Source organism: Sphingobium sp. YBL2, from assembly GCF_000943805.1.
Taxonomy (GTDB): Bacteria; Pseudomonadota; Alphaproteobacteria; order Sphingomonadales; family Sphingomonadaceae; genus Sphingobium; species Sphingobium fuliginis.
This window is the reverse complement of record NZ_CP010954.1, coordinates 169,218-393,832: the sequence shown is the minus strand read 5'-3', so window position 1 is coordinate 393,832 and position 224,615 is coordinate 169,218. Positions and strand designations below refer to the sequence as shown.

The window sequence follows — 224,615 nt, the reverse complement described above, 5'->3', positions numbered from 1 at the left end:
TATCGTACCGGTCCCAATGTCGGCGAACGCTTCGCGCGCGACGTGGAGTCGGCGATCGCCGATATGAAGAGGCACGGTATCCGGCCTGCCATGCTCATCGTGGATTCGCTTTTCACGAGTGACGGCATCCTTCCCGAAGAGCCCGGATTCCTGAAGGGTGCAGTCGAGGCGATCCGCAAAGCCGGCGGCATTTTCGTCGCCGACGAGGTGCAGCCGGGCTTCGGCCGGACCGGAAGCCATATGTGGGGGTTCCAGCGGCATGGCATTGATCCCGACATCGTGACGCTTGGCAAGCCCATGGGCAACGGACAGCCGATTGCCGGTCTGTTGACCCGGCATGACGTGGTTGAGGAGTTCGGGCGCAGTTCCCGCTATTTCAACACGTTCGCGGGCAACGCGGTTTCCTGCGCAGCAGCGGCGGCGGTGCTCAAGGTCATCAAGCGCGACCATATCATGGACAACGCTTGTGATGTCGGGGCTTATCTCCTGAGCCGAGTCGAGGCCTTGCGGGAGCGGCACGCTTGCCTCGGGCATGTGCGCGGCGCTGGCCTTTTCGTTGCCGCCGATATCGTGACGGACCAGGAGAGCCAGGCGAGCGACCGTGCCCGAACAACCCAGGTCGTGAATGCCATGCGTGAGAACGGCGTGCTGATCAGCGCGTGCGGCGCGGATCACAACATCCTCAAGATCCGTCCGCCGTTGATCTTCAGCCGGGAGAATGTCGATCTGTTCGTCGATGTGCTGGACAAGGCGCTGGAGCTTTAAAATGCCGAAGGGGCGGCAAACCCCTCCGGTTCCGACTTGCCTGTCGTGCTTTCAATAGCCTGTGCTGCGTTCTACCTTGCCTTCCATCGCTGTTCCCGCCCGATGGCGGCGGATATTGGCGATGAGGGCGTGGGCGGCGCTGTCCGCGCGCGTCATGCTCGCGACATGCGGGGTGAGCAGAATGCGGGGATGACTCCAGATAGGGTGGCCTGTCGGCAACGGTTCGGGATCGGTGACGTCAAGCGAGGCTGCGGAGATATGGCCTTCATCGAGCAAGGCCAGCAGATCCTCTGTCACGAGATGGCCGCCACGCGCGGCGTTGATGAGCGACGCGCCCCGGGGCAGTTGCAAGAGCAGGTCGCGGCACAGGATGCCGCGCGTTTCCGGCGTCAGCGGGAGAAGGCACAAGAGAATGTCGCATTCGGCGAGGAAGTCACCAAGCCCCGTCGTGCCGGCATGACATGTCACGCCCGCCAGCCGATGCAGTGAACGGCTCCAGCCCGATAGCGCAAAGCCAAATGGGCGTAACGCTTCGAGCACAGCCTGACCCAATTGGCCCAGGCCCATGACCCCGACGCGACGATGCTGCGCCGGAACGAGCTTGATCGGTGACCAGCGCTCTTCCCGCTGGGCTTCCCGGTAGGCGATAACGTCGCGGTGTAGCATCAGAACCGCCATCGTCGCATATTCCACCATGCCCGCCACGATCCCGGGCTCAATCATCCGCACCACGTCAATATGGGGCGGCAGACCGTCCATGTTGAATTGGTCGACCCCGGCACCGATCGAGAAGAGAACTTCCAGATTGGGAAGGCTCGCGATCAGTTCCGCCGAGGGACTCCAGGCGACCAGATAGCGGATGGCGCTCGGATCGTAGCTTTCGGGCGGCTCGACAAAGGCAATGTCGGCCGCTTCCCGCGCGAAAATGTCACGCAAGACCCGGCCGCGCGCAGGATCGGAGGTGTAGAGCAGGGTCATGTCGGAACCTTTCGAGGAGCGCGGCGGCGCTGAGTTGCAACGTGCCACCACATGAGCGGGCCGGTGAGCGCCAGCGCGATTAGGGAGAGGGCGACGAGTAGCCAGAGAGCGGAGCCGGTAAGGCCTATGAACTCGCCGGTATGAATGGGAAGCAGGACCATCCAGAGCGCGCGGCTGCGGGAGGCGGGCATGGCACTCAAGATGTGGGGAGACGGCAAGGCCACCGCGACGCCATCGACCGCGCGCCCATTCCGTTCCGGCGCATGGAAATTGACGGTCAGCCTGTCACCACCGACCCTTATGTCACGGAGCGCGGCGCCGGGGAAAATGCCTTGCGCGAGGGTCACACTCCGATCGATCTGAAGAGCCGATATATTCGCCGGCGGAACGGAAACCCCGCTCCCGGCCAAATCCGGAAAAACGAGCAGGAAACCCGTGCAAGAGATGAGAATGAGAAAGCCGCTGGCGATAACACCCAGGGTCCGATGCACCTGCCGCAGGACGAGGCGAGGCGAAAGCCTCCATCGAATTGCCAGCGCCTTGGCGGGATTGCGCCTGGGCCACCAATAACCAACTCCGCTCACCGCCATGATCGCCAGCGCCAGCCCGTTGAGTGCGATCACCATCATCCCGGCTCGGCCGGTGAGAAGGCGGTAATGAATCTGTAGCGCCGCTTCGAGCGGGAAGCAGGTCAGGTCGCCGGCCCGCAGCACCGCGCCGCCGGCCGGGTCGATCGAGGCATAGGTGCGGCGGCCATCCGCATCGGACATATGGGCGAACCATGTGGCGCGGTCGGAGTCCGGGGCGAACAGACGGATGAGATGCGTGCCAGGCATTGCGCTGTTGGCGGCGCGTGCCGCCTCTCCCGCTGAAATAAGCGCAGCTCTTCCCCGGCTGGTCTGGCCCGCGGGATCGAGCAGGCGCTCAATAGGTCCACGATAGAGGAGCAGCGCGCCAGTGAGCGCCTGAACGAGCAGGAAAAGTGCCATGGTCAGGCCGGCATAGCGATGAAGGCGAAGCCATTGCAGCCGGGACATGATATGCCTGTGTTAAAAAGGGGCAATGCCAGGCCGCCGGCACGAAAATGCCGGCGGCCTGGCATTGCATCAGAAGTTGAAGCTCGCGCGGACGGTGAACTGTCGCGGCGTACCCGGCGCGACCCACAATGCCGCATAGGAGCTGGCATAATATTTCTTGTTGAAGAGGTTGTTCACATCCGCCGACAGCTTGATCTGGTCGGTGATGTTGAACGATCCCAGCACCTTGGCGATGGTGTAGCTAGGCAGGAAGAAGGTCGTCGCTGTCTCCCCCAGCCGCCTGCCGACGTGGTTGACGCCCGCACCCAGCATCGCCTCATGGTCCCCGATCGAGAAATTCTTGAACAGCAGCGCATTGCCCTGATGCTTGGGAATGTTGATGAGCGGATCGCCTTTGAGGATCTGGAAGCCGAAATTGGGATCGAGCGCGTTGGTCGCCCACTCCGCATCGGTATAGGCATAGGTCAGGAACAGCTCGAACCCGGCGGGCAGCTTGGCGTTGAGGTCAAACTCGATGCCCTTGCTCTTTGCCGACCCCACCGGCTTGGAAAAGCCCGCGTTGGCCGGGTCGGTCGTCAGTACATTATCCTTCTTCATCTTATAGAGCGACAGGGTGCTGGTGATGCGTCCGTCGGCCGTCATGAACTTGGCGCCAACTTCATAGGATTTGCTGATTTCCGGCGCGAAAGGATTGCCGTCGAAGCCCACGCCGCTGTTGGGACGGAAGCCCTTGCCATAGCTGGCGTAGAAGGACAGGCTACTCACCGGCTCGAACACGAGGCCGGCCATCGGGCTGAACTTGGTATAGGATTTGCGCGGATTGGTGTTGTTGAGGCGCAGATCTATATCCTGGCTGAAATCGTCATAGCGGCCGCCAAAGCGTATCTTGAACTGCTCGGTAATCTCGATCTGGTCCTGCGCGTAGATGCCCCAGGCCTTCTGGATTTCGGTCGCGTTCTGGATCACGGTTCCCGGCGTGGGCGCGGGAATGTTGTAGTTGGGGTTGAAAATGTCGATCGCATAGGACTGGTCGGAAGCGATCGGACGATAGCGGGTCTGGTAGGTCTTGATCTTGAAGCGATCCCAGTCCGCGCCGATGCGGATATTATGGACGATCGATCCCGTGTTGACCTTTCCGCTGAGCTCCCCGCGGAACACCATATGGGTGGTGCTGTAATCGCGATAACGGCGCTGGCGGGTCAAGGTGCGCCCGTCATTGTCGAGCCGCTGTCGGCTAAGCACCAGTTCCGGATCGCTGGAAAAGCCCTCGAACGTGGTGTCCTTGTAGCCCGCACCCAGCATCAGCGTCCAATCCGCGCTGAAATCATGCTGGTACTGCGCTTGATGGCCCAGCACCTCGACCTTGACCGGGCCGTCATTGGGATTGCCGAGGAACCGGCTGTTGGGGATAGCGCCCAGATTATAGCTGATAGAGCCGTTGGCGTTGACAGTCGGGATCGCCACCACGCCGCGCTCAAAAGGTACCTCCTGGTTCACATATTCCAGTTCATATGTGAAGATGTCGGCATCAGACAGCTTGGCCAGGAAGGACGGGGTGAGCGTATATTTCTGCGTGTTGACCGTGTCGCGGAAGCTTTCCGCCTGCTCGGACGACCCGTTGATCCGCACCGCGACGCTGTCCGACAGCGGCAGGTTATAGTCCGCTTCGACCCGGTATGTCTCCCAGCTACCTGCGGATATGGCGAAGCTGCCGCCTTCCTTGAAGGTCGGTTTCTTGGTCACGATGTTGACCGTGCCGCCCGGCTCGCCGCGCCCGAACAACGCCGAGTTGGGGCCTTTCAGAATCTCGATCCGTTCGACGTTCGACGCGTCGCGCGGACCGCCATAGCCACGTCCGCCGTTGAAGCCGTTGACCAGAAAGCCGCTCGGGAAATTCTCGTCGCCCGCAAAGCCGCGGATCGCGAAACTGTCCCAAAGGCCGCCAAAATTATTCTGGCGCGACACGCCGCTCGCCAGTTCGAGCGCGGTGTCGAGGCGGGTGATGTTGAGATCGTCGAGCAGTTTGCCTTCCAGGAACTGCACCGCCTGGGGAATTTCCTTGACCGGCGTATCGCCGAAATATTGCCGCTTGAGGCCGGTGACCACGATGGTGCTGTCGGAGGCCGGGTCTGCCGGCTCTTGCGCCAGAGCGGCGGGCGAAAGCGTGGCAGACAGGGCGATGGCGGCGGAGCCCGCGAGGAAGCCAAGGCGGCGGACCGATGACATGCGCATGATGTGTTCCCCTTATGAAATCGCTGTTCCCGATGTCCTGCGAAGTGGGGCTGGCTTTTTATGTCCGCACGGGCTTTGTCCTGCCTGTCGCGGAAGCCTTCGCCAGGGTGGTTCTTTCCACCTCTTGTTACAGATCAGGCTAGGCCGCGTTACGGAAATATTACGTCAAATTCATCGGGCCGGCCGGTGCAATATTGTGAATCGATGAACCCTCACGGCATGAACATGCGGGGCGGTCCGCACCTCATCTGCCCGGGTCAAAATTCCGATACGTCGATCTTTTCGCCGCCACTGAACCGGGAAAGGCGATAGGGTTTCGGGTCGACGATCGGGGTTTGACCCGACGCGATATCCGCAACCAGATGTCCGGCACCCGGACCGATGCCAAAGCCATGGCCGCTAAAGCCAGCAGCCAGAATGAAGCCGGGGATGTTCGGGATTTCGCCGATAACCGGAACGCCATCCGGTGTGCTGTCCACGAAGCCCGCCCAGGCCGCGACCATCGGCACCGAGCCCAGGGCAGGGATCAGGTCGGCTGCGCGCTCGATCGTCAGCCGCACCGTCTTGGGATCGGCGATCGGATCGAGGATACGCACCTTTTCCATCGGCGTGGGGCCATCGAGAGTCCAGCGCGTCATTCCCTCATGTCGACCGCGAAGGCCGTGCAGGCCGCCCGGAGACAGGCTGCGCCAGCGATTCTTGAACATCGGCAGGAACTTGCTCTGATAGCGAAGAAATTGCAGCGTGGGATCGACCTTCGCGCGGCCGCTGATCGCCAGCGTGTGGCAGCCATCGTCGCGCCGCGTGATGGACAGCGACTTGCTGTAGAATGCGTCAGGGAGGTTGAGACCGCTCGTGCCGACCGCCAGGATCGATTGGCGCACGGTTGCCTGCGGAAAATCCACGCCCAGCTGGCGCAGGAAGGACGATGCCCATGCGCCGCCTGCATGAATCACCAGCCGCGTACGGATCGTGCCGCGCTCGGTCACCACGCCGCTGACCGCGCCGCCGGCGGTTTCGATGCCCCGCGCCGCGCACGCCTGATGCACGCTGCTGCCCATGCGCATCAGCGCCCGTGCGACCGCCGGCACGGCCATGCCGGGATTGGCGATGCCGTCATTTTGCGAATGTACCCCCCCCTTCCAGCGTTCGCCGGTGAAGCGGGCGTGCTGGGTCGCCTCCTCGCTCGACAACATGCGCGTCTTGACGCCGACCGACCGGGCATATTCGCCCCAGCGCGCCCAGGTGTCGAGTTCCTCGTCATTATTGCTGACATAGAAGAGGCCGCAGCGGCGGAAGCCGGTATCTTCCCCCGTATCCTCGCCAAATGCCTGCCAAAGGTCGAGCGCCTTGGTCGCCAGCGGCAATTCACGCTCGTCGCGATTTTGCTGGCGGCACCAGCCCCAGTTGCGGCTCGATTGTTCGCCGCCGACCACGCCCTTTTCGACCAGCGCGACCTTGAAGCCGCGCTTGGCCAGATAATAGGAAGTGAAAGCGCCAATGATCCCGCCGCCGATCACGACAGCGTCTGCTTCGGCGGGAAGTTCGGGCGAGGATTCGATGAAACGCAACGGGGCGGGCATGGAACGGGGCCTCCAATGTTCGGACGGATCAGGCGAAGCCTAGAATGGACTTGATCTCGAGATATTCTTCAAAGCCAAAGGCGCCATATTCGCGGCCATTGCCGGATCGCTTATAGCCGCCAAAGGGTGCATGAGGGTCCCAGGCGGGATAGTTCAGATGCACCTGTCCCGTGCGGATGCGGCGGGCGACGGCGCGGGCCTGATCAAGGTCGGCACCCTGCACATGACCGCCAAGCCCGAAGATCGTGTCGTTGGCGATCGCGACCGCCTGATCGACATCGTCATAGGGGATGATCACGAGCACGGGCCCGAAAATCTCCTCCTGCGCGATGCGCATGGCGCTGTCGACGTCGGAGAAAATGGTCGGGCGCACGAAAAATCCCTGCTCCAGCCCTTCGGGCTGCCCCGGTCCACCGCAGACGAGCCGCGCGCCTTCTTCCATGCCGACCGCGATCATCGCCTGCACGCGCCGATATTGCGCGTGATTGGCGATCGGCCCCATGATCGTTTCCGCCTCGCTGGGCTGGCCGACGATGATCGACGCGACCGTCGCGCGGGCGATCGCCTCCACCTCGGCCAGCCGGTCGCGCGGCACGATCATGCGTGTGGGGGCGCTGCATGACTGACCGACATTGCGGAAGGCGGACATGACGCCGGGCGGGACCGCCTTTTCGAAATCGGTGTCGGGCAGCATCAGATTGGGTGATTTGCCGCCCAGTTCCTGCGTCACCCGCTTGACCGTGGGCGCGGCCGCCTGCGCCACCAGCACCCCGGCGCGGTTGGAACCGGTAATGGAGATCATGTCGATGCCGGGATGCGCCGCCATGGCCGCACCGACTTCGGCCCCGGTGCCGTTGACGAGGTTGAAGACACCGGCCGGCGCACCGGCGTCATGCACGATCTGCGCGAACATGAGTGCGCTCAAGGGCGACAACTCGCTGGGTTTCAGCACCACCGTGCATCCGGCGGCCAGCGCCGGCGCGACCTTCGCCGCGATCTGATAGAGCGGCCAGTTCCAGGGCGTGATCAGCCCACACACCCCTATCGGCTCCCGCACGATAGCGGTGGTGCCGCGCATCGTCAGGAAATCATAGTCGCGCAACACGTCGATCGCGGCCTGCACATGAGCGGCCGCCAGAGGGATATGGGCGGCGCGCGCATGACTGATCGTCGCACCCATTTCCAACACCAGCGCCTGTGCCAATATTTCCGCACGGTCGAGCATGAGCGCGTGGATGCGCTCCAGCAGCGCCAGGCGATCCGCGACGGCGGAAAGGGCGAAGGACGGGAAAGCTGCGCGGGCGGCGGCAACCGCACGGTCGAGGTCCGCCGCCGTGCCGGCAGCGACCTTGGCCACCACGTCGCCGGTGGAGGGGTTGACGACCGGCAGCATCTCGCCGGCGTTCACCGTAACCCACGCGCCGTCGATAAAGGCTTCTCCGCTGCGGGCGATCGCCTGGCTCAGTTTGTCCATGGTATCAACGGTCATTTCACAAGGTCCTGATAGCGGTAATAGGCTCCGACGAACGGCAGGAACCAGGGCTTGCCGAACTCACCCATGTGCATGTTCGCGCCCTTTTCGTAGAGCATCCCGCCAAAATAATGATCGGAGCCGATCTCGCCGCGCATGTCCGATCGCGGAACGAGCCTCGTTTCCGGATCGACCTCGCGGGCCAGCAGCTCCTGCGAACGGACGATCCTGTCATAATGTTCAGGCTTGGCGGCGAGCTTCAGCTTGCCGACGCGGACGAAATGGCAGTCGATGCCTTCCGCGGCAATGATGGACTCGACCTTGTCCACTCCCGCGTCGAAGGCACGGTAGAGCATATTGGCGCGCTCGCGGCCGAGCTTGCCGACCATGCCGGCATAATCCTGCGCGAAACCGTTGTTGCACATGCCCCCGTTGCGGCCCGACGCCGCCCCGGCGACCCGATCAGCCTCCAGCACGACGACCTTCGCGCCTTTCTTCGCCAGTGCCAGCGCGGCGGACAGGCCAGTGAACCCGGCGCCTACGACCGCGACATCCGTGGTCCCATGCGGGCCGCCGGGTGCACCGGAGGCGAAGGGCTTGGTCGTGTCGAGCCAATAGGATATCATCTTCATGCGGCTGTCTCGCCGCGCGGCATGGCCTTCATTTGCATCACCAGCCGCGCATCCGCGACCATGTGGCGGATATGGCATGGCCGCCATGCTCGATCACATTATAGGTCTCGTGCTGCGCGCCGGTCGCGCAGGCATGATTGGGTAGAATTCGCACGCGCGATCCGAGGGGCAGGTCGGGCAAGGCGGCGGTGCTGCCCTCGCGGAGCTTCAATATGCCATGTTCCTGGCTCGCATCCTCGACGATCAGATCGCCAAAGGGCATACCGTCAATATCGCAAACCAGCCCATAGCCCTGATCCACCGGATGCTTCTGCGTGCCCCGGTCGCGCGAGAGCGCCATCCAGCCGGCATCGATCAGGATCCAGCCCTTTTCGGGGCGGTGACCGATTACGGTCGCGACAACCGAAAGGGCGATGTCGTCGAGCGCGCAGACACCGATGCCGTGCATCACAAGGTCGAAGAACATGAAGACGCCGGCGCGGACTTCGGTCACGCCGTCAAGATTGCGCGCGAAATGGGCGGTCGGGGTCGATCCCACGCTGACCACCGGCGAGGCATGTCCCGCGGCGCGCAGCGCTTCAGCCGCGGCGACGGCGGCGGCCCGTTCTGCCTCGGCCGCTTCGGGAAGGCCCACGCCGCCGCGCGCGCCATAGGACTCGCCCGCATGGGTCAGAACGCCGGCCAGTGTCACGCCGCCATTTCGCAGACTGTCTGCCACCAGCAGCAAGGCCGGATCGTCCGGCGGAAGCCCGCCCCGATGGCCGTCGCAATCGATTTCGATCAGCACCTTGGGCATGGGTGCGCCATCCCGCGCGGCCTCGCCCAGTGCCTCGGCCTGATCGACCGAGTCGATCAGGACCGACAGGTCAATGCCGCGCGCCACCAGATCGCGTGTACGCCCGATCTTGTCCGGGCTGAGGCCCACCGCATAGCAGATGTCGGTAAAGCCGCCGGCGGCGAAATATTCGGCCTCCGCCAGCGTCGAGACGGTGATCGGCCCTTCGCCCGAGGGAAAGAGCCGCCGCGCCACGTCGATCGACTTGGCTGTCTTGACATGGGGGCGGAAGGTGACGCCAAGCACATCGAGCCGGCCGCGCAGCCGGGCGATGTTGCGATCGACCTTGGCGAGATCGAGCACGAGCGCCGGCGTTTCGATCGTGTCGACACGCTGGTCCGCGAGCGCCTGTTCCGATTGCATAACCGTATCGATCATCTCTTTCACCTCTTCAGCCGAGCGACTGGTTGGAGAGCGCGTATAACCGCACGCCATCCCGCGCCTCCGGGGGGGCGCCAAGCGCCATGCACAAGACTTCGCCCACCTGCGGCAGGCCCAGGCTTTCGATCCACGGGCCGAGCCCGCCGCTGCGATACACGTCGATGCGGACGAAATCGCCCACATGGCGGGCGGCGAGCGCGGCGATCAGCGCCTTCGCATCCTCGTCGCTGGGGGCCATGACCGGCCCGATCACTACGCCCCGGCCCCAACGGCGTACACAGCCATACCCCGCCGCCGCGCCGTCCCGCTCGATCACCAGCACCTCGGCCATGGCAAACAGTGCGTCGAGCAGGTTCGTGCGATCCATTCCCGCACCCGCGCGGTCCAGCTCCATCAATGTCGCGCGGTCGTCGGCAGTGGCGGGACGCAGTGGCAACGCTGGATCGAGCTCCGGCGTTTCAGCCAGCACCGCCTGATGCTGGATCACATTGTCGAAGGGCGTGAAACCCCGCTTGCGATAGAGCGCCTGTCCCTCGTCGGTGGAATTGAGGATGATGCGACGTCCCGCCGCGTCAGCGAGCAGGGCGTCCATCAGTCGCGCGCCGATCCCGCGCCGCTGCGCTTCGTCCGCCACGATGATCATACCCGCGGTGGCGAAGTCGTCGCCATAGGGCCACCAGAGCGCGGTGCCGACGAGGCGCCCGTTCATCTCGACACCGAACCCCCGGCCGAGATCGAACGCGAATGCCCAGTCCTCCGCACGGTAAGGCCATTGAACCGCCCGCGACAGGGCGAGCGCCTGGGGCAGATGATCGCGCGTCAGCGGCATTGCATCGCTCGTCACCGTCGTCTCGGGAAATATGTCGGTCATGTCGCCAGCCCCACGGAAATTATCGCGCGGGCGCGGCTGCGCGCGCGCAACCAACGCCCCCAAATATCAGTCTCGTCAGAGGAAAACCGGGTCATCACGCCATCATCCTCTGGCGGCACCTTCCAAAGGCGCCAAAACCGCCATCTTGCATGCAGCGATGACGACAAATAGCGCCGCCATCGCTTTCTTCATCAGGAGACCGGACGCTGGGTGGCGTAGATCTTCTTCACATATTGCTCGCTCAGCCACGCGCAACCATCGCCCCGAACAAACATGCACACGTCGCCCTTGCGGAACGTCACGCTGCCTTTGTCATTGCTGAAGCTGACCTCTCCCTCCAGCAGCAGCATCAGTTCGACCTGGCGATAGGGAATCTGTCGCCGATGATAAGGCGTCGAGTCCCAGATGCCGCAGACGAATTCGCTGTTCGCCGACAGATAATCGGTGTGGTTGCGGCAGGACGGAACGGGGCCGAGCAGATTTTCGGCCGCCGGCGGACCAGATGGCGTCATGTCGGCGTCCAGATCGATCGCGACCGGCGTCGTCTCGCTGCCCGGACCCTGTGCAGGGGCGGTATAGACGATCGCGAGCAGATCGTCTGAAGCCCGCCAGCCGAAGTTCGATCCAACTGGCAGCACCACGCCATTGTCGGGCAGAACCGTCAGCGTCCGCGCATCGCTCTCGATCTCGAGCTGGCCTTCCAGCACCAGCACGAACTCGTCCGCCGCCAGTCCTTCGACCCGGCCTTCACCCCTCAAGGAGACGGCCGACACCTGCGCCGCGTTGTCGGCGAAGGCCGGCGCCTTGCGGCCGGCGAACCAGTCCGTCGCGGGCGCCGTGCCCGCGGCATAGGCGCGCATGTCGACGACCGCATCAACCGCTTGCTCGATCATGGCGCTCACAGACCCACCAGCCCTGGCAGCCCACCCAGATCGGGGATCTCGTTGACCTCATAATAGGCATTCATCGGCTCATGGCGGCGATTGACGAAGGCCTTGTCCTTGATGCCCAGGTCATAGGCGGTCATGAGGTCGTAGCGGAAGCTGGACGAGCAGTGCAGCACATCTTCAGGACCGCAGCCCAGCGTGTCGAACATATATTCGAATGCCTGCATGCGCGGCTTGTAGGCCTGGGCCTCCTCGGCGGTGCAGACGGTATGGAACGGCGCTTCAAGCTTTTCCACGCTGTAGGGGATCAGATCGACCATCGAATTCGACAGGATGACCAGCGGGATCTTCTCGCCCACGCGCTTGAGCGGCTCCACCACATCGGGGTGCGGATTCCAGGTCGGAATGGCGGCATAAAGCGCTTCGCCATCGGCATCGCGATATTCGGTGCCCGACCGCTTGCACGCGCGCTGCAACGCTTCGGCGACGACCTCGCGATAGGGCCGCCACGCGCCCAGCACGCCGTCCAGCCGATAGGCCGAGAAATAGTCGCAGAAATCCTCCAGGGCCCGTCCGGAAAGGCGGTCCGCATAAACCTGTCGCGCAACCGGCGCCATTTCAAAATTGATGAGGGTGCCATAGCAGTCAAAGGTGATGAACTTGGGCCTGAGAGTCGTCATGGAAACCCCTTCTACAAAAACGCTGAACCGTCCCGAACCGGGCGACGCGGTAGATCGTGCCGAGCGGCCTCCTAACAGCCATCGGTCGCTTCCCCCACGGATCGGCGGCACCGTCGCGCGGAGATTAGCGCTCGACTGCGACGCGATCCTGTTCTTCTTGGCTACGGCCGTGGCACAACCTGACCTATATCTGTCACATCACGGCAGGATATACCGCGCCCGCCGGGCGCGAATCACGGCTTCATCGCGATCAGATGACGTGCGATGCAGAGATCCTGCAGGGCGATGCCCGAACTGTCGAATATGGTGATCTGGTCGGCTGACGTGCGCCCCGGATCGCGACCCTGCAAAGCGTCGCCAATGGCGACGATGGCGCTGCGATCGCCGGCGAAATGTTGAAAGTCGCCCATGATGACCGACTGCGCCGGAAGGTCGCAATAGAGCGACGCTTGCTCGAACAGGGCAGGGGGAAGCTCCTGCTTGCCAGCAGCGTCCGATCCCATGCTGGCGACATGCGTGCCCGGACCTATCCAGCTCGCGTCGAACAAGGGCGCGCGCGCCGGCGTCGCCGTGACCACCATGTCGGCGCGGCGGCACGCCTCCTCCGCGCCCGCGCGGGCAGCCGCCAAGCCCTGTTCCTGCAACCGCGCGACGAACGCAGCGCCTTTGTCGGCGTCGCGCGCGACGACCAGTACCTCGGTGATCGGACGGACGCGGCGAAGGGCCATGACCTCGTAAAAGGCCTGGTTGCCGGCGCCGAAGATCGCAAGGGTGCTCGCGTCGGGACGCGCGAGCATGTCGGCCGCCACGGCGTCGGCCGCCGCGGTGCGATAGGCATTGACCAGCCCCGCCTCGATCACCCAGTCGATGCGTCCGACCTGTTGGTCGAACAGCAAGATCAGCGAATTATGTCGCGGCAGACCGAGGGCGTCGTTGTCGGCCCAGAAGGACCCGACCTTCAGCCCCGCGAAGGACCCGGTGGCGGCCGACTTGATCGAAAAGCGGTTGGTCTGCTTCGACCCGTGCGCGATGACGGCGGGGAAAAGCACGGCATCGTCGACCGCTGCGATCAACGCTTCGCGTGCCGCGGCATAGGCCATCTCGTGCGAGACAAGCGCGGCCGATTCCTGTTCGGACATGAAGTGAATGACGATTACCCCTATTTCCGTGAAGATGGTGTTCAGTCGCTGAACGTCACCGACGCTATCCGGAAGGACGTGCCGCATGACGCGCGGCATGTCCTTCCACCGATCATGTCCGTTCGAACAGCGTTTCGTAAAAGCCGTCGGTCTTGACCGTGATCGTCACGGGAACATCCTCGCGATTCTTCCAATACCAGCCATGGGTGCCGGCAAAGGGGGCGGTGAAGCTGCCTTGCGCGCCCTTGATGTCCTTCTGCTTCCAATAGTCGGTGAATTCGTCTTCCTTGCCGCCGATCGGTTCGCCATGCATGTCCGCGCGCACCGGGCCGGTCGCGGTCCAGCGGAAGTTGAACGTGTCGCCGACCTTCATCCGGGCTTTGATCTCCATCCCGCTGTGCGGGGCGAGCGTGATCGTTTTGGTGTCGCTCCGGAAGGCAGTGGCCTTGGCGATGCTCGCCTGCGTCTGGGGCGGCACCGTATAGGCCGCAGGAGCTGGCGGCGGCACGGCTGCTTCTGCGGGTTCCGCGGCATCCTGGTCCCCCGCCATCGCGGTAAGGCCGATCGCCCGGCCGACGCCCGTCACATCAACACCATATTCGGCGGGCAGCACGAACAGCAGCAGGATCGCCGCGCCGGCCACGCCGGCGGTGAGGGCCGCGCGCCAGAGGGTGGCGGGCTGCGCCCGATAGGGCGCCGCGACAGAGGCCGTGGCAGTCATAGGCTCTTCTCCATCATGAAGCCGGCGAACTGATAACCGGTCAGGACGATTCCGGCACACATCAGCGCGCTGTTGGCGATGACGACATTGCGCGTGAAACTGGGCGATCGCCGCCACAGGCCCATCAGGATCAGGATGACGCTGAGCGCCATGAACTGGCCCATCTCCACGCCCACATTGAAGCTGACGAGATTGGGGATCAACCCCTCGCGCGAGGCGATCAAGTCCTGAAGCTTGGTGGCAAGGCCGAACCCGTGAAAGAAGCCGAAGACCAGCACGGCCACCTTCTGATTGGGCTGAAAACCCAGCAACGTCGGAAAGGCGCCGAGGTTGTCGAGCGCCTTGTACACGACCGACAGCCCGATGATGGCATCGATCAGGAACGGATTGGCGTGAATGTTGAAAAAGACGCCCGCCAGCAGCGTCGTGCTGTGTCCCAGCGCGAACAGGGTCACATAGGTGCCGACATCCTTCAGCCGGTACAGGAAGAAGATGACGCCGAACAGGAACAGCAGATGATCATATCCCGTCACCATATGTTTGGCGCCGAGATACATATAGGGCACGATGTTCATGCCGGGATTGTTCTGGATGAAGGCCTTGTCACCCTCCGCCACGCCATGCGCCGCGGCGAGGTCGGTGAGACCTGTCGCAAGCGCGAGACCGGCTAGCCCCAATAGGGCGGCGCGTCGGCCGTTCATTTGATGGCGAAGGTCGCCGACTGGCGGGCCTGGGTCTGCTTGTTGATCACGAGCACGCCCACGCGGGCGCCGCTCGGGATCTGGGCACCCTTTGCAACGAACTGATTGCCCTTCGCCGCCACCAGCGGAACGTCGGTCTTTTTGCCGCCCGCCGTGACGATCAGCTTGCCGGTCATCAACGCGGCCGGCACTTCGTCACCATCCTCCATGATATAGAGGGATGCGCCGGCCGGCGTGCGGACCAGTTCGAAGATGGTCTCACCGACCTCTGCGACCTGGCCGCCGTGGCGCGGCTTGTCATCGCCATGAGCGAATGCGGGCGTGACGGCGAGCGCGGAGGCGATCGCGAAGGATAGGAACTTCATTGAGGATTCTCCCATTTTCGGCCAGGCTTATTCGGGTTTGTGAGGTAGCGTGAAAGCCAGTGTCGCGGTGTGCTCGTAGCGATCCGTCTTGGCCGGATTGTCGCTCGGCGTGACCAGGACCGCGCGGATGACGTTCAATCCCTGGTTGCGCACCGGGAACGTCACCGTGCCGTCAGCCCTGGTCTTGACTTCCACCGCATCGGGGTCGTTGACGAAGTCGTTGATCACTCCAGCCCCTGCCACGGGCTTGCCCATCCAGGTCACGCGATAGGTCAGCGGCTCGCCCAGCTTTTCGGGAATTTTGCCGACGGGAACGATCTGCAGCGCCTGTGCCGGTATCAGCGGCACCGGCTTGGTCAACGGACCCTGGATCGACACAGCATATTTGATCGTCGTCTCGGTCTTGGTCGAGTTCGGAACTTCTTCCCTGGTCTTTTTGACGATCTCGCCGCCGGGCACCCAGGACCAGGTGCCATTCTGAAGCACGGCGCTCACGATCGCCGGCGGCTCGTCGGTATCCACGACGACCAGCGGCCCATTGGTGCGCAGTTGCGCGCCGACCGGATTGAGGTCGGTGTCCCATGCCTGCACGCTTTCCATATTAGGCTGACGCTTGACGGATTCCAGATCGTCGGCGCCGACGCCATAGATGACGGCGATCTGCTTGGCGCGCTGGGCGAAGTAGATGCCGTGCGCCTGGACGATGGTCGGTGTGACAAGGGCGGCCGCCGCCGCAGTCGACCAGATGAGGGATTTCAGTTTCGCCACGCTTTTTCTCCTCCACGGTTGTGGGGTCGAGCCTATGGCGGGGGATCAGCAGGATTCACCAATTTAACACATGCTTCGGTATGTTACGCCGTATCCACCGGCTTCAGAAGCACGCGATGCAGCGGCCGCCGCGCCTTCTGCTACCGCGCCAATTCCTCTTCCGTCCGATGGCACAGGATGATGTTGCCGGCGGCCATCGACTGCAAGGGCGGCGCGAACGTGTCGCAACGTCCGCTTATCGCGACCGGGCAGCGCGGCAGGAACCGGCAAAGCACGGGCTGCTCGTTCATCCCGGCAAAAGGGGCGCTGTTCCGGAAGCTTTCGTCAGCCAGCCAGTCGGTCCGCATTTCCGGAACCGAGGAGATCAGCAGATCGGTATAGGGATGGAAGGGCGCTGTGGAATAGCTTTCGCATCGGCCGCTTTCCACCCGCGTACCCTTGTACAGGACCACGATATCGTCGCACAGGGCTTTGACCGTGGCGATGTCATGGCTGATGAACAGATAGGCGAGGCCAAGGTCGCGCCGCAGGTCCGCCAGTAGGTCGAGGATCGCGCCTCGAACCACCGTGTCGAGCGCCGATGTCACTTCGTCGCACAGAATGACGTCGGGTTCGGCTGCCAGCGCGCGCGCCAGATTGACGCGCTGCTTCTGCCCGCCCGACAATTCGCCGCACCGTCGATCGGCAACGCCTGCCGGCAAGCGGATCAGGTCGAGCAATTGCGCGACACGCCGGCCCGCTTCCGCGCCACTGACCCCATGATAGAAGCGCAGCACCCGCCCCAATATGTCGCCCACATTATGCGCCGGGTTGAGCGCGACATCGGCATTCTGGAACACGATCTGCACGCGGCGCAGCTGTTCGCGTGTCCGCCCCGACACCGTCTGCGCAAGCGCCTCTCCATCGAGCGTCACCTGACCGGCGGTCGGCGCGAGCAGACCGGCGACGACGCGCGCGACGGTCGACTTGCCCGATCCGGACTCGCCGATCACGCCGACCGCCGCGCCCCGGCCGATCGTCAGGCTGACGTCGCTCAAGACCGGATTGGCGGGGCGGCCTGCCTTGTCCACCGGACCGTAGCCGGCGAAGATGCCGTGGATCGCCAACAGCGGCTCTGGCGCGCGGGCAGCCGGAGCGGCCACCGCGACGACCGGATGCGCCGCCGCCATCAGCGTCTTGGTATAATCGTCGGTGGGTGCTTCCAATATGGTGCGGACGTCATTCTGCTCGCGCACCCGGCCGCGATTGAGCACCAGAATATGGTCCGCCATCTGTGCGACCACCGCCAGGTCGTGCGACACATATACCCCGGTCGCTCCCTGTTCGCGCACGACTCGGCGGAAGGCCTGAAGCACCTCCACCTGCGTCGTCACGTCCAGCGCGGTCGTGGGTTCGTCGAAGATCACCAGGTCCGGCTTGGTGATCAGCGCCATCGCCGCCATCAGCCGCTGAAGCTGCCCGCCCGACAGTTCGTGCGGATAGCGGCTGCCGATCGTCTCGGGATTGGGCAGTGCGAGCGCGCGGAAAAGTTCGACCGCTCGCTGCCGCGCCGTCGCTGGCGAGGCGGTGCGGTGGATCAGCGCGGGTTCGATCACCTGATCGATCACCCGCCGCGACGGGTTGAACGCCGCCGCGGCGCTCTGGGCGACATAGGTGATGCGATGGCCTCGCTGCGCGGCAAGCGACCGGGCGCCCACGCCATCAAGGGTCGCGTCGCCCACCCGAATGTCGCCGCTGATGGCTGCGCCGCCTCGACCATGGCCCATCAGCGACAGGGCGATCGTGGTCTTGCCTGAACCCGACTCGCCGATCAGCGCCAGCATTTGCCCCCGGGCGACATCGAAGGAGATGTCATCGACGATCCGCAGCGGCGCGCCATCGGGGCCGCGCACGGTGACGCAGAGATCGCGCACCTCGACATGGGCGTCCGCCATCACTTCACATTCCCCTGCGTGGCTGCATCGATCAGCAGGTTGACGCCCACCGTCAGGCTGGCGATCGCCACCGCCGGCGCCATGATGGCAAGCGCGCCCTCGGCCAGACCAGAAACATTTTCGCGCACGAGCGCCCCCAGGTCGGCCTCGGGCGGTTGCAGGCCGAGGCCCAGGAAGCTCAAGCCAGACAGCAGCAGCACGATGAAGACGAACCGCAATCCGATATCGGCGCATAGCGGCCGGATCATGTTCGGCAACATTTCGACCAGCGCGATGTGAATCCGCCCTTCGCCGCGCGCGCGCGCGACCTCCACATAATCGAGCCGGGCCAGCCCAACCGCGAGCGAACGCGCGATCCGGAAGTTACCTGGAACATAGGTAATCGCGACGATCAGCGTCAACAGCAGCACCGACGATCCGAAGGCCGCGACCAGCACCAGCGCGAATATCTTGCTGGGAATCGATATCAAGGTATCCATTGCGCGTGACAGGAGCTCGTCGAGCCAGCGCGGACCGACCGCCGCTGTCAAGGCCAGCCCGGTCCCGAGCGCGACCGCGATGGCGACCGCGATCGCGGACAGCCCCATGGTAAGGCGCGCCCCCACCAGCAGACGGCTTAGCACGTCGCGGCCCAGGAAATCGCTGCCGAACCAGAATTGGCTGGTCGAACCGGCGAAGACCTCTTCGCTGACGAACGCACCCGGCGGGTAGGGAGCGACAAGGGGGCCGAGGATCGCCGCGAGGATCCAGAAGCCGACAAGCGCAAGCCCGATCTTGCCCGAAAGGGGCAAGGCGCCGGCGCGGCGAAGGAGCGATCTTCGCTTCATCCCTGCCGCAACCTCGGATTGGCCAGGATCGCGACGGTGTCCGCGATCAGCACGAGCAGAAGATAGGCGGCGCAGAAGATCATCGCGCAGGCCTGAAGCAGGGGCATGTCGCGCGAAGTGACCGCGTTCACCATCAGGCTGGCGAGCCCGGGATAGCTGAAGATCGTTTCCACGATGATCGCACCTCCGAAAAGATAGGACAGGCTGAGCGCCATGGCATTGACGATGGGACCGACCGCATTGGGCAGGACATGGCGAAAGATCAGCCGGCTGCGCCCGACGCCCTTGAGCTGAGCCATTTCGACATAAGGGCGATCCAGTTCGGCGATGATGGCGGCGCGAACCATCCGTGCCAACTGCGCAACCACGCCAACCGTCAGAACCATGACCGGCATGGCATAGGCGCGGACGAATTCGGCCAGTGTCGGGTCCTTCGGAATGAGAGCGATCGACGGCAGCCAGAGCAGTTTGACGGCGAAAACCAGCACCGCGATCGTCGCCACCAGGAATTCGGGCAGCGCGACCATGGACAAGGTGAGGATGTTGAGCGCGCGGTCGAGCTTGCGTCCTCGAGCGACCGCCGACGCGATCCCGATCAGGAAGGCCAGCGGAACCGAGACGAGGGCGGCGAGCGCTGCGAGCGTCAGCGTGTTGGGCAAGCGTTCCGCGATGATGTCGGCGACCGGCTTGTTGGCGACGAGGGACTGGCCCGGATCGCCGACGAGAATGCCCTGGAGCCAGCGCGCGTAACGGACCGGGCCGGGCTGATCCAGGCCCATTTCATGGCGCAGCGCCGCCACCTGTTCGGGCGTGGCGCTCTGCCCCAGCACTTCCTGCGCGGCGTCGCCGGGCAGCAGCCCGCTGATCGTGAAGATGACCAGGGATACCAGGAACAGAGTGAGGAAGGCGAGCCCGATGCGCTTGACGATGAGCCTCAGCGGCCCCCGCCAGCGGGACAGGGCAGGCGCGCCGCTCATGCGTCCCACCATGCATGTTCGGCGAAGTTATAGCCCATGAAGGCGCCTAGAGGGATTGGGAACATGCCCTTGAGACGCCTGTCATACCCGTCGAGAAGGCTGATGAAGGTAGGAATGGCCAGCCCGCCATGCTCATGGATGATCCACTGCATATCGCCGTAAATCTCCTTGCGCAGCGCGGCGTCGGTCGTGCTCCGCGCTTCGAGCAACAGCCGGTCGAAGCGCGCGTTGTTCCACCCGGTTTCGTTCGTCGGTGCCTTGGACTGGAAGAACAGGCTGAACATCATGTCGGTCGTCGGCCGCTGGTTGGTGTTGCCGAACGTCATCGGGTGCCTCATCCAGTGGGTCGCCCAATAGCCGTCGCTGGGCACGCGATTGATGGCTAGCTTCAGGCCGATTTGCGCGGCGTGTTCCTGCAGCACTGTTCCCATGTCGATGGACGCATTGGCGACCGGCGCGGCATAGACCGGCAGTCGCACACCCAATAGACCGGATCGTTTGAGGAGGAACTTCGCCCGATCCGGGTCGAACGGGCGCTGTGGGATGTGGGGATTGAAATTGGGATCGGCGGGCGAGATCGGCTGGTCGTTCGCGATCGTGGCAAAGCCGCGGAACAGCGCGCGCTTGATCAGTTCGCGATCCTGCAGATATTTCATCGCCAATACGAAATCCGGGTTGGCGGTTACCGGATTGTCGCGGCGCATGATCAGGTTCGTGAACAGGCCCGAGGGGATTTCCATGATGGAATGGGTGGACGTGGCGCGCACGCGCTTGACCGAACCCGGACCGATGGCATTGACCATCTGCACATCGCCCGACAGCAACGCGTTGACGCGCGAGATTTCGTCGGGGATCGCGATCAGTTCGATCTCGTCGAGATAGGGTCGGCCCGGCTTCCAGTAATTGCGGTTCTTGCGCACGATGGTGCGAATGCCCGGCGCGAACTCATGCAGGGTGTAGGGCCCGGTGCCGTTCGCCTTGCTGAAATCGCGGCGGCCATTTTCCACGATCAGGAAATGCGACACGGCCAGGATCGCGGGCAGATCGGGATTGGGACCGGTCAGCCGCAATTGCAACTCGAGCGGCCCGGTCTGCCTCGCGCCGGCGAACTGGTCGGCGACCGTCTTCACCTTGGACCCCGCAGCCGGGTCGCGGTGGCGCAGCAGCGAAAAGATGACGTCCGCGGCCGTCAGCGGCTTGCCGTTGTGGAAATGCACGCCGCGACGCAGGCGGATATTCCACACGATATTGTCCTGGCTCACGATCCGGTCGGCCAGTCCCGGTTGACCGCGCAGCTGCCCGTCAAACTGTGTGAGGCCGCTGTAGAGCATGTAGTGCCGAATATAGTCGGTAGCAGTGCTGCCCTTGGCCGGGTCGAGCGTGTCGGCGGTGGAGGCATTGGTGCTGGCGATGCGGATGCGTCCGCCGGCCTTGGGTCTACCGGTCACTCCGCTCGCGCCGCCGACCGTCATCCCCGCAGCCAGTCCCCCCAGCAGCATCCGCCGGGACAGATCGGTGGAAATGACATTGGCCATGGATTGTCCCTGTTCCTTCATGTGAATGCACTAGGGCATGAATGGGGCGCTGCCGTCCCAAGCCTATCGCCATTTGCCATCGGTCTCTGCCGATTTGTCGCGGCGGTCCGGCATTGCCCGGCATCTTGTGCCGCTCGTCCGGCAGTTTGTGCGGCAGGTCGGGCGGCCGACTCGTCCTTGTCGGATGGTGGGTCGGCCGGCTGCCGGTCAGAAATATTTGAGCCAGGCGATATCCCGGCGGCGACGCTTCAGTCGCGCGAACCAGGCCGTCGGAATGTAGAGCGGCAGGATCATCGCGGCGTACCAGACGAACACCCAATTATAATTGTCGAACCCGAAATTCGCGCCGTGGTTGGGACCCCAGATCGCGAGCGCACTGTGGTAGAGGATACGCAGCACCGACAGGTGCAGCAGATAGAAGAACATGGGCGCGCCACCGAACACGGCCAGCGCGGCGATGAGCGACGAGTTCTTGATCCGCTCGAACAGCGCCAGCAACAACGCGCCGCCGCCCAGCGTGGGCAGCAGGAACAGCAGCGACGGCGGATATTTGGTCATCGAGATGAAGCTCACCAGCGTGCGCACCGGGTCCCCGTCGATCGCATGCCAGGGTTTGTCACCATAGATGTTGAGCAGGCGCAGAAGGATGAACGCCAGGATCATGCCAAAGCCCAGCAAGAGCAGGCGACGCTGGCGCGTGGCCGGGTCCACCTCCGGCCGGAACCAGGGCCCGATGCCGAAGCCCAGCGATATGACGCCCAGCCACGGCAGGAGCGGGTAGGTCGTCTTCGCCACGAAACCCAATGGCAGCAGGATTGTGTCACGCTGATGCAGCAATGCCCAGAGCGGGAAAAAACTATCGCCCTGTGCCAACCGGATCGGATCGAGCAGATTGTGGAAGCAGACAAGGGCGATGCCAAGGCCGATCAGCACCGGGCGCGGCAGTCGCATCAATCCGGCCAGAGCGATCATGCAGATGCCGATACACCAGATGACCTGGAGCCAGAATGTGGGCTGCGGCACGATTCCCCAGTAGAGCGGCGACAGGAACAAAAGCTCGATCGCGATGAGCAACAGGCCGCGCTTCACAAGGAAGCCGGTTGTTTCCCGCGCTGTGTGATGAATGCTGAACAGATAGACGCCAAGCCCCGTCAGGGCGACAAATATGGGTGCGCAGAAGCTGACGATGAACCGCGCGATACCCATTGCGGGCAAGCCCATGCGCGCGTCGAACGGGTCGGTAACGTTGACATAGACAAACCATGTCTCGCGCAGATGGTCGAGCAGCATCAGCACCATCACGAAACCTCGCAGGGCATCGATATTCTGGAGCCTTCCCGCCGCTGCGGCGGCCGGTGTCTTGGACGCGCTCATTCCGACCGCGCCATGTGTCATCGAAGCGTTGCTAGCCATGTCCCGTCCCCATCACCGATCAGCATCGATCCATGCCGATCATGATCATCTTACGAAGCGACGTGTATCGAGTTTCGCCGGGCATCGGCGCTTCCTGCCGGACCAGTCGCTTCAGATGAAAGATTATAGCGTCTTTGTGCTTCGGCATGCTCCCTGCCGACCAGAGTCGTCATTTTCCCGCCGCAAGGTGTCTCTCGACCAGCGCGACATGGAGCCTCACGCCCAGTTCCAGTACATCGTCGTTGAAGTCATAATGCGGATTATGCAGCGGGGCGGATCCTTCCGGCTTCGCCTGTCCCAGCCAGATATAAGCGCCCTTGCAGGCCTGCAGCATGAAAGCGAAATCCTCCGACGTGAAGGCGGGATCGGGGGCCAGCCGTGCTTCGCCCACGGTCGCAGCCGCTTCGAGCGCCTCCTGCGCGGCCTCGGCGTCGTTGATCGTCGCCGGATAATAGCGGTCATATGTCACCGTCGCGGTGACTTCCCCGGCCAGCCCCACGCCTGCCGCCATCTGGCGTATCGACGCTTCGATGCGATCCTGTATCTGGGGGTCGAAGGTGCGAACGGTGCCGGATATGATCACCGCCTCGGGTATGACATTATGCGTATGTCCACCATGAATCTGCGTGATCGAAAGGACGGCGGAGGCCGTCGGCGCGACCCGGCGCGACACGATGCCGTTCAATTGCTGCACCAATGCCGCCGCGGCAAGGATCGCGTCCGGCGTGTCCTGCGGAATGGCGGCGTGGCCGCCACGCCCTTCCAGCCTGATTTCGAACTTGTCGGCAGCGCCCATGATCGGACCGGGCCGGGTAGCGATGGTTCCGGCAGGAAGATCCGGCCAGTTGTGCACGGCAAAGACGCGATCGCAGGGAAAGCGGTCGAACAACCCTTCCCGCACCATTTCGCGCGCGCCGCCATGGCCTTCCTCGGCCGGCTGGAAGAAGAAATGGACCGTGCCGTCGAAGGTGCGGCTGCGGGCCAGATGCTGCGCCGCGCCCAGCAGCATGGCGACATGCCCGTCATGTCCGCAACCGTGGAAATGCCCGGGCGTACGACTGGCATAAGGAAGGTTTGTCTGTTCGTCGATCGGCAGCGCGTCCATATCCGCCCGCAGCCCGATGCAACGCGCCGAACTGCCATTGCGCAGCACGCCGACGACGCCCGTGCGCCCAATTCCCTCGTGCACCTCCAGTCCGAGAAGGCGCAGCTGCTCGGCGATCCGACCCGCCGTGCGATGCTCGCTGAAAGCCAGTTCCGGATGGGCGTGGATGTCCCGGCGAAAGGCGACGAGTGGTTCGATGAGGTCGGCAATGTCGGTCATGGATAGCGCTCCGCCCTATCGCTGTTCGCCAAACAGATGCTGAATGGGATAATGATGCTTGATGAAAGGAGACTTGATGACGACGTAGCTGAAATATTTCTCAATTCCATAGTCGCTTTCAAGCATATTCTCGATGATGGACTGATAATGGGCGACGCCGCGCGTCACGAATTTCAGAAGATAGTCGTAGCCGCCGCTCACAAGGTGACATTCGACGATCTCGTCGAGCTTGCGAATTCTTGCCTCGAACCTGGAAAAGTCGCCTGAACGATGCTCCGTCAGTGTGACTTCGGTAAACACGGTCAGAAATTCACCGAGTTTGTGGAGATTGATATGCGCGCCATAACCCGTGATATATCCGGCCTTCTCCAGCCGCTTGACGCGGGTCAGGCAGGGGCTGGGGGACAGGCCGACCGCGTCGGCCAGCTCGACATTGGTGACGCGGCCCGACTGCTGAAGCTGCGAGAGGATCTTGAGATCAATCCTGTCCAGTCTGGGTCCGCCCAACATGTTCCTAGCCCCCTTATGTCTTACCCGACAACCGCGCGAATATCCGCCTCTTCCAGCAGGTCGTCCAGCGTTTTGCGGATGCGCGCGAAGATCATGTCCATCTCCTCGTCCGACGCGCACAGCGCCGGGGCAAGGCCGATGATATTGTCGCCGAAGGCACGGAAAATGACGCCATTCTCATAGCCTTTGGCGAAAAGGCGATCGGGCAGTTTCAGGGCAGGATCGAACCGCTCCTTGTTGCCCTTGTCCGCCACCAGCTCGATCGCGCCGAGCAGGCCCCGGCCACGCGTATCGCCCACCATCGGATGATCGGCGATAGCCCTCAGCCCCGCTTCAAACCGCGCGCCGACCCTCTGGCCGTTCGCCAATATACCGCCTTCGGTGTAGAGGCGCAGCACCTCCAGCCCGACGGCCGCACTCACCGGATGGCCCGAATAGGTCGCCCCATGGCCGATCACCGCGTCAACCGCCGCGCCGTCTGCGATGCCCTGATAGACCTTGTCCGACATCAGTACCGCGCCCATCGGCACATAGCCGGAGGTCAGCCCCTTCGCGACCGTGATCAGATCGGGCGCGACGCCCTCCGCCTCGCAGGCGAACATCGGGCCGGTGCGTCCGAACGCCGTGATGACCTCGTCCGCCACCATCAAGATGCCGAGTTCGTCACATGTGGCGCGGATCGCCTTTAGCCAGCCGACCGGCGGCACGATCACGCCGCCAGACCCCTGGATCGGTTCGCAGAAGAAGGCCGCGACATTGTCCGCGCCCAGTTCGGCCACCTTGTCCTTCAGTTGCTGGACCGAGCGCGCGATGATGCCATCATCATCGCCTTCCAGGTCACTGCGATAGGGATAGGGGGAGGGGATATGATGCTGCCAGCGCAGCGGCAGGTCGAAATTGCGGTGGAAATTCGCAAGTGCGGTCAGCCCCGCCCCCGTGCTGGTCGAACCGTGATAGCCTCTGTCCAATGCGATGCACTGCTTTTTCGCCGGCTTGCCGATCGCGTTGTAATAATGGGTGATATAGCGGATCGCGGCATCGACCGCATCCGATCCGCCCAAGGTGAAATAGACATGATCCAGCCCCTCGGGGCTGAGGTCGACAAGTCGCTGCGCCAGCCGCGCAGCCGGTTCGTTGCCGAAATGGAAATAGCCGGTGGCGTAGGGCAGGCGACGCATCTGCTCTGCCGCGACCTCGACGATGCTGTCGTGGCCATAGCCCACATTGACGCACCACAGGCCTGCGAAGGCGTCCAGAAGTTCGCGCCCCTCCATGTCGGTCAGCCACATGCCCTTGCCGCTTTGCAGCATGGTCGCGCCTCGCGCTTCATGCGCACGGAAGGATGTGACGGGATGGATCAGATGGTCGCGGTCGATGTCGAGCAACGACCGGTTGGAATGGAGCGTCATGAGTGGGCTCGCTGTTGTGATCATGGTCCAAGCCTAGCCGCATGCGGCGGAGCGAAAGGCCGATGTGCGCCGGGCAGCGACCCGTACTCGCCCTTTAGGCGGGAGCCGGCGGCATAATCTGCCGCCGGCTGGACATGGCGCTTGGCGGCCGCTTCAGCCGATCGCGTCCGCGATCGCCCTGCCGCATTGTTCGGTCGTGGCCTTGCCCTTGAGGTCTCCCGTGCGCAGCGCCGGCTCGGCAAGCACCGTCTCGACGGCCCGCATGATCGCGCCAGCGGCCTCCACCTCGCCCAGATGCTCGAGCATCATGGCAGCGGACCATATCTGGCCGACGGGATTGGCGATGCCCCTCCCGGCGATGTCGGGCGCCGATCCATGGACCGGTTCGAACAGGGATGGCGCGGTGCGATCGGGATTGATGTTGCCGGACGGCGCCACGCCGATGGTGCCGGTGCAGGCCGGGCCCAGATCGGAAAGGATGTCGCCGAACAGGTTGGATGCCACGACCACATCGAACCGGTCGGGGTTCAGCACGAACTGCGCGGTCAAAATGTCGATATGATATTTATCGTGCGCGACGGTCGGGTAGTTTTTCGCCATTTCCTCGACCCGCTCATCCCACCAGGGCATGGTGATGGCGATGCCGTTGGACTTTGTTGCGGAAGTCAGATGCTTGCGCTCACGCGTCGCAGCCAGTTCGAAGGCGTAGCGCAGCACTCGGTCGGTGCCGTGGCGGGTCATGACCGTCTCCTGGATCACCACCTCCCGATCGGTGCCGGAAAACATCTTGCCGCCCACCGAACTATATTCGCCCTCGGTATTTTCCCGCACGACCCAGAAATCGATATCGCCCGGCTCGCGCCCGGCAAGCGGGCACGGCACGCCGGGCATCAGCCGCACCGGGCGCAGATTGACATATTGATCATATTCACGCCGAAACTGGAGCAGCGATCCCCAGAGCGAGACATGGTCGGGCACGATGTCGGGCCAGCCCACCGCGCCGAAGAAGATCGCATCGGGATTGCCGATCTGCGCCTTCCAGTCCTCCGGCATCATGACGCCATGCCGGGCATAATAGTCACAGCAGGCGAAATCCTGCCATTTCTGCTCGATGGTAAAGCCATAGAGGCTTGCCGCGCGTTCGAGCACGCGGATGCCCTCGGGCATGACTTCCTTGCCGATGCCGTCGCCTGGAATGACGGAAATGGAGTAGGTGCGCGTCACGAAATCCCCCTAGATGTCCGGATTACAGTTTGAGACCGCCGATGTGGAACGCCTTGGTCTCAAGATATTCCTCGATCCCCGCATGGGCGCCCTCCCGGCCCAGGCCGGATTGTTTGATCCCGCCAAAGGGCGCCATTTCCATCGCCATGCCGCCCGTGTTCAGAACGACCATGCCCGCTTCCAGCCGCTCGCCCACGCGGAAGGCGCGGTGAAGATTTTCCGTGTAGAAATAGCTGGCAAGGCCAAAGCTGGTGTCGTTGGCTAGCGCGATCCCCTCCGCCTCGTCATGAAAGCGGAAAAGAGGAGCGACCGGTCCAAAGGTTTCCTCGCGGGCGAGGCGCATGTCGCGGGTGGCGCCGGTCAGGATCACGGGGGTAGCGAAGCGTTCCCCCGTCGCGCCTTCGGGCGCCTTGGCGAAGATGCTCGCTCCATGGGAAAGCGCATCCTCGACATGCGCGTGCACCTTGTCGACGGCCGCCCGGTTGATGAGCGGGCCGATGGTGCTGCCGTCCCGATCGCCCGGCGCGACTTTGAGCGCTGAAACCGCCTTCGCCAGCTTCTGCGCAAAGGCGTCATAGACGCCGTCCTGCACGAGGATACGGTTGGCGCACACGCAGGTCTGGCCAGCGTTGCGGAACTTGCTCGCCATGGTCGCGTCCACCGCCAGGTCCAGGTCGGCGTCGTCGAACACGATCAGCGGCGCGTTGCCGCCAAGCTCGAGACTGAGGCGCTTGATGGTGTCGGCACTCTGTCGCATCAGCAGCGCGCCTACCCGGGTCGATCCGGTGAAGGACAATTTGCGTACGGTCTCGCTGCCGGTCAGCACGCTTCCGATGAGGGCGGCCTGACCTGTGACGATGTTGATGACGCCTTTGGGGAAACCCGCCTGCTCGGCCAGCTTGACCAGCGCCAGCGCGCTGAACGGCGTCAGTTCGGATGGCTTCACGACGACCGGGCAGCCGGCCGCCAGCGCTGGCGCGCACTTGCGCGTGATCATGGCGGAAGGAAAATTCCAGGGCGTGATCGCCGCCGACACGCCGACCGGTTCCTTCATCACCAGGATGCGGCGATTGGCTTCGGGCGCGGGAATCATGCTGCCATCGATGCGCCGGCCTTCCTCGGCGAACCATTTGACGAAGCTTGCGGCATAACGGATTTCGCCCTCTGCCTCCGCCTTGGGCTTGCCTTGCTCTGCGGTCATGATGCGGCCGAGATCAGCGACATTGTCCATCATCAGCGTGTACCAACGCTCCAGCAGCGCCGCCCGTTCGCCGGCCGTCTTCGCGCGCCATGCCGGCCAGGCCGCCTCCGCCGCGTCGATCGCGGCCTGTGTGTCGGCTTCGCTGCAATCGGGGATCGTGCCGATGACCGCGCCGGTCGCCGGATTGTCGACGTCCATCGTCGCGCCGGATCGCGCGCCCGTCCATTCGCCGTCGATATGGACGTGCTGGACGAAAAGGTCAGGATTGTTGAGTGAAATAGTCATCCGAGGGCCTGCGTCGTGAGAGTGAAAATCCGGGCCGAAGGGTCGGTCTTGGGCGGCCGACCACGCACCATGCGCGTCACCTCCGCAACCCGAGGCAGCCCGAGTTCCTCGAGCCAGTCGCCAAGGCCGCTTTCCGCCGGTATGTCGATGCGACAGAAGATGCCGGCATTGGACCCCAGCCAGTGGGAGATAAGCGCCTTCGCTCCGCCGCTATCCGGCGCGATCGTCGGGCCCACGACATGACCCCGGCCGAAGCGGCGGAACAGTGAAAAGCCGACCGGTTCATTGTCGCGGGTAAGCACCACCCCCTGCGCACCGGGGACCAGCGCATTCAGCAATGCGTTGCGGTCCATCCCGGTGGCGCGGCGGGCAAGATCGTGCAGAGTGGGCATGTCCTTGGCTCCCAGCGGACGCACCCGTTCAGCTGGAATGAGTTCGGCGATCGGCACGGCGAAGGCGGCGCCCTGATGCTGGAACACCGGCCCGGCAGCTTCAAATCCCATTTCGGCGTAAAGCGGCTTCCCCTCGGCCGTGGCGTTGAGCAAGATCGTGCGTTCGCCCAGGTCGCTCAGCACCGCGTCCATCAACTGCCGGTCGATGCCGGATTCGCGCACTTCCGGCGAGACGGTGACCATCCCCAATGTCGCGGCGTCGGCGCCATAGAGCCACGCCATGGCCGTGCCTACGATGCCGTCCTCGCTTTCCGCGACATAGCCGAAGCCAAGACTCAGCAGAATCTCCCAATCCTCGACGCGGTGTGGCCATCTCTGAGCCTTGGAAAGCGACTGCGCGGCGGGCAGATCGTCCACCGTCATCCGTCGCAACGTCGCCATCGTACCTACGCTTGTCGCCATGCCGTCGCTCCCTGGCGGATGAAACACCCGCCTGATGCTTGTCCAGAAACCGACATGTAGTCACCCTGGCTAGCATTGGCTGCTGCCTTCGCCTTTTTTTCGAAAGATTATCGCGCGTAATTCCCCGTCGTGCCTGCACAAAATGCCGCGTCTTGCCCGGAATCGAAGATGAATGGCCGAACCGTGGGGTAGCAGGAACGCCTCTGCCCACGACGCTGCGATCGGGCGAAATTGCAATGTTGTGAACCGACGGGCCTTTCGATCAATGTGTCGACAGGCAGGGTGAAGCATCCCTGGTCCCCCTCCTTCTGCCTTCGGGCAAGAACAATGGTGGCCATTCCGGAGGGTTGGAGAAGAGCCCATGAACGACGGCCATGAATGGGATGCCGTGAGGAGAGACCTTTCTCGACCCGCTCTAGCCCGCGCCGCGGCGGTGAGCCAGAGGTCGGCTTTCTGCCGGAGATCATCGAACCAGTCGCGCGACATCTTCTCGACCGCGTCGCACAACATGGTCACTGCCGCCTTGATCGCCTGCGGATCATCGCTTCTGGTGTCGTACACCGCTGAGTAGCGCGCCTCGACACAAGCGCGCGCCGCGAGCTCGAGACGCTGATGATGGATCTTTATCGCCTCGACCAAGCCTTGACCAGCCGCGTCTTCTGGTCGTCGGCGGGCGAACGCTAAAACTTCAGACTACGCGAACGCGAGACATATTGGCAGCGCACGAGAAGATAGAAGATATTGGCGCCACTGTGGCGCTGCAACATCATGCGACGCCGGGTCAGCGAGAAGAGTCCACGAATCAGTTCAGGGCCTTGTTTGGACGAATATGATGTGGTCGATACTCGCCTCCATTAGCGATCGTTCTTTAACAGCGGGACTGACGTTAAGCGCCATTTCGCGGGTCGAAGGCCCTCAACCAAAGCGTCATCATGGGGGCGTTGCGGGGCAGGCTGTGCGAAAACTATCCGTTACGCCTCACCAGTTTGGGTCCGCTTTCGGCCGTTCATCCCTCAACAGCCGGATCAGCCGCCCTGACAGCCCCAAATTGGTGTGGACGATGCTCATGACCTTTGATTCAAGGCCGTTCACACTCGGCGAAAATTAGGAGGCCCGGGCAGCCAGGCCTCCCGATAATCAATAATCCATCGCCGGCGCTGGCGCGGTCTTCTCCTCCTTCGGCAGCTCGGCAACGAGCGCCTCCGTCGTGATGAGCAGCGAGGCGACCGAGGCGGCATCCTGAAGGGCGGTACGCACCACCTTGGCCGGATCGATCACGCCCGCCTGGACGAGATCCTGATATTCGGCGGTGGCGGCATTGAAGCCCCAGTTGTACTCGGAGCTTTCGAGCAGCTTTCCGACGATATAGGCCCCATCCTCGCCGGCATTTTCGGCGATCTGCCGCGCAGGCGCGCGGAGCGCCCGGCGGATGATGTCGATGCCGGACTGCTGGTCGTCATTGGCGGCCTTGAGACCGTCGAGCGCCTTGATCGCGCGGAGCAGCGCGATACCGCCACCCGGCAGGATGCCTTCCTCGACAGCGGCGCGCGTCGCATGGAGCGCGTCGTCGACGCGGTCCTTCTTCTCCTTGACCTCGACCTCGGTTGCGCCCCCGACCCGGATCACCGCGACGCCGCCGGCGAGCTTCGCCACGCGCTCCTGCAGCTTCTCGCGGTCATAGTCGGACGTGGTGGTCTCGATCTGCTGGCGCAGCTGCGCAACGCGGCCGTCGATATCGGTCTTTTGACCCACGCCATCGATGATCGTCGTATTGTCCTTGTCGATCGTGACCTTCTTGGCGCGGCCAAGCATGTCGACGGTGACATTCTCCAGCTTGATGCCAAGATCCTCGGAGACGACATTGCCGCCGGTCAGGATCGCGATATCCTCGAGCATCGCCTTGCGGCGATCGCCGAAGCCCGGCGCCTTGACCGCCGCGATCTTGAGCCCGCCGCGCAGCTTGTTGACGACCAGCGTAGCGAGCGCCTCGCCTTCGACATCCTCGGCGATGATGAGCAGCGGTCGGCCGGACTGGACGACCTTCTCGAGCAGCGGCACCAGCGCCTGCAGGTTTGAAAGCTTCTTCTCGTGGATGAGGATATAAGGATCGTCCAGCTCGACCTTGAGCTTCTCGGCATTGGTGATGAAATAGGGCGACAGATAGCCGCGGTCGAACTGCATGCCTTCGACCGTCTCCAGCTCGGTCTCGAGGCTCTTCGCCTCCTCGACCGTGATCACGCCCTCGTTCCCGACCTTTTCCATCGCTTCGGCAAGGATGCGTCCGACCTCCGCGTCGCCGTTGGCCGAGATGGTCGCGACCTGTGCGATCTCGCTGTTGGCGCCGACCTTCTTGGCATGGCTCTTGAGATCCTCGACGACGGCGCCGACCGCAAGGTCGATGCCGCGCTTGAGATCCATCGGATTCATTCCGGCGGCAACCGCCTTCGCGCCCTCGCGCACGATTGCCTGGGCCAGCACGGTTGCCGTGGTCGTGCCGTCGCCGGCCTTGTCGTTCTGCTTATTGGCGACCTCGCGCAGCATCTGCGCGCCCATATTCTCGAACTTGTCGGCGAGTTCGATTTCCTTGGCGACGGTGACGCCGTCCTTGGTGATGCGAGGCGCCCCGAACGACTTCTCGATAACGACATTGCGGCCTTTCGGACCAAGCGTCACCTTCACGGCGTTCGCCAGCGTATCCACGCCGCGCAGCATGCGGTCACGCGCGTCCGACGCAAATTTCACTTCCTTGGCAGCCATCTGCCAGCTCCTTTCTTCAATTCCTTCCTGGTGATTAGAGGAATGACAGGCTGGCTCAGGCCGCCTGCTTCAGAGGCACGACAGTGTCGATCACGCCGAGAATGTCGCTCTCCTTCATGATGAGCAAATCCTCGCCACCGATCTTGACCTCGGTGCCCGACCATTTGCCGAACAGGATGCGGTCGCCGGCCTTGACGGACAGCTCGACGAACTGACCGCTGTCGTCACGCGCGCCGGGCCCGACGGCGACGATTTCGCCTTCCTGCGGCTTTTCCTTGGCCGTGTCGGGAATGATGATGCCGCCCGAGGTCTTCTCCTCGGCTTCGATGCGGCGGACGACCACACGGTCGTGCAAGGGGCGGAAATGCATGCATAACCTCCAGATGCAAAACAGAATGGGACAAGCCTGCCGTTCATCGGAACGACAGGTTTGCAAGAACTAGGTAAAGAGATTTTTCCGATCAAGAGATGGAATGAAATTTTTTGGCACTCGCTTCCCCGGAGTGCCAATTCAGCCATTTTCAGCACCATGTGCCCACATCTTCCCTCTTGACGCGACTCAAGGTGTCACCAAATCTTCTCCCGTCTGCGTTACCACCGCGCGCATGAGAAAGGAGCGACACAAGGAAAGGAGTCACGGCCATGTCGCAGCCATTTTCCCGATTTCTGCACCCGTTTGACGTTGCGCACCATCCAAGTCTCGAACCCGAAGTAAAGCGGGCCATCCTCGCCTCCTGGGCGTTCGACCGCTCCGCGGTGAAGGACCAGCCAGCGCTGCGCAAGCCGCCCGGTGCCAGACGCGCCGTGCCGATCGACGAGGTCTTCGCCGCCATGCGCTCGCTCGATAAAGCGCGGACGGACGGCCGCTCGCTGCAATGACCGATCGCGGCTTTATCGCACAGCTGGAGGGCTACGGTCTCACGACCGCCGAGATCCATTATTACCGGCCCGATGCGCCGTCGCTTCTCCAGCTGTTCGTCTGGCAGGAATATGATCTCGCGCCTGATTTCCCCGTGCTGTTCGATTTCCTCGACCATTGGCGGCGCGAGATCGAGGCAGCGCTCCATTCGGTTCGGATCGCCCACGGCCGACTGATCGGACCCAGGGAATGGCGCGCGGTCGATGGTATCATCCCGCTCCCATGACGCCGGTCTTGCCGAGCGCTGGCGCAAGCGGGGCGGACGGACGGTGCGCCTCGTCCTCGCCTTCGACCACATCATGGAGTTCGCGCTCGCGCTGCTGTCGGCACCGCCGGACGAGCTGGAAGCGTTGGGCTGGAGCTTTGCCGATCGCAAGCGGCTCCTCGATCACTTCCTGCGATCCGGCAAGGCGGCTGAGCATATTCCCCCGGATGCACTGGGGCAAAGTCTGATCACGCTGCGGTTGCCGCGGCGGGATTTGGCACTGCTGCAGCGCTTCGCCCGCCGTGAGCTGCCAAGGCAGCTTCCAATGCCGCCATGCTCGACCGGGTGCTTCGGGTGCTCGATCAGGCCGCATAGTGGGTGATTCAGCCGACAAGGAAGGGCGCGGCCGCGAGGCCATCGAAGATGAACTGGACGGCGAGTCCGGCGAGAAGCACGCCGGAGAGGCGGCCCACCACGTCGGCACCGGTGCTGCCGAGCAGCAGGACGAGACGGTCTGCGGTGAGCATCGCCAGCCAGGTCAGCACCATGCAGGCGATGATCATCGCGAGCACGCCGCTCCCCTCGATCCAGCCCTCGGTGCGGCCCATGACCAGTACGGCGGCCGAAAGGCTGCCCGGACCCGCAATCAACGGAAACGCCAGCGGGAAGACCGCGATGTCGCCGGGCCCCTCGGCTTCCCGGCGCTCGCCCTCGCTGATCGACGAGAGTCCCGGGCTCGAGAAGGTGAGCGTCATTGCCTGGAGGAACAGCAGCACGCCGCCCGCCACGCGGAATGCCGGTAGCGAAATATGCAGGAGCGAGAGAACCGTGCCGCCCGCCACTGCGAAAAGCAGCAAGACGCCAGAGGCGATTATGACCGATCGGGCGGCGAGGCTGATCCGCTCGCTGCGATGAATCCCAGCCGTCAGGCCGGCGAAGACCACCGCCGTTTCGATCGGACCGATCGTGACGAGCAGGGTGATGAAGCTCGAGAGGATACCGGCTGTTACGTGCATGAGCTAAGCAACTGCAGACTCGTAAAGGGAGCGGCGCCAGCGGCGCTCCCCTATGATACAGGCGACTTTGAACAACCTCCCGCGTTGACCATCAGCAGATTGCGTCATGTTCGGCGCAGCGCGTCGGTCCGGTCCGGATGGACGACCGTTGCCGACGGCGCTTCGCGGCAATCACCTGAACTGTTCGACACGACCCTGGGTTGCCGGCCCGAGCCGAGCGAGGTGGCCCGTACGCTTCGGCTGCACGTGCTTCCGCCATTGATCGTCGAGACAAAACTGTAGCTGACGGTGCCCGGAGGCAGGCTGCGCAGCGCCGTCAAGTCGATCTTCCCATCATCGGCGATCGCCGGGAGCGGCAATGCGTGGACCTGGCGCATCATCAGGTCGCTTTGCCGGTCCAAGTCGGCCGCGATCCGATCGAACAGGGCGAATGGAGCCGCCTCGAACGGATCGAACCAGGCGATCGGCGCCAGGCTGGAGGCTGGCGCGAACGTGACTTTCGGCGCCACATTACCCTGATATTCTATGCGGGCTACCGTGCCGTCCGGTAGGCCGACCTTCATCACATGACGGTCGTGGCTCGCCGCCAGCGCGGTGCCCATGACGGCGACCGCCGCCACCCCAGCCAGGACGGCTGCACGAATTTTTCGCATCAATCGTCTCCTCTGATCATGGTGAATGTGAAAATGCCATTCCGCCGCCGCCAACCGCTGTTCCCAGGCTTTGGGTGCCCTCAAGCACGGCCGCATACCGGCTGCAGCATCGCGCGTGCGGACCTGTGGGCCAGCAGCACAACTTCGGCAGGGCTTGATCGGTGAGCCGGGGCTGCATGGAACGGCCCGATCGTGCCACTCCACGAACCTCGAAGGACACGCCTTCGCGCCGACAATAGCGCACGGCCACTTCTAGGTCGGGAAAGCGGAGTTCGATCTGCGCAAGCGGATCGCCTCCTCCTGCCCATCCCATCAGCGAATCGGCGCGCGAGCCCCAGCGCTCGGCGAAGCGCAGCCGCCACATGCTCCTTGGACGCGACCGGACTGGTTGACCGCGATCGGCACCGGCTCGATGATCGCCGAGGCATCCTGCGGTAGCGCGCTTGCGCGGCTTGGGCCAGAACCATGATTGTCGTTGGCGGCACGGCTCTCCGGCTCGGGCGGAACGTCCTGCGGCTGGAGGGTCGGCCCGGGGCTAAAGCCCCGGGCCGCGCCGTCATGCGGCCCTCGCATTGATCGGAATGCGGCGGACATTCTCATTCGCCGCCTCCGACTTTGGCAGGGTGACGGTCAGCACGCCATTTTTGAAGGTCGCGCTCGCCTTTTCCTGTTCGACGCCACGCGGAAGGCCGATCCGCCGTTCGAAGCGTCCATAGCTGCGCTCGCTGTAGCCGCGGTCCTTGTCTTCGACCTCGGATTTCTTCTCGCCGCGCAGCGTCAGCACGCCTTCCTCAACGGTGATGTCGAGGTCCTTCTCATCGAGGCCGGGGAGTTCGGCCGTGACGCGGATGTTCTTTTCGGTCTCGCCGAGCTCGACATTGGGCCACGACAGGCTGCCGTCGAACGCGCCGAGTGACGGCACGCCGAAACCGCGGAAGACGTCGTCGAACAGCCGGTTCACCTCGCGGTGAAGCGACAGCAACGGGTGGTCGCTCCGGTCGCGCTCGGCGCTGACCGTGGCGGGGAGCCGGTTCTCCTGCCGGCTCCAGGGGATCAGATCACGAAAAGCCATGATGTCATCTCCTTTTCTGGCTAGAGAGTTGAGTGAATCCCGCCGCCCGCGAGGGCGGCGGGAGGAAGTCGGGATTAGGCCGACTCGAGACTCTTCTCCTTCGTCGCCTCGATCCAAGTCTGGGTCGGCGTGTTCCCGCTGATCTCGATCTTGCGCGGCTTCATCGCTTCGGGGAGCACGCGCTGCAGGTCGATCCTCAGCATGCCATTGTCGAAGCTGGCCGAGCGAACCTCGACGAAGTCGGCCAGCTGGAACCGCCGCTCGAAGGGCTGGGCCGCGATGCCGCGATGCACATACTGCCCCTTGTCTTCGGCGCGCTTGCCGGTGATGGTCAGCTGGTTCTGCTGCGCCACGATCTCGATCTCGTCGGGACGGAAGCCGGGGACCGCGAGCGTGATGCGGTAACTGTCCTCGCCCTGCCGCTCGATATCGAAAGGCGGATAGCCATCGTCTTCGCGCATGCCCGATTCGAGCAGGTTGAAGAGGCGGTCAAAGCCGACCGTGGAGCGCCTGTAGGGCGCAAAGTCAAAACTGGTTCTCATTTCCAAATCCTCCTGATTGAGCAATTTGGGCATGAGACGCGCCGGAGAGAGCCGGCGCTCTCCATGTCCAACCGGACCCGGTTATCAGCGTCCGGCAAGAGAAAAGTTAGGAAGGGGGGAAAGGGTTTCAAGAGGGAATTTTCGACTGGCCCGCTCCTCTGTGCGGTCCGCCGTTCGGCAGTCCGGCGAGGGGCCTCCGGCTCTTGAAATCCTCACGACCAGAACGAGACAATCGGTGCGGACGGGGCCCCTCTGACGGTGGCTGTTCAGCCCCCGTGATGTCGGACCGCATCGATTGCGCTCGGTGCAGGATCGCAGGCTTCATGCCGAAGCCGCCGAGTGCCTCATCAATTTGGAAACAATGGAGTGAGGCATGAACAGACCATTTGACCCTATCACGTACCCGCCACCGTCATCGGAGCGTGCGGCAGGCGCAGCCGTCTACGACGAGGGCCTTCGCCGGCCCATGCCCGGCGTCTATCGCAACATGGCGGGCTACGCACGCGCGCCGAAGCTGCCGTCTTACAACCTTCAAAGGGTGGTCGATGTGAAGAGTGGCCTCATCATCCATCACGACGCGTTCAACGACGCGAACGACAGCCATTTCCTCCACCCGGTATCGTTGGCGGCCAAAGATGTCCTGGACGCTGACGAATTGTACGTTTTGGCCGACGGCGGTTACCCCAACGCCGAGGAGGTTGCCCGCTGCGAGTCCGAGGCGATCATCGTGTCCGCACCGATCAAGCGCGGCGCGATGAATACGGAGCACTTCCGGCAGACTCAATTCGTTTATGATGACGAAAGCGACACGATCAGGTGCCCAGCCGGTCAAACTTTACGCCGGTCCGGCAAGCGCACTCGCAACCGCGCGATTCGATACCGGACATCAGCGTGCAAGAGCTGCGCCCTGAAGCCTCGCTGCACGCCAGGCGTCCAACGCACGATCCATCGACTATTCGATCAGAGCGCGTTCGATCGGATGGAGGCGCGGATCTATGCCGATCCCAGCCTGATGCGAACCAGGCGATGTACGGTCGAACATCCGTTCGGAACCATCAAACGAATGTCTGGTGGGGGTAGGTTCCTCACCAGAGGATTGCGGAGAGTGAAGGCGGAAGCGGCGCTGTCGGTGCTGGCCTTCAACATGATCCGCGTAGTGAACACTGTCGGAACCGGAGCATTGGTCCGGCCGAGCTGAACGGAGTCGCGCCGCTTCGAGACTGAAGGGCCCGGCTCGCGGCACCGCCGGCGTGGCGAGTTTCTGCACAGCCTGGGGGCTGAGCCCGCCCGCAGAAGGGGCGGCCGAGACTCTGCGGCTCGGCGGCAGGGGGAAGGCTTTCCCCTACAGAAGCCCTTACTGCCGCTGGTGCGCGATCGCGATCGACGACAGATCGGTCTCGGGGTTCACCACCAATTTTGCAGATTTCCGCTCCGAATAGCGATCGACAAGCTGGCCAGCATGCGGACGAAGCAGCACGGTCATCCGCACCAGTTCCTCCATCACATCGACGATGCGGTCGTAATAGCTCGACGGCTTCATCCGGCCAGCCTCATCGAACTCCTTATAGGCCATCGCGACCGACGACTGGTTGGGGATCGTGAACATCCGCATCCACCGTCCGAGAAGGCGCAGCGTGTTGACCGCGTTGAACGACTGCGAACCGCCCGACACCTGCATGACCGCCAATGTGCGCCCCTGGGTCGGCCGCATCCCCTTCATCTCGAGCGGCAGATGATCAATCTGCGCCTTCATGATGCCGCTGATCGCGCCGTGTCGCTCGGGGCTGCACCAGACCTGGCCTTCCGACCAGAGCGACAGCTCGCGCAGTTCATGGACAGCGGGATGATCGTCGCCTTTGACCTGGTCGGGCAGCGGTAGATCGGATGGGTCGAATATGCGCGTTTCTGCGCCGAATAGCTGAAGCAATCTGGCAGCTTCCTCGACCGCGAAGCGCGAGAAGGATCGATCGCGTAGCGACCCGTAAAGTAGCAGGATGCGGGGTGATGGCTGGTCGTCGCCAAGGCCCAGCGCCGGGCGGGAAATAACATAGGCCGGGTCAAGTGCCGGGAGGTGATCGGGATCGCAAAGCAGGCGAACGCGGGTCATGACGGTTCCTTGGTAGGTATCGTATCGAAGAAGATCCGATCTAAGCGGCCTCGCTATGCGGTTCCGCGAAGATCGTGTCGGCAATGAAGTGCGCGGCCAGCGCGCCGACAAGCTGGGCAGCGATAAAGGCGGGCACGCAGGCCGGGGCGATCCCGGCGAAGCTGTTGCTCAACGACCGGGCGATGGTGATTGCAGGATTGGCGAAGCTGGTCGACGAGGTGAACCAATAGGCTGCGGTGATGTAGAGCGCGACGCTGATGGGGATGCTCTCGGGCCGCATATTCGCCGTTCCGAGGATGGCGAGGATCAGCCCGAATGTGGCGATGGCTTCGCCCGCGAGCTGGCCGGGACCGCTGCGGATCTTGCCCGACAATTGGAGGATCGGCAGGTCGAACATCAGATGCGCGAGCCAGACGCCAACTATGCCGCCAACGAGTTGGGCAGCGACGTAAGCGATAGCCGTATCGGTGCGGATGTGGCCGCGCAGCCGCATGACCAGCGTGACGGCCGGGTTCATATGGGAACCGGACACCGGCCCGAACATCGTGATGAGGACGAACAGGATCGCGCCGGTCGCGAGCGTATTGCCGAGAAGGGCAATGGCGACGTTCCCGCCGGCAAGCCGTTCGGCCATGATGCCCGAGCCGATGACCGTGGCGAACAGCATGAAGCTGCCCGCCGCCTCGGCAAAGACGGCACGCCGGGTCACGCGGCCGTGATGCGGTTCCCCGCCCCATCGACGACCTGCTCGCCGTCCTCCTTCGCGAAGGCTCCGCGCTGCGCATCCGGCAGGATGTCGAGCACTGCCTCGGACGGCCGGCAGAGCTTCACGCCGAGCGGCGTCACCACCAGCGGACGATTGATGAGAATGGGGTGCGCCATCATCGCATCGATCAAGGTTTCATCGGATAATGTATCGTCACCCAGGCCGAGGTCGGCATAAGGCGTGCCTTTCTCGCGCAGGAGTGCGCGCGGCGTCATGCCGGCCCGCTCGATCATTTCGATGAGCAGTGCGCGCGACGGCGGTGTCCTCAGATATTCGACGACATGCGGCTCGACCCCCGAATTGCGGATCAGCGCCAGCGTGTTCCGCGAAGTTCCGCAGCCGGGATTGTGATAGATGACGATGGTGGTCACGGGCGCCCGGTCCTTCAGCAACAAGTTAGGTCGGCGAGCAGCGGCTCGCAGAGTTCGGCGCGGCCCTGACAGCAATCCTTGGCGAGAAAGATCATGAGGCCGCGAAGCGTGTTGATATTGGCGCGCTGAATCTGATGCCGGCCGCGCTTGTCGGCGCTGACGAGGCCAGCCTTCGCCAGAACAGCGAGATGGGTGGAAAGGGTGCTTTGGCTCAGGCCGCTGGCTTCGACGAGCGCCCCCGTGGACAGACCGTCGGGCTCATGCCGGACAAGCAGGCGAAAGGCATCGAGCCGCGTGGGGTGTGCGAGCGCCGCAAGAGCTTTGAGAGCGAGGTTCGGATCCATGCATCGGATTTATCCGATGGGTTTTCATCTGACAATATGCATCGACATTTCACGATAGATTAGAGTGATCACCATCGTCTTGCCGTCTATGGAAGACTTGGCGGCCCTTCCCATTGCATCGATGCGGATTTCTTGAGCCGTTGCCGCAACCAGGTGAGGCCGGGTGCCTGATGGTGTTGCATCATCTCCCGCATGTTCGGCAATGGGATAGGGGGCTCGAAGATGTCGAGAGGCAGCGCCCTGGCCATGACGCACGCCGATCTTTCGTGCGGTCGAGCAGACCAAGCCGGCCTGTTCATGAATCACAATACTATCTAATTTGGCGTCGAATCGCTGCCCCACGCTGCGCTGAGGGAGGGGCAGCCTTGCACCATGGCGGAATGAATATGCGAATGAAATTTGGCGCCCCGGTCGATTTGCGCGCCATCGTCCCTACGCCGGATATAAGCACATGAGCGACCCGGACATCTCGCGCCTCACTGACAAGCAGAAAGAATGCCTTCGCTTGGTCGCCCAGAATCTCAACACCAAGCAGATCGCCAGGCAGATCGGCAAATCAGATCATGCGGTGAACCAGCGGGTGCGCCAGGCATTGCGCGCGCTGGGGGTTGCCGATCGTTTCGAAGCCGCCCGCATCCTCTCTGAAGTGGAGGGACGGCAGACATATCAGCCATTGATATATCAACCGGAAGAGGTTGCCATCGCCCCGCAAATGTCGATTGTTGGGGGGCAGGAGATGCCGGTCGAACATCAAGCGCTGCGCATCCCTCCGCTGGGAGGCCGAGACAATGATCTAGATGCGTTGCAACGCATGAAGTGGATCCTGAGCCTGGCGCTCATGATCGGCGGAACGGTTGCCGCGCTTGTCGCGGCCGGCCTGTGGATCATGTCTTTCTTTTCATAGCGGTCGCGCGTTCAGACAATCCGACTTTCAAGACGACGCTCGTCGTCCAAGGAGATCCCATGTCCAAAGCTGACAGCCCCATGCCGCTTAGCAAAAATGCCGCTCAGACGGTGGTCACCGACCTGAACATGGCTTACGCCAAGCTCGACGATTTACTGGCCCACACGCTTCGGGCCAGCGCGAACATGATCGAGGTGGGCCGGTCCATGGGACTTGATCCTCTAAGCGGGCAGAAGATTTTTTCCGACCTTACGCGCTGTACAAACGCCATATTGCAAAGCCGCCAGAGCCTGGTCGAGGCGCATAGCAAGGCGCACCGCATCCGCAAGCGCTCCGAAGTCGCCGACGAGAATCTTTTTGGCTGCCCCCGGGAGAAAATGCAGAGCGGCAAGGTGGGCGTGCCGTCGCTGTTCGGCGATATGCCCGGCAGTGCCGCCGCCTGAGAGGCCGCCTATCTCGGGGAAGTCGAATGGATCTGTCCGCCGCCTTCAATGCAGCTCTGATCTGCATAGCGCTTTATGTCTGGCTCCAAGGTGGCTGGGCAGGAAAAGCAGGTGCCTTGCTCGTCATGCTGGCGAGCGTGCTCACCTATATCGGAATGGGTGGCGATCATCCATTCGGCAAGCCCAACCCTCTGGTGTTCAGCGGCGACCTGCTGCTGCTGATCGGGTTCATCTATCTCGCGCTGACCTCGTCACGATGGTGGCCGATCTGGGCAGCGGCCTTCCAGTTCAATGGCGTCTGTTCGCACCTGGTTGCCTGGGCAGCGCCCAAGCTGGTTTCCAAGGTCTATTACAGCATGACCACCGCCTGGGGCATTCCCATCCTGATCGTCATGGCCGTCGGCGTGCTGATGGATCAACGTGCCTCGCAAAGGCTGGGAAATGGGGGGATTCAAGGATGACCGCCATGTTCGGCCAACGCGCGGCACTGCTTCGCCCCACGGATCTTAAGGCGATCGAAAACGATCTTGCCCGGCTGAGCGAAACCATTCGATCGCTGACGGGACCTTCCGAAATCCTTGTCGATGCCGGGGGGCAGGAAACCTCTTCTTCGATGGATGACGTGGCGGAGAAGCGTCTTGGCTCTCTGGCGCGGCGCTTGTTGCGGGAAAGCGATGCTCGGCAGGCGGTGTTACCGTTCGGCATCACCGTCGATCCGGCCTGGCATATGCTGCTGGACCTTTTCGCCGCCGAAACAGAGGGGAAGGCCATTTCAGTGAGCAGCGCCTGCATCGCTTCGGGAGCGCCGCATACGACGGCGCTGCGCTATCTCAACCAGCTGTGCGAGAAGGGGGCCGTGATCCGGGCGCCGGATACCGTGGATGGCCGCCGGATGCATATTCATCTGGCGGAGGAGTTCCGCTCTCGAATACGCGACTATCTTGTTCTGGTGGCCGAGGGGCGGGAGGAGCATCAAACCCCGTAATAGCTGCCAGTTTGAGTGACCAATATGAACCCATCTCTCAGCAAGTCTTTGATTCCTGATGAGACATGGCCAAGGATAAGCGCTATCCTTCATTTATCCCGAGCCAAGAAGCCACAGGGTCGCGTTCCCGCCTCTTCGTGCCTCCCTCCACGAAGAGGCGGGACAATTTTCATCAGGGCCACCCGATTTGCATTTTGGCGGGCAATCCATCTGCCATGCCGCCACTGGCATGACTTTGTTCATGAAGGTCGTTCCGGATAGATATTACGGCACTCGCGCGATAAGGAGCCATTTCGTCGCTGGCATGCGTATATGCTGGCGAGGTAAGGGCCAGGGTGGCAATTTAGGATTATGTCGGTGGATGCATAGCGCCGCATCCAAAGCCGTTCCATCTGCGCGATGGACGACTCGGTCAGAAAGGCGCAATATCATTGCTCTTCTCCCCCTTTGGAAGAAGTCTTGGCCCCGCCTCTGTCCCCCTACTGAGGCGGGGCCATTTTCAGTGGCCGTCAGTTGCGTCGGCGGCGGCCGCAAAGTCGCTCATCCGTGGGCGACACCATCGCCAGCCCCGCCTCGAAAGAGCTCACAGCGGGCATCTTTTTTCGAACCGTCGCTGCTTGGTCTAAAATGGACGGTCTGCTCGCCCTCCAACCCTTACTAGCCGGTGCGGCATGCCAGGCAGAGCGTTTCCGATCAATCAAGCGGCCAAATCCCGAAAATCTTCCGAAATCCAGCGTGATTTCGGTGCATTCTATCAAGTGCAAGATGCAATGAAGAATGATGGAACCCCGCTTCCACCTCTTTGCATCGAGGTCCGTTGAAACATGTCACCCCAGGTCGAGCGCATTCATAGTGACGAGCGTCTTCCGTCTGAGGCTGACGTCGTCATCGTTGGCGGCGGCATCCTCGGCTCTACAGCGGCCTATTATCTAGCGAAGCGCGGCCTCTCTGTGGCGCTCCTCGAGAAGGGCCACGTCGCTTGCGAACAGTCGAGCCGAAATTGGGGTTGGTGCCGCCAGCAGAACCGCGACCGGCGCGAACTGCCGCTCTCCGTGCTCTCCATGCGACTGTGGGACGAACTCACGCGCGAAATTAATCGAGACCTAGGCTTCCGACGGTGCGGCCTTGTCTATGCGACTCATGACGAGGCCGTGCTCGCCGGTTGGGAAAAGTGGCGCGAGATCGCCCGGGAATACGACGTCGATACCCAGGTGCTGAGCCGGGCGGAAGTGGCCGAGCGCGTCCCCGAAGCGCGCGGCAAGTGGGTCGGCGGGACCTATTCGGAACAAGACGGCAAGGCCGAGCCTGCCCTTGCCGCGCCGGCTATTGCCGAGGGGGCCAGGGCTTTGGGCGCGACGATCCACCAGGAATGCGCGGCGCGGGCAATCGAGCTTGCCAACGGAAAGATTGCGGGCGTGCACACGGAGAAGGGCTACATCAAGGCCAGCGCCGTGCTGTGTGCCGCTGGCGCCTGGTCCTCTCGATTCCTTAGGCCGCTCGGGATCAGCTTCCCTCAGGCGAGCATCCGACAGACCGCGCTACGTTCCACCCCGACGATCAACATAGGCGAGGCGGTCTCCACACCCTACTGCACGATCACGCGCCGACTGGACGGCAGCTATACGCTTGCGATCAGTGGCAAGGCGAACCTCGAAATCACGCCGCAGGCTATCCGTTACAGCCGTGAATTCATGCCGCAATTCTTCCGTCGCCTGAAGAATGTCAGGCTTGGCATCGGCCGATCGTTCGTTTCGGGGCCGGATTCAATGCAAGCCCTGCTGACAGGCGACGATCGGATTTTCGAACAGAATCGCGTGCTGGATCCTCCGCCTTTGAAATGGCTGGTGAGCCAGGTGGTGGAGAGTGTACGGAAGACCTTCCCCCAACTCGGCCAAATCGAGATTGATAGCGCCTGGGGTGGCTTCGTCGATTGCACGCCGGACGCAGTGCCTGTCGTGTCGAAGGTGGACGGGGTGGATGGCCTTGTCCTCGCGGCGGGCTGCTCCGGGCATGGATTTGGATTGGGTCCGGGTCTCGGCTATCTGGCTGCAGAGCTTGTCGCGAACGACACGCCTAGCGTGGATCCCGTACCGTTCCGGCTGTCCCGACTGGTCGATGGATCGAAGCTGAACATCGCGGCGATCTGACTGCCGGGTCTGAAGTCAGGCCGGCGCCCACAGGCGAACTCAGTAGACAGGCAGAGAGGCGAGAGGGGCCGCCCCGTGCCCGCTCCGTCAGGTCTGTCGCTTATTGGTAGCGGGCGCCCCGCCTATGACAGGATCCAGCGGTGGCCCCACCACCTTGGATCAATAGCCGCGGGATCGGTCTATCACGCCGATGAGCGGTTCGTTTCGTTGATCTCGACGAATGTTGTCGAGTAGGATCGGTGCGGCCGTCTCCGGTTGGGTCATGCTCGCCACATGCGGTGTTACAAACACCCGCGGGTGCGCCCACAGCGGATGTTCGGGCGGGAGCGGCTCGGTTTCAGTGACATCAAGGATGGCCCTGCTCAAATGACCGCTGTCCAAGGCAGCCAGAAGGTCGGCTTCGACCAGATGAGGCCCCCGTCCGACGTTAATGATAGACGCACCATGAGGCAGGGCAGAAAATGTCTTGCTGTTCAATATACCCACGGTGCTTGGCGTGAGTGGCAGCAGGCACACAAGAACGTCGCATCTACTCAGGAACTCGTTGAATTGTTCGGCCCCCGCATAGCTATCAACACCGATAATCGTGCGCGGGGACCGGTTCCAGCCCCGGAGGCGAAAACCATAGCTGCGCAGCCTTTCGAGTACCGCGCGGCCCAGAACCCCCATTCCCATCACTCCAATTGTACGGGAAGAAGCCGGTGGAACCTCGAGCGGGTTCCATTCTCGCGATGTTTGGGCCTCGACATAGTCGAAGAAATCACGGTGAACCGCGAGAACCGCGAGACTCACATATTCGACCATGCCGTCGATGATGCCCGGTTCGACCATGCGGACGAGGGGGACGTGATCAGGCACCGCAGAAAGATCGACATGATCGACGCCGGCGCCCGACGAGAACAAGACCTTCAGCCGCGGCAAGGATGTCAGGAACTCACGCGGCGCCTGCCAGGCAATCAGATACTCGATCTCATCAAGGTTTCCAGCATCCGGCCAGACGCGAAAGTCGAGGTCGGGAGCATGCTTGGCGAAAAACTGGGACCAAGCTGCGGCGCGAGGAGCGTCGGAGCGATAGAGGATCGCCATTTACCATCCCCCCACCCAGCCGTCGAACAGCCCGTCGGGGAGTGAATCCTTTTCGGCACCGCGCAGGAAGTCGAAGTCGCAGCCACGATGGGCTTGCTCGATGTGGCGACTATATAGCGAGCGATAGCCGCGGTTGTGGCGAGGCTGTGGTGCCTGCCATTGGGCACGTCGACGCTCGAGCTCGTCGCTGTCCACCAGCAGATCGAGCCTCCGTTCTGCAAGATTGAATTCGATCATGTCCCCGTCGCGAACCAGCGCCAGCGGCCCACCGACTGCCGCTTCGGGAGAGACGTGCAATATGGCGGCCCCATAAGCCGTGCCGCTCATCCGAGCATCGGATATGCGCAACATGTCCCGTACGCCTTGCGCCAGGAGATGGCGGGGAAGCGGCAGCATGCCCCATTCCGGCATGGCCGCACCCACGGGGCCGGCGTTACGCAGGATCAGTACGCTGTTCTCGTCAATGCCGAGCGCGGGATCGTCGATCCGATCGGCGATCGTCTGAACGTCTTCGAAAACGACGGCCCGGCCACGGTGATTGAGCAGCCGGGCTTCCGCGGCGCAGACCTTCATAACGGCGCCATCGGGAGCAAGATTGCCCCGCACAACCGCTAGAGTTTCTCCGATCCGAACGGGCTTGTCGAGTGGACGGATAACGTCTTCGTCGAGTATTTCGGCCGCCGAAACGACATCGCCGATCGTTTGACCGCTAACGCTGCGGGCGTCCAAATGGAGCAGGGGAGCGAGCCTCTTAAGTAATGCCGGCACCCCGCCCGCAGCCATCAATCGCTCGGTCAGATGCTCGCCGGCCGGCTGAACATTGGCAATCAGCGGCACCCGGCGGCCAATCTCATCGAAACGTTCGAGCGAGAGGTCCACACCGGCGCGCCCGGCAAGCGCCAGAAGGTGGATGATCGCGTTCGTCGATCCGCCCACGGCGCAGAGCAATGTGATCGCATTGTCGAATGCGCGCCCGTCAAGTAGTGTGAGCCCGGCTTCGGCAGCATTTGCGAGGATTACGCTGCGGCGCCCCACCTCCCGCGCAAATTGGTTGCGGCGCCGATCGACTGCAGGCACAAGACTGCTGCCCGGCAGGGAGATTCCCAGTGCCTCGGAAATGACCGCCATCGACGATGCAGTGCCCATTTCGGCACAATGTCCGACCGTTCCCATGACATTGCGCTCAAAATCGGCGAACTCCCCTTCCGCAAACTCCCCAGCGCGCAACTTGTCGACCATTTGCCAAACGCCGGTAGCATTGGCGAGATTCCCGCCGGTCGCCGAGCGCGGCGTCGCGGGGCCACTCGCGAGAAAGATAAACGGCACGCCTGCACTTACCGCTCCCATGATGAGCGCCGGCTGTGTCTTATCGCATCCGCCCAGCAGGACTACCGCATCAAAGGGATAGGCGCGAACGCACTCTTCCACTTCCATGGCCAGAAGGTTGCGAAACGGAAACGAGGTGGGCTTGATGATGTTTTCGCTGAGCGACATCAGCGGCGTCTCGAATGGGATTCCGCCTGCCTCTATGATCCCGGTCCGCACATCTTCTGCAAGGACGCGGAGGTTCATGTTGCATGGATTGATGTCGGACCAGGTATTGAGGATCCCGACGACCGGACGCTCCATCAGGTCCTGACGGCTCCAGCCGGCAGCCGCAAGCGTGGAGCGGTGAATGAAGCCCGGCAAATCATCCTTGCGGAACCAGCGTGCGCTGCGCAGCGCCTTTTTGTCATTCGACTTTCTGGCATCTTTGTCATCGTCAAGCATCCGCGCCTCGTCTCAAAACTCCCTGACATGATCTTACTATGCTACAGGCACGTTTATTGCCTATTTCGTGGTTAAAAACGGCTACAAGTCTGCACACTTCGCCTTTAATCGGAATCTTCTTCTGCTTGGCTGAACCAGTATTGGGCCAGCGGGGCCGTCGCGTTCTCGCGGTGCGGAACGAACAACGGGAAGGATTTCCAATGAGCCAATTTAGACCCAAATACATCACATTCGATTGTTATGGCACCCTGACCAATTACGAGATGGGGCCGTTGGGCCGTCAGCTGTTTGCCGATCGTATTGCCTCGGAGCAGATGGAGGCCTTTCTCGCGGACTTTAAAGCATACCGGCTCGACGAAGTTCTTGGCGACTGGAAGCCATTGCATGAGGTAGTCCGGAACTCCGTCGAACGTCTCTGCCGGAAGTGGAGCGTGGAATTTCGCGAGGCGGACGCATCCAAAATCTATAATAGCATTCCAACCTGGGGTCCTCATCCCGATGTCCCCGAGGGCCTAGCCAAGGTCGCCAAGGAAATCCCCCTGGTGATTCTTTCCAACGCGGATAACGCACAGATACATGAAAACGTCGCCAAGCTCGGCGCTCCGTTCGCCCATGTCTTCACGGCAGAGGATGCGCAGGCGTACAAGCCGCGGCTGCAGGCTTTCGAATATATGTTCGACCAGCTCGGGTGCTCCCCCGAAGAAGCCATGCACGTATCTTCCAGTTTTCGGTATGATCACATGTCCGCCTGTGATCTGGGTTACGGTGCGCGCGTGTTCGTCGCGCGCGGACATGAGCCTAGCCTACCTCATTATGCCACCCACCAAATCGCGGATATCGGCGGTCTTGCCGGCGTGATAGGTCTCTGAGTAGAACCGGCAGGGTCGGCGGTCCTGCCGGTACGCTTCTCGTTGGTTGGCCTGGTGAGGCAAAGCTGATGGCGCTGGAGTATCGAGGTGAATAGGAATCTGGGGGTTTGCAAAGTTTAGGGAATATGATCTGTAATGTGCAGCGCCAGGCGGCGTGGATCCCTTGAGGGTTTCATGGACCTGTCAGCACCCCAGAGAGTGGCGAGTGGATTTTCATGGTATGACTGAAAAAGTGGAGCTGGTCTCCGTCGCCTGCCCCACATTCTTCTTTGATGTTACCTGATCCGCTTCAGTTCAGCTTGTTGATGGATTCACGCATGTGGTCGACACTGACGCTGGAATAGCGCTGGACCATGCGCAGCGATTTCCAGCCGCCCATGTTCATGATGGTGATGAGGTCGATCCCGGCCATGACGCAGTGCGATGCCCAGTGGTGGCGCCAGTCGTGGACGGTGTCCAGCCATCTCTCGAACTTCAAGAGCCGATCGGTATCTTTGCCGAACCTCGCACTTCCTGGACCAGCGCCAGCGTGTTGAGCCTTGCGAGAAGTGTTCCCGACCACCGCTCGCCCAGAAGTTCCGGCGCCGTAGCTGGCCAAGTGTCCAACGCACGTTCCACCGTCGCCTTGACCTCGCGAACGACCCACTTGGGGTCCACCCGCAGAAAGCTCGCCACTCGTTCGAATCGGTGGAGGTTGACAGTGTCGAAGCTGTGGGTGCGTACGAACCGTAGAGCGAGCGTGTCGCGCGGCTGAAAAAGGACAGTCGGAACAATGTCGTAGGCTGGTGACAAGCGGACCTGCCCCGGTTCAGGGAAACGGAAGGACCAGTTCTTGAGGTGATTATCGCCGTTGCCGATCAGCACGTCCGCGACAATGCGGCGGATTGCCTCGAGGATGTCGGCGCGGCGGTCAGTACTGAAGCGGCTGATCATGTTGATGACGGTTTCGGTGGTGGCCATGGTATATTTGCGATCCCCGATCGCTCCGATGACCTGCCCGGCGTCCTCAATGTGAATGCGCGTGTCGTCGGCTGCGCGATCGAACCGATCGACCACCAATACCTGCTCGCCGTGTTCGAGCATTTCGTCGGGTATACCCGCGACGGCGGCGCGCGGCATCAGCCGACAAGGCGCTGTCTCGACGCCGATCGTGCCCGCCAGCGTCATTGCGCCATGCTCAGCTTCCGGAAGCCCGCGATAGGTATTGCTTGCTACCTTGATGATGCAGCGGCCGGTGTCGCCCCGGGCGGGAAGTGTAAGCCGTTCGCCGTCGATATTGGCGGTGAATTTGAGTTGGACTCCGGCGAGTGAGAATTTGACCACACCCTTGGGTTCGGCCGCCTTGAAGCCTTTTATAGATATCAGATCGAGAGGGCCGGCGGAGGCTGGTGTGTCGGTTTCGGCTGTAACCAGCACGGCGCCGGGAAGGTCGGCGCCCAGCCGGGTGAGCACGTCGAACTGGTCATGATCCCCGGGACCCATTTCGGTGAGCACCAGTTCGCGAAGCGCGCCTTCGGGAAGCAACCCGGCAAACCAGGGCGGGATCGAGCCGTGCAGGCCAATCTTGTCGCCACGAGCGGAAAGCCGGTCGCGGGTGCCTGCGTCAGACGTCGGATCATACCAGCCAAGGCTGAGTACGGGCCGTGCCGTGTCGCGGAGATAGGATTCGGACACTGTGAAGGCGACCGCGCCGTCGGCATCGCGCGTGAGCGTTCCTACCTTCACTGGCCCAAGCTTCGCATCAAGCAGGTGAACGCCGAGGATCGCGGAAGCCTTCCCCATCTAGCGGTTCTCCTCTTCGTCCTCATCGAGATCGACGAACAACTCCTCGAACGTCGAGCGTACCGGGCGGTTGAAGTCGATGCCGCGCGCGCCTTCGACCTGCTCACGGACTGCGCTAGCCTGGGCGCGTGGCACGAGGACGGGCACCAGATCCAGCGCGTCGCAGATCTCGGCGAATAGGGTCAGGCGGTCGCGACCCCGGCGGCCGCCGATCAGATCACGTTCGAGTTCAGAGATGCGCGCGCGATCACGACCAAGCCGCCGGGCCAATCCAAGTTGACTCATGGAGCGTCTGCCGCGCCAATGACGCAATTGATCCCCCACGATAGAAAAAATATCCATTTGCATGCGGAATTCCGCTCTAAAAATATATACTATGCGGAATATCGCTACAGGAAAAATTTGGAAGATCAAGCGGAATTCCGCTCTAAGTGTGCGAAGATAGCGGTATCCCGCTCTCATATTCCCCCGAAACTTTGTCGAGATGCATCAGGCCGCCGCAACAGGCGCGGGGACCTGGCTTCACACCCGCAACTGGTATCGACCGCGAGGCAGGCTACAATCCATGCCGCCATCAGTCGCTCGCTCAACCACTGAACAACCTCTCGAGGCGCTTTCTCTGATTGCGCTGCACCCTATGGGCGGCTTCGCTAGGCTATCGGTTCTCGCAGGAAATGGAGCAGACTGTGCGGTCTGCCCCAAATCCTTCTCGGACGTGCGGCTCGCTTTAGCTGAGCCTATTGATGGATTCGCGCATGTGGTCGACACTGACGCTGGAATAGCGCTGCACCATCCGGAGCGATTTCCAACCGCCCATGTTCATGATGGTGATGAGGTCGATCCCGGCCATGACGCAGTGCGATGCCCAGTGGTGTCGCCAGTCATGGACGGTGAAATCCTCTATCTCTGCGCGCTTGCACGCAGTGGCGTGCTGATTCCTGATCGGGTTGCCGCCGGGGATCTTCGCCTTGCGGGTGTCGGAATAGGGCTTGCCCAACCGGTTGAGGAAAACATGCCCCTTTGTCGGCTGCCCTCGCTTCTCCCAGATCGGACGCAGGACGTCCATGACGCGGGGATGCATCGGCACGGACCGGATGACGGCATTCTTGCTGTGGTTAAGCCGGATCGATCCTTGCTCCATATCGACGCCCTCGACACCCCACGGGAGCTGCAATGCCGTCTGGATGCGTGGGCCATGGAAGGCGAGCAGGGTGATGATCGGCTGTATGTGCGGTGAGTAGGCCTCGATCAGCCGGTCGCGGTCTTCCTTGCTGAGAAAGCGCACCCGTTCATTGTCGAACGGGATCGCCTTGATGCGCAGGGGCGGAAGGTCGTGCAGGTCGTGATGGACGTTGATCGCGGCCTGGAACACGGCGCGATAGCGATCCTGGCCCGCCGGGTCATGGCCGGTCAGATAGGCGCGGCGAAAATGCTCCCAGGCCTGCTTGGGTTCGCGCAGGCTGAAGTCTCCGATCAGGCCATCGAGCTTGCCGATGCGCAGGACATCGGACGGGCAGGGGGGCTTTGCTTTCGTCAGGTAGCTTTCAAAAGCGTCGGCTATTTTGCCTTGCGCTACGATCGCGGCCGGACCGAACATCAGCCGGTGCCGCAGCTTCGTCTCATGTTCCGCCATCAGGTGCGCCGCAGCATCGCGGTCACTCGTTCCTGAACTGAACTCCTTGACGTCGATGTGCTTGTCGCCAAGCGTGACGGTACCTCGGATATAATAAATGCCGTTCTTGCCACGGGTTCGAATGGAGAGCATCTTATCTTCCTGTTCCCTCTGATCGCGCGCTTGCGCCGGGAGTTTCGCTCCGAATGCTTCAGCGTGAGGCGCGTTAGCTTTTATGAAGGTCTGGGGCATGCTGTCGTCCTGATTGGTACGGGCGCATGCTGAACTGAAACAGCATGCCAAGCGACAGCAAGGTGATCATCCATTCCATGGAGGTGCCCGGCTTCGTGGCAGTGCACGGATGCGTCGGCAGGCAAAGGCCGTGATGGGCGAGCAGCGTTTGTATGCTTCCTGCGCGGCTGCGGGATCGACCCTTTTGGAGCCTGAGCTAAGCGAATCGCTTGCAGTCCGAGATAATTTCGGCGGTATGCGCGACTCGGGATTTCGCTCCCATCGCCCGGCATTTGCATGCCCAGAATTTGCCCAAAGAGACCCGGATTTGCCCAGAATTTGCCCAAAAATTGATGGGCATGGCCAGGCGCTACGGCTTGCGGCAGGCAAACAAAAACCCCGCCAAACCGTTGATTTGGCGGGGTTTTCGATGGTGGGCGTGGCAAGGATTGAACTTGCGACCCCTGCGATGTCAACACAGTGCTCTACCACTGAGCTACACGCCCACGGTGGAGTGGGCCAATAGCCGGGGGTGTAAGGGAGCGCAAGCGGGAAATTGAGCCTTGCCGCTATTCTTCTGGACAGCAGCCCGGCAGGTCATATGTTGCGGTGCGAAAAGGGGACGCCAAACGCCATGCTGCCATCGCCCACGCCGTCTGATCAGCCCATCGCCCGCCTGCCATTCTACCGCCAGCTTTATGTTCAGGTGCTGATCGCCATCGCCCTTGGCGTTGGGATCGGGCATTTCTTTCCCGAAACCGGCGTCGCGCTACAGCCCCTGGGCGAAGCCTTCATCAAGCTGGTCAAGATGATCATCGCGCCCGTCATCTTCCTCACCATCGTGACCGGCGTGGCGGGGATGAAGGAGCTGGGCGCGATCGGCCGTGTCGCGGCCAAGGCCTTCGCCTATTTCCTGACCTTTTCCACCCTGGCGCTGATCGTCGGGTTGATCGTCGCCAATGTCGTCCATCCGGGGGCAGGCCTCAATATCGACCCGGCGACGCTGGATGCCGGGAAGGTCGCGCAATATCAGCAGCAGGCGCATGACCGAACGCTCACGGGTTTCCTGCTGGACATCATACCCGGCACGCTGGTCTCCGCCGTGGCGGATGGACATAATATCCTGCAGGTGTTGTTCGTCGCCATCCTGTTCGGCATCGCGCTCACCATGATCGGGGAAAGGGCCGATCCGCTGATGACGGTGCTGGAATCGGCCAGCCATGCGATCTTCAAGCTGGTGTCCTTCCTGATGAAGGCGGCGCCGCTGGGTGCTTTCGGCGCGATGGCCTTCACCATCGGAAAATATGGGGTGGGGGCGCTCGCCAATCTGGCCGGGCTGGTGGCGACCTTCTATCTGACATCGATATTGTTCGTGCTGGTGGTGCTGGGCGTGGTGGCGCGGCTCGCCGGGTTCAACATCCTGCATCTGATCCGCTACCTGAAGGCGGAACTGCTGCTGGTGCTCGGCACCTCCTCCTCCGAAGCGGCGCTGCCGAGCCTGATCGAGAAGATGGAGCGCGCCGGGTGCCGCAAGTCGGTGGTCGGGCTGGTGGTGCCGACCGGCTACAGCTTCAACCTGGACGGCACGAATATCTACATGACGCTGGCGGCGCTGTTCATCGCGCAGGCGACCAATGTGCATCTGAGCCTGGAGGAGCAGATATTGCTGCTGCTGGTCGCCATGCTTTCCAGCAAGGGGGCCGCAGGCGTCACGGGGGCGGGGTTCATCACGCTCGCAGCGACGCTTTCCATCGTGCCCTCGGTGCCGGTGGCGGGCATGACGCTGATCCTGGGCGTCGACCGCTTCATGAGCGAATGCCGCAGCCTCACCAATTTCATCGGCAATGCGGTCGCGACGGTGGTGGTGTCGGTTTGGGAAAAGGGGCTGGACCGGGAACGGTTCGCGGCCGCCATGGCCGGGCAGCCCCTGCCGCCGACGCCCGATATGGAAGAGGTTGTCTCGGCCTAGCTGAGGCCGGTCAGGCTTTCGGTGCCGAACATGCGCTCGACCTCCAGCACCAGGTCGCGCAGGTGAAACGGCTTTGACAGGACCTTCGCCTGCGGCACGGCCTTGCCCGCTTTCAGCGTGACGGCGGCAAAGCCGGTGATGAACATGATTCGCATGTCGGGCGCCACGGCGGCGGCATGCTGGGCCAGTTCGATCCCATCCATTTCCGGCATGACGATGTCGGTCAGCAGCAGGTCGAACCGGTCGCTGTCGATATGCGGCACCGCCTGCGCTCCGGTGGAGACGGAGACGACTTCATATCCTGAACGTTCCAGCGCGCGGGCCAGATAGGCGCGCATGCTTTCATCATCTTCCGCCAGCAGAATTCGAACCATTGCCCCGTACGTCTCGTCCCAGGCCTGTGACGGCCGACCCCTGATCGCCCCCTTCGCGGATGGCGTGAAGCGACTATATATGCGACAAGGTGTAAATATTATCCAGCCGAGTAACCATTTTTGGGCGGCGGCCTGTGAAAGGATCTTGCTTGGGACATAGCGCGCCGCCGGTTCCGACCGAAACCACGCCCGCCTACGATCTTTACGAACCCGACGTCCCCGCCGGGCCGGTGGTCGTTTCCGTGCCGCATGCGGGGCGGGATTATGACGAGGGGCTGCTGGCACAGGCGCGGGTGCGGCGGGATGTGCTGCAAAGGCTGGAGGATCGCTGGGCGGACATGCTGGCCTATCCGCTGATCGAACGGGGCGTTCCGGTGCTGGTGGCGCGGGTGCCGCGAGCGACGATCGACCTCAACCGGCATGAGCGGGAGATCGACGCAGGCATGGTCAGCGGCATTCCGCGCGACGTCCCCCTGCAGAGCAGCGCCAAATTGCGGGGCGGGCTTGGCCTGATCCCGCGCCGCTTGCCAGGCGCGCATGAGCTATGGCAGCGCTCGCTGGGCTGGGCGGAGGTCGAACGCCGGATCGAATTGTTCCACAGGCCCTATCATGCGACGCTCGCGCGATTGATGCGGACGGCGCGGGATGCCCATGGCCATGCGATCCTGATCGACCTGCATTCCATGCCACCGCTTCCCCCGCCCACCGCGGGGCAGGTTGCTCCCGGACTCGTGCTGGGGGACCGATTCGGCCGCAGCGCCTCGGCTCGGCTGATGACGCTGGCAGCGGATGTCGCCGCCGCCCACGGCATCGCCGTCGCGCAAAATCATCCTTATGCGGGCGACCATATGGTCGAACGCCACGGCAGGCCGACGCATGGCTGTTATGCGATCCAGGTGGAATGCGACCGGAGCCTCTATCTGGACGTCTCGCTGGACCAGCCGGGACCGGGGCTTGCCCGTTTGCAGCAGGTGGTGGCTGCCATGGTGAATGCATTGGCGCATGAACTGCCGCGCTCGAACTATGCGATGGCGGCGGAGTGATGGGCGGGGATGATTTCAGGCGGGGCTGCGACAGCGGCGGATTCGGCCTGATTCCATCCGATCCTTGCGCATTCGCCGGCAAGGATTGAATCTTCCCAAATCCGCCGCCCTCGGATAGGGGCAGGCACTTGATGCGTTTGCCGATCCTACGGCCAAGCGCCCCGACATTCTGGAGAGTTCCCATGCGCGCCGAAGCGCAGCAATATATCGACCGCATCGACGCCGCGCTGGACCTGCTGCGCCGCTTCCTCGACTGGGACCGCGCCCTGCGCCGCCTCGACGAACTGAACGCCCGCGTCGAGGACCCGACCCTCTGGGACAATCAGAAGCTCGCCCAGGAAGTGATGCGCGAACGCACCCGGCTGGACGCCGCCATCGGCGCCACCCGCGCGATCGAGAGCGAGAAGACCGACACCGCCGAACTCATCGAAATGGCCGACGCCGAAGGCGATGAGGATATGGTGACCGAAGCCATCGCGTCGCTGAAGGCGCTGGCCGACCGCGCGGACGAGGACAAGATCAAGGCGCTGCTGGCGGGCGAGGCCGACGCCAGCGACACCTATCTGGAAATCCACGCGGGCGCGGGCGGCACGGAAAGCCAGGACTGGGCGGAGATGCTCAGCCGCATGTACCGCCGCTGGGCGGAACGGCGCGGCTACAAGGTCGAACTGGTCGACTATCAGGCGGGCGATCAGGCCGGCATCAAGTCCGCCACCTTCCTGTTCAAGGGCGAGAATGCCTATGGCTATGCCAAGACCGAAAGCGGGGTGCACCGGCTGGTGCGCATCAGCCCCTATGACAGTTCGGCGCGCCGCCACACCAGCTTCTCGTCGGTCTGGGTCTATCCGGTGATCGACGACAATATCGAGATAGAGGTGAATGAAAGCGACCTCAAGATCGACACTTATCGCGCCTCGGGCGCGGGCGGGCAGCACGTCAACACCACCGACTCCGCCGTCCGCATCACCCACGTCCCCTCGGGCATCATCGTCGCCAGCCAGAATGACCGGTCGCAGCACAAGAACCGCGCCACGGCCATGAACATGCTGAAGGCGCGCCTTTACGAAGCGGAACTGCGCCGCCGCGAAGAAGCCGCCTCGGGCGAATATCAGGCCAAGACGGAGATCGGCTGGGGCCACCAGATCCGCTCCTATGTGCTCCAGCCCTATCAGCTCGTGAAGGATCTGCGCACGGGCGTCACCTCCACCTCGCCCGACGATGTGCTGGACGGCGCGCTCGATCCCTTCATGGCCGCCGCGCTCAGCCAGAAGGTGACGGGCGAGAAGGTCGATGTGGAGGACGTCGACTGATGAAAGCTCCGGCGCTGGCGGCCGGAACACTGACAGCATGCCTGTTCCTGCTGGCGGGCTGCGGCCCGTTTTCGTCGGACGGCAATGGCGACCGCCCGGCAGGCGCTCGCGCCTTTCCGCGCGCCGACCGCCCGGTCGCGCCGATCGTGTCCACCCGCTGGTCCAGCGAGGAGGCGCGCGACCGGGTGAACGAGGCGGAGGACATCATGAACCGGGCCGGCATCCGCACCGGCATGACGGTCGCGGACATCGGCGCGGGCGAAGGCTATTATACGGTTCGCCTCGCCAGGAGGGTGGGCGACAGCGGCCGGGTCCTGGCGGAGGACATCATGCCCGAAGTGATCGAGGCCCTGTCCCGGCGCATCACCCGGGAGGACTGGCGCAATGTCAGCGTCCGTCTGGGCGCGCCGGAGGACCCGAAGCTGCCGGAAAACAGCTTCGACCGTATCCTCATGGTGCATATGTACCATGAGATCGCGGAGCCCTACGCCTTTCTCTGGCATTTGAGTCCCGCGCTCAAGCCGGATGGCGAACTGATCGTGGTCGACGCCAACCGCCCGACCGACCAGCATGGAACGCCGCCGCGCCTGCTCGCCTGCGAACTGGCCGCCATGGGGTTCCGGCTGGAGGAACTCATCCCGAAGCCGACGGCCGGGGGCTATTTCGCCCGGTTCAAGCGCATCGCAGCCCGGCCCGAACCTTCCTCCATCGTTCCCTGCGCCCTTCGGTCCTGACCTTCCTGTCGCCGGGAGGCTTTTCTTGGCGCGGATTATGGTTAATGCGCTGCCAGCGATTCTATGATGCGTTGACCATTGGACGACCTGATGCCTTGGGGAGAGGGCAGGATATGACAGACCTGACTGGCGCCGCGGGGCAGCGGCGGCTCGACCCGCGCCACAAGATGTTCGGGCCGGTTGCGCTGCGTTTCGGCGGCACGGCGGCGCGGGCCCATTTTCTGGACCTTTCCAGCTCGGGCGCGCTGGCCCATTGCGAAACCCCGCCGACGACCGGCACCTACCTCATGGTCGAGGCATTGGGCGTGCAGGCGAGCGGTCGCGTCATGTGGGCCGAGGGCAAGCGCTTCGGCATACGTTTCAGCGAACCTTTGACCCGCCATGCCATGGATGTGCTGATCGAAGGCGTCTGACACCCCTTGCCTTCAGCCCTTTTGCCGCCATTTCCGGAACAGCGACGCGCCCAGCAGTCCGCCGCCGACAAGCGCCGCAATGGCTCCGCCCGCGCTCGCCAGCGCCCAGGCGCCGGCCGCCAGCAGTCCGGTGAGGAAATCGACGATGATCAGCGTCAAATGGATCATCACTGTAGGAAGACGTCAGTCCTGCCCAAGTTCCTTCGCTTCCTGATATTTGAGTTCCAGGAAGCGGTTCTGCACCGCCAGCTTGTCGAGGTCGCCGCTCGCCAGATTTTCGCTCATCCGCGCGATTTCCGCGTCGATCACGCCCAGTCCGTCGATCAATTGCCGTTCGGGAACGCGCCCATTGCGCTCCTCCCGCCGAAGCGGCTCGGGAATGGATTGGTAGCCGGTGACGAGTTCGGGCAGGTGATCGGCCAGCAATTTGCGGATTTCCTGCGCCGCCGGGTCCTGATCGCCCAGCCGTTCGAGTTGCGGCGCCAGGGTTTCCAGCTTGACGCCGATGCTGTCGACCAGCGTGACGGCCGGCGCGGGCAGGGCCTTGCGCTGATTCTCCAGCCAGATTTCGGTTTGCAGGGGCAGGGCGGTGAGCGCCGTATCCGCCAGCGCCTCTGTCCGCACCCTTTTTTCGCCGGGAAGCATGGCGACCAGCAGCAGGGCCGCCAGCATCGCCCCCAGCGCGATCATCACCCCGGTCGTGCCCAGCGGGGTCACGAAACCCGCCACTGCGCTGCCGATCAGGACCGCAGTCACCGCCCAGAAGGCATATTTGACCTTCCGCATCAGCGCCGCGTTGCGCCGCTGCCGGGCCCGCGCCGACAGGCTTTGCCCGCGCTCGCTATGGCGGCGCAGAACCGCCTCCGCATCGGCCAGCACGCGGTCGGAACGGCTCATCCCCTCACGCCTCGATGGAACTCAGCAACGGATTGTCGGCACGGGCCTGGCTTGCCGCCTGCGCCTGCCCTTCGGCGCGCGCGATATAGCCCTTGGACTTCTCGACCTCGTTCGACAGCGTGTTCACCGTCGTCTTCATATTCTCCAGCGCCTTCAGCTTGAACGTGTCGATATTGTCCATCGTGTCGTAGATATTCTGAAAGGCGCGTTGCAGCGTCTCGATGGGAATGGTGCTGGATGCGGCCTGCTCGTGAATCTGCGCCGTCTGGTTCTTCAGCATCTCGCCGGTCGAATCGATCATGTTCGCGGTCGTCGTGTTGAGCGCGGTGATCTGTTCCAGCACCAGCTTCTGCCCGACCAGCGCCTGCGCCACGGTGACGGCGGTGCGCAGCGCGGCGACGGTCGTGGTGCTGGCGCGGTCGACGCCCTTCACCAGCTCGACATTGTTCTTCTTGACGAGGTCCAGCGCCAGATAGCCCTGCACCGTCACCGCCATCTGCGTCAGCAGGTCCTGCGTGCGCTGGCGGATGTAGAAGAGCGCGCTCTCCCGGATCGCCTTGGCTTTCGCGGCGTCGGTCGAATCCAGTTCCAGCGCCTTGGCTTCCAGCCGGGCGTCGAGCGTCTTGCTGATGTGGATCATCTGCTCCAGACGGCCCATCGTCTGCCACATATTCTGCCGCTCTACATCGATCGCGGCATTGTCCTTGATCAGCACGTCCTTGCCGCTGGCGAGGGAGCCCAGGATCGAATTGATATGGCTCTGCGCGCTCTTGTAGCTGTCGAAATAGTCGCGCATCCGGTTGCCGAAGGGGATGAGGCCGAACAGCTTCTTCGGCGCGGTCAGGCTGCCGCGCTTGCCGGGGTCGAGATCCTCGATGGTCCGGCGCAGCTCCGCCAGGTCGACGCCGACCTTGTTGTCGCTGTCCATCGCCCGCACCGGCCGGTCGAGGAATCGGTTGCTGTGCCCGGCCGCCTCCGCGATTTCCTTGCGCCCCATATTGGTGAGCTGGTCGACCCGCTGGCCGAATTCGGGCGAATTGGCGTCCTGCGCGACCAGATCGTCGATGAAGGCATCGACCTTCTCGTCCAGCTTCGACCGTTTCTCGTCATCCAGCGGCACCAGCCCGGCGGCCTTTTCGGGCGCGACCGGCGGCACCGGGTCGGGCGGCGTCAGGTTCAGCGTGTCGCCAGAGGTCGTGGCGGTGGCGGTCGGCGCGGTCGAAGCCATGTCATCTCCCAGGGGCCAAGGGCGGTTCGAACTGTTATATGTGCATAGAACAGTTGGCCCGCAAGTCCATGATGCGAGCTATAAAGCCTCCGCGCTTGCCATTGCAATCGCCCGGCGCGCGGCTAGCATGGCCGAAAGGACGAAGGAGGGCGCATGAGCGACGGACCGGACGAACAGAGGATCGCAGCCGTGGCGGCCGATCCGCGCTATGCCCGGCTGGTGGCGCGTCGGGCGAAGATCGGCTGGCTGTTGTCCGCCATCATCTTCTTCGCTTTCGTCGGTTATCTGTTGCTGATCGCCTTCGACAAGGCGCTGCTGGGCATGCCCGTCGGCCCGGGCGTGACGTCGATCGGCATTCCGGTCGGGCTTGGCCTCATCCTGCTCGCGATTGCGCTGACCGGCGTTTATGTCGCCTATGCCAACCGCCACCATGACGCCCGGATGGCGGCCCTCCTGATCGACCACGGCTTCCAGGATCGCGTCGCATGAAGGCTTGGCTTGCCGCGCTTGCCACCGCCTCCATCATGCTTCTCCCGCTCCCCGCGTTCGCAGCGGCGCTGGAGGGGGAGGCGCAGCGCCAGCCCGTCAACTGGGTCGCGATCCTCATGTTCGTCGCCTTTGTCGGGCTGACGCTCTGGATCACCAAGGCGGCGGCGGCGCGCACCCGTACCGCTTCCGATTTCTATACGGCGGGGGGCGGGATCAGCGGTTTCCAGAACGGTCTCGCCATGGCAGGCGACTATATGTCGGCGGCCTCCTTCCTCGGCATTTCGGCGCAGATCTTCAACGACGGCTATGACGGTCTGATCTATTCCACCGGATTTCTGGTCGGCTGGCCGATCCTGCTGTTCCTGATGGCGGAACGGCTTCGCAATCTTGGGCGCTTCACCTTTGCCGATGTCGCCTCCTACCGCTTCGCCCAGCCGCCGGTGCGTAGCTTCGCGGCGGTCAGCACGCTGTTGGTCGTCAGCTTCTACCTGATCGCGCAGATGGTGGGGGCGGGGCAGCTCATCAAATTATTGTTCGGCCTGCCCTATGCCGTGGCGGTGGTGATCGTCGGCGCGCTGATGATGCTCTATGTCCTGTTCGGCGGCATGCGCGCGACGACCTGGGTGCAGATCATCAAGGCGGTGCTGCTGCTGGGCGGCGCCAGCTTCATGGCGCTGATGGTGCTGGCGCAGATGGGCTTCAGCCTTGAAGCGCTGTTCGCCCGCGCGGTGGAGGTGAAGCGCCAGGCCGCCCTGTCCGGCGGGGCGACCATGGCCGAAGCGGCGGAACGGGGGCGGTCCATCATGGCGCCGGGCAATTTCATCAAGGACCCCGTCTCGGCCATTTCCTTCGGCCTCGCGCTGATGCTGGGGACGGCGGGCCTGCCGCACATATTGATGCGTTTCTTCACCGTTCCGGATGCGAAGGAAGCGCGCAAGTCGGTGCTCTGGGCGACCGGGTGGATCGGCTATTTCTACATCCTGACCTTCATCATCGGTTTCGGCGCGATCGTGCTGGTGGGAACGGAGCCCAGCTATCTGGACGGGGAGGGCGCGCTGCGCGGCGGCGGCAACATGGCGGCGATCCATCTGGCCCATGCGATCGGCGGCAATGCCTTTCTGGGCTTCATTTCGGCGGTGGCCTTCGCGACCATCCTCGCCGTGGTGGCGGGGCTGACGCTCTCGGCGGCGTCGGCGGTCAGCCATGATCTCTACGCCACGGTGTTCAAACATGGCCGGGCGGGTTCGGCGGACGAACTGCGCGTGTCGCGGTTGACCACGCTGGCGCTGGGCGCGCTGGCGGTGCTGTTGGGGCTGGTGTTCGAGAAGCAGAATGTGGCGTTCATGGTCAGCCTTGCCTTCGCGCTGGCGGCGTCGGGCAATTTCCCGGTGCTGATCCTCTCGCTGCTCTGGAGCGGGTGCACCACCCGTGGCGCGGCATGGGGCGGGACCATCGGCTTGCTGACCGCCTTCGTGCTGACCCTGCTGTCCCCCGCGGTCTGGACGGCCACCTTCGATCTGGGACCGGCGCCTTTTCCGTACAGCTCGGCGGCGATCTTTTCGGTTCCGGCGGGTTTCCTTTCGATCTGGCTGATCTCGCTGCTCGACCGCTCGCCCCGCGCGGCGGTGGACAAGGCGGGCTATCCGGCGCAGCGGGTGCGGGCGGAAACGGGGATCGGCGCCTTCGCCGCGTCGGACCACTGAACGCTTCCGCCGGCCGTCGCGCCGCCCTTGCCGCAGCGCGTCATTTCCTGTAGGGGCGCGCCCGATAGTCCTGAGCAGGCGCGGTGCCGGCCGGGAAACCTTAAATCCCGAAGGCAGTTGCATGTCCCTGCGTAACATCGCGATCATCGCGCACGTCGACCATGGCAAGACCACGCTCGTCGACCAGCTTTTCCGCCAGTCCGGCACCTTCCGCGACAACCAGCGCGTCGAGGAACGGGCGATGGATTCGAACGACCTGGAAAAGGAACGCGGCATCACCATCCTGGCGAAGCCCACCTCGGTCGAATGGAACGGCACCCGCATCAACATCGTCGACACGCCCGGCCACGCCGACTTCGGCGGCGAGGTGGAGCGCATCCTGTCCATGGTCGACGGCGTGATCCTGCTGGTCGATTCGTCGGAAGGCGCGATGCCGCAGACCAAGTTCGTGACCGGCAAGGCGCTGGCCCTGGGTCTTCGCCCCATCGTCGTCGTCAACAAGATCGACCGCCCGGACGAACGCATCCAGGAAGTGCTGGACGAGGTGTTCGACCTGTTCGTGACGCTGGACGCCACCGACGAGCAGCTCGACTTCCCGGTGCTCTATGCGTCGGGCCGCAACGGCTATGCCAATGAAGACCCGTCGCTGCGTTCGGGCACGCTGGAGCCGCTGTTCCAGAAGATCGTCGACCATGTGCCGCCTCCGGCGCTGGACGAAGATGCGCCGTTCAGCTTCCTGGTGACGCTGCTCGACCGCGACAACTTCCTGGGCCGCATCCTGACCGGCCGGGTCAATTCCGGCACGCTGAAGGTCAACCAGCCGATCCACGCCATCGACGCCGACGGCAATGTGCTGGAAACCGGCCGCGCCTCGAAGATCCTGTCCTTCCGTGGACTGGACCGCGTGCCGGTGGAAGAGGCGAAGGCGGGCGACATCATCAGCCTTGCGGGCCTGACCGTCGCCACCGTGGCGAACACCATCGCCGATCCGTCGATCAACACCGCGATCAAGGCCCAGCCGATCGATCCGCCGACCCTGTCGATGCGCTTTGCGGTGAACGATTCGCCCATGGCGGGCCGCGAAGGCAGCAAGGTGACGAGCCGCATGATCCGCGACCGCCTGATGCGCGAAGCGGAAAGCAATGTCGCGATCAAGGTGACCGAATCGGCCGACAAGGACAGCTTCGAAGTTGCCGGTCGCGGCGAACTCCAGCTTGGCGTCCTCATCGAAACCATGCGCCGCGAAGGCTTCGAACTCGGCATCTCCCGCCCCCGCGTGCTGTTCGGCGAGGATGAGAACGGCAACAAGACCGAACCCTATGAAACCGTCGTCATCGACGTGGACGATGAATTTTCCAGCACGGTCGTCGACAAGATGAACCAGCGCAAGGCGGAAATGACCGACATGCGCCCATCGGGCGGCGGCAAGACCCGCATCACCTTCTCGGCGCCCTCGCGCGGCCTGATCGGCTATCATGGCGAATTCCTGTCCGACACGCGCGGCACCGGCATCATGAACCGGCTGTTCGAAAAATACGGCCCGCACAAGGGCAATATCGAAGGCCGCAAGAATGGCGTGCTGATCTCCAACGGCGCGGGCGAGGCTGTGGCCTACGCCCTTGGCCCGCTGGAAGAACGCGGCATATTGATGGTCGGGGTGGGCGAGGCGCTCTACGAAGGCATGATCATCGGCCAGAACGCCAAGCCGGAAGACCTGGAAGTCAACCCGATGAAGTCGAAGGCGCTGACCAACTTCCGCGCTTCGGGCAAGGACGACAGCATCCGCCTGACCCCGCCCTGGAAGATGACGCTGGAACAGGCCATCGCCTATATCGACGACGATGAAATGGTCGAGGTGACGCCGAAGAATATCCGCCTGCGCAAGCGCTATCTCGACCCGAACGAGCGCAAGCGCATGTCGCGGGCCAAGGCTGCCGCCTGACCGGATTTCGATGGATGAGAAAAGGGCCGGCGTCGCGAGACGCCGGCCCTTTTTGCTTCGGGAGTCTGACGATGGCCAATCCAAGACATTCCCCTCCCGCAGGCGGGAGGGGTTAGGGGTGGGCGCGAGCGTAGCGAGCTTCTGACTTAGCCGTTGCAAAACAGCGCAGATGCCGCGTCAGCCCACCCCCTAACCCCCTCCCGCCTGCGGGAGGGGGAATGTCCGCAATCCACCCGGACATCTCGCCCAAACGCATTTGCACCATCGTAAAGTTACTGGCGTAAAGCTACTGGCCTCGCCGTTGCGGCGTCTCTATGGTCGCGCCGTTCGTTCTTCCCGCGAAAGCTTTTCATGCATCTTCTCATTGGCCTAGCCGGTATCGCGCTGATCCTTGCCATTGCCTTCGCCCTTTCCTCCGACCGCCGCGCCATCCGGCTTCGCGTCGTGGGCGCGGCTTTCCTGCTGCAGGCGGGCATTGCGCTGCTGGTGCTCTATGCCCCCGCCGGGCGCGCCGTGATCGCGGGTATGTCGCACGGCGTCGCCAATCTGCTCGGCTATGCGCAGGCGGGAACGGACTTCATCTTCGGCCCGCTCGCGAAACCGGAGATCGGCGGCGCGAGCTTCGCCATCGCCGCGCTGCCTGTCATCATCTTCTTCGCCAGCCTGGTGTCGATCCTCTATCATCTGGGCATCATGCAGCAGATCGTGCGCTGGGTCGGCGGCGCGATCGAGAAGGTGACGGGCGTGTCCAAGGTCGAAAGCCTCTGCGCCGCCGCCAATATCTTCGTGGGGCAGAGCGAGAGCCCGCTCGTCATCCGCCCCTATCTGGCGGGCCTGACCCCGCCCCAACTCTTCGCCGTCATGACCAGCGGCATGGCGGGCGTCGCGGGCACGATCCTGGCCGCCTATGCCTCGATGGGGATCAAGATCGACTATCTGCTGGCGGCCAGCTTCATGTCCGCGCCCGGCGGCCTGCTGATGGCGAAGATCATGATGCCCGACGAGCCGGAGCGCGAGCCCGAACTCCCCCTGGGCGATCATCCCGAAGTCGTCCTGCCCGAAAGCCGGATCGGCGACACCGGCCCCGCCGCGCTGCTGCCGGGGGGAACGCCGGGCGAACCGATGCCGCCCGCCACCCATGACGAGGAAAAGCCCGCCAACCTCATCATGGCCGCAGCCCAGGGCGCGCAGACCGGGGTGAAGCTGGCCGTCGCGGTCGGCGCCATGGTGCTGGCCTTCGTGGCGCTGGTGGCGCTGGCGAACGGCATCCTCGGCGGCGTCGGCGGCTGGTTCGGCTATCCCGACCTCAGCTTCCAGCAACTGCTCGGCTATCTCTTCTCTCCGGTCATGTATCTGCTCAACATTCCCTGGAATGAGGCGCAGATCGCGGGCGGGCTGTTCGGCACCAAGGTCGTGCTCAACGAGTTCGTCGCCTATATCAATCTCGGCCAGGCGCAGGGCGCGCTGTCGCCGGCGACCGTCGCCATCGTCACCTTCGCGCTCTGCGGCTTCGCCAATTTCAGTTCGATCGCGATCCAGATGGCCGTCACCGGCAATCTCGCGCCCAACCAGCGGCCGGTGATCGCCCGGCTGGGGCTAAAGGCGCTGGTGGCGGGCAGCCTCGCCAATCTGATGAGCGCGGCGCTGGCGGGCCTGATGCTCAGCCTGCGATGATCGTTCCGATTCTATAACGAAAGTTCTACCCGTCGCTGGCAGGATCGGCTATGGTTAACGCATGGGGGCGAAACGCATATTCGGACTGACGGCCATGCTGTCGGTGGTGATGGCAGCGGCGCCGGCTGGGGCGCAAGCGCCGAAGCCGGGCAGGCTGGAAAGCTACAAGGACTGGACCATCGGTTGCGACAACGGCAACCGGTGCGAGGCAGTCTCGCTGCTGCCAGAAGGCGGCGACTGGCCCGATGCGCCGGTCATGCTGGGGATCGCGCGAGGGGCGGGGGCCGACGCCGATCCCGAAATCCGGGTCAGCCGGGACGCAAAGGGCCGGGAGGCGCTGGACTTCCTGATCGACGGGCGAAAGCTTGCCCGCGTGGCGAGCGTGGACGGCGAAGCCAGCCTGGAAGGGCCGCAGGCGTCCGCACTGGCCATTGCCATGGCGAAGGGCGGACGCATGGAGATCCGCGCCGGCGCGAGGGCGATCGACCGTCCGTCGCTCGCCGGCTTGACCGCTGCGCTCCGTTATATGGATGCGAAGCAGGGCAGGGCGGGCACCATGGCGGCCCTCGTCGCGACGGGACCGCTCGCACGCAGCGCCGTGCGTCCCGCGCCTGCCATCCCCACGATCCGGCGCGCAGCCGTACCCGGCGGCGCGCAGCCGCCCGCGCTCTGGCGGGAGGAACTGACGGCACTCGGCACCTTCACGGGTTGCGCCGACGAGATGAGGGGCGCATCCTCTCCTCCCGAGTTGCACCGGCTGTCGAAGACCGAGACGCTGGTTCTGGTGCCCTGCGGCGCCGGGGCCTATAATTTCACATTCGTCCCCGCGATCGCCACCGGCATTCCCGGCCGCCGAACCTTCCGCTTCGCCGGCTTCGACTATCAGCCGGGCTGGAGCGAGGAGGCCGGCCATCCCATGCTGGTCAATGCAGGCTGGGCGCCGGAGACCTCCACCTTGCAAAGCTATGCCAAGGGCCGGGGCCTGGGCGATTGCGGGGGTAGTGAAACCTATGTCTGGGACGGTTCGCGCTTCCGCCTGGTAGAGGCGAGTGCGATGGGGGAATGCCGCGGCGCCTGGCACTGGATCACCACATGGTCGGCCAAAGTGACGGACTGAAGGCCGGAATTTCCTGTCGATTCGCCGTGCCGCCGCCCTGGCTTCTTTTTTCGCGCCTGGAAATCGCCCCTTAGGCTTCTGCCAATATCAGCGAGAACAGCTCGTCCGCATCGCTCCATTCGCGCACCGGCTCCCATCCCCCGGCGCGCAGCAGCAGCCTTTCGTCGCGCGCGCCATATTTGTGGCTGCTTTCGGTATGGATCGTCTCGCCCACGGCCATGCGGAAGCATTGGCCCGCGACGTGGAAGTGAAGCGGCCGCACCGCCTCCAGATGCATTTCGATCCGGGCCTTGTCGTCGTTCCAGATGGCGCGATGGAGGAAGCCGTCCAGCGGCAGGTCGCCCTCCAGTTCCCGATTGATGCGCGCGATCAGATTGAGGTTGAACGCAGCCGTCACCCCCGCGGCATCGTCATAGGCGGCGACCAGCCGGTCACGGTCCTTGATCCGGTCCATGCCGATCAGCAGCATCGCGTCCTTGCCCAGCAGGCGCCGCATTGCCCGCAACAGGTCCACCGCCGAATCGGGTTCCATATTGCCGATGGTCGACCCGGGGAAGAAGCCGAGGCGCGGCAGCCCCTCTATCGCCGCCGGCAAGGCTAGTTCGCCGTTGAAGTCGCCCACCACCGGCAAGACCGGCAGCCCCGGAAAGGCCGACGCCAATTCAGCGCTCGAAGCGCGAAGAAAGTCGCCGCTGATGTCGATCGGCACATAGGCGGCTGGATCGATGGCGCGCAGCAGATGCGGGGTCTTGCGCGAACTGCCTGCACCGAACTCCACCACCGCCTGCCCCGCGCCGATGGCGGCGGCGAAATCCGCGCCATGCCGTTCCAGCAGGGCGGTTTCCGTGCGCGTCGGATAATATTCCGGCAGGTCCGTGATCGCTTCGAACAGTTCCGACCCGCGCCGGTCGTAGAACCAGATGGGCGGGGTCGCCTTGGGCTCGCGGGACAGGCCCTCGATAATGTCCCGCCGGAAGGCCGGGTCAGGCGCGCGCAGGGACAGCGGGGCATCTTCGGTCAGCAGCATCGCGTCAAAGATCCTTTGCCAGCCGCAGTCCGGTGAACTGCCAGCGTTGATGGGGGTAGAAGAAATTGCGGTAGCTTGCCCGCATATGGCCGCGCGGCGTGGCGCAACTGCCGCCCTTCAGCACGAACTGCCCCGACATGAACTTGCCATTATATTCGCCCACCGCGCCGTCCGCCGCGCGGAAGCCGGGATGCGGGCGATAGGCGCTGCCCGTCCACTCCCATACATCCCCGAACATCTGCGTCAGCGTGGAGCCGCCATCCGCCGCGCGAGGGCGGGGGCAAGCCGGACCGTCCAACTGGTTCCCGCTGGTCGGCGCGACATTGAGGGCGGCGCTTTCCCATTCCGCCTCGGTGGGAAGGCGCGCCCCCGCCCATCGGGCATAGGCATCCGCTTCATAAAGACTGATATGGCTGACGGGCGCGGCGGTATTGACCGGCTTGCGACCGTCCAGACCGAAGCGCGTCCAGCCTTGCTCGCCCCGCCGCCAGTATAGCGGCGCCTCGACCCGTTCGGCCTGCACCCATGCCCAGCCGTCGGACAGCCAATGGGCGGCGTCGGCATAGCCGCCATCCTCGATGAAGGCGATCCATTCGCCATTGGTTATCGGCCTGTGCGCCAGGGCATGCGGGTGGAGCACCGTCTTGTGGCGGGGGGTCTCGCAATCGAAGGCAAAATCGCTTTTGCCGTCATCGCCGATCTCGACCAGCCCCTGCCGGCCCTCGATCCAGTGGAGAGGGCCGGGGACGGGCGCAGGCAGCGCATTGGGCGCGTCGTACAGCGCCGGTTCCAGCGGATTGAGCGACAGAAGATGCTGCACGTCGGTCAGCAGCAGTTCCTGATGCTGCTGCTCATGGTGAAGGCCCAGCAACACCAGCGCCTGCACATCGGGCATCAGCATCGGCAGGGCGGTGGTCAGCGCCTCGTCGACTTGGGCGCGATAGGCGCGGATTTCCTCCAGCGTCGGCCGTGTCAGCATGCCCCGCATCGGCCGCGCATGCCGTGGACCTTCGGCCTCATAATAGCTGTTGAAAAGATAGGCGTAATGCGGATCGAAGGGTACATAGCCCGCCACATGATCGCGCAGGACGAAAGTTTCGAAGAACCAGCTTACATGCGCCAGATGCCATTTGGCGGGGGATGCGTCGGGCATGGACTGGACCGTCGCGTCCGCATCGGACAGCGGCGCGGCAAGCGCTTCGCTCAGCGCCCTGACCTCGCGATAGCGGGTGATGAGGTCGATCTGGCTCGGTACGGTCCGGCTTCTTGCCATGCATGCCCCTTCGATACGGTTGCGCCGCTCTCCTGGAATAATCGCATGAAGGGGCGGATCGGTTCCGGCCGGGCCGTTTCGCCGTCCTTCGATGATTGCGCATGGGGACGATGGGAATGGCTGGACAAGGGCCCGCCGCTTGCCCAAATGATGGGCCTGTCATGACCAAGCGCATCCTTCTCATCGTTTCGGGCGGCATCGCCGCCTATAAGTCGCTGGAACTGGTGCGGCTGCTGCGCAGGCGCGGCATCGCGGTGCGGGCGGTGCTGACGGAAAGCGCGGAGAAATTCGTGACGCCGCTGTCGCTGGGCGTGCTGACCGAGGATCATGTCTATGGCGACATGTTCGACCTCAAGGAAGAGCGCGAGATCGGGCATATCCAGCTTTCGCGGCAGGCCGATCTGGTCGTGGTCGCGCCGGCGACGGCGAACATCCTGGCCAAGATGGCGGGCGGCATTGCCGACGATCTGGCGACGACGCTGCTGTTGGCGACCGACAAGCCGGTGCTCGCCGTTCCCGCCATGAACGTTCGGATGTGGCACCATGCCGCGACCCGGCGGAATGTCGCACAGCTCAAGGCCGATGGCGTGCATGTGATGGAGCCGGACAGTGGTGAAATGGCCTGCGGGGAATTCGGCAAGGGCCGCCTGCCCGATCCGGAAGCGATCGCGGCGGAGGTGGCGCGGCTGCTCGCCCGGCCGCTCGTCGCCGATCCGCTGGCCGGGCAGCCGGACTTCGAAACGGCCGACGCGCCGCTCGCCGGACGGCATGTGCTGGTGACGGCCGGCCCGACGCATGAGCCGATCGACCCGGTCCGTTACATCGCCAACCGGTCCTCCGGCAAGCAGGGCTTCGCCATAGCGGCGGCGGCGGCGCGGGCCGGCGCGCGGGTGACATTGGTGGCGGGGCCGGTGCACCTGCCGACGCCGGCCGGCGTGACCCGCGTCGATGTGGAAACCGCGCGGGAGATGCTGGCCGCGGTGGAGGCGGCCCTGCCCGCCCATGCGGCGATCATGGTGGCGGCGGTGGCCGACTGGCGCACGGCGGACGCTGCGGATCAGAAGCTCAAGAAGGATGGATCGGGCAAGCCGGCGCCCTTGGCCCTGGTCGAGAATCCGGACATTCTCGCCACGCTGGGCAAACATGCGCAGCGTCCCGCCCTGCTGGTCGGCTTTGCCGCCGAGACGCAGAAGATCGCTGAACATGCGCAGGCGAAGCTGGCGCGCAAGGGCGCCGACTGGATCGTCGCGAATGACGTGTCGGGGCCGCCCGGCTCAAGCGTGATGGGCGGCGATTCCAACAGCGTGCACATCGTTTCGAAGGATGGCGTCGAGAGCTGGGACCATCTGCCCAAGGACGCCATCGCCACCCGCCTGATAGAAAAGGTCGCCCATGTCCTCTCCTCTTCCGCCCATTGAAATTCGCCTGAAGCGCCTGCCCCATGGCGCGGGCCTGCCGGCGCCGGCCTATGCCACGGCGCATGCGGCGGGGATGGACGTCGTGTCGGCGGAGGACATCATCCTTGTGCCCGGCGGCCGGCATGCGGTGGCGACCGGCTTTGCCATGGCGATTCCCGAAGGTTATGAAGTGCAGGTGCGGCCGCGTTCCGGCCTGGCGCTGAAACATGGGATCAGCCTGCCCAATACGCCGGGGACGATTGACGCCGATTATCGCGGCGAGCTGAAGGTCATATTGATCAATCTGGGCGAAGAACCCTTTGTGATCGCGCGGGGCGACCGGATCGCGCAACTGGTCGCCGCGCCGGTGCAGATGGCGCGCTTTGCCGAAGTCGAGGAACTGGACGAGACGATCAGGGGCGCAGGGGGATTCGGATCGACGGGGGTTCGATCCCAATGACGCCCCTGGCCCTCACGGACGATCAGCTTGAGCGCTATGCCCGCCATATCGTGCTGAAGGAGATCGGCGGCGCGGGGCAGGCGCGGCTGTTGTCGGCGGATGTGGCCGTCGTGGGGGCGGGCGGGATCGGCAGCCCGGCCATCCTCTATCTCGCCGCGGCGGGCGTGGGCACGATTCGGGTGATCGATGACGATGCGGTCGCCCTCTCCAATCTGCAGCGGCAGGTGCTGTTCGGCACTGACGAGATCGGAGCGCCCAAGGCCGAAAGCGCGATGGCGGCGGTCGCGCGGCTCAATCCGGACGTGAAGCTGATCCCCATCAACGCCCGCATCGACGCGGGCAATGCCGCGCTGATGCTGCGGGATGCCGATGTGGTGCTGGATGGCTGCGACAGTTTCGCGACGCGGCTGGCGGTGGCGGACTGCACGCAGAAGCTGCGGATTCCGCTGGTGTCGGCGGCGGTCGGGCCGTTCGAGGGGCAATTGGCCACATATCGCGGTTGGGAGGCGGGCAAGCCCTGCTATCGCTGTCTGGTCGGGTCGCCGCAGGACGCGCCGGAGCGGAACTGTTCCGAAACCGGCGTGATCGGGGCGCTGACAGGGGTGATCGGCAGTCTGGCGGCGCTGGAGGTGATCCGCGCGCTTGTGCCCTTCGGCGATGACATGGCGGGGCGCTTGCTGCTGGCCGATCTGTTGTCGATGCGGTTTCGGACCGTGGCGGTGCCGAAGGATCCCGCCTGCCAGGGTTGCGCCGTGGAACTATGCGCGAGCTGAGGATCATCGTCGCGACGGCGGATGCGGAACGGCTGCGCGGAGCCTTGGTGATCGCGGCGGCTCAGGCGGCGCTGGGCGGCGGCGCGGCGCTGTTCCTGCAACTGGACGCGGTGAGCTTGCTGCGAGCGCCTCCGGAAGCGCCCTGCGACGAAGCGCATCGGGCATCGGGGCTGCCTTCGCTGGCGATGGTGATCGAAGAGGCATTGGGCTTGGGCGTGATCCTGCTTGCCTGTCAGAGCGGACTTGCGCTGTGCGGAATGACTGCCGATGATTTGCCGCAGGGCGTTGAGGTCGGCGGCCCGATGGGGTTCTTGCAGCAGACCGGCGAAGAGGCCCGGCTGATCTTTGCCTGAGCCGGTCGGCTGGCTCGGCTGGTCGGAAGCGGACGATTGCGACGCTTTCCTGAAGGCACAGCATGCTCATGCGAAAGCAGGCGCCCGGATCGGGCGGCGATGATGCACGGAAGGGAGGGCCGGGCCTGCCTGCGCAGGAGCAGGCTTCCTTCAGGGAAAGCAGAAGCTCCGCTCCCTGACCGCATTCAGTCAGCCCCCTACCAGGCCAGCCGGTACTTCACGCCCATGGCCTGGGCCAGTTGCCGCTGCCGCCGCTCGACCGCTTCTCCGAACAGATCGGCGTCCACGCTGCGCAGCCGCAGTTCGAGCACATTGCCCTCCATCTCCAGGCGGGAGGCGAGCAAAGGCCCCTCCACGCCTCCGGACAACCGCTGCCCCAATCTGATCGCCAGACCCCATAAGGTCGCTCGCTGAAGCGCTTCGGGCGGGGCCAGCCGCTCGATGCCGGGCGGCGTCGACAGGCCGCCGCCAAAATTGCTGTGCAGCGCCTGGGCCAGCATGGCTCGCTCGGCCGCGTTGATGCCGACCCAATTGCTGTGCAGCGCGATCTCGACGCCCCGGTCCGACCGGAAATCGGGATTGGCGCGCCACCCGACATCGGCCAACAGGCAGGCCGCCCGGCGAATCCGCCGCCACGCGCTGCCGTCCTCCAGGAACAGCGGCGCGATCCAGCGCTCGATCATGTCGCCATGGCCGGTAAAGCGCGCCTGCGCTTCGCCTTCGGCCTCCGCCGCGATCAGCAGCGGATCATGTGCCTGAATATCCGGGGGCAGATCGCTGAACAGCAGCCCCTCGCGCAGGCCATAGGCCGACACGACCAGCCTGCTCGACCTCAACTGGCGCACGATCACCGACAGCAGCGCCGCCGCATCCGGCAGGGTCGGCACGCGCGATCCGGTGATCTGGGGAATATCCTTGAACCGCGCCTTGCCGACATGGGACACGATGCGCGTCAATTGTTCGGCCCGCGCGGCAGGCATTTCATATTGGTGCACGACGGGAAGCGGGAACTGGGTCAATTCCATGTCGAACCGGGCCAGCGCGCGCCACGACCCGCCGACCAGATAGAAGGGCAGGCCGGCAGGCGCGTCCCAGCCCGCCTTGGCCAGCATCTTCCTGACCATTCGCTCCAGCACGGCCGGCCCCTTGGCGCGGATTTGCGGCAGGCGCAGCACGCCCAGCGGCAAGGACACCGTTTCATGCACGGCGCCGTCGCGGATTCGGGCCAGCTCAAGGCTGCCGCCGCCCAGATCTCCGACGATGCCGTCCGCGCCCGGAATGCCCGACAACACGCCATAGGCCGCGGCGACCGCCTCCTGCCCGCCGGACAGCAGCTCGACCTCCAGCCCCATGTCGCGGGCGCGCCGGATGAACTCGTCGCCATTTTCCGCGTCCCGCACCGCGGCGGTGGCGACGCAGCGCACCTCCTGCACCTCCATCTCGCGGCAGAGATGGGCGAAGCGGCCGATCGCGCGCAGCCCCCTGTCCATGGCTTCCGCCTCGATCCGGCCCGTCTTCCCCAGGGACGCGCCCAATCCCGCCATCACCTTTTCGTTGAAGAGGATGAAGGGGATGCGGCGCGGCCCGTCATAGACGACCAGCCGCACGCTGTTGGAACCGATGTCGATGATCGCCGTGCGCGCCTTCGCCTGATGCGGGGACGTCGCCATGCCGGGGGCGAGCGCCCGGACCTGGCTCAACATGGAATTCATGCCGTTCAGGCCCGCCCGCGCAGGCGCAGCGTCGGCACCGCTTCGCTGTCCAGCGCGGCGCCACGGCCCGAAAGGGACGGGTTGGTCATGAAATAGCGGTGCAGGTTGAACGGCCGGTCGCCCGCCTCGACGCGGCTGTAATGGCCGTCGCTGTCCAGCACCCAGCTCTGTTCGGTGTCGATCAGGTTGGCGACCATCACCTGGTCCAGAATCTGGTCGTGCACGGTCGGATTTTCGACCGGCGCCAGGAACTCCACGCGCCGGTCGAAATTGCGCGGCATCCAGTCGGCCGAACTGATGAACACCTTCGCGCCATTATTGGGCAGCGCCTTGCCATTGCCGAAGACGGTGATCCGGCTATGTTCAAGAAAGCGGCCGACCACCGACTTCACCCGGATATTTTCCGACATGCCCGGCACGCCCGGCCGGAGGCAGCAGATGCCCCGCACGATGAGTTCGATCTGCACGCCTGCATTGCTCGCCGCATAGAGCTTTTCCATGATCGCCGGGTCCACCAGCGAATTCATCTTCGCCCAGATGGTTCCCGGCCGCCCGGCGCGGACATGCTCTATCTCCGCATCGATCAGGTCGCACAGGCGGTTGCGCAGGTCGCGGGGCGACATCACCAGCTTTTCCAGCCGCTGCGGCTCGACATAGCCGGTGATGTAATTGAACAGCGCCGCCGCATCGCGCCCATAGGCCGGATCGGCGGTGAAGAAGCTGAGGTCGGTGTAGATGCGCGCCGTCACCGGATGATAATTTCCGGTGCCGAAATGGCAGTAGGTGCGGAACGCCTCCCCCTCCCGCCGGACGACCATCGACACCTTCGCATGGGTCTTCCAGTCGATGAAGCCATAGACCACCTGCACGCCCGCGCGCTCCAGCGCATCGGCCCACATCAGGTTCTGCTCCTCGTCGAAACGGGCTTTCAGCTCCACCACCGCGGTCACGGACTTGCCTGCCTCGGCCGCGTCGATCAGCGCGCGGATGATCGCGGACTGCTTGCCCGCGCGATACAGCGTCTGCTTGATCGCCACGACATCGGGGTCCGACGCCGCCTGCTTCAGGAAGGACACCACCACGTCGAAGGCTTCATAGGGATGGTGGACGACGATGTCCTTCGCCCGGATCGCGGCAAAGCAATCCCCGCCATATTCGCGGATGCGTTCCGGGAAGCGGGGGGCATAGGGCTCGAACTTCAGGTCCGGCCGATCCTCCTCGACGACGCCGGACAGGTCGCCGATGCCGACGAACCCTTCCACCTCCGCGATGATCGCCTCATGGCCCTGGAGCATGTCCTGCAACATCTCCTCGACCGGCTCGGGAATGCGTTCCTCTATCTCCATGCGGATCACGCGGCCCCGGCGGCGGCGCTTGATGGCGCTGCGGAAATAGCGGACCAGATCCTCCGCCTCTTCCTCTATCTCTATGTCGCTGTCGCGGATGATGCGGAAAACGCCGCTGTTGCGGACGCGATAGCCGGGAAAGAGATCGGCCGAGAAGCGCCGGATCACCGCCTCCAGCGCCATATAGCGGGCCGTTTCGCCCGGCATCCGCACGAAGCGGGCGAGTGAGGACGGTATCATCACCAGCTCGCGAATCGGCTCCTTGTCCGACAGCCGCTCCAGGTCGAAGACGATCGACAGCCCCTGATTGGGGATGAAGGGGAAGGGGTGCGCCGGGTCCAGCGCCTGCGGCGTCAGGATCGGGAAGACCTGCGTCAGGAAATGATCGCGCAGCCAGTTCTCGCAGGAGGGGTCGAGCGCGGTGGACGGGCCGATCACCTCTATCCCCACCTGCCCCAGCTCGCCGTGCAACGCCCCCCACACTTTCTGCTGCGCACCCATCAGCCGCGCCGTCTCATCCGTGATGGCGGCAAGCTGCTGCGCCGGGGTCAACCCGTCAGCGGAGCGCATGTCGACATCCTGCAATTGCTGCCCCTTCAGGCCCGCCACGCGCACGGAGAAGAACTCGTCCAGATTGGCGCCGGAAATCGACAGGAAACGCAGCCGCTCCAGCAGGGGATGCGCCCGGTTCATCGCCTCCTCCAGCACGCGCTGGTTGAAGGCCAGCCAGGACAGTTCCCGGTTGAAATAGCGGTCGCTGGGCAGGGTCAGGCTGGCGGAGGGGTCGGCTTCGGCCACATCTCTCTCATCGTTCGGAACCGGAGGATCAGTCCGGGACTATAGGCAAAAATCCCGCGTCTTGCAGGACATCTTTCGCCATAGCGGTAGAAATCTTACGTCCCGATGACAAAGCCGCCTCGTCCAGCAGGCGCGTCACGGCGGCGATGGCGGCATAGCTGCGCTCGATCCGCCGCAGCAGCCATTCGGGCAGGTCGGCGGCATAGCTTGCCCCGGCCGACGCCAGGGACCGCTCGATCAGGGCGCGGGCCAGCGCCTCGTCCGGCTGCTCCAGCGCGACATGCGGCGCCGCCGCCAGCCGGGACCGCAGGTCGGGAAGGGCCACCTGCCATAGCGCGGGCGGCGCGTCCGCGATCAGCAGCAGCGGGCGCTGCGCCGTCTGCGCATCGTTCCAGGCGTTGAACAGCGCCTGCTCATCCTGCCGCTGTGCATCGTCGATCATCGTCCCGCCGCTCTGCGCGACGAAATGGCGGCCCAGCGTCGAACGGCCCGACAGGGGCGGCCCGCTCAGCACGCTGATCGCCAGCGGCCATCCCCGCCAGTTCTCCAGATGGCGGACGGCGATGCGGTTGGCGTCGCTGACCAGGAAATCCTCGCCGCTCGCCCGATCAGGCCGGTCGAACGGCAGGCTGATCTGTCTCATGGCGCCTTTCATTGCGCAGAGCCGGCTCCCGGTGTCCCACCCCTGCGGATGCGCAGCGTATTGCCGGACACGGCGACGTTATAGCCCTTCGCCGCCAGCGCTGCACGCAACATGTCTACCGTGCCGTCGAAGCTCACCTGCATGACCGACGTGCCGCCCAGCGCCAGGCTGCTCGTCGCCGCCGAACGCACGCCCGCGATGGAACGCACGGCGGCTTCGCCCTGCGCCACCGATCCGACGTCCGGGGTGTCGAACTGGATCGCGTAGCTGCCCGTGGTGGCGGCGGGCGTCGGCATGTCGAGCGTTTCCACCGGCAGATCGGCGGCATTTTCGATCTCCAGCGCATTGGGATCGACCGGCTCCTCGATGATCAGCGACGGATCGGGACGCAGGCGGCCGTCATTCAGCGCCTGGGTATAAAGCTGGTCGATCCGCTGCGTCGCCTGGTCCAGCATCTGCGGGATCGCGCTGTCGTTGGAGGCGCGCAGGGAAAAGCTGCCGATCAGGAAATTGTCGGGGCCGTAGCGCGCCGTGAAGGTGCCGGTCACCGGACCGCCCGGATATTGACGGTCGAGCCGTGCGATCGGGATCACCACGTCCGCCGCGCCATATTGGTCGAGCAGCACGCGCCACCACAGCCGCCCGCGCCGCCCGGTCTGCCCCGCATTCAGCAGGATCGGATCAGCGATCGACCCGGCCACGCGGACATAGTCGATCGCGCTGTCGCCGGTGCGGAAACGCGCCCAGGCCCGCTGCCATTCGTTGATCCGCTCATAGGACACGGCCGACCCGCCGTCCCACAGCACCGGGATCACCAGCAGGGGCGGGGACCGCATGACATTGCCGGTCACGCCCAGCAACTGGCCCGTCCGCGCCCGGTCGAACATGACGCCCAGCGTGGCGACATAGCGGGTGGGGCCCGCCTGCTCATATTCGATCTCGATGCCCGAAATCATGCCTTCAAGCTGCGAATCGGACAGGGCCGGCGCGCCGCTGCCGCCATGGGTCCGGGTCCACAGCATCTGCCACGCCCGCCGCTGCGCCAGCCGCCAGCCGGCCTTGCGCGCGCTGTCGGCATCCTTGGCGAAGACGTCGACCTTCACATGGCTCACCTGGAAATCGCCGCCGCTGGCGATGGGGGGCACGCCGCGCTCCCCCTCCATCTGCGCGACCAGCGCCGCAGCGGCGAGGCCAAGCATGATCGCGCCCAGTATCTGGATCGGGCGCGACGCTGCGCGGAACAGGTTCAAAGGCCGGAGGGACAGGCCACGAAGGACAGAAGGCACGTTCACGCGCGTCCTTTTGGCGAGATTTGCTTGCGCTGCCAAGCGGCAACCCATTTCCCGTTCCGTTTTCGCGCACAATGTGCGTTATTTGGCTTGCCGCATTTTCTTAAACCGTCAGATGTTTCCATCTGACTTGAAAATGCTTAGGGGCCACAGCCATGAGCGACACCGAATCCTACAGCTACGCCAAGGCTGGCGTCGACATCGCCGCGGGCAATGCGCTGGTTCGCGCCATCGCCCCGCTTGCCAAGGCCACCCGTCGCCCCGGCGCCGACGCGGAACTGGGCGGCTTCGGCGGTTTCTTCGACCTGAAGGCGGCCGGTTACGACGATCCGCTGCTGGTCGCGGCCAATGACGGCGTGGGCACCAAGCTGAAGCTCGCCATCGATCACAACGCCCATGACGGCGTGGGCATCGACCTGGTCGCCATGTGCGCCAACGACCTGATCGTGCAGGGCGCCGAACCGCTCTTCTTCCTGGACTATTATGCCACCGGCAAGCTGGAGAGCGGCGTCGCCGAACGCGTGATCGCGGGCATTGCGGAGGGCTGCAAGCAGGCCGGCTGCGCCCTTATCGGTGGAGAGACGGCGGAAATGCCCGGCATGTACGGGCCGGGCGACTATGACCTTGCCGGTTTCTGCGTCGGCGCGGTGGAGCGGTCCAGGGCGCTGACCGGCAACCGGGTCAAGGCGGGCGACGTGCTGCTGGGTCTCACTTCCTCGGGCGTGCACAGCAACGGCTTCTCGCTGGTGCGCCGCCTTGCCGCCGACAAGGGCTGGAAGCTCGACCGCCCGGCGATCTTCGATAATGAGGTGCTGCTGATCGATGCGCTGATGGCGCCGACGCGCATCTATGTGAAGTCGCTGCTGCCGCTGGTCCGGGCAGGCCGGATCAATGCGCTGGCCCACATCACCGGCGGCGGTCTGCTGGAGAATATCCCGCGCGTGCTGCCCGAAGGCTGTCATGCGGTTATCGACGCCGACGGCTGGGAACAGCCGCGCCTGATGGCTTTCCTCCAGGCGCAGGGCAATATCGAGCCGGAGGAAATGGCCCGCACCTTCAATTGCGGTGTCGGCATGGTGCTGGCGGTGGATGCGGATGCGGTGGACGCCGTGACGGCGGATCTGGAAGCAGCGGGCGAAACCGTGGTCCGCGTCGGCCTCGTGGAGGCGGGCGAAAAGGGCTGCACGGTCAAGGGCTCACAGGAAACATGGAGCGCCAGGGCCGACTGGACCGCCACGCATCTGGGGTAAGTCACTGAAACCCGTTCGTTTCGAGCGAAGTCGAGAAACGAAGTCACAAGGGTTCTCGACTTCGCGCGAACCGGACGGGGACTGCAAGTGAAGGCAAAGGTCGGCGTTCTGATTTCCGGACGTGGCTCGAACATGGCGGCGTTGCTCTATGCCGCCAGGCATCCGTCCTGCCCCTATGAGTTGGTGCTGGTCGCCGCCAACGATCCCGAAGCCCCCGGCCTGACCCTCGCCGCCGCCGAGGGCATCGCCACCTTCGCGCAGAGCCACAAGGGCCTGAAGCGCGCCGAATTCGACGCCATTATCGACAAGGCGTTGCGCGGGGCGGGCGCGGAATATGTCGCGCTGGCCGGCTATATGCGCCTCCTCTCGCCCGAATTCGTCGCCGGCTGGGAAGGCCGGATGCTGAACATCCACCCCAGCCTGCTGCCCAAATATAAGGGTCTCGACACCCATCGGAAGGCTTTGGACGCAGGCGATACCCATGCCGGCTGCTCGGTCCACATCGTCACGGCGGAACTGGACGATGGGCCGGTCCTTGGCCAGATCGAAGTCGCGATCCTGCCCGGCGACACCGCCGACAGCCTCGCCGCGCGCATATTGATGGCGGAACATCAGCTCTACCCGCGCACGCTGGCGGATTTCGTCACCCGCGAGCGCCAGCCCGAATGGCTGCTGAACAAAGTCCGTGAGCGCGCCCTGGCCCTGCCGCAGGCGGATGAGGTCACGTCCCACGGCATGCCCTGCTTCGGCATCGAAAAGGGCAAGAAATTCGCCTATTTCACGCAGGATCGTCATGGCGACGGCGTTATCGCCATCCTCGTCAAGACGACCGCGCCGGAAGAACAGGCGATGTTGATCGAAAGCGACCCCGCCCGCTATTACCGCCCCGCCTATTTCGGGGATGGCTGGGTCGGCATCCGGCTCGATCTGGGGGACACGGACTGGGACCAGATCAACGAACGGCTGGAGCGGAGCTGGCGGGAGGTCGCGCCCCGCAAACTCACCGCCCTGATGGACGCCGCCGACGAATTTTAACCCCGCTCTTTCCTTTCCAATGGCCCAACCCCACTATAGGCAGCCATGACCGACACCTCCCCCACTCCCGCCATAGAGATCGCCAACCTCACCAAGGTTTACAAGGGCGGCAAGCAGGCGCTCGACAACATCAACCTCTCCATCCCGCGCGGGCAGATTTACGGCCTGCTGGGGCCGAATGGCGCGGGCAAGTCGACCACCATCAACATCCTCGCCGGGCTGGTGAACAAGACCAGCGGCACGGCGAAAATCTGGGGCTTCGACATCGACCAGAACCCCCGCAACGCCAAGAACAGCATCGGCATCGTGCCGCAGGAGATCGTCTTCGATCCCTTCTTCACCCCGTTCGAGACGCTGGAGAATCAGGCGGGCTATTATGGTGTGCCCAAGGACCGCCGCCGCTCGATGGAATTGCTGCGCGCCGTGCATCTGGAGGACAAGGCCAACGCCTATGCCCGGACCCTGTCGGGCGGCATGAAGCGCCGGCTGCTGGTGGCGAAGGCGATGGCGCACAGCCCGCCGATCCTGGTGCTGGACGAACCGACCGCCGGCGTCGACGTGCAGTTGCGCCAGCAGCTCTGGGCCTATGTGCGGGAGTTGAACCGGCAGGGCGTGACCATCGTTCTCACCACGCACTATCTCGAAGAAGCCGAGGAGCTGTGCGACCGCATCGGCATCATCAACCATGGCAAGGTCATCACCGACAAGCCGACCCGCGAGTTGATCGCCATGGCGCAGGAAAAGGTCGTGCAGGTGACGGTCGACCGCGACGTGGTGACGCCGCCCGCCGACCCCAGTTTCGAGAAGATCGAACTGTCGGACGAGCGCACGCTGACGATCACCTATATGAAGAACCGCGCCAATGCGGGCCAGGTGCTGAGCGCCGTGCAGGCCAGCGGGCTTTCCATCGTCGACGTGGTGACGCGCGACCCTGATCTGGAGGATGTGTTCCTGAACCTGACCGCGGCGGCGTGAGGGAGAGGGATGCCTCTCCCCCTCCCGCAGGCGGGAGGGGGCCGGGGGGTGGGCTGGCGCGACCTTTCAGAAGCAGGAATACGTCCCGCGCAAAGTCGCTAAGAAACGAGGCATCTCCGCCTGAGCGGTTCCTTTGGCAGCGCCTGCGCAACCGCCAACTGGACGGCCGCAAGTTCAGCCGCCAAATCCCTATCGGCCCTTATTTCGCGGACTTCCTCTGCCGTGAGGCGAAGCTCATCATCGAACTGGATGGCTCCACCCACGACGACAGTGCGGAATATGACGCCCGCCGCGACGCCTACTGTCGCGAACTAGGCTTTACCGTCTTGCGCTTTCAGAATGCCGACGTGATAGGGAATATCGAAGGCGTGCTGTCGCATATCATGGCAGCCCTCGCGCAAGCCCACCCCCAACCCCTCCCGCCTGCGGGAGGGGAGTAAGAAGACTATATGCCCACCACCACCTATGACGTCGTCATCATTGGCTCCGGCGCGGCGGGGCTGACGGCCGCCATCAACCTGGCGCAGGACCGCAAGGTCGTGGTGCTGGCCAAGGGCGCGCTGGATGGCGGGTCCACCAACTGGGCGCAGGGCGGCATTGCCGCCGTGCTCGACGCCGGGGACAGTTTCGAGGCGCATATCGAGGATACGATGGTCGCAGGCGCGGGCCTGAACGACCGCAGCACGGTCGAATTCGTCGTCTCCGAGGCTCCTGCGGCGATAGAGCGGCTCGCGGAGCTTGGCGTTCCCTTCAATGGAGGGGAGGAATTCGGCGAACGCTGGCACCTGACCCGCGAAGGCGGTCACAGCCACCGCCGCATCGTCCATGTCGACGACGCCACCGGCCATGCCGTGCAGGTCGCGCTGCTGAAGGCCGCCCGCGCCAATCCCAACATCACGCTGCTGGAGGACAGGGTCGCCATCGACCTCATCACCAGCCGCCATGGCGAGCGCTATTCGGGCGACGGGCATGTATGGGGCGTCTATGCCTTCAACAGGCTGACGGACCATGTCGACGCGATCCTGGGCAAGGCGACGATCCTCTGCACCGGCGGCGCGGGCCGCACCTATCTCTTCTCCACGGCTCCCCGGGGCGCGACCGGGGACGGCATCGCCATGGCCTGGCGCGCGGGCTGCCGCGTCTCCAACATGGAGATGAACCAGTTCCACCCGACCTGCCTCTACAATCTGGAGGTCAAGAATTTCCTCATCACGGAGGCGGTTCGGGGGGAGGGCGGTCATTTGAAGCTGCCCCCCGGTGTCCCCGGCGGCGGGGAACGCTTCATGCCCCGGTTCGACCCGCGCGGCGAACTCGCCCCCCGCGACGTGGTGGCCCGCGCCATCGACCATGAGATCAAGCGGCTCGGCCTCGACTATGTCCATCTCGACATCAGCCACAAGCCGCCGGAATTCGTGCGCACCCATTTCCCGACCATCTATGCGCGCCTGCTGGACCTCGACATCGACATCACGAAGGAACCGATCCCGGTCGTCCCGGCGCAGCATTATACCTGCGGCGGCGTGGTCATCGACCTTGACGGCCGCACCGACCTGCCGGGGCTCTATGCGGCGGGCGAAGTCACCGAAAGCGGCCTGCACGGCGCCAACCGCCTCGCGTCCAATTCGCTGCTGGAATGCTTCGTCTTCGGGGAAGCCGCCGCCCGGCACATCCGCGCCCATTGGGACGAACTGCCCGCGCCGCCGCCGATCCGCCCCTGGGACGAAAGCCGCGTCACCAATTCGGACGAAGAGGTCATCGTCCAGCATAATTGGAAGGAAATCCGCCGCTTCATGTGGGACTATGTCGGCATTGTCCGCACCACCAAGCGGCTGGAGCGCGCCAAGCACCGCATCGACCTGCTGGCGAAGGAAGTCGACGAATATTACGGCCATTTCCGCGTGACGCCGGACCTCATCGAACTGCGCAACCTGCTGGAGGTCGCGCGTCTGGTCGTCCGCTCCGCCCTGCATCGCAAGGAGAGCAGGGGGCTGCACTATACGCTCGATTATCCGGCGATGCTGCCGCAGGCGGTCGATACGGTGCTGGCGCCCTGAAAGAAGCTGAAAAAAGGTGGCGCAGCGTCCATCGCGCTGCGCCATGAGTCGAGGAGTGACGCGGAGGAAGGCGTCGGATTGCTTTTACCCCTGCTGTCCCGCCGCGCCTTTGATCGGCGTCAAACCGTCTTCAGAAAATTGCCGAGGACCGCGTTGAAGCGGGCCGGCTGATCCGCCATGACGACATGGCCGCTGGGGCCGATGGGCACCAGCCGCACGCCGCGCTTGGCGGCATAGGCGGCGCGGAAGGTTCGGCCGATCTCGCCCGCCTGCGCCGCATCGCTGCCGACGGCATAGACCACCTCCATCGGCGCGGTCAGCCGCGCCAGTTGCGGCCCCAGGTCGACATTGGCGAGATCGCGCAGCGCATTGGCGACGACATCCGGATCGCTGCCCCGGGCGCCCGGCATTTCCGCCAGCATCCGCGCCAGATAGGCGCGCCCCGCCCTGGTTCCGGTGAAATATTGCCCCAGTTGATCGGCCAGAAATCCCATGCCCTGCGCCGTGCCGCCGACCATCGCCGCCCCTTCGGGCAGCATGTCGACCACCATCAGCCGCCCCGCCAGCCCCTTCAAACCCAGCATCATCGCCAGCGTGCCGCCCATGCTGTGGCCGACGATGGCGGGCCGCTCCAGCCCCGCCGCCGCGATATAGCGGGCGATCTCGTCCGCCAACGGCTGGACCAGCGGCCCGCTGGCATTGGCGTCCGCCGCGAGGCCGGCAAAACCCCGCACGTGGACCAGGTGCCAGCGATAACCGGAAAGCGCGCCGACCACCCCGTTCCACAGCCCCGGCCCGCTCGCCAGCCCCGCGATCAGCACGACATCGCGACCGGCGCCGCGAGTCGTCACGGCAATGCGGCGCGAAGCGAAGGGCGCCGCCCACGCCCGTGCCGGCAACATGCCGCCCGCCAGCAGCGCAGTCGCCATCCGCATCATCGTCCGTCTGTTCATCATGTGGTTCATCGGCATGTGGTTCATCGGCGCTTCCTTGCAGTCCTTCGCCTGAACCTCAACTGAGCTAGGCTCAGGACCCCTTACTGGCGGGTTCGAGGCGTCGAAATGGCGAACATATCGGGCCGAAATGCGTGCCGCGAAGGCTCATTGCCTTTGCCAGCGCATTTCGGTTCGAGATGGAAGCCATTTCGGCGTCCCGCAGGGATTTGACCAAAATGGCCCAGTGCTGCGTCGGCAAGGCTAGAAATATCGACATATTCCTGCGCCTTGCCTTCTGGCCCTGAGCCATTTTGCCTCAAACCTCGAACCCGCCGTAATGGGTCCTGAGCCTAGGGCGCGCCTCGTTCAGCCTCCTTACATCGCATTTGTGGAATCGTTCATCGCATGATTCTTGTCACCCGGCGCGGGTCTGAACCCTAATGCGAAAGGAGAGTGCGGGGATTTCGATGACCAATTTCAAGGGAGGGCGCGGCAAGCGCCCAAATGGCGGCGGCAATAGCGGCTCGGCCCGGCTCGTCCTGTTGATGGCGGCGCTTTCGGCCTGCGTCAGCGCGCCGCAGCAACCCTATGCGGCGGTCCAGCAGCGGCCGCAGCCTTCCACCGCGACCTTCCCGATCAAGCCGGTCGCCAATCCGCCCAAGCCCTTCGAAGCGCTGAAGGTCGACCAAAGGGAAACGCCGCCCCCCGCGCTGGTCAGCGTGATCCGCAACCTGGGCCAAAGCTTCAACGGCAAGGTCGGCATCGCCGTGCGCCGCATCGGCAGCGACTGGACCGTTGCATGGAACGGCAATCTGCTCTTCCCGCAGCAGAGCGTTTCGAAGCTCTGGGTGTCCATGACCTTCCTCGACGCGGTCGACCGGGGCAAGATCCGCCTCAGCGACAGCACCACCATCACGAAGAAGGACCTGACCCTCTTCCACCAGCCGACCGCCGCCCTGGTCGGCAATGCCGGCTGGACCACCACCTATTCCGACCTGATGCGCCGCGCCATGACGCAGAGCGACAATACCGCCAACGACACGCTGCTGCGCGCCGTCGGCGGGCCGGAAGCGGTGCGCAGCTATCTCGCGCGCCGCTATATCAGGGACATCCGCTTCGGGCCCGGCGAACGGCTGCTGCAATCCACCACGGCGGGCCTGGAATGGCGGCAGGATTATTCGATCGGCCGCAACTTCTACGCCGCCCGCGCCAGGCTGCCCCTATCGGTGCGGCAGAAGGCGCTGGACAATTATCTCGCCAGCCCGCCGGACGGCGCCGCGCCATCCTCCATCGTGCAGGCGCTGGCGAAGCTCAAGCAGAACGACATGCTTTCCCCGGCATCGTCGCAACTGCTGCTTTCGATCATGGGCGAGGCGAAGACGGGGCCGCAGCGGATCAAGGGCGGCGTGCCGGCGGGATGGCATTATCTGCACAAGACCGGCACGGGTCAGGAACTGGGCGCGCGTTCGACCGGGTTCAACGACATCGGCATCATGACCGCGCCCGACGGCACCAGCTATGCGGTCGCGGTGATGATCGGCAGCACGACGGAACCGATCCCGACGCGCTGGCAGTTGATGCAGGCGGTGGCGAAGGCGGTGGCGGCCAACCACGAGGCGCGTTAGTCTTCTTTCCGTCATTCCCGCGAAGGCGGGAATGACGGAGTAGGATTCAATCCAGATTGGGCCGCAGCCAGCGCTCGGCCGTCTCAAGATCCACCCCGCGCCGCCCGGCATAATCCTCCAGCTGGTCGCGCCCCACCCGCGCCACGCCGAAATATTCCGCCTGCGGATGCCCGAAGTAAAAGCCGCTGACCGCCGCCGTCGGCAGCATCGCGAAGCTTTCCGTCAGCGAAATGCCCGTCGCGTGATGCGCGTCCAGCATGTCGAACAGCAGCGGCTTCAGACTATGCTCCGGACAGGCGGGATAGCCGGGCGCGGGCCGGATGCCGCGATATTGCTCCTTGATCAGCGCCTCGTTGGTAAGCTGCTCGCCCTCGGCATAGCCCCAGAGCGCGGTGCGCACATAATGGTGCAGCCGTTCGGCAAAGGCCTCCGCCAGACGATCCGCCAGCGCCTTGAGCAATATGTCCGAATAATCGTCGATAGCGTTCTTGAACCGCGCCAGATGCGGCTCGATGCCGTGGATCGACACGGCGAAACCGCCCATCCAGTCGCCATCATGGCTGATGAAGTCGGCAAGGCACATATTGGCCCGGCCCTCCCGCTTGGCGATCTGCTGGCGCAGCATCGGCAGGCGGACATGCTTTTCATCCTCGACATGGACGATGATGTCATCGCCTTCGCGGCGGCAGGGCCACAGGCCGGCCACGCCGCGCGCCGTCAGCCATTTCTCGTCCACGATGCGGTCGAGCATCTTCTGCGCATCGGTGAACAGGCTGGTCGCGCTCTCGCCCACCACCCTGTCCTCCAGGATCGCGGGATAATTGCCCGCCAGCTCCCATGCGCGGAAGAAGGGCGTCCAGTCGATATAGTTGCGCAGGTCCTTCAGATCCCAGTCCGGGAAGCGGTGGACGCCGGGCAGGCGCGGCTTGCCGGGCTTCAGGCTCTCGTCGATCTCGAAGGCATTGGCCCGCGCTTCCTCGATGCTGAGCAGCTTGCTCTGCCCCTTGCCCTCTCGGGCGGCGCGGACATGGGCATAATCATCCTTGGTCTTCTGGACGAAATCGGTCTTCTGGGTTTCGGAGACGAGCGCCGTCGCGACGCCGACCGCCCGGCTGGCGTCCAGCACATGCACCACCGGCCCGGTGAAGGCCGGATCGATGCGCAGCGCGGTATGCACTTTGGAGGTGGTCGCGCCGCCGATCAGCAGCGGCATGGTCATATCCGCGCGCTGCATTTCCGCCGCGACCGTCACCATCTCGTCCAGCGAGGGGGTGATGAGGCCGCTGAGACCGATCATGTCGGCGTCATTTTCGTTCGCCGCCTTGATGATGTCCTGCCACGGCACCATGACGCCCAGATCGATCACCTCGAAGCCGTTGCACTGGAGCACGACGCCGACGATGTTCTTGCCGATGTCGTGGACGTCGCCCTTGACCGTCGCCATCACGACCTTGCCCTTGCCCTTGGCGCCGGGCTCCTTCGCCGCCTCGATGAAGGGGAGGAGGTGGGCGACCGCCTTCTTCATGACGCGGGCGGATTTCACGACCTGCGGCAGGAACATCTTGCCCGCGCCGAACAGGTCGCCGACGACATTCATGCCGTCCATCAGCGGGCCTTCGATCACCTCGATGGGCTTTGCGGCAGCGAGGCGGGCTTCCTCCGTATCCTCGACCACATACATGTCGATGCCCTTGACCAGCGCATGTTCCAGCCGCTTGGCGACCGGCCAGCCGCGCCATTCCTGCGCCGCCTTTTCCGATGCGGCATCCTTGCCCTTGAAACTCTCCGCCAGCGCGACCAGGCGTTCGCCCGCCTCCGGATCGCTGTTCAGCAGCACATCCTCGCACGCCTTGCGCAGCGCGGGGTCGATGGCGTCGTAAACGTCGAGCTGGCCCGCATTGACGATCGCCATGTCCAGCCCCGCCGGAATGGCGTGGTAGAGGAAGACCGAATGCATCGCCCGCCGCACCGGCTCATTGCCGCGGAAGGAGAAGGAGAAGTTCGACAGGCCGCCCGAAATATGGACATGGGGGCAGCGCGCCTTGATCTCGCGGCAGGCCTCGATGAAGTCGACGCCGTAATTATTATGTTCCTCGATCCCGGTCCCCACGGCGAAGATGTTGGGGTCGAAGATGATGTCTTCCGGCGGGAAGCCGATGGACATCAGCAGCTTGTAGGCGCGCTCGCAGATCTCGACCTTGCGGTCCTTCGTGTCGGCCTGGCCGGTCTCGTCGAAGGCCATGACGACCACCGCCGCGCCATAGGCCATGCAGAGGCGGGCGTGATGGAGGAAGGCTTCCTCACCCTCCTTCATGCTGATCGAATTGACGATGGGCTTGCCCGACACGCATTTCAGGCCGGCTTCGATCACTTCCCATTTGGAACTGTCGATCATGACCGGAACGCGGGCAATGTCCGGTTCGGACGTCATCAGCTTCAGGAAGGTCGTCATCGCCTCCACGGCGTCGAGCAGGCCTTCGTCCATGTTGACGTCGACGATCTGCGCGCCGTTCTCCACCTGATCGCGGGCGATGTCGATGGCCGCGGCATAGTCGCCCGCCATGATCAGCTTCTTGAACTTGGCCGATCCGGTGACGTTGGTGCGCTCACCGATATTGACGAAAGTGGCGGTCGATTGGGTCATTCCCTGCTTCTCTTCTCTTCGTCATCCCCGCGAAGGCGGGGATCCATCTCCCAACATAGCACCAGGGGAGAAGGCAGGAGATGGATTCCCGCCTTCGCGGGAATGACGGATTTATATCTTACGCGGCAATATGCATCGGTTCGAGGCCCGCAAGCCGCGTCACCACCGGCAGCTCCGGCACCTGACGCGGCTTGTGCCCCGCCAGCGCCTTCGCCACGGCGCCGATATGCGCCGGCGTCGTGCCGCAGCAACCGCCGACCATATTGACCAGCCCCTCATCCACCCACTGGCGGATCAGGTTCGCCGTAGTCTCCGGCAGCTCATCATATTGTCCCAGTTCATTGGGCAGCCCCGCATTGGGATAGGCCAGGATCAGCGTATCCGCATTCTTGGCCAGCTCACTCAGATAAGGCCGCAGCAGATCCGCCCCGAAGGCGCAGTTCACCCCGATGGTCAGCGGCTTCAAATGCCGCAGCGAATACCAGAAGGCGTTGATCGTATGCCCGGACAGGTTGCGCCCCGACATATCCGTGATGGTGAAGCTCAGCATCAGCGGCACCGGCCGCCCCGCCGCCGCCTCGGCCTCCCGCGCCGCCATGCCCGCCGCCTTGGCGTTCAGCGTGTCGAAGCAGGTCTCGACCAGCAGGAAGTCCACGCCGCCCTCGATCAGCGCGTCGCACTGCTCGCGATAATCGGCCTTCAGCGTATCGTAATCGACCTCGCGATAGGCCGGATCGTTGACGTCCGGAGAGATCGACAGCGTCTTGTTCGTCGGCCCGATCGACCCCGCGACAAAGCGCGGCCGCCCATCCTTCGCGCTCGCCGCCTCGCACGCCTTGCGGGCGATCCGGGCGGCGGCGATGTTGATCTCCCGCACCAGATGTTCGCAGCCATAATCGGCCATGGCGATCTTGGTGGAGGAGAAGGTGTTGGTTTCGATCATGTCCGCACCGGCGTCGAGATAGGCGGTGTGGATGCCCTCCACGATGTCCGGCCGGGTCAGGCAGAGCAGGTCGTTATTGCCCTTCTGGTCCTTCGTCAGATCGAGCGACCCGCGATAATCCGCCTCCGTCAGCCCATGTTTCTGGATCGACGTGCCGTAGCCGCCGTCGAATATCATGATCTTCTCCGCGGCCACGGCGCGGAAGCGTTCCTCGGCGGTCATGCCGTCTTCTCCAATGTCGCCGGCCGCAGCCCGAGCAGATGGCAGATCGCATAGCTCAGTTCCGCCCGGTTGAGCGTATAGAAATGAAAGTCGCGCACCCCGCCTGCATAAAGCTTGCGGCACAGTTCCGCCGCCAGCGTCGCGGACACGAGCTGCCGCGCGGCGGGCAGGTCGTCCAGCCCCTCGAACAGCTTGCCCATCCAGCCCGGCACATCGGTGTTGCACATGGCCGACATGCGCTGGACCGCCGCGAAATTGCTGACCGGCATGATGCCCGGAATGATGTCGGCGTCGATCCCCGCCGCCGCCACAGTATCCCGGAAGCGGAAGAAGGTATCCGGCTCGAAGAAGAATTGCGTGATCGCCCGCGTCGCGCCCGCATCCAGCTTGCGCTTCAGATTGTCGATGTCGCCCCGCGCGCTCAAGGCGTCGGGATGCGTCTCCGGATAGGCGGCCACCGAAATCTCGAAGGGATGGCGCTTCACCAGCCCTTCGACCAGTTCCGCCGCGCCCTTGTACCCGTCCGGATGCGCCTCGAACTTCGCGCCCGCTTCCGGCGGATCGCCGCGCAGCGCCACGATATGCCGCACGCCCGCTTCCCAATAGGCGTCGGCCACCCCGTCGATCTCCGCCTTGCTTGCCGCCACGCAGGTGAGGTGCGCCGCCGCCGACAGGGGCGTCTCCTTCGCGATCCGCGCCACCGTGTTATGCGTCCGCTCCCGCGTCGACCCACCTGCGCCGTAAGTCACCGACACGAATTTCGGCGCCAGCGGCGTCAGCGTCTGGATCGCGGACCAGAGCTGCTCCTCCATCTTCTCCGTCTTGGGCGGGAAGAATTCGAAGCTCACATTAATGTCTCCCGTCAGATCGGCATAGAGCGGCGCTTGCCAAGCCCGCGTGGCCTCTTCGACGGAGGGAAAGCTCAAGGTCATGCGGAAAGTCGTCCTTCGATAGGCAGGACGCGCGCGCCACGGCGGCGGCCCAGCCATAATTGCACCGTCAGTTCCTGGCCGGGCAGCACCTCCACCCGCTCCAGTTCCAGGCCCGCATCCGCGAACCAGCTTTCGATCTGCCCGTCGGAAAAGCCCAGCCGCGCATGCTGGTCGCGCAGCCGTAGCTCTTCCCGTTCATGCGCCGCGAAATCGGCGATCAGGACGCGGCCGCCCGCCGCCGTCACCCGGGCCGCTTCCTCGATCACCGCCTCGGGCGCCTGGGCATAGTGCAGCACCTGATGCAGCACCACCGTATCGGCGCTGCCCGGCTCCAGCGGCAGGGCGCTGAAATCGCCCAGCACCAGCGCATATTTGTCGCCCGCATCCTCGGGCAGCTTGGCGCGGGCCAGCCGCAGCATGTCCGAGCTGCGGTCCAGCGCCGTCACCTGTTCCGCCGACGGACCGAACAATTCGATCATTCGCCCGGTCCCGGTGCCGATGTCGAGCAGATGGCCGATCGGTTCCGCCCCCAGCAGGGCGGTCATCGCCGCCTCCACATCGCCCTCCGGCACATGCAGGGACCGGATCGCGTCCCATTCCTCGGCATGTTCGGCAAAATAGCTTTCCGCCGCCTGGGCGCGATCCGCCCGTACCGCCGCCAGCCGGGCGAGGTCGGCCTTCTGCCACAACAGTTCGCCCTCCGACGGCACGAGTTGGTCGAAAAGCGTCAGAAAGGGTCCGATTTCCGCCTCTTTGCCCAGCCGCAGGAAAACCCAATTGCCTTCCTTGCGCCGCTCCACCAGACCGGCTTCGGCCAGGATGCGGACATGGCGGGACACGCGCGGCTGGCTTTGCCCCACGACCTGCGCGATTTCGCCCACGGCCAGTTCCATGGCGCGCAGAAGATAGATGATGCGCAGCCGCGTCGGGTCGCCCAATGCCCGGAAAATGTCGATTGCTGCGCTCATGCATGGATCATATAAAGAAATCTTTATATGCGTCAATGGTCGTTCGGAACCGCGCCGTTCAACCCCTGACAGCCCCGAATCACGGGCTTGACGCATGATTGGGATTGCCATGAGTCGCCGGATTCATTACGAATCGCGGCGCAGACGCAATGGGGGGTGAACTTTTCTCCGAGAGTGGTCTGCACCGTTATTATTCTCAGAGAGGGGTTAACCCATGACCAAGTCGATTGCTCTTTCGCTCGTTCTCGCCGCGTCGCTCGGCCTGGCCGCCTGCTCGGGCGGTGCGGAAAATGCCGCCAACGCTTCGGCCAATGCCGCGGAGAACGCTTCGAACGCTGCCGACAACGCCATGAACGCCGCGCTGAACGCTGCCGACAATGCTTCGAACGCCGCTTCGAACGCTGCGAACACGGCCGGCAACGCTGCCGCGAACGCGATGTAATTCCCAGAAGGGAATTGTCTGGAATGGGCCGCGCCGGAAACGGGGCGGCCTTTTTCTTTGACTCGCGCCGGTCGGTTCCATCAGGCTGAGCCTGCCCTGGCGTTGCAGGGACAGGATGCGTCAGAAGGCAAAAAAAAGGCCGCCCCGATGGAGCGGCCCTCTTTTCGTTCATCCTTCAACGGTGGATCAGCAATCCCGGTCGATCGCCCGCCCGGCCAGCGCACCCACGCCCGCGCCGATGATGGCGCCCGTGGTGCCGTCGCCGCGGCGACCGTAGCGGCCGCTGCCCTTGCCGACTTCATTGCCGAGCAGGCCACCGGCTATCGCGCCGATGATGGTGCCGCCCGTGCCATTGTCCCGGCAGCGATAGCCACCGCGATAGCCGCGATAGCCCCGGTAATAGCCGTCGCCGCGATAATAGCCGCCGCCCCGGTAATAACCATCGCCGCGATAGCCGCGATACCCGCGGTCGCCGCGATAATAGTCGCCACGGTCATAATGGCGGCCCCAGCCGTCGCGGGCCATGGCCGGCGTTGCGGTGACGGCCAGAGAGGCAGCGCCCATTGCCAGCGCCGCCCCCAGATTGATCAGAAACTTCGTCTTCATGGCGTTGCTCCTCATTTGCCATCGATCACGGCAGGTCTTCCACGGAGGACTCACCATCGATTGAGACCCTTTTGCCCGATTCGCATTGAGCCAAGCCTGAATGGCGATGTCAGCCGCCGTTCAGCATTGGAGCAACCGGCAGGAACGCTTATCGCGCTTTTCGGCGGTCGATGCCAGCGCCGCGAAAAACCCTGCACAGGGGCCGATTATCCCCTATGGCAAGGGCGATGCGCCGAATCCTGATCGTCCTGCTGCTCGCGATCCTGCTGCTTCCCGCGCCGCACAAGAACAAGCCCGAACCCTTCGGCCCCGGCCCATTGCTGGTGCGGGCGCGCGCCTTGTCCCTGAACGCGGCCGATCCCGCCCAGCGCGACCTTGGAATGCTGCACTATCTGGGCGGATGGCAACTCAGCAGCACCCATCATGGCTTTGGCGGCATATCCTCGCTGCTGGCGGAACCCGACGGCCAGATTCTGGCGCTCAGCGATTCCGGCACGCTGATGGGTTTCCACATCGGCCCGGGCAGGGCGGAACGGCGTCCCTTCATCGCCCCGCTTCCCATCCGCCCGCAGGATCGGGAGCGCCCCTGGTGGGCCTGGGATTCGGAGGCGATGGCTCATGATCCGGCGACAGGGCGCTATTGGGTGGGCTTCGAACTGCAACAGATGATCTGCCGCTATTCCCCCGGCTTCGCCCGCGTCGAAGCCTGCCGCACCTGGCCGGAGATCGAGGCCTGGCCGGAAACGGGATCGGTCGAATCCCTGGCGCGGCTGCCCGGCGGCCGCTTCCTCGTCCTGGCGGAAATGGGGATGACCGCCGACGGCAGCCACGACACGCTGCTGTTCGCGGGCGACCCGGCCGAAGCCGCTACGGCGGCGCCCATGCACCTGCGCTATGTGCCGCCGCGCGGTTATCGCCCGACCGACGCGGTCGCGCTGGACGACAGGCATGTGCTGGTCCTCAACCGGCGGCTGACCTTGCAGGAACTGTTCACGGCGACCCTGGCGATCATCGAGCTGCCGGAAGAGCCGCGCTCCGGCGACCGGCTGAAGGCGCGCGTCTTGGCCCGGCTGGCGCCGCCCCTGTTGGCCGACAATTTCGAAGGATTGGCCCTGAGCCGGGAAGGCGGTCGCCGGATCGTCTGGATCGCGTCGGACGACAATCACGAATTTTTCCAACGCACCCTGCTGCTGAAATTCGCCCTGGATTGGCAGGGATAGGGCGGCATGAAGGAACAGCGGGCGGGGACCGGCCTCCCGGCCCCCCCAGCCCGTCTCAGCTACGCACATCCTGCTCCGTCACCGGAGCGATCTTGATTTCGACGCGGCGGTTGGACGCCTTACCCTCCGCCGTGGCGTTGGATGCGATCGGCTGGGTTTCCCCGAAACCGCGCGTGGCGATGCGGGCCGACTGCACGCCATGGCTCGTCAGATAATCGCCCACTGCCTGGGCGCGCCGTTCCGACAGGGCCTGGTTATAGGCATCGGTGCCGTCGCTGTCGGTGTGGCCGTACACGTCGATATAGGTCTTGGGATATTGCGCCAGTACGGATGCGACGTCGTTCAGCGTCGGCTGGAACTGGGGCTGCACGGCGGAACTGTCGGTGGCGAAGGTGATGCCCGATGGCATGCGCAGCACCAGATTGTCGCCATCGCGGATCACGTCCACGCCGCTGCCGGCGGTTTCTTCGCGCAATTTCTTTTCCTGCGCGTCCATATAGGCGCCGATGCCCGCGCCCGCGACCGCGCCGATGCCCGCGCCCAGGATCTTTTCGGTGCGGTCATGCCGCCCGCCGACCAGATCGCCTAGCAGATAACCGCCCAGCGCGCCGCCGATGCCGCCGATCGCGGCCTTGGAAATGGTGCGGTTGCCGGTGTTGGGATCGGTGGTGCAGGCCGTGGTCGCCAGCATGGCGGCCAGGCCGGCCGCGCCGATGATGCGATGAAAATTCCGCATGGATATATTTCCCTTTCTCGTGCGCCCGAACGGAGCGGATGCACCCCCAATGGATGAGAGGAGGCCTTTGTTCCACAAGCGAACTGAACTGCAGATGATGCGGCGGTTGTGAAATTGTAAGAATCAGGGTTATAGGTGGCCGCCGACCGCCATGGCCAATATCCCCCCGCACGCTCCGACGCCCTTTCCCTGGGTCGACCTCGTCATCATCTTGGCGCTCGTCGCGCTGAACGGCCTGTTCGCCATGTCGGAACTGGCGATCGTGTCCGCCCGCAAGCCGCGCCTTCAGGCGATGGAAAAGGCCGGGCGGCGCGGCGCGCGCTCCGCCCTGGCGGCGGCGAGCGATCCCGGCAAGTTCCTTTCCACCGTGCAGATCGGCATCACCCTGATCGGCATCGTCGCGGGCGCCTATTCCGGCGCCAGCCTTGGCGGGCCGACGGGGGAACGGCTGGCGATGCTGGGCCTGTCGCCCCATGCCGCGCAGAATGCCGGTTTCGCCCTGGTGATCGGCCTTACCACCTATGCCTCGCTGATCGTCGGGGAACTGGTGCCCAAGCAGTTCGCCCTGCGCGCGCCGGAGCCCATCGCCGTGCTGGTCGCCGGGCCGATGCTGTGGCTGGCGAAGGTCACCGCCCCCATCGTGTGGGTGCTGGACGGATCGAGCGCCCTCATCTTCCGCCTGCTGGGGCTGACCCGCGAATCGGAAAATCAGGTGACGGCCGAGGAACTGCACCTGATCGTGGCGGAGGCGAGCAGGTCCGGCGTGATCGAGGAGAGCGAGCGGGCCATCATTTCCGGCGTGGTGCGGCTGGCCGACCGCCCGGTGCGCGAGGTGATGACCCAGCGCATGGATGTCGACTGGATCGACATCCATGCCGATGAGGAGGCAATTCGCGCCAAGCTGCTCGATACGCCGCACACCCGCCTGCCGGTGGGCCGGGGGACGGTGGAGGACATCATCGGCGTGGTGCAGGCGCGCGACATCATGACCGCGCTGTTCCGGGGCGAGGGGCTGAGCCTGGAAAGGCTGATGCGCAAGGTGGAGGTCGTGCCGGATCAGGTCGACGCCATGGACGCGCTGGAGGTGCTGCGGCGGGCCGAGGTGCCGATGGTCATGGTGCATGACGAATATGGGCATTTCGAGGGGATTGCGACGCCTGCCGACCTGCTCTCCGCCATTGCAGGCCATTTCGTGTCCGACCTGGACAGCGAGGATGAGCCGGACCTGGTCGAGCGGGAGGACGGCAGCCTGCTGGTGTCGGGCCAGATGCCGGTGGACCTGCTCGCGGACCGGATCGGCATCGACTTGCCGGAGGATCGCGACTATGCGACGGTCGCCGGCCATGCGCTGTGGCTGCTCAAGCGCTTGCCGGAAGTGGGCGATTTCATCGACGATCAGGGCTGGCGGTTCGAGATCGTGGATATGGATGGGCGCAAGATCGACAAGCTGCTGATCGCGGAGCGATAGGATGCGGAACGATGCGCTGGACGCGGTCGAGGGATTGACGCGGCGGGCGCTGGAGGAGGCTGGCGGTCGCCTGCTGGTGATCGGCTTGTGCGGGGCGCAGGGCAGCGGCAAGTCGACGCTGGCGGCGGGCTTGCGGCAGAGGTTGCAGAGCGACGGGATTCCGGCCGCGATCCTTTCCATCGACGATCTGTATCGCACGCGGGCGGAGCGGGAGGCTATGGCCCGTTCGATCCATCCGCTGCTGCGCACGCGCGGGGTGCCGGGGACGCATGATGTGGCGCTGGGGTTGCGGGTGATCGATGCGTTGGAGCGGGGAGAGGCGACCTTGCTGCCGCGTTTCGACAAGGCGTCGGACGATCCTTTGCCGGAAGGGCGATGGGAAAAGGCGGCGACTGGCACGCGGTTGCTGCTGCTGGAGGGCTGGTGCGTCGGTGCGCTGCCGCAGGGCGCGGCGGCGCTGGTGGAGCCGGTCAATGCCCTGGAGCGGGAGGAGGATGCGGACGGCGTCTGGCGCGCCTTTGTAAACCGGGCGCTGGCGGAGGACTATCAGGCGCTGTTCGCGCGGCTCGACCGGCTGGTGCTGCTGGCCGCGCCGGACTTCGGGATCGTCCGGCGCTGGCGGACGCAGCAGGAGCATGACCTGCGCAAGGAGGCTGGCGGCGGCATGCCGGATGCCCGGATTGCGCGCTTCGTCCAGCATTATGAGCGGCTGACCCAGCATATTCTGGAGGAGATGCCGGGCCGGGCGGACCTGACGATCAGGCTGGACGAGATGCGGCGGGTGATCGGGATTTGCAACGGCTGACACCCGGCATTGCTGCGCTCGCCGCCTCTGACTTGATCCGGCCCCCTTGCTTCTCAGTCACCGTCAAAGAAAAAGGCAGGATTCCGGATCGCGTCCGGGGTGACCAAAAGGGCATCTCAAACGGAGGAACGGCAGACGAGCGCGCCCGTCAGGCTATGAGACGCTTCACCCAGAATTGCATGGGATGGCGGCTTTCCGCGTCGTCGCCCAGATCCTTCCAGTCGAAATGGCCGATCAGCCCCTCGACCGGGGCATAGCCGCGCGCGCGCCAGAAGGGATCGAGCGGGGCATAGCCGGCGGGGCGGGCAGGGTGATCCGGCGGGCGAATCACCGCGCAGAAGCTGGCCATGGCGAATCCCAGTTCCCGCGCCTTGGCTTCCCGCCGGTCGAAAAAGGCGTGGCCGATGCCGCGCCCGCGCCATTCCGGCAGCAGCACCGATTCGCCAAAATAATAGATTTGGCCGATGTCCATGCCGCATGCCCGGAAAGGAGCGGCGAATTCCGCGGCATGGTCGGCCATGGGGGCGGCGGTGGCGGCGCCGACCAGCCGGTCGCCCGCGAAAGCCCCGGCGATCAGCGCGCCGGGGCTGTTCGCATAGGCGGTGAGATAATCGCGCTCATAGGCGCGGCCCGCTTCGCCCGATCCGTCATAGAGGTAGGGAAAGGCGCGGAAGACCGTGATGCGCAGGTCCGCCAAAGCGTCGAGCGCGGCCAGCAAGGCCGCGCCCGTCAGATCATCGACCCGAATGGGTTCGCCGTCCAGTTCTTACTCGCTGGCGGCGGCGTTGGCGGCGGGCGCCTCTGCCGCATTGGCGGCGGCATTGCCACCCTCGGCCGCGGCATTGTCGCCGCCGGCTGCCGGAGCCGCATCGGCGGCGGGCAGCGGCAGGTTCGAACCCTGGGTGTTCAGCCAGGCGATCAGGTTCGCGCGGTCGGCCGGGTTGCCGAGACCGGCGAAGGTCATCTTGGTGCCCGGCGCGAATTCACGCGGGGAAGTCAGCCAGTGATCGAGATTCTCGAAGGTCCAGTTGCCGCCCTTGCTCTTGAGCGCGTCGGAGAAGGCGAAGCCGCCCTTGCCCTGGCCGATCGGTTCCCCGACCGTGGCGTAGAGATTCGGGCCGATGCCGTTGGCGCCGCCCTGGTTGACGGTGTGGCAGGCCGCGCACTTGGCGAACACCTTCTCGCCCGCAGCGACGTCCGCGCTGGCGAGCAGGGTGTTGAGGCCGGGGCCGCTGGCCGCGCCGCCTTCGCCTTCCGCTTCGACGCCCTCGATGGCGTAGCCCATTTTCTCGGGCCGTTCCTCATGGAAGAATTTGGAACTGACGATGGCACCGCCCAGTGCGATGATACCCGCGAACAAAGCCCAACCGGCAGCGGTGTTGAAACGATCGCCCATTCGCTCGGATTCCCCTGGATTTCTGTTCTGGCCGCTTGGTTCGCGTCCCCTCTAGCGCGCTGCCATAATGGCGCAAGCGCGAACGTGCAAGCGGCCTTGAACGGGATCGCGCACGCTTTTCATGGCTTTGCGGCCGGAGAGGATGCTTGCGCGGGCGCGATGAAGTGAATAAGCGCGCAGGCGCCCATGGAAAACTATCCCGCCCCCGCCCGCGATCTGGTCGCGGACCTCGCCGCGAAGGCCGCCGTCGATCCCGTTCGCGCCGTCGCCTTCCAGGGCGCGCCGGGCGCCAATTCGCATCTGGCGGCGCTGGATTATGCGCCCGATTGCGTTCCCTTGCCCTGTTTCGCGTTCGAGGATGCGATCGATGCGGTCCGGGAAGGGCGCGCCGCGCGGGCGATCATTCCGATCGAGAACAGCCTGCATGGCCGCGTGGCCGACATGCATTTCCTGCTGCCCGAATCCGGGCTGCATATCGTCGACGAATATTTCCTGCGCATCCGGCACTGCCTGATGGCGGTCGACAGCACCCCCGTCAAAAGCGCGGTCAGCCACCCGCAGGCGCTGGGCCAGTGCCGCCATTATCTGCGGGAACGCGGCATCCAGCCGGTCAGCTATGCCGACACGGCGGGCGCGGCGGCGCTGGTCGCGGAAACCCGCGTGGCCGGGGAAGGGGCCATCGCCCCCTATCTGGCGGCGGAACTCTACGGCCTGCGGCTGGTGGCGGAGAATATCGAGGACAGCGCCGACAATATGACGCGCTTCCTGGTGCTCTCGCGTGAGCCGAAGATGCCGGCGGCGGGGGTGGGCCCGGTGATGACCACCTTCCTGTTCGAGGTGAAGAACATTCCGGCCGCGCTCTACAAGGCGATGGGCGGCTTCGCCACCAATGGCGTCAACATGACGAAGCTGGAAAGCTATCAGCGCGGCGCCAGCTTCGCCGCGACGGAATTCTACTGCGACATAGAGGGGATGCCGGGCGATCCGGCCATCGACCGGGCATTGGCGGAGCTGGAATTCCACACCAAATGGGTGCGGATACTCGGCAGCTACCGGCAGGCGCGGCCGCGCACCTGAGCGCCCGGGCGTGACGGCGGGCTCCAGACCGCTTATGGTCGGGCCGATGTTCACCGCGATCCTTCTGTCGGCCCTTGCCATGAGCGTGATCGTGGGCGTGCGCTATCTGCTGGCGAGCGGCGCCTTCGCGCTGGCGACCCGTTATCGCAGGCCGGGCCTCTATGCCGGGCTGGACCGGCAGGTCCGGCGGGAAATCGCCTGGTCGCTGGCCTCCGCACTGATCTACGGCGTGCCGGCGGGCATCGTCGCCTGGGGGTGGCAGGCGCATGGCTGGACGCGGGTCTATGCCGACGTCCATGCCTTCCCCCTCTGGTATCTGCCGCTGTCCGTGCTGCTTTACCTTGCGGCCCATGACGCCTGGTTCTACTGGACCCACCGCTGGATGCACCGGCCCCGGCTGTTCCGGATCGCCCATGCCGTGCATCATGCCAGCCGCCCGCCGACGGCCTGGGCCGCGATGAGCTTCCATCCATGGGAGGCGGTGACCGGCGCGGTGGTGATCCCGGCGCTGGTCTTCCTGATTCCGATCCATGTCGGTGCGCTGGGCGTGGTGCTGACGATCATGACGGTGATGGGCGTCAGCAACCATATGGGATGGGAGATGTTTCCGCGCTGGATGGTGCAGGGCCGGGCCGGCCGCTGGCTGATCACCGCCAGCCATCACCAGCGGCATCATGAACAATATGCGTGCAATTACGGCCTGTATTTCCGCATCTGGGACCGGCTGTGCGGGACCGACAGGGGATTGGGCCATTTTTAGGGAAGGACGGGCGTGAAGGGCAGGGCAGCGATGATGGCGGCGGTCCCGCTGGTCATGGGCGCGGCGGTGGCCGACCAGGCGCAGCCGCTCAGCATGGACGTGCAGGGCCTGCGGTCCTCCAGGGGCAATTTCCTGATCTGCGTGACGCGGCAGGCGGACCATTTCCCCGATTGCCGGGGCGATCCGGACGGGCGGCATTTCACCGTCCCCGCGACCGCCGGTATCGTGCCCCTCGGCCGGATGGAGCCGGGAACCTATGCGATCGCCATCATTCATGACGAGAATGGTAATGGCAAGCTGGACACGCTGGCCGGCATTCCGCGCGAGGGGGTGGGCTTTTCGCGCAATCCGGCGATCCGCTTCGGCGCGCCCAGCTTCCGCTCGGCGCAGTTCGCCATGGCCGGGGCGGCGGTGCGGCAGGACATCAGGGTCAAATATTTCCTCTGAATGTCGCGGTGCGGAACGGTAATGCCGTAAAAACATTATCTTGCCCGACAATCTCTTTGAACAGGCTCATCATGCATCATCGCTGTCGCCTTTCCGCGGCGTTCGCCGTCGCGGCCATTTGCCTTGCGCCATCGGCCTTCGCCCAGCAGGAGGATCGCAGCAGCCTGACCATCGGCGTGGGCGTGGCCGCCGCGCCGAGCTATGAAGGGTCCGACGACTATCGCGTGCTGCCCATCCCGCAGCTTCGCGGCAAGGTGAAGGACTTCGCCTTCTGGACGCGCGGTCCGGGCCTGTATGTCGACGCGATCCCCAACAGCGATCCCGACGGCGTCGACTTCGAACTGGGCCCGGTGGTCAACGTCCGCTTCGACCGGTCGAGCCGCAGGAACATCAAGGACGATGCCGTGCGCCTGCTGGGCAAGCGCGACATCGCGGTGGAGGTCGGCGGCTTCGTCGGCATCGGCAAGACCGGGGTGATCACCAGCGCCTATGACAATCTGTCGGCGCGCGTCGCCGTGACCAGGGATGTGGCGGGCGCGCATGGCAGCTATGTCATCACGCCCGCGGTGGAATATATGACGCCGCTGTCGCAGACGGCCTTCGTCGGGCTGGGCGTGTCGGCGGACTATGTCGGCAGGAAATATGGCCGCTATTATTATGACGTCGATCCGGCGGGCGCTGCCGCATCGGGGCTGCCGGCCTATGGCGGGGCAGGCGATGGTTCGGGATTCAAGAAGGTGAATTTCAGCCTGGCGGGCGGCAAGTCGCTGTCGGGCGACCTGCGCCATGGCTGGGCGATCTTCGCCGCGGCCAGCTATTCGCGGATCCTGGGCGACTATGCCGCCTCGCCCATCGTGTCCGTCGCGGGCTCCCGGAATCAGTGGATCGGCGCGATCGGCGTCGGCTACACCTTTTGATCTCCGGTTGATCCCCGGCCGATCTCCCTTGTTCCTATGGGGTGACGCCCCACATAAGGCGCTGTATGAGGGCGGCTTGGCAACCGCGTTTGCAGCAGGAGATAAGAGAAGTGGCGACCCTTGGACTGAGCGAGGCCGACAAGGCATCGGTGGAGGCTTTCCGCCGCGATGTGGTGGATCCTTCGCGCACCCAGTTGGTGATCGTCGATTTCTGGGCCGAATGGTGCGGCCCCTGCAAGCAGCTCGCGCCCGTGATCGAGAAGGTCTGCGCCGACTATGCGGCCAAGGGCGTCAAGCTGGTCAAGATCAACGTCGATGAGGACAAATTCATCGCCGCCCAGTTCCGCGTCCAGTCGATCCCCACCGTCTATGCCGTGTTCCAGGGCCAGCCGGTGGCCGACCTCAGCCAGGCGCGGACCGAGGGGCAGTTCAAGCAATATCTCGACCAGTTGCTGGGCCAGTTGCCGATCGAATCGGAGGAGAAGGCGCAGCTGGAGGAGATTGCGCCCCTGATCGCCATGGGCGAGGAATTGCTGGCCGGGGGCGAAGCGGAGCGGGCGCTGTCCGTGTTCCGGCAGATCGATCAGATGCTGCCCGACAATGCCGATGTGGCTTCGGGCGCGGCGCGGGCGCTGGTGGCGCTGGGACAGTTCGACGAAGCCGAAGCGGCGTTGGCCGCTCTGCCCGCCGATGTGGCCAAGGACCAGGCGGTGGAGCGCGCACGCGCCGCCATTGCGCTGGCGCGCGATGCCCGGCCGGTGGCTGACCTGTCGGGTGTGGAGGCGAAGGTCGCCGCCGATCCGGACGATCATGAGGCGCGCTTCGAACTGGCGAACGGCCTGATGGCCAATGGCGACCGCGATGGAGCGGCGGAGCAGTTGCTGGAACTGGTGCGGCGCGACCGGGCGTGGAATGACGGCGCGGCGCGGGCGCAGCTCCTCAAGCTTTTCGAGGCGACGGGGCTGGAAGATCCCTGGGTCGCGGGGCAGCGGCGCAAGCTTTCCCAGATCCTGTTTTCCTGACCGGCGCAGGCGTCATGTCGCGCGTCTCGATCTTTCCCCTGCCGGGCGCGCTGCTGCTGCCGGGCATGGAACTGCCGCTCCATATCTTCGAGCCGCGCTATCAGGCGATGATCCATGACGCCATGGCGCGGGACCGGCGCATCGGCATGATCCAGCCGCGGGAGGAAGGGACGAAGCCCGCGCTGTTCGATGTGGGCTGCCTGGGCCACATCACCCATATCGAGGCGTTGGAGGGCGGCCGGTACAACATCCTGCTGAAGGGGCTTGCGCGCTTTCGTGTGGTGCGGGAACTGGACGTCCCCACCGCCTTTCGCCAGATCGAGGCGGATGTGGAGCCCATTGCGCAAGAGGATGAAATCCTCTCCGCCGTGGAGCGGGCGGCGCTGGAGCAGGAATCGCGGCGCTTTGCCGATGCGCTGGGCTATGTGGTCGACTGGACGGCGGTGTCGCGGCTCGACGACATGGCGCTGGTGAACGGGATCGCGCAGATCGTGCCCTTCGATCCGGCGGCCAAGCAGACCCTGCTGGAGGCGGATACGCTGGGCGAACGGGCCGACCGGATCATCCAGCTGATGCAGATCGTCGGGCGGATCGAACGCGACGGCGGGGCGACGATGCAATGAGCGGCAGGATCGATCCGGCGCTGCTCGCGAAGCTGGTCTGCCCGGTGACGCGCACGCCCCTGCGCTGGGATGCGGAACAGGGCGAATTGCTGTCCGAGGCGGCGGGGCTCGCCTTTCCGGTGCGCGATGGCGTCCCGGTGCTGGTCGTGCGGGAGGCGCGGTCCATAGCGGGGTGACGACCGCTACCGGACCCCATCTGTCCGCGACCGCCTTTTACGCGACCCCGTCCGTATCCAGCGCATAGCCCGCTGAACGCACCGTGCGGATGATGTCGTGATAGCGGCCGTCCGCGTTGATCGCCTTGCGCAATCGCCGGATGTGCACGTCCACCGTGCGCAGTTCGATGTCGCTGTCCTGCCCCCACACGCTGTCCAGCAGCCGCTCGCGGGAGAAGACCCAGCCGGGATGTTCCAGGAAATGCTTGAGCAGCCGGAATTCGGTGGGGCCTAGCGGGATCACCTGACCGCCGCGTCGGACCTTGTGGCCGACCGTGTCCATCTCGACATCCGCGAAGGTCAGCGTCTCGCCGGCCAGCGCCGGGCGCACGCGCCGCAGCACCGCGCCGACGCGCGCCACCAGTTCGCGGGGCGAAAAGGGCTTGGTCACATAATCGTCCGCGCCGGTTTCCAGCCCGCGCACGCGATCCTCCTCCTCGCCGCGCGCGGTCAGCATGATGATCGGGACGTTGGCCGTGCCGTTCATGCGGCGCAGGCGGCGGCAGACCTCTATGCCCGACAGGCTTTCCACCATCCAGTCGAGCAGCACGATGTCGGGCACATTCTCCTGCGCCAGAAGCAGCGCTTCCTCCCCGTCGACCGTGTGCGCGACCTCGAAATCCTCGCGCTTGAAATGCCAGATGAGCAGTTCGGCCAGCGCCGCGTCATCCTCCACCAACAGCATCTTGGCCCGCGCCATGCTCAGCCCTCCGCCGCCGCGCCGCCGCGTTCGCGGTCGGGCAGGGTCTGGCCGGTGGCGGCATAATAGACCATCTCCGCCACATTGGTGGCATGGTCGCCGATCCGTTCGATATTCTTGGCGATGAACAGCAGATGCGCGCATTCGCTGATCGTCTTGGGATTTTCGACCATGAAGGTGACGAGCGTGCGGAAGACGCTGTTGTAGAAATCGTCGACCACCGTATCGCGCTCCACCACCGCGACGGCCAGGTCGGCATCCCGCGCGGCAAAGGCGTTCAGCGCGTCCTGCACCATCTCGCCCGCGACCTGGCCCATGGAGGGAAGAAGCGCGATCGGCTCCTGCGTCCGCTGGTTGGCGGCGATCAGCGGCACGCGCTTGGCGATGTTCTTGGCATAATCGCCGATCCGCTCGACCACGCCGACGATCTTCAGCGCGGCGATCACGTCGCGCAGGTCGTTGGCCATCGGCGCGCGCAGGGCGATGATCTCGATGGCGAGCTTCTCGACCTCCGCCTCGATCGCGTCGATGCGCTTGTCCTCCGCCACGACCTCCGCCGCCAGCACCTTGTCATGGCGTTGCAGCGCGAGCATCGCCTTCTCAATGGCGGATTCCGCGCGACCGCCCATTTCCGCGATCAGACCGCGGAGCTTGTCCATTTCCTGGTCGAACGCCTTGATCGTATGTTCTGCCATGTCTTTCCTCCCCCGGATCAGCCGTAGCGTCCGGTGATGTAATCCTTTGTCCGTTCCTGCCGGGGATTGGTGAATATGTCCGACGTCACGCCATATTCGACCAGCTCGCCCAGATGGAAAAAGGCGGTCCGCTGCGACACGCGGGCGGCCTGCTGCATGTTGTGGGTCACGATCACGATGGCGTAGCGGCCGCGCAGTTCGTGGATCAGTTCCTCGATCTTCGCCGTCGCGATGGGGTCCAGCGCCGAGCAGGGCTCGTCCATCAGGATCACTTCCGGTTCGACGGCGATGGCGCGGCCGATGCACAGGCGCTGCTGCTGCCCGCCCGAAAGCGCGGTGCCGCTGTCATGCAGCCGGTCCTTCACCTCGTCCCACAGGCCGGCGCGGCGCAGCGATTTCTCGACGATCACGTCCAGGTCCGCCTTCGCATGGGCCAGGCCATGGATGCGCGGGCCATAGGCGATATTTTCATAGATCGACTTGGGGAAGGGATTGGGTTTCTGGAACACCATGCCGACGCGGGCGCGCAGTTGCACCACGTCCATGCTGGGGGCGTAGATGTCCTCGCCGTCCAGCGTGATCGTGCCTTCCACCCGCGCGGAGGCGACCGTATCGTTCATGCGATTGAGCGTCCGCAGGAAGGTCGACTTGCCGCAACCCGACGGGCCGATGAAGGCGGTGACATTGTCCATGTCGACATCGATCGACACGCCCTTGATCGCCTGCTTCTCGCCATAGAAGACCTTGACGTCGCGGGCCGTCATCTTGGTTTCTGTCATCTTCGTTTCCGGCATCCTGGTTTCGCCCGCAGGGGTCAGCGTCTGTTGTTCATGCATCATGGCTGTCATCGCGGTCACCACCGCCTTTCGAACTTGTTGCGCAGGTAGATGGCGATGCCGTTCATCGCGAGCAGGAAGACCAGCAGGACGATGATGGCGGCGGAAGTCTTTTCGACGAAGCCCCTGGAGACTTCGTCGGACCAGAGGAAAATCTGCACCGGCAGCACGGTCGCCGGATCGGTGATCCCCCCCGGCGGCGTGGCGATGAAGGCGCGCATGCCGATCATCAGCAGCGGGGCGGTCTCGCCCAGCGCGCGGGCCATGCCGATGATGGTGCCGGTCAGGATGCCGGGCAGGGCCAGCGGCAGGACATGGTGGAACACCACCTGCACCGGGCTGGCGCCGATGCCCAGCGCCGCGTCTCGGATGCTGGGCGGCACCGACTTGATGGCGTTGCGGCCCGCGATGACGATGACCGGCATGGTCATCAGCGCCAGCGTCATGCCGCCGACCAGCGCCGCCGAACGCGGCAGGTGCAGGAAGTTCAGGAAGATCGACAGGCCCAGCAGGCCGAAGATGATGGAGGGGACGGCGGCCAGATTGTTGATCGACACTTCGATGATGTCGGTCAGCCAGTTCTTGCGCGCATATTCCTCCAGATAGACGGCCGTCGCGACCCCCACCGGGAAGCTCAGCGCCAGCGTCACCAGCATGGTCAGCAGCGATCCCTTGAACGCGCCCCAGATGCCGACCTGCGTCGGATCGGTGCCGTCGCTCGCGGTCAGGAATCCCCAGTTGATGCCGGTAGTCAGCAGGCCCGCCTTGTCGAGCCGCGCTACCGCCGCTTCCGCCTCGGGCGAACCGTTGCTCTTGGCGGCAAGGTCGATGGCGGTGGCGGCGGGCAGCTTGACCGTCACGGTCCGGGCGAGGATCTTCGGATCGGCCTTGATAGCGTCGCGCAGCACGGTCCAGGCGGTGGGCGACACCCATTCCTCGGCATCCGCGCCCAGCGCCTTCTTCACGACCGCCCCCGTCACCATCGGCAGGTTCGCATTGGCGAGCGCCTGATCCGTGATGGCATTGGGGTCGAGCAGCAGCGGGGAGGCGGAGAAGTCGACCTTCACCGCGATTTCCGTCCGGGTGAAGCCGCGCAGGCCGTTGCCCAGCATGCTGAACAGCAGGAAGGCGAGGAACGCGGCGGAGAGCGCGACGGCGAGCAGACCCGCCGCCTTGAAGCGGCGTTCCGATGCATAGCGACGGGCGATCCGCCGGCGCATCGCGTCCGACTTCCAGTCGGTGGGAAGGCGTTCGGCACTCATTATTCGTAAGCCTCGCGATATTTCTTCACGACCCGCAGGGCCACGATGTTGAGCAGCAGCGTCACGATGAACAGCACCAGCCCCAAAGCAAAGGCCGCCAGCGTCTTGGCGCTGTCGAATTCCTGGTCGCCGGTCAGAAGCTGGACGATCTGCGTCGTCACCGTCGTCACGCTGGCAAAGGGGTTCAAGGTGAGGTTGGCCGCCAGACCCGCCGCCATCACCACGATCATCGTCTCGCCGATGGCGCGGCTGACGGCCAGCAGCACGCCGCCGACCACGCCGGGCAGCGCCGCGGGGATCAGCACGCGGCGGATCGTCTCGCTGGTGGTGGCGCCCATGGCCAGGCTGCCGTCGCGCATCGACTGCGGCACGGCGGCGATGCTGTCGTCCGCCATGGAGGAGACGAAGGGAATGATCATCACGCCCATCACAAGTCCCGCCGCCAGCGCGCTTTCCGAAGAGGCGCCGTGGATGCCGATCATGACCGCGAAATCCCGCAGGGCCGGGGCGATGGTGAGCGCCGCGAAATAGCCGTAGACGACGGTCGGCACGCCCGCCAGCACCTCCAATATCGGCTTCATCCACTTGCGGAAGGTGGGGCTGGCATATTGGGTCAGGTAGATGGCGCTCATCAGGCCCAGCGGGATGGCGACGGCCATGGCGATGATCGCGCCGATGAAGATGGTCCCCCAGAACAGCGGCACCGCGCCGAAGGCGTCGTCATTGCCATAGCCGAGCGCCGCCGATTGCGGGCTCCATTTCGCGCCGAACAGGAAATCGACGGGGCTGACCATGGAAAAGAAGCGGAAGCTTTCCCACAGCAGCGACGCGACGATCCCCAGCGTCGTGATGATCGCCAGCAGCGATGCGATCAGCAGGGTCGCCATCACCAGCCGCTCGACCCGCGTGCGCGCCCGGAAATCCGGGCGCACGCGGGTGAAGGCATAGGCGCCGCCGGCAAAGGCCAGCACCAGCGCCAGCGCGGCGCCGGCAAAGCCATATTGGCCGATGGCGTCCCTATAGGGTTCGACCAGGCCCTGCGAGAGCGGATTGAACGCCCCCGCCTGCATCCCCGTGGCGATCGCCCGCGCCTCGCCCAATATGGCGGAGCGTGAGAAATCGTCGGCGGGCAGGCTCTGCGCCGCCGGACTGCCCAGCACGTCCTGCGTGACGAGACCGGGCGCGACATTGGCCCAGACCGCCAGGAAGAGGCCGGCGGGCACCAGCGTCCAGAGCGCGACATACCAGCCGTGATAGCCCGGCAGGCTGTGCACGGCGTCGCGGCGGCCCGAAGCCCGCGCGGCGCTTTGCAGCCGCATCGCGCGGGCGCGGGCGCTGACCCAGGCGATGGCGCCCAGACCGGCGAGCAGCAGAAGGATTGCAGGACCTGTCATATCGCCTGTCTTATTTGAGCTGCGAACCGTCGAGCACGGCCAGCGACTTGACGGTCTCGGCGCTCGCCTTGCGCACGCCTTCCGGCGCCGCGACCATGCCGCGCTTGGTCAGCGCGCCGTTCGGGTCCCAGTTCGCGGCGAAGGTGTTGAGATAGGCCTGAAGGCCCGGAATGGCCTGCATATGCGCCTTCTTCACATAGATGAAGAGCGGACGCGCGCCGGGATATTGGCCGGTGGAGACGGTTTCATAGGTCGCCTCGACGCCGTTGATGGAAACGTCCTTCAGCGTGTCCTTGTTTTCCTCCAGGAAGCTGTAGCCGAACACGCCGAGCGCATTGGGATTGGCGCCCAGCTTCTGGACGATCAGATTGTCGTTTTCGCCCGAATCCACATATTTGCCGTCCTCGCGGATGCGGGTGCAGGTGGCCTTGAACTCGTCCTCATTCTTCTTCTTGAGCGCTTCCATCGCCGGGTCGGTCTCGCAACCCTTGGTCAGGATCAGTTCGGCCAGCGAATCGCGGGTGCCGCTGGTGGACGGGGGGCCGAAGACGCTGATCGGCGTGGCGGGCAGGCTGGGGTCGACATCCTTCCAGCTCTGGGCCTTGTTCGGACCCTTGCCATAGGGATTGGCGGCCAGCGCCTCATAGACGATCTTCGGGGTCAGCTTCAGGCCCGGACCGTTCTTCGATTCCGCGAAGGCCAGACCGTCGACGCCGATCTGGATTTCGATGATGTCCTTGACGCCATTCTTCCGGCAGTCCTCATATTCCGACTTCTTCATGCGGCGGGAGGCGTCGGCGATGTCCGGATGCTGGGCGCCGACGCCCGCGCAGAACAGCTTCATGCCCCCGCCGGTGCCGGTCGATTCGACGATGGGCGACTTCATGCCGGGATTGCCCTGAACGAACATCTCGGCAATCGCGGTGGCGAACGGATAGACGGTGGAGGAGCCGACCGCGCGGATCTGGTCGCGGGTGCCGCCGGCCCCGCCGCCGGACTGCTGGCCGCAGCCTGAAAGAGTGAGTGCCGCCGCGGCGGTCGCGGCCATCAGAGCGAAATGCTTCACCGGGTAATCTCCTTCGTCAAAGGCCGCGATTCGCTTCTCGCCGCCCCCCTCTGGGCACGCGCCGTAGCCGCGGTACGTCGCGCCTTTGTGACAATGGGATTGCACTTTTATGACATTGACGGCGGAAGCCCGGCCTGTCGCTGTCTTTTTTTGATCAAGCCTTTGCCGCGACGGCCTTTTCCTCGACGGCGAAGCGGGGCAGCAGGATGGAGATGGTGGTGCCCTTGCCCAGCACGCTGGCGATGTCCAGCCGGCCGCGATGCCGCTCCACGATATGCTTGACGATGGCCAGCCCCAGTCCCGTGCCGCCCACCGCCCGGCTGCGCCCCGAATCGACGCGGTAAAAGCGTTCGGTGAGGCGCGGCAGGTGATCGGGGCCGATGCCTTCGCCCTCATCCGCGACGGTCAGCCGCAACAGGCCGCTCGGCCCGTCGGAAAGGGACACGTGGATCGGCGTGCCCGCGCGGCCATATTTCACCGAATTTCCGATCAGATTATGGAGCAGTTGCGACAGTTGGGCGCGGTCGCCCTGCACGTCGGTCAGGCCGGGCGCGATCTCCATCTCCACCTCCCGCCCCCGATCGCCATGGCTGGTGCGGAACACGCCCACCACCTCGGCCACCAGGCCGGACAGGTCGACCGCGCTGTCGGGCAGGCGATATTTCTCCGCCTCTATGCGGGAAAGGGAGATGAGGTCGTCGATCAGCCGCTGCATCCGCCGCGCCTCGCCGTCCATGATCTTCAGGAAGCGCTGCCGCGTTTCGTCGTCCTTGCCCAGGTCGGGGTCGGCCAGCGTCTCGATGAAGCCCAATATGCCGGCCAGCGGCGTGCGCAGTTCATGGCTTGCATTGGCGACGAAATCGACGCGCATCTTCTCCGCCGCGTGGGCGCCGCTATGATCGGCCAGATGGACCAGCCGCCGGACATGGCCGTCCTCCCCCACCGGCGCGATCCGCATCTGCCAGCGCTGGTCGCGGGTGCCCAGGCCCACCAGCTCGATCATGACCGGTTCGGCCAGCGGCGCCTGGCTGGCGAGCCGTTCGGCAGCGGCGGGATGGCGGATGGCGATGCGGGCGTCCTCCCCCTCGATATGCGCGCCCAGCAGCCGCTGCGCGGCGCGGTTGGCGGCGATGATGCGGCCCCGTTCGATCAGCATCAGCGGGTCGGCTATGCCCTCCAGCAGACCGCGCGCATCGGGATGGGCGATGATGTCGGGAACCTCCGCCGGCAGGGGCGACACGGCCGGTTCCGGACGGTCCGGACTGGCCGCGCAGATGACGAGCACCAGCAGCGTCGCCAGCACCGGCAGGAGGATGTCGAGCGGCCCCGCGCCTATCATCAACGCGCCCCCGGTGCCGAGCAGCAGAACGGCCAGCGAGGCGGTGATCTGGGAGGCGGTCAGGCGATTCATGGTTACCATGCTGGAAATTTGACGCATTTGCTGCAAAGAGGGCCGCAGTAGCCGGCAATTTTTACAGTTTGGCAAGCGCGATAGCGGATCAGGATGACATGAGCGAGCCGTTGCCCCCCCAGAAGGAAGCCGAGTCGCAGGACGACGGCCTTGCCGCGCCGTCGCGCCGCCAGTTGCTGATGGGCGGCGCCGTCGCGGCCTCCGCGATCATATCCATCCGGCCGGCGCTGGCGAACACGGCCGCGTCGGTGCTCAACTGCACGATACCCGTTCCCGACCAGGGCCGGGCCGGCAATTATATCGCGCCCAACGGGCAGGTGGTGCCGGCGGGAACGCAGGGCGCCTTCCCCGCCGGCAAGAACTTCAGCGGGGAACAGGTCCGGCAGGCGCTGCGCGGCGGCCGGCTGCCGGGCGCCAGCTATGAGCAGAACCAGGCCTATCTCAACTATATCCGGCGGCTTCAGTCAGGGACGAGCGGCTTCACCTGCTACGCATCGCTGCAAATGCCCCGCTGAGCCGAGGGCTTTATTTCCACCCGAACTTATACGGTTCGCCAGCGTTGACGGCGTCGAGCCTTCGACGATCCGGTCAGGCGCAGCAAGGGCGACCCCATGTTCCATACACCCCATTGGGTGAAACAAGATTGTTCGGTCGCGATCTACCTCTATGAACCCGGCGATGGCGGGCTGGATCGGGTGGCGATCCTGCTCGCCAACCATCTGCGGCTGCGCGGCGTGGACGTGGAACTGTGGATGACGCGGACGGACGGCCCGGTGGCGGGCCTCATCCATCCCGCCGTGCCGGTCCGTCGCGTACCGGCGCCGCCCTTTTCGCGGCGGCTGTCGATGATCGCCCAATTCCCGGCGCTGGCCGTCATGGTGCGGCGGTTCCGCCCGGATATTCTCTATTCGGCGGGCAATCAGAGCAACATGCTGTGCGCGCTGGCGGCGCTGGGCACGGCGACGCGGGCGGTCGGTCGGATTTCCAACCCGATCGTCCGCCCCGGCCAGCGCGGCCTGTCCGCCTGGATCAGGCGTAGCCGTTTCCGCGCCATCGCCCGGACCAGCGCCATGACCATCGTGATGGGCGAGGCGGACCGGATGACGCTGACGCAGGCCGGGCCGCTCGCGGGACGGCAGGTGACGCTGCTGCCGCGCCCGACGGTCACGCCGCTGCTGGAACGGCTGCGGCGGCAGCGCGCCGCCAGAGCCGGCGGCGGCCCATGGCATTTCCTGATGGTCGGGCGGCTGGTCGCGCAGAAGGACCAGGCGACGGCGCTTCTGGCGCTCGCCCGGCTGAAGCATCTCGACTGGCGCCTGAAGATCGTCGGGCAGGGGCCGCTGCGCCGCGATCTGGAGGCGCTTTGCACGCGGCTTGGCATCGCCGGGCGGGTCGAATTTCCGGGCTTCGTCGGTGATCCGGCGGAACTGGCGGCCCTGATGGCGGATGCCGATCTGCTGCTGCAACCCTCGCGCTGGGAAGGGCTGGTCGCGACCCTCATCGAAGCGCTCGGATGCGGCACGGGGGTCGTCGCAACCGATTCGACGCCGAATATCCGCCCGGTGCTCGCCGCGGCGGGCCAGCATGCGCCGGTGCCGGTGGGCGACGCCGATGCCTTTGCCGATGCGATCCTCTGGGCGCTCGACCATCCCGCGCCGGCTGCGCGCCTGGCGGACGCGGTGAAGGAACATGGCGTCGAAAGCGCGCTCGACGCCTATTTGCGGGCCTTTGTCCGGCTGGCGCGATCCGGCGGCATGCGGTGGCGGGGCGTCGCGCAAAATAGCCTGTCGCGTTAGGCACTTGGCTACCCCTTTGTCTTAAGGATGGCGCGACATTCCCATCCGAAGGCCAGGTTTCGCGATCATGCCAGCCCGCTATTGCCAGGACAGCCCGGACGCCATCGCATCCTGCGTGCTGGAGGATATGGTGCTGCTCTACCACCGGCCGTCGGGACAGACCCATATGGCGATCGCCCCGGTGCCGGAGATCCTGGCGACGCTGGATGACGGCGCGGCGCTTACGGCGGGCGAGCTGTTAGGGCAGTTGGCCCAGCTTTACGATCTGGGCGAGCCGGAGGAGGCCCTGCCGCTGGTGGAGGCGCATCTGGCGGAACTGGCCGCCCTTGGACTGGTCCGCATCGCGTGAACCATGCCCTGACCCTGAAGATCGGTCCGGCGACCTTCCGCATCGGATCGGCCTGGCGCCAGCCGGTGGACGCGCTGGCGCGGCTCTACGCCGATTATCCCATGCCGGCGGGCGCGATAGCCGATTTCACCGTGCGGCTGGAGCCTGCGGGGCCGTTCCGGCGCTGGTTCCGGCCCTCGATCTTCATCACCGGCGATCATGGGCTGGCCGACGCCGCGCCGATGAGCCTTGCCCACGGGCTGCTGGCGGCGGAAATGGGGATGAACCTGCAAATGGCGCTTGGCTGGCGGCGGCACCTGCTGCTCCATGCCTCCAGCGTCGAAAAGGACGGGCGAGCGCTGGTGATGACCGGCGAGTCCGGTTCCGGCAAGTCGACGCTGGCCGCGCAACTGGGGGAGCGGGGCTGGCGGCTGATGGGCGACGAGTTCGCGCTGCTCGACCTGGAAACGGGGGCGATCTTTCCCTTTCCGCGCCTCGTCTCGCTCAAGAACCGCGCCATCGGCGTCCTCGCGGCGGAAGCCCCGGCGGAGCGCATGGGGCCGCTGCTCGCCGGGACGGCCAAGGGGGACATTCGCCACCTGATCCCGCGCAGAGAGGCGATCGGGCGGATGGCGGAGGGCGCGCCGCCCGCGCTGCTGCTGTTCCCGCGTTTCGGCCATGAAGCGGACGTGCGCCCGGTCGGCCAGGGGGAGGTCTTCATGCGGCTGACCCAGGCATCGACCAACTATGTCGCCCTGGGCGAAGCGGGCTTCGCGGCGTTGAGCGATTTCGTCCGGAATGTCCCGGCGCGCGCCATCGACTTTCCATCGGGCGACGAGGCCATCGCCCTTGTCGAGCGGCTCTGGGAGGAACTGGCATGAGCGCCCGGCTGCTGGTGCGCGCCTTGCGCGACCCTGACGAGGTGGCGGCGCTGGATGCGGACGGGTGGAACGCCCTCATCGCCATGGCGAGGGCGGAGCGGCTGATCGGCACGCTCGCCCTGCGAATCGGGGAGCGGCCCGTGCCCCCGGCGGTGGGCGCGATATTGGCGGACGCCCGGCTGGATGCGGCGCGCGAAGCCCGGCAGGCCCTGTGGGAGGCGGATCGCGCGGCAGAGGCGCTTGCCGGCCTGGACGTGCCGGTCGTGCTGCTCAAGGGCACGGCCTATGCGGCGGCGGGGCTGCGCGCCGGGCAGGGGCGCTTCATCGGCGATCTCGACATATTGGTGCCGCGCGATGCGATGGATCGGGTGGAACGGGCGCTGATCGGCGCGGGATGGGAATGGGTCAAGGACGACCCTTATGACGACGCCTATTACCGCCGATGGATGCATGAGCTGCCGCCGATGATCCACGCGGCGCGGGACCGCATGATCGACGTGCATCACACCGTCCTGCCGCTGACGGCGCGGCAGACGCCGGACGCGGCGGCGATGATCGCGCAGGCGGTTCCCCTCACCAACGAATTATCCATGCTCTCGCCCGAGGACCGGCTCTGCCACGCGGCGGCGCATCTGCTGGCCGACGGCGATCTGGCCGGGGGGCTTCGCAACCTCTGGGACATATATTGCCTGCTCGACGGCGTCGACGGGACGGCGCTGGAGGCGCGGGCGGCGCACCATGGCCTGCTGTCCCATGTGCGGCAGGCGAGGCGGCTCGCCATGGCGCTCTATGGCGAAGGGAGGGACGAAGGGGCGCGGCTCACGCTCCGGGACCGGATCGTCAAGGCCCGGCTGCTGGCGCGCGACGGGTGGGGACGGGAACGGCGCGGGCTGCTGCGTTTCGCCTTCTACCTGCGCTCCCACTGGCTCAGAATGCCGCCCGCCATGCTGGCGCGGCACCTGTTCACCAAATGGCGCAAGGGGCATCGGCCTGTTTAGGAAGGGGCGCCAGCCAAGGTTTTTGCGTCTGCACGGAAATGCCCTATATTGCCCCTTCGATGCCAGGACTCAGGACACGCATGAAATCCAATTTCTTCCGGGGCGCCGTCGCCCTTGGCGCGCTCGCGCTCATCCCTGCCACCACCGCGGCGCTCGCAGATGGGGAGGCAAGCAGCTACAAGGCGCTCGACGAGTTCATGGACGTGTTCCAGAAGGTCCGCAGCGACTATGTCGAGAAGGTCGACGACGAAAAGCTGATCAAGGGCGCCATCGACGGCATGCTCGCCAGCCTGGACCCGCATTCGAGCTTCCTCGACGCCCGCGATTTCCAGAATCTCCGCACCCAGACGGAGGGCAGCTATGGCGGCCTCGGCCTTTCCGTCACGCAGGAGGACGGCGCGGTGAAGGTGATCGCGCCGACGCAGGATACCCCGGCCTGGCGCGCGGGGATCAAGGCGGGCGACTATATCACCCATCTCGACGGGCAGCTCATCTATGGCGGCACGCTGGACGAGGCGGTCGACAAGATGCGCGGCGCGCCGGGCACGCAGATCAAGCTGACCATCGTCCGCCCCGGCCGCGACAAGCCGATCGACCTCACCCTGACGCGTGAGATCATCCAGTTGAAGCCGGTGAAGTGGGAGGTGAAGAACGGCATTGGCGTCATCAACATCGTCAGCTTCTCGGCCAATACCGGCGCCGACGTGCGCCAGGCGATCCGCAGCATCGACAAGTCGCTGGGCCGCAAGCCCACCGGCTATATCCTCGACCTGCGGTCCAACCCGGGCGGGCTGCTGGACGAAGCCGTGTCGGTCAGCGACACCTTCCTGGAGCGCGGCGAGATCGTGTCGCAGCGCGGCCGCAACAAGGGCGATGTCGAGCGCTATTATGCCAAGCCCGGCGACGATGCGAGGGGCCTGCCGGTGATCGTGCTGGTGGACGCGGGCTCCGCCTCCGCATCGGAAATCGTCGCGGGCGCGCTGCAGGACCAGCATCGCGCGCTGGTGATGGGGGAACGCAGCTTCGGCAAGGGCAGCGTCCAGACCATGCTGCCGCTCAGCAACACCACGGCGCTCAAGCTGACGACGGCGCGCTATTACACGCCGTCGGGCCGCTCCGTGCAGGAAGGCGGGATCGAACCCGATGTCAGGGTGCCGCAGCTTAGCGACCCCGATTACAAGAATCGTCCGAAATTCCGGGAAAGCGACCTGCGCCGGCACCTGATCAACGAGATCAAGACCGACAATGCGGCGCTGGAAGAGGACAGCAAGGACGATCCCCGCTTCGCCGCCACGGCAGAGGAGCTGAAGAAGAAGGGGATCGAGGATTTCCAGCTCGACTATGCGCTGAAGACCATAGCGCGTCTGGCGGCAAAGCCGGGCGGGGCGGTGGCTCAGGCCGCTCCCGTCCGCAAGCCGGCGACGCATTGATCGTTGCGGATCGACGTGCCGCGCCCGGCCGGCGGGACCGGTTCGGGACTTGCCGGATTGCGTTGGACGGGAAGCGGACACCCGCTTTATCCCTCTCCCTTGAGGAAGAGGGCTGCGCAGACTTGGCAGCTCGCTGCCTGGTCGCAGCTCGGTGAGGGGATCGCGCGGCCCTCAGGCCGGCTCCCTTCACCCCGCAAGTTCAGCATGACGAAAGCCACGTGACGGTTTAAGCGAGCGACATGAAATCTTTGCCCCTCGCCCGCGCCCTGGCGCTGATCGTCCCGCTGGTCATGCTGGGCGGCGCCTATGCCTTCCAGTTCCTCGGTGGCCTGCACCCGTGCGAAATGTGCTGGTGGCAGCGTTATGCGCATATGGCGGCCATTCCGCTGGCGCTGATCGCCTATGCGCTGCGCGGCAAGGCCTGCGTGAGCGCGCTGTTCACCGGACTCGCCGGCCTTGCCATTGGCCTCAGTGGCGGCATCGGCCTGTTCCATGCGGGCGTCGAATATGGCTGGTGGCAGGGGCTCACCGCCTGCTCGACCAGCCCGGCCGGCGGCAATCCGGCGGACATCCTCAACCAGATCATGGCGACGCCGATCACCCGCTGCGACGTCGCGCCGTGGAGCCTGTTCGGCATTTCGATGGCGGGCTATAACGGCCTCTTGTCGGCGGCGGCGGCGCTCCTCATCTTGGTGCTGCTGCTCAGGAAAGGGAGCAAGGCATGAGCGCAAAAGATTCTCAGCGTCCCGATTTCCCCCGGCCCGGCCGCCGGGTGACGGACGCCCAGCGCGCCTCCATGCTGCGCGTTGACCAGGCGGGAGAGTTCGGTGCGACCCGCATCTATGCCGGGCAGCTTGCCGTCATGGGCGACCGCCATCCTGATTCCCGCGTCATCGCCGGCATGGCGGCGCAGGAGGAACGGCACCGCAAGCATTTCGACGCGATGATCGCCCGCCGGGGCGTGCGTCCGACGGCGCTGCAGCCGATCTGGAACGTGGCGGGTTTCGCCCTGGGCGCGGTGACGGCGGCGATCGGGCCGCGCGCCGCCATGGCGTGCACCGCCGCGATCGAGACCGAAATCGACCGGCACTATGCCGAGCAGCTCGAGCAATTGGGTCAGGACGATCCGGAACTCTCCACCGTCATCGCGGATTTTCAGGCGGAGGAAGTGGAGCATCGCGACGCCGCCATCGCCCATGGCGCGGAGGAAGCTCCGGTCTATCCCTTATTGTCGGGCGTCATCAGATTGGGCTGTCGTGCCGCCATCGCCCTTTCCAAGCATATCTAAGGCGAAGCGTATCTGAGGAGAAGCATGATGAAGACCCGCCTGATCGCCGCCATGCTTGCGCTGGGCGCTGCCTTCCCGGCCATGGCGCAACAGGGGCCCAGCGTTCCGCAGGACCAGCCCACCGCCGCGCAGGCGGGGTCGGAACGCGTCAATCTGGTCATCGTCTATGGCGACGATCCCTGCCCGCAGAGCCAGGGCAGCGACATCGTCGTCTGCGCCCGCAAGGGCGAGGAGGAGCGCTACCGCATTCCCGAGCCGTTGCGCGGCGATCCGAACCAGCCCAGCCATCAGGCATGGGGCGAACGGGTGAAGTCGATGGAATATGTCGGACGCAGCGGCACCGAAAGCTGCTCGCCGGTGGGCGGCGGCGGGGCCACCGGCTGCTTCGCGCAACTGGCGCGCCTTGCCAAGGCGGAGCGCCAGGCCGCGGACAATGCAAGCTGGAAGGATCTGGTCGAGGCGGAACGGACCCGGCGCCTTTCCACCATCGACGCGGAAAGCAAGGCGATCGAGGCGCAGGCCGTGGCGGAGGAAAAGGCCCGGGCCGCCCAGCAACAGCAGCCGGCTCCGGCGCAGGGACCGCAACCGGGAACGCCGCCGCAGCAGTGACGGCATTTGCCGCGGCGCGGCGTCTGGAAGAAGGCTGCCGGAAACCGGGCAATCCGGCCGGCGGGACAGGGGACGAACAAGGATTATGGATCGATGCGTCTCCTCACTGCCCTTTCCTTCGCCGCCGTCGCGCTGGCTCCCCTGACTTTCGGCGGCGCGGCCCATGCCGAGCCGCCGCAGAAAATCTTCAACCTGGTCGTCTATGGCGACGATCCTTGCCCAAAGGGCGAGGGCGACGAGATCATCGTCTGCGCCCGCAAGCCCGAATCCGAACGCTATCGCATTCCCAAGAAGTTGCGCGAAAAGCCTGAACCGGCGGGCGGCCCCGGCTGGGGTAGCCAGGTCGCGACCATGGAGCAGGTCCAGCGGCAGACCCTGCCGGGCAGTTGCTCCGCCATTGGCAGCAATGGCTTCACCGGCTGCACCGCCAAGGCGCTGGAGCAATGGTTCGCGGAGCGGCGGATGCAGGAGTCCAGGGGCGAGCCTTGAGCGGCGCGCCATCGCTAGGCGGCGTGGATAAATTCGAGACTCGCCGGACTGAGTGATTTGGGTGGATTGCGGACATTCCCCCTCCCGCAGGCGGGAGGGGGTTAGGGGGTGGGCTGGCGCGGCATCTGCGCTGTTTTGCAACGGCTAAGTCAGAAGCTCGCTGCGCTCGCGCCCACCCCTAACCCCTCCCGCCTGCGGGAGGGGAATGTCTTGGATTGGCCATTTCCCGACATTCCCAATTTGTCCACGCGGTCCAAAAGCCGGACGGCCTTCGCCTATTTGAAGCTCGCGATGCATTCGATCTCCAGCGGCGCGCCCATCGCCAGCCCGTCCGCGCCGAACGCGCTTCGGGCGGGCAGCCGCTTGCCCTGGAAATAGCTGACATAGGTGCCGTTGAATCGTGGCCAATCCGCCATGTCGTCCAGCATCACCGTGCATTTGACGACATGGCCGAAGTCGAGGCCATTGTCCTTCAGGATCTTGCCGATGGAATCCATGGAATTGCGGACCGCGGCATCGAAGCCCTCCTTATGGGGGTCCATGCCATCCGGCACCCGGCCGATCTGGCCGGAAAGATACAGGGTATCGCCTGCCCGCACGGCAGGGGAGAAGGGAGGCTGCTGCGCGGCCAGCGGCGTGGCGCCAACAGCCAGGACCAGGGCGAACCATTTCTTCATATGCCTATTTCCCCGATGCAAAAAGGCCGGTCCTTTGGCGGACCGGCCCTTCCTTCGTGACGCGTCAGAATTTGAAGTCGAGCCGGGCGTAATAATAGCCGCCCGACGTGCTGTAGGGTCCGTGGCCATAATAGCTGTTATAGGCCCCGGCGCCGTTGATATAGGGCGAGACGCCAGCGCCCGGCGTGACGCCTTGCATCAGCGCGGGCACTTCCGGCCGCTTGTTGAACAGGTTGTTCGCACCCACAGAGAAGGTGACGGCATCGGTGAAGTCGTAGCTTGCCTCCAGATCGGTAAGCGCGGTCGCCTTGACCACGCCGTTGAAGTAGAGCTGGTTGGCGTTCACCCCGTTCACGATGGCGCCGTCCGCGATCAGGAAGCCGCCATTCGGGATGAAGCCAGCGGACGGCGTGAAGGCCGGGCGGACAAGCACGCTGGTCTTGCCGTAAAAGGTCTCACGCAGGTTGAGCGCGAACTTCCCGCTCTTGAACAATGCGCCGGCCACGATCTTGTAGTCGGGGTTGGAACGCTCGATGTTGCTTTCCGACGCCGCGTTGAAGATGGGGTAGCCGACCTTGTTGTCGGTGATCTTCGTCTTGTTGTAATTCGCCGTCAGCGACAGGTTCAGCGTGCCGAAGTCCAGCGCGACGGGGTAGGCGGCCGAGAAATCGATGCCCCAGGTGCGGGTGTCGATGCCGTTGGTGAAGCTCGACACGCCGATGGTGCCGTTGGTGAACAGGGCGCTGTCCAGGACGATGCCGGCGGCGTTCAGCGCGTTCAGGATGTCGGCGCCGCCCGGCTGCGGCACGCCGTTCAGGACGGCGTTGCGGGCCGCCGTGCCGGTGATGCGGTCCTTGATCTTGATGATATAGCCGTCGACCGTGATGGCCAGCTTCGGCACCGGCCGCAGCACGACGCCGGCCGAGAAGTTCTTCGACTTTTCAGGCTTCAGCGAGTTGAAGCCCAGCAGCGCGGCGGCAGGCGTGCCGGCGGGAAGCTGCGCGACGGCGCTGGTCGGACCGACGTTGATGGTCGAATATTTCTGTTCCGCCAGCGTCGGCGCGCGGAAGCCGGTGCTGACCGTGCCGCGAATCGCGAAGGCGGGGCTGAAGTCGTAGCGCGTGGTGATCTTGCCGATGGTGGTGTCGCCGAAGTCGGTATAATCCTCGTAACGGCCGGCAAGGTCGACGGACCAGTTTTCAACCGGCTCCGCGATCAGGTTGATGTAGCCCGCGCGCGAACTGCGGCGGAACTTGCCCGCGTCGGTCGCCTTGTATCCGGGGAAGGACTGAACGCCCGTCTTGTAGGTCGAATAATAATCGCCCGCGACGATCTCATAGGTGTCGCGGCGATATTCGCCGCCGAACGCCAGGGTCAGCGGCCCCGCCATGCCGGCGTCGAATTCCTTGCGGATGTCGGCGGTGACGGTGGTCTGGCTCAGGCGGAAGCCGCCGTCATAGGCCTTGTCCACCGTATTGGGCCTGCCGATGCCCTGCAGGGAGGCGGCATAGCTTTCCTGCCAGACTTCGCGATGGGCCGACGCTTCGGTCCAGATGTCGTCCTTCTGATAGCCGTAGGTCGTGCTGATGTCGTAATTCCAGTCGCCGCCGAAATCGCCCTTGGCGCCGACCGTGAAGCTATATTCATCCTCGATCACATGCTGGAGCGGCACCATGCCCCAGGTGCCGGTGTCGCCATAGCAGATATTGGGATTATATGCCGCGGGCGTGATGCTGCCGCCCAGATTGCCGGTTTCGTAGCAGATGCGCTTGGGATGGCGGTAGCCCTGCTTGGCATAGCCGATGCGGCGGGCATAATCGCCGAAGCTGTAGAGTTCGATGCCGCCGAAATCATAGCCCATATTGTAGAAGGCTTCGGTCAGATAGGTCTTGGGCTGGCCGCCGTTGATGCCCGACAGCGCGTCGCCCGCCAGGTTCGACCATTGGGCGGGCGTGTTGGGCTGAAGCGTGCCGTCCGGCCTGGTGATCTGGACCTGCCCGGTGCCCACCGTGGTGTAATCCTGGCGGCGGTGGAACAGGCTCAGGTTGAAGAAGCCGTCCTCGCCCAGCTTGAAGCCCATATTGCCGGAGGCGGAGAACAATTCGCCTTCGCTGTCATAATATTGGCCGCCCGTGACCTTGAAGCTGCCGCCTTCGTTATTGTCCTTCAGGATGAAGTTGATGACGCCCGCGATGGCGTCCGTGCCATAGACGGCGGCCGCGCCTTCCTGGAACACTTCGACGCGGGCGATGGCGTCCGGCGGGATCAGGTCGATGCTGGGCGCCGCCGAACCCTGGAACGCGCCGGAAATCACCTGGAGGATGCCGTTGCCGTGGCGGCGCTTGCCGTTGACCAGCACCAGCGTATGGTTGGGGCTGAGGCCGCGCAGACGGGCGGAGAGCGAGAAGCTGGAAAGGTCGGTGCCCTGCGTCTGGGCGGTGAAGCTCGGGACGATCTGGGTCAGGACCTGGTTGAGGTTCGGCTGGCCGACATGGCTGATCGCCTCCTGGCTCAGCACCTGGATCGGCGCGGCGCTTTCGGCCGCCTGCATGCCGACGGCGCGGGTGCCGGTAACGATGATGGCGGCGCCATCATCGGCTTGCGCGGTCTGCGCCTCCTGCGCCATCGCACAGGCCGACCAGGACGAGGCCAGCACCAATGAAAGGCGAAGAGCGGATAATCTTGTCATCTATGCCCCCTGTTTTGCATTTATCCATGACAGGGGGATCAACGAACTTTTAGGATGAAACCTCTACCGCATCGCACAAAAAATAGAAAAATTAAATATTTCTTCTTTATTTCTAGGAGGAAAATCAGACCAGATTGCGACGCCATGAGGCAGAATGGCAATTGATTAGGGTGCATGTGGCGCGCCGCATTTTGCAAGCAGCGCATATGGCGGATTTTTGACGGAAGTTCGTTTCAGGAAAACCTTGCCCCTGTTCGTCATGCCGAACCTATCGACATGAAGAGTGGAGAGGGGGAGCAGGGGATCAGCTCGCCATCGCCGCTTCGATCAGCGCGCGGCCTTCCCTGCTGGCCCAATCCATCGCGCCGACCACCCGGACCATTTCCTTGCCCTGCGCATCATAGATGACGGTCGTCGGCAGCATGCCGGTGTTGTAGTGGAAGCCGAACTGGTTTTCCGGGTCGATCCAGCCCTTCAGATGGGGCAGGGGATGTTTCTCGAAGAAGGGCTTGATCACCGTCTCCCCCTGGCTGTCCTGGGAGATGGTGAGGACGGCGAGCCCCTTCCTGCCATAATCCGCCGCCACGGCATCCAGCGTCGGCATTTCCGCCACGCAGGGCGCGCACCAGGTCGCCCAGAGGTTGACCAGCACCGGCTTGCCCGCGAAATCCTTGAGGCTGGCATCGCTGCCGTCCGGATTCTGGAAGGTGAAATCGGGGGCAGCGGTTCCGGCCTTCGACCTGTCGAGCGTGTAGCTGAACGCGCCTTTCCCGCTTTGCGCCGGTCCCGTCGCCTCGCCGCTGGTGGCGTTCGGGCCTTGCCCGGCGGCCGGGGATTGCTTATCGCACGCGCCAAGGCCGGCCAGCAGGAGCAGTGTCATTACGCAGCGTAAGGATGATCGCACGGGGAAAAGCTCCAACAGCATGTGGGGCGGACGCTTCGCGGCCGGTCCGGCTTCGGTCATGCGGGAGATAAATGCGTCGATCCCGTTCGACAAGCGCCTGTGGAAGCAGGACATCGCCGGGTCCAAGGCCCATGTCGCGATGCTCGCCAAACAGGGCATCGTCGACGGAGAGGACGCGCAGGCGATCACCGAGGGGCTGAACCGCATCGCCGCCGAATATGAAGCCGACGGCGTGCCGGTCGATCTGGACCTGGAAGACATCCACATGGTCACGGAGTCGCGGCTGGCCGAATTGATCGGTCCGGCGGCGGGACGGCTGCACACGGCGCGCTCGCGCAACGATCAGGTGGCGACCGATTTCCGCCTCTGGGTGCGCGACGCCATCGATGAGGTGGAGGCGGGCCTGCAGGGCCTGTCCGCCATGCTGCTCACCCGCGCAGAGGAGCATGCCGATGCGGTGATGCCCGGCTTCACCCATCTCCAGTCCGCGCAGCCGGTGACGCTCGGTCATCACCTGATGGCCTATCATGAGATGGTCCGCCGCGACCGCAGCCGCTTCGCCGACGCCCGCGCCCGCCTCAACGAGTGCCCGCTGGGCGCGGCGGCGCTGGCCGGGACCGGCTTCCCCATCGACCGCCACGCCACGGCGGCGGCGCTCGGTTTCGCCAAGCCGACCGACAACAGCCTCGACAGCGTGTCGGACCGCGACTTCGCGCTCGACTATCTGATGGCGGCGACCCAGTGCAGCCTGCACCTCTCGCGGCTGGCCGAGGAATTCATCATCTGGGCTAGCCAGCCCTTCGGCTTCGTGAAATTGCCCGACGCCTATTCGACCGGCAGCTCGATCATGCCGCAGAAGCGCAATCCCGACGCCGCCGAACTGGTGCGCGGCCATGCCGGGCGGATCATGGGCTGCATGAATGCGCTCTGCGTCACGATGAAGGGCCTGCCGCTCGCTTATTCGAAGGACATGCAGGACGACAAGCCGCCGGTGTTCGAGGCGCATGACCTGCTGGGCCTGTCCATCGCGGCGATGACCGGCATGATCGAGACGGTGACGTTCCGCACCGACCGGATGCGCGGCCTGGCGGAAAGCGGCTTCGCGACCGCCACCGACCTCGCCGACTGGCTGGTGCGGGAGGGCGACATTCCCTTCCGCGAGGCGCATCATATCACGGGCCGCGCGGTCGCGGCGGCGGAGGCGGCGGGCGTGCAGCTTGCCGATCTGCCGCTGGAAACGCTCAAGGCCATTGATGCGCGGATCGATGAGCGTATCTATGCGGTGCTGACGGTCGACGCCTCGGTCGCCAGCCGCAGGAGCCATGGCGGCACCGCGCCCGATCAGGTGCGTGCGCGGATCGCTGAGGCCCGGAACGACGCGAAAGGGCAGAAGAAGTGATGACGGCACGGATCGCCAAAGGGGTTGCGCTGGCGGCGCTTGCGCTGGCCTTGGCGTCCTGCGGCGGTCGCCAGCCGCTGAAGCCGGTGCAGGGGCAGCGCCTGCCCGCCGTGCCGGTGGGGGCGGCGACGGCGCCCACCGCAGCGCAGCTCACCACGCCCACGATCCAGGCGCGGCCGGAACGGAATGTCGAACTGCTGACCCAATCGAAGGTGCGTGGCGACGACCCGTTCGACCTGCCGCCCGAAAGCGACCCCCGCTGATTTTTGGCGATAAGATTTCTAGGATAGACTGACTTGGACCATTTTACCTATGTCGACGGCGCGATGCTGGTGGAGCAGGTGCCGATGGCGGAGATCGCCGCGCAGGTCGGCACGCCCGTCTACATCTATTCGACCGCGACCCTGACCCGCCATGTCGGCGTGTTCCGCGAAGGACTGTCGCAGCTTGATGATCCGCTGATCGCCTTCGCGGTGAAGGCCAATCCCAACGCCGCCGTGCTGGCGACGCTGGCGAAGCTGGGCCTCGGCGCCGACGTCGTGTCGGTGGGCGAATTGCTGCGCGCCATGGCGGCGGGCATTCCGGCGGACCGCATCGTCTTTTCGGGCGTCGGCAAGACGGCCGACGAAATGCGCATCGCGCTGGAAAAGGGCATCTACCAGTTCAATCTGGAAAGTGAGCCCGAAGCGGAAATGCTCTCCGAAGTGGCCCTGTCGATGGGGAAGAGGGCGCCGGTCGCCTATCGCATCAACCCCGATGTCGACGCGGGAACCCATGCCAAGATCTCGACCGGCAAGTCGGAAAACAAGTTCGGCATCCCCTATGACCGGGCGCTGGCCAGCTATGCCGCGGCGCGCGGCCTCCCCGGCCTCGACGTGCAGGGCGTGGCGGTGCATATCGGCAGCCAGCTCACCGATCTCGCGCCCCTGGAAGCCGCCTTCGCCAAGGTCGGCGCGCTGATCGAAAGGCTGCGCGGCGAAGGCCATGACATCCGCACCGCCGATCTCGGCGGCGGGCTGGGCGTGCCCTATGATCCCTCGCAGCCGCTGCCGCCCAGCCCCGCCGACTATGGCGCGATGGTGACGAAGGTGACGCAGGGCTGGAACGTCCGCCTGATGTTCGAGCCGGGCCGCCTGATCGTCGGCAATGCGGGCGTGCTGCTGTCGCAGGTGGTGCGGGTGAAGCAGGGCGCGCAGGCCCCCTTCGTGATCGTCGACGCGGCGATGAACGACCTGCTGCGGCCCAGCCTCTACGACGCCTGGCACGACATCCGCGCCGTGCAACCGAAGGGCGAGCGCGCCGCCGCCAATGTGGTGGGCCCGGTGTGCGAGACGGGCGACACCTTCGCCATGCACCGCGACATGGATGTGGTGGGGGCGGGCGATCTGGTCGCCTTCATGACCGCCGGGGCCTATGGGGCGACCATGGCGAGCACCTATAACAGCCGCGCGCTGACGCCCGAAGTGCTGGTGTCGGGCGACAAATGGGCCGTTGTCCGCGCCCGTCCGCCGGTCGAGGCGCTGATCGAGGGGGACAGCATTCCGGCCTGGGTAGCGTCGAAGGATGTGCAGGACTGATGCACAGCCTGCCCGTTTTCCTGCGGTTGCAAGGGCGGGCCGTCATCCTGACCGGCGAAGGGGAGGCGGCGGACGCCAAGCGGCGCCTGCTCGAACGGGCGGGCGCGCGGATCGTGGGCGAGGCGGCTGAGGCCACGCTCGCCATCGTCTCGGATGGCGATGCGGCGACCGTGCAGCGGCTCCGGGCCCGGGGCATATTGGTGAACGCGACCGACAGGCCGGAACTTTGCGACTTCACCCTGCCCGCCATTGTCGACCGGGAGCCGGTGCTGATCGCCATCGGCACGGGCGGCGCTTCGGCGGGTCTCGCCAAGGCGCTCAGGCAACGCATCGAAGCTTTGCTGCCGGCCCGTCTGGGGCTGCTGGCGACGGCGCTTCACGATGCGCGCGCCGCGATCCGCCAGCGCTGGCCCGATGCCGCGGCAAGGCGGCGGGCGATCGACGCCGGCCTTGCCGTGCGCGGGCTGATCGATCCGCTGTCCGACAAAGCCGTGGACGCCGTGCCGCACTGGCTTTCCGAAGGGGGCGGGCTCTGGACCGGGGCCGACAGGCTGGAAAACATCCGCCTGCTGTCGGGCGATCCCGACGATCTCAGCCTGCGCGCCGCCCGCCTGCTGGGCGAGGCGGATCGCGTCTATCACGCGCCGGACGTGCCTGCCGCGATACTGGACAGGGCGCGGGCCGATGCCGTGCGCATCCTGGCAGACGCGCCGCCCGACGATCCGGGGGCAGGCCTGTCGCTCTGGATGGAGATGACGCCATAAGCCGGGTCTTCCTCTTCGACGGCGCTCGGGCGCAGGAAATCTCGCTCGACGATTTCTGCGCGCGGACGCAGGACGCGCCGTTCAGTTGGGTCCATGCCGATGGCTGGAAGGAGGATGCCCGCCACGTCGCGTCCCGCTGCGACCATATGCCCGAAGCGGCGCTGTCCGCGCTGCTGGCGCAGGAGACCCGGCCGCGCTGCACGCTGATGGCCCATGGCGCGCTGGTGAACCTGCGCGGGCTTGGCGCGGCGGATGACGATGGAGGCGACCCGCTGGTGTCGATCCGCCTCTGGGCCGAAGAGGCGCGGGTCATTTCCGTCAGCTATCGGCCGCTCGCGGCGATGGAGCCCGTCATGCAGCAGATGCTGCGGGGTCTGATCCGCGATCCGGGCGACCTGATCGCCGCCTTCGCGCAGCAGATCACCGAAGCGCTCGACCCGGAAGTCGCCGAACTGGGCGACGGCCTGGACGAGATCGAAAGCGCGCTGACCGAACATGGCCCGGCGGAGGCGCGGCGGCGCGTGTCGGAAATCCGCGCGACGGCGATCGGCTATCGCCGCTTCATCGCGCCGCAGCGGCAGGCATTGGAAAGACTGTCCGCCGCCGATGCGTCATGGCTGGAACCCGACGACCGGTTGCACCTCCAGGAAGCGGCGGACCGCTGCGCCCGCATGGCGGAGGAGCTGGAAGCGGTGCGCGAACGGTCGGCGCTCGCCCATGAAGAACTGACCGACCTGCGCGCGGAGCAGATGAACCGGCAGGCGCTGATCATCTCGGTCGTGGCGCTGGTGTTCCTGCCGCTGACCTTCCTGACCGGGCTGCTGGGGATGAATGTGGACGGCATACCCTATGCCCATGAACCCTGGGCCTTTTGGGGCGTGGTCGGTGTGTGCATGGCCATGGCGGCCGGCATTGCCGGCTGGTTCGCGGCGACGCAGTGGCTGAAGTGATTCCGGCCCGTCATTCCGGCCTGCGCCGGGATGACAGCCTCAGGCCCTAGTTCCGCGCCGCGTTGAGCCGGGCGATCTCGTCATGCAGCGCCTGGATCGATGACACCAGCCGCGCCCGGTCCGCCTGCATCTCCGCCAGCGCATCGCGCGTTTCGCCCAGTTCCAGCGCGCGGCGGGCGATCCGCGCGTCCAGTTCCGCATTATGCCGCGCCAGCGCACCGACCTGCTCCGCCCTTGCGCACAAATGGCGAAGCCGCGCATCCAGCAGGTCGAAATCGAAGGGCTTCACCACATGGTCGTCGGCCCCCGCATCCAGCGCGTCGACCGCGGACACCCTGTCGTTCCGCCCGCCGATCATGACGAAACAGGCATTTTCGGCCAGTCCCGCCGCGCGGATCTTCCGCATCGTCGTCAGGCCGGGCAGCAGCGCCAGTCCCATGTCGATCAGGATGATGTCCACCGGCCGCGTGACCAGCATGTTGATCGCGGTGAAGCCGCTTTCCGCCAGCGCGACGTCATAGCCCAGATGCGACAGCCGCCGGGCCACGACGGCGCGGGACGTGGCGTCTTCATCGACCAGCAGAAGGCGCAATCGCCGGGGCGCGTGTCCGCCGTCCGGACCCTGCGCCTGTTGCGGCCTGCTGATGCTGTCGCGTTTCCAGAATTGCATGACGTCCCACCTCTTGCCACCGCGCAGCATAGGATCGGCGGGCAAAGAAATGGTTAACGCGGCTCCGGCGCATAGGCGCGCAGGAAACAGTCCAGCCCATTGTCGACATCGGCCTCGATCTGCTCTGCCGTCGCCCGCTCGATCTGTCCCCAGACCAGCGACTGGTGACAGCCCGTAAGCATCAGCATCGTGAAGGTGCGCGCCGCCAGTTCGGGGTCTGCCCGGCGCAAAAGCCCGCGATCCATCGCCCTTTCCAGGAATTCGGCCACCAATCGCCGGGTATTGCCCGGTGCATGTTGGTAGAAGATCGCCCCCATTTCGGGAAAGCGGCCCGCTTCCGACGCCACCAGCCTGTATAGCGCGACGCTTTCGGGCGATGTGATCTTCGTCAGCAGGTTGACGCCCAGGGTCCGCAACGTGCCTGCAAGGTCGCCGTCGGGATCGAGGATTTCAGCGAGGCGCGATCGATAAGCGGTGGTCGCGTCGTCCAGAACGGCGGCGAACAGCTCTTCCTTGGACGGGAAATAGCTCCACAGGGTGCCCTTCGATCCGCCCAGCGCCGCGGCGATCCCCGACATGGTCGTCGCGGCATAGCCCTTTTCCATGAAGGAACGCGACGCGACCTTCAATATGGTCTTGCGCCGGTCGCGGCGCCGCGCTTCGCGGCGGCTGATCGGGGGAATGGGCTCCGTCATGAAATCGTACCATATAGTACGCTATTTTGGTTGACAAGGATTCGCATCAGGCGCAAAGGCTCATTTCATACTATTTGGTACGGTTTTATGCCCGTGAGTCGCCTTCCAAATCCCTTTCCCCCTTCCGCTCGCGCCGGGCTTCTTGCCGGGGGCGTGGCCCTGCTGTCCGCCTGTGCGGCGGTGCCCGACCTTGGCCCCCAGCCGGTCGTGCGCGCGCCCGCCAGCATCGCGGCGGATCGCAGCCTTCAGGCCGACGGTTCCGCGCAATGGCCGTCCGAAGGCTGGTGGAAGGGCTATGGCGATCCGCAACTGGACGCGCTGATCGAGGAAGGGCTGAAGGGTTCGCCGGACGTCAGCGCCGCCGCCGCCCGCTTCGCCCAGGCCAATGCCGCCGCGCAGCAGGCGGGCGCGCCGTTGCTGCCTTCGGTCGATCTGGACGCCAGCAGCGGCGTCACCAAATCCAGCTATAATATGGGGATGCCCAAGGAATTCGTTCCCAAGGGCTGGCTGGGTACCGGCCGGGTGGCGCTGGATTTCGGCTTCGACCTCGATCTGTGGGGCAGGAACCGGGCGGCGCTGGCGGCGGCGACTTCGGAAGCCCGCGCGGCGGAGATCGATGCGCGGCAGGCCCGGCTGGCGCTGGCGGCCGGCGTGGCCGATGCCTATGCCGATCTCGCCCGGCTCTATGACGAGCGTGACATTCAGGCCCGCGCGCTGGAAATCCGCACCGCCAGCCAGAAGCTGGTGGCGGACCGCCGCGCCAACGGGCTGGAAACGCGCGGCAGCGAGCGGCAGGCCGACGCCACCCTATTCTCCGCCAAGGCGCAGCTCGCCGCCGCCGACCAGGCGATTGCGGTCCGCCAGCATCAGATCGCCGCATTGATCGGCGCCGGACCCGACCGGGGTCTCGCCATTGCAAGGCCCCGGCTCGGCAGCCCCGGTCCGCTCGGCCTGCCGGCGGACGTCACCACCAATCTGGTCGCCCGCCGCCCCGATGTCGCCGCGGCGCTCGCCCGGACCGAAGCGGCGGCCAAGCGGATCAAGGTGGCGCGGGCCGACTTCTTTCCGGCCATTCGCCTGAGCGCGCTGATCGGCGTGCAATCGCTCGGCTATCAGACCGTGCTCCAGAACGGCGCCTTCTCCGGCGGATCGAGCTCCTTCGCGGACACGCTGTTCAAGAAGGATTCGCTGTTCGGCAATGCGGGGCCGGCGGTCAGCCTGCCGATCTTCCATGGCGGCGCGCTCAGCGGCCAGTATCGCGGCGTCCGCGCCGCCTATGAAGAGGCGGTGGCCAGCTATGACCGGACCGTCCTCGGCGCCTATCAGCAGGTGGCCGACGCCGTGACCGGACGGCGGACGCTGGACCAGCGGCTGACCGATGCCCGCGCGGCGCTGATCGCGTCGGAGGAAGCCTATGACATCGCCCGCCAGCGCTATGAAGGCGGGCTCAACACCTATCTCGACGTGCTGAACGTGGAGGACCAGCTTCTGGCCGCCCGCCAGACCGTCGCGGAGCTGGAGGCCAGCGCCTTCACGCTCGACATCGCCCTCGTCCGCGCGCTGGGCGGCGGCTTTGCCGCCAGCGATGCGCAGAACCCGCTCCAGTTGCCCAAGGATACGCCCCATGGCTGACGCCAAGCCCGAATTCACGTCCGAAGCGAGCAAGGCCGACGATGCGGCCGATGCCGCCGCCCGGCGCATGGAAACCCGCAGGAAATGGCTCGTGCGGCTGGCGCTGGTCATATTGGTCGTCGGCGCGGCCTATGCCCTCTGGTACCTGCTGGTCGGCCGCAACCATGTCAGCACCGACAATGCCTATGTGAATGCGGAAGTGGCGCAGGTGACGCCGCTCATTTCCGCCCAGGCGGTCGAAGTGCTGGTGACGGATACCCAGGCGGTCAAGCGCGGCGACATATTGGTGAAGCTCGACCCCACCAACGCCCGCATCGCCGTGGCGCAGGCGGAGGCCGACCTTGCCGAAGCCCGCCGCCGCTTCCGCCAGACCCTCGCGACCAGCGGCTCGCTGGCGGCGCAGGTGGAGGCGCGCGGCGCCGACATCAACCAGGCGCGGGCCCAGCTCGCGACGGCGCAGGCCGATTTCGACAAGGCGCGCATCGACCTCCGTCGGCGGGAGGCGCTGGCCCCCAACGGCGCCGTCTCGGGCGAGGAACTGACCAGCGCGCGCAAGGCCTATGCCGCGGCGCAGGCGGCGCTCGACCTGGCGAAGGCCGGGGTGGCGACGGCCGAGGCTACACGCGGCGCGGCCAGCGGCCAGCTTGCCGCCAATGACGCGCTGGTGCGCGGGTCGACCGTCGACACCGATCCCGCCGTGCTGGCCGCGAAGGCGAAGCTGGACAATGCCCGGCTCGACCTTGACCGCTCCATCATCCGCGCCCCGATCGACGGCGTCGTGACCCGGCGGTCGGTGCAGGTCGGCCAGCGCGTCGCGCAGGGCAGCCCGATCATGAGCATCGTGCCGCTCGCCCAGGTCTATGTCGACGCCAATTTCAAGGAACGCCAGCTCGGCCGGGTGAAGGTCGGCATGCCCGCCACGGTCACTTCGGACCTTTATGGCGGCGACGTCGTCTATCATGGCAGGGTGATCGGCTTCGCCGGCGGCACCGGCGCGTCGATGGCGCTGATCCCGGCGCAGAACGCCACCGGCAACTGGATCAAGGTGGTGCAGCGCCTGCCCGTGCGCATCGCGCTCGATCCCAGGGAACTGGCCGAACATCCCCTGCGCATCGGGCTTTCCATGGAAGCCGAAATCGACCTTTCGGGCGAATAGGGAGGCCCGTGGTGAGCCGCCCGGCCGAAACCTTCACGCTCCTGTCGCCCCGTCATCGCCTGCTGGCGGGGCTGACGCTGGCGCTCAGCAATTTCATGGTCGTGCTCGACCTTACCATCGCCAATGTCTCGGTGCCGCATATCGCGGGCAATCTGGGCATTTCCGCCGATCAGGGCACCTGGATCATCACCAGCTACGCCGTGGCGGAGGCGATCTGCGTGCCGCTGACCGGCTGGCTGGCGCAGCGCTTCGGCGCCGTGCGGCTGTTCACCTTCGGCATGCTGGGCTTCGGCCTGTTCTCCCTGCTGTGCGGCCTGTCCATGACGCTGGGCATGATCGTCGTCTGCCGCATCGGCCAGGGCCTGTGCGGCGGGCCGCTGATGCCGATGTCGCAGACCCTGCTGATGCGCATCTTCCCGCCGGAACAGCGCGGGCGCGTCATGGGGCTGTGGGCGATGACGACGCTGCTTGGCCCCGCGCTCGGTCCCATCGTCGGCGGCTATATCAGCGACAACTGGAGCTGGCACTGGATCTTCTTCATCAACCTGCCCATCGCGGCCCTGTGCGTCTTTGCCGCCATGGTGCTGCTGCCCCCGGTGGAGACGGATCGGATGAAGCTGCCCATCGACTATATCGGCCTTGCGCTGCTCATCTTCTGGATCGGCTGCCTTCAGATCATGCTGGACATCGGGCGCGACCATGACTGGTTCGGCGATCCGCTGATCGTCGCGCTGGCGGTGCTGGCGGCCATCGGCTTCTGCGTCTTCCTGATCTGGGAACTGACCGAGGAACATCCCATCGTCGACCTGCGCGTGTTCCGCCATATCGGCTTCACCTCCGGGGTGTTCACGCTCGCGCTCTGCTTCGGCGCCTATTTCGCGGGTATCGTCGTCATCCCGCAATGGCTGCAGATTTCGATGGGCTATACCGCCGCCTGGGCGGGGCTGGCGACGGCGTTCACGGCGATGACCGCCATGCTCGTGGCGCCCATTGTCGGGCGGCTGGTGAGCAAGGTCGACGTGCGCCTGATGATTTCGACCGGCGTCGCCTGGATCGGGCTGATGACGCTTTGGCGGGCGCACTGGACCACCGATGCGGATTTCTGGACGATCTCCCTTCCGCAACTGGCCCAGGGTTTCGGCATGCCCCTGTTCATGATCCCGCTGACGACGCTGACCCTGGGGTCGGTCCGGCCGGAGGAAACCGCCTCTGCGGCGGGCATGCAGAATTTCCTGCGCACGCTGGCCATCGCCATTTCCACGTCGATCGTGCTGACCGGCTGGGGGAACGGGCAGCGGGTGTGGCGCAATGAGGTGGTCGGGACGCTGCATGGCGACGCGACCATGGCCGACCTGGCCAGCCGCGGCTTCACGCAGGAACAGGCGCGGCAGACGGTGGGCAATCTGGTCGACGCCCAGTCGCAGGTGGTGTCGATGAACCATGTCTTCTTCATCGCCGCGCTGGTGCTGTTCCTGGCCGCCGCCGTGGTGTGGCTTGCTCCCCGCCCCACCGGCAATGTCGATCGTTCGGCGGCGCACTGACCGGCGCGCCTATTCCAGGCTGACCTCCCGGCCGATGCCGACCGCTTCCAGAAAGGCGGCGTCATGGCTGATCACGATCAACGCGCCGTCGAAGGCGGCAAGCCCCTGCTCGATGGCCGCGACGGAATCGAGATCGAGATGATTGGTCGGCTCGTCCAGCATCAGCAGCGGCGGCAATGTGTCGCCGCCAAGCACGCAGGCGAGCCCGGCGCGCAACAACTGCCCGCCGCTGAGCGTCCCCACCCTCTGCAGCGCCAGATCGGCGCGGAACCGGAACCGCGCCAATGCCGCGCGCACGGCATTTTCGGTGGCGCGGGGGTGCAGCCGGGCGAAATTGGCGGCAATGCTGGCCCGCGGGTCGAGCAGGCCGACGCTCTGGTCCAGCAGCGCGCAATCGACCGATAGCTGCACCGTGCCGGACAGCGGCGGGATCAGACCGGCGATCAGCTTCAGCAGCGTCGATTTGCCCGCGCCATTGGGCCCGGTGACGGCAATCCGCTCCGGCCCGTCGATCCGCAGGCTGAAGTCGCGCAGCACCGGCGCATCGGCGCGATAGCCCGCCGACACCCTGTCGATCCGCACGATCTGCCGGTCCGCCTGCAATCCGGTCGAGGGCAGGGCGACGGTCAGGCTTTCGACGATCTCGATCCGGCTGCGCGCCGCCTGCGCCGCCTCCTCCGCCTCCCGGCGCAGGCGGTCGGCCAATCGCGCGGCATCGCCGCCGGACCCCTCCGCCCGGTTCTTCCGCATGCCGATCAGGATGCGCGGCATGTCGCCCTTCGCACCCTTGCGCGCTCCGGCGGCGTCCCGGCGCTGCTTGCGCTCGGCTGCGATCTGCGTCCGGCGGGCGATGTCCGTCATGCGCCGTTCGGCCTGTTCCAGTTGCTGGCCCGCCGCGGCGAGTTCGACCGCCTTGCGCTCGCGATAGGCGGTCCAGTTGCCGCCATAGCGCTGGATGCCAAGGCTCGTCAGTTCCGCAATCGCCTCCATCTGCTCCAGCAGCGCGCGGTCGTGGCTGACGACGATCGCGCCGGCCTTCCATCGCGAAAGCAGGTCGGACAGGGCAGCGCGCCCCTCGGCATCCAGATTGTTGGTCGGCTCGTCCAGCAACAGGAAGTCGGGCCGGGCAAAGGCCGCTCCGGCCAGCGCGGCGCGGCTGCGCTGGCCGCCGGACAAGGCCAGCAATGGCGTGTCGGGATCGGCCGCCAGCCCGACGGAGGCCAGCGCTTCCTCGATCCGGCCGGGCAGCGTCCAGTCGCAGGCCTCCAGCTCCGCCATATCGACCTCGCCCCGCTCCGCCTTGCCGAGCAGGGCCAGCGCCTCCCGCGCGCCGAACAGGTCGGCAATGCGTTCCTCCGGGTCGACCTGAACGGTCTGGCGCAGCGTCGCGATGCCGCCGTCGATGCGGATCGTGCCGCTGGCGGGCGCGCGTTGCCCGGCGATCAGGGCGAGCAAGGTCGACTTGCCGACGCCATTGCGTCCGACAAGGCCGAGTCGTTCGGCGGTGAAACGAAAATCGAGCCCGGAAAGGACGGCCGTGCCGTCAGGCGCGGACCAGCCGAGCTGGGAAATGACGATGGAGGGCATGGACGGCGACTTTCCTGAGGGCAGAGCGATTGGGCTTTGCGATCAGATAGTTGTCCATGACGTCATCCTCCGGGAAACGGGACCGGGCATACAGCGGCGCGCCATCCTTGGCAATTGTCGTCGGTCGCGCCCGATTGACGCGGCGCAACATCGCGGCCACTGAGTGGCGAAAAAGGCTTGGGGTCTCATGCGAATCGTCATCATCGACGACAGCGGCCTGCGCGCGACGGTTCTGGAGGAAGGGCTGCGCGAGGCGGGCTATGACGATATTCATATCGTCCCCCCGCGCGGCGGATTCGTCGCGCGGCTGGAACGCATGGCCCCGGACGTCGTGCTGATGGACCTGGGCAGCCCCAGCCGCGATACGCTGGAGGAGATGCTGACGGTCAGCCGGGCGCTCGCCCGTCCCATCGCCATGTTCGTCGACCAGTCCGACGAGGCGATGATCGGCGCGGCCATCGACGCGGGCGTATCCGCCTATGTCGTCGACGGGCTGCGGAAGGAGAGGGTGAAGCCGGTGCTGGAACTGGCGGTGCGTCGCTTCAACGCCTTCGCGAAATTGCAGTCCGAACTGGACGAGGCGCGCACCGCGCTGTCCGACCGCAGGATCGTCGATCGCGCCAAGTCCATCCTGATGAGCCAGCGCGGCCTTTCGGAGCCGGACGCCTATGCGCTGCTGCGGTCGAGCGCGATGAATCAGGGAAAGAAGATCGTGGACGTCGCCCAGGCCCTCATCACCGCCAGCGACCTGTTGGGAGGGATGTGATGACGACCGAACTGCGCATCGCCTTCCTGCCGCTGACCGACGCCGCCGTATTGGCGGTGGCGCGGGAAAGGGGCTTCGCGGAGGAGGAGGGGCTGCATCTCGACCTCGTCCGCACGACAAGCTGGGCGACGTTGCGCGACCGGCTGGTGTTCGGCCAGGTGCAGGCCGCCCATATGCTGGCGCCGCTCGCCGTCGCCGTGACCCTGGGGTTGAGCCAGCAGGCCGCGCCGCTTGCCGCCCCCTACAAGCTCAACGTCAACGGCAACATGCTGGTGATGGCGAGCGCGTTCGCGCAGGCGCTCGACCCGGACATAGCGGCGCGGCTGGACGATCCGCTGGGCACCGCGCATGATTTCGCGGCGGCCATCGGCCTCTGGAAGCGCAAGCCGGTGATCGGCGTCGTCCATCGCTTTTCCAGCCATTCCGTCATGCTGCGCTACTGGCTGGCGAGCGCGGGGGTTGATCCGGATCGCGACGTCATCCTGCGCGTGCTTCCCCCCTCGCTGACGGTGGAGGCGATCGGGGCGGGGGAGATTGACGGCTTCATCGCGGGCGAACCCTGGGGCAGCGCGGCCGTGGATGCCGGGCTGGCCGAAGCCGTGGCCATTGGCGAGCGCATCTGGCGGCGCGGGGTGGAGAAGGTGCTGGCTTTCCGCACGCCCTGGCTGGAGGAGAATCCCGACAGCGTCGACCGGCTGCTGCGGGCGCTGGTGCGGGCGGCGGGCTGGTGCGACGACCCGGAAAATCAGGAGGCGCTGGCGCATCTTCTCTCGCGCCCCCAATATGTGGACCAGCCTGCGGAGGTGATCCTGCGCGCGCTGTCGGGCAGGATCGTGCCCCGCATCGACATGGCGCCGCTCTCCATGCCCGATTTCATGCTCTTCTCGCGGGAGGCGACGCCCTTTCCGTGGCGCAGCCAGGCGCTGTGGATCTATTCGCAGCTCGTCCGCTGGAAGATGGTGGACCATAGCGCGGACAATGCCGCCCGGGCCGCGTCGGTGTTCCGGCCGGACATCTTCCGCCGGGCGCTGGCGGACAGCGACGTCGCGATGCCGGGCGCCAGCATGAAGGTGGAAGGGGCGGTGGCCTCTCCGCTCGCGGTGGGATCGAAACGGGGCGAACTGACGCTGGGGCCGGACCGTTTCTTCGACGGCCGGATATTCGATCCGGAGCGGATCGAGGATTTCCTCGCCAGCTTCTGAAAACCCACCCTCGCGCTCGCCAATTTGTGCCTTGCAACATGGATCGAATCGCGAGATAAGATGAGAGTCGCGCGACGAGGCGCGTTTTCCGGGATGAGCCCTTCCCAAGGTCGGGATCGCGTTCTCCCTCCGATCATACAGCAAAGCCGCTGGCCGGATTTCGCAGGAGCGAGGTCCGGAAGCGGCTTTTTTCGTGCCCATTTCACAAGATTCGAGGGACGTCATCATGGCAACTGCATATTGGGAGCGTCCGGAGGACCAGGCTCCGGGGGTTGAAGGAGAAGCCGGCCAGACCAGTTTCTGGAAGGCCGGGCACACGCCCACGCTCATCGCCGCTTTCCTCTATTTCGACCTTGCCTTCATGGTGTGGGTGCTGCTGGGGCCGCTGGCGCCCTCCATCTCCAAAAGCCTGGGCCTGACGCCGGCCGAAAAGGGGCTGATGGTCGCCGTCCCGACTTTGGCGGGCGCCGTGCTGCGGGTCGTCAACGGCCTGCTGGTCGATCGGATCGGCTGCAAGCAGGCGGGGGCGATCAGTCAGGCGATCGTCATCCTCGGCCTCTTCACGGCATGGCTTCTCGGCGTCGACAGCTTCGGCGGCACGCTGGCGCTGGGCGTGATCCTGGGCTTTGCCGGGGCCAGCTTCGCGATCGCGCTGCCGCTCGCCAGCCGCTGGTATCCCGCCGAACATCAGGGCAAGGCGATGGGCCTTGCCGGCATGGGCAATTCCGGCACGGTGCTGGCGTCGCTGTTCGCGCCGATGCTGGCCAGGCTGTTCGGCTGGAACGCGGTGCTGGGCCTTGCCTGCATTCCGCTGACCATCGTCTTCATCCTCTATATGGTCATGGCCCGCAACGCGCCCGATGCGCCCGCGCCCAAGCGGCTGGTCGATTATTTCCATCCGCTGAAAAGCGCCGACGCCTGGTGGCTGATGGGCTTCTACTCGGTGACCTTCGGCGGTTTCGTGGGACTGGCCGCCTCGCTGCCGATCTACTTCACCGATCAATTTGGCCTTACCCCGGTGGTCGCGGGCTATTGCACCGCCGGCTGCGTCTTCGCCGGGTCGCTGGTGCGCCCGATGGGCGGCGCGCTGGCCGACCGGATCGGCGGCGTCAAGGCGCTGATGATGGTCTATATCGCTGCCGCGCTGGCTCTGGCGGGCGTCGCCTATGCGCCGACGCTGCTCTCCGCCCTGGGCTTCTTCGTCGCCGCGATGCTGGCGCTGGGCGTCGGCAACGGCGCGGTCTTCCAGCTCGTGCCGCAGCGCTTTCAGGCGGAAATCGGCGTCATGACCGGGCTGGTCGGCATGGCGGGCGGCATTGGCGGCTTCTATCTCGCCTCGTCGCTGGGCATCGCCAGGCAGTTCACCGGCAGCTTCGCGCCCGGCTTCCTGATCTTCGCGGGCCTTGCGCTGGCCGCCTTCCTCGGCATCACGCTGGTCCGCGCCCGCTGGCGCGCGACCTGGACCGGCGCGGCGCGCATCTGATCGGCTTACGGCAAGGAGAGGGAGGCGGCGGCCCACGACAGGCCGCCGCCCTTTTCGCGCCTGCGGCAAAGTGCAGGGGCGCCGCAACAAAAATACATCGTGCTGCGAGGAATCGCTTGACCCGAATCGTCAAGAGCATATGCTGCAATGCAAGGGACAGGGTTGTCCTTCTTCCATAGCCGCGGTGGTCCACAGACGGACGATCAAGGCGCTTATGATGGCAAGGCCGCCATCCAGACTTCCGGTTTCAGGACCGGGGGTCCGGATGGCGGCCTTTTTCTTTTCTGGAGTCGAAGGATGGATTTTCAGAACAACGCCGGACCGGAAACGGCCAGTGAAGAGGCGCTCTTCATGCCTTCGGACGATGTTCGCGAACATATGGTGGTGGTGGGCAACGGCATGGCCGGCTGCCGCGCGGTCGAGGAACTGCTGGCGCGGGACAGGGACCGTTACCGCGTCACCATCTTCGGCGCGGAACCCCATGTAAATTACAACCGCATCATGCTCTCGCCGGTTCTGGCCGGGGAAAAGAGCTTCGACGACATCATCATCAACAGCCGCGACTGGTACAGCGACAACAATATCGAACTGATCGCGGGCGATCCGGTGACGGCGATAGACCGCGCCGGAAAGACCGTCACGAGCCAATCGGGTCGCACCGTCGGCTATGACAAGCTGCTCATCGCCACCGGGTCGGACCCCTTCATCATCCCGGTTCCGGGGAAGGACCTGCCCGGCGTCATCAGCTTCCGCGACATGAAGGATGTCGACGCCATGCTGGAGGCCGCCGGAAAGGGCGGCGACGCGGTGGTGATCGGCGGCGGCCTGCTCGGCCTCGAAGCCGCACATGGCCTGACCCTGCGCGGCATGAAGGTGACCGTCATCCACCTCATGGACACGCTGATGGAGCGGCAGCTCGACGAAGCGGCGGGCTGGCTGCTGAAGTCGGCTCTGGAGGGCCGGGGCCAGACCATCCTGACCGGCGCCAACACCGAATCTATCTATGGCGACGGCAAGGTCGAGGGCGTCCGGCTGAAGGACGGCCGCGAAATCCCCGCCAGTCTGGTGGTGATGGCTGTGGGCATCCGTCCCTCGACCGCTCTTGCCCGCGAAGCCGGGCTGGAGGTCGATCGCGGCATCAGGGTCGACGACCATATGGTCACCAGCGACCCCGATATTCTCGCTGTCGGCGAATGCGTCGAGCATGACGGCAATGTCTACGGCCTCGTCGCGCCGCTGTGGGAGATGTGCCGCAGCCTCGCTGACGGCCTGACCGACCGGCATAGCGGCTACAAGGGTTCCGTCACCTCCACCAAGCTCAAGGTAGCGGGCCTGGACGTCTTCTCCGCCGGCGACTTTTCGGGCGGAGAGGGGTGCGAGGACATCGTCCTGCGCGACGCCTCGCGCGGGATCTACAAGCGCGTCGTCGTCAGGAACGACAGGATCGTCGGCGCGGTGCTCTATGGCGACACGGTCGATGGCGGCTGGTATTTCGACCTGCTGAAGCGCGAGGAGGATGTCAGCGGCATTCGCGACCTGCTGATCTTCGGTCAGGCTTATGCCGCCCTTGGCGCCTCGGGAGGGGGCGCGCTGGACCCTAAGGCGGCCGTTGCGGCGCTCTCGGACGATGCCGAGATCTGCGGCTGCAACGGCGTAGCCAAGGGCCAGGTGGTCGCCTGCATCGAAAAGGGCGCGTGCAGCCTCGACGCGGTGCGCGCCACCTGCAAGGCGTCGGCAAGCTGCGGCTCCTGCACGGGCCTTGTCGAAAATCTGCTGAGCGTCGTGCTGGGCGATGAGGTCCAGTCCGGCCCGAAGACCCTGTGCAAATGCACCAGCTTCACCCATGACGATGTCCGGCGGGAAATCGTGGCGCAGAATATGCGCTCCATCCCGGAAGTCATGCAACTGCTGCACTGGTCGACGCCGGACGGCTGCTCCTCCTGCCGCCCCGCGCTGAACTATTATCTGCTCTGCGCGCTGCCCGGCGAATATCGGGACGACCAGCAGAGCCGCTTCGTCAACGAACGGATGCACGCCAACATCCAGAAGGACGGCACCTATTCGGTCGTGCCGCGCATGTGGGGCGGCCTCACCAGCCCCAGGGAACTGCGCGCCATCGCCGACGTGGTCGAGAAGTACAACGCCCCGATGGTGAAGGTGACGGGCGGCCAGCGGCTCGACATCTTCGGCATCAGGAAGGAAGACCTGCCCGCCGTCTGGGCCGATCTCAACGCCGCCGGCATGGTGTCGGGCCATGCCTATGGCAAGTCGCTGCGCACGGTGAAGACCTGCGTCGGGTCCGAATGGTGCCGCTTCGGCACGCAGGATTCCACGGGCTTGGGGGTCAGGATCGAGCGGATGACCTGGGGATCGTGGATGCCCCACAAGTTCAAGATCGCGGCGTCGGGCTGCCCCCGCAACTGCGCCGAAGCAACGATCAAGGATTTCGGCGTGGTCTGCGTCGACTCGGGCTATGAACTGCATGTCGGCGGCAATGGCGGCATCCATGTCCGCGCCACCGACCTGCTCTGCAAGGTCGCGACCGAGCAGGAGGCGCTCGATCATTGCGCCGCCTTCATCCAGCTCTACCGCGAGGAAGCCCGCTATCTGGAGCGCACCGCGCCGTGGATAGAGCGGGTCGGCGTCGACTATGTGAAGAGCCGGATCGTCGAGGACGAAGCAGGCCGCGAGGCGCTCCGCAGCCGCTTCCTCTATTCGCAGAGCTTCTCTCAGGATGATCCCTGGGCGCAGCGCGCAGCCGGTGCGGACAGCGAACTGCACCAGCCCCTCGAACCCCCAATGCCCTTTGGCGCCATCGCTGCGGAGTGAACGACATGACCGACTGGATCGACATCGGAACGCTGGCCGACATTCCCCAGCGCGGCGCCCGTACCCTGCAGATCGCAGGGGAGAAGGAAATCGCGGTGTTCCGCACCGGCGACGACCATGTCTTCGCGCTGGTCAATGAATGCCCGCACAAAAAAGGCCCGCTCAGTCAGGGCATCGTCCATGGCCACAGCGTCGCCTGCCCGCTGCACAACTGGACCATCGCGCTCAGAACGGGCGAGGCGCAGGGCGGGGATAAGGGCTGCACCCCGACCATAGCGGTGCGGATGGAAGGAGACCGCATCCTGATCGCACCGCCGGAGCAGGCGAGGGCGGCGGCGTGAATCGGAACAGCAAAAATTCCCTTCCCTTCAGGGGAGGGGCCGGGGCAGCCTCCACAGGCGAACCCGAAGGGGAGGGGTGAATGGAGCGCGCCATCCGCACCACCTGCGCCTATTGCGGCGTCGGCTGCGGCATCTCCGCGACGCCGACCGGCCCCCGCTCGGTCACGATCAGGGGCGACGAGACTCACCCCGCCAATGCCGGCCGCCTCTGCTCCAAGGGCACGCATCTGGGCGAGACGACAGGGCTGACCGGCCGCCTGCTGCACCCGATGATCGGCAACAGGCGGGCAGGCTGGGACAAGGCGCTGGACCTTGTCGCCCGGCGCTTTCGCGAAACCATCGATCGTCATGGCCCGGACAGCGTGGCCTTCTACGTCTCCGGTCAGCTCATGACGGAGGACTATTATGTCGCCAACAAGCTGATGAAGGGCTTCATCGGCTCCTCCAACATCGACACCAACAGCCGCCTCTGCATGTCGAGCGCGGTCGCCGGGCACAATCGCGCCTTTGGCGAGGATGTCGTGCCCGCCAGCTATGACGATCTGGAGGAGGCGGACCTGATCGTGCTGGTGGGTTCCAACACCGCCTGGTGCCACCCCATCGTCTATCAGCGCATCCAGGCGGCCCGCGCCGCGCGCGGCACGAAACTGGTCGTCATCGACCCGCGCCGCACCGAAACCTGCGAAGGGGCCGATCTGCATCTGCCGGTGAAGCCCGGCACCGACGTTGCCCTGATGAACGGCCTGCTGGCCTGGATAGCGCAGCAGGGGCTCACCGATCCGGCCTTCCTCGCCGATCATGTCAGCGCGCCCGAGGGTTTCTGGGAACATATCCGCACCGGGCACGATCTCTGGACGACCGCGAAGACCTGCGACGTCGCGCCCGCGCTGCTGGAGCAGTTCTACACGCTGTTCGCCGCCACGCCGCGCACGGTGACGCTGTTCAGCCAGGGCATCAACCAGTCGATCCGCGGCACCGATCAGGTGAACGCGATCATCAACGTCCACCTCGCCACCGGCCGCATCGGCAAGCCGGGCGCGGCGCCCTTCTCGATCACCGGCCAGCCCAACGCCATGGGCGGGCGGGAAGTCGGCGGCCTCGCCTCGACGCTCGCCGCGCATATGGACTTCGCGCCGGACAATGTGGCGCGGGTGGGCCGCTTCTGGGCCGCGCCGAAAATGGCCACCAAAGCGGGCCTGAAGGCCGTCGACCTGTTCCGCGCCGTCGATGAGGGCCGGATCAAGGCGCTCTGGGTCATGGCGACCAACCCGGCCGTCTCCATGCCCGACGCGAACCGGGTCAGGGACGCGCTGGCCGCCTGTCCCTTCGTCGTCATGTCGGACATCATGGCCGACACCGATACGGGCGCGCATGCCCATGTCCGCCTGCCCGCCGCCGGCTGGGGGGAAAAGGACGGCACCGTCACCAATTCGGACCGCACGATCAGCCGCCAGCGCCCCTTCCTGCCGCTGCCCGGAGAGGCGAAGCCGGACTGGTGGATCGTCAAGGAGGTCGCCCGCCGCATGGGGTGGCGCAATGCCTTCGCCTATGATCGGCCCGCCGACATCTGGCGCGAACATGCGCGGCTCACCGCTTATGGCAATGACGGGCAGCGGGTGCTGAACCTGCGCGCCTGGGCCGCCATCGGCAATGATGCCTATGACGCCATGGAGCCGTTCCGCTGGGGCGGCACGCCCTTTGCCGACGGCCGCTTCCCGACGCCGGACGGCCGGGCGCGGCTGGTCCTGACGAAGCAGATGGACATGCAGGAGCCGCTGAAACAGTGGCCGATGACGCTCAACACCGGCCGTTATCGCGACCAGTGGCACACGATGAGCCGCACCGGCCTGTCCCCGAAACTCGCCCGCCATCGCGAAGAGCCGCTGGTGGAAATCCACCCGCGGGACGCGGCGGCGCTGGGGATTGCCGACCGCGACCTTGCTCGCGTCGAGACGGCGCAGGGCAACAGCATCTTCCGCGTCAGCCTGAACGAAGGCCAGCGGCGCGGCGAAATCTTCACCCCGATCCACTGGACGGACCAGACGTCCAGCGGCGGGCGCACCGGCCTGCTCCCGCGTCCGCTGGTCGATCCCCATTCGGGCCAGCCCGGCTTCAAATCCACCCCGGCCAGCATCGGGAAGGTCGCGACCGAGTGGAGCGGTTTCCTCATCCTGCGCGATCGGGAAGGGATCGGGCAGCCGGTGAAGCTGCCCTGCCTCTGGTCCACCCGCATCGCCGTGCCGGGCGGCGCGCTCTACGAAATCGCCGGCAATGGCGACCCCGCCCGCCTCGACGCCTTTCTTCCGAAGGGCGACCGCGTCGAGGCGATGGACGCATCGCGCGGCACCCGCCGCATCGCGACCATCGGCGAAGGCAGGCTGAACGGCGTGCTGTTCGTGACGCGCAGCGGCCTGCTGCCCTCGCGCGACTGGCTGATCGGCCAGTTGCAGGCAGAGGGGGTGGGCGGCTCCGTCCTCGCGGCGCGGGAACCGGGCGCCGCTGGAGACAAGGGCGCGACCGTCTGCGTCTGCTTCGACATCGGCCTCAACCAGATCGTCGCCGCGATCCGCGACCGGCAACTGGTCGATGTGCCCGCCATCGGCAGGGCGCTGGGCGCGGGCACCAATTGCGGATCGTGCCGGCCCGCGCTCGCCAATATCCTTGCCCAAAACATGCAGGAGACGCTTCATGCAGCCGAATGATCTTATCGCCCCCGGACAGGTCTGGCTGGTCGGCGCGGGGCCGGGCGATCCGGACCTGCTCACCCGCAAGGCCGAAAGGCTGATCGCGGCGGCGGATGTCGTCTTCCACGACGCGCTGGTCGGGCCAGGCGTGATCGACCTCATCCCCCCAGACGTCGAGCGGGTCAGCGTCGGCAAGCGTTCGGGCCGCCATTCGAAGGCGCAGGGCAGCATCAACGACCTGCTGCTCGCGGCCGCCAGGGCGGACCGCCGCGTCGTCCGCCTCAAGGGCGGCGACCCCTCGGTCTTCGGCCGCTCGGCGGAGGAGATCGCCCATCTGGCGGAGGCGGGCGTTGCCGTGCGCATCTGCCCCGGCGTCACCACGGCCAGCGCGGCGGCGGCGAGCGGGCATGCCTCGCTCACGCTGCGCGGGGTGGCGCGGGGATTGACGCTGGTGACGGCGCATCTCAAGGCGGGCGAGCCGCTGCGGCTCGACTGGGAAGCGCTGGCCCGTCCGGGCGGCACGCTCGGCATCTATATGGGCCGCGCGGCGGCGGGCGAGATCGGCCGCTGCCTGATCGCCGCCGGACGCGATCCCGAAACGCCGGTGATGGTGGCGGTCAACGTCTCCCTGCCCAATGAACGCCTGATCCGCGGCAAGCTGTCGGCGCTCGCCTTTCTGGTGCAGACGATCAGCGACGACGACCCGACGCTGCTGCTGATCGGGGAGGCGGTGGCCGGGACGCATGCGCCTGCCGACCTCGCCGCGCATGTTGGCCTTCACGCCTGACGACCGTCTCGACCCGGCCGGGTGAGTCTCTCCAGATCCTCCGGCCGGTTGATGTTGGGCAGCACGAACTCCGGCCGCTCCACGATCCGCGCGCCCACCCGCTCCAGCCAGCCACGGATCGACCGGTTATTCTCCTCCGCCAGATGCGCGTCCAGCTCGCCAGCCAGCGAAGCAGGCCAGAAGCCGATCAGCTGCTGCCCCTTGAGGATGGCGGCTCCCTGTCCGATCAACGCCTCCGCCAGCCCGTCCGGATAGGCGGGCACGTCGCATCCGGTCGTCAGCACCGCGTCATAACCCTGCGCCCGCGCATGATGCAGCGCCGCGTTCAGGCCCCCCAGCGGCCCCATGTCCGCAGCCGGCCGATCCGCCAGCCCGATCATCCCCTCCACCTGCCGGCCGCAGACCGCCACGGTTTCGACCTGCCGCCCCAGCGCCGCCACCGCATGCTCCAGCAGGCTGCGCCCATCCAGCATCGCCCGCGCCTTGTCGCTGCCGAACCGGCTGGACCGCCCGCCGGCCAGAACCGCCCCCATCAGCCGCATCATGCGCCGCCCGCGATGATCCGGGCATAGCTGTCGGGATCGACATTGCTGCCGGAGATCACCACGACGCTCGCCCCCTCGGCATCCGGAGCCAGCCCGGCCAGCATCGCCGCCAGCGACGCGGCCCCGCCCGGCTCCACCACCAGCTTGAGCGCCGAAAAGGCAAAGCGCATCGCGTCGCGCACCTGATCGTCGCTCACCGCAAGGCCGCCCGCCAGATAGGCCCGGTTGATGGGAAAGGTCAGCGCCCCCGGCGCGGGAGACAGCAGGGCGTCGCAGATCGACCGCGCATCGGCCGACACGCTTTCCCGCACGCCGCTCGCCAGCGAGCGCGCCGTATCGTCGAACGCTTCCGGCTCCACCGCCAGGATCGCGACGCCGGGCTGGCGCGCCTTCACGGCGGTCGCAATTCCAGACACCATGCCGCCGCCGCCGCAATTGACGAGGATCTGGCCGATCTCCGCCCCTGCTTCGGCGGCCTGTTCCATGATCTCCAGCCCGATCGTCCCCTGGCCGGCCATGATGAAGGGATCGTCGAAGGACGGCACCAGCACCGCGCCCCGTTCGTTCGCCAGCCTCGTGGCGATTTCCTCCCGGCTTTGGGTGAAGCGGTCATAGGGCACGACATCGGCGCCCAGCGCCCGCGTATTCGCCGTCTTGATCGCGGGCGCGTCGGCCGGCATCACGATCGTCGCCGCCATGCCCAGCAACCGCGCCGCAAGGGCAACGCCCTGCGCATGATTGCCCGAAGACCAGGCGACGACCCCCGCCTTCCGCTCCGCCGCGTCCAGGCGGGCCAGCCGGTTGTAGGCGCCGCGGAACTTGAACGATCCGCTGTGCTGCGCGCCTTCGAACTTCACCAGCACGCGCCGGCCGCAGCGGGCGTTGAGCGCCGCATTTTCCAGCAGCGGCGTGCGGATGGCGGCAGGGGCGATGACCCGCGCCGCATCCTCGACATCGGCGGGGCTGATGGCGAACGGCATGCAATCTCCTTCCATGGCTGCCTCTTGGCATGGCCGCCGCTTTCCCTTATGGCGCGGGACGCGGGCGGGGCAATGCCTTCGCGCGCAAAAAGAAGATCGCGCCGGTGCCCCGAAGGGGGCTGAAAACGGGAATGCGGTGCGGACGGGAAACCGTCCTATTCCGCGGCTGTCCCTGCAACTGTAAGCGGTGAGCGCGATGCACTTCGGCCCAGGGGCCGGCCACTGGACGCAAGTCCGGGAAGGCGTGCATCGCCGCATTGACCCGCGAGCCAGGAGACCTGCCGGCGCATGGTCGCTCTTGCCTTGGTCCAGGGTATGGCCATGGCACGGTGTTCTCCGTCTGAGCGACGAAGCGGCGCAGGGCCGCATCGGTGCGGGGGGAGGGCACGGGCGCCGGCCATTTCCCCCGTCCGGCCGCGCGAGCGGACGCCCTGAGCCATGTTGCACCGGCGCTCAGGGGGAATATAGACATGTTGAGGATTTCCATTTCCATCGCCGCCTTGCTCGCGGCCGCTCCCGCCCTGGCGGAGGATGAGATCATCGTCACCGCGCTGGGCATCGAACAGCCGCGCGACGAGGTCGGCCAGGCGGTCACGGTCATCGACGCCGACACCATCCGCACCCGCCAGAGCGTCAGCGTCGTCGACCTGCTGGCCACCACGCCGGGGGTGCGCTTCAACCGCAGCGGCAGCCTTGGCGGCGTGACCGGGGTTTCGTTGCGCGGGGCGGAAACGACGCAGACGCTGGTGCTGATCGACGGGGTCAAGGTCAACGACACCAGCGGCATCGGCGACATGTACGACTTCGGCAATCTGCTGACCGGCAATATCCGGCGAATCGAAATTTTGAGGGGGTCCAACTCCATCGCCTATGGCAGCCAGGCCATAGGCGGCGTCGTCAACATCATGACCGGCACGCCTGCCGCCGGTTTCGCGGGCAATGCCTCGGTCGATTACGGTTACAGCAATACGCTGAACGCCAAGGCGGATGTTTCGGGCGGCAGCGGCATCGCTTCGGGCGGCGTCGGCATCGCCTATTTCAACACCGACGGCATTTCCTCCGCCGCCAGCGGCACGGAAAAGGACGGGTATGAGAATATCGCCGCCAATGCCAAGCTCAAGCTGGCCTTCACCGATACGCTCAGCCTCGACCTGCGCGGCTATTATATCCATGCCGATCTGGATACCGACAACGGCGTGGTGGACAGCACCGCCGACAGCTCGAAATCCGATCAATATGTCGGCTATGCCGGTCTGAACCTGTCGCTGTTCGACGGCAGGCTCACCAACCGGGCGGCCGTGACCTGGTTCCGCATGGACCGCGACTATACATCCGCATTCGGCCCTTATGGCTATTCGGGCACCAATCTGCGCTTCGAATATGAGGGTGTTTATCAGCCGGTCGATCAGGCCAAGCTGGTCTTCGGCTATGAACATGAACGGCCCGACTACGACTTCTCCGGCTTCGGCTCGACCGAAAGCCACCGGGCCGATATGGACAGCGTCTATGCGCTGGCCATCGTGAAGCCGGTCGCCGGCCTGTCGCTGACCGCCGGCGCGCGGCATGACGATCACAGCCAGTTCGGCGGCGCGACCACCTTCGGCGCCAATGCGAACTACACGCCCAACGCCGGCGCGACCAACATCCGCATGAGCTATGGGGAGGGGTTCAAGGCCCCCTCGCTCTACCAGCTTTACGGCGCCGACGTCGGCAATGCGGGCCTGCGCCCGGAGCGGTCGAAAAGCTACGACATCGGCTTCGACCAAAGGCTGGACGGCGACCGGGCGATCCTCTCCGTCACGGCTTTCCGCCGCGACACCAAAGACCAGATCAACTATGATTATTCGATCGGTCTTTACGGCGGTTACAATAATCTCGACCGCACCCGCGCCAAGGGGGTGGAGGCGATGCTGGCCCTGAAGCCTGTCGAGGCGCTGACCGTCACCGCCGCCTACAGCTATGTCGATGCGCGCGACCGCAATACCGACGCCCGGCTGCCGCGCCGCGCCGCCGATGCGGTCAGCGTTTCGGCGGACTATGTCTGGCCCTTCGGCCTGTCGACCGGCGCGACCGTGACGATGGTGGGCGACAGCTTCAACGATGCGACCAACGCGATCCGGCTGGACGGCTATGCCGTGACGGACGTGCGGGCATCCTTCCCGATCCGGGAAAATCTGGAGATCTACGGCCGCATCGACAATCTGACCGATGAGAAATATGCCACGGTCCATGGCTATGGCACCTATGGCCGGTCGGCCTTCGGCGGCGTGCGTGTGCGCTTCTGAAAATAGCCTAATGGCGCGGCGCGGCGTTCACCCGCGCCGTGCCCTTGTGCGCAGCGCCGTCAAGCTGCGCTGCGATGCCCCGCGCCGCCTCGACATAGGCGGGGCCGCCGCACACCGTCCACGCCTGCGGCACGCGGATGCGCGGGATGGCGCGCAGTATGGGGTGGTGCAGCATTTCCGTCCCCTGATCGACCACCTTCTCGCTGCCGCTCTCCACGATCAGCCAGTCCGGACGGGCGGCGATCATCTCCTCAAGCGACAGTTGCGACAGCGCCGGCTTGCCCAGCCTGCGGGCCAGATTGATCAGGCCCACCCGCTGCATCAGGTCGTCGACCAGCGTGCCGGTGCCGGTCATATAGCCGCGCCGCTGATAATAGGCCGCGACGCCGCGACGCTTCGGCGGGGGCTGGGCGGCGAGGTCGCGGTTCATCCGGGCGATCATCGCTTCGCCCCGTTCGGGATGGCCGACCGCCGCCGCCACCTGCCGGATCTGCGTCAGGATCATGGCATAGCTGTCCGCGCTCGCCAGCCCCAGGGTCCGCCACTCGCCCGGCGGCGCGCCGACGACGCTGCCGCCGGAAGGAAAGCCGATCAGCAGGTCGGGGCGGATCGCCAGCACTTCCTCCGCCGGGCGCTTGAGGGTGCGGAAGGCGCGGGCCCTGCCGACCGCCGCCGACAGTTCCGGGTCGTGCCCATAGGGGCTGAGCGCGGCGATCTGCGCCGGGTCCGCCAGAGCGAGCACATATTGGTCGGCGCAGGTGTTGAGCGACACGATGCGCCGGGGTTTGGCGGGCGCCGCGCCGGTCAGGGCCAGGGCGCAGAACGTTGTAAAGATCATTCTGCACCGCACGCTGCTGCTCCCGGATCGTGCCTCAACAAACCAACGTGCTCCCGCCTTCGCAGGAGCACGGCACGCTGTAGCAAGCAGGGAAGGACGCGCAAGCCATGAGCGCCCGGCGCCATCCGCTGCTGATCCCCACGCTGACGGCGCTGGCGCTGCTGGCCGCCCTTGCTTCCCTCACTCTGGGCGCGGTTCCGCTCTCCCCGGCGCGCATCTTCGCCGTCCTCGGCGGCGGCGGCGATGACGTCGCCCGCGCCATCCTTCTCGACCTGCGCCTGCCCCGCATGCTGCTTGGCCTGATCGTCGGCGCGATGCTCGGGCTGGCGGGCGCGGCGCTTCAGGGCTATCTGCGCAACCCGCTGGCCGAACCTTCGGTCCTGGGGGCCTCCAACTGCGCCGCGCTGGGCGCGGTCGGCGCGCTCTATTTCGGGCTGGCGCAGGCGCATCCGCTGGCGCTTCCCGCGCTCGCCATCATGACCGGCCTGATCGGCATCGCCGCGCTGTTCCTGCTCGCGGGGCCCGCGGAAAGCCCGCTCACGCTGATCCTCGCCGGCATCGCCATCGCGACGCTGGCGGGGGCGGGGATCAGCCTGTCGCTGAACCTGTCGCCCAATCCCTTCGCCGCCATGGAGATCATGAGCTGGCTGATGGGCAGCCTGGAAAACCGCGCCTACGGCCATGTCTGGATCGCGCTGCCCTGCGTCGTGGTGGGGGCGGCGCTGCTGATCGCGGACCGACGGACGCTGGACGCGCTGACGCTGGGGGAGGATGGGGCGCAGGCGCTCGGCATCGACCTTCGCCGGGCGCGCATCCGCCTGATGCTGGGCGTCGCCATCGGCGTCGGCGGCGCGGTGGCGGTGTCCGGGGCGATCGGCTTCGTCGGCCTGATCGTGCCGCATCTGGTGCGGCCGCTGACCGACCGCTCCCCCTCCGCCATATTGCTGCCCTCCATGCTGGGCGGCGCGGCGCTGCTGACGCTGGCGGACATCGGCGTGCGGCTGATACCGACCGGCAGCGAACTCAAGTTGGGGGTGCTGACGGCGCTGCTGGGTGTCCCGGTGTTCCTGATGCATCTGATGCGGGAGAGGCGGCTATGGTGACGATCCGCGCCCAGGGGCTTTCCGTCAGGCTGGGCCGCCATCCGGCGGTAAGCGGCGTCGATCTTGAGCTCGGGCCGGGCGAGCTGGTCGGCATCATCGGTCCCAATGGCGCAGGGAAGTCGACGCTGATCCGCGCCATGCTGGGCCTTGTGAAACGGGAAAACGGCTCCGTCCTCATCGACGGCGCCGATAGCGCGCGGCTCGGCCGGCAGCAGATCGCCCGGCGCATCGCCTATCTGCCGCAGGGACAGACGCTGCACTGGCCGCTGGCGGTGGAGCGGCTGGTGGCGCTGGGCCGCCTGCCGCATCTGGGGCCGCTGTCCCGCCTTTCCGTGGAGGATGAGGCGCTGATCGACGCCGCCCTGATGCGCGCCGACGCGCTGCATCTGAAGGGCAGGGTGGCGACCGAATTGTCGGGGGGCGAGCGCGCCCGCGTGCTGCTGGCCCGGGCGCTGGCGGTCGGCGCGCCCGCGCTGATCGCGGACGAGCCCTTGGCCGCGCTCGATCCGGGGCATCAGATCGACGTCATGGACCTGCTCAGGGCAGAGGCGCGGGCGGGATCGCTGGTCGTCACCGTGCTGCACGACCTGGGCATGGCGGCGCGCTATTGCGACCGGCTGGTGCTGATGGATCGCGGCTCGCCGGTGGCCGACGGCGCGCCGCTGGACGTGCTGACGGCGGGGAATCTCGCCAAAGTGTACGGCATTTCGGCGCGCATAGAAACGGACGGCGACTGGCCATTGATCCTGCCGACCGGGCGGACCGCGTCCTGACCGTCATCTGCGGCGTGCTCCCGCCGTTGCAGGAGCACGCGGCACGCTATTCGGCAAAGGCGCGTGGCGCGGGCGCGACGACCGTGAAGGTGCCCGCGCCGATCTCCGACACTTCCAGCGCCCGTTCCGCAATGCCGTCCCGGCCGAAGCGGAACGCGCCGTCGATCCCGGCAAAGCCCCCCGCATCGCGCAGCCGCGCCGCCGGGAAGGTCGTCCCCGGCTTCCAGTCGCGCGCGATCCGCACGGTCAGCAGCACCGCGTCATAGCCGAGCGCCGACAACCGGAACGGCGCATTGCCGTAGCGCGCCCGATATTTGGTCGCGAGCTGGCGGTAGAGGCCATCCGACACGCTGGCGAACCAGGCGCCGCGCAGCACCGGGCTGGATGCCAGGCCGCTGTCCGTATTCCACAATTCGGTGCCCAGCAGCCGCGCCGTCGCGCCGCCATTCTTCCGCACGATCGGCGCGACCTGCACCGCCACCCGGCCGCTGTCCGCGATCAGCAGCGCGTCATAGCTGGAGGACGCCTGCAATTTCCTGACCGCCGCCGTGATGGAGGCGGGGCTGCGGTCGAAGGTCTGCATCGACACCACGGTTCCGCCCGCACCCTCGACCGCGCGCAACAGGGCGGTGCCCGACCGCTCGCCATAGGTTCCCTTGGGCACCAGCGCGGCGAATTTGGACAGGCCCTTGCCCCTGGCGAATTCCACCACCCGTTCGATCGACTGGTTGGGGTTGTAGCCCATGACGTAGACGCCGTTCCCGGCGACGCTGGTGTCGTTGGAGAAGCTGATGACCGGCACATTGGCCCGCGCCGCGATGGGGCCGACGATCCGCGCATCCTCCGCCAGCAACGGCCCCAGGATCAGCTTGTTGCCGTCCGCCAGCGCCTTGTTCGCCGCCGCCGCCGCGCCGACCCCGGTGTCGTAGGTGGTGATGCGCACCTTGTCGGCCTTGGTGTCGAGCAGCGCCAGCGTGGTCGCATTGGCGATCGACTGGCCGACCCCGGCATTGGGACCGCTCATCGGCACCAGCAGCGCGACGCGATGGCGCAGCGTGTCGGTGGGCAGGCCTTCGGTGACGTCGGGGCCCGTCTGCACCGGCCCGCTGGGCTGCGCCGGACCGGGGCCCTTGGGCACGATCGACTGACAGGCGGCGACCAGCAAAGCCGTCGCGGCGAACAAAATCCGCCCGGCGCGTCGCATCGAAGCGAACAAGTCCGCTTGCCGGGGGGCATCCGTCTCTGTCATCTGGCATCCTTATGGAAACTGAACCGTCTAGGCTTGAACCGGGGCTTTACATCGTTGCGGGGCCGATCGGCAACCTTGCAGACCTAACCCCCCGCGCGGCCGAAGTCCTGCGTCTGGCCGATGTGATCGCCGTGGAAGATACACGGGTCAGCGCACGGCTGCTGCGCCATGCCGGGTCCGACCGGCCGATGGTCCCCTATCACGACCATAGTGCGGAGGGGGTGCGGGCCCGCCTGATCGAGCGGATGGCGCGCGAATCGGTGGCGCTTCTCTCGGACGCGGGCACCCCGCTGATCTCCGATCCGGGCTACAAGCTGGTGCGCGACGCCCGCGCCGCCGGACGCAGGATCACGACGCTGCCCGGCCCCAGCGCCGCCATCGCCGCGCTCACCCTGTCGGGCCTGCCCACCGACCGCTTCCTCTTCATGGGCTTCCTGCCGTCGAAGCAGAAGGCGCGGGGCGATGTCCTCGCCGAAGTCGCTGCCCTGCGCGCCACGCTCGTCTTCTACGAAAGCGGCCCGCGCCTGTCGGAAAGCCTTGCCGCCATGGCGGAGCATCTGGGCGACCGCGAAGCCGCCGTCTCGCGGGAGATCAGCAAGGCCTTCGAGGAAACCGCAACGGGCACGCTGAGCGAACTCTCCGCCCGCTATGCCGACGCCCCGCCCAGGGGGGAGATCGTCGTCACCGTCGGCCCCCCCGGCGAGGCGCCGCCCGCCAGCGCCGAGGATGCCGACGCGGCGCTGCTGGAGGCGATGGAACGCCTCCCCCTGTCCAAGGCGGCTGGGGAGGTCGCGAAGAAGCTCGGTCTCGACCGCCGCGCCCTCTATGATCGCGCGCTGGAACTCAGGGGGTGACGGGAACTCGGGGGGTGAAGCGCCGGGCAGCCGAAAAGCGCGGAAAACAGGCGGAGCGCATCGCCGGCTGGTGGCTGCGGCTCAAGGGCTGGCAGATCGTCGGCCGCCGCCTGCGCACGCCCGCGGGGGAGGTCGACCTCGTCGCCCGGCGCGGCAGGATGCTGGCCTTCGTCGAGGTCAAGGCAAGGGCGACGGATGCCGATCTTCACCTCGCCATAGACGAACGCCGCCTCTCCCGCGTCGCGGCGGCGGCGGAAATCCTGTTCCACGACCTTGCAAAACCGGGCGACGACATGCGAATCGACGTGATGCTCCTTGCGCCGGGCCGCCCGCCGCGCCATCTGGCCAATGTCTGGCACGGGGGGTAGGTTGAACCGATCCTCCCGTTCCGTTCGCCCTGAGCCTGTCGACCCGAGGGCCGAGCTTGCTCAACGGCGAAACTTCTCTTCAGGAAAGGGATGGGCTTCGACAGGCCCATCCCGAACGGTAGGAAAAGCAAGTCGATGACGACCGAACTCAACCCGCTCACCGTCGCCGTGCAGATGGACCCGATGGAGGGCATCAGGATCGGCGGCGATTCGACCTTCCACATCATGCTGGCGGCGCAGGCGCGGGGACACCGGCTCTATCATTATCTCGCCCCGGACCTCACCTATCGCGACGGCTGCGTGCTGGCGCGGGCGCGCCCGGTCAGGGTGCAGAAGGTGGAGGGCGACCATTTCGCCTTCGGGGAGGCGGAGGTGCTGGACCTTGGCCGGGACGTCGACGTGGTCCTCATGCGGCAGGACCCGCCCTTCGACCTCAGCTACATCACCGCCACGCACCTGCTGGAGCGCGTGCAGGAAGAAACGCTGGTGGTGAACGATCCCGCCTCCGTCCGCAATGCGCCGGAAAAGCTGTTCGTGCTCGACTATGCGCGCTTCATGCCGCCGACGATGATCACCCGCGACCTGGAGGAGGTGAAGTCCTTCCTCGCCCAGCATGGCGAAGTCGTGGTGAAGCCGCTCTACGGCAACGCGGGCAATGCCGTCTTCCATGTCGGGCGGTCCGGCGCGAATCTCTCCGCGCTGGTGGAACTGTTCAAATCCTCCTGGGTCGAACCCTTCATGGTGCAGGCCTTCATCCCTGGCGTCGCGGAAGGCGACAAGCGGATCGTGCTGGTCGACGGCGAAGTCGCGGGCGCGGTCAACCGCATTCCCGGCGCGGGCGAGATCCGCTCCAACCTCGCCGTGGGCGGTTCGGCCGCGAAGACGGTGCTGACCGAACGCGAACTGGAAATCTGCGAAGCGCTGGGTCCGGAACTCAGGCGGCGCGGCCTGCTGTTCGTCGGCATCGACGTGATCGGCGGCGAATGGCTGACGGAAATCAACGTGACGTCCCCGACCGGCATCGTCTCCATCGACGCCTTCAACGGCACGGACACCGGCGGGATGATCTGGGACGCGATCGACGCCCGGCTGGCGGCGCGGGCAGCCGCTTGAATCGATATGGCGTCATCCCGGCCGGGGCGGGGACGCCATGCGGCAGGGCCGACCGCGCGAAGGGATGGGCGATCGGATGACCGACTGGGTCCTCCGCCTGATCGATGCGGGCGGCTATTGGGGCATATTCGTCCTGATGGTGCTGGAAAATGTCTTCCCGCCGATCCCGTCCGAACTCATCATGGGCATTGGCGGCATCCGCGTCGGGCAAGGCCGGATGGAGATGGGATGGCTGCTGTTCGCGGGCACCGTCGGGACCACCATCGGCAATTATTTCTGGTATATGATCGGCCACCGGCTGGGCTTCGGCCGGTTGAAGCCGATCGTCGACCGCTATGGCCGCTGGGCGACGCTGGAGTGGAAGGATGTCGAGGCGCTCGATCATATCTTCGGCAAATATGGGCAGATCGTGGTGTTCGTCTTCCGCTTCATGCCCGCCTTCCGCACGATGATCTCGCTGCCCGCCGGCCTGTTCCGCATGGGGCATTTCCGCTTCCTGCTCTGGACCAGCGGCGGGGCGCTGGTGTGGAACATCGTCCTTGCCTATGCGGGCTATATATTGGGCCAGAATTTCCGCGACATCGACAAATATGTCGGACCCGTGGCGACCGCCTGCGTGGTCGGGGCGGTCCTCTTCTACCTCTGGCGGCTGGCCACCTGGAAGCCGAGGGGGTGATCCCGGATCGTCATGCTCCCGCGCGGGCAGGAACCCGGTTCGGACGAGGAAACGGCTTCACGCCCGGGGATGGGCGTTGCGATAAATATCCAGCAGATGCGCCGCATCGACCTGCGTATAGATCTGCGTCGAGGACAGGCTGGCATGGCCCAGCAATTCCTGCAACGACCGCAGGTCCGCCCCGCGCCCCAGCAGATGCGTCGCGAAACTGTGGCGCAGCGCATGGGGCGTCGTCCGGTCCGACAGGCCCAGCCGTCCCCTCGCGCCCTGCACGGCGCGGCGGATCAGCGCCGGCGAAAGCGGCCCGCCCCGCGCGCCCCGGAACAGCGGCCCGTCCTTCTCCTGCCCAAAGGGACAGAGCGACATATAGGCTTCCATCGCCTCCCGCACCTGCGGCAATAACGGCACGATCCGGGTCTTGCCCCGCTTGCCCGTGACGCGCAGGGTTTCCCCCAGGGGCAGCACCGCGCCGGTCAATCCCATCGCCTCCCCGATGCGCAGTCCCGCCCCGTAAAGCAGCAGCAGCACCGCCCAGTCCCGCGCGCCGATCCACGGCTCCCGCGCGGTTTCGGCTATGTCCCCGGCCAGCGCCACGGCTTCGTCGGGCGATACGGGGCGGGGCAGGCCGCGCTTCACCCGCGGCCCCTTCAGCATCGGGACGCGGGCATCCTCGCCGCCCACGAACCGCAGGAAACCGCGCACCGCCGACAATTCCCGCGCCGCCGAGACGTTGCCGATGCCGTCCATCCGCCGCACCGTCAGGAAAGCGCGCAGATCGGCCTGTTCGATGCCCGCCAGCATCGCCGCCGTCACCGCTTCGCCGCGATGCTCCTCCAGGAAGGCCAGCAACCGTTCGGCGGTCGCCACATAGGCGCGCACCGTATGCACCGACCGCCGCCGGTCCAGCGCCAGATGCCGCCGCCATTGTTCGCAAAGATCGTCCGAAGCCGCCATGGCGCCATGATAGGGCAGGGGATCGCCCTTGAAAACCGCCCGGAAATGGGCACATGGGATCGGACATGGCAACACCCTTCGATCCGGCCGACCTGCCCACCGGCGCGCTGATGCGGCTTTCTCCGCTGGTGGGTCGCGTGCTCGCGCCCAATCCCTCGCCCTTCACCTATACGGGCACGCAGACCTATCTGGTGGGCGCGCAGGATGTGGCGGTCATCGATCCCGGCCCCGACGACGCGGCGCATCTGGCCGCGCTGCTCGACGCGATCGGCGGGCGTCCGGTCAGCGCGATCCTCTGCACCCACACCCATCGCGACCATAGCCCGGCCGCCGCGCCGCTCAGCGCCCGGACCGGCGCTCCGGTCGTCGGCTGCGCGCCGCTGACGCTGGACGACGACGGACCCCGCGCCGATGCCGCCTTCGACGCCGCCTATCGTCCGGACCGGGTGCTGGCGGATGGCGAACAGCTTGGCGGCCGGGACTGGACGCTGACGGCCGTTGCGACGCCGGGCCATACCTCCAACCATCTCTGCTTCGCGCTCGCGGAGGAAAATGCCCTATTCACCGGCGATCATGTGATGGGCTGGTCCACCAGCGTGGTTTCGCCGCCGGACGGAGACATGACCGCCTATATGGCCTCGATGCAGCGGCTGCTCGACCGGACCGACGCGGTCTATTATCCGGCCCATGGCGATGCGGTCGACAATCCGCAGCGGCTGGTGCGCGGCATGATGGGCCACCGAAAGCAGCGCGAAGGCCAGATATTGCGCTTTCTGGAACGCAACGGCGCATCGGAAATCCCCGCCATGGTCACGGAAATGTACAGGGGCGTCGATCCCCGGCTGCACAGCGCCGCGGGGCGTTCGGTGCTGGCGCATCTCATCGACCTCGACGGGCGCGGCATCGCCGCCGCGACGGGGGACGGACGATGGCAGTTGCGCTGAAGCGCTTCGCCGGCCCCGTCCTGGCCGTCCTGGCCCTGCTCGCCGCAGGGGCGGCCATGCTGGTCGGCTGGCACCGCTATGAACGCGACTATGCGGTGACGGTGGAGGAGGACGGCTCGGCCGTCACCAGGGTCATTGCGGAACGTTTCGCGGGCGCCTCCAGCCTCAAGGTGTCGGAACTGTCCGGCACGATACAGAGCACGGCGCAGGATGTGCGCGGCTTCGGGCTGCTGAAGTCGGACCAGCTGGTGAAGATGCCCTTTTCGGTCGCCTATTTCATCGACGTCGGCGGCATCGGCGCCGGCGATCTGGAATGGAATGAAAAGACCCGGACGCTCATCGTCAACGCGCCGGACGTGAAGCCGGGGCGGCCTAATATCGACGAAAGCCGCCGGACGCTGGTGCAGACCAACGGCCTGTTCGTGACCCGGCAGGCGGGGGAGGAACTCAGCCGCCGCACCTCGCTCCACGCGCAGGGACGCGCGGACAGGGAAGCGCGCTCGCCCGAACGCATGGCGCAGGCGCGCGATTATGGCCGCGCCGCGCTCGGCAGGCTGCTCGGCGCGCCGCTGGGGGCGCTGGGCTATGGCGACGCGCGGGTGATCGTCACCTTCCCGCCGGAACGCGCCGACCGCGACTGGGATCGATGGGACGTGACGACGCCCATCAACGATGTACTGGCCAACAGCCGCAACGCCCGTTAGGGGGCGCTGGATGAAGGCCCTTCAAGGAGCAGGGTAGGGACATGAACGCCATCACCGGAATCCCGCAGGGGATCGACCTGCGCGCGGAGATCGACCGGCTGCGCAAGGAACGCAACGCCGTCATCCTCGGCCATTATTACCAGAAGCCGGAGATCCAGGACCTGTCCGATTTCGTGGGCGATTCGCTGGAACTCTCGCGCAAGGCGGCGGAGACGGACGCCGATGTCATCGCCTTCTGCGGCGTGCGCTTCATGGCGGAAACGGCGAAGATCCTCTCGCCGGAAAAGATCGTGGTGCTGCCGGACATGGATGCGGGATGCAGTCTGGAGGACAGTTGCCCGCCCGCCCAGTTCAAGGCCTTCCGGGAGGCGCATCCCGACCATATCGCGCTCAGCTACATCAACTGCTCGGCGGAGGTGAAGGCGCTTTCCGACATCATCGTCACCTCCTCCTCGGCGGAAAAGATCCTGGCGCAGATTCCGAAGGATCAGAAGATCATCTTCGGCCCCGACAAGCATCTGGGCGGCTATCTGAAGCGCAAGCTGGGCCGCGACATGCTGCTCTGGCCGGGCGTCTGCATCGTGCATGAGGCGTTCAGCGAGACGGAACTGCTGAAGCTCAAGGCCCAGCATCCCGGCGCTCCTGTCGCCGCGCACCCGGAATGCCCGCCCCATATCGTCGACCATGCCGATTATATCGGCTCGACCAGCGGCATATTGGAATTTTCCAAGACCATGCCCGGCGACACGCTGATCGTCGCCACCGAACCGCATATCATCCACCAGATGCAGAAGGCGGTGCCGGAAAAGAATTTCATCGGCGCGCCCGGCGCGGACGGCAACTGCAACTGCAATATCTGCCCCTATATGGCGCTCAACACGATGGAGAAGCTCTATCTGGCGCTGCGCGACCTCCAGCCGCGCATCGAGATGGAGGAGGGGCTGCGCCTCGCCGCCAAGAAGAGCCTCGACCGCATGCTCGAAATGGCGAGCGGCACGGTCGGGCAGGGCGATCTGGGCACGCGCTGATGGAACGGATGGTCACGGCCGTGGAAGTCGCGCGCCGCCACCATATATCGGACAAGCGGTTGCGCGGCATTCTGCGCCGCGACTGGCCATGGCCGCGGCGCAAGCATGACTTCTGGACCTTCCCGGCCGGCAGCGAGCAGGAAGCCATGATGGAAATGATCGCAAAAAGGCTGGCGGCAGCATGACCTTCGCTCTCCCCGGCTTCGATCTCGACGCCTTCATCGCCTCGACCCTGGCGGAAGACCTTGGCCCCGATGGCCGCGACGTCACCAGCGAGGCGGTGATCCCCGCCGACGCGGTCTTCGACGGGGTGATGGACAGCCGCGACGCCGTGACGCTGGCGGGCCTGCCGATCGCTGCCGCCTTCTTCCGCGCGCTCGATCCGGCTGTGGAGATCGAACTGCTGAAGGAGGACGGCGATCGCGTGCCTGCGGGCACCGACATCATGCGCATCCGCGGCAAGGCCCGCGCCATGCTGACGGCCGAGCGGTCCGCCCTCAACACCGTCCAGCACCTGACCGGCATCGCGACCATGACCCGCGCCTATGTCGACGCGATCCTCGGTACCGGCGCGACGCTGCTAGACACGCGCAAGACCATTCCGGGCCTTCGCGTGCTGGAAAAATATGCGACGCGCATGGGCGGCGCGACCAATCACCGCATGGGCCTGTGGGACGCGGCGATGATCAAGGACAATCACGTCGCCGTCGCCGGATCGGTGGAGGAGGCCGTCCGCCGCGCCGCCGCCGCCGGAATCGCCAGCATCATCGTGGAGGTGGACCGCGTCGACCAGATCGAACCCGCGCTCGCCGCCGGGGCCACGCACCTCCTGCTCGACAATATGGACGCGCCCACCCTGCGCGGGGCGGTCACGCTGGTCGGCGGCCGCGTCCCCACCGAAGCATCGGGCGGCGTTACGCTCGACACCATCCGCGCCAGGGCGGAAACCGGCGTCACCTATATCAGCGTCGGCCGCCTCACCCAATCGGCCCCCGCCGCCGACATCGGCCTTGACTTCGCCTTTGCCTGAGGCCGCGCGTGCGCCCCGGCGCTTGCCCGCCGCTGGGCGCATTTGCAGGCCGCCAGGGCTGCATGTCGATACAGCCTAACCCTCGACGATCACGGTCGATGGATGATGCCGGTCCAGATGGTTGCGGATGATGCGCAGATTCTTCGTATTCGACTTGTAGAAGAAATCGAAAACATCCCCGGCAAAGGGAATGGCGCCGATCAACGTATCGAAGCCGACATTGGCCGCCATGCGCGTGAGCTGCCATTTCGACATGCCCAGGTTCCGCGCTTCCCACACGATCCACGCTCCCATGGCGGCCGTGGCGAAATCGCCCACCACGGGGATCAGCCCGACCAGACTGTCCAGCCCGACCCGCCGGTTGGTGCCGGGAAGGACGAACAGCCCCTCCAGCATCGCCTCCATCATCTCGATCCGCCTGCGCACCGAAGCCGGATCGCGGCCGAATCCGGGCATGTCGCGCACGATCCGGTCGAACTGGTCCTGCGAAATCGCCATCATCCGTCCTCCAAGCATCGGCTTTCGATGCTCTAGTTGGTGCTCCTGAACAGATGGTTCAATGGGTGCCGCGCCCGGGGCGACGCCATGAAGCCGGTCAGCCGCCGCGCCACCAGCGACCAGCGCACCGGCGCGCCCAGCGCGATGAAGCCGTTATGCGCCTGCATCAGCGCCTCCGCCTGCGCCACGCGGGCCATGCGCTCGTCCAGGCTGGCGGAAAGGCTCGCCGCCTGCAATTGCGCCTCCGCCTCCGCCGAGCAATGCACCTTCCGGGCGCAGCCGATCCGCCCCAGATACCAGAGCGCGCTGTCATAGGCCGCAACCTCGTCGACCAGCCGCAGATCGGCATCGGCCGCCATGTCGACCCGCTCGACAGCCAGGCCGATCATGCCCAGGTCATGCCGCACCAGCCCGAACAGCAGGGTGGAGCCCGGCCCCCTGGGCAGCGCCACGCGCAACGCCGGCGGATCGCCATGTTCGCTGCGCCAGCGTTTCATGACCGCCTGTCCCTGCGCCCAGCGTTCATCCTGCGACAGGCGGGACCAATCCGGCACGGCGGGCGGCGCGGGCAGGTCGAGCTGGCCCGGCACGATCTGCTCTGTCGTGGCCCAGCCGCCGACGGGGAACATCACCGGCAGGCGGCTGCGGTCGATCGCCATGTTGATCGCCCGCCGCACGCCGTCATCCTCCAGCAGCTTGCCGCTCGCCCCGCTCCGGCCCGTCACCGCCAGCCCCAGCAGCCCCTGCACCGGATCGATCCGCACATCGTCGCGGTCGACCCCCGCCGGCACCAGCAGCGGCAGGTCGGAAAAACGCCCGCCCAGCACGAGCGCGGCCTTGCCCTGCTGGAAACGGGTGATGGCGAGCGCCGCCCGCTCCGCCCGGACGATCCGGGTCTGCCAGGCGGGCACCGGCAGTTCGTCGCCGGATTCGTTCGTGGCCCGCTCCACCGGCGTCAGCACCAGCGCCTTCCCCGGAACGCCGCCCCGCTTCTCCCGCCGGTAGGGGCCGGTTCCCCCCTCCCGCGACAGGATCGCCATCTGCGGCTGGGCCAGCATCTGCAACACATAGGGGCGCGGCGCCGCCAGCCTGATCTCGATCACCTCGCCCGTCATCGCCACCACGTCCTGCACCGCGTCCAGCGGCCCGGCGGGGTCCAGCCGGCGCAGCGCCTCTATCCGCGCGGTCAACAGCCGCCCGACATCCTTCGCCAGCACCTTGCTGCCATCGGGCCAGAAGGCGCGGCGCAGGCGGAAGATATAGCTGCGGCCATCGTCCTCCACGATCCAGCGCTGGGCGAGGGCGGGCAGGATCTCGCCGCCGGCATCGAACGCCACCAGCCCCTGCGCGGTGGTTTCCAGGAACAGCTTCGATCCGGGGTCCGGCAGATTCTCCAGCGGCGTGGCGAAATCGGCGGGGCTGCCGATCACGCTGACCGTCACCGGTCCGCTCCCCTCGTCAGAGCAGCCGCCCGTCATCGCCGCCATCAGGGCGGCTCCGCAAAGGGTCAGCCAGGCAGGAAAGGGACGGGAAGGGGCGGAAACCATGTCCGGACAAGGCTTAACCCGCAACCGCGCCCGCGCCAACCGTCATGATGCGGCATGTGCGGGGACCGGCCAAAGCCGCAGAATCGCGGGAACCATGCCGGGCGCAAGGGGGCGTTTTCCCGCTGTCCCATAGCGGAACAATATTTCATTAACCATGACTCCGCATTGGCCGCAGAAAGGCGCTCCTCTATATCCTTGGATATGCGCCTTTTTTCGACTCTCCTGCTTGTATCCGCCGCCGTGACGGCAACCGCGCTGGCGCAGGGGGTGACGTCGCCCTTCACCGTGGCGGAAAGCGGGCGAAGCTATGCGACGCTGGGGGACGCGATCCGGGCGATCGGCAATGGCCGCGGCACGGTGCTGGTGGCGCCGGGCAGCTATGCGCAATGCGCGGTGCAGCAGGGCGGCGACGTCACCATCCGCGCGCAGAAGCCGGGCACCGCCATCCTCGACGGCGTGGCCTGCGAGCAGAAGGCGGCGCTGGTGCTGCGCGGCCGGTCGAGCACCATAGACGGCCTCATCTTCCAGAATCTGCGCGTGCCCGATGGCAATGGCGCGGGCATCCGGCTGGAAAGCGGCAACCTGACCGTCGCCAACAGCCTGTTCCGCAACAGCGAGGAAGGCATTCTGACGGGCGACGCGCCGGGCAACGCGATCAGCATCGACAGGTCGACCTTCCGCCATCTGGGGCGCTGCGACCGCGACCTCGCCTGCGCCCACGGCATCTATGCGGGCCGTTACGGCAGCCTGACCGTCACCCGCTCCCGCTTCGACCAGGGCGATGGCGGTCATTATCTGAAAACCCGCACGCCCCGCGTCGCCATCACCGACAACAGCTTCGACGACAGCGGCGGGCGGCTCACCAACTATATGATCGACCTTTCCAACGGCGCGAGCGGGACGATCAGCGGCAATGAAATGGTGCAGGGCCGCGACAAGGACAATTACAGCGCCTTCATCACCGTGGCGCCGGAGGGGCGGGAGCAGGACAGCACGAACCTCTCCATCGCGAACAACCGCGCCTCCTTCGTGCCGGGGTTGCAGCGCAACAGCAGCTTCGTCGCCAATTTCACCGACGACGCGGTGAAGATCGGCCCGAACCGTCTGGCAGCCGGCATCAGGATCACCGATCGCCGCTGACGGCGCCAAATTCCGCCATCGGCTCGCATTCTCCTATAAGCTTGACCCTTTCCGAAGCGATTGGAGGGCAAGCGATCATGGCGAAGCGGACGATCATTCTCCGTCTGGTGATCGACAATCCGGTTCCGGATGTCACCTATAGCCTGCAAGACAGAAAGGGTGCGCCGGTAGGCCCGGTGGTCGCGCGCAACGAAGCCCTTCGCTTCGATGTGCCGGTCCAGCTCGCGCCGGGGCCGAAGCTCAGCGGCGAGTTCGTCCGCCGGGAAGGTCCAGAACGCCGCTTCGTCTATATCGCCATCGGCGGTCAGGCCGGCGATCCTGCGTCCCCGTGGAGCCGCCGTGCCAAGATCGACGTTCACGATATTTCTCATGATCTTCTGGAACAGGCGGCGCCGCCTGCGGCGCTGGAATGTCACTTGCCCGGCCGCGCCAGGGATGACGGCCCGTCCTGCGCCACCATTCAGCCGCTCGACGGCTGGCGGGTTGCGAACTGAGGAGCAAAGGTTGCTTCTCACCCCGAAATGCATCCGATCCGACTTGCATGGCCTGACCGCCGCGCCGATAATCCCTGCCCATGCGCACCACCTACAACTCGGCCACCGTCCGCCTCTATCATCTTAGCGACGCTGACGGCGGCGGCGCGGCGACGACGCTCTTTTACGGCCCGTTGAGCGAAGCCCTGCGCATCGCGGAGCAGCAGCCGCAGGATGTGCAGGACGGCCTTTTCCTCGCCACGGACAATGACGTGGTGGCTTATCTCGATCTTATGGAGGGTTAGCTTTCCGGGGCCATCGGCGCCTCTCTCGACCCCGGAACAAAGCCCGGCAAAACAGGTTGATCCCGTGCAGGCGGCGGGCGTCGACAGCGGCTTTGCGAAGGCCGTGGAGGAGAGAGATGTCATGGTCACTCTGACCCCGCTGGAAGTCGGCCTGGCGCTTCTGGCGCTTGTTCTTGTCGTTGCGGTCGCCGTCATGGCCATCGCCCATCGCCGCCGCGCCGATCTGCGCGCCCGGTTCGGCCCGGAATATGGCCGAACCGTGGAAATGACCGGCAGCGCGCGCAAGGCGGAGGCGGAACTGCAACAGCGTGAGAAGCGCGTCGCCGCCTTCCCCATCCGTCCGCTTTCGCCGCAACAGGCCGATGCCTTCACCGACGCCTGGGTGCGGGTGCAGGCGCAGTTCGTCGACGATCCGCAGGGCGCGGTCTCGCGGGCCGACGTGCTGCTGGCCGAGGTGATGGAGGTGCGCGGCTATCCCGTCGTGGACTTCGAGCAGCGCTCGGCCGACCTGTCGGTGGACCATCCCGAAGTCGTCCAGAATTATCACGCGGCCCATGACATCGCCCTGCGCCATGCGCGGGGCGACGCGGATACCGAAGACCTGCGCCGCGCCATGATCCATTATCGCGCGCTGTTCGACGATCTGGTGCATGAGCCGGTCGATCACCGCATGGCGCCTTCGGTCTCGCGGCTGAGGCAGGACGATGTGCGCGGGCCTGATCCGCGCTGAAGCCAAAAAGGGGCGGACGGGTCCGGCGCAGGTCAGCCGGACCCGCCACGATCCGCCGCCGCCGCGCTCACCCGTCGGCGAAACCGAAGGGCGCGTGGGTTCGCCGGAAATCCTCCGGCAGCATGTCGCGCCCGATGGGCGGGGCGGATCGCGCCATGCACTGGCTGCGATGGCACAGGCGGCAGGTGACGCCGATCGGCGTGGGTTCGGGCGTGGCCTCGCCAGTCGTGTAGATCAGCCGATGGGCGTGCTCCGCCGCGCAGCATAGCGCGATCGCCCGCTCGATCTTCGGCGCGCCCCAGCCGCCGCCGCCCGCCGTCACCGTCCGCGCGATGGAAAAGAATCGCTGCCCGTCGGGCAGTTCCAGCCATTGCGTCAGCAATTCCCTGGGCCGCTCGAACGCATGATGCACCGACCAGAGCGGGCAGGAGCCGCCATGGCGCGCAAAGGGAAAGCCCGCGCTGTCCAGCCGCTTGCTGACATTGCCCGCATGGTCGACGCGCAGGAAGAAGAAGGGAACGCGCTCCTGCCCCGGCTTTTGCAGCGTGGTGAGGCGGTGGGCCGTCTGCTCGAAGCTCGCGCCGAACTGCCGGGCCAGCGCCTCCACATCGTAACGCCGCGCCTCCACCGCCTTGGCGAACGCCGTATAGGGCATCAGGATCGCCGCCGCGCCATAGCTGGCCAGCGCCCTGCGGGTCAGCCGCCGCCCGCTCTCGCTCGCGAACTGGCCGTCCTTCAGCACCGCGTCGAAATCGCGGCGCATCTCCAGATAGGCGATCTGCAACGCCAGTTGGAACTGGGTGCTCGCCCCGTCCAGCGCGTCGTCCAGCAGCACCGCGTCGCGGTGCCGGTCCAGCCGCCGCATCGATCCCGCCATGACGTCGGGCGGCAGGCGCCGTACCCGCAGATTATGCTTCGCCTTCAGCCATGCCGACAGGCTCCCCGCCGCCTCCACCTCCTGCGCCAGCTTTTCCCCCGCATCGTCCAGCAGCGGAAAGCTGTTGCGCCGCGCGCCCAGGAATCGCCGCGATTCGGCCACCGGATCGGGCGCCTCGGCGGCATCTTCCCGCTCCACGCCCCGGTCCGCCAGCGCCAGTTGCTCCTCGCGATAGGCGGTGTGCAGCCGCAGCAAAGCCTCTGTGATCCCCGGATAATTGACCGCGACATCCCCGGTCGCCAGCACCGGCAGGTCGATGTCCGCGAACATCGGGTCCCTCAGCACCGCCTGCAATCGCGCGGTCTGCTCGGCGCCGCCGTCGCCCGCCAGCTCGCTCATGTCCATCTTGTAGGTGCGGGCAAGGCGCAACAGCATGTCGGCGGTCAGCGGCCGCTGGTTGCGCTCCAGCAACGCCACATAGCTGGCGGAAATCTCCAGATCCGCCGCCATGTCCGCCTGCGTCAGACCCAGTTCGCGCCGCAGCCTGCGCAGCCGCGGCCCCATGTAAACCGGTCGATCCTTGGCCATTCGTCAAGCGCTCCTGTGCAGCCTTTACAACTTTACACGCAATTCTTGTAAAGTTCTACAACTGAACTTCACGCCCCCTGCCGCACCCGCGAAAGCCCGATTAGAAAAACGCCATTCATTCACCACATCGTTCATGGGATCGAGCTGTCATGACCTACCAACAGGAAATCACGAAGGCTGGCGCCACCATCGGGGGTCAGGGCCATTGGGACGGCATCGCGGCCGAATCGGTCGCCCGCATGCGTCTCCAGAACCGTTTCCACACCGGCCTCGACATCGCGCGCTACACCGCCGGCATCATGCGCCGCGACATGGCCGCCTATGACGCCGATCCGGCCAACTACACCCAGTCGCTGGGCTGCTGGCACGGCTTCATCGGCCAGCAGAAGATGATCAGCATCAAGAAGCATTTCGGCACGACCAAGGGCCGCTACCTCTACCTCTCCGGCTGGATGGTCGCCGCGCTGCGCAGCGAATTCGGCCCGCTGCCCGACCAGTCGATGCATGAGAAGACCAGCGTCCCCGCGCTGATCGAGGAACTCTACACCTTCCTCCGCCAGGCCGACGCCCGCGAACTGGGCATGATGTTCCGCGACCTCGACGCCGCCCGTGAAGCCGGCGACGAAGTCAAGGCGCAGAAGATCAGCCATGACATCGACAATTACGAAACCCATGTCGTCCCGATCATCGCGGACATCGACGCGGGCTTCGGCAATGCCGAGGCGACCTACCTGCTGGCCAGGAAGTTCATCGAGGCGGGCGCCTGCTGCATCCAGATCGAGAATCAGGTTTCGGACGAAAAGCAGTGCGGCCACCAGGACGGCAAGGTCACCGTGCCGCATGAGGACTTCCTCGCGAAGATCCGCGCGGTCCGCTACGCCTTCCTGGAGCTGGGCGTCGACGACGGCATCATCGTCGCCCGCACCGACTCGCTGGGCGCCGGCCTCACCAAGCAGATCGCCTACAGCAAGGAAGATGGCGACCTGGGCGACCAGTATAACAGCTTCCTCGACGTCGAGGAGGTCACCGACTTGGGCAGCCTGCGGGGCGATGTCGTGCTGGCCCGCGGCGGCAAGCTGTTCCGTCCCAAGCGCCTGCCGTCGAACCTCTTCCAGTTCCGCACCGGAACCGGCGAGGACCGCGTCGTGCTCGACTGCATCACCTCGCTCCAGAACGGCGCGGACCTGCTGTGGATCGAAACCGAAAAGCCGCATGTCGAGCAGATCGCCGGCATGGTCGACCGCATCCGCGAAGTCGTGCCCAATGCGAAGCTGGTCTACAACAACTCGCCCTCGTTCAACTGGACGCTGAACTTCCGCCAGCAGGTCTTCGACGCCTGGACCGCCGAGGGCAAGGATGTCAGCGCCTATGACCGGGCGAAGCTGATGAGCGCCGATTACGACGCGACGGACCTCGGCCGTGAGGCCGATGAGAAGATCCGCACCTTCCAGAAGGATGCGGCGGCGCGGGCCGGCATCTTCCATCACCTCATCACCCTGCCGACCTATCACACTGCCGCTCTGTCGACCGACAATCTTGCCAGGGAATATTTCGGTGAGGCAGGCATGCTCGGCTATGTCGAGGGTGTTCAGCGCAAGGAAATCCGCCAGGGTATCGCCTGCGTCAAGCATCAGAACATGGCCGGTTCGGACATTGGCGACGACCATAAGGAATATTTCGCGGGTGAAGCGGCGCTGAAGGCCGGCGGCGCACACAACACGATGAATCAGTTCGCAGCCTAAGGGCTGCGGCGGGAACCAGTTTGCAGCCCGAAGGCTGCCGAACGGTCCGGATCGCGGGAGTGCAGTTCCCGTGATCAGGGTGGAAGGACTTGGCGGCCCGGAGCCTCGCGCTCCGGGCCGTTTTTTTGCATAAGGCCAGCTGTGAAACCCTTGTCCCGTTCCGGCTTTCGCAGGGCGGCAGGCAGGTCTATTCCGGACGCTCCGTTCTACCGGGAGAAGCCGATGTCCTACACCCTCGTCACCGCCAACCGGAATTATTCGAGCTGGTCGCTGCGCCCCTGGGTGCTGATGAAGGCGCTGGGCATAGCCTTCGAAGACCGGATGGCGCCATTCGCCGCCGCTGAAAACTACGCTGCCTTCCGCGAATTTTCGCCAACGGGCCAGGTGCCTGCCCTGATCGACGGGGACCGGACCGTCTGGGATTCGCTGGGCATCACGCTCTATCTGGCGGACAGGCATGCGGAAGTCTGGCCGAAGGAAGAAGCCGCGCGGGCGTGGGCGCAATCGGCCGTGGCGGAAATGCACAGCGGTTTCGCCGCCCTGCGCAATGATTGTCCCATGAATGTCGGCGTGCGGGTGGAACCGCACCTGCCTTCTCCCTCCCTGAACCGCAACATCGCCCGGCTCACCGAATTATGGGGGGAGGGGTTGTCCCGCTTCGGGGGGCCGTTCCTGGCCGGGCCCGCCTTCACTGCCGCCGACGCCTTCTATGCACCGGTCGTTTTCCGGGTGCGCACCTATGGCCTCGATGTCGGTCCGGTGGCGCTTGGCTGGGTCGATCATATGCTGGCGCTGCCCGCGATGCGCGAATGGGAAAGCGCGGCGCTGGCCGAAACCTGGCGCGAGGAAAGCCATGAAGCGGAACTCGGCGCCGCGGGGCGCATCGTGCGGGACGACCGGGCGATTTGAGCCCGATGTCCAGCGTGCACGCCGCGTCCGGCTAACCCGTCGGCGCGGCGTCCTGCGGTCGGGCTATCTCCAGCGTCAGCAAAAAATGGCCGCTTTTCCCCTTTTCCCCTGTCCTGTCTGGGTCTAGGGGGAAATCACTATGGTCAAGCCCCGCACACTCTATGAGAAGATCTGGGACGCGCATGTCGTCGAGCGCCGTCCCGATGGAACCTGCCTGATCTACATCGATCGCCATCTCGTGCATGAGGTGACGAGTCCCCAGGCGTTCGAGGGGCTGCGGATCGCCGGGCGCAAGGTGCGCCGTCCCGAACTGACGCTGGCGGTGCCGGATCATAACCTGCCGACCACGGCGCGGCGCGACGCCGCGGGCCGCCGCATTCCCATTGCCGATCCGGAAAGCGCGCAGCAGCTTGCGGCGCTGGAGCGGAACGCGCCGGAATTCGGCGTCCGCCTGATCGGGGATGCGGACCCCGAACAGGGCATCGTGCATGTCGTCGGGCCGGAGCAGGGCTTCACCCTGCCGGGGACGACTTTGGTCTGCGGCGACAGCCATACCAGCTCGCACGGCGCGCTGGGGGCGTTGGCCTTCGGCATCGGCACGTCGGAGGTCGAGCATGTGCTCGCCACCCAGACGCTGCTCCTGAAGCAGTCCAAGACCATGGAAGTCGTGGTCGAGGGCGAATTGGGCTATGGCGTCACGCCCAAGGATGTCGCGCTGGCGATCTGCGGGCGGATCGGCACGGCGGGCGGCACCGGCTATGTCATGGAATATCGCGGGTCGGTGTTCCGCGACATGTCGATCGAGGGACGGCTGACCGTCGCCAACATGTCGATCGAGGCCGGCGCGCGCTCCGGCCTGTTCGCGCCTGACGAAAAGACTTTCGCTTATCTGGAAGGCCGCCCGATGGCCCCCAGGGGCGCGGAGTGGGATGCCGCCGTCGCCTATTGGAAGACGCTGGCGACGGACGAAGGCGCGGTGTTCGACAAGAGCGTGGTCATCGACGCCGCTGACATCGTGCCGAGCGTCACCTGGGGCACCAGCCCCGAAGATGTCGTGCCGGTCACTGGCGTGGTGCCCGATCCGGAAAGCTTTGCCGACGCCTCCAAGCGCGCGGCCGCGCAGAAGTCGCTCGACTATATGGGCCTCTCCGCCGGACAGCGGATGGAGGATGTGGCGATCGAACATGTCTTCATCGGCAGTTGCACCAACAGCCGGATCGAGGATCTGCGCGCCGCCGCTGGCCTGCTGAAGGGCCGCCGGATCGCCAGCGGCATCAAGCATGCCATGGTCGTGCCCGGTTCCGGGCTGGTCAAGCGCCAGGCGGAAGCCGAAGGCCTGGACCGCATTTTCACCGAAGCCGGTTTCGAATGGCGGGAGCCGGGCTGCTCCGCCTGCCTGGGCATGAACCCGGACAAGGTGCCCGCCGGCGAGCGCTGCGCATCCACCAGCAACCGCAATTTCATGGGCCGGCAGGGGCCGGGGTCGCGGACGCATCTCGTCTCGCCCGTCATGGCTGCCGCTGCCGCGATCACCGGACATCTCACGGACGTACGCGAACTGATGGGTGAAAAAAGGGGAGAGGCGGTCGCATGAAGAAGGTATTCTGGCTGCTGGCGCTGGGCGCGCTGGCAAGTGCCGCCATGGCGGCGACCCTGGGGCGCGCGGAAGACACGCCGCGCCCGGCGAGCAAGCAGGCGCATTGATGGAAAAGCTGAATATCGTCGACGGCCGGGCCTATCCGTTCGGGATGAAGAATGTCGACACCGACATCGTCATCCCGGCGCATTGGCTCAAGACCATTTCCCGTGCGGGCTTGGGCAAGGGCGCCTTCGAAGTGCTGCGCAAGGAACCGGGCAATGTCTTCGACGATCCCGATTATGCGGGCAGCCCGATCCTGATCGCGGGCGACAATTTCGGGTGCGGGTCCAGCCGCGAGCATGCCGCCTGGGCGCTGGCCGACCTTGGCATCAAGGTGGTGATCGCGCCCAGCTTCTCGGACATTTTCTCCGGCAATGCCTTCAAGAACGGCATATTGACGGTCGTCCTGCCGCAGGAGGCGATAGACCGGCTGATGGAGGTGGCCAGGACGGACCCCATCCATGTCGATCTGGAGCATCAGACCGTCACGACACAGTTTCAGGACCGCTTTCAGTTCGAGATCGATCCCTTCCGCAAGCGTTGCCTGCTCGGCGGTCTGGACGAGATCGGGCTGACATTGGGGCAGGCGGACGCGATCGGCGCGTTCGAGGCGAAGGACGCCGGAACGCGTCCCTGGCTCGTCCCCGCCGTTGCGTAAGCGTCCCGATCTTCCTATTTCGGATCGGACGATCCATTTCACCTTTTACAGGGCACAGGCATGACAACCTTCGACGACCGCGAAAAGGCCTTTGAAAATATGTTCGCGCACGATCAGGAGATGCAGTTCCGCATCCAGGCGCGGCGCAACCGCCTTCTCGGTGAATGGGCGGCGGCGAAGATGGGCCTGACCCCCGAGGAAACGGACGCCTATGCCAAGGCGGTCGTGCAGGCCGATTTCGAGGAAGCGGGCGACGAGGATGTGATCCGCAAGCTGCTGGGCGACATGACGCAGGCGGGCATCGACATCGACGAGGCAGGCGTTCGCGCCGCGTTGGACGAGCAGCAGGTCATCGCCCGCCGCATGTTCATCGAAGCCCAATAAGCATCAGGACCCTTTCGCCATGCCGATGGCAGCCGAGGAAATAGCGGACATGATCCGCGCCGCGATCCCCGATGCGGAGGTCGAGATCACCGACCTTGCCGGTGATGGCGATCATTATGCGGCGCGTGTCGTGGCGGAGAGTTTCCGGGGCATGAGCCGCATTGCGCAGCAGCGGGCGGTCTATGCCGCGCTGGGCGGCCGCATGGGCGGCGTGCTCCACGCCTTGCAACTGACCACCGCCGTTCCCAATTAACGGCCATTGGACGAAATGCGCCTTGATAGCGGCGCCTGACAGGAATGGACCCAGATAATGACCGACGCCGTGCAGCAGCGGATTGCGGAGATCGTCAACGGCAATGATGTCGTGCTTTTCATGAAGGGCACGCCACTATTCCCGCAATGCGGCTTTTCCAGCCGCGCCATTGCGATCCTGGAACATCTGGGCGTCGCCTATGAAAGCGTCGACGTCTTGCAGGATCAGGCGGTTCGCCAGGGGATCAAGGCATTTTCCGACTGGCCGACCATTCCCCAGCTCTATGTGAAGGGCGAATTCGTCGGCGGCAGCGACATCATGATGGAAATGTACGAGGCCGGCGAGTTGCAGCAGTTGATGGCCGATCAGGGCGTCGCCGCGGCCAATTGAGCGCTGGCTAAAGCGAATGGAGCGGGCGGTTCGGTCATCCGGGCCGCCTTTTTCATGCCTGTCGGGTCCTGATGCGGCCCTTCGGATGACGGGATGCTGAGTGGGGACGGAGCTTGTCGAAGCCCGCATGGAAAATGGCCGTCGAGACCGGTCCTTCTTCGGCGAGTTCGGCCGCCATCGAGGCAAGCCAGTCGACAGGTCTGGTTTAAGGCCCGGCGCTGCACGGGGACCCGGGTGGGAGGATGCGGCGGAGACTGGTGCCGCATCCTCCCGGGTAGTCGAACGATCGGGTATGTCTGAAACGACGCAAAGCCTGTGCCAACCATCGGGAATAACCCGTTCCCGCGCCTTAAAAAGGTTAATGCCGGTCCGGCCGATCCCGGCGCTGTAAACCGCACCGACAGTTCATGACATACACTTGACTACAGATGTAATCAATGCGATTACGTCTGTAGTCGATTCTGATGCGGACGAGTCCCTTGAGCGAGAAGATCAGCGAAGCGGAACTGGTGGTGATGGAGGCGCTGTGGGAACGTGCGCCGCAGACCGCCGCTGATGTCGCGGACCGCGTCGCCGCCGGGCGCGACTGGAGCGTCCAGACCGTCAAGACGCTGCTGTCCCGGCTGATGGCCAAGGACGTCATCGCCGCCGATCAGGATGGCCGCCGCTTTTTATATCGCCCGCTCGTCGCGCGGGAGGAGTATGTTGCCAGCGAGTCGGGGCGGTTGGTGAACCGGCTGTTCGGCGGGCGGGTGTCGCCGCTGGTGGCCCAGCTCGCCAGCCAGGACCAGTTGACGGCGGAAGATATTGCCCAGCTTGAGGAAATCCTGAAGGGGTTGAAATCATGAGCGTCTGGATCGCGGAAACGCTGATCGCCATGACCCTGCTGATGGCGCTGGTCATGCTGCTGCGGCAGCCTGTGGCGCGCTGGCTGGGTGCAGGTGCGGCCTATTGGCTATGGCTGCTGCCCTTCGCTCGCATGGCCTTGCCGGCCCTGCCGCGAGAGGTCGCCAGCCCTTCGCCCCTGCAACGGGCGGTTGACCAGGCGGGCTTGCCGACCTTGCTGGATGCGGCGCCGGTGGCGCTCCCGGTCAGGTCGGACTGGAGCATTCCCTGGCTGGAGATCGCGGTGTCGATCTGGCTGCTGGGCGTGGTCCTTTTTCTGGTCGTCCAGGCGGTCGGCTATGTCCGCTTCCGGCGTTTCATCCTGAAGGACGCGGCGCCGATCGGGGAAGAAGGCCGCATCCGCATCGTCAGCAGCCCACAGGCAGGCGGACCGCTCGCCTTCGGGGTGTTCCGTCCCGTCATCGTGCTGCCCGTTGATTTCGCGTTGCGTTTCGATCCCCAGGAACAGGCCATGGCCATCGCCCATGAGCGCGCCCATCATCAGGGCGGCGACCTGGTCGCCAATATGGTCGCGCTGTTGCTGCTGGGCCTGCACTGGTGCAATCCCGTCGCGTGGATCGCGTATCGCGCCTATCGGGCGGATCAGGAACAGGCCTGCGATGCCCGGGTCCTGTCGCTCTACGGCCGGGATCAGGCGCATGCCTATGGCCGCGCCATCTTGAAGGCTGCGGGCGGCCGCCAGTTTGCCGGCGCCTGTCATCTCAATCGCATAACCGCACTCAAAGGGAGGCTGAAAATGCTCTCTGCCCATGAAGTGTCGCTGCGCCGCATCAGCTGGGGCATGGCGGCGGTCGCCCTGGTGACCGCGTCCGGCCTGGCGCTGACCGCGTCCGGCAGCCGGGCGGCGCAGCAGGTCGCCGCGATCACCGACAAGGTGGATTCGATGAACTTCGGCAGGCTGGCCGATCTGGTCGCCCAGCCTGCCTCCGCCAGCGAGATCGCCCTGACCGAAGCGCCGAAAGCCGCGGCCACGCCCCCGTCCCCGTCCTCGTCCGATGCGAGAGACGCTGAGGAGATGGCGGTCCTGCCGCCGGCGCCTCCCGCTCCGCCTGCTCCTCCGGCGCCTGTTGCCGACATGGCGCTGCCGGCGCCGCCGGTTCCCCCCGCGCCGCCCGTCGGCCTGCGCGACGAGGGCGACCGCGCCTTGAGCCACGCCATGCCGAGCGAGGCTGAAATCCGCCGCATGGTGCCGCATGTCGACGTTGCGAATGGCTGCGAGAACGGCAAGAGCGTAAGCCAGCGGGAGACGGTGGATGCCGATGGCCGCCGCCGTATCCGCGTCCGCATCTGCCAGGACCAGATCGAGGCGCAGGCCCATCGCGCCGCCCGCGCCGGACTGATGGCCGCCCGCGCCCAGATCGCTGCGGCAGCCCGGATGTCGGACAAGGTCCGGGCCGAGGTGTTGCGCGATCTGGACAAGGAGATCGCGCATATGGATGGCGAGGATTGACGGGCGAGATCCGGAGGGCGCCGCCGCCACTATCCCATGCGCCGGCCTCCTCGGATTGTTCCGGCATCCATTTCTCTCCGCAGGCATAAGCTGCCTGAAGGCAGGATGGATGCTGAAAACGGGTTCAGCATGACGCCTTTGTAGCGGATGCCGCGCCGTCGTTCAGACCGCCACGATCTCCGGCAGGATGGCGTCGAGCAGCAGCATCCCGGCAGGCTCGATGCGGAGCCGCTGACCCTCTCGCCGCACGAGCCCATGGCCGGCCAGCCGCGCCACCGCCTCGGCATCCACCAGAGCCTCGATCGCCATCCTCGACATCCGCGCAATCCTCTCCAGCTCTACGCCTTCGCCCAGCCGCAGCCCCATCAGCAGCGCTTCCCTGGCCCTGTCGTGCCCGTCGAGCGGGTCTTCGCTTTGCAGGCCATGGCCATTGCGCGCGACGGCGTTCATCCAGTTTTCCGGTTTCCTGTGCCGCAGCGTCGCCAGCCCATCGCGCCGGCCATGGGCGCCGGGGCCTATGCCGACATAGTCGCCATAGCGCCAATAGGTAAGGTTATGCCGGCTTTCCTGCCCCGGCCGGGCGTGGTTGCTGATCTCATAGGCGGGAATGCCGGCGGCCGCCGTCATCGCCTGCGTCCGTTCGTAAAGGTCGGCGGCATGGTCCGGATCGGCGGGATTCAACTCGCCCCGCGCCACCAGCGTCGCAAAGCGGGTGCCCGGTTCGATGGTGAGCTGATAGAGCGAGAGATGATCGGTGCCGAAGGACAGTCCGCGCGCCAGTTCGCTTTCCCAATCCGCCAGACTCTGGCCGGGACGGGCATAGATCAGGTCGAAATTCACCCGGCCGAACACCGATTGCGCCACGTCTAGCGCGGCCAGCCCTTCCCGCACGTCATGGGCGCGGCCGAGGAAATGCAGCGCCTCATCCTCCAGCGCCTGAAGGCCCAGAGACACACGGTTCACCCCGGCGGCCGCCAGGTCCGCGAAGCGGGCGGCCTCGACCGAACTGGGATTGGCCTCCAGCGTGATCTCGATGTCGCTCGTCGGCCGCCAATGGCGCGTGGCCGCGTCGATCAGCGCCTCCACGATGTCGGGCGGCATCAGCGACGGCGTGCCGCCGCCGAAGAAGATCGAGGAGAGCGGCCGGCCGCCGCTCAGCGACGCTTCATGGGCAAGGTCGCTCAGCAGCGCCGCGCGCCAGGCATCGCTGTCGATCTCGGCCCGAACATGACTGTTAAAATCGCAATAAGGACATTTGGAAACGCAAAATGGCCAATGCACATATAAGGCCAGGGGCTCATCGGGCGCGGCAGCGGGGATAAAGGGGTCGGGCGGCATGAATGGGGGCCTTCTTAAACGGCTTTGGCCTGCGCGGCTAGCGCTGCTCGGCCTGTTGGCGGCAGCGCCGGGGCAGGGCGGCGCGGAGCCGTCGCCCGGGGCGCGGCAATTGCCTCCGGCCAGGCCCGCTTCCTATTATGGTCTTGAGGAAGCGGATCGGGACGAGGGTCTGATGCGCGACGTCGTGCTGGGCATGCACAATGAGGAACGGGAATCGCTGGGGCTTTCGCCCTTGGCCTGGGATAGCGCCCTGGCCGCCGATGCGGCCCGCTATGCCCGGCAGATGGCGCAGACCAACATCTTCCGCCATTCCGCCCGCGCCAGCCGCGCCGTTCCCAGCGGCGAGAATCTCTGGATGGGATCGCGCGGCCTCTATGATTATCAGCTGATGGTGGGCTCCTTCATCGATGAGAAGCGGCTGTTCCGGCGGAGCGGCAAGCTGCCCGACCTCAGCGTCACCGGCCGATGGGAAGATGTCGGCCATTATACCCAGATCATCTGGCGCGGCACCCGCAAGGTCGGCTGCGCCCTGGCGGAGGGGCAGAGCTACGACTATCTCGTCTGCCGCTATTATCCGGCGGGCAATATATTCGGCCGCAACCCCCTGGATGGGGAGGATGGCGTCCAATCCTGACGGGATGGAGCCAGTCGAGGGGCCCCAGCGCCGCCGATCACCGGCTGGGTCAACCCATCTACTTGCGGAATTGCTCCGCCGCCGCGCAGGCGAGTTGATCGGCCCGCTCATTTTCGGGGTGGCCGGCATGGCCTTTCACCCATTGCCATGTCACCTTGTGGCGGGCCGCGGCCCTGACCAGCTCCTGCCAGAGTTCCGCATTCTTCACCGGCTTCCTGTCGGCCGTCTTCCATCCATTCTTCTGCCAGCCGAACACCCATTTGGTGATGCCGTCCATCACATATTTGCTGTCGGTATAGAGCGTCACCTGGCATGGACGTTTCAACGTCTCCAACGCCTGCATGGCGGCCATCATCTCCATGCGATTGTTGGTCGTCTGCGCTTCACCGCCGGAGATCTCCTTCTCCGTCTCGCCAAAGCGCAGCACGGCGCCCCAGCCGCCGGGGCCGGGATTGCCCTTGCACGCGCCGTCGGTGAAGATCTCGACCTGGGGAAGGGTGCTCATGCGCCGAGCAGCATGGCCGGATCGGCAGCGGCGTAGAATTCCAGGCGGCGCAGATAGGCCAGCGGGTCCTTGCGCGTCACCAGCGCATCGGCGGGCGTATTGATCCAGTCATAGGCGCGCGTCAGCAGGAAGCGGAGCGCCGCACCCCGGCAGAGGACGGGAAAGGCGGCCCGTTCGGCTTCGGTCAGGCCGTGCGTTTCCCGATAGCCGGCACCCAGCGCCGCCGCCCGATCGCCGTGCCATGTCGCGCCGTCATTGCTGAACACCCAGGCGCTGTGGGTGACGGCCAGATCATAGGCGCGGATGTCGGTGCAACTGAAATAGAAGTCGATGAGGCCCGTCACCCGATCGCCCAGCATCAGCACATTGTCCGGGAAGAGGTCGGCATGGATCACGGAGCGAGGCAGCTCGGCGGGCCAATGGGTGTCGAGGAAAGTAAGTTCCTCCGCCACGCGGGCCTTGAGGCCCGGCGCGATCCGGTCGAAGTCCGCGCCGCATCTGGCGGCCAGATCATGCCAGCCGGGGAGATCGAGGGCATTGCGGCGCGTGCCGGCAAAGCCCTCCGCCGCCCGGTGCATCGCGCCCAGCGCCGCGCCCGCGGCCCGGGCCTGGCCCGCGGTCGGTTCGGTCACGGAGATGCCGGTCAGGAATTCGATCAGGCAGGCGGGGCGACCGGCAAGCTGTTGAAGCCGCCTGCCTTCCCGGTCCGCGATGAAACGGGGGACGAGGCAACCGCGTGCGCCCAGATGGTCGAGCAGGTCCATGAAAAAGGGCAGGTCCGCCTCATTCACCCGCCTTTCGTAGAGGGTGAGGATATAGCGATGACCATTGCCGTCCGGGCCGGTGGTCTCCAGCAGATAATTGCTGTTCTCCACCCCCTCCGCAATGCCCTTGGCGGAAACGAGGCGTCCGGCGTCGTAGCGGGTGAGGAAAGCGTCGATCTCTTCGGCGGGGACCTGGGTATAGACGGCCATGGAGTTATGCGGCCTCCAGTCCGCGGGGGAGTTTGAACGCAATGCTTTCCCGCGCGGTTTCGACCTGTTCCTCGGCCACGGAAAATCTTTCGCCGATCCGGTCCACCACTTCCCGCACCAGCACTTCGGGGGCGGATGCGCCGGCGGTAAGGCCCAGCGTGTTCACACCCTCCAGCCAGGTGAAGTCGATCTCGTCCGCGCGCTGGATCAGGCGAGCGGGCGTGCCTTCGCGCTCCGCCACCTCGACCAGCCGCAGCGAGTTGGAGCTGTTGGGCGCGCCGATCACATAGACGGCGTCGCACCGGGCGGCGATGGCCTTCACCGCCGCCTGCCGGTTGGAGGTGGCGTAGCAGATATCCTCCCCCTTGGGCGCATGAATGGTGGGGAAGCGGCGCTGGAGCGTGGCGACGATCGCGGCAGTGTCGTCGACGGACAGCGTCGTCTGCGTCAGGAAGGCGAGATTGTCGGGATCGGCAGGGGTAAAGGCCTCTGCATCCTCCACCGTTTCGACAAGGGTCATATGCCCCGCCTCGACCTGACCGAAGGTGCCGATCACCTCCGGATGGCCCTTATGGCCGATGAAGAGGATATGGCGCCCCGCTTCGACCTGCCGTTCGGCCTGGCGGTGGACCTTGCTGACCAGCGGGCAGGTGGCGTCCAGATAGTCGAGCCCGCGCTCCTCCGCCTTGGCCGGGACCGTCTTGGGAACGCCGTGGGCGGAAAAGACCACGGGCAAGCCGTCGGGAACCTGGTCCAGTTCCTCGACGAAGATCGCGCCCTTCGCCTTCAGCCCGTCGACCACATATTTGTTGTGGACGATCTCGTGCCGGACATAGACAGGCGTGCCATATTTCTCGATCGCCCTTTCGACGATGACGATGGCGCGGTCGACACCGGCGCAAAAGCCGCGCGGGGCGGCGATCAGCAGCTTCATGGGCGGAAGATCGGTCATGCCTGCCGCTTAGGCCAATGTGGCTTTGGAGGAAAGCCGCTTCCTTGCCGCCCTGTGCAGTTTGAGTTGCGTGGGGGACGGGCTATGGATAAGAAGCCCAACGCCTGTTCCCAAGGGATTGCCTGTGACCTTTTCTCGATTTGCGCTGACCGGAATGATCGCCATGGCCCTTGCGGGCTGTTCCCAGCGGGGCGAAATCGATCCCACCGGCGGCATCGTGGCCGTGCGATCGGCCTGTCCCGTCGCGGCGATCCCGGCGCAGACCGGCGACGTCACCCTGTTCAATCCGGCGGGCAGCACGGATGCCCGTGCGATCGACGTGGTGGCGGAGATCACCAACCTGCGCTCCACCTGCTCGGAAGGGGACCAGCTTTACACGGAGGCGACCTTCACCGTGAACGCCCGCCGCAGCGATGCGGGCGCGGCGCGGCAGGTGACGCTGCCTTATTATTCCGCCGTGGTGCGGGGCGGCAACGCCGTCGTCGCCAAGCGTGTGGGCCAGGTGGTGCTCGACTTTCCGGCCGGGCAATATCGCGCCACCACGACCGCCAAGGCCGGCTCCTATGTGAACAGGGCTGCCGCGACGCTGCCGGCCGACATCCAGCGCAAGATCACGGAGAAGCGCAAGGCGGGGGATGCCGACGCGGCGATCGACCCCTTCGCGCAGCCGGACGTCAAGGCGGCCTTGCAGCGAACCAGCTTCGAGCTGCTCGTGGGTTTCAACCTGACCCAGGATCAGCTCCGTTACAACGCGACCCGCTAAGCTTAGCTCAGTTCATTTCCCCGTTCGGGCCGAGCTTGTCGAAGCCCTTGTTTCTTGAAGAAAAAGGGCGACCCTTCGACAGGCTCAGGGTGAACGGGTCCTGGTAGAAAGTTCGCCCAGTGTCTCTTTACAACCGCTTCACCGCCCATCTCGATGCCGTGCTCGACGCGCTGGAGGCTGACGGCACGCTGCCCGCCGGCCTCAACCGCAAGCCGGTGACGGTCGAACCGCCGCGCGATCCAGGCCATGGCGATCTTGCCACCAACGCCGCCATGGTGCTGGCCAAGCCCGCCGGCAGCAATCCGCGCGCGCTGGCGGAGAAGATCGTCGCGGGCCTGGAAAGGCTGGACGAGGTAGAGAGCGCATCGATTGCCGGCCCAGGCTTCATCAACCTGAAGCTGACCGACGCCACCTGGCGGGCGGAACTCGCCGCGATCCATGCGGAGGCGGAGGAATATGGCCGCTCCTCGACGGGCGAGGGCGTGACGGTCAACGTCGAATATGTCTCCGCCAATCCGACCGGCCCCATGCATATGGGCCATTGCCGGGGCGCGGTGGTGGGCGACGCGCTCGCCACGCTGCTGGAGCATGTCGGGCACAAGGTGATCCGCGAATATTATATCAACGATGCCGGCGGGCAGGTGGACGTGCTCGCCCGGTCGGCGCATGTGCGCTATCGCGAGGCATTGGGCGAGGCGGTAGGAGAGATTCCCGAGGGTCTTTATCCCGGTGATTATCTGGTGCCGGTGGGGCAGGCGCTGGCCGCCGAATATGGCGACAAATATGTCGGTGCGCCGGAGAGCGAATGGCTGGTGCCGTTCCGCACCAGAGCGGTCGCGGCGATGATGGAGATGATCCGCAGCGATCTGGCGCTGCTGGGCATCCATCATGACATATTCTCTTCCGAGGCCGAGTTGCAGGCGGCAGGCAAGCCCGAAGCGGCCGAAAAATGGCTGCGCGCGCACGACCTCGTCTATGACGGCGTGCTGGAAGCGCCCAAGGGCGAGACGCCGGAGGATTGGGAGCCGGTCGAACTGCCGCTGTTCCGCTCGACGAAATTCGGAGACGATCAGGACCGGCCGATCAGGAAGTCGAACGGAAGCTGGACCTATTTCGGCGCCGACATGGCCTATCATTTCCAGAAGGCGCAGACGGCCGACCAGTTGATCGACATCTGGGGCGCGGACCATGGCGGCACGGTGAAGCGCATCCAGGCCGCCGTCGCCGCGCTGACGGAGGGCAAGGCGCGCTTCGACGTCAAGCTGATCCAGATGGTCCGCCTGCTGCGCGACGGCGAGCCGGTGAAGATGTCCAAGCGCGCCGGCAATTTCGTGACGCTGGCCGATGTGGTTCGCGAAGTAGGCAAGGATGTGGTCCGCTTCACCATGCTGACGCGCAAGGCCGACGCGCAGATGGACTTCGACTTCGCCAAGGTGGTGGAGGCGTCGAAGGACAATCCGGTCTTCTATGTGCAATATGCCCATGCCCGCATTTCCTCGCTCGGACGGCGGGCGGAGGAGGCGGGGATCGACCTGCCCGCGCCCGACCTGTCCCGCCTTGGGACGGAGGAGTTGGGGCTGGTGAAGCTCGCCGCGCAGTTTCCGCGTGTGGTGGAGGGGGCGGCTTCGGCCCGTGAACCGCATCGCATTGCCTTCTATCTCAATGACTTGGCTTCGGCCTTCCATAGCTGGTGGAATCTGGGCAACGACAATCCGCGGGCGCGGGTCATCCTGACGGACGACCCGGCCACCACTTCCGCGCGGCTTTTCTTGAGCCGGGGAATCGGGCAGATCATCCGCAACGGGTTGGCGCTGATGGGCGTTGCGGCCCTGAACGAGATGCAATGACCGGCGGAGTTTGATCGAGATGGGCGATTATGCGCGGGGAAGGCTGGACCTGGACGATGAGGAGCGTCTGCCCTGGCTGGAACCCGCCATCGAGGATGAGGAGGAGCCGGGGCTGTCGCCGCTGCGGCTGCTGGGCTTCATTCTCTTTGGCCTGGTGCTGATCGGCGCGGTCGTCGCGGGGGTCTGGCTGATCCAGAACCGGACGGGCGGCGCCGGGGGCGAGGGTAAGCTGATCGCCGCGCCTGCCGGCAACTATAAGATTCCGGCCAAGGAAGCCGACGCCAAGAAGTTCGATGGTGAGGGCGATGCCAGCTATGCCGCGAGCGAGGGCGTGGCGCGTGACGGGCGAATCGATCCGACCCGCGTGCCGGAGGCGCCGATCACGCCGACCGGGACAGCGGATAATGCGCGCCCCGCTGTGCAAGGCAAGCCGTCGCAGAGCGTCACGGCGCGCGTGGCGGACGAGACCAGCGCCCGGCCGGCGACGGCGGCGGCCCGGCCGGCGGGCGGCGGCATGATCCAGCTTGGCGCCTATGGCAACCAGGCTTTCGCCAAGGATGCATGGAAGCGGCTGTCCAAGCGCTTCACCTATCTGGAGCCGTTGCCCATGTCGATCGAGCAGGCCGAGGTGGGCGGCAGCACCGTCTACCGCCTGCGCGCGGCGGCGGGCGGGCAGGCGAGTACGCTCTGCGGCAAGCTCAAGGTCGCGGGCGAAAGCTGCATGGTGGTGAATTAGGGGAATGGGACTTGGCCGGGAATGGCCGTCCTGAGGCATTCCTCCTCCCGCAGGCGGGAGGGGGAATGTCTTGGACCCGCCCATTTATGTCCCTCGGCCAAATCCCACCGATCCTGCGGCAAGGCCGGAACAACCCCTTCGACAGAGCCGCTTTCAGCCGCTACCATCGCTCCGCATGAAACCCGTTATCTTCGGCCTTTCCGGCGAGACACTGACTTCCGATGAACGCGCCTTCTTCGCGGAGGCCGATCCGGCGGGTTACATCCTCTTCCGCCGCAATATCGTGGATCGGGGGCAACTTCGCGCATTGACCGACGATCTGCGCGCGTTGCATGGCCGGGACGATCTGCTCATCATGATCGATCAGGAAGGCGGCCGGGTCGCGCGGATGCAGGCGCCGGTCTGGCCCAGCTTTCCTCCTGGCGCGGTGTTCGACAAGCTCTACGAAATCGCTCCGTCCAGCGCCATCGCGGCGGCCCATGCCAATGCGCGGGCCATTGCCACCACATTGGCGGAAGTCGGCATTACCGTCGATGCGCTGCCGTTGCTCGACGTGCGGCAGGAAGGGGCAAGCGACATCATGGGCGACCGCACCCTTGGCGCGGAGCCGATGCGGGTCGCCGCCCTGGGGCGGGCGGTGATCGAGGGGCTGGCCGATGGCGGCGTGGTCGGCATCGTCAAGCATATGCCCGGGCATGGCCGGGCGATGGTCGACAGCCATCATGAACTGCCCATCGTCACCGCCGACGAGGATGCCCTGGCGATCGATCTGGCACCGTTCCAGGCGTTGAAGGATGCGCCCATGGGGATGACGGCGCATGTCGTCTATACGGCCTGGGACCCCGACCTGCCGGCCAGCCTCTCCCGTTCCGTGATCGACACGATCATCCGTGGGCGGATCGGCTTTGCCGGGCTGCTGATGTCCGACGATCTGGACATGAAGGCGTTGAAGGGCAGCATCCCGGAACTGGCGGCGGCAACGGTGGCGGCGGGCTGCGATCTGGCGCTCAATTGCTGGGGGCGGATGGACGATATGGTCGGCATTGCCGACCTGCTGCCGGACATCGGGACCGAGGCGAAGGCAAGGCTGGACCGGGCGATGGCGTCGAGCGGCGCGTCGCCCGAGGGGCCGCCGCTGGAGGAACTGCTCGCCACCCGCGACGCCTTGCTGGCGATGGTGCCGGCGTGAGGCGGGGCGCCGATTGCCGGAAAGCGCCCTGCTAGCGATGGACGACCTCTTCGCCCCTGCCGCCGCGGCCCGGCCCGACATGCTGACCGTCAGTTTCGAAAGCTGGGAGGGGCCGCTCGACCTGCTGCTGGCGCTGGCGCGGACGCAGAAGGTCGACCTGCGCGAAATCTCCATCCTCGCGCTGGTCGAACAATATCTCGCCTATATAGAGGGCGCGCGGAAGCTGAAGCTGGAACTGGCGGCCGACTATCTGGTGATGGCGGCGTGGCTGGCCTATCTCAAATCCTCGCTGCTGCTGCCGAGGGAGGCGCAGCCCGAACCCAGCCCCGAGGAACTGGCGCTGCGTCTGCAATTGCGGCTCCAGCGGCTTCAGGCGATGCGGGAGGCGGGCGCCCGGCTGATGGCGCGCGACCGCATCGGCCGCGACGTGTTCGTCCGCGAAAGGCCCGAAGGCCTGCGCCTCGTCCGCAAGGCGAAATGGGCGGCCAGCCTGTTCGACCTGATCCAGTCCTACGGCCAGGTCCGTGCGCGGACGCAGCCGGTGGTGCATATGGTCGCGGTGCGGCCGGTCATGACCCTGGACGAGGCGATACAGCGCGTAGGCACGCTGGTGGGGGCGGCGATCGACTGGACCGCGCTTGAAGCCTTCCTGCCGAGCGGGCAGGATGGGCCGATGGCACGATCGGCATTGGCCAGCAGTTTCGTCGCCGCGCTGGAACTGGCGCGGCAGGGGCGGCTGGAAATCCAGCAGGACGGGATTTTCGAACCCATTTTCCTGCGGGCCGCCGTGCCGGAACCGAATGCGGGGCGCCTATTGTGATCGAGGAACAGGACGATTTCCTTCGTGCGGTGGAGGCCGTGCTGTTCGTATCGGAACAGCCGCTGACCCTTGGCGAAATCAAGCTGCATGTGGGGGAGGCGGGCGATCTTGCCGCCGCGCTGGCGACGATCAGCGGTCATTATGCGGGGCGCGGCGTCAATCTGGTCGAGCGGGGCGGGCGCTGGCATTTCCAGACGGCTGCGGACCTTTCCCATATCCTTCGCCGGGAGAAGGACGAGACACGCAAGCTGTCGCGCGCCGCCATGGAGACGCTGGCGATCATCGCCTATCATGAACCCGTCAGCCGCGCCGAGATAGAGGCCATTCGCGGCGTTCAGGTGGCGAAAGGCACGCTGGACGTGCTGATGGAGGCGGGCTGGGTCAGGCCCGCCGGGCGCCGGGAGGTGCCGGGAAGGCCGCTGATCTACGCCACCACGGTAGAATTTCTGTCACATTTCGGCCTTAGCAGCCGCAGGGACCTGCCGGGTATCGACGACTTGCGGGCCGCCGGCCTGCTCGATCCCGTCGATTTGGCGCTTGAGGGTCTGGGCGCCCAATCCGTTGTGGAAAATGATGAGGAAGACGCCTAGATCATGCTTGGGCCTCTGTCGGGCCGAAACATGATCTGCGGGTTTGTTCGCCGTGATTTCCGGGCCGTGAAATATTTCCATTTCACGCGAAATCACTCTAGATAAGACGCAGTTTCAGGAGTGTGTTCAAATGGGTTCCTTTTCGCTGATGCACTGGGTCATCGTTCTCCTGGTGGTCATGCTGCTGTTCGGCGGCGGCCGCATCTCCGGGTTGATGGGCGACGTCGCCAAGGGCATCAAGAGCTTCAAGAAGGGCATGGAGGACGACGACGTGCCCACCAAGCCCGCCACGCGCATCGAGGGCCATCGCGTGCCCGAACAGGACGCGCCCACCGCGACGGAAGAAAAGACCAAGGCCTGATTTTTCCTTCGGCCGGGGCGGTAGGCACGCATGTTTGGTATCGATTCGTCTGAACTTCTGGTGATCGTCATCATCGCGGTGATCGTCATCGGCCCGAAGGACCTGCCGCGCGCGCTCTACAAGGTGGGGCAGATCGTGGGCAAGGCGCAGTCCATGGCGCGCCATTTCCGCACCGGCATCGATGCGATGGTTCGCGAGGTGGAACTGGAGGAGCTGGAGAAGAAATGGGCCGCGCAGAACAAGCGGATCATGGAAGAGCATCCGCCGGAGACGCTTGCGCCTGAAACCGCCGGTGAAACCGGAGCCTTGCCAGCACCCGCCGCCGCAGCGGCAGCCGGGGAGGTCCCGCCCTTCGTCGCTGAATCGGCCCCGGCGAGCGAAGCGCGCCCCTATGTCGCCCCGCCAGCGACGGACGGACCGCCCTATGTGGCGCAGGAACCGGTGCGGAAGGACGACGCGGCGGCATGAAGGACATCGACGACAGCAAGGCGCCTTTGCTAGACCATCTGATCGAACTGCGCGGACGGCTGCTCAAATGCGTCTATGCGCTGTTCATAACGGGCGCGATCTGTTTCTATTTCTCCGAGCAGTTGTTCGCGATTCTGGTCCATCCGCTGAAGGAAGCCTTTGGCGACGATGGCGGGCGGCTGGTCTACACCAAGCTGTATGAAGCCTTTTTCGTTCAGGTGAAGATCGCGGTCTTCGGCGCTTTCTGCCTGTCCTTTCCGATCATCGCGAACCAGCTCTGGGCCTTTGTCGCGCCGGGGCTCTATGCGAAGGAAAAGAAGGCGCTGCTGCCGTTCCTCATCGCCACGCCCTTCCTCTTCGCCATGGGCGCATCGCTGGCCTATTTCGTGGTGATGCCCACGGCCTTCCACTTCTTCCTGGAATTTCAGGGCAACAGCAGCGGCCTTCAGGTGGAGGCGTTGCCGAGCGCGGACAGTTATCTGGGGCTGGTGATGCAGTTCATCCTCGCCTTCGGCATCAGCTTCCTGATGCCGGTGCTGCTGATGCTGCTCAACCGCGCCGGTTTTGTGAGCCGGGCGCAGTTGATTGGCCTGCGCCGCTACATGATCGTGGCCGCCTTCGTGCTGGCGGCGGTGCTGACGCCGCCGGACGTGGTCTCGCAGCTCATGCTGGCGATTCCGCTGCTGGCGCTTTATGAAATCACCATCGTCGCTATCTGGTTCACCGACCGGAAGCAGGCCAAGGATCTGGCCACCAGCGAAGCGGCGGACGCTGCGGGTTGAAAAAAGGCTCGCTGTGAAGCGAGCCTTTCCATCGGATCAGTTGGCGGCGTTTTCGACCGCCTGGCCGGCGCTTTGCACGTCCTTGCCGGCGCCTTCGACCGTATTGCAGGCCGCGACCATCAACGAACCGGTCAATAGAAGGGCGGCCAATATCTTCCTGGTCATCATCGTCTCCTTTTCAGAGCCTTTGTCCTGCATAGCTGGCAGGAAATGCTTCAACCGGGCGTCATGCCGGTGACCAGTGAACAACCCGCTGCCCGGAAAAGCGTTCCGAGAGCGAAAATATCTCTGATTTCCGGGGAGTTGGCTAAAAAATTCTGAGCCCGGAACGCGTCGGGGGGGGGGAGATGCGTTCCGGGCTCATGTTTTTTTGGATAGCAAGAGCGGGGGGCAAAAGATTTGCTATCCGCAGTGCAGAACCCATGAAGGAAGGATTAGGTTCCCCACGACCGAAAAAATGATGAGAAATTTATTTCGTTATTTTTCAACGGTTTGATTGGTTTCTGAAACGGTAACCATAAAATAATCGGCATTTTTCCGCAAAAAAAGCTCGTCAGATCAGCGGCCGGCCGCTGTTGCGATATTCGGGGCGGACCGTCGATTGGGGAAGGCCCGGCGCATCGGGAGACAGAGGGGCAAAAGGCCCGGTGACGGGCACGGCCGGCGCGGGGGATACCGTGACGGGTTCCGCCACCATGGGATCGAACATCGGGGACTTCGCGGTCAATGCCAGCCGGGCAGGCCCCGACTGTGTTTCGCGCCCTGAATAAGCCATGCGGAAAGCGGCGGCCGTGCCACCGGCGCCGGGCGGGCGGTAGAAGATATGCGCGCCGATCACGGCAACCGGCCGCATCGCGCCGGCCCATTCGGGTCGCACCGCCAGCGTATGATAATAGGTGGCAAGGCCGACGGGCCGATAGACCATGCCGGAAAGCGCCTGAGCGGCGATGCGGCGGGCGCGCGCCCATCCGTCCGCGCTCGCGCCGCGCGCCATGGAGCCGTCGCAGCTGAAGGTGAACTGGCAGCGATAGTCGGTGCGTTCCGACCCCTGGTAGATGACGCCGCACACGCTCTTGGGCCAGGCGGGGTTGCGGACGCGGTTCAGCACCACCTGCGCCACGGCGCGTTGCCCGTCCTCCGGCTCGCTCCCCGCCTCATAATAGACGGCGGATGTCAGGCAGTTGAGCGCCCGATAGCTGTCGAGCGCGGTCAGGCCCCGGAAAGCCATGGCGGGAGCAGCCTGCACGGCATCAAGCCCAAGTACATGCTCGCTTCGCAGCGTTGCGGCGCCGGGCGCGGGATCGAAGGCGCCCTGCGCGAAGAAGAAGGCGGATCCCGGGAAATTCTCACCAGGCTTCTCCGCGGGATCATCCTGCGCATGGTTGGCGGCCAGCAGGTCAAGCGGTGCCGCTGTGATCAGGCGCGGCGCGCCGAGGGCGAGCAGCGCCAGCGCGGCGACGACGCCGTGCCTCACCCCTGTCCGCTGGCCCTTCAAAGCCCCTTTTCCCCCGAAAATCCGCATATTGGTGCCCATCATAGGGGAAAAGCCTCGCCAGTTCCCCTGCGGAATCCGGCCTGTCCCGCTCTGAGACGGTGGAGGGTGCAAAGCTTAACGAGTCCAGCGACAATCCCGACTTTCGCGCGGCCATCAATCCGTTGCTTGGCAAGCGCGTATCTGGTCCGCTATGCGGAAGCCATGCTGGTTCAGAAAGATAGTCTCGCCCTGATTGGCAACACGCCGTTGGTGCGCCTTGCCGGCCCTTCGGAAGAGACGGGTTGCGACATTTACGCCAAATGCGAATTCGCCAATCCCGGCGCTTCGGTAAAGGATCGCGCGGCGCTGTTCATCGTCAACGATGCGGAGGAAAAGGGGCTGTTGAAGCCCGGCGGCACCATCGTCGAGGGGACGGCGGGAAATACCGGCATCGGGCTGGCGCTGGTCGCCAACGCCAAGGGCTATCGGACGATCATCGTCATGCCGGAGACGCAAAGCCGAGAGAAGATGGACACGCTGCGCGCGCTGGGCGCAGAGCTGGTGACGGTGCCGGCGGCGCCCTATTCCAATCCCGGCCATTTCGTCCACACCTCCCGCCGCCTGGCGGAAGAGACGGAAGGTGCGATCTGGGCCAACCAGTTCGATAATATCGCCAACCGCAAGGCGCATATCATTGGCACCGCCGAAGAAATCTGGACCCAGATGGACGGGCAGATCGACGGCTTCACCTGCGCGGCGGGGACGGGCGGGACGATCGCTGGCGTCGGGCTGGGCCTGAAGGCGCATGACGAGAATATCACCATCGCGCTCAGCGATCCGCATGGCGCGGCGCTTTACAATTATTATGCCCATGGCGAGCTGAAGGCGGAGGGGTCTTCGGTGGCCGAGGGCATCGGGCAGGGACGCATCACCGCCAATCTGGAGGGCGCGCCGATCGATACCCAGTTTCGCATTTCCGATGAGGAAGGGCTGCTCTGGGTACGGCGTCTGCTGGCCGAGGAAGGGCTGTGCCTGGGCCTGTCGTCGGGCATCAATGTCGCGGGCGCGGTGGCGCTGGCGAAGCGTCTTGGGCCCGGCAAGCGGATCGTCACGATCCTGTGCGATACCGGATTCCGTTATCTTTCAACGCTTTATAATCGCGAATGGCTGGAATTGAAGGGCTTGACTGTCTTCCCCTGGCTCGCGCAAACTCGTTGACCGCCGACACAGGTCGCGGCGGCGATAAAAAAGAGCGCTTCATGGCTGAAACACCCCGCCAACAGGAAGGGTTGCAGCGTGTCCAGATTGGCCTCACCGGGCTGGCGGGCGTGGTGTTGCTCGTGGGTCTGGCGAATATCGTGATCGACAAGGCGCGGATAGACGATCCGACGGTGCCGCCGCCGACCGTGCCCACGCTGGACGTGAATGCGGTATCGCCCAAGGAGCCGCTGGCGGAACTGGGCGTGCAGCCCGCGCCGGAGCAGGCGCCGATCGTGCCGGACCTGCAACCCGACCCCAATCTCAAGAAACCCATGGATCGCGAGATTCCGCCGGCTTCGCGCTGATGCTGGCGGGTTCGGCTTGAAGGCTGCGCTTCGGACATTTGTGATGCTGGCTCTGCCCGGGCTCCTGGTGCTGCTCGGCGGGTTGCCCGCGCTGCTGCGGACCGGGCAGGTCGATCCTCGGGGCTGGATGGTTCCGGCATTGCTGTCGATCCCGATGGCCGCTGTGCTGAAGGGGCGGCTGGGGGACGGGGCGGCGTGGTGGGCCGGGCTGGGAACGGTTGGGGCGGTGCTGTCCTGCGCGTTTCTGGCGGCTTGGCGCGTGCCGGCTTTGCTGCCCGTGCTTTGGTTGCTTGCGGTGGTGCTGGCGGCCATGTTTGCGGGATTGATGTTCCGTATTCCCACCAAGGCGCTCGAGAGAGACGAATGGCTCGCGACCGCCCGGTCCAAATGGCGGGACTGGGTTCGTGCCTTCGCAGGAGCAGGGCGGATTGCTGCGATGGGCCTGGCCTTGCTGGCTCTCGCGGCGTGCTGGCTGGCTCAGGAGCCGGCTGTTCAGCGCGCGCCTCATCCTCCCAAATTGTCCATCATCACCGGACTGCCGCTGTTCTGGCGCGATGGCGCCCAGGTGGATGCGCCCATCGTCACCGTCCTCCGCCAGCGATTCGACCTGAGCCCGCTCGATTCGCCGCTCGCTCTGGAAAACAGCCCTGCCAAGACGCTCCTCCTGGTCCAGCCGCGGGCTTTTTCGATGGATGAACTGGTCGCGTTGAACGGATGGATCAGCCGGGGCGGCAAGGCGCTGGTCCTGGCCGATCCGGAACTGCGTTGGCCGATGGACCTGCCGTTGGGCGACCGGCGGCGACCGCCGGCCGTCACCTTGCTCGCGGCGATGATCGAATATTGGGGCGTCAGGCTGACGCCCCCCAGCGCGGGCGAAAAGCGTCATTTTCTGGGCGATGGGCGGGTGTTGACCGTCTATTCCGCCTCCGGTTTCGAGGATGCGGGGCCGAAGTGCCGCATCGTGGGGCGGGGGTTGGTGGCACGCTGCATGGTGGGGAAGGGCAGCGCAACCATCGTCGCGGATGCCGATCTGATCGACGACAGGCTCTGGCTCGCGGATGCCGCCGCGTCGTTGGAGCCCGGACAATGGACCGCCGATACCCCGCAGTTCGTGGCGGAAGCTTTGGGCGCCACGCTTCCGGCAGGGCGGCGCTGGGTCCGGTCGGGTGACGCGCTGGTCAACGCCGTTCGCTGGGCTGTCCTCGTCGGGATTTTCTGGGCGGCCTTGGGAACCGTGTTTTTCCGGCGGCGCGGGGCGGCTCCCTTGGACCTTTCTTCGCCACGTCCTGCCCGGCCAACGCCATTTAAAGAGGGTTAATTACCAGAACAAAACAGGATTTCCCGGCTTTTCCCAAAATATCCCTTTTCTTGCACCCCGTGGCTTGGTATTTGAAAGCCATAGGGGTTTGTCAGGCTTTGCTAGTCCTGTGAGCCGGTTCGTCTCTGCGCGAATCCGGCTGGCGATAGCCTGCGCCCCGGGAACAGAGGGGCAGCAGTCCAAAAGTGTCGGAAGTCATTCTCTATACGGGCAACGCATTCAGCGTCGCGGACGGCAAGGGCCGTTTCGTGCTGCCCCTGGAGATGCGCCGGCAGGTCAAGCTGTCCAGCGGCAATGAAACCCGGCTTTTCCTCTCGGTCCATGGCGGCAACCCCTGCGCCACGGGCTTTGGCGAATCGCACCGCCGTCATCTGTTCACCGAAGTCGAGGAACTGGCCCGCGAAGCGCGCGCCGCGGGGCGCGACTATGATGCCGATCTGGAACTGGAGCGCCGCCTCGGCACGATCGAGGAGGTCAATTTCGATGACGGCGGCCGCTTCGCCATGCATCCCGACATCAAGGAGGAATATGGCATCACCGACGCCGTCTTCTTCTACGGCGTGGGTCGCTACATCCAGATCTGGAAGCCGGAAACGCTAGTCGACAGCAAGGACCGGCCGGAACTGATCCGCAACAAGGTTTGCCGCTGGCTGGACCAGCGGACGGCTGGAGGGGCCAGGTGAGCGCTTCCGCCGATCATGCCAAGGACCCCGAGCGCCATATTCCGGTGCTCATCGACGAAGTGCTCGACGCCCTCGCCATCAACCCCGGCGAGGTCCATGTCGACGGCACGTTCGGCGCGGGCGGCTATTCGGGCGCCATGGCGGACAAGGGGGCGAGGGTCTTCGCCTTCGACCGCGATCCCGACGCGATTCGCGAAGGGCAGGCGCTGGCCGACGAAAAGGGCATCACCCTGATCGCGGGCGAATTTTCGCGGATGGAGCAACTGCTGGCGGACCGGGGCGTGACATCGGTTTCCGGCGTCACGCTGGACATCGGCGTTTCGTCCATGCAGCTCGACCGGCTGGAGCGGGGCTTTTCCTTTCAGGGCGACGGGCCGCTCGACATGACGATGAGCCGGAGCGGGATGAGCGCCGCCGATTTCCTGAACAATGCCCCCGAGCAGGAGATTGCCGACATCCTCTATCGCTATGGCGAGGAACCCCGCTCGCGCCGCGTGGCGAAGGCGATCGTCGAGGCGCGGCCGCTGGAGCGTACCGGGCAGCTTGCCGGCGTCGTGCGCAAGGCGCTTGGCCACAAGCCGCATAACAAGAAGGACCCCGCCACCCGCACCTTCCAGGCGATCCGCATCCATGTGAATCGCGAGCTGGAGGAGCTGGAGCGGGGGCTGGAAGCGGCCGAGGCGATGCTGGAGGAAGGCGGCCGGCTGGCGGTCGTCACCTTCCACAGCCTGGAGGACCGCATCGTCAAGCAGTTCCTGCGCAACCGCAGCGGCAGCGAGGCGAGCGGATCGCGCCATTTGCCCCAACTCCAGTCCGGTCCCGCGCCGACTTTCGAAAGGCCAGCCAAGGCGGTGCGGCCCGGCATGGCGGAACTGGCGCGCAACCCCCGCTCCCGATCCGCCACGTTGCGCAGCGCCGTTCGCACGTCCGCCCCTGTTTCCCCCCGCCGAACCCAAGACAGGAAACCCCGCTCATGATCGCGGTCAAGAGATTGCAGAGCCTGATCTGGATCCTTCTGGTCGCGCTGGGGGCGCTGGGCGCTTATCTGGTGTCGCTCAAGGTCGCGACCGAGCGTAATGAGTTGATGAAGGTGCGGGCGCAGATCGCGCGGGCGAAGGCCGACATCCGCTATCTGGAGACCGAGTTCAGCGCGCGGGCGAACATGCGGCAGCTTGAGCGCTGGAACCAGGACGACTTCATGTATGCGACGCCCACCGCCCAGCAATATCTGGCGGGCGAGCGGGCGCTGGCGCATCTCGACGGGGTGCAGCCCAACGGGCCCGATTATGTCGCGCCGCCGGTGATGGTGGCGATGGTGCAGACGCCCGCCGATCTGCCGTCGGCGCCGCAGGCCGCGCCCGCCAGCCCCGCGCCGACCCAGATCCGCAGCGACATCGCCGTGATCCGGGAGGCGCATGCGGCGGACAATGTCGACAAGATCGCCAAGGCGCCGCCCGTCAAGACGCCCAAGGAAAAGGCGAAGGAGGACGCCGACACGACGAAGCCCAATCCCGTCGCCCGCCGCGCGGAGCGGATGGCGATGCTGGACGCGAAGCTGCTCGACGACAGCACGCTGGGGGACATCAGCGCCAAGGCGAAGCGCGAGCGCGCCAAGGGGGATCGCTAGATGGCGACGATCATCGTTCAGCCGGGCGGCGCGAGAGCGGGCAAGCAGCGCGTCGACCTGACGGCGATCGCGCATAACCGGCTGATGTTGCTGCTGATCCTGTTCATGGTGATCACGGCGGTATTGATCCTGCGCCTGACCTGGGTGGGGGTCTTCGCCGGCAACGGGCGGGGCGGCGACGCGATGGGCGGCCTTCCTGCGCGGGCCGACATTGTCGACCGCAACGGCGTGCCGCTGGCGCGCACCATGGATGCCTATTCGATTGCGGTGCGGCCTTCGCGGCTGATCGGCGACCCGTCCGAACTGGCCCGCAAGCTCCATGAGATATTCCCCGACGAACCGGAAGCCGCCTTCCACAAGAAGTTGACCGGGCGCGGCTGGGCCTATCTGCGCCGTCGCGCGTTGCCGGAAGAGGTGGCGGCCGTGAACGCCCTGGGCGAGATCGGCATCGAATTCCCGCGCGAGAAGGAGCGGCTCTATCCGCAGCGCACCTTGGCGGCGCATGTGATGGGCTTTGCGCCCAATACGGACGGCAAGGGCGGCATGGGCGTGGAAGCGGCGTTCAACGACCGGCTGACCGATGCGGCGCTGCGCGGCCAGCCCTTCGCCATGTCCATCGACAGCCGCGTGCAGGGCGCGCTGGAAAGCGAGCTGTACGCGCAGCTCGTCCAGACCCGCGCAAAGGGGGCGGGCGGCGTGATACTGGACGCCAATACCGGCGAGGTGATCGCCATGGCGTCAATCCCCGTGTTCGATCCCAACAAGCTGCAAAATTATGCGGGCAAGAGTTGCAGCGAATCGCCGCTCTGCAATCATATGGTGCAGGCGCGCTATGAACTGGGATCGGCGTTCAAGCCGCTGTCCATTGCCGCGGCGATGGATCGCGGCGTCGTCACTTCCATGTCGAAGACCTATGACGCGACGGCGCCGCTCGCCATTGCGGGCTTCCGGATCAAGGACGACCATCCGCTCGGCCGCTGGATCAACGTGCCGGAAATCCTGGTGCACAGTTCCAACATCGGTACGGCGCGGATCGCCGACCAGATGGGCGCGGAGCCTTTGCAGCATCTTTTCCGGGAATTGCACTTCGATCAGCGCGCGCCGATCGAGCTCAATGAACGGGCAGGCACGCTCTGGCCGGCCAATTGGGGGCGCATCACGACGCTGACCGTTTCCTATGGCCATGGCATCGCCGTAACGCCTTTGCATCTCGCTTCGGCTTATGCGGCGTTGGTGAACGGCGGACTGTGGCGGCCCGCTACCCTGCGCAAATTGAAGGCGGACGAGGTGCCGGAGGGCCGCCGCGTCTTCTCCGCCGCGACCAGCGCGCGCATGCGCCAACTGTTGCGCATGATCGTGGCGGCGGGTACAGGTCGCAGCGCCGACGCCAAGGGATACCGGGTGGGCGGCAAGACGGGTTCCGCCGAAAAGCCCCAAGAGGGCCGGTATAACAAGACTTCGCTGGTGACGACTTTCGCTTCTGCCTTTCCCATGGACAATCCGCGCTATGTGGTCCTCGTCACCATGGACGAGGCGACGGGTCAATATGGCCTGCGCACGGCCGCCTGGACGGCGGCGCCGGTCGTGAAGCGGGTGGTGGAACGCACCGGGCCGATGCTGGGCGTGCTGCCCGACGAGCGGCGCGACGTCGACATTTCCGACCTCATGCCGCTGCTGCACGGCGACAAGGAGAAAGAATAATGCGCCTCGGGTCGCTTATCGAGGGGCTGGATGCGAAGCTCGATACAGGCGCGTCGCTGGACCTGCCGGTATCGGGCTTCGCGATCGATAACCGGAAGGTCGCGCCGGGCACGGTGTTCGGGGCCTTCCAGGGAGCACGGGTCAATGGCGAGGACTTCATTCCCGCCGCCGTGCAGGCAGGGGCAGTGGCGGTCGTCGCCCGGCCGGAGGCGCGGGTGGACGGCGCGATCCATATCGCCTCGGACAACCCCCGCCGCCTGTTCGCGCAGCTTGCCGCGCGCTATTTCGCGCCGTTTCCGGAGGTGACCGTTGCCGTCACCGGGACCAACGGCAAGACCTCCACCGTCGAACTGACCCGGCAGCTCTGGCGGATGCTGGGGCATAAATCCGCCTCCATCGGCACCCTGGGCGTGACCACCTCCGTGGATCAGGTTTCCACCGGGCTCACCACGCCGGACATCGTGACCTTCCTCGCCAACATGTCGGGCCTGAAGCGCGAGGGCATCACCCATGCCGCGTTCGAGGCGTCGAGCCACGGGCTGGCGCAATATCGCACTGAAGGACTGCCCGTGTCCGCAGCCGCCTTCACCAACCTGTCGCGGGATCATCTCGATTATCATGGCGACATGGACAGCTATTTCGATGCCAAGATGCGGCTGTTCGACGAGGTGGTCGAGCCGCAGGGCGCGGCGGTCGTCTGGGCCGATGACGCATGGTCGGAAAAGGTTATCCAGCGGGCTACGAAGCGGGGGCTTCGTGTGCTGAGCGTCGGGGTGCAGGGGCAGGCATTGCGCCTTGCCAACCGCACCCCGACCCAGTTGGGCCAGACGCTGGACGTCGAGGTTGAAGGCAAAAGCCACAAGGTCAACCTGCCGCTGATCGGCGCCTATCAGGCGGCCAATGCGCTCACCGCCGCCGGTCTGGTGATTGCCGGCGGCGAGGATGCGGGCAAGGTGCTGGAACTGCTGGGCCGGGTGCAGCCCGTGCGCGGGCGGCTGGAGCGGGCCGTCATCACCAGGACGGGCGCGCCGGTCTATGTCGACTATGCCCATACGCCCGACGGGTTGCGTGCCGCCATCGAGGCGCTGCGGCCGCATACGCGGGGTCGGCTGATCGCGCTGTTCGGCGCGGGCGGGGATCGCGACGCGGGCAAGCGGCCGCAAATGGGCAAGGTGGCGGCGGACCTTGCCGACCATGTGATCGTCACCGACGACAATCCGCGTTCGGAGGAGCCCTCCGCCATCCGCGCCGCCGTCATGGCGGGCGCGCCGGGCGCGGAGGAGATTGGTGGTCGCCGTGCCGCCATCGCCGCCGCCATCGCTCAGGCAGGCGCGGACGACATTGTCCTCCTGGCAGGCAAGGGGCATGAGCAGGGCCAGATCATCGGGGACCGGGTGCTGCCCTTCGACGATGTGACCGTGGCGCGGGAATGCGCCGGATGAGCGCACTCTGGACCTCCGAAGAGATTGCGCAGGCCACGGGGGGCGTCGCTTCGGCGCCCTTCGCCGTTTCTGGCGTGGCGTTCGACAGCCGCGAAGTGACGGGCGGCGACCTGTTCGTCGCGATGAAGGGCGAGGCCACGGATGGCCATCGCTTCGTCGACAAGGCGTTCGGTCAGGGCGCGGCGGGCGCCATCGTCAGCCAGCCGATCGCGCAGCCGCATGTGCTGGTGCCCGACAGCGCGGCGGCGCTGGAGGATCTTGGTCGCGCCTCCCGCGCGCGGATGCAGGGCAAGGTGGTCGGCGTCACCGGATCGGTGGGCAAGACCGGCACCAAGGAGGCGCTGTTCCATGCGCTCGACCGCATCTGTCCGGGGGAGGTCCACCGCTCCGTCAAGAGCTACAACAATCATGTCGGCGTGCCGCTGAGCCTGTCGCGCATGCCGCGCGAATCCGCCTTTGGCGTGTTCGAAATGGGCATGAACCATGCCGGCGAGCTGGCGGCGCTGACCCGGCAGGTGCGGCCGCATGTCGCCATCGTCACCGCCATCGCGCCGGCCCATATCGAATTTTTCGGCACCGAGGAGAAGATCGCGGAGGCCAAGGCCGAGATTTTCGAGGGGCTGGAGCCGGGCGGCACGGCGGTCATCCCCTATGACAGCCCGCATGTCGCGACCCTTTATGCCAAGGCGGAGAAGCATGCGGCACGAATCCTGACCTTCGGCTTCGATCCGGAGGCCGATGTCCGCGCCCGCGAAACCGTGCCTGCGGTGGGCGGCGGCACGCTGGTCACGGCGGCGCTGCCGGGCGTCGAACTGTGCTTCACCGTGGGGGCTCCGGGCGAACATTGGGTTTCCAACGCTCTGGCGGTGCTGGCGACGGTGGAGGCGCTGGGCGGCGATCTGGCGGCGGCGGGACTGGCGCTGGCGGAAATGCCGGGCCTTCCGGGTCGGGGTCAGCGGAGCATCCTGCCTGTCGAGGGCGGCGAGGCGTTGCTGATCGACGAAAGCTATAACGCCAATCCGTTGAGCATGACGGCGACGCTCAGGCAATTGGGCCGGGAGCAGGCGGAGCGCCGCATTGCCGTGCTGGGCGGGATGCGCGAACTGGGCGACCGCAGCCGCGAATTGCATGCCGGGCTGGTCGAACCGCTGACGGCGGGCCAGGTGGATTATGCGGTGCTGGTGGGCGAGGAGATGGAGCCGCTGGCGCAAGCGCTGGGCGGCGTCATCGCCTTCGACCATGTATCCGACGCAGCCAGCGCCACCGACCTCATTCGACATGAAATACGCGCGGGCGATGCGGTCCTGGTGAAGGGATCGAACGGCATCGGCCTCTCGCGCCTCGTCGCCGCGCTACAGGAAGCAAAGAACTGATGCTCTACTGGCTTGCCCAGACCATGGATTTCGCGGGTGTGTTCAACCTCATCCGCTATTTGAGCTTCCGGGCGGGCGCGGCGATCGCGACCGCGCTCATCATCGGCCTGCTGATCGGGCCGCGCTTCATCGGATGGCTGCGCGTGCGGCAGGGCAAGGGGCAGCCGATCCGCGACGACGGTCCGCAGACGCACCTCGCCAAGCGCGGCACGCCGACCATGGGCGGCCTCATGATCCTGACGTCCATGGTGTCGTCGGTGCTGCTGTGGATGGACCTTTCCTCCATCTATGTCTGGGCCTGCCTGTTCGTGACGCTGGGTTTCGGCGCCATCGGTTTCCTCGATGATTATGACAAGGTGACGAAAGCCAGCCACAAGGGGCTTTCGGGCAAGATGCGCCTGGCCTTCGAGTTCCTGATCGCCGGTTTCGCGGCGTGGCTGATCGTCAGCCAGCATGGCAATACCGCGCTGTACGTGCCCTTCTACAACGGTCCGGCGATCGAACTGGGGCCGTTCTACTTCCTCTTCGCGGCCTTCGTGATCGTGGCGTTCGGCAATGCGGTGAACCTGACCGACGGTCTGGACGGGCTTGCGACGATGCCGGTCATCATCGCCTGCATGGCGTTCATGGCCATCGTCTATCTGGTCGGGCGCGCCGACTTTGCGGGCTATCTTGGCATTCCGCATGTGCCGGGGGCGGGCAACCTCACCATATTGTGCGGCGCGATCATCGGGGCGGGCCTCGCCTTCCTCTGGTTCAACGCGCCGCCCGCCGCCGTCTTCATGGGCGACACCGGCAGCCTGGCGCTCGGCGGCACGATCGGCGTGATCGCCGTCACCGCGCATCATGAGATCGTGCTGGGCGTGATCGGCGGGCTGTTCGTGGTGGAGGCGATGTCCGTCATCATCCAGGTCTTCTTCTACAAGCGCACCGGCAAGCGCGTGTTCAAGATGGCGCCGATCCACCATCATTTCGAACAATTGGGCTGGGCCGAGCCGACCGTCGTGATCCGCTTCTGGATCATTTCCTTCGTGCTGGCGCTGGCAGGCCTCGCCACGCTGAAGCTGCGGTGAGCGCCATGGGGATCGTTTCCGACGTCTTTGCAGGCAGGAAATATGCGGTGCTGGGGTTGGCGCGGTCCGGCCTCGCCACGGTCGAGTGCCTGGCGGCGAGCGGGGCTGAGGTCGTGGCATGGGACAGCCGGGACGAGGCGCGCGCCTCCGTTAAGGGCAAGGCGGAGTTGGCCGATCCCACCGAAATCGACCTCAAGGGCTTCGACGGCGTGGTGGTGTCGCCCGGCGTGCCGCTCAACAAGCACCCCATCGCCATGCATGCGAAGCTCGCGGGGGTGCCGGTCATTGGCGACATAGAGCTGTTCGCGCTCGCCCGGCCCAGCCTGCCCAGGCATCGGGTGGTGGGGATCACCGGAACCAACGGCAAGTCCACCACGACCGCTCTGGTCCATCATATCGTCGAGACGGCGGGCATTCCCACGCGGATGGGCGGCAATATCGGGCTGCCGATCATGGGACAGGACCCGTTGCCGGAGGGCGGCGTCTATGTGCTGGAACTGTCGAGCTACCAGATCGACCTGACGGGCAGCCTGGATTGCGACGTGGCGGTGCTGCTCAACATCACGCCGGATCATCTCGACCGTTATAATGGCTTTGAAGGCTATGTAGCCTCCAAGGCGCGGCTGTTTGCGATGCAGTCGGCCGGGCATGCCGCGGTAATCGCGACGGAAGATGAGCCGAGCCGGGGGATATTCCATTCCGTCCGTCATTCCCGGCAAGGCGGGAATGACGGGGTTGTGGAGGTGCGATCGAGCGACATCGCTCCCTCCGCTCAGGCCGGCTGGCCCGCATTGCAAGGCCCGCATAACGCCCAGAACGCCGCCGTCGCCATCGCGGTCGCCCGCGCGCTGGGCATCGGCGAAGCGACAATCGAACAGGGCCTGCAAAGCTATGCCAGCCTTCCCCACCGGATGCAGCGGGTGCGGGAACTGAACGGCGTCCTCTACGTCAACGACAGCAAGGCGACCAACGCCGCCTCGACCGCGCCGGCGCTGGCCGCCTATCCGCCGGTCGATGGCCGCAAGCGGCTGCACTGGATCGTCGGCGGCCTGGCCAAGACCGACAATCTGGACGAGTGCGCGCCCTGGTTCGCCAATGTGGCCCAGGCCTATACCATCGGCGAAGCGGGCCCCATGTTCGCTGAGCTGTTGCGCCCGCATATGGCGGTGGACGATTCGGAAATGCTATCGGCCGCCGTTCGCCGCGCTGCGCGGGTGGCGCAGCCGGGTGACGTGGTGCTGCTGTCGCCAGCCTGCGCGAGTTTCGACCAGTTCCGCGATTTCGAGGCGAGGGGCGATGCCTTCGCCGCTGCCGTCGCCGCGCTGGAATAAAGGGAATCGGAGGAGCTTTGGGGGGCATGTCGAGGGCAGGCGATCTTGTAAAGGAGTTCAGGAACCGCACCGTCCCGCGTGAGCGTACGGCGCTGGCCATCTGGTTCTGGGAAATCGACCGCGTGCTGCTGTCGCTGATCGTCGCGCTGATGGCGATCGGGCTGGTCGCCGTGGCGGCGGCCTCCCCGGTGGCGGCGATCGACCGGTCGACCAGCACGGTTTCGGTGACGCCGCTCATCTATTTCTACCGCCAGTTGATGTGGGTGTTCATCGGCCTGCCGATCATGCTGGTGATCTCCATGCTGCCCCGGACGCAGGCGCGCCGGCTGGCCTTTATCCTGTGCATCGTCTTTGCCGTGGCGCTGCTGCTGGTGCCGGTGCTGGGTTCGGTGGTGAACGGCGCCAAGCGCTGGATCGACCTGCCGGGTTTCCGGTTCCAGCCATCGGAATTCCTCAAGCCCGTCTATGTCGTCACCATGGCCTGGTTGCTGTCGCTGCGCGGCAAGGACATGACGCTGCCCGTGATCCCGCTGACCGGCGTGCTGACGCTGCTGATCGCGGCGATCCTGATGAAGCAGCCGGACTTCGGCCAGACGGTGATCTTCCTCGCCTGCTGGGGCGGCCTGCTGCTGCTGTCGGGGGTGTCCATGCGCTTCATCGGCGGGATGGCGGGCGCGGGGCTTGGCGGGCTGGTGCTGATGTACATGTTCTATGAGAACGGACGTCAGCGCATCAACGACTTCCTGGGCATCGGCGTTGCGCAGGATGTCGGGCCGGACCAGACCGAACTGGCCTTCCGCACCATCACCCATGGCGGCTTCCTGGGCGTCGGGCCGGGCGGCGGGCAGAACAAGTTCCGCCTGCCCGAAGCGCATACCGACTATATCTTCTCGGTCATCGGGGAAGAGTTCGGCCTGCTCGCCTGCATCGGCATCGCCTGCGTCTATCTGGCCATCGTCGTGCGGGTGTTCCTGCGCATGCTGGACGAGGACGATAATTTCACCATTCTCGCCGCGGCGGGCCTCACCACCCAGTTCGGGCTTCAGGCGATCATCAACATGGGCGTCAACGCCCAGATATTTCCGTCCAAGGGCATGACGCTGCCCTTTATCAGCTATGGCGGCTCCTCTATGCTGGCGCTTTGTATCGGCGTCGGCCTGTTGCTCGCATTCACGCGGCGCAACCCCTTCATGGGTCGGCACACGGTCGTCAAATGGAGTGGTCGATGAGCATTTCCCGACACTTCGTCCTCGCCGCCGGCGGGACGGGTGGTCATATGATTCCGGCGCATGCCGTTGCTGAAGAGCTGATGCTGCGCGGCCATCATGTCGCGCTGGTGACGGATGAGCGCGGCGCCAAGATACCTGGCATTTTCGACAAGGCGCCTGACAACCGGGCACAGGTCCATGTCATGCCCGCCGGGCGGATGACCCGGAATCCCAGAAGCTGGCCGGGCGCGTTGAAGGCGATTTTGGCGGGCCGGGCGATGGCGCGGCGTCTGAACGAGACGTTCCGCCCGACGGCCGTTGTGGGTTTTGGCGGCTATCCGGCCATGCCCGCGTTGCTGGGCGCGCTGGCCGATGGCATTCCGACCGCCATTCACGAACAGAATGCCGTGCTTGGCCGGGTGAACCGCTATCTGGCGGGACGGGTGGATGCCATCGCGACCGCCTATCCGGATGTCGAGCGGCTCAAGGACAGATATGCCGGCAAGGTCCACCTCGTCGGCAATCCGGTGCGCGAGGAGGTGAAGCAGCTTCGCGAGGAGGATTTTCCCGCGCTGACCGACGAGAGCGTATTCCGTGTGCTGGTCATCGGCGGCAGCCAGGGGGCGACGATCCTTTCCAGCGTCGTGCCCGATGGCCTGGGCATGCTGCCGCTCAGCCTGCGCCGGCGCCTGCAGGTGACGCAGCAATGCCGGGCGGAGGATATTGAGCGGGTGCGCCGGCTCTATGCCGATCTGGAAATCCCGGCGGACCTGGCGACCTATTTCAACGATGTCCCGGAAAAACTGGGCTGGTCGCACCTTGTCATCGCGCGGGCGGGCGCTTCGACGCTGGCGGAACTGACCTGTGCGGGGCGTCCGGCGATCCTGATACCGCTGCCGAGCGCGATGGACGACCATCAGACCGCCAATGCCCGCGAGATGACCGAGGCCGGCGGCGCCCGCACCATTCCGCAGGCGCGCTTCACGGCTGTGGAACTTGCCAAGCAGATGCAGAAGATGGCGCTGGAACCCGGCGCGCTCCAGAATGCGGCCAAGCGCGCCCGCGCCTGCGGTCGCCCGAATGCGGCCCGCGACATGGCCGATCTGCTGGAAAGCATTGGCCCGGCGCCCATCATCAATGACCCGCTGCGTGTCGGCCCGACGCCCACCAGCCTCAATTTGCAGGGTGTTCCTGCATGAAGAACGCCAAACTCTCCCCCAACGGCTCTCTCTATTCTGTCAGCAAGGAATCCCACGCATGAAGGGTGTCGGCACCGACATCGGCACGATCCATTTCATCGGCATCGGCGGCATCGGCATGTCCGGCATCGCTGAGGTGATGCATAATCTGGGCTACAGGGTTCAGGGCAGCGACGTCGCCGAAGGCTATGTGGTCGAGGGGCTGCGCAAGAAGGGCATCCCCGTGATGATCGGCCACAAGGCCGAAAATCTGGGCGATGCCGCCGTGGTCGTGACCTCCACCGCGATCAAGAAGGGCAATCCGGAGGTCGATCTGGCGCTGGAGCGCCGCGTCCCCGTCATCCGCCGGGCCGAAATGCTGGCGGAACTGATGCGCCTCAAATCGACCGTCGCGGTCGCGGGCACGCACGGCAAGACCACGACCACATCGATGGTCGCGGCGTTGCTGGATGCGGGCGGGGTGGACCCGACCGTCATCAATGGCGGCATCATCAACAGCTACGGCTCCAACGCCCGCCTCGGCAACAGCGAATGGATGGTGGTAGAAGCCGACGAGAGTGACGGCAGCTTCCTGCGCCTGGACGGCACGCTGGCGGTCGTCACCAATATCGATCCCGAGCATCTCGACCATTATGGCAGTTTCGACAAGGTGAAGGACGCCTTTGTCGAGTTCGTCGAGAATGTGCCTTTCTACGGCGCGGCGATGCTGTGCCTCGACCATCCGGAGGTGCAGGCGATCCTGCCGCGCGTGCAGGACCGGCGCATCGTCACCTATGGCTTCTCCGCCCAGGCCGATATTCGCGGCGAAAATGTGCAGCCGATTCCCGGCGGCAACCGCTTTGACGTGCAGATCCGGGAACGCGACGGTTCGCTCCGCCGGATCGAGGGCATCGAAATGCCGATGCCGGGCCGCCACAATGTGCTGAACGCCATGGCGGCGATCGGCGTGGCGTTGCAGATGGGCATCGATGACGCGACGATCCAGACCGGCTTCGCCAAGTTCGGCGGCGTCAAGCGGCGCTTCACCAAGGTCGGGGAAATCGCGGTCGGTGGCGGCGCCGCGACGGTGATCGACGATTACGGCCACCATCCGGTCGAGATCAAGGCGGTGCTGGCTGCCGCCCGCGAAGGGGCGAAAGGCCGGGTCATCGCCGTGGTCCAACCGCATCGCTTCACCCGCCTGCGCGACCTGATGGACGAGTTCCAGCAGGCCTTCAACGATGCCGACATCGTCTATGCCGCCCCGGTCTATCCAGCCGGCGAGCAGCCGATCGAGGGCGTGGACAGCGCGGAACTGGTCGCGGGCCTCAAGCGCCGGGGCCATCGCAACGCCGCGACGGTCGAGGGCGCGGACGATCTTGCCCGCCTGGTCGCCGCCGATGTGCAGGCGGATGACATGATCATCTGCCTGGGCGCGGGCGACATTACCAAATGGGCGGCGGGGTTGGCCTCCGCCGTTGCGGAGAGGGAAGCCGCCTGATGTTCGAACTGCTCAATGTCGGGCTGGAAATGCAGAAGCGGATGATCGACATCCAGATGCAGGGCGTCGAAGCGGCGCAGCAGATGGTCGACGCCGCCCAGCGCAATGTGGATGCGGGCCTCGCCGCGACCCGCGCGGGCGAGGCGGGCATGAAGGCGATGAAGGGCTGGATGCGGCTTTGGGGGATGCGCGATTGACGCTGGCGGCAACGTCCCTTCCTCCGGTTCGCGGTTCGCTCAAGGCCGATGCGCCGTTGGCACCGCTCGTCTGGTTCAAGGCGGGCGGCGTCGCGCAATGGCTGTTCGAGCCGAAGGACGCGGACGATCTTTCCGATTTCCTCACCCGGCTGGACCCGGCGATCCCGGTGATGGCGCTGGGGCTCGGTTCCAACCTGATCGTGCGGGACGGCGGCGTTCCGGGCGTTGTGGTGCGTCTTGGCAAGCCCTTTGCCAAGGTGGAGCAGGTCGATGCGACCAGCCTGCGCTGCGGGGGAGGGGCCTCGGGCATCCTCGTTTCATCGACCGCGCGGGATGCAGGGATCGCCGGGCTTGAATTCCTGCGCTCCATTCCGGGCACGGTCGGCGGCTTCGTAAGGATGAACGGGGGCGCCTATGGTCGTGAGACCTGCGATATTCTTGTGGAATGCGAGGTTTTGCTGCGGTCCGGCGAGCGGGTGACATTGCCGGTCGATGCATTGGGCTACACTTACCGCCACAGCACTCTTCCCGACGGCGCTGTCGTGGTGAGCGCGGTTTTCCGGGGCTTTCCCGGCGAGCCCGCGGCCATCCAGGCGGAGATGGACCGCATCGCGACCGCCCGCGAGGAAAGCCAGCCGCTCCGCAGCAAGACCGGAGGGTCCACCTTCAAGAACCCGGCCGGTCACAAGGCCTGGCAGCTGGTGGATGAGGCCGGGTGCCGGGGGCTCCAACGGGGGGGCGCGCAGGTTTCGGAAAAGCACACCAATTTCCTCCTCAACCTGGGCGATGCGACCAGCGCGGATATAGAGGCGCTGGGCGAGGAGGTGCGCCGCCGGGTGAAGGAAAAGAGCGGCATTGACCTCGAATGGGAAATTCAAAGGGTGGGCGTTCAGCTGGTTGAAGGAACAGATACATGACTCGTGGCCCCTGGCATGTTGCCGTCCTGATGGGGGGCTGGTCCGCCGAACGGCCCGTTTCGCTTTCGTCGGGCGAGGGCGTCGCCAAGGCGCTGGAATCGCGCGGCCACAGGGTTACGCGGATCGACATGGACCGCGACGTCGCGCTGCGCCTTGCGGAGGCCAGGCCCGATGTCGTGTTCAACGCCCTTCACGGCGTGCCCGGCGAGGATGGCACGGTGCAGGGCATGATGGACCTGATGGGCCTCACCTACACCCATTCCGGCCTCGCCACCTCGGTCATCGCGATCGACAAGCAGCTTACCAAGCAGGCGCTGGTGCCCCATGGCATCCCCATGCCCGGCGGCCATATCGTGCCCAGCGAAAGCCTGTTCGAGGGCGATCCCCTGCCGCGCCCCTATGTGGTGAAGCCGGTCAATGAGGGCAGTTCGGTCGGCGTCGCCATCGTGACCCGGGACGGCAATTATGGATCGCCCATCGGCCGGGATGTCGAGGGACCGTGGCTGCATTTCGAGGAATTGCTGGCCGAGCCCTATATTCGCGGCCGGGAACTCACGACCGCCGTGCTGGGCGACGAAGCGCTGCTGGTCACGGAATTGCGCCCGAAAAGCGGCTTCTACGATTTCGACGCCAAATATACCGACGGCATGACCGAGCATGTGTGTCCCGCCGATATTCCGCAGGAGATCAGCGAAGCCTGCAAGGCAATCGCGTTGCGCGCGCATCGGTTGCTGGGCTGCAAGGGGGCGTCGCGCGCCGATTTCCGTTGGGACGATGAACAGGGGGTCGACGGGCTGTTCCTGCTGGAAGTGAACACCCAGCCGGGCATGACGCCGCTCAGTCTCGTGCCCGAACAGGCGGCGAGGCTGGGCATTGACTATGCCGAGCTGGTGGAGCGTATAGTCGAGGACGCGCTGAACGGCGCCCGAATTGCAGCCAATGGGGGGGCGAAGCATGGCTGAAGCACGCATCCGGCGTGGCGGAACGGCGCGGCTGACGCGAACGACCGGCGCGCGCGGCCGCAGCGGGGGGCGAGGGCGTTCGGTCAAGCAGCGGAGCTGGATCGACGGCCTGATCGACCTGCTGCCGGTGAGCGAGGAAACGCTCCAGCGCATGGCGAGCTGGACCATCGTCGGCATCGTGCTGGCGGCGCTGGTCGGCATCGCCATGCTGATGGGCGTTCCCGCCATGGCCGGGCAGAAGGCGTCCGAACTTGCCGCCCAGGCCGGTTTCGAAGTCGAGAAGGTCGAAGTGCGCGGCGTCGAGCGGATGGACGAACTGCCCATCTACAATATCGCCCTGGGCCAGGTGAGCCGGTCCATGCTTTCGCTCGACCTGCCCAAGGTGCGGGCCGACATGCTGAAGCTCGGCTGGGTCAAGGATGCGCGCATTTCCCGCCGCCTGCCCGATACGCTGGTGGTCGACATCGTCGAACGCGATCCTGTCGCGGTGTGGCAGCATGATGGACAGCTTCACCTGATCGACGTGGCCGGCGTGGTGCTGCAATCGGTGTCCGCCGGGGCGATGCCGGACCTGCCGCTGGTGGTCGGTCCCAACGCCAATCTCCAGACCGCGGGCCTCAACAGGCTGATGGAAAATGCGCCCGCGCTCAAACCCATGCTGGCGGGCGCCACCTGGGTCGGGAACCGGCGCTGGGACTTGCGCTTTCAGTCGGGGGAGACGCTTTCCCTGCCCGAAGGCGACAAGCCGTCGGCCACGGCGCTGGTCAATTTCGCGCGGATGGACGGGGTGAACCGCCTGCTGGGCCGGGGCATCGTCAAGTTCGACATGCGCGATCCCGACCGTTTCGTGCTGCGCCTGCCGCAGGGCCAGGGAAGCGGTTCGTCCGGCGACAAGCCCGATGCGAGCGCCGAAGCGCCCGCCAAGGGCGAGGAAGGCTGAACCCCCATGGCTCAACCCAAGGTCGAGAAGTTCGTCACCGCGATCGACATCGGATCGTGGAAGGTGTCCGCGCTGATCGCGGGGCGCACCGAAAATGGCGAACTGGCGATCCTGGGCACCGGCCAGCGCGAAAGCCGGGGCGTGCGGCGCGGCTTCATCGCGGACATGGAGCGGACCGAACTCGCCGTCCGGGAAACCGTGGAACAGGCGGAACGCGTCGCGGGCACGAATATCGAGGATGTGTGGGTCAGCTTCTCCGGCGGCTCGCTGGTCAGCGATGTCGTCACGGTCGAGCGCGACATGGGCGGCTATCGCGTCGAACAGGCGGACATCGATGACCTTCTGACCACCGGCCAGCAGGGGATCGATCCGGACGGGCGCGTGGTTCTGCATGCCCAGCCGACCTGTTTCACCATCAACGGCCGCGTGCCGGTGAAGAAGCCGCTAGGCATGCATGCGGACCTGCTGGGCGTCGACATCCATGTCGTGCTGGCAGACGGGGCGCCGCTCGCCAATCTCGACCTCTGCGTGCGCGGCGCTTATCTGAACGTCAACTCCATCGTGGCTTCCCCCATTGCCACAGGCCTCGCGTGCCTGTCGGAAGAGGAGCGGGACCTGGGCGTGGCGCTGGTCGAACTGGGCGCTGGCGTGACCAATGTCTCGCTCTATGCAGGCGGCATGCTGGTCGGGCTGCACAGCATTCCGATCGGCGCGTCCGACATCACGGACGACATCGCCTCCGCCTTCGGCATCCGCCGCAGCCAGGCGGAGCGGATCAAATGCTTCTATGGGTCCGCGATGCAGAACCGCCGCGACTTCCGCGACATGATAGAGATCGCCGCGCCCCATGGCGACGTCGCCATTCCGGGGCAGAGCGCCGGCCCCAATGCCGATGGCGGCAAGATCACCCGCGCCGCTTTGGTGGCGGTGATCTGCGAACGGTTGAACCAGATCATGGTGGAGGTGAATGCGGCGCTCGCCGGCATGGGCTTCAACACGCCTACCGGACGGCAGGTCGTGCTGACTGGCGGCGGCGCGGAAATGAAGGGCATTGCCGACTATGCCCAGGGCGCGCTGGGCCGCGCGGTGCGGATCGGACGGCCGCGCGGCCTGGCCGCCATGCCGGAGGCGCATAGCGGCCCGGCCTTCGCGACGCTGGCCGGACTTGCGCTTTACGGCGCTTCGAACCCGGTTGATCTTAGAACGATAGCGCCCGCTCCCCAGACCGTTCATCGTATCGGCGCGCCAGCATGGTGGCACAGAATGGTGAAGGCGATGAAGACGAACTATTGAAATAAACACAGGTCAGACGAATTTTACTGGTGAAATACGCCATCATCTGTTGCATTAACCTTCGATGACAGTTTCGCTCACGTCACCGAAGCTGGAGGGAGCTAGAATTTATGAGCATTGAAATCAGCCCGCCGCATGTGGACGAGTTGAAGCCACGCATCGCGGTGATCGGCGTCGGCGGCGCGGGCGGCAACGCCATCGCGAACATGATCGCCGCCTCCGTCGAGGGCGTGGATTTCATCGTCGCCAATACCGACGCGCAGGCGCTGAATGCCTCGCCCGCGGAACGGCGCATCCAGCTTGGCCCGCAGATCACCGAAGGGCTGGGCGCCGGCTCTCGCCCTGAAATCGGCAAGGCCGCCGCTGAAGAGACCATCGCCTCGGTCGAGCAGGCGCTGGACGGCGCGCATATGTGCTTCATCGCCGCCGGCATGGGCGGCGGCACCGGCACCGGCGCCGCGCCGGTCATTGCCAAGGCCGCCCGCGACCGCGGCATCCTGACCGTCGGCGTGGTGACCAAGCCCTTCACCTTCGAGGGCAATCGCCGCATGAAGTCGGCGGAGGCGGGCATCGAGGAACTGCAGAAGCATGTCGATACCCTCATCGTCATCCCGAACCAGAATCTGTTCCTGATCGCCAACCCGAACACCACCTTCAAGGAAGCCTTCCAGATGGCGGACGAGGTGCTGCAGCAGGGCGTGCGCGGCATCACCGACCTGATGGTCATGCCGGGCCTCATCAACCTCGACTTCGCGGACGTCCGTTCCGTGATGGGCGAAATGGGCAAGGCGATGATGGGCACCGGTGAAGCCGAAGGCGACGGCCGCGCTCTGCAGGCTGCTGAAAAGGCCATCGCCAATCCGCTGCTGGACGGCGTGTCGATGCGTGGCGCCAAGGGCGTGATCGTCTCCATCGTGGGCGGCGACGACATGCGCCTGATGGAAGTGGACGAGGCCGCCAACCACATCCGCGAACTGGTCGATCCCGATGCGAACATCATCTGGGGTTCGGCCTTCAACGACAATCTGAACGGCAAGATCCGCGTATCGGTGGTCGCCACCGGCATCGACAGCGATGCGGGAGCCAATGCCGCGCCGCTGACCCAGCCGTTCAGCTTCGCCAGCCGTCCGGCGGTCGCGGTGCCGACCGCCGCCGCGCCCAAGCCCGCGCCGCAGCCTGCGCCGGCTCCGGTCGCGGCTCCTGCGCCCGCGCCGGAAGCCGAGCCTGAAACGCTGGAACTCGACGTGCCCGCCGCGCCGGCCCCGGCTCCGCTGACCCCGCCTGCCGCAGCGCCGGCGGCGGCGAAGCCTGCGCCTTTCAGTCCGCAGCGTCCCGCCGCAGTGTTTTCGGATGAAGACCCTTCGCAGGACGAGTTGCTGCTGGGTGAGGATGCGGCCGAAGAAGCGCCGGCTCAGCCCGCTCCGGCGCCGCAGGCCGCGCCGCGCGTCGCCACCGGTGGCACGCTGTTCGAGCGGATGGCGGGCCTGACCCGCGGCGCCGACAAGGGCGCCGCCGCCAGCGATGAGGGCGCGCCGACGCCCGACATTCCGCGTTTCCTGAACCGTCAGAGCAACCAGTAATCGGCCGCGGGGTTCGCCCCGGGGCATACTGACAAGCGCGCCATCGGCTGCCATGGGCAACCGGGCGCGCTTTTTCTTTCGACATATTCCCTTGTCCCGCCTCCATCCGCTAAAGGGCTGTCTGTGAGACGTTATGACATATGGATTCTCCGCGGACTGCTTCTAGCGGGCACCGCGCTGGCGCAACCGGTTCTGGCGCAGCCCGCCCAGGTGCAGGCGATGCGTCCCTCCAGCGCGGAAAACCTCAACAATCATCTGGCGCGGCTGGCGTCCAATCCGCGTGACGTGACGGCGCTGATCGGCGCGGGCGAGGCTGCGCTGGACATGGACGACGCGCGGGCGGCGGCGGGTTTCTTTGCCCGGGCCGACACGCTGGCGCCGAACAACGGCAAGGTGAAGGCGGGCCTTGGCCGCGTCATGCTGAAGAACCAGAACCCCGCCGAAGCGCTGCGCCTGTTCGATCAGGCGACGCGGCTGGGCTTTCCCGAAGCGACCCTGCTGTCCGACCGGGGCCTTGCCAAGGACATGACCGGCGATCAGGCGGGCGCGCAGCGCGACTATCAGGCGGCGCTCCAGCGGACACCGGACGATGTCGAACTCACCCACCGCTATGCCGCCTCGCTTGGCATTTCCGGTCAGGTCGATGCGGCGGAACGAGTGCTGAAACCGCTGCTCTACAAGAGCGACCGGGCGGCCTGGCGCTACCGGGCGTTCATCCTGGCGATGAACAACCGACAGGCCGACGCCAGGAAGATCGCGGAGCAGACCATGCCGTCGCAGCTTGCCACGGCGATCCTGCCCTATATGCAGAAAATGCCCTATCTGACCGCTGCCCAGAAGGCGGCGGCGGTGCATTTCGGGCATTTCCCGGCCAATGTCGGTTCGACCGTCGCCGCCATCACGCCCACGCCGCCCGCTTTCGCGGCCGCCACGCCTGCCGCACCGCCGGCCAGCCAACCCGCCGCCCGGACGCCGCCGCCGGCCCGATCCGCGCAGCAGGATCGTCGTTCGCGCCGCACCGAAACCGCCACGAGGCTTGCGCAGGCCGAAGCGCCGGCCCGTAACGCGCCAGCGCCAAGCCAGCCCGTTCCCACCTCCACCATTCCACAGACCCAGACCCAGACCCAGACGCCGCCTCCGCCGCAGCGCGCGCCGCAAGCTGCCGCCTCCGCCGCCGCTCCCGCCACCTCCAATGTGCAGGGCCCGCCGGCGCCCGGCTTCGAATCCGTCCCGGCGCAAAGCCCGGCGCCCGCCAGCCCGCCGCCGAGCCAGCTCAACGCGATCACGCTGGCGCAGGCATCGGCGCCCCCCACATCCAGCCCGCCACAGGGCGGGGTGGACGCGCCGTCGGCTCAGCCGGCTGCTCCGCCACCAACCGCAACGCCTGCGCCGCAGCAGCAGCAGATCGATCCGGCCGTCACCCATTCGCTGGCGGACATCATCCACGCCATCGATGTGCCGGAATCCGAACGCCAGTCGAGCGTCGTCGCGGTCGACCTGTCGGAGGTCGCCCGGATCCAGGCCGCCCGCCGCGCCGAGCGGGAGGCATCCGCCGCCGCTGCCGCGGAAAAGGCGAAGAAGGCCGCCGCCGCCAAGGCGAAGGCCGAAGCGGATGCCAAGGCCAGGCAACTGGCTGAGGAAAAGAAGAAGGCGGCCGAGGAAAAGGCCCGCCTTGCCGCCAATCCCTCGCGCAACTGGCTTCAGGTCGGTACGGGTGCGAACAAGGGCGCACTGGCCTTCACCATGAAGGGATTGCGCAAGAAATATGACTCGCTCGAACCGCAGGACGCCTGGGTGGCGAGCTGGGGCCGCACCAATCGCCTGCTTGTCGGGCCGTTCAGCAGCTTCACGCGGGCCAGGGCGCTGGAGGACAAGCTGAAGGCGGCGGGCGCGGACGTGTTCGCCTGGAAAAGCGATGCCGGGGAAGTGGTTGAGCGGCTTCCGGCGAAATAGGGCGATTTCCCATCGATCGGAACATCGAACGACTCGGCAATGGTCGAAAACGGCATTAAAGGGCGCGGCATGACGCTGCTTGCATCCTATGCCTCGCATCCCGGCCAGAGCCGGGGCCGCCTCCATGCCGAACCCGGCGGGGAGGTGCGGGGGCCCCGCGACATGTTCCAGCGGGACCGCGACCGCATCATCCACAGCATCGCCTTCCGCCGCCTGCGCCACAAGACGCAGGTGTTCGTGTCGCCCGACGGCGATCATTTCCGCGTCCGGCTGACCCACAGCCTGGAGGTGGCGCAGATCGGGCGCACGACGGCGCGGACACTGGGCCTCAACGAAGACCTTACCGAAGCGCTTTGCCTGGCGCACGACATCGGCCATCCGCCTTTCGGCCACGCGGGGGAGGATGCGCTGGAGGCGGCGCTCGACGCACATGGCGGCTTCGACCATAATGCGCATACGCTGCGCACGCTGATGCTGCTGGAAAGTCCCTACCCGCTGTTCCGCGGCCTCAATCTGAGCTGGGAGATGCTGGAGGGGCTGGCCAAGCATAATGGCCCGGTCACGCGGCCCGGCTGGGCCATGCGGGAGGTGGATGCGCTGTTCCCGCTCGACCTTGCCAGCCATGCCTCGCTGGAGGCGCAGCTTGCGGCGATCGCGGACGACATCGCCTATGACAATCACGACATCGACGACGGGCTGCGCGCGGGCCTGCTGACGCTGGACCAGCTTCTGGGCGTGCCGCTGGTGAAAGGCTGCTGGGACCGGGTTCGCGCGCGCTATCCCGATGTGCCGGAGGATCGCCTGCTGCGCGAACTGGTGCGGGAACAGATCGGCGTGATGGCGAACGACCTGATCGCCGCCACCCGCGCCAACATCCTTGCGGCGGGCGTGGAGACAGCCGACGACGTTCGCCGGGCCGGACGCCCGCTGGTCGGTTTCTCGCCCGAACTCGCAGCGCAGGAGCGCGATCTCAAGCGGTTCATGTATGCGACGCTCTATCACCACCCATCACAACTGGCGGCCGCCGACCGGGCGCGCGTGATCGTGACCGATCTGTTTCGCGCCTATCAGGCCGACCCGAAACTGATGCCGCAGGAGTGGCGCGACGATTGCGCGACGCTGGAACCCCGGCGCAGCCGCCATATAGCGGACTTCATCGCGGGCATGACCGACCGCTATGCCGAAAAGCGGCATGCCGAGATTTTCGGTGAACTGGCGCTGGCCTGAGCCATTGTCCGGAGATTCGCGACGGTCCGGCATTCCCTTTGCCCTGAAACCGCTCTACGCATCGGGTCATGGCCCTTCATCCGCAGATCGCCGCGCTCGCGGCCCAGCTTGAGGATCTTGCCGACCTGCTGCGCGCGCAGGGCGACCGGCTCTGGTTGGGGCGGATCGACCTGGTGCGACATCTGGTCGCGGACTCCAATTTCGCCGGCGTCGAACGCTTTCTGCGCCTGTTCGAAGGGGAGGAGGGGCTTGGCGCCCTGGTCCTGAACGACGCATCGGCCAACCGGCGGCTGATCGAACGGCGGCAGGCCGCGCGCATATTGGCCGAACGGCTGGCAAAAGAGGAAGGCGCCGATTGAGCGATTGACGGCGCGGCGCGTTTCACGCAATGCGGAACTGTCGCCGGTGCCGTGGATTCGGTCATCGGACTTGATGCGGGAGAGCATGGGAAGCCTTTCAGGCCACCCCGTCGCCGAAGGAGCAACCGCCCCGGAATCTCTCAGGCCAAAGGACCGCATCATGGGCAGGCACTCTGGAAAGCGGACGGTTCGCGCCGTCCCACCGAAGGGGTAAGCCATCCGGTCGCCTGACTGGTGGTCAAAGCTCTCAGGTTCCGTGACAGAGGGGGTGGCAAACGCGATGAGTCCGACTCCGGACGGGCGCGTCTGTCGCCAATGACCCTCGCACGGAAAGGCCGCCCCTCATGTCCGGCAATGACGACATCGCCCATCTCGAAGAAGAATTGCCGTTGCAGGACCTGCCGCTGGATGGCTGGCACCGCGCCAGGGGCGCGCGCATGGTCGGCTTCGCGGGCTATCACATGCCGATCCAATATGAAGGCATCATGGCCGAACATGCCTGGACCCGCGAACATGCCGGGCTGTTCGACGTCAGCCATATGGGCCAGATAGGCTTTTCCGGCGAAGGCGTGGACGACGCGCTGGAAATCCTGTTGCCGAGCGACATCAAGGGGCTGAAGCCCTTTCGCCAGCGCTATTCGATGCTGCTCGATGAAGAAGGCGGCATATTGGACGACCTGATGGTCTCCCGCCTGGGGGACGGCGCCTTCGACGGCGCGGACATCTATATGGTGGTCAACGGCGCGACCAAATATGACGACATCGGCTGGATGATCGAGCATCTGCCCGATGAAGTGGTGATGAATCACATGGACGAGCAGGCCCTGCTCGCCTTGCAGGGGCCGGAAGCGGGGGAGGCGATGGCCACGCTGGTCCCGGAAACCGCGGATCTGATCTTCATGCAGTCCGGCCTCTTCACCTGGCGCGGCGTTCCGCTGTGGATCAGCCGGTCGGGCTATACCGGCGAGGATGGCTTCGAGATCAGCCTGCCCGCCGCGGATGTGACGCTGCTGGCCGATGCGCTCTGCGCGTTGCCGCAGGTGAAGCCGATCGGCCTTGGGGCACGCGATTCCCTGCGCCTGGAGGCTGGGCTGCCGCTTTACGGCCATGACCTGACGCCTGCCGTCAGCACCATCGGCGCCGATCTGGGCTTCGCCATCCATAAGCGCAGGCGGGAAGAAGGCGGCTTCATCGGCCATGCGCGGGTGATGAAGGAATTGGCCGACGGACCGGGTTCGAAGCGCGTGGGCCTGAGGATCGAGGGCCGCCTGCCGGCGCGGGAGGGCGCGACGATCCATGCCGGCGGCGCGCAGGTGGGCGAAGTCACGTCCGGCGGCTTCGCGCCTACGGTGGGCGCGCCGATCGCGATGGGCTGGGTCAGCCTGCCCCACAGCGCGATCGGCACGGCGCTCGAAATCGAAGTGCGCGGCAAGCGCATCGCGGCGGAGGTTGCGCCGATGCCGTTCGTTCCGCACCGTTATCGCCGCAAAGCCTGAGTCCTTTTCGGAAGGGGATTGATTTATGAGCCGTTATTTCACCGACGAACATGAATGGATCGATGTCGAGGGCGAAATCGCCACGGTCGGCATCACCGATTATGCGCAGGAGCAGTTGGGCGACATCGTGTTCGTCGAATTGCCTGCGGAGGGCACGACCTTCGAAAAGGGCGATGACGCGGCCGTGGTGGAGTCGGTCAAGGCCGCCTCGGACGTCTATGCGCCGATTTCCGGCGAGGTCGTGGAAACCAACAGCGCGCTGGAAGACGAGCCTGCGCTGGTGAACAGCGATGCCGAGGAGGATGGCTGGTTCTTCAAGCTGCGCGTCACGGATGCCAGCGAACTGGAAGGCCTGATGAACGAAGCCGCCTACAAGAAGTTCGTCGCGAGCCTTTGAGAAGCAAATAGCCCCTCCCTTTCGGGGGAGGGGTTGGGGACCGCCCCGGGCGCCGCGTCTGGAGGATGGTCCCCACCCCCGGCCCTTCCCCTGAAGGGGAGGGGAGAGGAGATATGTGAAATGCGCTACCTACCCCTTACCGATACCGACCGGCAGGACATGCTGTCCGTCATCGGGGCGTCCTCCATTGACGACCTGTTCGTGGACGTTCCTGCCGAGGCCCGCCTTTCGGACAAGATCGCCGGCCTGCCCGACCATGCCAGCGAACTGGCGGTCGAGCGCCACATGGCGGCCCTTGCGCGGAAGAATCTGTCGGCGGGGGAAGCGCCCTTCTTCCTGGGTGCGGGCGCGTACAGGCATCATGTCCCCGCCAGCGTCGATCATCTGATCCAGCGCGGCGAGTTCCTGACGGCCTACACCCCCTATCAGCCGGAAATCGCGCAGGGCACCTTGCAGGTGCTGTTCGAATTCCAGACGCAGGTGGCGCGCCTGCTGGGCTGCGACGTCGCCAACGCCTCCATGTATGACGGGTCGACCGCCTGCTGGGAAGCGATCGGCATGGCCCGCCGCATCACCAGGCGCGGCAAGGCGATCCTGTCGTCCGGCCTGCACCCCCATTATGTCTCGGTCGCCAACACCATGGCGAAGTTCACCGGCGACGCGCTGGTGCATCAGGCGCCGACGCTGGACGCCGCCACCGACACCGACGCGCTGATCGCCGGGATCGACAAGGATACAAGCTGCGTCGTCGTCCAATATCCCGACATTCTCGGCCGCATCGCCGACCTGACGCCGCTCGCCGATGCCGCCCACGCGGCGGGCGCGCTGCTGGTCGCGGTCGTCACCGAGCCGGTCGCCCTGGGTGCGATCAGGGCGCCGGGCCATATGGATGCGGACATCGTCGTCGGGGAAGGGCAGTCCATCGGCGTCGGCCTGCAATTTGGCGGGCCTTATCTGGGCCTGTTCGCGTGCAAGCAGAAATATGTCCGCCAGATGCCGGGCCGCCTTTGCGGCGAGACGGTGGACGCGGCGGGCAAGCGCGGCTTCGTGCTGACGCTTTCTACGCGCGAGCAGCATATCCGCCGTGAAAAGGCGACGTCGAACATCTGCACCAATTCCGGCCTCTGCGCGCTGGCGTTCAGCATCCATATGACGCTGCTGGGCGAAAGGGGATTGCGGGAACTGGCGGCGCTCAACCATGGGCTGGCCGTTCAGGCGGCCGACCGGCTGGCCCAGGTGCCCGGCGTCACGCTGCTCAACGACAGTTTCTTCAACGAATTCACCCTGATCCTGTCGAAGGACGCCCGCGAAGTCGTCCGCAACCTGGCGGACAAGGGCGTGCTGGGCGGCGTCTCGCTCGGTCGCCTGTTCCCGGACGCGCCGGCAATCGGCAACGGACTGGTCGTCGCCGTCACCGAAACCGTGACGGTGGAGGATATCGAAATCTTCGCGAAGGCGCTGGAGGAGGAACTGGCATGACCATGCTCAAGGAAGGCCGGCCGACCACGCCGCAGGCTCTGACCAAAGCCGACAGCGCGCCCGCGACCGCCACGGGCAACCGGGCGCTGATGCTGGAGGAAGCGCTGATCTTCGAAATCGGCTCGACCGAGACAACTGGCGTCGACTTTGCCGAAGCGCCAGAGGTCGCCAGCCGTCTCGGCGATCTGGCCCGCACCGACAGCATTGGCCTGCCCGGCCTGTCGGAGCAGGAAACGGTGCGCCATTACACCCGCCTCAGCCGCCAGAACTACGCCATCGACCTTGGCCTGTTTCCGCTCGGCTCCTGCACGATGAAGCATAATCCGCGCCTGAACGAGAAGGTGGCGCGGATGCCCGGTTTCGCGGACCTTCACCCGCTTGCACCCCAATCGACGGTGCAGGGCGCGCTGGCGGTGATCCATGAACTGGCCGCCTGGCTGGTGACCCTGACCGGCATGCATTCCGTCGCGATGAGCCCCAAGGCGGGCGCGCATGGCGAATTATGCGGCCTGCTTGCGATCCGCGCGGCGCTGGAAGCGCGGGGCGATGCGCGCAGCGTCATCCTGGTGCCGGAAAGCGCTCATGGCACCAACCCTGCGACCGCCGCCTTCTGCGGCTATAAGGTCGAGGATATTCCGGCGACACCGGACGGCCGGGTCGATCTGGAAGCGCTGAAGGGCCGCCTCGGCCCTGACGTCGCGGCGGTGATGATCACCAATCCCAATACCTGCGGCCTGTTTGAGCGGGACATGAAGACGATCTCCGACGCGGTGCATGCCGCCGGGGCCTTCGTCTATTGCGACGGCGCGAACTTCAACGCCATCGTCGGGCGGGTCCGCCCCGGCGATCTGGGCGTCGACGCGATGCACATCAACCTGCACAAGACCTTCTCCACGCCGCATGGCGGCGGCGGTCCCGGCTCCGGCCCGGTGGTGCTGTCCGAAGCGCTCGCCCCTTTCGCGCCGCTGCCCTTCGTCGAAAAGCAGGGCGACAAATTCGTGCTGGTCGAGGAAGAGACGGCGGAAGACCATCACGGCCAGACCTTTGGCCGCATGGTCGCCTTCCATGGCCAGATGGGCATGTTCACCCGCGCCCTGACCTACATCCTCAGCCATGGCGCGGACGGCCTGCGGCAGGTCGCCAGCGATGCGGTGCTGAACGCCAACTATATCCTGCGCAGCCTGGACGATGTGCTGGACGCGCCCTTCGGCGGCAGCGGCCCCTGCATGCATGAGGCGCTGTTCAGCGACAAGGGGCTGGCGGAAGGCTTCACCACGCTCGACATCGCGAAGGGGCTGATCGACGAGGGCTTCCACCCGATGACCATGTATTTCCCGCTGGTGGTGCATGGCGCGATGCTGGTCGAACCTACGGAGACGGAGAGCAAGGCCGCGCTCGACCAGTTCATCCTGGCGCTGCGCAGCCTGGCCGAACGCGCCAAGGCAGGTGACGAGGCGCTGAAAGGCGCGCCCTATTTCGCCCCGCGCCGCCGCCTGGACGAAACGCTGGCTGCGCGCAAGCCGGTCCTCACATGGACCGAGCCGGCGCTGGCGGAAGCGGCCGAATGACGGACGGGCCGGAGCCGTGGGAACCCGGTTCCGGCCTCGCCGCCGCGGGCAAGCGCCACGCCCCCGCGACGGAGCGCAATCGCGACGCCATATTGGCGGTGCTTCGGGAGGAACTGCCATCCTCCGGCCTGGTGCTGGAAGTGGCGAGCGGCAGCGGCGAGCATGCGATGTACTTCGCCGCCGCCCTGCCCGCGCTCGATTGGCAACCGAGCGATTCCGATCCGGCTGCGCTGGCATCCATAGAAGCGTGGCGGCAGGAAGCGGGGCTCCCCAATGTGCGTCGGCCACTCAGGCTCGATGCCAGCGCAGGCGGGCCGGTGGAAAGGACGGACGCGATCCTGTGCATCAACATGGTGCACATCAGCCCCTGGGAAGCGACGCTCGGTTTGATGAAGGCGGCGGGGGCCGCGCTGCCGCCGGGTGGCCTGCTCTATCTCTATGGGCCCTATCTGCGGGAGGATGTCGAAACCGCGCCAGGCAATCTTGCCTTCGACGCATCGCTTCGGGCGCGCGATCCCGAGTGGGGCCTGCGTCGGGTCGAGGATGTCATTGCGATTGCGGAGGGCGAGGGGCTGGCATTTCAGCGACTGGTCGAAATGCCCGCGAACAATCTGTCCTTGATATTCCGGCGGCGGGATTGAAAGACTGCCGCGCTCCTGCGAAGGGAGAGCCCAAGGACCGATGCCTCACACTCTCCTCTCCCTCGTCACCGCCGAACTGGCCGCGCCCGCCGATCCGCGCGCGGCGGCGATGGCGGGCGCGTTGGCGGCCCAATATCCCGACGCTTCGCGGGCGGTGCTCTTCTACGGCTCCTGCCTGCGGGAGGAGAATCTCGACGGCTTGATGCTGGATTTCTACCTGATCGTATCAGACTATCGCGCCGCTTATGGAAAGCGCTGGCTCGCGACCGCCAACCGGCTGATCCCGCCCAATGTCTTTCCCTTCGAACATAATGGCCTGATCGCCAAATATGCGGTGCTGTCGGAGGCCGACTTCGCGCGCCTCAACAGCCCTGCCGCCGACAATGTGTCGGTCTGGGCGCGCTTTGCCCAGCCTGCGCGGCTGCTCTGGGCGGCGGACGACCTTGCCCGCCAGCGCGCCATCGCCGCCGTTGCCGGCGCCGCCCCGACGCTGCTTTCGCTCGCTCGCCCGATGGTGCGGGAACAGGACGCGCTGTCGCTGTGGAAGACCGGCTTCACCCTGACCTATGGCGCGGAACTGCGGGCCGAGCGCAAGGGCCGCTCCCTTTCCATCGTCGATGCCGATCCGGACCGTTACCGGCGCTTCGGGGAAGCCGCGCTGGCCCAGGGCCTGCCCCCGTCGCCGGAGCCGGATCAGGCGGCCGCCCTCTGGCGGCGGCTGCAAAGGCGCGGCAAGTGGCTGTCGGTCGTCCGCCTCGCCAAGGCGAGCTTCACCTATGCCGGCGGCATCGATTATCTGGCTTGGAAGATCAACCGCCACGCCGGCACCGCTATCCAGATCAAGCCCTGGCAGCGCCGCTGGCCGCTGATCGGTGCGCTTACTCTGCTGCCGCGGCTGTTCCGGGGTGGTGCGATCCGCTGAGCGCATTCGACAGCGCCTGTGCCAGCCCTGTCAGCGTATAGGGTTTGCGCAACACCTCATGACCCCCGAAATCGGCGCTTTCAGCCGTATCGCCGGCATAGCCGGTGACGAACAGCACCGGCAGATGCGCATAGATGGGGGGCAGGGTGCGGATCATCTCCGGCCCGGTCATGTCCGGCATCAGCACGTCGCTGACGATCAGGCCGATGTCCCGATGGCTGGTGAGCAGCTTCGCCGCCTTCGACGGATGATCGCAGGCGACCGGCAGGTGGCCCAGTTCCGAGAGCGCCGCCATCGTCTGGTTGAGGACGCGCGGATCGTCCTCAACCACCAGGATGCGCATCGGTGGGTGAAGCACGGGTTCCCGGTCCGGCGCAGACGCATCCATCGCGTCTTCGCCTTCCGCACCGATATGACGGGGCAGATAGAGGTGGACGCTCGTGCCCTTGCCGGGTTCGGATTCGATGCGGATCTCTCCCTCGCTCTGGTGCACGAAGCCGAAAATCTGGCTGAGGCCAAGCCCCGTGCCCTTGCCGACCGGCTTGGTGGTGAAGAAGGGTTCGAACACGCGGGAGAGGATGTCGGGCGTCATGCCGCAGCCGTCGTCGCTGACGCTTAGGGTCACATATTCCCCGCCGGCGCATTCCCCGATCTCATGCTGCGCGAGTTCGGCCTGCCCTGTCCTGATGATCAGCCGACCCCGCCCGTCCATCGCATCGCGGGCGTTGACGCACAGGTTCAATATCGCATTTTCCATCTGATGCTGATCGACGAAGATCCGCCAGCCCTTCGCCTCATTTTCGAAGGCCATGGTGATCTGGTCCCCGATGGACCGGTCGATCAGGTCGGACAGGCCCGCCACCAGCGCATCGGGATCGACCGGGCTGGGCAGCAGCGGTTCCGACCGGGCGAAGGCCAGCAGGCGGCGGGTCAGCGCGGCGGCGCGATTGGCGCCCTCCATCGCATTGTCGAGATGGCGGTTCGCCTCCTGCGGTTTCAGCCGCAGCTTGCGCTTGGCGAGTTCCAGACCGCCGACCACCACCGCCAGCATGTTGTTGAAGTCGTGGGCGATGCCGCCGGTCAACTGGCCAACGGCGTCCATCTTCTGCATCTGGCGCAGATTTTCCTCGGCGGCGGCGCGTTCGGCGGTCTCCTTCTTGAGCCGTTCATAGGCGTCCGACAATTCGGCGGTGCGGGTGGCGACGGCCTCCTCCAGCCGGTCGGCGCGTTCCGCCTCGTCATCCGCCTGCCTGCGGGCATTGCGCCGCTCGCTATAGGCGGCATTGGCGAACCAGAGCGCGAACAGCACGCAGACGAGCAGCACCAGCCCGAAAAGCTGCGATGTCTTGCCGAACCAGGCGTTGCGATCCCCGGCCAGCGACACGGCCTGGCTGCGCTCCTGCAAGCGGGCATTCTCCGCCTGGATGACGCGGTCCAGCAGCGCCGTGATGCGCATCAGGTCGCGGGATCTGCCCGCCTGATGGAATTGCGCGAGCGCCGCCATCTTCTGGTCGTAGGTGGTGCGCAGGCCGATCTCGCTCAGCGTCTTGCCGCGCTGGTCGAACGCCGCCTGCAACGCCATGACGTTGCCGCGCTGCCAGTCGGAATGGCGGGTGGTGTAGTTCAGCGTCTTGAGCTGGCTTGCGGCGGTGCGCCACTGATCCTGGAACAGGCGGCCGGTATCGGGGTCAAGGCTGATGACATAGCGGGCCAGCGTCACTTCGGCGCGGGCGGTCTTCGCCTCGAACGCGCGGGCGAGGGCGATGATCTCGAAACTGCGGCGCTGTTCCTTCAGCGCGCGCTCATGGTCGCGGGCCGCATGGCTGGCGCTGTAGAGCAGCGTGCCGAGAGAACCCACCAGCAGGACGACGAGCACCAGCGGCAGGAAGCGTGCAACGAACGCTCGCCACCCTGTCGCATGTTCATCCATGAAAAACCCGTCCGCCATCGACAGTTACACTAGATGAACAATATTAATGGAGAAATGCCGCAGGTGAAAGGTTCCGATTTCGCCGCAAATTCCGTCGCGTTAAATGCCCGTCCGGTCGCGGCGGCGATGGGAAGGCGCGATCAGCCGATCGCCCCCGTCGCCCTGCCCGCGGCCTCGAACATCGCGATGATCTGGCCGACCTGTTCATCGCTATGTTCCGCGCAAAGCGAGCAGCGCAGCAGAAAGGTTCCCGCGGGAGTTGCCGGGGGGCGCGCCATGTTGACGTAGAGCCCCAGTTCCAGCAGCGCCTGCCACATGGCGACCGCCTGCGTCTGGTCGGTCAGGATGACGGCGATGATCGCGGATTGCGGCGTTTCCGTGCCCAGCCTGAAGCCGAGGTCGGTCAGGCCCTTGTGCAGCCGCTGGCTGTTCTTCCACAGATGGGCGCGCTTCTCGCCGGCATGCATCAGTTTGCGGATCGACGTCGCGGCGGTGGCGACGACGCTGGGCGGCAGGGACGCGGTGAAGACATAGGGACGGCAGACGAGGCGCAGCACCTCGAACTTCGGATGGTTGGAGACGCAGAAGCCGCCCACCGTGCCGACCGACTTGGAGAAGGTGCCGACGACGAAGTCCACGTCCTTTTCGACGCCCTGCTCCTCATAGACGCCGCGGCCGTTGGGGCCGAAAAAGCCCATGCCGTGGGCCTCGTCGACCAGGATCATGCAATTGGGATGCTTGCGGACCGCCGCCACCATGTCCGGCAGGGGGGCGACGTCGCCCAGCATCGAATAGACGCCCTCCAGCACCACCAGCTTCAGCGCGTCGGCGGGCAGGCGGCCCAGGCGCTTGTCCAGATCCTCGACGCTGTTGTGGCGGAAGCGGACGATCTCCGCATCGCCCAGGAAGCAGCCGTCGTAGATGGAGGCGTGGCTGTCGGCGTCCAGCACGACATAGTCGCCCTTGCCCGCGAGGGTGGAGATCATGCCGAGATTGGCCTGGTAGCCGGTCGAGAAGACCATCGCGCCGCTGGTGCCGTAGAAGTCCCTGAGCGCTTCCTCGACTTGCCTGTGACCCTGATAGGTGCCGTTCAGCACGCGGCTGCCGGTGGTGCCAGCGCCGAAGTCGTCCAGCGCCTTCTTGCCCGCGGCGACCACGTCCGGGTCGAAGGTCATGCCCATATAGTTATAGGTGCCGAGCAGGATCGTGTCCTTGCCCTTGATCACCGCCTGGGTCGGGGACTTCACCTCGTCCATCACGATGGCGAAGGGATCGCGCACGCCGGTCGCCAGCAGCGCCTCGCGCTCTGCGATCAGGGCATCGAATTTGGAGAAGAGGTCGCGGGCTTGCGTGGCGTCGGTCATTGTCTCAATCGTCCCAAAACCGTTCGGGCTGAGCGAAGTCGAAGCTTCTTGCCGAGCGGAGCCGCGGCTCCATGCTTCGCCTTGGCTCAGCAAAGGGCTTCGACTTCGCTCAGCCCGAACGGCGGTTAAAGTCTCAGGCGGATCAGCCCTTCAGCTTCGCCACGGCGTCCACGAGCTGGCCGATGGTCTCGATCTCGGCCTGCATGTTCATGGTGATGATGATGTCGAACTCATCCTCGATCGCGGCGACGAAATCCATCACCGTCAGGCTGTCCCATTCCAGATCGCCGGCGAAGGTGGTGGCTTCGGTCAGTTCGACGCCCTTTTTGTTGAAAGGCGCGATCTGGCTCAAAACGCTGTCGAAAATTGGCTGGCGATCCGTCATTATCCGTGGTGCTTTCCGTGAAAGAGCGGCTTTTGCCCTTAAGCGTCGCTCTTTGGCAAGGGAATAAGGCGGCAATCGGGCATGACTGTCGCGAAAAAAGGGGAAGGGGGGACTATGGCCGATGGGGCGAATGCGCCGGTGCCCAATGCGATCCACCTGCTGCGCACGGCGGTGCAGACCAATATGCAACTCAGCCAGATGGCCGACCAGAAGGCGAACATGCTGATCGGCGCGTCGATGGTGATCTTCACGCTTTGCGTCGCGCAGTTGCGCTCGGGCGCGCTGGTCTGGCCGGTGGCGGTGCTGGCGGTGGGCGTGTTCCTGGCCGCGACCTGCGCGATCCTGGCGGTGCTGCCGAGCGTGAGCCAGCCACGGGGCGGCGTGGGAGAGGAGGATAATCTCTTGTTCTTCGGCGTCTTCACCAGTCTCGGCGAAGCGGAGTTCAGCGATCGGATGATGCGGCTTGTCGCGGATGACGACGCGCTGTGCCGGGCGATGCTGCGCGACATGTACCAGAACGGGCAGGTGCTCCAGCGGCGGAAATATCGCTGGCTGGGCTATGCTTACCGGCTGTTTCTGGCAGGCGTGGTGGCGAGTTTCGCGGCGTTGATGGCGGATCTGGCGCTCAGGTGATGCTGAAGGCGCAGGCCTGTCCTGCCCGGCGGCTTAGCGGAAATTGTCCGCGTAAGCCTGAATCTTCAGCGTCTTCGGCGCGGTCGGAA

The 224,615-nt window shown here is 65.6% G+C and carries 226 protein-coding genes, 1 tRNA gene and 2 riboswitches (2 of these 229 cut by a window edge); of the genes, 132 read left to right on the top strand and 95 right to left on the bottom strand.

Annotated features, from left to right (window positions below; genetic code table 11):
* Positions 1–765, top strand: partial view of an aspartate aminotransferase family protein gene (locus TZ53_RS01940; RefSeq protein WP_084694296.1) — the 3' portion only. 558 nt of this gene lie to the left of the window's left edge; only the last 765 of its 1,323 coding nucleotides appear in the window; the start codon falls outside the window, past its left edge; its stop codon occupies positions 763–765.
* 51 nt (positions 766–816) lie between these two features.
* Here the strand turns inward: TZ53_RS01940 and TZ53_RS01935 are convergent, their stop codons facing one another.
* The 28 genes from TZ53_RS01935 to groES all read right to left on the bottom strand — a co-directional run bounded on the left by TZ53_RS01935 (position 817) and on the right by groES (position 32,666).
* Positions 817–1,743, bottom strand: coding sequence for a 2-hydroxyacid dehydrogenase (locus TZ53_RS01935; RefSeq protein ID WP_044660251.1), 927 nt, complete (start codon positions 1,741–1,743; stop codon positions 817–819).
* Complete coding sequence (locus tag TZ53_RS01930) at positions 1,740–2,732, bottom strand: PepSY-associated TM helix domain-containing protein (protein WP_238320164.1); 993 nt, start codon at positions 2,730–2,732, stop codon at positions 1,740–1,742. Before TZ53_RS01930 ends, TZ53_RS01935 begins: the two co-directional genes overlap by 4 nt.
* Before the next feature lie 117 nt (positions 2,733–2,849).
* Positions 2,850–5,012 (bottom strand): TonB-dependent siderophore receptor, encoded by a 2,163-nt coding sequence (locus TZ53_RS01925; RefSeq protein ID WP_044660249.1) that lies wholly within the window; start codon positions 5,010–5,012, stop codon positions 2,850–2,852.
* 257 nt (positions 5,013–5,269) lie between these two features.
* Positions 5,270–6,583 (bottom strand): NAD(P)/FAD-dependent oxidoreductase, encoded by a 1,314-nt coding sequence (locus TZ53_RS01920; RefSeq protein WP_238320098.1) that lies wholly within the window; start codon positions 6,581–6,583, stop codon positions 5,270–5,272.
* A gap of 40 nt (positions 6,584–6,623) precedes the next feature.
* Positions 6,624–8,084 (bottom strand): aldehyde dehydrogenase family protein, encoded by a 1,461-nt coding sequence (locus TZ53_RS01915; protein ID WP_044660247.1) that lies wholly within the window; start codon positions 8,082–8,084, stop codon positions 6,624–6,626.
* Positions 8,081–8,698, bottom strand: coding sequence for an NAD(P)/FAD-dependent oxidoreductase (locus TZ53_RS01910; protein ID WP_272947348.1), 618 nt, complete (start codon positions 8,696–8,698; stop codon positions 8,081–8,083). Before TZ53_RS01910 ends, TZ53_RS01915 begins: the two co-directional genes overlap by 4 nt.
* Before the next feature lie 37 nt (positions 8,699–8,735).
* Positions 8,736–9,911, bottom strand: coding sequence for an alanine racemase (locus TZ53_RS01905; RefSeq protein WP_044660246.1), 1,176 nt, complete (start codon positions 9,909–9,911; stop codon positions 8,736–8,738).
* 13 nt (positions 9,912–9,924) lie between these two features.
* Positions 9,925–10,785, bottom strand: a complete 861-nt coding sequence (locus TZ53_RS01900; protein WP_044662786.1) for a GNAT family N-acetyltransferase — start codon at positions 10,783–10,785, stop codon at positions 9,925–9,927.
* Positions 10,786–10,976: 191 nt separating this feature from the next.
* On the bottom strand, positions 10,977–11,678 hold the full coding sequence (locus tag TZ53_RS01895) for a cupin domain-containing protein (protein WP_044662785.1): 702 nt from the start codon (positions 11,676–11,678) through the stop codon (positions 10,977–10,979).
* Between the two features lie 5 nt (positions 11,679–11,683).
* Entirely contained in the window at positions 11,684–12,352 is a 669-nt protein-coding gene (locus tag TZ53_RS01890) for a haloacid dehalogenase type II (protein ID WP_044660245.1), read from the bottom strand.
* Between the two features lie 233 nt (positions 12,353–12,585).
* Positions 12,586–13,578, bottom strand: coding sequence for an ornithine cyclodeaminase family protein (locus TZ53_RS01885; protein WP_238320097.1), 993 nt, complete (start codon positions 13,576–13,578; stop codon positions 12,586–12,588).
* 25 nt (positions 13,579–13,603) lie between these two features.
* Entirely contained in the window at positions 13,604–14,212 is a 609-nt protein-coding gene (locus TZ53_RS01880; RefSeq protein WP_044660244.1) for a hypothetical protein, read from the bottom strand.
* Positions 14,209–14,913, bottom strand: a complete 705-nt coding sequence (locus tag TZ53_RS01875; RefSeq protein ID WP_025548334.1) for a HupE/UreJ family protein — start codon at positions 14,911–14,913, stop codon at positions 14,209–14,211. Before TZ53_RS01875 ends, TZ53_RS01880 begins: the two co-directional genes overlap by 4 nt.
* Positions 14,910–15,278, bottom strand: coding sequence for a hypothetical protein (locus TZ53_RS01870; RefSeq protein ID WP_044660243.1), 369 nt, complete (start codon positions 15,276–15,278; stop codon positions 14,910–14,912). Before TZ53_RS01870 ends, TZ53_RS01875 begins: the two co-directional genes overlap by 4 nt.
* Positions 15,279–15,305: 27 nt before the next feature.
* Positions 15,306–16,046, bottom strand: a complete 741-nt coding sequence (locus tag TZ53_RS01865; RefSeq protein WP_238320096.1) for a DUF4198 domain-containing protein — start codon at positions 16,044–16,046, stop codon at positions 15,306–15,308.
* 140 nt (positions 16,047–16,186) lie between these two features.
* A complete protein-coding gene (locus tag TZ53_RS01860) occupies positions 16,187–17,980 on the bottom strand; it encodes an ABC transporter ATP-binding protein (RefSeq protein ID WP_172668292.1) in 1,794 nt (597 codons plus the stop codon).
* Positions 17,980–18,807: an ABC transporter permease gene (locus TZ53_RS01855; protein ID WP_025548329.1), complete on the bottom strand. Its 828-nt coding sequence runs from the start codon at positions 18,805–18,807 to the stop codon at positions 17,980–17,982. The genes TZ53_RS01860 and TZ53_RS01855 overlap by 1 nt, the downstream gene beginning before the upstream one ends.
* Complete coding sequence (locus TZ53_RS01850; protein ID WP_044660241.1) at positions 18,804–19,796, bottom strand: ABC transporter permease; 993 nt, start codon at positions 19,794–19,796, stop codon at positions 18,804–18,806. The genes TZ53_RS01855 and TZ53_RS01850 overlap by 4 nt, the downstream gene beginning before the upstream one ends.
* Complete coding sequence (locus TZ53_RS01845) at positions 19,781–21,340, bottom strand: ABC transporter substrate-binding protein (protein ID WP_238320095.1); 1,560 nt, start codon at positions 21,338–21,340, stop codon at positions 19,781–19,783. Before TZ53_RS01845 ends, TZ53_RS01850 begins: the two co-directional genes overlap by 16 nt.
* A 186-nt stretch (positions 21,341–21,526) precedes the next feature.
* Positions 21,527–22,732, bottom strand: coding sequence for a DUF1624 domain-containing protein (locus TZ53_RS01840; protein WP_172668291.1), 1,206 nt, complete (start codon positions 22,730–22,732; stop codon positions 21,527–21,529).
* 169 nt (positions 22,733–22,901) lie between these two features.
* Positions 22,902–24,056, bottom strand: a complete 1,155-nt coding sequence (locus TZ53_RS01835; protein WP_044660238.1) for a M20 aminoacylase family protein — start codon at positions 24,054–24,056, stop codon at positions 22,902–22,904.
* A 15-nt stretch (positions 24,057–24,071) separates the two neighbouring features.
* Entirely contained in the window at positions 24,072–24,566 is a 495-nt protein-coding gene (locus TZ53_RS01830; protein ID WP_025548322.1) for an Lrp/AsnC family transcriptional regulator, read from the bottom strand.
* 20 nt (positions 24,567–24,586) lie between these two features.
* Complete coding sequence (locus TZ53_RS01825; RefSeq protein ID WP_044660237.1) at positions 24,587–25,975, bottom strand: aspartate aminotransferase family protein; 1,389 nt, start codon at positions 25,973–25,975, stop codon at positions 24,587–24,589.
* A 153-nt stretch (positions 25,976–26,128) separates the two neighbouring features.
* The gene (locus tag TZ53_RS01820) at positions 26,129–27,199 is read right to left on the bottom strand and encodes a tartrate dehydrogenase (RefSeq protein ID WP_044660236.1); all 1,071 of its coding nucleotides are present in this window, start codon (positions 27,197–27,199) and stop codon (positions 26,129–26,131) included.
* Between the two features lie 22 nt (positions 27,200–27,221).
* Positions 27,222–28,685: an NAD-dependent succinate-semialdehyde dehydrogenase gene (locus tag TZ53_RS01815; protein ID WP_044660235.1), complete on the bottom strand. Its 1,464-nt coding sequence runs from the start codon at positions 28,683–28,685 to the stop codon at positions 27,222–27,224.
* On the bottom strand, positions 28,682–29,539 hold the full coding sequence (locus tag TZ53_RS01810; RefSeq protein ID WP_044660234.1) for a GNAT family N-acetyltransferase: 858 nt from the start codon (positions 29,537–29,539) through the stop codon (positions 28,682–28,684). Before TZ53_RS01810 ends, TZ53_RS01815 begins: the two co-directional genes overlap by 4 nt.
* 1,137 nt (positions 29,540–30,676) lie before the next feature.
* Complete coding sequence (gene groL, locus TZ53_RS01805; RefSeq protein ID WP_025548312.1) at positions 30,677–32,296, bottom strand: chaperonin GroEL; 1,620 nt, start codon at positions 32,294–32,296, stop codon at positions 30,677–30,679.
* A gap of 55 nt (positions 32,297–32,351) precedes the next feature.
* A complete protein-coding gene (groES, locus tag TZ53_RS01800; RefSeq protein WP_025548310.1) occupies positions 32,352–32,666 on the bottom strand; it encodes a co-chaperone GroES in 315 nt (104 codons plus the stop codon).
* 272 nt (positions 32,667–32,938) lie between these two features.
* Here groES and TZ53_RS01795 point away from each other — a divergent pair, with 272 nt between their 5' ends.
* From TZ53_RS01795 to TZ53_RS01785, 3 genes are read left to right on the top strand one after another with little or no spacing between them, the layout of a single operon-like run.
* Complete coding sequence (locus tag TZ53_RS01795; RefSeq protein WP_044660233.1) at positions 32,939–33,175, top strand: hypothetical protein; 237 nt, start codon at positions 32,939–32,941, stop codon at positions 33,173–33,175.
* Positions 33,172–33,441, top strand: a complete 270-nt coding sequence (locus TZ53_RS01790; RefSeq protein WP_025548307.1) for an usg protein — start codon at positions 33,172–33,174, stop codon at positions 33,439–33,441. Before TZ53_RS01795 ends, TZ53_RS01790 begins: the two co-directional genes overlap by 4 nt.
* 43 nt (positions 33,442–33,484) lie before the next feature.
* Positions 33,485–33,802, top strand: coding sequence for a hypothetical protein (locus tag TZ53_RS01785; protein WP_238320094.1), 318 nt, complete (start codon positions 33,485–33,487; stop codon positions 33,800–33,802).
* Between the two features lies 1 nt (position 33,803).
* Here TZ53_RS01785 and TZ53_RS01780 read toward each other — a convergent pair whose 3' ends face one another.
* From TZ53_RS01780 to TZ53_RS01765, 5 genes are all read right to left on the bottom strand, one after another.
* Positions 33,804–34,436, bottom strand: coding sequence for a MarC family protein (locus TZ53_RS01780; protein ID WP_044660232.1), 633 nt, complete (start codon positions 34,434–34,436; stop codon positions 33,804–33,806).
* A gap of 104 nt (positions 34,437–34,540) precedes the next feature.
* Positions 34,541–35,089: a hypothetical protein gene (locus TZ53_RS01775; protein ID WP_044660231.1), complete on the bottom strand. Its 549-nt coding sequence runs from the start codon at positions 35,087–35,089 to the stop codon at positions 34,541–34,543.
* A 16-nt stretch (positions 35,090–35,105) separates the two neighbouring features.
* Positions 35,106–35,453 (bottom strand): NADH dehydrogenase ubiquinone Fe-S protein 4, encoded by a 348-nt coding sequence (locus TZ53_RS25855; protein ID WP_048577277.1) that lies wholly within the window; start codon positions 35,451–35,453, stop codon positions 35,106–35,108.
* 192 nt (positions 35,454–35,645) lie between these two features.
* Positions 35,646–36,161, bottom strand: coding sequence for an Hsp20/alpha crystallin family protein (locus TZ53_RS01770; RefSeq protein WP_044660230.1), 516 nt, complete (start codon positions 36,159–36,161; stop codon positions 35,646–35,648).
* Between the two features lie 74 nt (positions 36,162–36,235).
* Positions 36,236–36,703, bottom strand: coding sequence for an Hsp20 family protein (locus TZ53_RS01765; protein WP_044662782.1), 468 nt, complete (start codon positions 36,701–36,703; stop codon positions 36,236–36,238).
* A 466-nt stretch (positions 36,704–37,169) separates the two neighbouring features.
* Here TZ53_RS01765 and TZ53_RS01760 point away from each other — a divergent pair, with 466 nt between their 5' ends.
* On the top strand, positions 37,170–37,901 hold the full coding sequence (locus TZ53_RS01760) for a transposase (RefSeq protein WP_238320093.1): 732 nt from the start codon (positions 37,170–37,172) through the stop codon (positions 37,899–37,901).
* Between the two features lie 156 nt (positions 37,902–38,057).
* Here the strand turns inward: TZ53_RS01760 and arsH are convergent, their stop codons facing one another.
* From arsH to TZ53_RS26590, 5 genes are read right to left on the bottom strand one after another with little or no spacing between them, the layout of a single operon-like run.
* A complete protein-coding gene (gene arsH / locus TZ53_RS01755; RefSeq protein ID WP_044660229.1) occupies positions 38,058–38,810 on the bottom strand; it encodes an arsenical resistance protein ArsH in 753 nt (250 codons plus the stop codon).
* A 40-nt stretch (positions 38,811–38,850) separates the two neighbouring features.
* The gene (locus TZ53_RS01750; RefSeq protein WP_044660228.1) at positions 38,851–39,519 is read right to left on the bottom strand and encodes an aquaporin; all 669 of its coding nucleotides are present in this window, start codon (positions 39,517–39,519) and stop codon (positions 38,851–38,853) included.
* Positions 39,516–39,947, bottom strand: coding sequence for an arsenate reductase (glutaredoxin) (gene arsC, locus TZ53_RS01745; RefSeq protein ID WP_044660227.1), 432 nt, complete (start codon positions 39,945–39,947; stop codon positions 39,516–39,518). The genes TZ53_RS01750 and arsC overlap by 4 nt, the downstream gene beginning before the upstream one ends.
* 14 nt (positions 39,948–39,961) lie before the next feature.
* Positions 39,962–40,291, bottom strand: coding sequence for an ArsR/SmtB family transcription factor (locus TZ53_RS01740; protein ID WP_044660226.1), 330 nt, complete (start codon positions 40,289–40,291; stop codon positions 39,962–39,964).
* Between the two features lie 24 nt (positions 40,292–40,315).
* Positions 40,316–40,633 (bottom strand): hypothetical protein, encoded by a 318-nt coding sequence (locus TZ53_RS26590; protein WP_137710318.1) that lies wholly within the window; start codon positions 40,631–40,633, stop codon positions 40,316–40,318.
* A gap of 109 nt (positions 40,634–40,742) precedes the next feature.
* On the opposite strand from TZ53_RS26590, the gene TZ53_RS01735 reads away from it, so the two are divergent.
* The 5 genes from TZ53_RS01735 (at position 40,743) to TZ53_RS01715 (ending at position 44,770) form a co-directional block, all read left to right on the top strand.
* Entirely contained in the window at positions 40,743–41,195 is a 453-nt protein-coding gene (locus tag TZ53_RS01735) for a helix-turn-helix domain-containing protein (RefSeq protein WP_044660225.1), read from the top strand.
* Between the two features lie 59 nt (positions 41,196–41,254).
* Positions 41,255–41,638 carry a hypothetical protein gene (locus tag TZ53_RS01730; RefSeq protein WP_052628065.1) on the top strand — a complete coding sequence of 128 codons (384 nt, stop codon included), beginning with the start codon at positions 41,255–41,257 and terminating at the stop codon, positions 41,636–41,638.
* Between the two features lie 26 nt (positions 41,639–41,664).
* On the top strand, positions 41,665–42,099 hold the full coding sequence (locus TZ53_RS01725; RefSeq protein WP_044660224.1) for a hypothetical protein: 435 nt from the start codon (positions 41,665–41,667) through the stop codon (positions 42,097–42,099).
* Positions 42,096–42,623: a hypothetical protein gene (locus TZ53_RS25485; protein WP_052628064.1), complete on the top strand. Its 528-nt coding sequence runs from the start codon at positions 42,096–42,098 to the stop codon at positions 42,621–42,623. Before TZ53_RS01725 ends, TZ53_RS25485 begins: the two co-directional genes overlap by 4 nt.
* 824 nt (positions 42,624–43,447) lie before the next feature.
* Positions 43,448–44,770 carry an NAD(P)/FAD-dependent oxidoreductase gene (locus tag TZ53_RS01715; protein ID WP_044660223.1) on the top strand — a complete coding sequence of 441 codons (1,323 nt, stop codon included), beginning with the start codon at positions 43,448–43,450 and terminating at the stop codon, positions 44,768–44,770.
* 159 nt (positions 44,771–44,929) lie between these two features.
* On the opposite strand, the gene TZ53_RS01710 is transcribed toward TZ53_RS01715, so the two are convergent.
* Both TZ53_RS01710 and TZ53_RS01705 read right to left on the bottom strand, forming a co-directional pair.
* Entirely contained in the window at positions 44,930–45,856 is a 927-nt protein-coding gene (locus TZ53_RS01710; RefSeq protein WP_044660222.1) for a 2-hydroxyacid dehydrogenase, read from the bottom strand.
* A complete protein-coding gene (locus TZ53_RS01705) occupies positions 45,857–47,626 on the bottom strand; it encodes a dihydroxy-acid dehydratase (RefSeq protein WP_044660221.1) in 1,770 nt (589 codons plus the stop codon).
* A gap of 200 nt (positions 47,627–47,826) precedes the next feature.
* On the opposite strand from TZ53_RS01705, the gene TZ53_RS01700 reads away from it, so the two are divergent.
* Positions 47,827–48,495, top strand: coding sequence for a haloacid dehalogenase type II (locus TZ53_RS01700; RefSeq protein WP_025551782.1), 669 nt, complete (start codon positions 47,827–47,829; stop codon positions 48,493–48,495).
* Between the two features lie 289 nt (positions 48,496–48,784).
* Here TZ53_RS01700 and TZ53_RS26585 read toward each other — a convergent pair whose 3' ends face one another.
* From TZ53_RS26585 to TZ53_RS01675, 5 genes are all read right to left on the bottom strand, one after another.
* Positions 48,785–48,973, bottom strand: a complete 189-nt coding sequence (locus TZ53_RS26585) for a tyrosine-type recombinase/integrase (RefSeq protein WP_226870222.1) — start codon at positions 48,971–48,973, stop codon at positions 48,785–48,787.
* Positions 48,970–50,277, bottom strand: coding sequence for a type II toxin-antitoxin system HipA family toxin (locus tag TZ53_RS01690; RefSeq protein ID WP_044660220.1), 1,308 nt, complete (start codon positions 50,275–50,277; stop codon positions 48,970–48,972). Before TZ53_RS01690 ends, TZ53_RS26585 begins: the two co-directional genes overlap by 4 nt.
* Positions 50,278–50,625: a helix-turn-helix domain-containing protein gene (locus tag TZ53_RS01685; RefSeq protein ID WP_044662777.1), complete on the bottom strand. Its 348-nt coding sequence runs from the start codon at positions 50,623–50,625 to the stop codon at positions 50,278–50,280.
* A 379-nt stretch (positions 50,626–51,004) separates the two neighbouring features.
* Positions 51,005–52,042, bottom strand: coding sequence for a tyrosine-type recombinase/integrase (locus TZ53_RS01680; RefSeq protein ID WP_044660219.1), 1,038 nt, complete (start codon positions 52,040–52,042; stop codon positions 51,005–51,007).
* A gap of 509 nt (positions 52,043–52,551) precedes the next feature.
* Positions 52,552–52,626, bottom strand: a tRNA-Val gene (locus tag TZ53_RS01675).
* 128 nt (positions 52,627–52,754) lie between these two features.
* Here TZ53_RS01675 and TZ53_RS01670 point away from each other — a divergent pair.
* Positions 52,755–54,089 (top strand): dicarboxylate/amino acid:cation symporter, encoded by a 1,335-nt coding sequence (locus TZ53_RS01670; protein ID WP_044660218.1) that lies wholly within the window; start codon positions 52,755–52,757, stop codon positions 54,087–54,089.
* On the opposite strand, the gene cpdR is transcribed toward TZ53_RS01670, so the two are convergent.
* Positions 54,086–54,463 (bottom strand): cell cycle two-component system response regulator CpdR, encoded by a 378-nt coding sequence (cpdR, locus tag TZ53_RS01665; protein ID WP_025551641.1) that lies wholly within the window; start codon positions 54,461–54,463, stop codon positions 54,086–54,088. The two genes, TZ53_RS01670 and cpdR, sit on opposite strands and share 4 nt — an antisense overlap.
* Before the next feature lie 149 nt (positions 54,464–54,612).
* Here cpdR and TZ53_RS01660 point away from each other — a divergent pair, with 149 nt between their 5' ends.
* The 4 genes from TZ53_RS01660 (at position 54,613) to TZ53_RS01645 (ending at position 57,963) form a co-directional block, all read left to right on the top strand.
* The gene (locus TZ53_RS01660; RefSeq protein WP_044660217.1) at positions 54,613–55,506 is read left to right on the top strand and encodes an N-formylglutamate amidohydrolase; all 894 of its coding nucleotides are present in this window, start codon (positions 54,613–54,615) and stop codon (positions 55,504–55,506) included.
* 182 nt (positions 55,507–55,688) lie between these two features.
* Complete coding sequence (gene prfB / locus TZ53_RS01655) at positions 55,689–56,816, top strand: peptide chain release factor 2 (RefSeq protein ID WP_044660216.1); 1,128 nt, start codon at positions 55,689–55,691, stop codon at positions 56,814–56,816.
* Positions 56,816–57,550: a class I SAM-dependent methyltransferase gene (locus TZ53_RS01650; protein WP_044660215.1), complete on the top strand. Its 735-nt coding sequence runs from the start codon at positions 56,816–56,818 to the stop codon at positions 57,548–57,550. The genes prfB and TZ53_RS01650 overlap by 1 nt, the downstream gene beginning before the upstream one ends.
* Positions 57,551–57,663: 113 nt before the next feature.
* A complete protein-coding gene (locus tag TZ53_RS01645; protein ID WP_025551646.1) occupies positions 57,664–57,963 on the top strand; it encodes a PilZ domain-containing protein in 300 nt (99 codons plus the stop codon).
* A 12-nt stretch (positions 57,964–57,975) separates the two neighbouring features.
* Here the strand turns inward: TZ53_RS01645 and TZ53_RS27080 are convergent, their stop codons facing one another.
* Genes TZ53_RS27080 through TZ53_RS01635 form a run of 3 tightly spaced genes read right to left on the bottom strand, consistent with a single transcriptional unit; the run spans position 57,976 to position 60,088 of the window.
* Positions 57,976–58,131 (bottom strand): hypothetical protein, encoded by a 156-nt coding sequence (locus tag TZ53_RS27080; protein ID WP_165363307.1) that lies wholly within the window; start codon positions 58,129–58,131, stop codon positions 57,976–57,978.
* 15 nt (positions 58,132–58,146) lie between these two features.
* Complete coding sequence (locus TZ53_RS01640) at positions 58,147–58,860, bottom strand: hypothetical protein (RefSeq protein ID WP_025551648.1); 714 nt, start codon at positions 58,858–58,860, stop codon at positions 58,147–58,149.
* Positions 58,861–58,864: 4 nt separating this feature from the next.
* Complete coding sequence (locus TZ53_RS01635; RefSeq protein WP_044660214.1) at positions 58,865–60,088, bottom strand: toxic anion resistance protein; 1,224 nt, start codon at positions 60,086–60,088, stop codon at positions 58,865–58,867.
* 153 nt (positions 60,089–60,241) lie between these two features.
* On the opposite strand from TZ53_RS01635, the gene TZ53_RS01630 reads away from it, so the two are divergent.
* From TZ53_RS01630 to TZ53_RS01610, 5 genes are all read left to right on the top strand, one after another.
* Positions 60,242–60,577: a DUF485 domain-containing protein gene (locus tag TZ53_RS01630; protein WP_025551652.1), complete on the top strand. Its 336-nt coding sequence runs from the start codon at positions 60,242–60,244 to the stop codon at positions 60,575–60,577.
* Entirely contained in the window at positions 60,574–62,280 is a 1,707-nt protein-coding gene (locus TZ53_RS01625) for a cation acetate symporter (RefSeq protein WP_044660213.1), read from the top strand. Before TZ53_RS01630 ends, TZ53_RS01625 begins: the two co-directional genes overlap by 4 nt.
* Before the next feature lie 121 nt (positions 62,281–62,401).
* A complete protein-coding gene (gene typA / locus TZ53_RS01620; protein WP_025551654.1) occupies positions 62,402–64,222 on the top strand; it encodes a translational GTPase TypA in 1,821 nt (606 codons plus the stop codon).
* Positions 64,223–64,573: 351 nt separating this feature from the next.
* A complete protein-coding gene (locus TZ53_RS01615) occupies positions 64,574–65,896 on the top strand; it encodes a NupC/NupG family nucleoside CNT transporter (RefSeq protein ID WP_044660212.1) in 1,323 nt (440 codons plus the stop codon).
* Between the two features lie 61 nt (positions 65,897–65,957).
* Positions 65,958–67,013: a DUF1176 domain-containing protein gene (locus TZ53_RS01610; RefSeq protein ID WP_044660211.1), complete on the top strand. Its 1,056-nt coding sequence runs from the start codon at positions 65,958–65,960 to the stop codon at positions 67,011–67,013.
* 70 nt (positions 67,014–67,083) lie between these two features.
* Here TZ53_RS01610 and egtD read toward each other — a convergent pair whose 3' ends face one another.
* Complete coding sequence (gene egtD / locus TZ53_RS01605; protein ID WP_044660210.1) at positions 67,084–68,040, bottom strand: L-histidine N(alpha)-methyltransferase; 957 nt, start codon at positions 68,038–68,040, stop codon at positions 67,084–67,086.
* A 4-nt stretch (positions 68,041–68,044) separates the two neighbouring features.
* Positions 68,045–69,313 (bottom strand): ergothioneine biosynthesis protein EgtB, encoded by a 1,269-nt coding sequence (gene egtB, locus TZ53_RS01600; protein WP_044660209.1) that lies wholly within the window; start codon positions 69,311–69,313, stop codon positions 68,045–68,047.
* A gap of 161 nt (positions 69,314–69,474) precedes the next feature.
* Here egtB and coaBC point away from each other — a divergent pair, with 161 nt between their 5' ends.
* Genes coaBC through TZ53_RS01580 form a run of 4 tightly spaced genes read left to right on the top strand, consistent with a single transcriptional unit; the run spans position 69,475 to position 72,296 of the window.
* Positions 69,475–70,731, top strand: coding sequence for a bifunctional phosphopantothenoylcysteine decarboxylase/phosphopantothenate--cysteine ligase CoaBC (gene coaBC, locus TZ53_RS01595; RefSeq protein WP_044660208.1), 1,257 nt, complete (start codon positions 69,475–69,477; stop codon positions 70,729–70,731).
* Entirely contained in the window at positions 70,706–71,170 is a 465-nt protein-coding gene (dut, locus tag TZ53_RS01590) for a dUTP diphosphatase (protein WP_025548678.1), read from the top strand. The genes coaBC and dut overlap by 26 nt, the downstream gene beginning before the upstream one ends.
* On the top strand, positions 71,167–71,943 hold the full coding sequence (locus TZ53_RS01585; protein WP_082166207.1) for a HesA/MoeB/ThiF family protein: 777 nt from the start codon (positions 71,167–71,169) through the stop codon (positions 71,941–71,943). The genes dut and TZ53_RS01585 overlap by 4 nt, the downstream gene beginning before the upstream one ends.
* A complete protein-coding gene (locus TZ53_RS01580; RefSeq protein ID WP_044660207.1) occupies positions 71,931–72,296 on the top strand; it encodes a DsrE family protein in 366 nt (121 codons plus the stop codon). The genes TZ53_RS01585 and TZ53_RS01580 overlap by 13 nt, the downstream gene beginning before the upstream one ends.
* 197 nt (positions 72,297–72,493) lie before the next feature.
* On the opposite strand, the gene TZ53_RS01575 is transcribed toward TZ53_RS01580, so the two are convergent.
* Genes TZ53_RS01575 through TZ53_RS01560 form a run of 4 tightly spaced genes read right to left on the bottom strand, consistent with a single transcriptional unit; the run spans position 72,494 to position 78,087 of the window.
* Positions 72,494–74,008: a Ppx/GppA family phosphatase gene (locus TZ53_RS01575; protein WP_025548673.1), complete on the bottom strand. Its 1,515-nt coding sequence runs from the start codon at positions 74,006–74,008 to the stop codon at positions 72,494–72,496.
* 5 nt (positions 74,009–74,013) lie between these two features.
* Positions 74,014–76,152, bottom strand: a complete 2,139-nt coding sequence (locus TZ53_RS01570) for an RNA degradosome polyphosphate kinase (RefSeq protein WP_044660206.1) — start codon at positions 76,150–76,152, stop codon at positions 74,014–74,016.
* Between the two features lie 28 nt (positions 76,153–76,180).
* Positions 76,181–76,795, bottom strand: coding sequence for a chromosomal replication initiator protein DnaA (locus tag TZ53_RS01565; protein ID WP_044660205.1), 615 nt, complete (start codon positions 76,793–76,795; stop codon positions 76,181–76,183).
* An 8-nt stretch (positions 76,796–76,803) separates the two neighbouring features.
* Positions 76,804–78,087 (bottom strand): hypothetical protein, encoded by a 1,284-nt coding sequence (locus tag TZ53_RS01560; protein WP_025548668.1) that lies wholly within the window; start codon positions 78,085–78,087, stop codon positions 76,804–76,806.
* A gap of 152 nt (positions 78,088–78,239) precedes the next feature.
* Between TZ53_RS01560 and purM the strand changes: the two genes are divergently transcribed.
* The 5 genes from purM to nadB all read left to right on the top strand — a co-directional run bounded on the left by purM (position 78,240) and on the right by nadB (position 83,398).
* Positions 78,240–79,334, top strand: a complete 1,095-nt coding sequence (gene purM, locus TZ53_RS01555) for a phosphoribosylformylglycinamidine cyclo-ligase (protein WP_025548666.1) — start codon at positions 78,240–78,242, stop codon at positions 79,332–79,334.
* Positions 79,335–79,466: 132 nt separating this feature from the next.
* Complete coding sequence (purN, locus tag TZ53_RS01550; RefSeq protein WP_044660204.1) at positions 79,467–80,369, top strand: phosphoribosylglycinamide formyltransferase; 903 nt, start codon at positions 79,467–79,469, stop codon at positions 80,367–80,369.
* Positions 80,370–80,414: 45 nt separating this feature from the next.
* On the top strand, positions 80,415–81,344 hold the full coding sequence (locus TZ53_RS01545) for an ABC transporter ATP-binding protein (RefSeq protein ID WP_044660203.1): 930 nt from the start codon (positions 80,415–80,417) through the stop codon (positions 81,342–81,344).
* Positions 81,341–81,784, top strand: a complete 444-nt coding sequence (locus TZ53_RS01540) for an endonuclease domain-containing protein (protein WP_229742378.1) — start codon at positions 81,341–81,343, stop codon at positions 81,782–81,784. Before TZ53_RS01545 ends, TZ53_RS01540 begins: the two co-directional genes overlap by 4 nt.
* 9 nt (positions 81,785–81,793) lie before the next feature.
* Positions 81,794–83,398 (top strand): L-aspartate oxidase, encoded by a 1,605-nt coding sequence (gene nadB / locus TZ53_RS01535; protein ID WP_025548663.1) that lies wholly within the window; start codon positions 81,794–81,796, stop codon positions 83,396–83,398.
* Positions 83,399–83,517: 119 nt separating this feature from the next.
* Here the strand turns inward: nadB and TZ53_RS01530 are convergent, their stop codons facing one another.
* Positions 83,518–84,354, bottom strand: coding sequence for an alpha/beta fold hydrolase (locus tag TZ53_RS01530; protein WP_044662774.1), 837 nt, complete (start codon positions 84,352–84,354; stop codon positions 83,518–83,520).
* A 446-nt stretch (positions 84,355–84,800) separates the two neighbouring features.
* Here TZ53_RS01530 and TZ53_RS01525 point away from each other — a divergent pair, with 446 nt between their 5' ends.
* Entirely contained in the window at positions 84,801–85,958 is a 1,158-nt protein-coding gene (locus TZ53_RS01525) for a serine hydrolase (protein WP_044660202.1), read from the top strand.
* A gap of 46 nt (positions 85,959–86,004) precedes the next feature.
* Here the strand turns inward: TZ53_RS01525 and metH are convergent, their stop codons facing one another.
* The 4 genes from metH to TZ53_RS01505 form a co-directional block, all read right to left on the bottom strand.
* The gene (gene metH / locus TZ53_RS01520) at positions 86,005–88,602 is read right to left on the bottom strand and encodes a methionine synthase (RefSeq protein WP_044660201.1); all 2,598 of its coding nucleotides are present in this window, start codon (positions 88,600–88,602) and stop codon (positions 86,005–86,007) included.
* Positions 88,603–88,720: 118 nt separating this feature from the next.
* Positions 88,721–89,767 carry a homocysteine S-methyltransferase family protein gene (locus TZ53_RS01515; protein WP_044660200.1) on the bottom strand — a complete coding sequence of 349 codons (1,047 nt, stop codon included), beginning with the start codon at positions 89,765–89,767 and terminating at the stop codon, positions 88,721–88,723.
* Positions 89,764–90,699: a methylenetetrahydrofolate reductase gene (metF, locus tag TZ53_RS01510; protein ID WP_044660199.1), complete on the bottom strand. Its 936-nt coding sequence runs from the start codon at positions 90,697–90,699 to the stop codon at positions 89,764–89,766. The genes TZ53_RS01515 and metF overlap by 4 nt, the downstream gene beginning before the upstream one ends.
* Positions 90,696–91,667 (bottom strand): ArsR/SmtB family transcription factor, encoded by a 972-nt coding sequence (locus tag TZ53_RS01505; protein ID WP_044660198.1) that lies wholly within the window; start codon positions 91,665–91,667, stop codon positions 90,696–90,698. Before TZ53_RS01505 ends, metF begins: the two co-directional genes overlap by 4 nt.
* A 214-nt stretch (positions 91,668–91,881) precedes the next feature.
* On the opposite strand from TZ53_RS01505, the gene TZ53_RS01500 reads away from it, so the two are divergent.
* A complete protein-coding gene (locus TZ53_RS01500; RefSeq protein WP_025548654.1) occupies positions 91,882–92,109 on the top strand; it encodes a hypothetical protein in 228 nt (75 codons plus the stop codon).
* 186 nt (positions 92,110–92,295) lie between these two features.
* Here TZ53_RS01500 and TZ53_RS01495 read toward each other — a convergent pair whose 3' ends face one another.
* Positions 92,296–92,715, bottom strand: coding sequence for a glycine zipper 2TM domain-containing protein (locus TZ53_RS01495; RefSeq protein WP_025548652.1), 420 nt, complete (start codon positions 92,713–92,715; stop codon positions 92,296–92,298).
* 227 nt (positions 92,716–92,942) lie between these two features.
* Between TZ53_RS01495 and TZ53_RS01490 the strand changes: the two genes are divergently transcribed.
* Positions 92,943–93,935 (top strand): esterase-like activity of phytase family protein, encoded by a 993-nt coding sequence (locus tag TZ53_RS01490; RefSeq protein WP_025548651.1) that lies wholly within the window; start codon positions 92,943–92,945, stop codon positions 93,933–93,935.
* Positions 93,936–93,990: 55 nt separating this feature from the next.
* On the opposite strand, the gene TZ53_RS01485 is transcribed toward TZ53_RS01490, so the two are convergent.
* Entirely contained in the window at positions 93,991–94,671 is a 681-nt protein-coding gene (locus TZ53_RS01485) for an OmpA family protein (protein ID WP_044660197.1), read from the bottom strand.
* A 151-nt stretch (positions 94,672–94,822) separates the two neighbouring features.
* On the opposite strand from TZ53_RS01485, the gene TZ53_RS01480 reads away from it, so the two are divergent.
* Together TZ53_RS01480 and TZ53_RS01475 are read left to right on the top strand one after the other, a co-directional pair.
* On the top strand, positions 94,823–96,139 hold the full coding sequence (locus TZ53_RS01480) for a hemolysin family protein (RefSeq protein WP_025548648.1): 1,317 nt from the start codon (positions 94,823–94,825) through the stop codon (positions 96,137–96,139).
* A 1-nt stretch (position 96,140) separates the two neighbouring features.
* A complete protein-coding gene (locus TZ53_RS01475; protein WP_044660196.1) occupies positions 96,141–96,944 on the top strand; it encodes a kinase in 804 nt (267 codons plus the stop codon).
* Between the two features lie 148 nt (positions 96,945–97,092).
* On the opposite strand, the gene TZ53_RS01470 is transcribed toward TZ53_RS01475, so the two are convergent.
* Both TZ53_RS01470 and TZ53_RS01465 read right to left on the bottom strand, forming a co-directional pair.
* Positions 97,093–97,677, bottom strand: coding sequence for a GNAT family N-acetyltransferase (locus TZ53_RS01470; protein ID WP_083198987.1), 585 nt, complete (start codon positions 97,675–97,677; stop codon positions 97,093–97,095).
* Between the two features lie 33 nt (positions 97,678–97,710).
* The gene (locus tag TZ53_RS01465) at positions 97,711–98,340 is read right to left on the bottom strand and encodes a c-type cytochrome (protein ID WP_044660194.1); all 630 of its coding nucleotides are present in this window, start codon (positions 98,338–98,340) and stop codon (positions 97,711–97,713) included.
* Positions 98,341–98,526: 186 nt separating this feature from the next.
* On the opposite strand from TZ53_RS01465, the gene TZ53_RS01460 reads away from it, so the two are divergent.
* The 7 genes from TZ53_RS01460 (at position 98,527) to TZ53_RS01430 (ending at position 103,362) form a co-directional block, all read left to right on the top strand.
* Positions 98,527–99,417, top strand: a complete 891-nt coding sequence (locus TZ53_RS01460) for a prephenate dehydratase (protein ID WP_025548642.1) — start codon at positions 98,527–98,529, stop codon at positions 99,415–99,417.
* 46 nt (positions 99,418–99,463) lie between these two features.
* Complete coding sequence (locus TZ53_RS01455) at positions 99,464–100,177, top strand: sterol desaturase family protein (protein WP_037482224.1); 714 nt, start codon at positions 99,464–99,466, stop codon at positions 100,175–100,177.
* A gap of 33 nt (positions 100,178–100,210) precedes the next feature.
* Positions 100,211–100,624 (top strand): DUF2141 domain-containing protein, encoded by a 414-nt coding sequence (locus tag TZ53_RS01450; RefSeq protein WP_371873074.1) that lies wholly within the window; start codon positions 100,211–100,213, stop codon positions 100,622–100,624.
* 71 nt (positions 100,625–100,695) lie between these two features.
* Positions 100,696–101,541, top strand: coding sequence for a MipA/OmpV family protein (locus TZ53_RS01445; RefSeq protein WP_044660192.1), 846 nt, complete (start codon positions 100,696–100,698; stop codon positions 101,539–101,541).
* 110 nt (positions 101,542–101,651) lie between these two features.
* The gene (locus tag TZ53_RS01440) at positions 101,652–102,563 is read left to right on the top strand and encodes a tetratricopeptide repeat protein (RefSeq protein ID WP_044660191.1); all 912 of its coding nucleotides are present in this window, start codon (positions 101,652–101,654) and stop codon (positions 102,561–102,563) included.
* 14 nt (positions 102,564–102,577) lie between these two features.
* The gene (locus tag TZ53_RS01435; protein WP_025548636.1) at positions 102,578–103,186 is read left to right on the top strand and encodes an LON peptidase substrate-binding domain-containing protein; all 609 of its coding nucleotides are present in this window, start codon (positions 102,578–102,580) and stop codon (positions 103,184–103,186) included.
* A complete protein-coding gene (locus TZ53_RS01430; protein WP_044660190.1) occupies positions 103,183–103,362 on the top strand; it encodes a Trm112 family protein in 180 nt (59 codons plus the stop codon). Before TZ53_RS01435 ends, TZ53_RS01430 begins: the two co-directional genes overlap by 4 nt.
* Positions 103,363–103,399: 37 nt before the next feature.
* Here the strand turns inward: TZ53_RS01430 and phoB are convergent, their stop codons facing one another.
* The 7 genes from phoB to TZ53_RS01395 all read right to left on the bottom strand — a co-directional run bounded on the left by phoB (position 103,400) and on the right by TZ53_RS01395 (position 110,765).
* Entirely contained in the window at positions 103,400–104,101 is a 702-nt protein-coding gene (gene phoB / locus TZ53_RS01425; RefSeq protein WP_044660189.1) for a phosphate regulon transcriptional regulator PhoB, read from the bottom strand.
* A 2-nt stretch (positions 104,102–104,103) separates the two neighbouring features.
* Positions 104,104–104,796 carry a phosphate signaling complex protein PhoU gene (gene phoU, locus TZ53_RS01420; protein WP_025548630.1) on the bottom strand — a complete coding sequence of 231 codons (693 nt, stop codon included), beginning with the start codon at positions 104,794–104,796 and terminating at the stop codon, positions 104,104–104,106.
* Positions 104,797–104,813: 17 nt separating this feature from the next.
* Positions 104,814–105,575 carry a phosphate ABC transporter ATP-binding protein PstB gene (gene pstB / locus TZ53_RS01415; protein WP_044662773.1) on the bottom strand — a complete coding sequence of 254 codons (762 nt, stop codon included), beginning with the start codon at positions 105,573–105,575 and terminating at the stop codon, positions 104,814–104,816.
* Positions 105,576–105,649: 74 nt separating this feature from the next.
* A complete protein-coding gene (gene pstA, locus TZ53_RS01410; protein WP_044660188.1) occupies positions 105,650–106,894 on the bottom strand; it encodes a phosphate ABC transporter permease PstA in 1,245 nt (414 codons plus the stop codon).
* On the bottom strand, positions 106,894–108,288 hold the full coding sequence (pstC, locus tag TZ53_RS01405; protein WP_044660187.1) for a phosphate ABC transporter permease subunit PstC: 1,395 nt from the start codon (positions 108,286–108,288) through the stop codon (positions 106,894–106,896). Before pstC ends, pstA begins: the two co-directional genes overlap by 1 nt.
* 10 nt (positions 108,289–108,298) lie before the next feature.
* Complete coding sequence (locus TZ53_RS01400; RefSeq protein ID WP_025548626.1) at positions 108,299–109,354, bottom strand: substrate-binding domain-containing protein; 1,056 nt, start codon at positions 109,352–109,354, stop codon at positions 108,299–108,301.
* A 154-nt stretch (positions 109,355–109,508) separates the two neighbouring features.
* Positions 109,509–110,765: an ATP-binding protein gene (locus TZ53_RS01395; RefSeq protein WP_044660186.1), complete on the bottom strand. Its 1,257-nt coding sequence runs from the start codon at positions 110,763–110,765 to the stop codon at positions 109,509–109,511.
* A 98-nt stretch (positions 110,766–110,863) separates the two neighbouring features.
* Here TZ53_RS01395 and TZ53_RS01390 point away from each other — a divergent pair, with 98 nt between their 5' ends.
* The 10 genes from TZ53_RS01390 (at position 110,864) to TZ53_RS01345 (ending at position 118,584) form a co-directional block, all read left to right on the top strand.
* Positions 110,864–111,280 carry a hypothetical protein gene (locus TZ53_RS01390; RefSeq protein WP_025548622.1) on the top strand — a complete coding sequence of 139 codons (417 nt, stop codon included), beginning with the start codon at positions 110,864–110,866 and terminating at the stop codon, positions 111,278–111,280.
* Between the two features lie 96 nt (positions 111,281–111,376).
* A complete protein-coding gene (locus TZ53_RS01385) occupies positions 111,377–112,561 on the top strand; it encodes a glycosyltransferase (RefSeq protein WP_044660185.1) in 1,185 nt (394 codons plus the stop codon).
* 67 nt (positions 112,562–112,628) lie between these two features.
* The gene (locus TZ53_RS01380) at positions 112,629–112,910 is read left to right on the top strand and encodes an HPr-rel-A system PqqD family peptide chaperone (RefSeq protein ID WP_044660184.1); all 282 of its coding nucleotides are present in this window, start codon (positions 112,629–112,631) and stop codon (positions 112,908–112,910) included.
* Positions 112,907–113,770, top strand: a complete 864-nt coding sequence (locus tag TZ53_RS01375; protein WP_044660183.1) for an HprK-related kinase A — start codon at positions 112,907–112,909, stop codon at positions 113,768–113,770. The genes TZ53_RS01380 and TZ53_RS01375 overlap by 4 nt, the downstream gene beginning before the upstream one ends.
* Complete coding sequence (locus TZ53_RS01370; RefSeq protein WP_044660182.1) at positions 113,767–114,768, top strand: nucleotidyltransferase domain-containing protein; 1,002 nt, start codon at positions 113,767–113,769, stop codon at positions 114,766–114,768. Before TZ53_RS01375 ends, TZ53_RS01370 begins: the two co-directional genes overlap by 4 nt.
* A gap of 80 nt (positions 114,769–114,848) precedes the next feature.
* Positions 114,849–116,198 (top strand): S41 family peptidase, encoded by a 1,350-nt coding sequence (locus TZ53_RS01365; RefSeq protein ID WP_025548614.1) that lies wholly within the window; start codon positions 114,849–114,851, stop codon positions 116,196–116,198.
* Positions 116,199–116,437: 239 nt separating this feature from the next.
* Positions 116,438–116,923 carry a disulfide bond formation protein B gene (locus tag TZ53_RS01360; protein ID WP_044660181.1) on the top strand — a complete coding sequence of 162 codons (486 nt, stop codon included), beginning with the start codon at positions 116,438–116,440 and terminating at the stop codon, positions 116,921–116,923.
* Positions 116,920–117,486 carry a demethoxyubiquinone hydroxylase family protein gene (locus TZ53_RS01355; RefSeq protein WP_044660180.1) on the top strand — a complete coding sequence of 189 codons (567 nt, stop codon included), beginning with the start codon at positions 116,920–116,922 and terminating at the stop codon, positions 117,484–117,486. The genes TZ53_RS01360 and TZ53_RS01355 overlap by 4 nt, the downstream gene beginning before the upstream one ends.
* Positions 117,487–117,510: 24 nt before the next feature.
* Complete coding sequence (locus tag TZ53_RS01350) at positions 117,511–118,095, top strand: hypothetical protein (RefSeq protein WP_044660179.1); 585 nt, start codon at positions 117,511–117,513, stop codon at positions 118,093–118,095.
* Positions 118,096–118,188: 93 nt separating this feature from the next.
* Positions 118,189–118,584, top strand: a complete 396-nt coding sequence (locus TZ53_RS01345) for a hypothetical protein (protein WP_044662772.1) — start codon at positions 118,189–118,191, stop codon at positions 118,582–118,584.
* 275 nt (positions 118,585–118,859) lie between these two features.
* Here TZ53_RS01345 and TZ53_RS01340 read toward each other — a convergent pair whose 3' ends face one another.
* From TZ53_RS01340 to TZ53_RS01330, 3 genes are all read right to left on the bottom strand, one after another.
* Entirely contained in the window at positions 118,860–119,261 is a 402-nt protein-coding gene (locus tag TZ53_RS01340) for a RidA family protein (protein WP_025547061.1), read from the bottom strand.
* 64 nt (positions 119,262–119,325) lie between these two features.
* Positions 119,326–121,950 carry a TonB-dependent receptor plug domain-containing protein gene (locus TZ53_RS01335; RefSeq protein ID WP_044660178.1) on the bottom strand — a complete coding sequence of 875 codons (2,625 nt, stop codon included), beginning with the start codon at positions 121,948–121,950 and terminating at the stop codon, positions 119,326–119,328.
* A gap of 304 nt (positions 121,951–122,254) precedes the next feature.
* Complete coding sequence (locus TZ53_RS01330) at positions 122,255–122,830, bottom strand: TlpA family protein disulfide reductase (RefSeq protein WP_044660177.1); 576 nt, start codon at positions 122,828–122,830, stop codon at positions 122,255–122,257.
* Positions 122,831–122,873: 43 nt separating this feature from the next.
* Here TZ53_RS01330 and argH point away from each other — a divergent pair, with 43 nt between their 5' ends.
* The 5 genes from argH to TZ53_RS01305 are packed head-to-tail and all read left to right on the top strand — an operon-like array spanning position 122,874 to position 127,544.
* Positions 122,874–124,253, top strand: coding sequence for an argininosuccinate lyase (argH, locus tag TZ53_RS01325; RefSeq protein ID WP_044660176.1), 1,380 nt, complete (start codon positions 122,874–122,876; stop codon positions 124,251–124,253).
* Entirely contained in the window at positions 124,253–124,516 is a 264-nt protein-coding gene (locus TZ53_RS01320) for a hypothetical protein (protein ID WP_025547053.1), read from the top strand. Before argH ends, TZ53_RS01320 begins: the two co-directional genes overlap by 1 nt.
* A gap of 33 nt (positions 124,517–124,549) precedes the next feature.
* Entirely contained in the window at positions 124,550–125,830 is a 1,281-nt protein-coding gene (gene lysA, locus TZ53_RS01315; RefSeq protein WP_044660175.1) for a diaminopimelate decarboxylase, read from the top strand.
* Positions 125,830–126,594, top strand: a complete 765-nt coding sequence (locus TZ53_RS01310) for a precorrin-2 dehydrogenase/sirohydrochlorin ferrochelatase family protein (RefSeq protein ID WP_044660174.1) — start codon at positions 125,830–125,832, stop codon at positions 126,592–126,594. The genes lysA and TZ53_RS01310 overlap by 1 nt, the downstream gene beginning before the upstream one ends.
* On the top strand, positions 126,591–127,544 hold the full coding sequence (locus TZ53_RS01305; protein ID WP_044662771.1) for a zinc transporter ZntB: 954 nt from the start codon (positions 126,591–126,593) through the stop codon (positions 127,542–127,544). Before TZ53_RS01310 ends, TZ53_RS01305 begins: the two co-directional genes overlap by 4 nt.
* Before the next feature lie 46 nt (positions 127,545–127,590).
* Here TZ53_RS01305 and TZ53_RS01300 read toward each other — a convergent pair whose 3' ends face one another.
* Together TZ53_RS01300 and TZ53_RS01295 are read right to left on the bottom strand one after the other, a co-directional pair.
* Entirely contained in the window at positions 127,591–128,214 is a 624-nt protein-coding gene (locus tag TZ53_RS01300; protein ID WP_044660173.1) for a response regulator transcription factor, read from the bottom strand.
* Positions 128,215–128,267: 53 nt separating this feature from the next.
* A complete protein-coding gene (locus TZ53_RS01295; protein WP_025547049.1) occupies positions 128,268–128,909 on the bottom strand; it encodes a TetR/AcrR family transcriptional regulator in 642 nt (213 codons plus the stop codon).
* An 87-nt stretch (positions 128,910–128,996) separates the two neighbouring features.
* Between TZ53_RS01295 and TZ53_RS01290 the strand changes: the two genes are divergently transcribed.
* The 3 genes from TZ53_RS01290 to TZ53_RS01280 are packed head-to-tail and all read left to right on the top strand — an operon-like array spanning position 128,997 to position 133,238.
* Positions 128,997–130,541 (top strand): efflux transporter outer membrane subunit, encoded by a 1,545-nt coding sequence (locus tag TZ53_RS01290; RefSeq protein WP_044660172.1) that lies wholly within the window; start codon positions 128,997–128,999, stop codon positions 130,539–130,541.
* The gene (locus TZ53_RS01285; RefSeq protein ID WP_044660171.1) at positions 130,534–131,697 is read left to right on the top strand and encodes an EmrA/EmrK family multidrug efflux transporter periplasmic adaptor subunit; all 1,164 of its coding nucleotides are present in this window, start codon (positions 130,534–130,536) and stop codon (positions 131,695–131,697) included. Before TZ53_RS01290 ends, TZ53_RS01285 begins: the two co-directional genes overlap by 8 nt.
* An 11-nt stretch (positions 131,698–131,708) precedes the next feature.
* The gene (locus TZ53_RS01280) at positions 131,709–133,238 is read left to right on the top strand and encodes a DHA2 family efflux MFS transporter permease subunit (RefSeq protein WP_025547043.1); all 1,530 of its coding nucleotides are present in this window, start codon (positions 131,709–131,711) and stop codon (positions 133,236–133,238) included.
* A 9-nt stretch (positions 133,239–133,247) separates the two neighbouring features.
* On the opposite strand, the gene TZ53_RS01275 is transcribed toward TZ53_RS01280, so the two are convergent.
* Positions 133,248–134,825: an ABC-F family ATP-binding cassette domain-containing protein gene (locus TZ53_RS01275; protein ID WP_044660170.1), complete on the bottom strand. Its 1,578-nt coding sequence runs from the start codon at positions 134,823–134,825 to the stop codon at positions 133,248–133,250.
* A 187-nt stretch (positions 134,826–135,012) separates the two neighbouring features.
* On the opposite strand from TZ53_RS01275, the gene TZ53_RS01270 reads away from it, so the two are divergent.
* The 7 genes from TZ53_RS01270 to cobA all read left to right on the top strand — a co-directional run bounded on the left by TZ53_RS01270 (position 135,013) and on the right by cobA (position 144,917).
* A complete protein-coding gene (locus TZ53_RS01270) occupies positions 135,013–135,591 on the top strand; it encodes an ANTAR domain-containing response regulator (RefSeq protein ID WP_025547041.1) in 579 nt (192 codons plus the stop codon).
* Positions 135,591–136,793: an ABC transporter substrate-binding protein gene (locus tag TZ53_RS01265; RefSeq protein WP_044660169.1), complete on the top strand. Its 1,203-nt coding sequence runs from the start codon at positions 135,591–135,593 to the stop codon at positions 136,791–136,793. The genes TZ53_RS01270 and TZ53_RS01265 overlap by 1 nt, the downstream gene beginning before the upstream one ends.
* Positions 136,794–137,019: 226 nt before the next feature.
* Positions 137,020–138,276 carry a nitrate/nitrite transporter gene (locus tag TZ53_RS01260; RefSeq protein ID WP_025547037.1) on the top strand — a complete coding sequence of 419 codons (1,257 nt, stop codon included), beginning with the start codon at positions 137,020–137,022 and terminating at the stop codon, positions 138,274–138,276.
* Positions 138,277–138,573: 297 nt separating this feature from the next.
* The gene (gene nirB, locus TZ53_RS01255; RefSeq protein ID WP_044662770.1) at positions 138,574–141,105 is read left to right on the top strand and encodes a nitrite reductase large subunit NirB; all 2,532 of its coding nucleotides are present in this window, start codon (positions 138,574–138,576) and stop codon (positions 141,103–141,105) included.
* A 5-nt stretch (positions 141,106–141,110) separates the two neighbouring features.
* Entirely contained in the window at positions 141,111–141,446 is a 336-nt protein-coding gene (gene nirD / locus TZ53_RS01250; protein WP_044662769.1) for a nitrite reductase small subunit NirD, read from the top strand.
* An 80-nt stretch (positions 141,447–141,526) separates the two neighbouring features.
* Complete coding sequence (locus TZ53_RS01245) at positions 141,527–144,148, top strand: nitrate reductase (RefSeq protein WP_044660168.1); 2,622 nt, start codon at positions 141,527–141,529, stop codon at positions 144,146–144,148.
* The gene (gene cobA, locus TZ53_RS01240) at positions 144,135–144,917 is read left to right on the top strand and encodes a uroporphyrinogen-III C-methyltransferase (protein ID WP_044660167.1); all 783 of its coding nucleotides are present in this window, start codon (positions 144,135–144,137) and stop codon (positions 144,915–144,917) included. Before TZ53_RS01245 ends, cobA begins: the two co-directional genes overlap by 14 nt.
* Here the strand turns inward: cobA and mobA are convergent.
* Positions 144,908–145,459, bottom strand: a complete 552-nt coding sequence (gene mobA / locus TZ53_RS01235) for a molybdenum cofactor guanylyltransferase (RefSeq protein ID WP_082718793.1) — start codon at positions 145,457–145,459, stop codon at positions 144,908–144,910. The two genes, cobA and mobA, sit on opposite strands and share 10 nt — an antisense overlap.
* Positions 145,459–146,442, bottom strand: coding sequence for a threonine ammonia-lyase (locus TZ53_RS01230; RefSeq protein ID WP_044660165.1), 984 nt, complete (start codon positions 146,440–146,442; stop codon positions 145,459–145,461). Before TZ53_RS01230 ends, mobA begins: the two co-directional genes overlap by 1 nt.
* 85 nt (positions 146,443–146,527) lie before the next feature.
* A riboswitch (cobalamin riboswitch) is annotated at positions 146,528–146,742 on the top strand.
* A 170-nt stretch (positions 146,743–146,912) separates the two neighbouring features.
* On the opposite strand from TZ53_RS01230, the gene TZ53_RS01225 reads away from it, so the two are divergent.
* Complete coding sequence (locus tag TZ53_RS01225; RefSeq protein ID WP_044660164.1) at positions 146,913–148,727, top strand: TonB-dependent receptor plug domain-containing protein; 1,815 nt, start codon at positions 146,913–146,915, stop codon at positions 148,725–148,727.
* Positions 148,728–148,734: 7 nt separating this feature from the next.
* Here TZ53_RS01225 and TZ53_RS01220 read toward each other — a convergent pair whose 3' ends face one another.
* Positions 148,735–149,565, bottom strand: coding sequence for an ABC transporter substrate-binding protein (locus TZ53_RS01220; protein ID WP_371873057.1), 831 nt, complete (start codon positions 149,563–149,565; stop codon positions 148,735–148,737).
* 107 nt (positions 149,566–149,672) lie between these two features.
* Between TZ53_RS01220 and TZ53_RS01215 the strand changes: the two genes are divergently transcribed.
* The gene (locus TZ53_RS01215) at positions 149,673–150,668 is read left to right on the top strand and encodes a FecCD family ABC transporter permease (protein WP_044660162.1); all 996 of its coding nucleotides are present in this window, start codon (positions 149,673–149,675) and stop codon (positions 150,666–150,668) included.
* Positions 150,662–151,441, top strand: coding sequence for an ABC transporter ATP-binding protein (locus TZ53_RS01210; RefSeq protein WP_044660161.1), 780 nt, complete (start codon positions 150,662–150,664; stop codon positions 151,439–151,441). The genes TZ53_RS01215 and TZ53_RS01210 overlap by 7 nt, the downstream gene beginning before the upstream one ends.
* A 46-nt stretch (positions 151,442–151,487) precedes the next feature.
* Here TZ53_RS01210 and TZ53_RS01205 read toward each other — a convergent pair whose 3' ends face one another.
* The gene (locus TZ53_RS01205; RefSeq protein WP_044660160.1) at positions 151,488–152,690 is read right to left on the bottom strand and encodes a penicillin-binding protein activator; all 1,203 of its coding nucleotides are present in this window, start codon (positions 152,688–152,690) and stop codon (positions 151,488–151,490) included.
* A gap of 11 nt (positions 152,691–152,701) precedes the next feature.
* Here TZ53_RS01205 and rsmI point away from each other — a divergent pair, with 11 nt between their 5' ends.
* The 4 genes from rsmI to TZ53_RS01185 all read left to right on the top strand — a co-directional run bounded on the left by rsmI (position 152,702) and on the right by TZ53_RS01185 (position 155,701).
* Entirely contained in the window at positions 152,702–153,544 is an 843-nt protein-coding gene (rsmI, locus tag TZ53_RS01200) for a 16S rRNA (cytidine(1402)-2'-O)-methyltransferase (protein ID WP_025547019.1), read from the top strand.
* Positions 153,545–153,558: 14 nt separating this feature from the next.
* Positions 153,559–153,912 carry a YraN family protein gene (locus tag TZ53_RS01195; protein WP_025547016.1) on the top strand — a complete coding sequence of 118 codons (354 nt, stop codon included), beginning with the start codon at positions 153,559–153,561 and terminating at the stop codon, positions 153,910–153,912.
* A 135-nt stretch (positions 153,913–154,047) separates the two neighbouring features.
* Positions 154,048–155,025, top strand: coding sequence for a glutathione synthase (gene gshB / locus TZ53_RS01190; RefSeq protein WP_044662768.1), 978 nt, complete (start codon positions 154,048–154,050; stop codon positions 155,023–155,025).
* A gap of 76 nt (positions 155,026–155,101) precedes the next feature.
* Positions 155,102–155,701, top strand: a complete 600-nt coding sequence (locus TZ53_RS01185; protein WP_044662767.1) for a DedA family protein — start codon at positions 155,102–155,104, stop codon at positions 155,699–155,701.
* A 57-nt stretch (positions 155,702–155,758) separates the two neighbouring features.
* Here TZ53_RS01185 and TZ53_RS01180 read toward each other — a convergent pair whose 3' ends face one another.
* Positions 155,759–156,655 (bottom strand): tyrosine recombinase XerC, encoded by an 897-nt coding sequence (locus tag TZ53_RS01180; protein ID WP_044662766.1) that lies wholly within the window; start codon positions 156,653–156,655, stop codon positions 155,759–155,761.
* Between the two features lie 65 nt (positions 156,656–156,720).
* On the opposite strand from TZ53_RS01180, the gene TZ53_RS01175 reads away from it, so the two are divergent.
* The 5 genes from TZ53_RS01175 to nadC are packed head-to-tail and all read left to right on the top strand — an operon-like array spanning position 156,721 to position 160,361.
* Positions 156,721–157,599 carry an MBL fold metallo-hydrolase gene (locus TZ53_RS01175; protein ID WP_044660159.1) on the top strand — a complete coding sequence of 293 codons (879 nt, stop codon included), beginning with the start codon at positions 156,721–156,723 and terminating at the stop codon, positions 157,597–157,599.
* Positions 157,584–158,303 carry a DUF4230 domain-containing protein gene (locus TZ53_RS01170; protein WP_044660158.1) on the top strand — a complete coding sequence of 240 codons (720 nt, stop codon included), beginning with the start codon at positions 157,584–157,586 and terminating at the stop codon, positions 158,301–158,303. Before TZ53_RS01175 ends, TZ53_RS01170 begins: the two co-directional genes overlap by 16 nt.
* A gap of 41 nt (positions 158,304–158,344) precedes the next feature.
* Positions 158,345–159,331, top strand: a complete 987-nt coding sequence (nadA, locus tag TZ53_RS01165; RefSeq protein WP_044660157.1) for a quinolinate synthase NadA — start codon at positions 158,345–158,347, stop codon at positions 159,329–159,331.
* On the top strand, positions 159,331–159,516 hold the full coding sequence (locus TZ53_RS01160; RefSeq protein WP_044660156.1) for a hypothetical protein: 186 nt from the start codon (positions 159,331–159,333) through the stop codon (positions 159,514–159,516). The genes nadA and TZ53_RS01160 overlap by 1 nt, the downstream gene beginning before the upstream one ends.
* On the top strand, positions 159,513–160,361 hold the full coding sequence (nadC, locus tag TZ53_RS01155; protein ID WP_025547002.1) for a carboxylating nicotinate-nucleotide diphosphorylase: 849 nt from the start codon (positions 159,513–159,515) through the stop codon (positions 160,359–160,361). The genes TZ53_RS01160 and nadC overlap by 4 nt, the downstream gene beginning before the upstream one ends.
* Before the next feature lie 75 nt (positions 160,362–160,436).
* Here nadC and TZ53_RS01150 read toward each other — a convergent pair whose 3' ends face one another.
* Both TZ53_RS01150 and TZ53_RS01145 read right to left on the bottom strand, forming a co-directional pair.
* Entirely contained in the window at positions 160,437–160,859 is a 423-nt protein-coding gene (locus TZ53_RS01150; protein WP_025547000.1) for a DUF4112 domain-containing protein, read from the bottom strand.
* Positions 160,860–160,891: 32 nt separating this feature from the next.
* Entirely contained in the window at positions 160,892–162,406 is a 1,515-nt protein-coding gene (locus TZ53_RS01145) for an ABC transporter substrate-binding protein (protein ID WP_044660155.1), read from the bottom strand.
* A gap of 201 nt (positions 162,407–162,607) precedes the next feature.
* On the opposite strand from TZ53_RS01145, the gene TZ53_RS01140 reads away from it, so the two are divergent.
* The 4 genes from TZ53_RS01140 to TZ53_RS01125 all read left to right on the top strand — a co-directional run bounded on the left by TZ53_RS01140 (position 162,608) and on the right by TZ53_RS01125 (position 165,054).
* Complete coding sequence (locus tag TZ53_RS01140) at positions 162,608–163,546, top strand: right-handed parallel beta-helix repeat-containing protein (protein ID WP_044660154.1); 939 nt, start codon at positions 162,608–162,610, stop codon at positions 163,544–163,546.
* A 77-nt stretch (positions 163,547–163,623) separates the two neighbouring features.
* Positions 163,624–164,040, top strand: coding sequence for a DUF5990 family protein (locus TZ53_RS01135; RefSeq protein WP_044660153.1), 417 nt, complete (start codon positions 163,624–163,626; stop codon positions 164,038–164,040).
* An 80-nt stretch (positions 164,041–164,120) separates the two neighbouring features.
* Positions 164,121–164,324 (top strand): hypothetical protein, encoded by a 204-nt coding sequence (locus tag TZ53_RS01130; RefSeq protein ID WP_025546994.1) that lies wholly within the window; start codon positions 164,121–164,123, stop codon positions 164,322–164,324.
* Between the two features lie 121 nt (positions 164,325–164,445).
* Positions 164,446–165,054, top strand: coding sequence for a hypothetical protein (locus TZ53_RS01125; RefSeq protein ID WP_044662765.1), 609 nt, complete (start codon positions 164,446–164,448; stop codon positions 165,052–165,054).
* A gap of 67 nt (positions 165,055–165,121) precedes the next feature.
* Here the strand turns inward: TZ53_RS01125 and TZ53_RS01120 are convergent, their stop codons facing one another.
* Positions 165,122–166,519, bottom strand: coding sequence for a helix-turn-helix domain-containing protein (locus TZ53_RS01120; RefSeq protein WP_044660152.1), 1,398 nt, complete (start codon positions 166,517–166,519; stop codon positions 165,122–165,124).
* Positions 166,520–166,668: 149 nt separating this feature from the next.
* On the opposite strand from TZ53_RS01120, the gene TZ53_RS01115 reads away from it, so the two are divergent.
* The 9 genes from TZ53_RS01115 (at position 166,669) to TZ53_RS01075 (ending at position 174,850) form a co-directional block, all read left to right on the top strand.
* Positions 166,669–168,261: an isocitrate lyase gene (locus TZ53_RS01115; RefSeq protein ID WP_025546991.1), complete on the top strand. Its 1,593-nt coding sequence runs from the start codon at positions 166,669–166,671 to the stop codon at positions 168,259–168,261.
* 222 nt (positions 168,262–168,483) lie between these two features.
* Positions 168,484–169,170: a glutathione S-transferase family protein gene (locus TZ53_RS01110; RefSeq protein ID WP_025546990.1), complete on the top strand. Its 687-nt coding sequence runs from the start codon at positions 168,484–168,486 to the stop codon at positions 169,168–169,170.
* Between the two features lie 139 nt (positions 169,171–169,309).
* The gene (gene leuC, locus TZ53_RS01105; RefSeq protein WP_044660151.1) at positions 169,310–170,764 is read left to right on the top strand and encodes a 3-isopropylmalate dehydratase large subunit; all 1,455 of its coding nucleotides are present in this window, start codon (positions 169,310–169,312) and stop codon (positions 170,762–170,764) included.
* A 109-nt stretch (positions 170,765–170,873) separates the two neighbouring features.
* Positions 170,874–171,467: a 3-isopropylmalate dehydratase small subunit gene (gene leuD / locus TZ53_RS01100; RefSeq protein ID WP_044660150.1), complete on the top strand. Its 594-nt coding sequence runs from the start codon at positions 170,874–170,876 to the stop codon at positions 171,465–171,467.
* Positions 171,468–171,527: 60 nt separating this feature from the next.
* A complete protein-coding gene (locus TZ53_RS01095) occupies positions 171,528–171,851 on the top strand; it encodes a DUF1476 domain-containing protein (protein ID WP_025546988.1) in 324 nt (107 codons plus the stop codon).
* A gap of 19 nt (positions 171,852–171,870) precedes the next feature.
* Positions 171,871–172,104 (top strand): BolA/IbaG family iron-sulfur metabolism protein, encoded by a 234-nt coding sequence (locus TZ53_RS01090; RefSeq protein ID WP_025546986.1) that lies wholly within the window; start codon positions 171,871–171,873, stop codon positions 172,102–172,104.
* A 57-nt stretch (positions 172,105–172,161) separates the two neighbouring features.
* Positions 172,162–172,494 (top strand): Grx4 family monothiol glutaredoxin, encoded by a 333-nt coding sequence (gene grxD / locus TZ53_RS01085; protein WP_025546984.1) that lies wholly within the window; start codon positions 172,162–172,164, stop codon positions 172,492–172,494.
* A 479-nt stretch (positions 172,495–172,973) separates the two neighbouring features.
* Positions 172,974–173,342 carry a BlaI/MecI/CopY family transcriptional regulator gene (locus TZ53_RS01080; RefSeq protein WP_025546982.1) on the top strand — a complete coding sequence of 123 codons (369 nt, stop codon included), beginning with the start codon at positions 172,974–172,976 and terminating at the stop codon, positions 173,340–173,342.
* Positions 173,339–174,850 carry a M56 family metallopeptidase gene (locus TZ53_RS01075; protein ID WP_044660149.1) on the top strand — a complete coding sequence of 504 codons (1,512 nt, stop codon included), beginning with the start codon at positions 173,339–173,341 and terminating at the stop codon, positions 174,848–174,850. The genes TZ53_RS01080 and TZ53_RS01075 overlap by 4 nt, the downstream gene beginning before the upstream one ends.
* A 162-nt stretch (positions 174,851–175,012) precedes the next feature.
* On the opposite strand, the gene hemW is transcribed toward TZ53_RS01075, so the two are convergent.
* Positions 175,013–176,188: a radical SAM family heme chaperone HemW gene (gene hemW, locus TZ53_RS01070; protein WP_044660148.1), complete on the bottom strand. Its 1,176-nt coding sequence runs from the start codon at positions 176,186–176,188 to the stop codon at positions 175,013–175,015.
* Between hemW and TZ53_RS01065 the strand changes: the two genes are divergently transcribed.
* A complete protein-coding gene (locus TZ53_RS01065; RefSeq protein ID WP_025546975.1) occupies positions 176,187–176,822 on the top strand; it encodes a CAP domain-containing protein in 636 nt (211 codons plus the stop codon). The two genes, hemW and TZ53_RS01065, sit on opposite strands and share 2 nt — an antisense overlap.
* 58 nt (positions 176,823–176,880) lie before the next feature.
* Here TZ53_RS01065 and rnhA read toward each other — a convergent pair whose 3' ends face one another.
* From rnhA to ispH, 3 genes are read right to left on the bottom strand one after another with little or no spacing between them, the layout of a single operon-like run.
* Positions 176,881–177,327 carry a ribonuclease HI gene (rnhA, locus tag TZ53_RS01060; RefSeq protein WP_025546973.1) on the bottom strand — a complete coding sequence of 149 codons (447 nt, stop codon included), beginning with the start codon at positions 177,325–177,327 and terminating at the stop codon, positions 176,881–176,883.
* On the bottom strand, positions 177,324–178,301 hold the full coding sequence (gene thrB, locus TZ53_RS01055) for a homoserine kinase (RefSeq protein WP_044660147.1): 978 nt from the start codon (positions 178,299–178,301) through the stop codon (positions 177,324–177,326). Before thrB ends, rnhA begins: the two co-directional genes overlap by 4 nt.
* A 4-nt stretch (positions 178,302–178,305) precedes the next feature.
* Positions 178,306–179,253: a 4-hydroxy-3-methylbut-2-enyl diphosphate reductase gene (ispH, locus tag TZ53_RS01050; RefSeq protein ID WP_044660146.1), complete on the bottom strand. Its 948-nt coding sequence runs from the start codon at positions 179,251–179,253 to the stop codon at positions 178,306–178,308.
* A gap of 154 nt (positions 179,254–179,407) precedes the next feature.
* Between ispH and TZ53_RS01045 the strand changes: the two genes are divergently transcribed.
* The 9 genes from TZ53_RS01045 (at position 179,408) to tatC (ending at position 186,809) form a co-directional block, all read left to right on the top strand.
* A complete protein-coding gene (locus TZ53_RS01045) occupies positions 179,408–180,016 on the top strand; it encodes a hypothetical protein (protein ID WP_037481428.1) in 609 nt (202 codons plus the stop codon).
* Positions 180,017–180,135: 119 nt separating this feature from the next.
* Entirely contained in the window at positions 180,136–181,863 is a 1,728-nt protein-coding gene (argS, locus tag TZ53_RS01040) for an arginine--tRNA ligase (protein WP_044660145.1), read from the top strand.
* A gap of 19 nt (positions 181,864–181,882) precedes the next feature.
* Entirely contained in the window at positions 181,883–182,599 is a 717-nt protein-coding gene (locus TZ53_RS01035) for an SPOR domain-containing protein (protein WP_044662763.1), read from the top strand.
* Between the two features lie 175 nt (positions 182,600–182,774).
* The gene (gene nagZ / locus TZ53_RS01030; RefSeq protein ID WP_044660144.1) at positions 182,775–183,788 is read left to right on the top strand and encodes a beta-N-acetylhexosaminidase; all 1,014 of its coding nucleotides are present in this window, start codon (positions 182,775–182,777) and stop codon (positions 183,786–183,788) included.
* A 37-nt stretch (positions 183,789–183,825) separates the two neighbouring features.
* Positions 183,826–184,608, top strand: coding sequence for a segregation and condensation protein A (locus TZ53_RS01025; RefSeq protein WP_044660143.1), 783 nt, complete (start codon positions 183,826–183,828; stop codon positions 184,606–184,608).
* A complete protein-coding gene (scpB, locus tag TZ53_RS01020; RefSeq protein WP_025546958.1) occupies positions 184,605–185,198 on the top strand; it encodes an SMC-Scp complex subunit ScpB in 594 nt (197 codons plus the stop codon). The genes TZ53_RS01025 and scpB overlap by 4 nt, the downstream gene beginning before the upstream one ends.
* 130 nt (positions 185,199–185,328) lie before the next feature.
* Entirely contained in the window at positions 185,329–185,559 is a 231-nt protein-coding gene (locus TZ53_RS01015; protein ID WP_007685564.1) for a twin-arginine translocase TatA/TatE family subunit, read from the top strand.
* Positions 185,560–185,589: 30 nt separating this feature from the next.
* Complete coding sequence (gene tatB, locus TZ53_RS01010) at positions 185,590–186,027, top strand: Sec-independent protein translocase protein TatB (protein WP_044660142.1); 438 nt, start codon at positions 185,590–185,592, stop codon at positions 186,025–186,027.
* Positions 186,024–186,809, top strand: a complete 786-nt coding sequence (gene tatC / locus TZ53_RS01005) for a twin-arginine translocase subunit TatC (protein ID WP_025546953.1) — start codon at positions 186,024–186,026, stop codon at positions 186,807–186,809. Before tatB ends, tatC begins: the two co-directional genes overlap by 4 nt.
* A 36-nt stretch (positions 186,810–186,845) precedes the next feature.
* Here the strand turns inward: tatC and TZ53_RS01000 are convergent, their stop codons facing one another.
* A complete protein-coding gene (locus TZ53_RS01000; RefSeq protein WP_025546951.1) occupies positions 186,846–186,974 on the bottom strand; it encodes an entericidin A/B family lipoprotein in 129 nt (42 codons plus the stop codon).
* A 388-nt stretch (positions 186,975–187,362) separates the two neighbouring features.
* A complete protein-coding gene (locus TZ53_RS00995; protein WP_044662762.1) occupies positions 187,363–188,331 on the bottom strand; it encodes a cell wall hydrolase in 969 nt (322 codons plus the stop codon).
* A gap of 174 nt (positions 188,332–188,505) precedes the next feature.
* Between TZ53_RS00995 and TZ53_RS00990 the strand changes: the two genes are divergently transcribed.
* The 29 genes from TZ53_RS00990 (at position 188,506) to TZ53_RS00850 (ending at position 220,214) form a co-directional block, all read left to right on the top strand.
* A complete protein-coding gene (locus TZ53_RS00990) occupies positions 188,506–189,501 on the top strand; it encodes a cysteine synthase A (protein WP_044662761.1) in 996 nt (331 codons plus the stop codon).
* Positions 189,502–189,542: 41 nt separating this feature from the next.
* Positions 189,543–189,848: a hypothetical protein gene (locus TZ53_RS00985; RefSeq protein WP_044660141.1), complete on the top strand. Its 306-nt coding sequence runs from the start codon at positions 189,543–189,545 to the stop codon at positions 189,846–189,848.
* Positions 189,849–189,891: 43 nt separating this feature from the next.
* Positions 189,892–191,166, top strand: a complete 1,275-nt coding sequence (locus TZ53_RS00980; protein WP_229742382.1) for a Gldg family protein — start codon at positions 189,892–189,894, stop codon at positions 191,164–191,166.
* 185 nt (positions 191,167–191,351) lie between these two features.
* On the top strand, positions 191,352–191,849 hold the full coding sequence (locus TZ53_RS00975; protein WP_044660140.1) for a division/cell wall cluster transcriptional repressor MraZ: 498 nt from the start codon (positions 191,352–191,354) through the stop codon (positions 191,847–191,849).
* A complete protein-coding gene (rsmH, locus tag TZ53_RS00970) occupies positions 191,846–192,826 on the top strand; it encodes a 16S rRNA (cytosine(1402)-N(4))-methyltransferase RsmH (protein WP_044660139.1) in 981 nt (326 codons plus the stop codon). Before TZ53_RS00975 ends, rsmH begins: the two co-directional genes overlap by 4 nt.
* Entirely contained in the window at positions 192,823–193,476 is a 654-nt protein-coding gene (locus TZ53_RS00965) for a hypothetical protein (protein WP_025550614.1), read from the top strand. The genes rsmH and TZ53_RS00965 overlap by 4 nt, the downstream gene beginning before the upstream one ends.
* A complete protein-coding gene (locus tag TZ53_RS00960) occupies positions 193,477–195,177 on the top strand; it encodes a peptidoglycan D,D-transpeptidase FtsI family protein (protein WP_044660138.1) in 1,701 nt (566 codons plus the stop codon).
* On the top strand, positions 195,177–196,619 hold the full coding sequence (locus TZ53_RS00955; protein ID WP_044660137.1) for a UDP-N-acetylmuramoyl-L-alanyl-D-glutamate--2,6-diaminopimelate ligase: 1,443 nt from the start codon (positions 195,177–195,179) through the stop codon (positions 196,617–196,619). Before TZ53_RS00960 ends, TZ53_RS00955 begins: the two co-directional genes overlap by 1 nt.
* The gene (locus TZ53_RS00950; RefSeq protein WP_044660136.1) at positions 196,616–197,992 is read left to right on the top strand and encodes a UDP-N-acetylmuramoyl-tripeptide--D-alanyl-D-alanine ligase; all 1,377 of its coding nucleotides are present in this window, start codon (positions 196,616–196,618) and stop codon (positions 197,990–197,992) included. Before TZ53_RS00955 ends, TZ53_RS00950 begins: the two co-directional genes overlap by 4 nt.
* On the top strand, positions 197,992–199,065 hold the full coding sequence (mraY, locus tag TZ53_RS00945; protein ID WP_025550622.1) for a phospho-N-acetylmuramoyl-pentapeptide-transferase: 1,074 nt from the start codon (positions 197,992–197,994) through the stop codon (positions 199,063–199,065). The genes TZ53_RS00950 and mraY overlap by 1 nt, the downstream gene beginning before the upstream one ends.
* 5 nt (positions 199,066–199,070) lie before the next feature.
* Entirely contained in the window at positions 199,071–200,396 is a 1,326-nt protein-coding gene (gene murD / locus TZ53_RS00940) for a UDP-N-acetylmuramoyl-L-alanine--D-glutamate ligase (RefSeq protein ID WP_044660135.1), read from the top strand.
* 26 nt (positions 200,397–200,422) lie between these two features.
* Positions 200,423–201,625: an FtsW/RodA/SpoVE family cell cycle protein gene (locus TZ53_RS00935; protein WP_025550626.1), complete on the top strand. Its 1,203-nt coding sequence runs from the start codon at positions 200,423–200,425 to the stop codon at positions 201,623–201,625.
* Positions 201,622–202,803: an undecaprenyldiphospho-muramoylpentapeptide beta-N-acetylglucosaminyltransferase gene (gene murG, locus TZ53_RS00930; RefSeq protein ID WP_025550628.1), complete on the top strand. Its 1,182-nt coding sequence runs from the start codon at positions 201,622–201,624 to the stop codon at positions 202,801–202,803. The genes TZ53_RS00935 and murG overlap by 4 nt, the downstream gene beginning before the upstream one ends.
* A 58-nt stretch (positions 202,804–202,861) precedes the next feature.
* A complete protein-coding gene (gene murC / locus TZ53_RS00925; RefSeq protein ID WP_044660134.1) occupies positions 202,862–204,283 on the top strand; it encodes a UDP-N-acetylmuramate--L-alanine ligase in 1,422 nt (473 codons plus the stop codon).
* Positions 204,283–204,480, top strand: a complete 198-nt coding sequence (locus TZ53_RS00920; protein WP_025550630.1) for a hypothetical protein — start codon at positions 204,283–204,285, stop codon at positions 204,478–204,480. The genes murC and TZ53_RS00920 overlap by 1 nt, the downstream gene beginning before the upstream one ends.
* Complete coding sequence (gene murB, locus TZ53_RS00915; protein WP_083199206.1) at positions 204,477–205,397, top strand: UDP-N-acetylmuramate dehydrogenase; 921 nt, start codon at positions 204,477–204,479, stop codon at positions 205,395–205,397. The genes TZ53_RS00920 and murB overlap by 4 nt, the downstream gene beginning before the upstream one ends.
* On the top strand, positions 205,394–206,359 hold the full coding sequence (locus TZ53_RS00910) for a D-alanine--D-alanine ligase (RefSeq protein ID WP_044660132.1): 966 nt from the start codon (positions 205,394–205,396) through the stop codon (positions 206,357–206,359). Before murB ends, TZ53_RS00910 begins: the two co-directional genes overlap by 4 nt.
* Entirely contained in the window at positions 206,352–207,299 is a 948-nt protein-coding gene (locus TZ53_RS00905) for a cell division protein FtsQ/DivIB (protein ID WP_044660131.1), read from the top strand. The genes TZ53_RS00910 and TZ53_RS00905 overlap by 8 nt, the downstream gene beginning before the upstream one ends.
* Before the next feature lie 6 nt (positions 207,300–207,305).
* Positions 207,306–208,592 (top strand): cell division protein FtsA, encoded by a 1,287-nt coding sequence (gene ftsA / locus TZ53_RS00900; RefSeq protein ID WP_044660130.1) that lies wholly within the window; start codon positions 207,306–207,308, stop codon positions 208,590–208,592.
* 110 nt (positions 208,593–208,702) lie between these two features.
* On the top strand, positions 208,703–210,172 hold the full coding sequence (ftsZ, locus tag TZ53_RS00895; protein WP_044660129.1) for a cell division protein FtsZ: 1,470 nt from the start codon (positions 208,703–208,705) through the stop codon (positions 210,170–210,172).
* A 123-nt stretch (positions 210,173–210,295) separates the two neighbouring features.
* Complete coding sequence (locus TZ53_RS00890; protein WP_044660128.1) at positions 210,296–212,125, top strand: SPOR domain-containing protein; 1,830 nt, start codon at positions 210,296–210,298, stop codon at positions 212,123–212,125.
* 69 nt (positions 212,126–212,194) lie between these two features.
* Entirely contained in the window at positions 212,195–213,352 is a 1,158-nt protein-coding gene (locus TZ53_RS00885) for a deoxyguanosinetriphosphate triphosphohydrolase (protein WP_044660127.1), read from the top strand.
* Between the two features lie 68 nt (positions 213,353–213,420).
* Positions 213,421–213,711 carry a hypothetical protein gene (locus tag TZ53_RS00880; protein ID WP_044660126.1) on the top strand — a complete coding sequence of 97 codons (291 nt, stop codon included), beginning with the start codon at positions 213,421–213,423 and terminating at the stop codon, positions 213,709–213,711.
* A 66-nt stretch (positions 213,712–213,777) separates the two neighbouring features.
* A riboswitch (glycine riboswitch) is annotated at positions 213,778–213,877 on the top strand.
* A gap of 178 nt (positions 213,878–214,055) precedes the next feature.
* Complete coding sequence (gcvT, locus tag TZ53_RS00875) at positions 214,056–215,207, top strand: glycine cleavage system aminomethyltransferase GcvT (protein ID WP_083199155.1); 1,152 nt, start codon at positions 214,056–214,058, stop codon at positions 215,205–215,207.
* 25 nt (positions 215,208–215,232) lie between these two features.
* Positions 215,233–215,604, top strand: a complete 372-nt coding sequence (gene gcvH, locus TZ53_RS00870) for a glycine cleavage system protein GcvH (protein ID WP_013040940.1) — start codon at positions 215,233–215,235, stop codon at positions 215,602–215,604.
* 120 nt (positions 215,605–215,724) lie between these two features.
* On the top strand, positions 215,725–217,083 hold the full coding sequence (gene gcvPA / locus TZ53_RS00865; protein WP_044660125.1) for an aminomethyl-transferring glycine dehydrogenase subunit GcvPA: 1,359 nt from the start codon (positions 215,725–215,727) through the stop codon (positions 217,081–217,083).
* Positions 217,080–218,651, top strand: a complete 1,572-nt coding sequence (gene gcvPB, locus TZ53_RS00860) for an aminomethyl-transferring glycine dehydrogenase subunit GcvPB (protein WP_044660124.1) — start codon at positions 217,080–217,082, stop codon at positions 218,649–218,651. Before gcvPA ends, gcvPB begins: the two co-directional genes overlap by 4 nt.
* Entirely contained in the window at positions 218,648–219,292 is a 645-nt protein-coding gene (locus TZ53_RS00855) for a DUF938 domain-containing protein (protein WP_044660123.1), read from the top strand. The genes gcvPB and TZ53_RS00855 overlap by 4 nt, the downstream gene beginning before the upstream one ends.
* Before the next feature lie 40 nt (positions 219,293–219,332).
* Positions 219,333–220,214 (top strand): hypothetical protein, encoded by an 882-nt coding sequence (locus TZ53_RS00850; RefSeq protein WP_044660122.1) that lies wholly within the window; start codon positions 219,333–219,335, stop codon positions 220,212–220,214.
* On the opposite strand, the gene TZ53_RS00845 is transcribed toward TZ53_RS00850, so the two are convergent.
* The 3 genes from TZ53_RS00845 to TZ53_RS00835 form a co-directional block, all read right to left on the bottom strand.
* Positions 220,171–222,162 carry an ATP-binding protein gene (locus TZ53_RS00845; protein WP_025549584.1) on the bottom strand — a complete coding sequence of 664 codons (1,992 nt, stop codon included), beginning with the start codon at positions 222,160–222,162 and terminating at the stop codon, positions 220,171–220,173. The two genes, TZ53_RS00850 and TZ53_RS00845, sit on opposite strands and share 44 nt — an antisense overlap.
* Before the next feature lie 122 nt (positions 222,163–222,284).
* Positions 222,285–223,508: a serine palmitoyltransferase gene (gene spt, locus TZ53_RS00840; protein ID WP_044660121.1), complete on the bottom strand. Its 1,224-nt coding sequence runs from the start codon at positions 223,506–223,508 to the stop codon at positions 222,285–222,287.
* Between the two features lie 142 nt (positions 223,509–223,650).
* Positions 223,651–223,893 (bottom strand): acyl carrier protein, encoded by a 243-nt coding sequence (locus TZ53_RS00835; RefSeq protein WP_044660120.1) that lies wholly within the window; start codon positions 223,891–223,893, stop codon positions 223,651–223,653.
* Positions 223,894–224,007: 114 nt separating this feature from the next.
* On the opposite strand from TZ53_RS00835, the gene TZ53_RS00830 reads away from it, so the two are divergent.
* Positions 224,008–224,526 carry a Pycsar system effector family protein gene (locus TZ53_RS00830; protein WP_238320092.1) on the top strand — a complete coding sequence of 173 codons (519 nt, stop codon included), beginning with the start codon at positions 224,008–224,010 and terminating at the stop codon, positions 224,524–224,526.
* Positions 224,527–224,559: 33 nt separating this feature from the next.
* Here the strand turns inward: TZ53_RS00830 and TZ53_RS00825 are convergent, their stop codons facing one another.
* Positions 224,560–224,615 carry the end of an ETC complex I subunit gene (locus TZ53_RS00825; protein ID WP_025549586.1) on the bottom strand. It continues 223 nt past the right edge of the window, so only the last 56 of its 279 coding nucleotides appear in the window; its start codon lies off the right edge, out of view; its stop codon occupies positions 224,560–224,562.

Coding starts and splice junctions, on each gene's coding strand:
- TZ53_RS01900 (WP_044662786.1), bottom strand. CDS start 10,785: ATGACCGACATATTTCCCGAGACGACGGTGACGAGCGATGCAATGCCG.
- TZ53_RS01435 (WP_025548636.1), top strand. CDS start 102,578: ATGTCGCGCGTCTCGATCTTTCCCCTGCCGGGCGCGCTGCTGCTGCCG.
- TZ53_RS01475 (WP_044660196.1), top strand. CDS start 96,141: ATGCGGAACGATGCGCTGGACGCGGTCGAGGGATTGACGCGGCGGGCG.
- egtD (WP_044660210.1), bottom strand. CDS start 68,040: ATGCTGCTGACCGAAGATGCCCCGCTGTCCCTGCGCGCGCCTGACCCG.
- TZ53_RS01700 (WP_025551782.1), top strand. CDS start 47,827: ATGAGCCAATTTAGACCCAAATACATCACATTCGATTGTTATGGCACC.
- TZ53_RS01205 (WP_044660160.1), bottom strand. CDS start 152,690: ATGACAGAGACGGATGCCCCCCGGCAAGCGGACTTGTTCGCTTCGATG.
- pstB (WP_044662773.1), bottom strand. CDS start 105,575: ATGACAGAAACCAAGATGACGGCCCGCGACGTCAAGGTCTTCTATGGC.
- TZ53_RS01125 (WP_044662765.1), top strand. CDS start 164,446: ATGGTCACTCTGACCCCGCTGGAAGTCGGCCTGGCGCTTCTGGCGCTT.
- TZ53_RS01360 (WP_044660181.1), top strand. CDS start 116,438: ATGAAATCTTTGCCCCTCGCCCGCGCCCTGGCGCTGATCGTCCCGCTG.
- TZ53_RS01725 (WP_044660224.1), top strand. CDS start 41,665: ATGGATCTGTCCGCCGCCTTCAATGCAGCTCTGATCTGCATAGCGCTT.
- rsmI (WP_025547019.1), top strand. CDS start 152,702: ATGGAAACTGAACCGTCTAGGCTTGAACCGGGGCTTTACATCGTTGCG.
- TZ53_RS01890 (WP_044660245.1), bottom strand. CDS start 12,352: ATGACGACTCTCAGGCCCAAGTTCATCACCTTTGACTGCTATGGCACC.
- cobA (WP_044660167.1), top strand. CDS start 144,135: ATGCAGCCGAATGATCTTATCGCCCCCGGACAGGTCTGGCTGGTCGGC.
- TZ53_RS01320 (WP_025547053.1), top strand. CDS start 124,253: ATGACGGCACGGATCGCCAAAGGGGTTGCGCTGGCGGCGCTTGCGCTG.
- mraY (WP_025550622.1), top strand. CDS start 197,992: ATGCTCTACTGGCTTGCCCAGACCATGGATTTCGCGGGTGTGTTCAAC.
- TZ53_RS01740 (WP_044660226.1), bottom strand. CDS start 40,291: ATGGATCCGAACCTCGCTCTCAAAGCTCTTGCGGCGCTCGCACACCCC.
- TZ53_RS01875 (WP_025548334.1), bottom strand. CDS start 14,913: ATGAACGGCCGACGCGCCGCCCTATTGGGGCTAGCCGGTCTCGCGCTT.
- murC (WP_044660134.1), top strand. CDS start 202,862: ATGAAGGGTGTCGGCACCGACATCGGCACGATCCATTTCATCGGCATC.
- TZ53_RS00960 (WP_044660138.1), top strand. CDS start 193,477: ATGGCGACGATCATCGTTCAGCCGGGCGGCGCGAGAGCGGGCAAGCAG.
- TZ53_RS01635 (WP_044660214.1), bottom strand. CDS start 60,088: ATGGCTTCGACCGCGCCGACCGCCACCGCCACGACCTCTGGCGACACG.
- TZ53_RS01135 (WP_044660153.1), top strand. CDS start 163,624: ATGGCGAAGCGGACGATCATTCTCCGTCTGGTGATCGACAATCCGGTT.
- TZ53_RS01260 (WP_025547037.1), top strand. CDS start 137,020: ATGGCAACTGCATATTGGGAGCGTCCGGAGGACCAGGCTCCGGGGGTT.
- phoB (WP_044660189.1), bottom strand. CDS start 104,101: ATGGCGCGGGCCAAGATGCTGTTGGTGGAGGATGACGCGGCGCTGGCC.
- TZ53_RS01265 (WP_044660169.1), top strand. CDS start 135,591: ATGACGACCGAACTGCGCATCGCCTTCCTGCCGCTGACCGACGCCGCC.
- purM (WP_025548666.1), top strand. CDS start 78,240: ATGAGCGACACCGAATCCTACAGCTACGCCAAGGCTGGCGTCGACATC.
- TZ53_RS00920 (WP_025550630.1), top strand. CDS start 204,283: ATGTTCGAACTGCTCAATGTCGGGCTGGAAATGCAGAAGCGGATGATC.
- TZ53_RS01490 (WP_025548651.1), top strand. CDS start 92,943: ATGCGCCGAATCCTGATCGTCCTGCTGCTCGCGATCCTGCTGCTTCCC.
- TZ53_RS01295 (WP_025547049.1), bottom strand. CDS start 128,909: ATGACGGAGCCCATTCCCCCGATCAGCCGCCGCGAAGCGCGGCGCCGC.
- pstA (WP_044660188.1), bottom strand. CDS start 106,894: ATGAGTGCCGAACGCCTTCCCACCGACTGGAAGTCGGACGCGATGCGC.
- dut (WP_025548678.1), top strand. CDS start 70,706: ATGTCCTCTCCTCTTCCGCCCATTGAAATTCGCCTGAAGCGCCTGCCC.
- TZ53_RS01840 (WP_172668291.1), bottom strand. CDS start 22,732: ATGGCTAGCAACGCTTCGATGACACATGGCGCGGTCGGAATGAGCGCG.
- TZ53_RS01760 (WP_238320093.1), top strand. CDS start 37,170: ATGCCCGGCGTCTATCGCAACATGGCGGGCTACGCACGCGCGCCGAAG.
- TZ53_RS01355 (WP_044660180.1), top strand. CDS start 116,920: ATGAGCGCAAAAGATTCTCAGCGTCCCGATTTCCCCCGGCCCGGCCGC.
- typA (WP_025551654.1), top strand. CDS start 62,402: ATGTCCCTGCGTAACATCGCGATCATCGCGCACGTCGACCATGGCAAG.
- TZ53_RS01035 (WP_044662763.1), top strand. CDS start 181,883: ATGGGCGATTATGCGCGGGGAAGGCTGGACCTGGACGATGAGGAGCGT.
- grxD (WP_025546984.1), top strand. CDS start 172,162: ATGACCGACGCCGTGCAGCAGCGGATTGCGGAGATCGTCAACGGCAAT.
- TZ53_RS01730 (WP_052628065.1), top strand. CDS start 41,255: ATGTCCAAAGCTGACAGCCCCATGCCGCTTAGCAAAAATGCCGCTCAG.
- TZ53_RS01310 (WP_044660174.1), top strand. CDS start 125,830: ATGCACAGCCTGCCCGTTTTCCTGCGGTTGCAAGGGCGGGCCGTCATC.
- groES (WP_025548310.1), bottom strand. CDS start 32,666: ATGCATTTCCGCCCCTTGCACGACCGTGTGGTCGTCCGCCGCATCGAA.
- TZ53_RS01395 (WP_044660186.1), bottom strand. CDS start 110,765: ATGAATCGCCTGACCGCCTCCCAGATCACCGCCTCGCTGGCCGTTCTG.
- TZ53_RS01025 (WP_044660143.1), top strand. CDS start 183,826: ATGGACGACCTCTTCGCCCCTGCCGCCGCGGCCCGGCCCGACATGCTG.
- TZ53_RS01380 (WP_044660184.1), top strand. CDS start 112,629: ATGCCAGCCCGCTATTGCCAGGACAGCCCGGACGCCATCGCATCCTGC.
- TZ53_RS01770 (WP_044660230.1), bottom strand. CDS start 36,161: ATGGCTTTTCGTGATCTGATCCCCTGGAGCCGGCAGGAGAACCGGCTC.
- TZ53_RS01170 (WP_044660158.1), top strand. CDS start 157,584: ATGGCAGTTGCGCTGAAGCGCTTCGCCGGCCCCGTCCTGGCCGTCCTG.
- TZ53_RS01515 (WP_044660200.1), bottom strand. CDS start 89,767: ATGACCGCCGAGGAACGCTTCCGCGCCGTGGCCGCGGAGAAGATCATG.
- TZ53_RS01145 (WP_044660155.1), bottom strand. CDS start 162,406: ATGGTTTCCGCCCCTTCCCGTCCCTTTCCTGCCTGGCTGACCCTTTGC.
- TZ53_RS01895 (WP_044662785.1), bottom strand. CDS start 11,678: ATGATCGAGCAAGCGGTTGATGCGGTCGTCGACATGCGCGCCTATGCC.
- TZ53_RS00835 (WP_044660120.1), bottom strand. CDS start 223,893: ATGACGGATCGCCAGCCAATTTTCGACAGCGTTTTGAGCCAGATCGCG.
- TZ53_RS01045 (WP_037481428.1), top strand. CDS start 179,408: ATGATCGCCATGGCCCTTGCGGGCTGTTCCCAGCGGGGCGAAATCGAT.
- TZ53_RS01610 (WP_044660211.1), top strand. CDS start 65,958: ATGGGGGCGAAACGCATATTCGGACTGACGGCCATGCTGTCGGTGGTG.
- nadC (WP_025547002.1), top strand. CDS start 159,513: ATGACCTTCGCTCTCCCCGGCTTCGATCTCGACGCCTTCATCGCCTCG.
- prfB (WP_044660216.1), top strand. CDS start 55,689: ATGCGCGCCGAAGCGCAGCAATATATCGACCGCATCGACGCCGCGCTG.
- thrB (WP_044660147.1), bottom strand. CDS start 178,301: ATGGCCGTCTATACCCAGGTCCCCGCCGAAGAGATCGACGCTTTCCTC.
- gcvT (WP_083199155.1), top strand. CDS start 214,056: ATGTCCGGCAATGACGACATCGCCCATCTCGAAGAAGAATTGCCGTTG.
- TZ53_RS01455 (WP_037482224.1), top strand. CDS start 99,464: ATGTTCACCGCGATCCTTCTGTCGGCCCTTGCCATGAGCGTGATCGTG.
- TZ53_RS01120 (WP_044660152.1), bottom strand. CDS start 166,519: ATGGCCAAGGATCGACCGGTTTACATGGGGCCGCGGCTGCGCAGGCTG.
- TZ53_RS01330 (WP_044660177.1), bottom strand. CDS start 122,830: ATGACACTGCTCCTGCTGGCCGGCCTTGGCGCGTGCGATAAGCAATCC.
- TZ53_RS01625 (WP_044660213.1), top strand. CDS start 60,574: ATGAAGGCTTGGCTTGCCGCGCTTGCCACCGCCTCCATCATGCTTCTC.
- TZ53_RS01790 (WP_025548307.1), top strand. CDS start 33,172: ATGACCGATCGCGGCTTTATCGCACAGCTGGAGGGCTACGGTCTCACG.
- nadA (WP_044660157.1), top strand. CDS start 158,345: ATGAACGCCATCACCGGAATCCCGCAGGGGATCGACCTGCGCGCGGAG.
- TZ53_RS01530 (WP_044662774.1), bottom strand. CDS start 84,354: ATGATGAACAGACGGACGATGATGCGGATGGCGACTGCGCTGCTGGCG.
- TZ53_RS01845 (WP_238320095.1), bottom strand. CDS start 21,340: ATGAAGGAACAGGGACAATCCATGGCCAATGTCATTTCCACCGATCTG.
- TZ53_RS01015 (WP_007685564.1), top strand. CDS start 185,329: ATGGGTTCCTTTTCGCTGATGCACTGGGTCATCGTTCTCCTGGTGGTC.
- metF (WP_044660199.1), bottom strand. CDS start 90,699: ATGACCTTGAGCTTTCCCTCCGTCGAAGAGGCCACGCGGGCTTGGCAA.
- tatC (WP_025546953.1), top strand. CDS start 186,024: ATGAAGGACATCGACGACAGCAAGGCGCCTTTGCTAGACCATCTGATC.
- murG (WP_025550628.1), top strand. CDS start 201,622: ATGAGCATTTCCCGACACTTCGTCCTCGCCGCCGGCGGGACGGGTGGT.
- TZ53_RS00830 (WP_238320092.1), top strand. CDS start 224,008: ATGGCCGATGGGGCGAATGCGCCGGTGCCCAATGCGATCCACCTGCTG.
- TZ53_RS01285 (WP_044660171.1), top strand. CDS start 130,534: ATGGCTGACGCCAAGCCCGAATTCACGTCCGAAGCGAGCAAGGCCGAC.
- nirD (WP_044662769.1), top strand. CDS start 141,111: ATGACCGACTGGATCGACATCGGAACGCTGGCCGACATTCCCCAGCGC.
- TZ53_RS00885 (WP_044660127.1), top strand. CDS start 212,195: ATGACGCTGCTTGCATCCTATGCCTCGCATCCCGGCCAGAGCCGGGGC.
- TZ53_RS01880 (WP_044660244.1), bottom strand. CDS start 14,212: ATGACTGCCACGGCCTCTGTCGCGGCGCCCTATCGGGCGCAGCCCGCC.
- TZ53_RS01180 (WP_044662766.1), bottom strand. CDS start 156,655: ATGGCGGCTTCGGACGATCTTTGCGAACAATGGCGGCGGCATCTGGCG.
- TZ53_RS00965 (WP_025550614.1), top strand. CDS start 192,823: ATGATCGCGGTCAAGAGATTGCAGAGCCTGATCTGGATCCTTCTGGTC.
- TZ53_RS01075 (WP_044660149.1), top strand. CDS start 173,339: ATGAGCGTCTGGATCGCGGAAACGCTGATCGCCATGACCCTGCTGATG.
- TZ53_RS01140 (WP_044660154.1), top strand. CDS start 162,608: ATGCGCCTTTTTTCGACTCTCCTGCTTGTATCCGCCGCCGTGACGGCA.
- TZ53_RS01065 (WP_025546975.1), top strand. CDS start 176,187: ATGAATGGGGGCCTTCTTAAACGGCTTTGGCCTGCGCGGCTAGCGCTG.
- TZ53_RS01385 (WP_044660185.1), top strand. CDS start 111,377: ATGTTCCATACACCCCATTGGGTGAAACAAGATTGTTCGGTCGCGATC.
- TZ53_RS01465 (WP_044660194.1), bottom strand. CDS start 98,340: ATGGGCGATCGTTTCAACACCGCTGCCGGTTGGGCTTTGTTCGCGGGT.
- TZ53_RS01485 (WP_044660197.1), bottom strand. CDS start 94,671: ATGCGGAATTTTCATCGCATCATCGGCGCGGCCGGCCTGGCCGCCATG.
- TZ53_RS01220 (WP_371873057.1), bottom strand. CDS start 149,565: ATGATCTTTACAACGTTCTGCGCCCTGGCCCTGACCGGCGCGGCGCCC.
- TZ53_RS01345 (WP_044662772.1), top strand. CDS start 118,189: ATGCGTCTCCTCACTGCCCTTTCCTTCGCCGCCGTCGCGCTGGCTCCC.
- TZ53_RS00850 (WP_044660122.1), top strand. CDS start 219,333: ATGCCTCACACTCTCCTCTCCCTCGTCACCGCCGAACTGGCCGCGCCC.
- TZ53_RS00905 (WP_044660131.1), top strand. CDS start 206,352: ATGGCTGAAGCACGCATCCGGCGTGGCGGAACGGCGCGGCTGACGCGA.
- purN (WP_044660204.1), top strand. CDS start 79,467: ATGGCGGCGTTGCTCTATGCCGCCAGGCATCCGTCCTGCCCCTATGAG.
- nadB (WP_025548663.1), top strand. CDS start 81,794: ATGCCCACCACCACCTATGACGTCGTCATCATTGGCTCCGGCGCGGCG.
- TZ53_RS01715 (WP_044660223.1), top strand. CDS start 43,448: ATGTCACCCCAGGTCGAGCGCATTCATAGTGACGAGCGTCTTCCGTCT.
- TZ53_RS25485 (WP_052628064.1), top strand. CDS start 42,096: ATGACCGCCATGTTCGGCCAACGCGCGGCACTGCTTCGCCCCACGGAT.
- TZ53_RS01370 (WP_044660182.1), top strand. CDS start 113,767: ATGAGCGCCCGGCTGCTGGTGCGCGCCTTGCGCGACCCTGACGAGGTG.
- TZ53_RS01500 (WP_025548654.1), top strand. CDS start 91,882: ATGACCAAGTCGATTGCTCTTTCGCTCGTTCTCGCCGCGTCGCTCGGC.
- arsH (WP_044660229.1), bottom strand. CDS start 38,810: ATGACCCGCGTTCGCCTGCTTTGCGATCCCGATCACCTCCCGGCACTT.
- TZ53_RS01350 (WP_044660179.1), top strand. CDS start 117,511: ATGATGAAGACCCGCCTGATCGCCGCCATGCTTGCGCTGGGCGCTGCC.
- TZ53_RS01735 (WP_044660225.1), top strand. CDS start 40,743: ATGAGCGACCCGGACATCTCGCGCCTCACTGACAAGCAGAAAGAATGC.
- TZ53_RS01645 (WP_025551646.1), top strand. CDS start 57,664: ATGACAGACCTGACTGGCGCCGCGGGGCAGCGGCGGCTCGACCCGCGC.
- TZ53_RS01860 (WP_172668292.1), bottom strand. CDS start 17,980: ATGGCGGACGCCCATGTCGAGGTGCGCGATCTCTGCGTCACCGTGCGC.
- TZ53_RS01615 (WP_044660212.1), top strand. CDS start 64,574: ATGCATCTTCTCATTGGCCTAGCCGGTATCGCGCTGATCCTTGCCATT.
- tatB (WP_044660142.1), top strand. CDS start 185,590: ATGTTTGGTATCGATTCGTCTGAACTTCTGGTGATCGTCATCATCGCG.
- argH (WP_044660176.1), top strand. CDS start 122,874: ATGTGGGGCGGACGCTTCGCGGCCGGTCCGGCTTCGGTCATGCGGGAG.
- TZ53_RS00950 (WP_044660136.1), top strand. CDS start 196,616: ATGAGCGCACTCTGGACCTCCGAAGAGATTGCGCAGGCCACGGGGGGC.
- pstC (WP_044660187.1), bottom strand. CDS start 108,288: ATGACAGGTCCTGCAATCCTTCTGCTGCTCGCCGGTCTGGGCGCCATC.
- nagZ (WP_044660144.1), top strand. CDS start 182,775: ATGAAACCCGTTATCTTCGGCCTTTCCGGCGAGACACTGACTTCCGAT.
- TZ53_RS01885 (WP_238320097.1), bottom strand. CDS start 13,578: ATGCGGCACGTCCTTCCGGATAGCGTCGGTGACGTTCAGCGACTGAAC.
- rnhA (WP_025546973.1), bottom strand. CDS start 177,327: ATGAGCACCCTTCCCCAGGTCGAGATCTTCACCGACGGCGCGTGCAAG.
- murD (WP_044660135.1), top strand. CDS start 199,071: ATGGGGATCGTTTCCGACGTCTTTGCAGGCAGGAAATATGCGGTGCTG.
- TZ53_RS01150 (WP_025547000.1), bottom strand. CDS start 160,859: ATGGCGATTTCGCAGGACCAGTTCGACCGGATCGTGCGCGACATGCCC.
- TZ53_RS01095 (WP_025546988.1), top strand. CDS start 171,528: ATGACAACCTTCGACGACCGCGAAAAGGCCTTTGAAAATATGTTCGCG.
- TZ53_RS01450 (WP_371873074.1), top strand. CDS start 100,211: ATGGCGGCGGTCCCGCTGGTCATGGGCGCGGCGGTGGCCGACCAGGCG.
- TZ53_RS01630 (WP_025551652.1), top strand. CDS start 60,242: ATGAGCGACGGACCGGACGAACAGAGGATCGCAGCCGTGGCGGCCGAT.
- TZ53_RS01705 (WP_044660221.1), bottom strand. CDS start 47,626: ATGCTTGACGATGACAAAGATGCCAGAAAGTCGAATGACAAAAAGGCG.
- TZ53_RS01765 (WP_044662782.1), bottom strand. CDS start 36,703: ATGAGAACCAGTTTTGACTTTGCGCCCTACAGGCGCTCCACGGTCGGC.
- TZ53_RS01870 (WP_044660243.1), bottom strand. CDS start 15,278: ATGAAGTTCCTATCCTTCGCGATCGCCTCCGCGCTCGCCGTCACGCCC.
- TZ53_RS01650 (WP_044660215.1), top strand. CDS start 56,816: ATGAAAGCTCCGGCGCTGGCGGCCGGAACACTGACAGCATGCCTGTTC.
- TZ53_RS01825 (WP_044660237.1), bottom strand. CDS start 25,975: ATGACGCTCCATTCCAACCGGTCGTTGCTCGACATCGACCGCGACCAT.
- mobA (WP_082718793.1), bottom strand. CDS start 145,459: ATGCGGCTGATGGGGGCGGTTCTGGCCGGCGGGCGGTCCAGCCGGTTC.
- coaBC (WP_044660208.1), top strand. CDS start 69,475: ATGACCAAGCGCATCCTTCTCATCGTTTCGGGCGGCATCGCCGCCTAT.
- TZ53_RS01830 (WP_025548322.1), bottom strand. CDS start 24,566: ATGTTGGGCGGACCCAGACTGGACAGGATTGATCTCAAGATCCTCTCG.
- ftsZ (WP_044660129.1), top strand. CDS start 208,703: ATGAGCATTGAAATCAGCCCGCCGCATGTGGACGAGTTGAAGCCACGC.
- TZ53_RS01115 (WP_025546991.1), top strand. CDS start 166,669: ATGACCTACCAACAGGAAATCACGAAGGCTGGCGCCACCATCGGGGGT.
- TZ53_RS01795 (WP_044660233.1), top strand. CDS start 32,939: ATGTCGCAGCCATTTTCCCGATTTCTGCACCCGTTTGACGTTGCGCAC.
- TZ53_RS01780 (WP_044660232.1), bottom strand. CDS start 34,436: ATGCACGTAACAGCCGGTATCCTCTCGAGCTTCATCACCCTGCTCGTC.
- TZ53_RS01670 (WP_044660218.1), top strand. CDS start 52,755: ATGCTGCCATCGCCCACGCCGTCTGATCAGCCCATCGCCCGCCTGCCA.
- TZ53_RS01210 (WP_044660161.1), top strand. CDS start 150,662: ATGGTGACGATCCGCGCCCAGGGGCTTTCCGTCAGGCTGGGCCGCCAT.
- TZ53_RS01185 (WP_044662767.1), top strand. CDS start 155,102: ATGACCGACTGGGTCCTCCGCCTGATCGATGCGGGCGGCTATTGGGGC.
- TZ53_RS01270 (WP_025547041.1), top strand. CDS start 135,013: ATGCGAATCGTCATCATCGACGACAGCGGCCTGCGCGCGACGGTTCTG.
- TZ53_RS01480 (WP_025548648.1), top strand. CDS start 94,823: ATGGCCAATATCCCCCCGCACGCTCCGACGCCCTTTCCCTGGGTCGAC.
- TZ53_RS00935 (WP_025550626.1), top strand. CDS start 200,423: ATGTCGAGGGCAGGCGATCTTGTAAAGGAGTTCAGGAACCGCACCGTC.
- TZ53_RS01640 (WP_025551648.1), bottom strand. CDS start 58,860: ATGAGCCGTTCCGACCGCGTGCTGGCCGATGCGGAGGCGGTTCTGCGC.
- gcvPA (WP_044660125.1), top strand. CDS start 215,725: ATGCGCTACCTACCCCTTACCGATACCGACCGGCAGGACATGCTGTCC.
- TZ53_RS01130 (WP_025546994.1), top strand. CDS start 164,121: ATGCGCACCACCTACAACTCGGCCACCGTCCGCCTCTATCATCTTAGC.
- TZ53_RS01390 (WP_025548622.1), top strand. CDS start 110,864: ATGAGCGAGCCGTTGCCCCCCCAGAAGGAAGCCGAGTCGCAGGACGAC.
- TZ53_RS01525 (WP_044660202.1), top strand. CDS start 84,801: ATGACCAATTTCAAGGGAGGGCGCGGCAAGCGCCCAAATGGCGGCGGC.
- groL (WP_025548312.1), bottom strand. CDS start 32,296: ATGGCTGCCAAGGAAGTGAAATTTGCGTCGGACGCGCGTGACCGCATG.
- TZ53_RS01710 (WP_044660222.1), bottom strand. CDS start 45,856: ATGGCGATCCTCTATCGCTCCGACGCTCCTCGCGCCGCAGCTTGGTCC.
- TZ53_RS01160 (WP_044660156.1), top strand. CDS start 159,331: ATGGAACGGATGGTCACGGCCGTGGAAGTCGCGCGCCGCCACCATATA.
- TZ53_RS01585 (WP_082166207.1), top strand. CDS start 71,167: ATGACGCCCCTGGCCCTCACGGACGATCAGCTTGAGCGCTATGCCCGC.
- TZ53_RS01685 (WP_044662777.1), bottom strand. CDS start 50,625: ATGCAAATGGATATTTTTTCTATCGTGGGGGATCAATTGCGTCATTGG.
- TZ53_RS01215 (WP_044660162.1), top strand. CDS start 149,673: ATGAGCGCCCGGCGCCATCCGCTGCTGATCCCCACGCTGACGGCGCTG.
- metH (WP_044660201.1), bottom strand. CDS start 88,602: ATGACCCAATCGACCGCCACTTTCGTCAATATCGGTGAGCGCACCAAC.
- leuC (WP_044660151.1), top strand. CDS start 169,310: ATGGTCAAGCCCCGCACACTCTATGAGAAGATCTGGGACGCGCATGTC.
- ispH (WP_044660146.1), bottom strand. CDS start 179,253: ATGACCGATCTTCCGCCCATGAAGCTGCTGATCGCCGCCCCGCGCGGC.
- gshB (WP_044662768.1), top strand. CDS start 154,048: ATGACGACCGAACTCAACCCGCTCACCGTCGCCGTGCAGATGGACCCG.
- TZ53_RS01365 (WP_025548614.1), top strand. CDS start 114,849: ATGAAATCCAATTTCTTCCGGGGCGCCGTCGCCCTTGGCGCGCTCGCG.
- TZ53_RS01000 (WP_025546951.1), bottom strand. CDS start 186,974: ATGACCAGGAAGATATTGGCCGCCCTTCTATTGACCGGTTCGTTGATG.
- TZ53_RS01810 (WP_044660234.1), bottom strand. CDS start 29,539: ATGGCGACAAGCGTAGGTACGATGGCGACGTTGCGACGGATGACGGTG.
- TZ53_RS00990 (WP_044662761.1), top strand. CDS start 188,506: ATGCTGGTTCAGAAAGATAGTCTCGCCCTGATTGGCAACACGCCGTTG.
- TZ53_RS01335 (WP_044660178.1), bottom strand. CDS start 121,950: ATGACAAGATTATCCGCTCTTCGCCTTTCATTGGTGCTGGCCTCGTCC.
- TZ53_RS01090 (WP_025546986.1), top strand. CDS start 171,871: ATGCCGATGGCAGCCGAGGAAATAGCGGACATGATCCGCGCCGCGATC.
- TZ53_RS01835 (WP_044660238.1), bottom strand. CDS start 24,056: ATGACCGACATTGCCGACCTCATCGAACCACTCGTCGCCTTTCGCCGG.
- TZ53_RS01910 (WP_272947348.1), bottom strand. CDS start 8,698: ATGAAGATGATATCCTATTGGCTCGACACGACCAAGCCCTTCGCCTCC.
- TZ53_RS01690 (WP_044660220.1), bottom strand. CDS start 50,277: ATGGGGAAGGCTTCCGCGATCCTCGGCGTTCACCTGCTTGATGCGAAG.
- TZ53_RS00845 (WP_025549584.1), bottom strand. CDS start 222,162: ATGGCGGACGGGTTTTTCATGGATGAACATGCGACAGGGTGGCGAGCG.
- TZ53_RS01815 (WP_044660235.1), bottom strand. CDS start 28,685: ATGACTATTTCACTCAACAATCCTGACCTTTTCGTCCAGCACGTCCAT.
- TZ53_RS01110 (WP_025546990.1), top strand. CDS start 168,484: ATGTCCTACACCCTCGTCACCGCCAACCGGAATTATTCGAGCTGGTCG.
- TZ53_RS00980 (WP_229742382.1), top strand. CDS start 189,892: ATGCTGGCTCTGCCCGGGCTCCTGGTGCTGCTCGGCGGGTTGCCCGCG.
- TZ53_RS27080 (WP_165363307.1), bottom strand. CDS start 58,131: ATGATCCATTTGACGCTGATCATCGTCGATTTCCTCACCGGACTGCTG.
- gcvPB (WP_044660124.1), top strand. CDS start 217,080: ATGACCATGCTCAAGGAAGGCCGGCCGACCACGCCGCAGGCTCTGACC.
- TZ53_RS01565 (WP_044660205.1), bottom strand. CDS start 76,795: ATGAGACAGATCAGCCTGCCGTTCGACCGGCCTGATCGGGCGAGCGGC.
- TZ53_RS01930 (WP_238320164.1), bottom strand. CDS start 2,732: ATGGCACTTTTCCTGCTCGTTCAGGCGCTCACTGGCGCGCTGCTCCTC.
- TZ53_RS01275 (WP_044660170.1), bottom strand. CDS start 134,825: ATGCCCTCCATCGTCATTTCCCAGCTCGGCTGGTCCGCGCCTGACGGC.
- leuD (WP_044660150.1), top strand. CDS start 170,874: ATGGAAAAGCTGAATATCGTCGACGGCCGGGCCTATCCGTTCGGGATG.
- TZ53_RS01855 (WP_025548329.1), bottom strand. CDS start 18,807: ATGAAGCGAAGATCGCTCCTTCGCCGCGCCGGCGCCTTGCCCCTTTCG.
- TZ53_RS01290 (WP_044660172.1), top strand. CDS start 128,997: ATGCCCGTGAGTCGCCTTCCAAATCCCTTTCCCCCTTCCGCTCGCGCC.
- TZ53_RS01545 (WP_044660203.1), top strand. CDS start 80,415: ATGACCGACACCTCCCCCACTCCCGCCATAGAGATCGCCAACCTCACC.
- cpdR (WP_025551641.1), bottom strand. CDS start 54,463: ATGGTTCGAATTCTGCTGGCGGAAGATGATGAAAGCATGCGCGCCTAT.
- TZ53_RS01495 (WP_025548652.1), bottom strand. CDS start 92,715: ATGAAGACGAAGTTTCTGATCAATCTGGGGGCGGCGCTGGCAATGGGC.
- TZ53_RS01300 (WP_044660173.1), bottom strand. CDS start 128,214: ATGCAATTCTGGAAACGCGACAGCATCAGCAGGCCGCAACAGGCGCAG.
- nirB (WP_044662770.1), top strand. CDS start 138,574: ATGGATTTTCAGAACAACGCCGGACCGGAAACGGCCAGTGAAGAGGCG.
- TZ53_RS00995 (WP_044662762.1), bottom strand. CDS start 188,331: ATGCGGATTTTCGGGGGAAAAGGGGCTTTGAAGGGCCAGCGGACAGGG.
- TZ53_RS00855 (WP_044660123.1), top strand. CDS start 218,648: ATGACGGACGGGCCGGAGCCGTGGGAACCCGGTTCCGGCCTCGCCGCC.
- TZ53_RS01850 (WP_044660241.1), bottom strand. CDS start 19,796: ATGGTGGGACGCATGAGCGGCGCGCCTGCCCTGTCCCGCTGGCGGGGG.
- phoU (WP_025548630.1), bottom strand. CDS start 104,796: ATGGCAGAACATACGATCAAGGCGTTCGACCAGGAAATGGACAAGCTC.
- TZ53_RS00910 (WP_044660132.1), top strand. CDS start 205,394: ATGACTCGTGGCCCCTGGCATGTTGCCGTCCTGATGGGGGGCTGGTCC.
- TZ53_RS01175 (WP_044660159.1), top strand. CDS start 156,721: ATGGCAACACCCTTCGATCCGGCCGACCTGCCCACCGGCGCGCTGATG.
- ftsA (WP_044660130.1), top strand. CDS start 207,306: ATGGCTCAACCCAAGGTCGAGAAGTTCGTCACCGCGATCGACATCGGA.
- TZ53_RS01460 (WP_025548642.1), top strand. CDS start 98,527: ATGGAAAACTATCCCGCCCCCGCCCGCGATCTGGTCGCGGACCTCGCC.
- TZ53_RS01575 (WP_025548673.1), bottom strand. CDS start 74,008: ATGAATTCCATGTTGAGCCAGGTCCGGGCGCTCGCCCCCGGCATGGCG.
- egtB (WP_044660209.1), bottom strand. CDS start 69,313: ATGGCAAGAAGCCGGACCGTACCGAGCCAGATCGACCTCATCACCCGC.
- TZ53_RS00955 (WP_044660137.1), top strand. CDS start 195,177: ATGCGCCTCGGGTCGCTTATCGAGGGGCTGGATGCGAAGCTCGATACA.
- hemW (WP_044660148.1), bottom strand. CDS start 176,188: ATGCCGCCCGACCCCTTTATCCCCGCTGCCGCGCCCGATGAGCCCCTG.
- TZ53_RS01430 (WP_044660190.1), top strand. CDS start 103,183: ATGAGCGGCAGGATCGATCCGGCGCTGCTCGCGAAGCTGGTCTGCCCG.
- spt (WP_044660121.1), bottom strand. CDS start 223,508: ATGACCGACGCCACGCAAGCCCGCGACCTCTTCTCCAAATTCGATGCC.
- TZ53_RS01505 (WP_044660198.1), bottom strand. CDS start 91,667: ATGAGCGCAGCAATCGACATTTTCCGGGCATTGGGCGACCCGACGCGG.
- TZ53_RS25855 (WP_048577277.1), bottom strand. CDS start 35,453: ATGTGGCGGCTGCGCTTCGCCGAGCGCTGGGGCTCGCGCGCCGATTCG.
- TZ53_RS01680 (WP_044660219.1), bottom strand. CDS start 52,042: ATGCTCTCCATTCGAACCCGTGGCAAGAACGGCATTTATTATATCCGA.
- gcvH (WP_013040940.1), top strand. CDS start 215,233: ATGAGCCGTTATTTCACCGACGAACATGAATGGATCGATGTCGAGGGC.
- TZ53_RS01225 (WP_044660164.1), top strand. CDS start 146,913: ATGTTGAGGATTTCCATTTCCATCGCCGCCTTGCTCGCGGCCGCTCCC.
- TZ53_RS01340 (WP_025547061.1), bottom strand. CDS start 119,261: ATGAAGAAATGGTTCGCCCTGGTCCTGGCTGTTGGCGCCACGCCGCTG.
- TZ53_RS00985 (WP_044660141.1), top strand. CDS start 189,543: ATGGCTGAAACACCCCGCCAACAGGAAGGGTTGCAGCGTGTCCAGATT.
- TZ53_RS01925 (WP_044660249.1), bottom strand. CDS start 5,012: ATGCGCATGTCATCGGTCCGCCGCCTTGGCTTCCTCGCGGGCTCCGCC.
- TZ53_RS01775 (WP_044660231.1), bottom strand. CDS start 35,089: ATGCGAAAAATTCGTGCAGCCGTCCTGGCTGGGGTGGCGGCGGTCGCC.
- TZ53_RS01915 (WP_044660247.1), bottom strand. CDS start 8,084: ATGACCGTTGATACCATGGACAAACTGAGCCAGGCGATCGCCCGCAGC.
- TZ53_RS01245 (WP_044660168.1), top strand. CDS start 141,527: ATGGAGCGCGCCATCCGCACCACCTGCGCCTATTGCGGCGTCGGCTGC.
- TZ53_RS01445 (WP_044660192.1), top strand. CDS start 100,696: ATGCATCATCGCTGTCGCCTTTCCGCGGCGTTCGCCGTCGCGGCCATT.
- TZ53_RS01935 (WP_044660251.1), bottom strand. CDS start 1,743: ATGACCCTGCTCTACACCTCCGATCCTGCGCGCGGCCGGGTCTTGCGT.
- TZ53_RS01580 (WP_044660207.1), top strand. CDS start 71,931: ATGCGCGAGCTGAGGATCATCGTCGCGACGGCGGATGCGGAACGGCTG.
- TZ53_RS00880 (WP_044660126.1), top strand. CDS start 213,421: ATGGCCCTTCATCCGCAGATCGCCGCGCTCGCGGCCCAGCTTGAGGAT.
- TZ53_RS01230 (WP_044660165.1), bottom strand. CDS start 146,442: ATGCCGTTCGCCATCAGCCCCGCCGATGTCGAGGATGCGGCGCGGGTC.
- TZ53_RS01905 (WP_044660246.1), bottom strand. CDS start 9,911: ATGATCGATACGGTTATGCAATCGGAACAGGCGCTCGCGGACCAGCGT.